This window comes from uncultured Piscinibacter sp. (genome assembly GCF_937952055.1).
GTDB lineage: Bacteria > Pseudomonadota > Gammaproteobacteria > Burkholderiales > Burkholderiaceae_C > Piscinibacter.
Genome location: NZ_CALFYO010000025.1, coordinates 1 through 222,892, shown reverse-complemented (window position 1 = coordinate 222,892; position 222,892 = coordinate 1). Strand labels below are relative to the sequence as shown.

Annotated in this window: 210 protein-coding genes and 1 pseudogene (1 of these 211 cut by a window edge); 99 read left to right on the top strand and 112 right to left on the bottom strand. The window is 69.9% G+C overall.

The annotated features are described in order from the left end of the window. The 3 genes from uvrA to Q0599_RS21120 form a co-directional block, all read right to left on the bottom strand. A protein-coding gene (gene uvrA / locus Q0599_RS21130) for an excinuclease ABC subunit UvrA (protein WP_298834022.1) crosses the window boundary here: on the bottom strand, positions 1-599 show its 5' end (the start). Its footprint begins 2,263 nt before the window's first position; the window shows 599 of its 2,862 coding nt (coding positions 1-599); its start codon is at positions 597-599; its stop codon lies beyond the left edge, outside the window. 91 nt (positions 600-690) lie between these two features. Next, positions 691-1,746, bottom strand: coding sequence for a hypothetical protein (locus tag Q0599_RS21125; RefSeq protein ID WP_298834019.1), 1,056 nt, complete (start codon positions 1,744-1,746; stop codon positions 691-693). After that, positions 1,743-2,369 (bottom strand): sigma-70 family RNA polymerase sigma factor, encoded by a 627-nt coding sequence (locus tag Q0599_RS21120; protein ID WP_298834016.1) that lies wholly within the window; start codon positions 2,367-2,369, stop codon positions 1,743-1,745. The genes Q0599_RS21125 and Q0599_RS21120 overlap by 4 nt, the downstream gene beginning before the upstream one ends. 146 nt (positions 2,370-2,515) lie before the next feature. Here Q0599_RS21120 and Q0599_RS21115 point away from each other — a divergent pair, with 146 nt between their 5' ends. Both Q0599_RS21115 and Q0599_RS21110 read left to right on the top strand, forming a co-directional pair. Further along, complete coding sequence (locus Q0599_RS21115; protein WP_298834013.1) at positions 2,516-4,003, top strand: vWA domain-containing protein; 1,488 nt, start codon at positions 2,516-2,518, stop codon at positions 4,001-4,003. Between the two features lie 9 nt (positions 4,004-4,012). Then, positions 4,013-4,390 carry an Ig-like domain-containing protein gene (locus tag Q0599_RS21110; protein WP_298834010.1) on the top strand — a complete coding sequence of 126 codons (378 nt, stop codon included), beginning with the start codon at positions 4,013-4,015 and terminating at the stop codon, positions 4,388-4,390. A 15-nt stretch (positions 4,391-4,405) separates the two neighbouring features. On the opposite strand, the gene recQ is transcribed toward Q0599_RS21110, so the two are convergent. After that, on the bottom strand, positions 4,406-6,301 hold the full coding sequence (recQ, locus tag Q0599_RS21105) for a DNA helicase RecQ (RefSeq protein ID WP_298834007.1): 1,896 nt from the start codon (positions 6,299-6,301) through the stop codon (positions 4,406-4,408). A 182-nt stretch (positions 6,302-6,483) separates the two neighbouring features. Between recQ and Q0599_RS21100 the strand changes: the two genes are divergently transcribed. Both Q0599_RS21100 and Q0599_RS21095 read left to right on the top strand, forming a co-directional pair. Continuing rightward, on the top strand, positions 6,484-6,975 hold the full coding sequence (locus tag Q0599_RS21100) for a single-stranded DNA-binding protein (protein ID WP_298834004.1): 492 nt from the start codon (positions 6,484-6,486) through the stop codon (positions 6,973-6,975). 10 nt (positions 6,976-6,985) lie between these two features. Further along, a complete protein-coding gene (locus Q0599_RS21095) occupies positions 6,986-7,210 on the top strand; it encodes a glutathione S-transferase C-terminal domain-containing protein (protein WP_298834001.1) in 225 nt (74 codons plus the stop codon). Here Q0599_RS21095 and Q0599_RS21090 read toward each other — a convergent pair. The 3 genes and pseudogenes from Q0599_RS21090 to Q0599_RS21080 all read right to left on the bottom strand — a co-directional run bounded on the left by Q0599_RS21090 (position 7,198) and on the right by Q0599_RS21080 (position 8,875). After that, positions 7,198-7,833 (bottom strand): FMN-binding negative transcriptional regulator, encoded by a 636-nt coding sequence (locus tag Q0599_RS21090; protein ID WP_298833998.1) that lies wholly within the window; start codon positions 7,831-7,833, stop codon positions 7,198-7,200. The genes Q0599_RS21095 and Q0599_RS21090 overlap by 13 nt on opposite strands. 18 nt (positions 7,834-7,851) lie before the next feature. After that, positions 7,852-8,239 (bottom strand): annotated as a pseudogene (locus Q0599_RS21085) (EAL domain-containing protein); the annotation flags it as partial. A gap of 21 nt (positions 8,240-8,260) precedes the next feature. Further along, positions 8,261-8,875 carry a methylamine utilization protein gene (locus Q0599_RS21080; protein ID WP_298833995.1) on the bottom strand — a complete coding sequence of 205 codons (615 nt, stop codon included), beginning with the start codon at positions 8,873-8,875 and terminating at the stop codon, positions 8,261-8,263. 382 nt (positions 8,876-9,257) lie between these two features. On the opposite strand from Q0599_RS21080, the gene Q0599_RS21075 reads away from it, so the two are divergent. Beyond that, positions 9,258-9,665 (top strand): CAP domain-containing protein, encoded by a 408-nt coding sequence (locus Q0599_RS21075; protein WP_298833992.1) that lies wholly within the window; start codon positions 9,258-9,260, stop codon positions 9,663-9,665. A gap of 3 nt (positions 9,666-9,668) precedes the next feature. Here Q0599_RS21075 and mnmA read toward each other — a convergent pair whose 3' ends face one another. Beyond that, positions 9,669-10,778: a tRNA 2-thiouridine(34) synthase MnmA gene (mnmA, locus tag Q0599_RS21070; RefSeq protein WP_298833989.1), complete on the bottom strand. Its 1,110-nt coding sequence runs from the start codon at positions 10,776-10,778 to the stop codon at positions 9,669-9,671. On the opposite strand from mnmA, the gene Q0599_RS21065 reads away from it, so the two are divergent. Together Q0599_RS21065 and Q0599_RS21060 are read left to right on the top strand one after the other, a co-directional pair. Further along, on the top strand, positions 10,777-11,670 hold the full coding sequence (locus Q0599_RS21065) for a MaoC family dehydratase N-terminal domain-containing protein (RefSeq protein WP_298833984.1): 894 nt from the start codon (positions 10,777-10,779) through the stop codon (positions 11,668-11,670). The two genes, mnmA and Q0599_RS21065, sit on opposite strands and share 2 nt — an antisense overlap. 2 nt (positions 11,671-11,672) lie before the next feature. Beyond that, complete coding sequence (locus tag Q0599_RS21060) at positions 11,673-12,833, top strand: CaiB/BaiF CoA-transferase family protein (RefSeq protein WP_298833981.1); 1,161 nt, start codon at positions 11,673-11,675, stop codon at positions 12,831-12,833. On the opposite strand, the gene Q0599_RS21055 is transcribed toward Q0599_RS21060, so the two are convergent. Then, positions 12,834-13,328, bottom strand: coding sequence for an NUDIX hydrolase (locus tag Q0599_RS21055; RefSeq protein WP_298833978.1), 495 nt, complete (start codon positions 13,326-13,328; stop codon positions 12,834-12,836). Between the two features lie 89 nt (positions 13,329-13,417). Between Q0599_RS21055 and Q0599_RS21050 the strand changes: the two genes are divergently transcribed. Together Q0599_RS21050 and pntB are read left to right on the top strand one after the other, a co-directional pair. Beyond that, positions 13,418-14,998 (top strand): Re/Si-specific NAD(P)(+) transhydrogenase subunit alpha, encoded by a 1,581-nt coding sequence (locus Q0599_RS21050; protein ID WP_298833972.1) that lies wholly within the window; start codon positions 13,418-13,420, stop codon positions 14,996-14,998. Between the two features lie 10 nt (positions 14,999-15,008). Further along, positions 15,009-16,427, top strand: coding sequence for a Re/Si-specific NAD(P)(+) transhydrogenase subunit beta (gene pntB / locus Q0599_RS21045; protein WP_298833969.1), 1,419 nt, complete (start codon positions 15,009-15,011; stop codon positions 16,425-16,427). 6 nt (positions 16,428-16,433) lie between these two features. Here pntB and Q0599_RS21040 read toward each other — a convergent pair whose 3' ends face one another. The 5 genes from Q0599_RS21040 to manD form a co-directional block, all read right to left on the bottom strand. Next, positions 16,434-17,396, bottom strand: a complete 963-nt coding sequence (locus tag Q0599_RS21040) for a sugar kinase (protein ID WP_298833966.1) — start codon at positions 17,394-17,396, stop codon at positions 16,434-16,436. Then, positions 17,393-18,439 (bottom strand): Ldh family oxidoreductase, encoded by a 1,047-nt coding sequence (locus tag Q0599_RS21035; protein ID WP_298833963.1) that lies wholly within the window; start codon positions 18,437-18,439, stop codon positions 17,393-17,395. The genes Q0599_RS21040 and Q0599_RS21035 overlap by 4 nt, the downstream gene beginning before the upstream one ends. Beyond that, entirely contained in the window at positions 18,436-19,035 is a 600-nt protein-coding gene (locus tag Q0599_RS21030; protein WP_298833960.1) for a hypothetical protein, read from the bottom strand. Before Q0599_RS21030 ends, Q0599_RS21035 begins: the two co-directional genes overlap by 4 nt. A 74-nt stretch (positions 19,036-19,109) precedes the next feature. Further along, a complete protein-coding gene (locus Q0599_RS21025; protein WP_298833957.1) occupies positions 19,110-20,558 on the bottom strand; it encodes a mannitol dehydrogenase family protein in 1,449 nt (482 codons plus the stop codon). Continuing rightward, the gene (manD, locus tag Q0599_RS21020; protein ID WP_298833955.1) at positions 20,546-21,757 is read right to left on the bottom strand and encodes a D-mannonate dehydratase ManD; all 1,212 of its coding nucleotides are present in this window, start codon (positions 21,755-21,757) and stop codon (positions 20,546-20,548) included. Before manD ends, Q0599_RS21025 begins: the two co-directional genes overlap by 13 nt. Before the next feature lie 154 nt (positions 21,758-21,911). On the opposite strand from manD, the gene Q0599_RS21015 reads away from it, so the two are divergent. Then, positions 21,912-22,760 carry a c-type cytochrome gene (locus Q0599_RS21015; protein WP_298833952.1) on the top strand — a complete coding sequence of 283 codons (849 nt, stop codon included), beginning with the start codon at positions 21,912-21,914 and terminating at the stop codon, positions 22,758-22,760. A 20-nt stretch (positions 22,761-22,780) separates the two neighbouring features. Here the strand turns inward: Q0599_RS21015 and Q0599_RS21010 are convergent, their stop codons facing one another. The 9 genes from Q0599_RS21010 to Q0599_RS20970 all read right to left on the bottom strand — a co-directional run bounded on the left by Q0599_RS21010 (position 22,781) and on the right by Q0599_RS20970 (position 31,664). Next, positions 22,781-23,245 (bottom strand): CreA family protein, encoded by a 465-nt coding sequence (locus tag Q0599_RS21010; RefSeq protein WP_298833949.1) that lies wholly within the window; start codon positions 23,243-23,245, stop codon positions 22,781-22,783. Positions 23,246-23,553: 308 nt separating this feature from the next. After that, positions 23,554-25,077 (bottom strand): UxaA family hydrolase, encoded by a 1,524-nt coding sequence (locus tag Q0599_RS21005; RefSeq protein ID WP_298833946.1) that lies wholly within the window; start codon positions 25,075-25,077, stop codon positions 23,554-23,556. Between the two features lie 90 nt (positions 25,078-25,167). Next, positions 25,168-26,034, bottom strand: a complete 867-nt coding sequence (locus Q0599_RS21000) for a fumarylacetoacetate hydrolase family protein (protein ID WP_298833943.1) — start codon at positions 26,032-26,034, stop codon at positions 25,168-25,170. A 15-nt stretch (positions 26,035-26,049) separates the two neighbouring features. Beyond that, complete coding sequence (locus Q0599_RS20995) at positions 26,050-26,802, bottom strand: SDR family oxidoreductase (protein WP_298833940.1); 753 nt, start codon at positions 26,800-26,802, stop codon at positions 26,050-26,052. A gap of 27 nt (positions 26,803-26,829) precedes the next feature. Beyond that, positions 26,830-28,224 (bottom strand): TRAP transporter large permease, encoded by a 1,395-nt coding sequence (locus Q0599_RS20990; protein ID WP_298833937.1) that lies wholly within the window; start codon positions 28,222-28,224, stop codon positions 26,830-26,832. 16 nt (positions 28,225-28,240) lie between these two features. Next, positions 28,241-28,804: a TRAP transporter small permease gene (locus tag Q0599_RS20985; RefSeq protein ID WP_298833935.1), complete on the bottom strand. Its 564-nt coding sequence runs from the start codon at positions 28,802-28,804 to the stop codon at positions 28,241-28,243. Between the two features lies 1 nt (position 28,805). Further along, on the bottom strand, positions 28,806-29,777 hold the full coding sequence (locus tag Q0599_RS20980; protein WP_298833932.1) for a sialic acid TRAP transporter substrate-binding protein SiaP: 972 nt from the start codon (positions 29,775-29,777) through the stop codon (positions 28,806-28,808). 58 nt (positions 29,778-29,835) lie between these two features. After that, complete coding sequence (locus Q0599_RS20975; RefSeq protein ID WP_298833929.1) at positions 29,836-30,864, bottom strand: L-idonate 5-dehydrogenase; 1,029 nt, start codon at positions 30,862-30,864, stop codon at positions 29,836-29,838. Beyond that, positions 30,861-31,664 (bottom strand): FadR/GntR family transcriptional regulator, encoded by an 804-nt coding sequence (locus Q0599_RS20970; protein ID WP_298833926.1) that lies wholly within the window; start codon positions 31,662-31,664, stop codon positions 30,861-30,863. The genes Q0599_RS20975 and Q0599_RS20970 overlap by 4 nt, the downstream gene beginning before the upstream one ends. A gap of 209 nt (positions 31,665-31,873) precedes the next feature. On the opposite strand from Q0599_RS20970, the gene Q0599_RS20965 reads away from it, so the two are divergent. From Q0599_RS20965 to Q0599_RS20950, 4 genes are read left to right on the top strand one after another with little or no spacing between them, the layout of a single operon-like run. Then, positions 31,874-33,547: a long-chain-fatty-acid--CoA ligase gene (locus Q0599_RS20965; protein WP_298833923.1), complete on the top strand. Its 1,674-nt coding sequence runs from the start codon at positions 31,874-31,876 to the stop codon at positions 33,545-33,547. 36 nt (positions 33,548-33,583) lie between these two features. Beyond that, positions 33,584-34,342, top strand: coding sequence for a 5'-methylthioadenosine/adenosylhomocysteine nucleosidase (locus tag Q0599_RS20960; protein WP_298833921.1), 759 nt, complete (start codon positions 33,584-33,586; stop codon positions 34,340-34,342). After that, on the top strand, positions 34,342-35,079 hold the full coding sequence (locus Q0599_RS20955; protein ID WP_298833918.1) for a 16S rRNA (uracil(1498)-N(3))-methyltransferase: 738 nt from the start codon (positions 34,342-34,344) through the stop codon (positions 35,077-35,079). Before Q0599_RS20960 ends, Q0599_RS20955 begins: the two co-directional genes overlap by 1 nt. Next, positions 35,076-36,245 carry an MFS transporter gene (locus Q0599_RS20950; RefSeq protein WP_298833915.1) on the top strand — a complete coding sequence of 390 codons (1,170 nt, stop codon included), beginning with the start codon at positions 35,076-35,078 and terminating at the stop codon, positions 36,243-36,245. The genes Q0599_RS20955 and Q0599_RS20950 overlap by 4 nt, the downstream gene beginning before the upstream one ends. Positions 36,246-36,260: 15 nt before the next feature. Here the strand turns inward: Q0599_RS20950 and Q0599_RS20945 are convergent, their stop codons facing one another. From Q0599_RS20945 to argS, 7 genes are all read right to left on the bottom strand, one after another. After that, positions 36,261-37,520, bottom strand: coding sequence for a THUMP domain-containing protein (locus Q0599_RS20945; RefSeq protein WP_298833912.1), 1,260 nt, complete (start codon positions 37,518-37,520; stop codon positions 36,261-36,263). A gap of 88 nt (positions 37,521-37,608) precedes the next feature. After that, positions 37,609-39,165 (bottom strand): RNA polymerase factor sigma-54, encoded by a 1,557-nt coding sequence (locus tag Q0599_RS20940; RefSeq protein WP_298833909.1) that lies wholly within the window; start codon positions 39,163-39,165, stop codon positions 37,609-37,611. 7 nt (positions 39,166-39,172) lie between these two features. Then, entirely contained in the window at positions 39,173-39,934 is a 762-nt protein-coding gene (gene lptB, locus Q0599_RS20935) for an LPS export ABC transporter ATP-binding protein (RefSeq protein WP_298833906.1), read from the bottom strand. A gap of 8 nt (positions 39,935-39,942) precedes the next feature. After that, positions 39,943-40,614 (bottom strand): lipopolysaccharide transport periplasmic protein LptA, encoded by a 672-nt coding sequence (gene lptA / locus Q0599_RS20930; protein ID WP_298833903.1) that lies wholly within the window; start codon positions 40,612-40,614, stop codon positions 39,943-39,945. Between the two features lie 86 nt (positions 40,615-40,700). Then, the gene (locus Q0599_RS20925) at positions 40,701-41,342 is read right to left on the bottom strand and encodes a thiol:disulfide interchange protein DsbA/DsbL (protein WP_298833900.1); all 642 of its coding nucleotides are present in this window, start codon (positions 41,340-41,342) and stop codon (positions 40,701-40,703) included. Positions 41,343-41,433: 91 nt separating this feature from the next. Continuing rightward, a complete protein-coding gene (locus tag Q0599_RS20920) occupies positions 41,434-42,057 on the bottom strand; it encodes an SPOR domain-containing protein (protein ID WP_298833897.1) in 624 nt (207 codons plus the stop codon). Then, positions 42,054-43,766 carry an arginine--tRNA ligase gene (gene argS / locus Q0599_RS20915; protein WP_298833894.1) on the bottom strand — a complete coding sequence of 571 codons (1,713 nt, stop codon included), beginning with the start codon at positions 43,764-43,766 and terminating at the stop codon, positions 42,054-42,056. The genes Q0599_RS20920 and argS overlap by 4 nt, the downstream gene beginning before the upstream one ends. Before the next feature lie 168 nt (positions 43,767-43,934). On the opposite strand from argS, the gene Q0599_RS20910 reads away from it, so the two are divergent. Further along, positions 43,935-45,299 (top strand): serine/threonine-protein kinase, encoded by a 1,365-nt coding sequence (locus tag Q0599_RS20910; protein WP_298833890.1) that lies wholly within the window; start codon positions 43,935-43,937, stop codon positions 45,297-45,299. A gap of 144 nt (positions 45,300-45,443) precedes the next feature. After that, entirely contained in the window at positions 45,444-45,734 is a 291-nt protein-coding gene (locus Q0599_RS20905) for a PsiF family protein (protein ID WP_298833887.1), read from the top strand. 57 nt (positions 45,735-45,791) lie between these two features. Here Q0599_RS20905 and Q0599_RS20900 read toward each other — a convergent pair whose 3' ends face one another. After that, on the bottom strand, positions 45,792-46,709 hold the full coding sequence (locus tag Q0599_RS20900; RefSeq protein WP_298833884.1) for a LysR family transcriptional regulator: 918 nt from the start codon (positions 46,707-46,709) through the stop codon (positions 45,792-45,794). Between the two features lie 106 nt (positions 46,710-46,815). Between Q0599_RS20900 and Q0599_RS20895 the strand changes: the two genes are divergently transcribed. Together Q0599_RS20895 and Q0599_RS20890 are read left to right on the top strand one after the other, a co-directional pair. Then, positions 46,816-47,517, top strand: coding sequence for a haloacid dehalogenase type II (locus tag Q0599_RS20895; RefSeq protein WP_298833881.1), 702 nt, complete (start codon positions 46,816-46,818; stop codon positions 47,515-47,517). 16 nt (positions 47,518-47,533) lie between these two features. Beyond that, complete coding sequence (locus Q0599_RS20890; protein WP_298833879.1) at positions 47,534-49,753, top strand: malate synthase G; 2,220 nt, start codon at positions 47,534-47,536, stop codon at positions 49,751-49,753. 90 nt (positions 49,754-49,843) lie between these two features. Here Q0599_RS20890 and Q0599_RS20885 read toward each other — a convergent pair whose 3' ends face one another. Together Q0599_RS20885 and Q0599_RS26225 are read right to left on the bottom strand one after the other, a co-directional pair. Then, positions 49,844-50,224 carry a hypothetical protein gene (locus Q0599_RS20885; RefSeq protein ID WP_298833876.1) on the bottom strand — a complete coding sequence of 127 codons (381 nt, stop codon included), beginning with the start codon at positions 50,222-50,224 and terminating at the stop codon, positions 49,844-49,846. A gap of 83 nt (positions 50,225-50,307) precedes the next feature. Further along, entirely contained in the window at positions 50,308-50,631 is a 324-nt protein-coding gene (locus Q0599_RS26225; RefSeq protein ID WP_367180980.1) for a hypothetical protein, read from the bottom strand. 73 nt (positions 50,632-50,704) lie between these two features. Here Q0599_RS26225 and Q0599_RS26220 point away from each other — a divergent pair, with 73 nt between their 5' ends. From Q0599_RS26220 to Q0599_RS20855, 6 genes are all read left to right on the top strand, one after another. Further along, the gene (locus tag Q0599_RS26220) at positions 50,705-50,914 is read left to right on the top strand and encodes a methylated-DNA--[protein]-cysteine S-methyltransferase (RefSeq protein ID WP_367180979.1); all 210 of its coding nucleotides are present in this window, start codon (positions 50,705-50,707) and stop codon (positions 50,912-50,914) included. A gap of 42 nt (positions 50,915-50,956) precedes the next feature. After that, on the top strand, positions 50,957-52,186 hold the full coding sequence (locus tag Q0599_RS20875) for an NAD(P)/FAD-dependent oxidoreductase (protein WP_298833873.1): 1,230 nt from the start codon (positions 50,957-50,959) through the stop codon (positions 52,184-52,186). Between the two features lie 8 nt (positions 52,187-52,194). Further along, positions 52,195-52,956, top strand: coding sequence for a class II glutamine amidotransferase (locus tag Q0599_RS20870; RefSeq protein ID WP_298833870.1), 762 nt, complete (start codon positions 52,195-52,197; stop codon positions 52,954-52,956). A gap of 19 nt (positions 52,957-52,975) precedes the next feature. Then, a complete protein-coding gene (locus Q0599_RS20865; protein WP_298833867.1) occupies positions 52,976-54,685 on the top strand; it encodes a M14 family metallopeptidase in 1,710 nt (569 codons plus the stop codon). Between the two features lie 288 nt (positions 54,686-54,973). Further along, entirely contained in the window at positions 54,974-55,369 is a 396-nt protein-coding gene (locus Q0599_RS20860; protein WP_298833864.1) for a hypothetical protein, read from the top strand. A gap of 52 nt (positions 55,370-55,421) precedes the next feature. Further along, positions 55,422-58,001, top strand: a complete 2,580-nt coding sequence (locus Q0599_RS20855; protein ID WP_298833861.1) for an EAL domain-containing protein — start codon at positions 55,422-55,424, stop codon at positions 57,999-58,001. 5 nt (positions 58,002-58,006) lie between these two features. Here the strand turns inward: Q0599_RS20855 and ypfH are convergent, their stop codons facing one another. Continuing rightward, on the bottom strand, positions 58,007-58,720 hold the full coding sequence (ypfH, locus tag Q0599_RS20850) for an esterase (protein WP_298833858.1): 714 nt from the start codon (positions 58,718-58,720) through the stop codon (positions 58,007-58,009). 43 nt (positions 58,721-58,763) lie between these two features. Here ypfH and Q0599_RS20845 point away from each other — a divergent pair, with 43 nt between their 5' ends. The 3 genes from Q0599_RS20845 to Q0599_RS20835 all read left to right on the top strand — a co-directional run bounded on the left by Q0599_RS20845 (position 58,764) and on the right by Q0599_RS20835 (position 62,135). Next, positions 58,764-59,333 carry a TMEM165/GDT1 family protein gene (locus Q0599_RS20845; RefSeq protein WP_298833855.1) on the top strand — a complete coding sequence of 190 codons (570 nt, stop codon included), beginning with the start codon at positions 58,764-58,766 and terminating at the stop codon, positions 59,331-59,333. Between the two features lie 109 nt (positions 59,334-59,442). Further along, the gene (locus Q0599_RS20840; protein ID WP_298834115.1) at positions 59,443-59,856 is read left to right on the top strand and encodes a (2Fe-2S)-binding protein; all 414 of its coding nucleotides are present in this window, start codon (positions 59,443-59,445) and stop codon (positions 59,854-59,856) included. Next, the gene (locus tag Q0599_RS20835) at positions 59,853-62,135 is read left to right on the top strand and encodes a molybdopterin cofactor-binding domain-containing protein (RefSeq protein WP_298833852.1); all 2,283 of its coding nucleotides are present in this window, start codon (positions 59,853-59,855) and stop codon (positions 62,133-62,135) included. The genes Q0599_RS20840 and Q0599_RS20835 overlap by 4 nt, the downstream gene beginning before the upstream one ends. Here the strand turns inward: Q0599_RS20835 and Q0599_RS20830 are convergent, their stop codons facing one another. The 5 genes from Q0599_RS20830 to deoA all read right to left on the bottom strand — a co-directional run bounded on the left by Q0599_RS20830 (position 62,136) and on the right by deoA (position 72,317). Further along, the gene (locus tag Q0599_RS20830) at positions 62,136-65,366 is read right to left on the bottom strand and encodes a PAS domain S-box protein (protein WP_298833849.1); all 3,231 of its coding nucleotides are present in this window, start codon (positions 65,364-65,366) and stop codon (positions 62,136-62,138) included. Positions 65,367-65,403: 37 nt separating this feature from the next. Continuing rightward, entirely contained in the window at positions 65,404-68,607 is a 3,204-nt protein-coding gene (locus tag Q0599_RS20825) for a PAS domain S-box protein (protein ID WP_298833844.1), read from the bottom strand. Between the two features lie 70 nt (positions 68,608-68,677). After that, a complete protein-coding gene (gene pyrF / locus Q0599_RS20820) occupies positions 68,678-69,517 on the bottom strand; it encodes an orotidine-5'-phosphate decarboxylase (RefSeq protein ID WP_298834111.1) in 840 nt (279 codons plus the stop codon). Positions 69,518-69,522: 5 nt separating this feature from the next. Further along, complete coding sequence (gene purB, locus Q0599_RS20815) at positions 69,523-70,905, bottom strand: adenylosuccinate lyase (protein ID WP_298833841.1); 1,383 nt, start codon at positions 70,903-70,905, stop codon at positions 69,523-69,525. A gap of 74 nt (positions 70,906-70,979) precedes the next feature. Beyond that, positions 70,980-72,317, bottom strand: coding sequence for a thymidine phosphorylase (gene deoA / locus Q0599_RS20810; RefSeq protein WP_298834108.1), 1,338 nt, complete (start codon positions 72,315-72,317; stop codon positions 70,980-70,982). Between the two features lie 287 nt (positions 72,318-72,604). Here deoA and Q0599_RS20805 point away from each other — a divergent pair, with 287 nt between their 5' ends. Next, entirely contained in the window at positions 72,605-73,321 is a 717-nt protein-coding gene (locus Q0599_RS20805; RefSeq protein ID WP_298833838.1) for a glutathione S-transferase N-terminal domain-containing protein, read from the top strand. Between the two features lies 1 nt (position 73,322). Here the strand turns inward: Q0599_RS20805 and deoC are convergent, their stop codons facing one another. From deoC to cdd, 3 genes are read right to left on the bottom strand one after another with little or no spacing between them, the layout of a single operon-like run. Continuing rightward, on the bottom strand, positions 73,323-74,090 hold the full coding sequence (gene deoC, locus Q0599_RS20800) for a deoxyribose-phosphate aldolase (protein ID WP_298833836.1): 768 nt from the start codon (positions 74,088-74,090) through the stop codon (positions 73,323-73,325). A gap of 58 nt (positions 74,091-74,148) precedes the next feature. Continuing rightward, entirely contained in the window at positions 74,149-74,970 is an 822-nt protein-coding gene (locus Q0599_RS20795) for a purine-nucleoside phosphorylase (protein ID WP_298833832.1), read from the bottom strand. After that, the gene (cdd, locus tag Q0599_RS20790; RefSeq protein WP_298833829.1) at positions 74,967-75,389 is read right to left on the bottom strand and encodes a cytidine deaminase; all 423 of its coding nucleotides are present in this window, start codon (positions 75,387-75,389) and stop codon (positions 74,967-74,969) included. Before cdd ends, Q0599_RS20795 begins: the two co-directional genes overlap by 4 nt. A gap of 90 nt (positions 75,390-75,479) precedes the next feature. Between cdd and Q0599_RS20785 the strand changes: the two genes are divergently transcribed. From Q0599_RS20785 to upp, 14 genes are all read left to right on the top strand, one after another. Beyond that, the gene (locus Q0599_RS20785; protein ID WP_298833826.1) at positions 75,480-76,742 is read left to right on the top strand and encodes a GTP cyclohydrolase II; all 1,263 of its coding nucleotides are present in this window, start codon (positions 75,480-75,482) and stop codon (positions 76,740-76,742) included. Beyond that, positions 76,735-78,009, top strand: coding sequence for a URC4/urg3 family protein (locus tag Q0599_RS20780; RefSeq protein ID WP_298833823.1), 1,275 nt, complete (start codon positions 76,735-76,737; stop codon positions 78,007-78,009). Before Q0599_RS20785 ends, Q0599_RS20780 begins: the two co-directional genes overlap by 8 nt. Before the next feature lie 71 nt (positions 78,010-78,080). Next, positions 78,081-79,181 (top strand): PAS domain-containing protein, encoded by a 1,101-nt coding sequence (locus Q0599_RS20775; protein WP_298833820.1) that lies wholly within the window; start codon positions 78,081-78,083, stop codon positions 79,179-79,181. Then, entirely contained in the window at positions 79,178-79,819 is a 642-nt protein-coding gene (locus Q0599_RS20770; protein WP_298833816.1) for a response regulator transcription factor, read from the top strand. The genes Q0599_RS20775 and Q0599_RS20770 overlap by 4 nt, the downstream gene beginning before the upstream one ends. Before the next feature lie 111 nt (positions 79,820-79,930). Then, positions 79,931-82,126 carry a S8 family serine peptidase gene (locus tag Q0599_RS20765; RefSeq protein WP_298833813.1) on the top strand — a complete coding sequence of 732 codons (2,196 nt, stop codon included), beginning with the start codon at positions 79,931-79,933 and terminating at the stop codon, positions 82,124-82,126. A gap of 239 nt (positions 82,127-82,365) precedes the next feature. Continuing rightward, on the top strand, positions 82,366-83,745 hold the full coding sequence (locus tag Q0599_RS20760) for a CmpA/NrtA family ABC transporter substrate-binding protein (protein WP_298833811.1): 1,380 nt from the start codon (positions 82,366-82,368) through the stop codon (positions 83,743-83,745). 16 nt (positions 83,746-83,761) lie between these two features. After that, positions 83,762-84,646 (top strand): nitrate ABC transporter permease, encoded by an 885-nt coding sequence (ntrB, locus tag Q0599_RS20755; protein WP_298833808.1) that lies wholly within the window; start codon positions 83,762-83,764, stop codon positions 84,644-84,646. After that, entirely contained in the window at positions 84,636-85,514 is an 879-nt protein-coding gene (locus Q0599_RS20750; protein WP_298833804.1) for an ABC transporter ATP-binding protein, read from the top strand. The genes ntrB and Q0599_RS20750 overlap by 11 nt, the downstream gene beginning before the upstream one ends. Then, a complete protein-coding gene (gene cynS / locus Q0599_RS20745; RefSeq protein ID WP_298833801.1) occupies positions 85,511-85,954 on the top strand; it encodes a cyanase in 444 nt (147 codons plus the stop codon). Before Q0599_RS20750 ends, cynS begins: the two co-directional genes overlap by 4 nt. 135 nt (positions 85,955-86,089) lie before the next feature. Then, positions 86,090-87,178, top strand: coding sequence for a TRAP transporter substrate-binding protein (locus Q0599_RS20740; protein ID WP_298833798.1), 1,089 nt, complete (start codon positions 86,090-86,092; stop codon positions 87,176-87,178). Positions 87,179-87,182: 4 nt separating this feature from the next. Continuing rightward, the gene (locus Q0599_RS20735) at positions 87,183-87,680 is read left to right on the top strand and encodes a TRAP transporter small permease subunit (protein ID WP_298833793.1); all 498 of its coding nucleotides are present in this window, start codon (positions 87,183-87,185) and stop codon (positions 87,678-87,680) included. Further along, on the top strand, positions 87,677-89,002 hold the full coding sequence (locus Q0599_RS20730; protein WP_298833791.1) for a TRAP transporter large permease subunit: 1,326 nt from the start codon (positions 87,677-87,679) through the stop codon (positions 89,000-89,002). The genes Q0599_RS20735 and Q0599_RS20730 overlap by 4 nt, the downstream gene beginning before the upstream one ends. 10 nt (positions 89,003-89,012) lie before the next feature. Beyond that, positions 89,013-89,480: a nuclear transport factor 2 family protein gene (locus tag Q0599_RS20725; protein ID WP_298833788.1), complete on the top strand. Its 468-nt coding sequence runs from the start codon at positions 89,013-89,015 to the stop codon at positions 89,478-89,480. Between the two features lie 35 nt (positions 89,481-89,515). Next, positions 89,516-90,148, top strand: a complete 633-nt coding sequence (gene upp / locus Q0599_RS20720; protein WP_298833786.1) for a uracil phosphoribosyltransferase — start codon at positions 89,516-89,518, stop codon at positions 90,146-90,148. On the opposite strand, the gene Q0599_RS20715 is transcribed toward upp, so the two are convergent. Together Q0599_RS20715 and atpE are read right to left on the bottom strand one after the other, a co-directional pair. Beyond that, positions 90,149-90,826, bottom strand: a complete 678-nt coding sequence (locus Q0599_RS20715; RefSeq protein WP_298833784.1) for a hemolysin III family protein — start codon at positions 90,824-90,826, stop codon at positions 90,149-90,151. Between the two features lie 101 nt (positions 90,827-90,927). Next, on the bottom strand, positions 90,928-91,167 hold the full coding sequence (gene atpE, locus Q0599_RS20710) for a F0F1 ATP synthase subunit C (protein ID WP_298833781.1): 240 nt from the start codon (positions 91,165-91,167) through the stop codon (positions 90,928-90,930). A 91-nt stretch (positions 91,168-91,258) separates the two neighbouring features. Here atpE and Q0599_RS20705 point away from each other — a divergent pair, with 91 nt between their 5' ends. Then, complete coding sequence (locus tag Q0599_RS20705; protein WP_298833778.1) at positions 91,259-92,530, top strand: amidohydrolase family protein; 1,272 nt, start codon at positions 91,259-91,261, stop codon at positions 92,528-92,530. A gap of 146 nt (positions 92,531-92,676) precedes the next feature. Beyond that, positions 92,677-93,291 (top strand): glutathione S-transferase N-terminal domain-containing protein, encoded by a 615-nt coding sequence (locus Q0599_RS20700; RefSeq protein WP_298834105.1) that lies wholly within the window; start codon positions 92,677-92,679, stop codon positions 93,289-93,291. A gap of 12 nt (positions 93,292-93,303) precedes the next feature. On the opposite strand, the gene Q0599_RS20695 is transcribed toward Q0599_RS20700, so the two are convergent. From Q0599_RS20695 to Q0599_RS20665, 7 genes are all read right to left on the bottom strand, one after another. Then, positions 93,304-93,948 (bottom strand): response regulator transcription factor, encoded by a 645-nt coding sequence (locus Q0599_RS20695; protein WP_298833776.1) that lies wholly within the window; start codon positions 93,946-93,948, stop codon positions 93,304-93,306. A 326-nt stretch (positions 93,949-94,274) separates the two neighbouring features. Continuing rightward, the gene (locus Q0599_RS20690) at positions 94,275-95,171 is read right to left on the bottom strand and encodes an alpha/beta hydrolase (protein ID WP_298833773.1); all 897 of its coding nucleotides are present in this window, start codon (positions 95,169-95,171) and stop codon (positions 94,275-94,277) included. Positions 95,172-95,186: 15 nt separating this feature from the next. Beyond that, complete coding sequence (locus Q0599_RS20685; protein WP_298833770.1) at positions 95,187-95,336, bottom strand: hypothetical protein; 150 nt, start codon at positions 95,334-95,336, stop codon at positions 95,187-95,189. 96 nt (positions 95,337-95,432) lie between these two features. Further along, on the bottom strand, positions 95,433-97,043 hold the full coding sequence (locus Q0599_RS20680; protein ID WP_298833767.1) for a VWA domain-containing protein: 1,611 nt from the start codon (positions 97,041-97,043) through the stop codon (positions 95,433-95,435). 9 nt (positions 97,044-97,052) lie between these two features. Continuing rightward, on the bottom strand, positions 97,053-97,838 hold the full coding sequence (locus Q0599_RS20675) for a CbbQ/NirQ/NorQ/GpvN family protein (protein WP_298833764.1): 786 nt from the start codon (positions 97,836-97,838) through the stop codon (positions 97,053-97,055). Between the two features lie 11 nt (positions 97,839-97,849). Further along, complete coding sequence (locus Q0599_RS20670) at positions 97,850-98,890, bottom strand: aliphatic amidase (RefSeq protein WP_298833762.1); 1,041 nt, start codon at positions 98,888-98,890, stop codon at positions 97,850-97,852. 97 nt (positions 98,891-98,987) lie between these two features. Beyond that, entirely contained in the window at positions 98,988-99,182 is a 195-nt protein-coding gene (locus Q0599_RS20665) for a hypothetical protein (protein WP_298833758.1), read from the bottom strand. A 162-nt stretch (positions 99,183-99,344) separates the two neighbouring features. Between Q0599_RS20665 and Q0599_RS20660 the strand changes: the two genes are divergently transcribed. Then, positions 99,345-100,307 carry a glycerophosphodiester phosphodiesterase gene (locus Q0599_RS20660; protein WP_298833755.1) on the top strand — a complete coding sequence of 321 codons (963 nt, stop codon included), beginning with the start codon at positions 99,345-99,347 and terminating at the stop codon, positions 100,305-100,307. On the opposite strand, the gene Q0599_RS20655 is transcribed toward Q0599_RS20660, so the two are convergent. The 8 genes from Q0599_RS20655 to urtA form a co-directional block, all read right to left on the bottom strand. Further along, complete coding sequence (locus Q0599_RS20655; protein WP_298833752.1) at positions 100,308-101,459, bottom strand: aminotransferase class V-fold PLP-dependent enzyme; 1,152 nt, start codon at positions 101,457-101,459, stop codon at positions 100,308-100,310. It abuts the gene before it with no gap. Positions 101,460-101,560: 101 nt separating this feature from the next. Further along, positions 101,561-101,905, bottom strand: a complete 345-nt coding sequence (locus Q0599_RS20650) for a zinc ribbon domain-containing protein (RefSeq protein ID WP_298833749.1) — start codon at positions 101,903-101,905, stop codon at positions 101,561-101,563. A 19-nt stretch (positions 101,906-101,924) separates the two neighbouring features. Beyond that, entirely contained in the window at positions 101,925-103,151 is a 1,227-nt protein-coding gene (gene fmdA, locus Q0599_RS20645; RefSeq protein ID WP_298833746.1) for a formamidase, read from the bottom strand. A 34-nt stretch (positions 103,152-103,185) separates the two neighbouring features. Further along, positions 103,186-103,875, bottom strand: coding sequence for an urea ABC transporter ATP-binding subunit UrtE (gene urtE, locus Q0599_RS20640; RefSeq protein ID WP_298833743.1), 690 nt, complete (start codon positions 103,873-103,875; stop codon positions 103,186-103,188). Positions 103,876-103,885: 10 nt separating this feature from the next. Further along, positions 103,886-104,632: an urea ABC transporter ATP-binding protein UrtD gene (urtD, locus tag Q0599_RS20635; RefSeq protein WP_298833740.1), complete on the bottom strand. Its 747-nt coding sequence runs from the start codon at positions 104,630-104,632 to the stop codon at positions 103,886-103,888. A gap of 9 nt (positions 104,633-104,641) precedes the next feature. Then, positions 104,642-105,850, bottom strand: a complete 1,209-nt coding sequence (gene urtC / locus Q0599_RS20630) for an urea ABC transporter permease subunit UrtC (protein ID WP_298833737.1) — start codon at positions 105,848-105,850, stop codon at positions 104,642-104,644. Positions 105,851-105,881: 31 nt separating this feature from the next. Continuing rightward, positions 105,882-106,796, bottom strand: coding sequence for an urea ABC transporter permease subunit UrtB (urtB, locus tag Q0599_RS20625; protein WP_298833735.1), 915 nt, complete (start codon positions 106,794-106,796; stop codon positions 105,882-105,884). Positions 106,797-106,909: 113 nt separating this feature from the next. Continuing rightward, positions 106,910-108,169: an urea ABC transporter substrate-binding protein gene (gene urtA, locus Q0599_RS20620; RefSeq protein ID WP_298833733.1), complete on the bottom strand. Its 1,260-nt coding sequence runs from the start codon at positions 108,167-108,169 to the stop codon at positions 106,910-106,912. 166 nt (positions 108,170-108,335) lie between these two features. Here urtA and Q0599_RS20615 point away from each other — a divergent pair, with 166 nt between their 5' ends. The 5 genes from Q0599_RS20615 (at position 108,336) to Q0599_RS20595 (ending at position 115,468) form a co-directional block, all read left to right on the top strand. Beyond that, entirely contained in the window at positions 108,336-111,722 is a 3,387-nt protein-coding gene (locus Q0599_RS20615) for an ATP-binding protein (protein ID WP_298833730.1), read from the top strand. Beyond that, on the top strand, positions 111,719-112,594 hold the full coding sequence (locus tag Q0599_RS20610; protein ID WP_298833728.1) for a response regulator transcription factor: 876 nt from the start codon (positions 111,719-111,721) through the stop codon (positions 112,592-112,594). Before Q0599_RS20615 ends, Q0599_RS20610 begins: the two co-directional genes overlap by 4 nt. A 143-nt stretch (positions 112,595-112,737) precedes the next feature. Further along, positions 112,738-113,868, top strand: a complete 1,131-nt coding sequence (locus Q0599_RS20605; RefSeq protein WP_298834102.1) for a homoserine O-acetyltransferase — start codon at positions 112,738-112,740, stop codon at positions 113,866-113,868. Then, the gene (gene metW, locus Q0599_RS20600) at positions 113,865-114,449 is read left to right on the top strand and encodes a methionine biosynthesis protein MetW (protein ID WP_298833726.1); all 585 of its coding nucleotides are present in this window, start codon (positions 113,865-113,867) and stop codon (positions 114,447-114,449) included. The genes Q0599_RS20605 and metW overlap by 4 nt, the downstream gene beginning before the upstream one ends. Positions 114,450-114,517: 68 nt before the next feature. Then, positions 114,518-115,468 carry an MBL fold metallo-hydrolase gene (locus Q0599_RS20595; protein ID WP_298833724.1) on the top strand — a complete coding sequence of 317 codons (951 nt, stop codon included), beginning with the start codon at positions 114,518-114,520 and terminating at the stop codon, positions 115,466-115,468. Positions 115,469-115,484: 16 nt separating this feature from the next. Here the strand turns inward: Q0599_RS20595 and Q0599_RS20590 are convergent, their stop codons facing one another. From Q0599_RS20590 to Q0599_RS20575, 4 genes are all read right to left on the bottom strand, one after another. Further along, complete coding sequence (locus Q0599_RS20590) at positions 115,485-116,861, bottom strand: efflux transporter outer membrane subunit (RefSeq protein ID WP_298833722.1); 1,377 nt, start codon at positions 116,859-116,861, stop codon at positions 115,485-115,487. Beyond that, entirely contained in the window at positions 116,854-120,069 is a 3,216-nt protein-coding gene (locus tag Q0599_RS20585; protein ID WP_298833721.1) for an efflux RND transporter permease subunit, read from the bottom strand. Before Q0599_RS20585 ends, Q0599_RS20590 begins: the two co-directional genes overlap by 8 nt. Before the next feature lie 10 nt (positions 120,070-120,079). Then, the gene (locus Q0599_RS20580; RefSeq protein WP_298833719.1) at positions 120,080-121,291 is read right to left on the bottom strand and encodes an efflux RND transporter periplasmic adaptor subunit; all 1,212 of its coding nucleotides are present in this window, start codon (positions 121,289-121,291) and stop codon (positions 120,080-120,082) included. 158 nt (positions 121,292-121,449) lie between these two features. Continuing rightward, positions 121,450-122,355 (bottom strand): enoyl-CoA hydratase-related protein, encoded by a 906-nt coding sequence (locus tag Q0599_RS20575; protein ID WP_298833717.1) that lies wholly within the window; start codon positions 122,353-122,355, stop codon positions 121,450-121,452. A gap of 87 nt (positions 122,356-122,442) precedes the next feature. Here Q0599_RS20575 and Q0599_RS20570 point away from each other — a divergent pair, with 87 nt between their 5' ends. Next, on the top strand, positions 122,443-123,279 hold the full coding sequence (locus Q0599_RS20570) for an alpha/beta hydrolase (protein ID WP_298833715.1): 837 nt from the start codon (positions 122,443-122,445) through the stop codon (positions 123,277-123,279). Between the two features lie 6 nt (positions 123,280-123,285). Here Q0599_RS20570 and Q0599_RS20565 read toward each other — a convergent pair whose 3' ends face one another. Further along, positions 123,286-124,431 (bottom strand): ABC transporter substrate-binding protein, encoded by a 1,146-nt coding sequence (locus Q0599_RS20565; protein WP_298833713.1) that lies wholly within the window; start codon positions 124,429-124,431, stop codon positions 123,286-123,288. A 99-nt stretch (positions 124,432-124,530) separates the two neighbouring features. Here Q0599_RS20565 and Q0599_RS20560 point away from each other — a divergent pair, with 99 nt between their 5' ends. Together Q0599_RS20560 and fliL are read left to right on the top strand one after the other, a co-directional pair. Continuing rightward, positions 124,531-126,006: a M20 family metallopeptidase gene (locus Q0599_RS20560; RefSeq protein ID WP_298833711.1), complete on the top strand. Its 1,476-nt coding sequence runs from the start codon at positions 124,531-124,533 to the stop codon at positions 126,004-126,006. Positions 126,007-126,119: 113 nt separating this feature from the next. Further along, positions 126,120-126,596, top strand: a complete 477-nt coding sequence (fliL, locus tag Q0599_RS20555; RefSeq protein ID WP_298833709.1) for a flagellar basal body-associated FliL family protein — start codon at positions 126,120-126,122, stop codon at positions 126,594-126,596. Here fliL and Q0599_RS20550 read toward each other — a convergent pair. Next, positions 126,583-128,283 carry an NAD(P)/FAD-dependent oxidoreductase gene (locus Q0599_RS20550; RefSeq protein WP_298833707.1) on the bottom strand — a complete coding sequence of 567 codons (1,701 nt, stop codon included), beginning with the start codon at positions 128,281-128,283 and terminating at the stop codon, positions 126,583-126,585. The two genes, fliL and Q0599_RS20550, sit on opposite strands and share 14 nt — an antisense overlap. Here Q0599_RS20550 and Q0599_RS20545 point away from each other — a divergent pair. After that, positions 128,201-128,455, top strand: a complete 255-nt coding sequence (locus Q0599_RS20545; protein ID WP_367180977.1) for a DUF2798 domain-containing protein — start codon at positions 128,201-128,203, stop codon at positions 128,453-128,455. The two genes, Q0599_RS20550 and Q0599_RS20545, sit on opposite strands and share 83 nt — an antisense overlap. Positions 128,456-128,554: 99 nt before the next feature. On the opposite strand, the gene Q0599_RS20540 is transcribed toward Q0599_RS20545, so the two are convergent. Beyond that, positions 128,555-128,872 (bottom strand): DUF4148 domain-containing protein, encoded by a 318-nt coding sequence (locus Q0599_RS20540; protein ID WP_298833705.1) that lies wholly within the window; start codon positions 128,870-128,872, stop codon positions 128,555-128,557. A gap of 136 nt (positions 128,873-129,008) precedes the next feature. On the opposite strand from Q0599_RS20540, the gene Q0599_RS20535 reads away from it, so the two are divergent. Then, positions 129,009-129,959, top strand: a complete 951-nt coding sequence (locus Q0599_RS20535) for a LysR family transcriptional regulator (protein ID WP_298833703.1) — start codon at positions 129,009-129,011, stop codon at positions 129,957-129,959. Here Q0599_RS20535 and Q0599_RS20530 read toward each other — a convergent pair. Next, positions 129,953-131,017 (bottom strand): phosphotransferase, encoded by a 1,065-nt coding sequence (locus Q0599_RS20530; RefSeq protein WP_298833701.1) that lies wholly within the window; start codon positions 131,015-131,017, stop codon positions 129,953-129,955. The genes Q0599_RS20535 and Q0599_RS20530 overlap by 7 nt on opposite strands. Positions 131,018-131,197: 180 nt before the next feature. Between Q0599_RS20530 and Q0599_RS20525 the strand changes: the two genes are divergently transcribed. From Q0599_RS20525 to rsmA, 3 genes are read left to right on the top strand one after another with little or no spacing between them, the layout of a single operon-like run. Beyond that, positions 131,198-133,531 (top strand): LPS assembly protein LptD, encoded by a 2,334-nt coding sequence (locus Q0599_RS20525; protein WP_298833700.1) that lies wholly within the window; start codon positions 131,198-131,200, stop codon positions 133,529-133,531. Further along, the gene (locus Q0599_RS20520; RefSeq protein WP_298833697.1) at positions 133,524-134,846 is read left to right on the top strand and encodes a peptidylprolyl isomerase; all 1,323 of its coding nucleotides are present in this window, start codon (positions 133,524-133,526) and stop codon (positions 134,844-134,846) included. The genes Q0599_RS20525 and Q0599_RS20520 overlap by 8 nt, the downstream gene beginning before the upstream one ends. Then, a complete protein-coding gene (rsmA, locus tag Q0599_RS20515; RefSeq protein WP_298833695.1) occupies positions 134,847-135,614 on the top strand; it encodes a 16S rRNA (adenine(1518)-N(6)/adenine(1519)-N(6))-dimethyltransferase RsmA in 768 nt (255 codons plus the stop codon). Positions 135,615-135,663: 49 nt separating this feature from the next. On the opposite strand, the gene Q0599_RS20510 is transcribed toward rsmA, so the two are convergent. The 4 genes from Q0599_RS20510 to Q0599_RS20495 all read right to left on the bottom strand — a co-directional run bounded on the left by Q0599_RS20510 (position 135,664) and on the right by Q0599_RS20495 (position 139,273). Next, on the bottom strand, positions 135,664-135,798 hold the full coding sequence (locus tag Q0599_RS20510; RefSeq protein ID WP_298833693.1) for a hypothetical protein: 135 nt from the start codon (positions 135,796-135,798) through the stop codon (positions 135,664-135,666). Positions 135,799-135,833: 35 nt separating this feature from the next. Continuing rightward, positions 135,834-136,229: a barstar family protein gene (locus Q0599_RS20505; protein ID WP_298833691.1), complete on the bottom strand. Its 396-nt coding sequence runs from the start codon at positions 136,227-136,229 to the stop codon at positions 135,834-135,836. A 38-nt stretch (positions 136,230-136,267) separates the two neighbouring features. Continuing rightward, complete coding sequence (locus Q0599_RS20500; RefSeq protein WP_298834096.1) at positions 136,268-136,600, bottom strand: ribonuclease; 333 nt, start codon at positions 136,598-136,600, stop codon at positions 136,268-136,270. Between the two features lie 354 nt (positions 136,601-136,954). After that, positions 136,955-139,273: an NADP-dependent malic enzyme gene (locus Q0599_RS20495; RefSeq protein WP_298833688.1), complete on the bottom strand. Its 2,319-nt coding sequence runs from the start codon at positions 139,271-139,273 to the stop codon at positions 136,955-136,957. A gap of 165 nt (positions 139,274-139,438) precedes the next feature. Between Q0599_RS20495 and Q0599_RS20490 the strand changes: the two genes are divergently transcribed. From Q0599_RS20490 to Q0599_RS20465, 6 genes are all read left to right on the top strand, one after another. Beyond that, a complete protein-coding gene (locus tag Q0599_RS20490; protein ID WP_298833685.1) occupies positions 139,439-141,544 on the top strand; it encodes an ATP-binding protein in 2,106 nt (701 codons plus the stop codon). Then, complete coding sequence (locus Q0599_RS20485) at positions 141,541-142,200, top strand: response regulator (protein ID WP_298833680.1); 660 nt, start codon at positions 141,541-141,543, stop codon at positions 142,198-142,200. Before Q0599_RS20490 ends, Q0599_RS20485 begins: the two co-directional genes overlap by 4 nt. Positions 142,201-142,294: 94 nt before the next feature. Next, the gene (gene thiL / locus Q0599_RS20480; RefSeq protein WP_298834093.1) at positions 142,295-143,248 is read left to right on the top strand and encodes a thiamine-phosphate kinase; all 954 of its coding nucleotides are present in this window, start codon (positions 142,295-142,297) and stop codon (positions 143,246-143,248) included. Positions 143,249-143,255: 7 nt separating this feature from the next. Next, positions 143,256-143,807: a phosphatidylglycerophosphatase A gene (locus Q0599_RS20475; RefSeq protein ID WP_298833678.1), complete on the top strand. Its 552-nt coding sequence runs from the start codon at positions 143,256-143,258 to the stop codon at positions 143,805-143,807. Beyond that, positions 143,798-144,292, top strand: coding sequence for a CinA family protein (locus tag Q0599_RS20470; RefSeq protein ID WP_298833676.1), 495 nt, complete (start codon positions 143,798-143,800; stop codon positions 144,290-144,292). The genes Q0599_RS20475 and Q0599_RS20470 overlap by 10 nt, the downstream gene beginning before the upstream one ends. Beyond that, positions 144,289-145,182 carry an NAD(P)-dependent oxidoreductase gene (locus Q0599_RS20465; RefSeq protein ID WP_298833675.1) on the top strand — a complete coding sequence of 298 codons (894 nt, stop codon included), beginning with the start codon at positions 144,289-144,291 and terminating at the stop codon, positions 145,180-145,182. Before Q0599_RS20470 ends, Q0599_RS20465 begins: the two co-directional genes overlap by 4 nt. 9 nt (positions 145,183-145,191) lie before the next feature. Here the strand turns inward: Q0599_RS20465 and holA are convergent, their stop codons facing one another. The 3 genes from holA to leuS are packed head-to-tail and all read right to left on the bottom strand — an operon-like array spanning position 145,192 to position 149,488. After that, a complete protein-coding gene (gene holA / locus Q0599_RS20460; RefSeq protein WP_298833673.1) occupies positions 145,192-146,292 on the bottom strand; it encodes a DNA polymerase III subunit delta in 1,101 nt (366 codons plus the stop codon). An 11-nt stretch (positions 146,293-146,303) separates the two neighbouring features. Further along, positions 146,304-146,867: an LPS assembly lipoprotein LptE gene (gene lptE / locus Q0599_RS20455; RefSeq protein WP_298833671.1), complete on the bottom strand. Its 564-nt coding sequence runs from the start codon at positions 146,865-146,867 to the stop codon at positions 146,304-146,306. Next, entirely contained in the window at positions 146,864-149,488 is a 2,625-nt protein-coding gene (gene leuS, locus Q0599_RS20450; RefSeq protein WP_298834090.1) for a leucine--tRNA ligase, read from the bottom strand. The genes lptE and leuS overlap by 4 nt, the downstream gene beginning before the upstream one ends. A gap of 209 nt (positions 149,489-149,697) precedes the next feature. Here leuS and Q0599_RS20445 point away from each other — a divergent pair, with 209 nt between their 5' ends. Continuing rightward, positions 149,698-150,030, top strand: a complete 333-nt coding sequence (locus Q0599_RS20445) for a hypothetical protein (protein ID WP_298833669.1) — start codon at positions 149,698-149,700, stop codon at positions 150,028-150,030. A gap of 14 nt (positions 150,031-150,044) precedes the next feature. Here the strand turns inward: Q0599_RS20445 and Q0599_RS20440 are convergent, their stop codons facing one another. The 4 genes from Q0599_RS20440 to Q0599_RS20425 form a co-directional block, all read right to left on the bottom strand. After that, entirely contained in the window at positions 150,045-150,464 is a 420-nt protein-coding gene (locus tag Q0599_RS20440) for a biopolymer transporter ExbD (protein WP_298833667.1), read from the bottom strand. Positions 150,465-150,544: 80 nt separating this feature from the next. Further along, on the bottom strand, positions 150,545-151,201 hold the full coding sequence (locus Q0599_RS20435) for a MotA/TolQ/ExbB proton channel family protein (RefSeq protein ID WP_298833665.1): 657 nt from the start codon (positions 151,199-151,201) through the stop codon (positions 150,545-150,547). Further along, positions 151,201-152,007 (bottom strand): 4-hydroxy-tetrahydrodipicolinate reductase, encoded by an 807-nt coding sequence (gene dapB / locus Q0599_RS20430; protein WP_298833663.1) that lies wholly within the window; start codon positions 152,005-152,007, stop codon positions 151,201-151,203. Before dapB ends, Q0599_RS20435 begins: the two co-directional genes overlap by 1 nt. Further along, positions 152,004-152,537 (bottom strand): outer membrane protein assembly factor BamE, encoded by a 534-nt coding sequence (locus tag Q0599_RS20425; RefSeq protein WP_298833661.1) that lies wholly within the window; start codon positions 152,535-152,537, stop codon positions 152,004-152,006. The genes dapB and Q0599_RS20425 overlap by 4 nt, the downstream gene beginning before the upstream one ends. A gap of 100 nt (positions 152,538-152,637) precedes the next feature. Here Q0599_RS20425 and fur point away from each other — a divergent pair, with 100 nt between their 5' ends. Next, positions 152,638-153,066, top strand: a complete 429-nt coding sequence (gene fur / locus Q0599_RS20420) for a ferric iron uptake transcriptional regulator (protein WP_298833659.1) — start codon at positions 152,638-152,640, stop codon at positions 153,064-153,066. Positions 153,067-153,087: 21 nt separating this feature from the next. Here fur and hprK read toward each other — a convergent pair whose 3' ends face one another. The 3 genes from hprK to raiA form a co-directional block, all read right to left on the bottom strand. Continuing rightward, a complete protein-coding gene (hprK, locus tag Q0599_RS20415) occupies positions 153,088-154,038 on the bottom strand; it encodes an HPr(Ser) kinase/phosphatase (protein ID WP_298833657.1) in 951 nt (316 codons plus the stop codon). A 25-nt stretch (positions 154,039-154,063) separates the two neighbouring features. Further along, positions 154,064-154,534, bottom strand: a complete 471-nt coding sequence (locus tag Q0599_RS20410; RefSeq protein ID WP_298833655.1) for a PTS sugar transporter subunit IIA — start codon at positions 154,532-154,534, stop codon at positions 154,064-154,066. Between the two features lie 237 nt (positions 154,535-154,771). Continuing rightward, entirely contained in the window at positions 154,772-155,113 is a 342-nt protein-coding gene (raiA, locus tag Q0599_RS20405) for a ribosome-associated translation inhibitor RaiA (RefSeq protein WP_298833653.1), read from the bottom strand. A 408-nt stretch (positions 155,114-155,521) separates the two neighbouring features. On the opposite strand from raiA, the gene corA reads away from it, so the two are divergent. Further along, on the top strand, positions 155,522-156,484 hold the full coding sequence (gene corA, locus Q0599_RS20400; RefSeq protein ID WP_298833651.1) for a magnesium/cobalt transporter CorA: 963 nt from the start codon (positions 155,522-155,524) through the stop codon (positions 156,482-156,484). On the opposite strand, the gene Q0599_RS20395 is transcribed toward corA, so the two are convergent. From Q0599_RS20395 to Q0599_RS20355, 9 genes are all read right to left on the bottom strand, one after another. Beyond that, on the bottom strand, positions 156,485-156,925 hold the full coding sequence (locus tag Q0599_RS20395; RefSeq protein ID WP_298833649.1) for a nuclear transport factor 2 family protein: 441 nt from the start codon (positions 156,923-156,925) through the stop codon (positions 156,485-156,487). It lies immediately after the preceding gene. Then, a complete protein-coding gene (locus Q0599_RS20390; RefSeq protein ID WP_298833647.1) occupies positions 156,922-157,695 on the bottom strand; it encodes an SDR family oxidoreductase in 774 nt (257 codons plus the stop codon). Before Q0599_RS20390 ends, Q0599_RS20395 begins: the two co-directional genes overlap by 4 nt. Positions 157,696-157,706: 11 nt before the next feature. Next, complete coding sequence (locus Q0599_RS20385; RefSeq protein WP_298833645.1) at positions 157,707-158,243, bottom strand: DUF3833 domain-containing protein; 537 nt, start codon at positions 158,241-158,243, stop codon at positions 157,707-157,709. Continuing rightward, on the bottom strand, positions 158,240-159,520 hold the full coding sequence (locus Q0599_RS20380; RefSeq protein ID WP_298834087.1) for an MFS transporter: 1,281 nt from the start codon (positions 159,518-159,520) through the stop codon (positions 158,240-158,242). Before Q0599_RS20380 ends, Q0599_RS20385 begins: the two co-directional genes overlap by 4 nt. A 17-nt stretch (positions 159,521-159,537) precedes the next feature. Beyond that, the gene (locus tag Q0599_RS20375) at positions 159,538-160,089 is read right to left on the bottom strand and encodes a chalcone isomerase family protein (protein ID WP_298833643.1); all 552 of its coding nucleotides are present in this window, start codon (positions 160,087-160,089) and stop codon (positions 159,538-159,540) included. Positions 160,090-160,094: 5 nt separating this feature from the next. After that, positions 160,095-161,312, bottom strand: a complete 1,218-nt coding sequence (locus Q0599_RS20370) for a cyclopropane-fatty-acyl-phospholipid synthase family protein (protein WP_298833642.1) — start codon at positions 161,310-161,312, stop codon at positions 160,095-160,097. Positions 161,313-161,323: 11 nt separating this feature from the next. After that, complete coding sequence (locus Q0599_RS20365; protein ID WP_298833640.1) at positions 161,324-162,082, bottom strand: DUF1365 domain-containing protein; 759 nt, start codon at positions 162,080-162,082, stop codon at positions 161,324-161,326. Next, positions 162,079-163,383, bottom strand: a complete 1,305-nt coding sequence (locus Q0599_RS20360) for an FAD-dependent oxidoreductase (RefSeq protein WP_298833638.1) — start codon at positions 163,381-163,383, stop codon at positions 162,079-162,081. Before Q0599_RS20360 ends, Q0599_RS20365 begins: the two co-directional genes overlap by 4 nt. A 320-nt stretch (positions 163,384-163,703) precedes the next feature. Beyond that, positions 163,704-164,297 carry a glutathione peroxidase gene (locus tag Q0599_RS20355; protein ID WP_298833636.1) on the bottom strand — a complete coding sequence of 198 codons (594 nt, stop codon included), beginning with the start codon at positions 164,295-164,297 and terminating at the stop codon, positions 163,704-163,706. Between the two features lie 133 nt (positions 164,298-164,430). Between Q0599_RS20355 and Q0599_RS20350 the strand changes: the two genes are divergently transcribed. Together Q0599_RS20350 and Q0599_RS20345 are read left to right on the top strand one after the other, a co-directional pair. Continuing rightward, complete coding sequence (locus Q0599_RS20350; RefSeq protein WP_298833634.1) at positions 164,431-165,354, top strand: MerR family transcriptional regulator; 924 nt, start codon at positions 164,431-164,433, stop codon at positions 165,352-165,354. Positions 165,355-165,424: 70 nt separating this feature from the next. Further along, a complete protein-coding gene (locus tag Q0599_RS20345; RefSeq protein ID WP_298833632.1) occupies positions 165,425-166,294 on the top strand; it encodes a diiron oxygenase in 870 nt (289 codons plus the stop codon). Positions 166,295-166,328: 34 nt separating this feature from the next. Here Q0599_RS20345 and Q0599_RS20340 read toward each other — a convergent pair whose 3' ends face one another. Next, positions 166,329-166,985 carry a glutathione S-transferase family protein gene (locus tag Q0599_RS20340; RefSeq protein ID WP_298833630.1) on the bottom strand — a complete coding sequence of 219 codons (657 nt, stop codon included), beginning with the start codon at positions 166,983-166,985 and terminating at the stop codon, positions 166,329-166,331. 80 nt (positions 166,986-167,065) lie between these two features. On the opposite strand from Q0599_RS20340, the gene rfaE2 reads away from it, so the two are divergent. Beyond that, positions 167,066-167,539, top strand: a complete 474-nt coding sequence (gene rfaE2 / locus Q0599_RS20335) for a D-glycero-beta-D-manno-heptose 1-phosphate adenylyltransferase (protein WP_298833629.1) — start codon at positions 167,066-167,068, stop codon at positions 167,537-167,539. Positions 167,540-167,574: 35 nt separating this feature from the next. On the opposite strand, the gene Q0599_RS20330 is transcribed toward rfaE2, so the two are convergent. The 3 genes from Q0599_RS20330 to glnE are packed head-to-tail and all read right to left on the bottom strand — an operon-like array spanning position 167,575 to position 171,801. After that, the gene (locus Q0599_RS20330) at positions 167,575-168,471 is read right to left on the bottom strand and encodes a DMT family transporter (RefSeq protein WP_298833627.1); all 897 of its coding nucleotides are present in this window, start codon (positions 168,469-168,471) and stop codon (positions 167,575-167,577) included. Then, positions 168,461-169,051, bottom strand: a complete 591-nt coding sequence (gene rrtA / locus Q0599_RS20325; RefSeq protein ID WP_298833626.1) for a rhombosortase — start codon at positions 169,049-169,051, stop codon at positions 168,461-168,463. The genes Q0599_RS20330 and rrtA overlap by 11 nt, the downstream gene beginning before the upstream one ends. Then, positions 169,048-171,801 carry a bifunctional [glutamate--ammonia ligase]-adenylyl-L-tyrosine phosphorylase/[glutamate--ammonia-ligase] adenylyltransferase gene (glnE, locus tag Q0599_RS20320; RefSeq protein WP_298833624.1) on the bottom strand — a complete coding sequence of 918 codons (2,754 nt, stop codon included), beginning with the start codon at positions 171,799-171,801 and terminating at the stop codon, positions 169,048-169,050. The genes rrtA and glnE overlap by 4 nt, the downstream gene beginning before the upstream one ends. A 137-nt stretch (positions 171,802-171,938) precedes the next feature. Between glnE and Q0599_RS20315 the strand changes: the two genes are divergently transcribed. Both Q0599_RS20315 and Q0599_RS20310 read left to right on the top strand, forming a co-directional pair. Continuing rightward, complete coding sequence (locus Q0599_RS20315; RefSeq protein ID WP_298833622.1) at positions 171,939-176,102, top strand: YhdP family protein; 4,164 nt, start codon at positions 171,939-171,941, stop codon at positions 176,100-176,102. A gap of 16 nt (positions 176,103-176,118) precedes the next feature. Beyond that, the gene (locus tag Q0599_RS20310) at positions 176,119-176,931 is read left to right on the top strand and encodes a carbon-nitrogen hydrolase family protein (RefSeq protein ID WP_298833621.1); all 813 of its coding nucleotides are present in this window, start codon (positions 176,119-176,121) and stop codon (positions 176,929-176,931) included. A 26-nt stretch (positions 176,932-176,957) separates the two neighbouring features. Here the strand turns inward: Q0599_RS20310 and Q0599_RS20305 are convergent, their stop codons facing one another. The 6 genes from Q0599_RS20305 to Q0599_RS20280 all read right to left on the bottom strand — a co-directional run bounded on the left by Q0599_RS20305 (position 176,958) and on the right by Q0599_RS20280 (position 182,393). Further along, positions 176,958-177,779 carry a hypothetical protein gene (locus tag Q0599_RS20305; RefSeq protein WP_298833619.1) on the bottom strand — a complete coding sequence of 274 codons (822 nt, stop codon included), beginning with the start codon at positions 177,777-177,779 and terminating at the stop codon, positions 176,958-176,960. A gap of 10 nt (positions 177,780-177,789) precedes the next feature. Next, complete coding sequence (locus Q0599_RS20300; RefSeq protein WP_298833617.1) at positions 177,790-178,296, bottom strand: LemA family protein; 507 nt, start codon at positions 178,294-178,296, stop codon at positions 177,790-177,792. 28 nt (positions 178,297-178,324) lie between these two features. Continuing rightward, positions 178,325-179,026: a 7-cyano-7-deazaguanine synthase QueC gene (queC, locus tag Q0599_RS20295; protein ID WP_298833615.1), complete on the bottom strand. Its 702-nt coding sequence runs from the start codon at positions 179,024-179,026 to the stop codon at positions 178,325-178,327. An 80-nt stretch (positions 179,027-179,106) separates the two neighbouring features. After that, positions 179,107-180,387 carry a glutamate-5-semialdehyde dehydrogenase gene (locus Q0599_RS20290; RefSeq protein ID WP_298833613.1) on the bottom strand — a complete coding sequence of 427 codons (1,281 nt, stop codon included), beginning with the start codon at positions 180,385-180,387 and terminating at the stop codon, positions 179,107-179,109. A gap of 22 nt (positions 180,388-180,409) precedes the next feature. Further along, complete coding sequence (locus tag Q0599_RS20285) at positions 180,410-181,399, bottom strand: AEC family transporter (RefSeq protein WP_298833610.1); 990 nt, start codon at positions 181,397-181,399, stop codon at positions 180,410-180,412. Between the two features lie 70 nt (positions 181,400-181,469). After that, on the bottom strand, positions 181,470-182,393 hold the full coding sequence (locus Q0599_RS20280; RefSeq protein ID WP_298833608.1) for a carbohydrate kinase: 924 nt from the start codon (positions 182,391-182,393) through the stop codon (positions 181,470-181,472). Positions 182,394-182,565: 172 nt separating this feature from the next. On the opposite strand from Q0599_RS20280, the gene Q0599_RS20275 reads away from it, so the two are divergent. From Q0599_RS20275 to Q0599_RS20255, 5 genes are all read left to right on the top strand, one after another. Next, positions 182,566-183,564 carry a sugar ABC transporter substrate-binding protein gene (locus tag Q0599_RS20275; RefSeq protein WP_298833606.1) on the top strand — a complete coding sequence of 333 codons (999 nt, stop codon included), beginning with the start codon at positions 182,566-182,568 and terminating at the stop codon, positions 183,562-183,564. An 89-nt stretch (positions 183,565-183,653) separates the two neighbouring features. Then, positions 183,654-184,613: an ABC transporter permease gene (locus tag Q0599_RS20270; RefSeq protein ID WP_298833604.1), complete on the top strand. Its 960-nt coding sequence runs from the start codon at positions 183,654-183,656 to the stop codon at positions 184,611-184,613. Between the two features lies 1 nt (position 184,614). Next, positions 184,615-185,406 carry an ATP-binding cassette domain-containing protein gene (locus Q0599_RS20265; protein WP_298833602.1) on the top strand — a complete coding sequence of 264 codons (792 nt, stop codon included), beginning with the start codon at positions 184,615-184,617 and terminating at the stop codon, positions 185,404-185,406. A gap of 10 nt (positions 185,407-185,416) precedes the next feature. Continuing rightward, complete coding sequence (locus Q0599_RS20260) at positions 185,417-185,872, top strand: RbsD/FucU domain-containing protein (RefSeq protein ID WP_298833600.1); 456 nt, start codon at positions 185,417-185,419, stop codon at positions 185,870-185,872. A 65-nt stretch (positions 185,873-185,937) separates the two neighbouring features. Further along, positions 185,938-187,101: an ROK family transcriptional regulator gene (locus tag Q0599_RS20255; RefSeq protein ID WP_298834084.1), complete on the top strand. Its 1,164-nt coding sequence runs from the start codon at positions 185,938-185,940 to the stop codon at positions 187,099-187,101. Positions 187,102-187,111: 10 nt separating this feature from the next. Here Q0599_RS20255 and Q0599_RS20250 read toward each other — a convergent pair whose 3' ends face one another. After that, positions 187,112-188,287: an FAD-dependent monooxygenase gene (locus tag Q0599_RS20250; protein ID WP_298833598.1), complete on the bottom strand. Its 1,176-nt coding sequence runs from the start codon at positions 188,285-188,287 to the stop codon at positions 187,112-187,114. A 187-nt stretch (positions 188,288-188,474) separates the two neighbouring features. Between Q0599_RS20250 and Q0599_RS20245 the strand changes: the two genes are divergently transcribed. From Q0599_RS20245 to Q0599_RS20205, 9 genes are all read left to right on the top strand, one after another. Continuing rightward, positions 188,475-189,026, top strand: coding sequence for an FxDxF family PEP-CTERM protein (locus Q0599_RS20245; RefSeq protein WP_298833596.1), 552 nt, complete (start codon positions 188,475-188,477; stop codon positions 189,024-189,026). Positions 189,027-189,273: 247 nt separating this feature from the next. Continuing rightward, complete coding sequence (locus Q0599_RS20240; protein ID WP_298833594.1) at positions 189,274-190,107, top strand: EpsD family peptidyl-prolyl cis-trans isomerase; 834 nt, start codon at positions 189,274-189,276, stop codon at positions 190,105-190,107. Beyond that, entirely contained in the window at positions 190,104-190,994 is an 891-nt protein-coding gene (xrtB, locus tag Q0599_RS20235; RefSeq protein ID WP_298833592.1) for an exosortase B, read from the top strand. The genes Q0599_RS20240 and xrtB overlap by 4 nt, the downstream gene beginning before the upstream one ends. Further along, entirely contained in the window at positions 190,991-191,680 is a 690-nt protein-coding gene (locus Q0599_RS20230; RefSeq protein WP_298833590.1) for an exosortase C-terminal domain/associated protein EpsI, read from the top strand. The genes xrtB and Q0599_RS20230 overlap by 4 nt, the downstream gene beginning before the upstream one ends. Before the next feature lie 88 nt (positions 191,681-191,768). Next, positions 191,769-192,812, top strand: a complete 1,044-nt coding sequence (locus Q0599_RS20225) for an SPFH domain-containing protein (RefSeq protein WP_298833588.1) — start codon at positions 191,769-191,771, stop codon at positions 192,810-192,812. Between the two features lie 7 nt (positions 192,813-192,819). Further along, positions 192,820-194,412, top strand: coding sequence for a DUF4178 domain-containing protein (locus Q0599_RS20220; RefSeq protein WP_298833586.1), 1,593 nt, complete (start codon positions 192,820-192,822; stop codon positions 194,410-194,412). A 27-nt stretch (positions 194,413-194,439) separates the two neighbouring features. Beyond that, on the top strand, positions 194,440-194,664 hold the full coding sequence (locus Q0599_RS20215; protein WP_298833584.1) for a DUF350 domain-containing protein: 225 nt from the start codon (positions 194,440-194,442) through the stop codon (positions 194,662-194,664). Further along, entirely contained in the window at positions 194,657-196,213 is a 1,557-nt protein-coding gene (locus tag Q0599_RS20210; RefSeq protein ID WP_298833582.1) for a polyamine aminopropyltransferase, read from the top strand. Before Q0599_RS20215 ends, Q0599_RS20210 begins: the two co-directional genes overlap by 8 nt. Continuing rightward, complete coding sequence (locus Q0599_RS20205) at positions 196,210-197,859, top strand: FAD-dependent oxidoreductase (protein WP_298833580.1); 1,650 nt, start codon at positions 196,210-196,212, stop codon at positions 197,857-197,859. Before Q0599_RS20210 ends, Q0599_RS20205 begins: the two co-directional genes overlap by 4 nt. Here Q0599_RS20205 and Q0599_RS20200 read toward each other — a convergent pair. Further along, on the bottom strand, positions 197,840-198,388 hold the full coding sequence (locus Q0599_RS20200) for a thioesterase family protein (RefSeq protein ID WP_298833578.1): 549 nt from the start codon (positions 198,386-198,388) through the stop codon (positions 197,840-197,842). The two genes, Q0599_RS20205 and Q0599_RS20200, sit on opposite strands and share 20 nt — an antisense overlap. A gap of 35 nt (positions 198,389-198,423) precedes the next feature. On the opposite strand from Q0599_RS20200, the gene Q0599_RS20195 reads away from it, so the two are divergent. Continuing rightward, positions 198,424-198,951: a MarR family transcriptional regulator gene (locus Q0599_RS20195; RefSeq protein ID WP_298833576.1), complete on the top strand. Its 528-nt coding sequence runs from the start codon at positions 198,424-198,426 to the stop codon at positions 198,949-198,951. On the opposite strand, the gene Q0599_RS20190 is transcribed toward Q0599_RS20195, so the two are convergent. Both Q0599_RS20190 and Q0599_RS20185 read right to left on the bottom strand, forming a co-directional pair. After that, positions 198,896-200,302, bottom strand: a complete 1,407-nt coding sequence (locus Q0599_RS20190) for an aminopeptidase P N-terminal domain-containing protein (protein WP_298833574.1) — start codon at positions 200,300-200,302, stop codon at positions 198,896-198,898. The genes Q0599_RS20195 and Q0599_RS20190 overlap by 56 nt on opposite strands. After that, a complete protein-coding gene (locus tag Q0599_RS20185) occupies positions 200,299-201,042 on the bottom strand; it encodes a hypothetical protein (RefSeq protein WP_298833572.1) in 744 nt (247 codons plus the stop codon). Before Q0599_RS20185 ends, Q0599_RS20190 begins: the two co-directional genes overlap by 4 nt. A 166-nt stretch (positions 201,043-201,208) precedes the next feature. On the opposite strand from Q0599_RS20185, the gene Q0599_RS20180 reads away from it, so the two are divergent. After that, positions 201,209-202,189, top strand: a complete 981-nt coding sequence (locus Q0599_RS20180) for an aldo/keto reductase (RefSeq protein ID WP_298833571.1) — start codon at positions 201,209-201,211, stop codon at positions 202,187-202,189. Between the two features lies 1 nt (position 202,190). On the opposite strand, the gene murU is transcribed toward Q0599_RS20180, so the two are convergent. The 3 genes from murU to speD all read right to left on the bottom strand — a co-directional run bounded on the left by murU (position 202,191) and on the right by speD (position 203,985). Beyond that, complete coding sequence (gene murU / locus Q0599_RS20175) at positions 202,191-202,895, bottom strand: N-acetylmuramate alpha-1-phosphate uridylyltransferase MurU (protein WP_298833570.1); 705 nt, start codon at positions 202,893-202,895, stop codon at positions 202,191-202,193. 33 nt (positions 202,896-202,928) lie between these two features. After that, positions 202,929-203,516, bottom strand: a complete 588-nt coding sequence (locus Q0599_RS20170; RefSeq protein WP_298833568.1) for a hemerythrin domain-containing protein — start codon at positions 203,514-203,516, stop codon at positions 202,929-202,931. A 70-nt stretch (positions 203,517-203,586) separates the two neighbouring features. After that, positions 203,587-203,985 (bottom strand): adenosylmethionine decarboxylase, encoded by a 399-nt coding sequence (gene speD, locus Q0599_RS20165; protein WP_298834081.1) that lies wholly within the window; start codon positions 203,983-203,985, stop codon positions 203,587-203,589. Between the two features lie 134 nt (positions 203,986-204,119). Here speD and tkt point away from each other — a divergent pair, with 134 nt between their 5' ends. The 5 genes from tkt (at position 204,120) to Q0599_RS20140 (ending at position 211,446) form a co-directional block, all read left to right on the top strand. Beyond that, positions 204,120-206,126, top strand: coding sequence for a transketolase (tkt, locus tag Q0599_RS20160; protein WP_298833566.1), 2,007 nt, complete (start codon positions 204,120-204,122; stop codon positions 206,124-206,126). Between the two features lie 27 nt (positions 206,127-206,153). Then, positions 206,154-207,152, top strand: coding sequence for a type I glyceraldehyde-3-phosphate dehydrogenase (gene gap, locus Q0599_RS20155; RefSeq protein ID WP_298833564.1), 999 nt, complete (start codon positions 206,154-206,156; stop codon positions 207,150-207,152). Between the two features lie 153 nt (positions 207,153-207,305). After that, entirely contained in the window at positions 207,306-207,635 is a 330-nt protein-coding gene (locus Q0599_RS20150; RefSeq protein ID WP_298833561.1) for a hypothetical protein, read from the top strand. Positions 207,636-207,679: 44 nt separating this feature from the next. Further along, a complete protein-coding gene (locus tag Q0599_RS20145; protein ID WP_298833559.1) occupies positions 207,680-209,692 on the top strand; it encodes a S8 family serine peptidase in 2,013 nt (670 codons plus the stop codon). Positions 209,693-209,757: 65 nt separating this feature from the next. Further along, the gene (locus tag Q0599_RS20140; RefSeq protein ID WP_298833557.1) at positions 209,758-211,446 is read left to right on the top strand and encodes a S8 family serine peptidase; all 1,689 of its coding nucleotides are present in this window, start codon (positions 209,758-209,760) and stop codon (positions 211,444-211,446) included. Here Q0599_RS20140 and Q0599_RS20135 read toward each other — a convergent pair. Genes Q0599_RS20135 through Q0599_RS20125 form a run of 3 tightly spaced genes read right to left on the bottom strand, consistent with a single transcriptional unit; the run spans position 211,400 to position 213,526 of the window. After that, positions 211,400-212,113 carry a hypothetical protein gene (locus tag Q0599_RS20135; protein WP_298833556.1) on the bottom strand — a complete coding sequence of 238 codons (714 nt, stop codon included), beginning with the start codon at positions 212,111-212,113 and terminating at the stop codon, positions 211,400-211,402. The two genes, Q0599_RS20140 and Q0599_RS20135, sit on opposite strands and share 47 nt — an antisense overlap. Before the next feature lie 2 nt (positions 212,114-212,115). Next, entirely contained in the window at positions 212,116-213,015 is a 900-nt protein-coding gene (locus Q0599_RS20130; protein WP_298833555.1) for a biotin--[acetyl-CoA-carboxylase] ligase, read from the bottom strand. 13 nt (positions 213,016-213,028) lie between these two features. After that, positions 213,029-213,526 carry an SET domain-containing protein-lysine N-methyltransferase gene (locus tag Q0599_RS20125; RefSeq protein ID WP_298833553.1) on the bottom strand — a complete coding sequence of 166 codons (498 nt, stop codon included), beginning with the start codon at positions 213,524-213,526 and terminating at the stop codon, positions 213,029-213,031. Positions 213,527-213,640: 114 nt separating this feature from the next. On the opposite strand from Q0599_RS20125, the gene Q0599_RS20120 reads away from it, so the two are divergent. Further along, positions 213,641-216,217: a DNA topoisomerase III gene (locus tag Q0599_RS20120; protein WP_298833551.1), complete on the top strand. Its 2,577-nt coding sequence runs from the start codon at positions 213,641-213,643 to the stop codon at positions 216,215-216,217. Beyond that, positions 216,214-216,531 carry a DUF167 domain-containing protein gene (locus Q0599_RS20115; RefSeq protein WP_298833548.1) on the top strand — a complete coding sequence of 106 codons (318 nt, stop codon included), beginning with the start codon at positions 216,214-216,216 and terminating at the stop codon, positions 216,529-216,531. The genes Q0599_RS20120 and Q0599_RS20115 overlap by 4 nt, the downstream gene beginning before the upstream one ends. Here the strand turns inward: Q0599_RS20115 and Q0599_RS20110 are convergent. After that, positions 216,522-216,947: a BLUF domain-containing protein gene (locus tag Q0599_RS20110; RefSeq protein WP_298833545.1), complete on the bottom strand. Its 426-nt coding sequence runs from the start codon at positions 216,945-216,947 to the stop codon at positions 216,522-216,524. The genes Q0599_RS20115 and Q0599_RS20110 overlap by 10 nt on opposite strands. Position 216,948: 1 nt before the next feature. Next, positions 216,949-217,683, bottom strand: coding sequence for a GTP cyclohydrolase I (gene folE, locus Q0599_RS20105; RefSeq protein WP_298833543.1), 735 nt, complete (start codon positions 217,681-217,683; stop codon positions 216,949-216,951). Between the two features lie 89 nt (positions 217,684-217,772). On the opposite strand from folE, the gene rsmB reads away from it, so the two are divergent. From rsmB to Q0599_RS20085, 4 genes are read left to right on the top strand one after another with little or no spacing between them, the layout of a single operon-like run. After that, complete coding sequence (gene rsmB, locus Q0599_RS20100) at positions 217,773-219,080, top strand: 16S rRNA (cytosine(967)-C(5))-methyltransferase RsmB (protein WP_298833540.1); 1,308 nt, start codon at positions 217,773-217,775, stop codon at positions 219,078-219,080. A 14-nt stretch (positions 219,081-219,094) separates the two neighbouring features. Further along, the gene (locus Q0599_RS20095; RefSeq protein WP_298833537.1) at positions 219,095-219,700 is read left to right on the top strand and encodes a DUF4390 domain-containing protein; all 606 of its coding nucleotides are present in this window, start codon (positions 219,095-219,097) and stop codon (positions 219,698-219,700) included. A 43-nt stretch (positions 219,701-219,743) separates the two neighbouring features. Then, on the top strand, positions 219,744-222,083 hold the full coding sequence (locus tag Q0599_RS20090) for an ATP-binding protein (protein ID WP_298833534.1): 2,340 nt from the start codon (positions 219,744-219,746) through the stop codon (positions 222,081-222,083). Positions 222,084-222,089: 6 nt separating this feature from the next. Continuing rightward, positions 222,090-222,797: a response regulator gene (locus Q0599_RS20085; RefSeq protein ID WP_298833531.1), complete on the top strand. Its 708-nt coding sequence runs from the start codon at positions 222,090-222,092 to the stop codon at positions 222,795-222,797. Positions 222,798-222,892: the final 95 nt, after the last annotated feature.

Below are 222,892 nucleotides of genomic sequence, written 5' to 3'. Positions count from 1 at the left end.
ACGTCGATGTCGTGCTTCTCGGCCTTCTTCAGCCTGGGCACCTCCGCGGCTTCGTAGGCGGTGCCGTCGACGCGGAAGCGCACGTAGCCCTGCGCCTGCATGTCGGCGAACAGCTCGACGAACTCGCCCTTGCGGTCGCGCACCACCGGCGCCAGCACCATCAGCCTGGTGCCCTCGGGCAGCGCCAGTGCGGCGTCGACCATCTGGCTGGCGCTCTGGGCGCGCAGCGGCATCTCGTGGTCGGGGCAGAAGGGCGTGCCGGCGCGCGCGTACAGCAGGCGCAGGTAGTCATGGATCTCGGTGACCGTGCCGACGGTCGAGCGCGGGTTGTGCGAGGTCGCCTTCTGCTCGATGCTGATGGCCGGCGACAGGCCCTCGATGACGTCGACGTCGGGCTTGTCCATCAGCTGCAGGAACTGCCGCGCGTAGGCCGACAGGCTTTCGACGTAGCGGCGCTGGCCTTCCGCGTACAGCGTGTCGAAGGCGAGGCTGGACTTGCCCGAACCCGACAGCCCGGTGATCACCACGAGCTTGTGGCGCGGGATGTCGAGGTCGATGTTCTTGAGGTTGTGCGTGCGTGCGCCGCGCACGCGGATCATGGGCGATTCCGGGCTGACGGGCGCAGGAGAGGTGGGCATCGGGTCGCGGCGGCGCAAACCGCCCATGATAGCGATGCGACCCCGTGTGGGCTCAGGGGCCCACGGCGTCGAGAGAGGACTGCAGGGTCGCCATCTGGCCGCGGGACAGCTCGGCCGATTCGGTCTTGCCGCCACGCGTCAGCCGCATGCCGCCAGGCCCCAGCCGCAGCAGCGCACGCACCACGCCGCCGCGCGTGAAGCGCAGCGTGGTCGTCGTCTGATCCGCGCCCACCGCGCCGGCCTGCCAGGACGTTCGCGCCGCGCGGTCGGCCTGCACGATCCACTCGAACATCGCGTCGTCCATCGCACGCTCCTCGCCCTCGTCGCGCTGCCAGGTCCAGGACTCGAGCTGGCGGCGCATCTCGAAGCGCAGGTTGCTCAGGCCGGGCCTCTCGAGGTAGGCCGAGGCGGCCGGGGCTGCAGCCACCGCGGCGCGCCCGGCGAGGGCGCCCGGTGCGGCGGCATCCGCCGGGGGAGGCGCCGACGGCGCGGTCTGGGGCGTGGCCATGCGGGCGACGGCGGTCTCGCGGCGCTCGGCGGACTCGCGCTCGCGGGCGGGAGGTTCGGTGGCGGCACCAAGGGCTGCCGCCGGCGCGGCGGCGAGCTTCGGCGGTGGCGACGGCGCCTCCGCCTTCGGCACGGCCGGCGCTTCGCTCGGCTTGCGGGCCACGAGGTCGTCGGGCGCCGCGGCGGCAGCGCGTTTCGCTGCCTCGGGCAGCCCAGCGGGCGACGTCGAGCTCACGGCAAGGGGTTCGTCCGAGGTCGGCGTGGGCGCCACGGCGACGGGCTCCTCGCGTGGCGGCAAGGCTTCCTCGAGCGGCTGGTCCCACCACATCACGCCGACCACGGTGGCTACCATCAGCCCCGCGAAACCGGCGGCCACCGGCGGCCGCGCCAGCCAGGCCCAGATCGCGGCGAAGGCTCCCGGGCCGGCCAGCGTGGCGGTCGCCGGCCGCTCCACACGCGGCGCCACCGCCGCGCGGCCCATGCGCAGGATGGTCTCCTCGAGCTTGGGCGGCGGGCCGTCCTGCGCATCGGGCGCATGGCGCAGCGCCTCGCGCAGCCAGGCGTCGTGCGGCACCGCATCGTTGTCGTCCGCCGGTCTCATCGGCTCGACTCCGGAGCGAGGTAAGCGCCCATGCAGGTGCGCAGCTTGCTCATCGCGTAGCGCAGCCGCGTCTTCGCCGTCTCGAAGCCCACCTCCAGCGCGTGCGCCACTTCGGCGAGAGAGAGCCCGTCGTCGTGGTGCAGCAGGAAGGCGCTGCGCTGCGCCAGCGGCAGTTCGTCCAGGCAGGCGAGCAGCTTCTCGCCGGCACGCCGCCAGAAGGCGAGCTCGTCGCCCTGCAGCGTGGCCGAAGCCGGTGCCGGCCAGTGCTGCCAGGCGGTGGCATCGGGCTGCCAGGGTTGCCCGTCCTCGCCATCATGGGCATCGAGCGCGACCTCGCGTCCGCTCTGCCGCAGCAGATCGACGGCGCGGTGGTGTGCCAGCGTGAACAGCCAGGTGCGAAAGCTCGCCCCCTGCGGTTGCCAGCGCGCGCGCGCCTGCACGACGCGCAGCCAGGTGTCCTGGAACGCCTCGTCGACCTGGGCCGCATGGGCGCCGCCGAGCAGCCGGCGCAGGAAGCGGTACAGCGGCAGCCGGTGGCGCGCGTAGAGCTGCTCGAACGCGTCGGCCTCGCCGCGCACGTAGGCGGCCATCAGCGTGTCGTCGTCCTCGGGGCTGGCGTCCATTGCAGCGGGAGTCTGCCTGATCCGCGGCTGATACGGCCAGCGCGCGCGAACGGGGTGATCTCCATTTGTTCGCCAAGCCCGTCACCCCGCCGGTCCGTCCGGCCCGTATCACGCCATGCCCCCTCATCAACGGATGGAGAACACCGATGGGATCGAAACGCCTTGCCCTGCGCCTTGCCGCCGCGCCCGTCGCGGCCGCGCTGGCCCTGCTCGCCGCCTGCGCCGCGGTGATCGACGCGCCGCTCGCGCATGCGGCGCCTGCCGACTGGCCGCCCGCGTGGCAGGACCCGCCCATGCAGCAGCCCGACTTCGCCGTGCCGCAGTTCGAGCCGCCGAGCGCGAACCACTGCCGGCAGGCGCCGACCACGCGCGAAGTGCCGGGCGGCGCGCGGCACGGGGGCCGGCGCGACCTGGCCGACGACCTGGCCGCCTCGTCCGCCGAAGCGCGCGCATCGCGCCGCGCCGAAGCGGCGAAGAGCCTCGCCGCAGGTGCGCCGGCCCCGGCCGCTGCGCCCGTCGAGCGCGAGTCTGCCGCTGTCACGCGGCAGGCGCCCCCGCCATTCCCTGACCGCCCCCGGCCGCCGCGCACGGAGACGGTGACTGCCGGCATGGTCGACGACAACGCCGACTTCGGCGAGTACCTCGCCTACCGGCAGCGCCGCCTCGGCCTGCCGGTGCGCGAGCGCGACGTCACCGAGCGCTACCTGCTCGAGGTGAGCGACGCCGCAGGCCGTCCGGTGCACGACGCCGAGGTCGCGGTGCAGCGCGCTGGCCGCCACGAGCCGGTGATGTGGGCCCGCACCGACACCGGTGGCCGCGTCTGGTTGCACCCGCGCGCCTTCCTCGCCCCCGACGCGGCCGACCGCTCGCTCGGCATCGCGGTGCGCAAGGGCTCGGCCTGGTCGCGGGCGACGCTGGTGCGCGGCGAGCGCGCCGCCCTGCAGGTGCGACTGGGCGGCGCGTCTGCGCTCGTGCAGCGCCCGCGTCTGGACCTGGTCTTCCTGGTCGATGCCACGGGGTCGATGGGCGACGAGATCGCCAAGCTGAAGGCTTCGATGCGTGCGATGTCGCAGCAGATCGCGCAGTTGCCCGGCCAGCCGGACGTCTGCTGGGGCCTGGTGGCCTATCGCGACCGCGGCGATGCCTTCCTCACGCGCAGCCACGACTTCACCGACGACCTTGGCGCCTTCCAGGGCGTGCTGGCGCGCGTGCAGGCCGGCGGGGGTGGCGACACGCCCGAGGCGCTCAACGAGGCGCTGCACGAGACGGTGCACCGGCTGAGCTGGCGCCGCGACGCGGCGCGCATGGTGGTGCTGGTGGCGGATGCACCACCGCACCTCGATGACGGCGGCCCGCAATACGACGTCGACATGCAGGCCGCGCTGGCCAAGGGCATCAAGCTGTTTGCCGTGGGAGCCAGCGGGCTCGACCCGGTGGGTGAATACGTCTACCGGCAGATCGCGCAGTACACCGCGGGCCGTTTCGTCTTCCTCACCTACAAGGAGGCGAGCGAGCCCGGCAGCGGGCCGGGCACGCAGACGCCGCACGACGTGCGCGGCTACTCGGTGCAGACGCTGGACAAGCTCATCGTCAGGCTGGTCGGCGACGAGCTCGCGAAGCTGCCGCGGGGGTAGCATGGCGTCATGAAGCGATGGCTGCCCATGCTCGCACTGCTGCTCGCCGGCTGCGGCGGCGGAATCTACATCGGCTGGGGCGACTGGAACGACGACGGCGCGCCCTCGGTGAGCATCACCACGGCGCAGACCGGCGTCGCCGCCGGCGGCGTGCTGCACGTGGTGGCGGCGGCGTCCGACGACGGCAGCGGCATCGACAGCGTGGCGTTCTACCGGCTCGATGGCGGCGTCGCGGTGCGGCTCGGCAGCGACGGCAGTGAACCCTACGAATGGGACGTGGTGGCGCCCGCCGACGGACGCACGACACTGAGCGTGTTCGCCCGCGCCCGCGACGGTGCGGGCAACGAGGCCGACAGCGCCCTGCTGACGGTCATGGTCACCCCCTGAGCGCGCGCCGCCGCTTCAGCTGGCCTCGTCGAGCACGCGCAGGATCTCGCCCCCGTAGGCCTCGAGCTTCTTCGCGCCGACACCGCTGATGCCGCCGAGCTCGCCGAGCGACGCGGGCCGGCTGCGCGCCATCTCGGCCAGCGCGGCGTCGTGGAACACCACGTAGGCGGGCAGGTTGTGTTCGCGTGCCACCTCGGCGCGCCAAGCCTTCAGTGCGGCATAGCGGCGCTGGCCGTCGGCATCGAGCGCGATCGGCGTGGGCTTCTCCTTCGTGCCGCCGCCGGCGCGGGCGCCACGCGAGCCGCGACCCCGCGCCGGCGCCTCGCTCGGCACGCGCAGCAGCAGCGTCACCTCGCCCTTGAGCACCTCGCGCGCGCTCGGCGTCAGCTCCAGCGTGTTGTATTCGCCCTCGGTGCGCAGGTGCCCGAGCGCGATCAGCTGGCGCAGCACGCCGCGCCACTGCGTTTCCGACAGGTCGGCGCCGATGCCGAAGGTGGAGAGCTGGTCGTGACCGTACTGCGCCACCTTGTCGGTGGCCTTGCCGCGCAGCACGTCGATCAGGTGGCCGGCGCCGAAACGCTGGCCGCGCTGCTGATGGAAGCGGTAGACGCAGGACAGCGCCTTGCGCGACGCCTCCGTCGCGTCCCAGGTCGCCGGCGGATGCAGGCAGTTGTCGCAGTTGCCGCAGGGCGCGCTGCGCTCTCCGAAGTAGGCGAGCAGCCGCACGCGCCGGCAGTCGTGCGCCTCGGCCAGCGCCAGCAGCGCGTCGAGCTTGGCCCGCTGGCCGCGCTTGAACTCCTCCTCGGCCGGGCTGTCGTCGATCATGCGGCGCTGGTTCACCACGTCCGCCAGGCCGTAGGCCATCCAGGCATCGGCCGGCGCGCCGTCGCGGCCGGCGCGGCCGGTCTCCTGGTAGTAGCTCTCGATGTTCTTCGGCAGGTCGAGGTGGGCGACGAAGCGCACGTCGGGCTTATCGATGCCCATGCCGAATGCGATGGTGGCCACCATCACGACGCCGTCCTCGCGCAGGAAGCGGTCCTGGTGGCGGCGGCGCACCTCGGCATCCAGGCCCGCGTGGTAGGGCAGCGCGGCGACCCCCTCGTCGTTCAGCCACGCTGCGGTCTCCTCGACCTTCTTGCGGCTCTGGCAGTAGACGATGCCGGCGTCGCCTTCATGCTCGTCGCGGATGAAGCGCAGCAGCTGGCGGCGCGCGTCGTCCTTCTCGACGATCGCATAGCGGATGTTCGGGCGGTCGAAGCTGCTGATGAAGACCTTGGCCGACTGCAGCTGCAGCCGCTCGATGATGTCGGCGCGCGTCAGCTCGTCGGCGGTGGCGGTCAGCGCGATGCGCGGCACATCCGGCCAGCGCTGGTGCAGCACGTTCAGGCCGAGGTAGTCCTCGCGGAAGTCGTGGCCCCACTGGCTGACGCAGTGCGCCTCGTCGATCGCGAACAGGCTGAGCAGGCCGCGCTCGTGCAGCGACTCGAGCTGCGCCAGCATGCGCGGCGTGGTGATGCGTTCCGGCGCGGCGTACAGCAGCACGAGGCGGCCGGACATCATTTCGCGCTCGATCTTCTGTGTCTCCTCCAGCGTGAGCGTCGAGTTGAGGAAGGCGGCATGCACGCCGGCCTCCTCCAGCGCGCCGACCTGGTCGTGCATCAGCGCGATCAGCGGGCTGACGACGATGGCCACGCCCTGCTCGCGGCGGTGGCGCACGATCGCCGGCACCTGGTAGCACAGGCTCTTGCCGCCGCCGGTGGGCATCAGCACCAGCGCGTCGCCGCCGGCGCTGACGTGCTCGACGATGGCGGCTTGCTGGCCGCGGAAGGCCGGGTAACCGAACACCTGCTGCAGCACCTCCACCGGCGCGGCGCGAGAGGCAGGGGCGAGGGCGGCTTCGAAGACGGTCACGGCGGGCTGGGGGAGTGTGTCGCGATTGTCGCCGCTCGCGCCCGACGGTCCGGCCGCACCTGGAAGGGGGAACTCGCGGTCTCCCCCGAAGCACCCCGCGGCGAGGGATCGAACCCCGGTGGGCGCAGGACGGATAATCCCGCCACACCAGCCCCGAACCCCCATCCCGAGCGGAGAGCGCCATGGCCTCGTTGAACAAAGTCCAGATCATCGGCAACCTCGGCCGCGACCCCGAGGTGCGCTACACGCCCAACGGCAACGCGGTCTGCAACGTCAGCGTGGCCACCACGCGGCAGTGGAAGAACAAGGACTCCGGCGAGCGCCAGGAAGAGACCGAATGGCACCGCGTGGTCTTCTATGACCGCCTGGCCGAGATCGCCGGTGAGTACCTGAAGAAAGGCCGCTCGGTCTACGTCGAGGGCCGCCTGAAGACGCGCAAGTGGACCGACAAGGAAGGCAAGGATCAGTACACCACCGAGATCATCGCCACCGAGATGCAGATGCTCGGCGGCCGCGAGGGCATGGGTGGCGGTGCCGGTGACGACCGTGGCGAGGACTACGGCGGTGGCGGCGGTGGGCAGCGCCAGGCCCCGGCGGCGCGCCCTGCGGCGGGCAAGCCCGCCTCGAAGCCGGCCACCGGCTTCGACAACATGGACGACGACATTCCGTTCTAGACCGGCGGCGGTGATCCACGCGATCGGCTGCCGCGACGTGACCGCGGTCGCCGACGTGCTTGCCGACAAGCCTTTCACGCTGGGCGATTCGCCCACGTCGCTGGACGCGACGGTCCATGCCTTCCTGGCCAACCTGCTGTGGGCGCCGGTGGACTCGCCGATGCAGCGCCACGCGCGATCTCGGCCCACGCCGGAGGCCTACTGCCAGCGCATGAAGGCGCGCTACTTCGCCTGAGTCGCCCGCACGGCCGCGGCCATCGCCGAGGCATCGTCGCGCCCGAGCGCGTCCAGACCCGCCGCCACGCCCGCGCGGTCGGCCACGCTGCGGTTCTGGCTGACCTTCCACTTGCCGACCAGCGTCTCGACCTCGATCTCGATGCCGACGATGGCCTTCAGCGTCGCCTCGATGTAGTCGCGCGGGGCGTCGTCCACCGCCCAGGGCTTGTCGCGCCCGGCCTCGTGCGTCGCCGTCAGCCGCGACACCAGCGCGTGCAGCCAGGCCGCGTCGTCGATCGCGCGCAGCCGGCCGCGTGCCTGCACCATGATGTAGTTCCAGGTCGGCACGACCTTGCCGTGCTCGGCCTTGCTGGCGTACCAGCCCGGGCTCACGTAGGCCTGCGGGCCCTGGAACACGACCAGCACCTGCGACCCCGCCGCCTCGCGCCACAGCGGGTTGGCGCGCGCCACGTGGGCGACCAGCGTACCGCGCGGCGCAGGGCTCGCGTCGACCAGGAAGGGGACGCTGTTCGCCTGCAGCCCGTCGCTGCCGTGCGAGACGAGCAGGCCGAGGGGGTGGGCGCGCATCAGCGCGTGCAGGACCTCGACGCGTGTTTCCTCGAAGTGGCGGGGCAGGTACATGTGCCGATTCTGCACCGCTCAGTGCAGCAGCGTCGCGGCGCCCGCCGCGCCGGGCAGGTGGCGTCTGTCGACCCGGCGCGCCGGCCAGGACAGGAATTCCGCGGCCGGCGTCGGCCTGCCCATGTGGTAGCCCTGCGCCTCGTCGCAGCGCAGGTCGCGCAACAGGTCCCAGGACTTCGCGTTCTCCACTCCCTCGGCCACCACGCTCAGTCCGAGGTTGTGCGCGAGGTCGATGGTGGAGCGCACGATCTTCGCGTCGTCGAGGTCGCGCTCCATGCTCATCACGAAGGACTTGTCGATCTTCAGTTCGTCCACCGGCAGCTTCTTCAGGTAGGCGAGCGACGAGTAGCCGGTGCCGAAAGTCGTCAATCGACAGTTTGAAGCCCATCGCCGAGAGCCGGTTCAGCGTGCCGAGCGCGCGCTTCGTTCATGGCTGCGCCTCCACCGCGAGCGTGAGTGTCTCTTGGGCCTCTCCGCTGCCGACCGTGATCAGCCTGCTCGATGCCGGCGTGCTGGCGGCGAGGGCCGGGTGCCAGCCGCTCAGCCGGTAGGCGCCGGCCGGCGCGGCGTCGATGCGCGCGATGCCGTCGGGCCCGCTGCGCGCGGACCAGGGCGTGTCGGCAACCACCACCCAGGCGGCCATGCGGTCGTGGATGTTGCAGCCGAGCACGGCGATGCCGGGTCGGTCGAACACGATGGGCGCCGCCGGCACACCGCTGTAGAGCTTCAGCTCGAATGTCTTGGCGGCGGAGAAGGAATAGACGTGGTGGCGGACCGCGTCGAAGTTCGGGAAGTGGACCTTGGTGCCGACGGTGACCAGCGTCACCCGTGGGTTGAACTGGCGCTTGGCCTGCGAGATCTCGACGTCGGGCAACGGCTTCACCGGTGCCTTGCCCGATGCCGGCTCGAGCAGCACCACGGCATCGGCCAGTGGCTTGCCGGCGGCGTCGGTCAGCGCCACCTGCAGCGACGCCGCGCAGGCCGGCGCGGCTGCGAGCGCTGCGGCGAGTCCGGTGGCGAGGCGGGTCGATGAACGGTGCATGGGTGAGCGCAGGCAAACAGGCCACTCCGCGATGTTGTGCTATCGGCCCGTTCACCGGCGATCTGAACCTCCGGGTCTCGTGCCGCATCTCACGACCGGGCACGATCTCGCGTCACCGATTACCGTTCCTCACCCCTGCGGCGGGCGTCGCTGGATAGCCTTTGTGCCCATGTGGAAGTCCTTCCTGCCCGTTCACCTGGGCCGTCTGTGCCTGGCGGCCCTGGTGGCCGGATGTGGGGGTGGCGGGGAAAGCACCGCGCCGGAGGGCCAGGCCGGCGCACCCGCGCCTGCACCCGCGCCTGCACCTGCACCTGCACCTGCACCTGCACCGCCCCCTTCCCAGGTCGACGCCACCTGCGGTCTGAGCGACTTTGCGGCGAGCGTGCTTGCCCGTGTCAATCAGCTGCGTGCCGCGGGGGCGAACTGCGGCATGCGCGGCAGCTTCGCGGCGGCCGGGCCGCTCGGATGGAGCACACAACTCACCGAGGCCGCCACCGGCCACTCGCTGGACATGTCGGCGAACAACTTCTTCTCGCACACCGGCTCCGGCGGCAGCACGCTGTCCAGCCGCGTGGATGCCACCGGCTACGGCTGGAGCGCACTGGGTGAGAACATCGCCGCCGGTCCGATGACGGTCAGCGCGGTGATCGACGGCTGGATGGCCAGCGACGGCCACTGCGCCAACATCATGAACCCGGACTTCACGCAGATCGGGCAGGCCTGCATGCTGGGCGGCCCGTCGAACACCTACCGCAGCTACTGGACGATGAACCTCGCGCGTCCACGCTGAGCATCACGCCAGGGCTTCGGCGATGACGCCGCCGCCGAGGCAGACCTCGCCCTGGTAGAGCACCGCCGACTGCCCCGGCGTGACGGCCCACTGCGGCTGCTCGAAGCGCAGCGTGAAGTCGCTGGCCGACATCGGCTCGAAGCGGCAGGGAGCATCCGCCTGCCGGTACCGCGTCTTCGCGCCGCAGTGTGCCGCCGCCGGCGGTGCGCCCGCGACCCAGCTCGCGTCGTCGGCGCGCAGCGCCTTCGACTGCAGCCAGGGGTGGTCATGGCCCTGCACGGCGTAGAGCGTGTTGGCGGCCAAGTCCTTGCGCGCCACGAACCAGGGCTCGTGCTCGCTGCCGCCCTTGGCGGCGCCACGCTCCTTCAATCCGCCGATGCCGATGCCCTTGCGCTGTCCGAGCGTGTAGAAGGACAGGCCGACATGCTCGCCGATCGTGCGGCCTCTGTCGTCCTTGATCGGACCGGGCTGGTTGGCCAGGTAGCGCTCGAGAAACTCGCGGAACGGCCGCTCGCCGATGAAGCAGATGCCGGTGGAGTCCTTCTTCTTCGCGTTGGGCAAGCCGATCTGCTCGGCCAGGCGCCTCACCTCGGTCTTGGGCAACTCGCCGACCGGGAACAGCGTCTTCGCCAGCTGGGCCTGATCGAGGCGGTGCAGGAAGTAGCTCTGGTCCTTCAGCGGATCCAGGCCCTTGAGCAGCTCGAAACGCCCTTCGCGCTCGCGCACCCGCGCGTAATGGCCGGTGGCGATCTTCTCCGCGCCCAGCCGCATCGCATGGTCGAGGAAGGCCTTGAACTTGATCTCGGCGTTGCACAGCACGTCGGGGTTGGGCGTGCGGCCAGCCTGGTACTCGCGCAGGAACTCGGCGAAGACGCGGTCCTTGTAGTCGGCGGCGAAGTTGACGTGCTCGATCTCGATGCCGATCACGTCGGCCACCGCAGCGGCGTCGACGAAGTCGACGTTGCTCGAGCAGTACTCGCTGTCGTCGTCGTCTTCCCAGTTCTTCATGAAGATGCCGAGCACCTCGTAGCCCTGCTCCTTGAGCAGCCAGGCGCTCACGGCGGAGTCGACCCCGCCGGACAGACCGACGACGACCCGCGTTTTCTTGCCCATGCTCGTGATTATCCTGTCCGGCGCGCGGCACACTCGCGGCATGGACGAGCAGGAACTGCAGCGCTGGATCGGTCGCCGCGAGACGCGGCGCGACGTATTCGGCGCCACGCCGCCGGCCGCCCTGGCGGCGACGCTGGACCACCCGCCGCGCGAGTGGCGGGCGGGCGCGCCGCTGCCGCCGCTGTGGCACTGGCTGTACTTCCTGCCGCTGCACCGCGCCAGCGAACTCGGGCCGGACGGTCACGCGAAGCTCGGCGGCTTCCTGCCGCCGCTGTCGCTGCCGCGGCGCATGTGGGCGGGCAGCCGCTTCGAGTTTGCGGGCATCCTGAGCGTGGGCGATGCAGCCGAGCGGGTTTCGACGATCGAGAACGTCGCGCTCAAGCACGGCCGCAGCGGGCCGCTGGCGTTCGTGACGGTGCGGCACGAGGTGTTCGCGAACGGCGCGGCCGCACCGGCGCTGTGCGAGTGGCACGACATCGTCTACCGCGCCGCGAGGCGGCCGGGCGACACCGAGCCGCCACCGCAGGCCGCGCCGGAAGGCGCCGAGTGGTCGCGCGAGCTCGTGCCCGACGATGTGCTGCTGTTCCGCTACTCGGCGCTGACCTTCAACGGCCACCGCATCCACTACGACCGCCGCTACGTCACCGAGGTCGAGGGCTACCCGGGCCTGGTGGTGCACGGCCCGCTGATCGCGACCTTGCTGCTCGACCTGCTGGGCCGCGAGATGCCGCTGGCGCAGCTCGCGAGCTTCTGCTTCAAGGCCTTGCGGCCGACCTTCGACGGACGCAACGTGCAGGTCAGCGGCCGGCGCGAGGGTGACACCGTGCGCCTGTGGGCGCAGGACCAAGACGGCTGGCTGACCATGGATGCCAGCGCCACCCTGAAGGCGTGAGCATGCTGCCGCTGCAAGGCATCACCGTCGTCGCCCTCGAGCACGCCATCGCGGCGCCCTTCGCGACGCGACAGCTCGCCGACCTCGGCGCCCGAGTCATCAAGATCGAACGCCCTGGCGCCGGCGACTTCGCGCGTGGCTACGACACGCGGGCGCGCGGCCTTTCGTCGCACTTCGTCTGGGTGAATCGCGCGAAGGAAAGCCTCACGCTGGACCTCAAGCATCCGCAGGCTGCCGCCGTGCTCGAGCGGCTGGTCGATCGCGCCGACGTGGTGGTGCAGAACCTCGCACCGGGCGCCGCCGAGCGGCTCGGCCTGGGCTGGGCGGCGCTGTCGGCGAAGAAGCCCACGCTGATCCTGTGCGACATCTCCGGCTATGGCAACGACGGCCCGCACCGCGACCGCAAGGCCTACGACCTGCTGATCCAGAGCGAAGCCGGCTTCCTGTCGGTGACCGGCACGCCCGAGGAGCCCTGCAAGGCCGGCATCGCCATCGCGGACATCGCGGCGGGCATGTACGCCTACTCGAACATCCTGGCTGCGCTGATCGAGCGCGGCCGCACGGGACAGGGCCGGCACATCGACGTGGCCATGCTGGAGTCGCTCGCCGAATGGATGGGCCACCCTCTCTACTACACGATGGACGGCGCCGAGCCGCCGCCGCGCAGCGGCGCGGCGCACGCCACGATCTACCCCTACGGCCCGTTCGCCACCGGCGACAGCGGCAGCGTGATGCTGGGCTTGCAGAACGAGCGCGAGTGGGTGGCCTTCTGCCGCACGGTGCTGCAGCGGCCGGCGCTGGCCGAGGAGCCACGTTTCGCCGGCGCAGCAGCGCGAAGTGCGGCGCGCGGCGAGCTGCGCGGCCTCATCGAGGACGTGCTGCGGACGCTGGACACGGAGCAGGTGCTGGCACGACTGGACGAGGCTCAGATCGCCAACGCCCGCGTGCACACGATGGCGGGTCTGTGGTCACATCCTCAGCTGCGCCAGCGCGGCCGCTGGCGCGAGATCGACACGCCGGCCGGCATGCTGCCGGCGCTGCTGCCGCCCGGGCGCGACGATGCCCGCCTCGATCCGGTGCCGGCCCTCGGCGAGCACAGCGACGCGATCCTGGCCGAGCTGGGTTTCGACGCCACCGCGCTGCGCGTGTCCGGCGCCGTCTGATCAGGCCCGCTTGATCTCCGGCGCGTACACGGTCGGATCGGTGGTGATCGCCGTCAGCGGCAGGCGCACGCCAGCGGCATGGTCCTCGATGCAGCGTTGCACCAGGCCGCTGCGGTGGCGCTCGCGGCTGGCGCGCACCTCCTCCAGGCTCATCCAGAGCGTCCGCACGATGCCTTCGTCCAGCGGGCGCGCCGGATCGGGCTCGCCGACCGTGCCGCCGAAGGCGAAGCGCACGTAGGTCACGTCCTCGTCCGAGGCCGGCCGCTGGAAGCGCGACAGGTAGACGCCCACCAGCCGGTCGGGCGTGAAGCGGCGGGAGGTCTCCTCCAGCGCCTCGCGCACCACGCCCTGCTGCGGGCTCTCGCCGGGGTCGAGGTGGCCGGCCGGGTTGTTGAGCTTCAGGCCCTCGGGCGTGTGCTCCTCGACGAGCAGGTAGCGGCCGTCGCGCTCGATGATGGCGGCCACGGTGACGCTCGGTTTCCAGCGTTCGGTCATGGCTGAGATGTTAGCCATGCACCGAATCGGGCCTGCCGGGGCGCGGAGAATGCCAGAATCCGCACAGAACAAGGACCGAGGAGCATCCCATGCTGATTGGAGTCCCGCTGGAAACAGCGGCTGGAGAGAAGCGCGTCGCCACCGTGCCCGAGGTGGTGGAGAAGCTGATCAAACTGGGGTTCTCGGTGGCCGTGCAAAGCGGCGCCGGAGCGGCGGCGAACTTCGGCGACGATGCCTACCGGGCGGTCGGCGCCGAGGTCGTGGCCAACGCCGCCGAGCTCTGGGCCAGGAGCGACATCGTCTTCAAGGTGCGCCCGCCGAGTCCGGAGGAAGTGGGGCTGCTGCGCGAAGGCGGCATGCTGATCGGCTTCGTCTGGCCGGCGCAGAACCCGGAACTGATGCAGCAACTGGCGGCGAAGAAGGCCACCGTGCTCGCGATCGATGCGTTGCCGCGCCAGCTCTCGCGTGCGCAGAAGATGGACGCCCTGACCTCGATGGCCGGCGTGAGCGGCTATCGCGCGGTGATCGAGGCGGCCAACGCCTTCGGCCGCTACTTCAACGGCCAGATCACCGCCGCGGGCAAGATTCCGCCGGCCAAGGTCTTCATCGCCGGCGCCGGTGTCGCCGGTCTGGCCGCGATCGGCACGGCGGCCGGCCTGGGCGCGATCGTGCGCGCCAACGACACGCGCGCCGAGGTGGCCGACCAGGTCGTCTCGCTGGGCGGCGAGTTCGTCAAGGTCGACTACGAAGAAGAAGGATCGGGCGGCGGCGGCTACGCCAAGGTGATGAGCGAGGGCTTCCAGGCCGCGCAGCGCGCGATGTACGCGCAGCAGGCCAAGGAATGCGACATCATCATCACCACCGCGCTGATCCCGGGCAAGCCGGCTCCGCGGTTGATCACCGCCGAGATGGTGCAGAGCATGAAGCCCGGCAGCGTGATCGTCGACATGGCCGCCGAGCAGGGCGGCAACTGCGAGCTCACCGAGCCCGGTCAGGCGGTGGTCAAGCACGGCGTCACCATCATCGGCTACACCGATCTCGCCAGCCGCCTCGCGCGCCAGTCGTCGACGCTGTACTCGACCAACCTGTTGCGCCTGACCGAGGAGCTGTGCAAGGCCAAGGACGGTGTCGCCAACGTCAACATGGAGGACGATGCGATCCGCGGCCTCACCGTGATCAAGGAAGGCACCGTCACCTGGCCGGCACCGCCGCTGAAGCTGCCCGCCGCGGCGCCCAAGCCCGCTGCCGCCGTGGCGGCCCCCGCGGCCAAGGGCCACGGCCATGGCGCGGGCGAGCCGATGTCGGCCAAGGCGCTGGCGACGACCTTCGGTGTGGGTGCGCTGGCGCTGCTGGTGGTCGGCCTGTTCGCGCCGGCCTCGTTCCTGTCGCACTTCACGGTGTTCGTGCTGGCCTGCTTCATCGGCTACATGGTGATCTGGAACGTCACGCCCTCGCTGCACACGCCGCTGATGAGCGTGACCAACGCGATCTCGTCGATCATCGCCATCGGCGCGCTGATCCAGATCGCGCCGCCGCTCGACGGCGCGGGGGCGGACCGGCCGTCGGGGCTGATCCTCGGCATGGCCGTGCTCGCGCTCGTGCTCACGGCCATCAACATGTTCGGCGGCTTCGCGGTGACGCGTCGCATGCTGGCGATGTTCCGCAAGTGAGGGCACGGACATGACCGCAAGTCTCGCTACCGTCGCCTACATCGGCGCCACCATCCTCTTCATCCTGAGCCTCGGAGGGCTCGCGAACCCGGAGACCGCGCGCCGCGGCAACCTGTTCGGCATGATCGGCATGGCCATCGCGGTGCTGGCCACCGTGCTCGGCCCTCGCGTCACGCCGGCCGGCTACGCCTGGATCGTCGGTGCGCTCGTCGTCGGCGGCAGCATCGGTCTGTTCGCCGCGAAGAAGGTGCAGATGACGCAGATGCCCGAGCTGGTCGCGTTGATGCACAGCCTGGTCGGCTTGGCGGCCTGCCTGGTCGGCTTCGCGAGCTACGTCGACACGTCGATCGTGTTCGCGACGCCGGCCGAGAAGACCATCCACGAGGGCGAGGTCTACATCGGCATCCTCATCGGCGCCATCACCTTCTCCGGTTCGGTGATCGCGTTCGGCAAGCTGTCGGGCAAGATCGGCGGCAAGCCGCTGCTGCTGCCCGCCCGGCACTGGCTGAATCTCGCCGCGCTGCTGCTCGTGATCTGGCTTGGCCGCGTGTTCCTGCAGGCCGAGACGATGCAGGCCGGCATGACGCCGCTGCTGGTGATGACGCTGATCGCGCTGCTGTTCGGCGTGCACATGGTCATGGCCATCGGCGGCGCCGACATGCCGGTGGTCGTCTCGATGCTCAACAGCTACTCGGGTTGGGCGGCCGCGGCCACCGGCTTCATGCTCAGCAACGACCTGCTGATCGTCACCGGTGCGCTGGTCGGCTCCTCGGGCGCGATCCTGTCGTACATCATGTGTCGGGCGATGAACCGCAATTTCATCAGCGTGATTGCCGGCGGCTTCGGCGGCGGGGCGCCGGCTGCGGCGGGTGCAGGCGGCGGCGCGGCACAGCCGGCCGGCGAAGTGACGGCCATCAGCGCGGCGGAAACTGCCGAACTGCTGAAGGAAGCGAAGAACGTCGTCATCGTGCCGGGCTACGGCATGGCGGTGGCGCAGGCCCAGCACGTGGTGTGCGAGATCACCAAGATCCTGCGCGCCAAGGGCGTCAACGTGCGCTTCGGCATCCACCCGGTGGCCGGACGCATGCCCGGCCACATGAACGTGCTGCTCGCCGAGGCCAAGGTGCCGTACGACATCGTGCTCGAGATGGACGAGATCAACGAGGACTTCCCGGAGACCGACGTGTCGATGGTGATCGGCGCCAACGACATCGTGAACCCGGCGGCCCAGGAAGACCCGACCAGCCCCATCGCCGGCATGCCCGTGCTGGAGGTCTGGAAGGCCAAGACCTCGATCGTGATGAAGCGCAGCATGGCCTCCGGCTACGCCGGCGTCGACAACCCGTTGTTCTACAAGGAGAACAACCGCATGCTGTTCGGCGACGCGAAGAAGATGCTCGACGAGGTGCAGGCGGCGCTGAACAGCTGAGTGACCTCAGGCGCCGGCCCCGGCCAGCGCGGCGGGCAGGTCGGCGCGCCTGGGCAGGCCGTCCATGTCGCCGACCACCTGGATCACCTGGGCGCCGACCCAGTTGCCGCGTGCCACCGCCGTCGGCCAGTCCAGCCCCTGCAGCCGGCCGCTGATGACGCCGGCGGCGAAGGCATCGCCGGCGCCGACCGTGTCGACGACCGTCTCCACCCTCACGCCGGGCACGCGGCCCGAGCCCTCGGCCGTGCGCCAGTAGGCGCCTTCGGCGCCCAGCTTGATCGTCACCGCGCGGGCGCCGCGAGCGAGGTAGAACGCGGCGATCTCCTCCGGCGTGTCCAGCCCGGTCAGCGTGCGGCCTTCGGCAATGCCCGGCAGCACCCAGTCGGCCAGGCCGGCCAGGCGGTTGAGTTGCCCGGCCATCGCCTCGTGGCTGGGCCACAGCCTCGGCCGCAGGTTGGGGTCGAAGGAGATGCTGCGGCCGGCCGCGCGCATCGCCTTCATCGCATGCTCGACCAGATCGGCGCAGCCCTGCGACAGCGCCGGCGTGATGCCCGTCACGTGCAGGTGTCTGGCGGCGACGAAGCGCCCCGCATCGAAGTCGGCGATCGACAAGGCGCTGGCTGCCGAGCCGCGTCGGAAGTACTCGACCACCGGGTCCTGGCCGTCGAGGGCGCGCGACTTGAGCATGAAGCCGGTCGGGCGCGCGGCATCGGTGACGACCGCGCTGCAGTCGATGCCCTCGGCTTCGAGCGAGCGGCGGATGAAGGCGGCGAAGGAGTCTGCGCCGAGCCGGCTGAGCCAGGCGACCTTCAGACCCAGGCGTGCGAGGCCGACGGCGACGTTGGTCTCTGCGCCGGCGACGATTTTCGTGAAGGTGGCCGCCGCGTCCAGCGGGCCGGGTTCCTGTGCGGCGAACGAGACCATGGTCTCGCCGAGCGTGATCACGTCGAGGGTCGCGGTGGTCGTCATAGCGGCGAGGCTACGCCGAGGCGTGCGCTCCACGAGCGCATCTCGGCCGCCAGGCCGGGTTCGATGGGGATGCCGTCGATGCGGCGCCGTGCCTCGGCCGCGAGCTCCGGGTCGCCCGGCATGCGCGGCGAGCCTGGTTCGGCGGCCAGCGTGCGCGCCATCTGCTCGACGGTGGCGGCGAACATCGGCCCGCCGGCGAAGCGCATCGGGTCGAGCGCGACGAAGAACGCGCCGAGGCGGCGCGGCCGCTCCAGCTCGGCGTACATCGGGCCGATCTGCGGACCGAAGGGGTTGCCGTGCAGCGGCCCGCACAGCAGCTCGACGATCAGCGCCAGACCGTAGCCCTTGTGGCCATAGTCGGTGCCACCCAGCGGGCGCAGCGCGTGGGCGGTCTGCGCATCGGTGGTGTCCTGGCCGTCCTGGTCCACGGCCACGCCGGACGGAATCGCCGCTCCTTCGCGCCTGGCGTTCATGACACGGTTCCAGGGGATCGAGGTGGTGGCCATGTCCAGACAGACCGGCTCCGAACCCTCGCGCGGGAAGGCCAGCGAGATCGGGTTGGTGCCGAGGAACGGCCGGTGCCCGCCGAACGGTGCGGCGATCTTGTCCGAGTGCGTGAAGGCCATGCCGATCAGTCCCTCGCGCGCCGCCGCGCGGCTGTACAGGCCGACCGCGCCGCAGTGCGAGGAGTCGCTCACGCCGACTGCGCCGATGCCGTTCTCGCGCGCCAGCTCCATGGCCACGCGGTTGGCACGGTGCGCGACGACGATGCCGAGCCCGCGGTCGCCTGCCACCTGCGCGGTGGCCGCGCCGCTGCGCGTGACGACGAGCTGCGGCCTCGCATTGACCGACCCGTGCGCGAGGCGGTTGAGGTAATGCGTGAGCCTGGCGATGCCGTGCGAGTCGATGCCCCACAGGCTGGTCTGCACCAGGCTGTCGGCCAGGCAGCGGGCGTCGTCCTGTGGCACGTCGAAGTGGCCCAGGCATTCGATCGCCCAGCGCCTGAGCGGGTCGGCGCCGACGCGCGCCAGGTCTGTGCTCATCTGGGGAGGCCTCCGGTGTCGACGTAGCGCTGGCGCAGTCGCTCCAGCCCTTCGCGGTAGGACTGCGCGTCGCCGAACTCGAAGAAGCGCGGATAGCGGTCGTGCGCGGCGACGATGCGCCGGGCGTGCTTGATCGGGCACCAGTACTGCTCGGTGCGCGCGACCACCTCTCGCGCGTAGGCGGCCACGCCATTGGCGTAGGAGCAGTAGAAGCAGATGAAGCGCTCGATCGCGTTCAGGTAGGGCAGGTCCCCACGGTCGAACTGGAGGTAGTCGCCGCGCCGCGCCGTCGGGATGCCGTAGATCGGGAAGCACAGGCGCTGGTAGACGGTGACGAAGAGGTCCAGCAGCGCGAACGGCAGGAAACCGGCGTAGACCAGCGGTGCGCTCAACGCGACGCTCAGCCGGCTGGCGCGCAGGTAGCGCCACAGCCCGATGCGGTGCTGGCGCTGGCGCTGCAGCACCTCGCGGGCGAAGCGCACCCGGTTGCTCTCGATGGCGAACTCGATCTCCTGGCGCTTCTTGGCGAACTCGCCCTGCAACTCCCCTTCCAGCGCGCGCATGCGGGCCAGAAGGTCGTCGATCGTGGTGGTCATGGGGCCGGTCCTCCAGCGTGGCTGCCAAGCCGGGAAGAGCGGCATGCCGCAGTGTGCCAGTCGGCCCGCGGCCATCAGCTCAGGGCCTCGAGCGTGGCGCGCACGCCGCGTCCGCGCAGCGCGGCGGCGTGCGCGGCGACGGCCGCGACCCAGCGCCCTTCACCGGCGAGATCGCCGAACACCGGCGCGAAACGGCACAGCGCGACGATGGCGGCTGCGGCATCGCCGGCGCCTGCCGCGCATCGCGCCAGCTCGGTGGCCTTCGGGTCGTCGATCGGATAGCCCTGCCCGGATTCGTCGACCCCGCGCAGGAAGTGCAGCCAGGCCGCCACGGCCAGCGCCAGGCGGTCGAACGACGCGCCGGCAGCGAGCCGGTCGCGCACTGTGCCGAGCAGCCGCTGCGGCAGCTTCTGCGAGCCGTCCATGGCGATCTGGCGCGTCTGGTGCGCCAGCGCGGGGTTGGCGAACCGTGCGAGCAGGCGCTCGCGATAGGCGGACAGGTCCACGCCGTCGACGCCGCGCAGCGTCGGCTCGATCTCCTCGCGCATCATCGCCTCGACGAAGCGGCGCAGCGCCGGCTCGCGGATGGCACGGTCCACCGTGGCCCAGCCGGCGACGACGCCGAGGTAGGCGATGGTCGAATGGCTGCCGTTGACCATGCGCAGCTTGAGCTTCTCGAATGGCTCGGCGCGTTCGACGAAGCGCGCGCCGCCGGCCGCCCAGTCGGGCCGGCCGGCGGCGAAGTCATCCTCGATCGCCCAGTCGAAGAAGGGCTCGGCCACCACCGGCGCGGCGTCGTCCTCGCCGAGGGCTGCCGAGATGCGCACGCGGTCGGCGTCGGTGCTGCGCGGCACGATGCGGTCGACCATGGTGTCCGGGAAGCGGCATGCCCCGGCGATCCAGTCGGCAAGGGGGGCGTCCACTGTTCGCGCGACCGCGAGCACGAGGCCGCGCAGGGTGTTGCCGTTGCTCGGCAGGTTGTCGCAGGACAGCAGGGTCAGCGGGCCCAGGCCGCGCGCGCGCCGGCGCGCCAGGCCGTGCACGATGAAGCCGAGCGCCGTGCGCGGTGCGGCCGCCTGCGCGAGGTCGTGGGCGATGTCCGGGTCGTCGCGCCGCAGCGCGCCGGTCGCCGGTTCGTGGTGATAGCCCTTCTCGGTGACGGTGAGGCTGACGATGCGCGTGTTCGGGTCCGCGATCGCCTCGAGCACCGCGCCTGGCTGTTCCGGCGCGACGAGCAGGCGCGTCAGCGCGCCCATCACCTGGCGCGACTCGCGCGGCTGCCCCTGCGCGTCGGCATCGCGCAGCGCCAAGGTGTAGGCGAAGTGCTGCGGCGCCAAAGCGTCGCGCACCGCCGGACTGCGCAGCGACACGCCGGTGACGCCCCAATGGCGATCGCCGCCGGCCAGCATCGCCGCCTCGGTGGCCGGGATCAGATGGGCGCGGGCGAAGGCGCCCAGGCCCAGGTGCACGATGCCGTTGAGCAGCCCGTTGCGATCGAGCCGGGCGCGATCTACCAGTGCCACAGCGTGCCGTCGTGCTGCTGCCGGTTCACCGGCAGGTAGGCGCGCTGGTAGGGGTACTTCGCCGCCAGCGCCTCGTCGATCTCCACGCCATGGCCGGGCACCTCGCCGGGGTGCAGGAAGCCGTCCTGGAAGGTGTAGGCGTGGGGGAACACCGCATCGGTCTCGTCCGTGTGGCGCATGTACTCCTGGATGCCGAAGTTGGGCACCCACAGGTCGAAGTGCAGCGCCGCGCCCATGCACACCGGCGACAGGTCCGTCGCGCCGTGGCTGCCGGTGCGCACCTGGTACAGCGCCGCCAGGTCCGCGATGCGGCGCAGGTGCGTGATGCCGCCGGCGTGCACCACGGTCGCCCGGATGTAGTCGATCAGCTGGTTCTGGATCAGGTCCTTGCAGTCCCACACGGTGTTGAACACCTCGCCCACGGCCAGCGGCGTGGTGGTGTGCTGGCGGATCAGTCGGAACGCGTCCTGATTCTCGGCCGGCGTGGCGTCCTCCATCCAGAACAGGCGGTACGGCTCCAGGTCCTTGCCGAGACGCGCCGCCTCGATCGGCGTGAGGCGGTGGTGCACGTCGTGCAGCAGGTGGATGTCGGGGCCGACCGCGCCGCGCACCGCCTCGAACAGCTGCGGCGTGTGGCGCAGGTATTTCTCGGTCGACCAGTCGTGCTCGCTCGGCAGGTCGGCGTCGGCCGGCTCGTAGAACATCGTGCCGCGGCCCACGCCGTAGACCTTCTCCAGCCCCGGCACGCCGCTCTGCGCGCGGATCGCCTTGTAGCCCTGCTCCTTGTAGCGCAGCACCTCCTCGACGGTCTGCGCGATGTCGCGGCCGTTGGCATGGCCGTACACCATCACGCCGGTGCGGCTGGCGCCGCCGAGCAGCTGGTACAGCGGCAGGCCGGCAGCCTTGGCCTTGAGGTCCCACAGCGCGGTGTCGACGGCGGCGATCGCGCTCATCGTCACCGGCCCGCGCCGCCAGTAGGCACCGCGGTAGAGGTACTGCCAGATGTCCTCGATCTGGTGCGCGTCGCGCCCGATCAGGCAGGGGATGACGTGGTCCGTCAGGTAGCTGGCCACCGCCAGCTCGCGGCCGTTGAGCGTGGCGTCGCCCAGGCCGGTGAGACCCTGGTCGGTCTCGATCTTCAGGGTGACGAAGTTGCGGCCCGGGCAGCAGACGATGACACGGGCAGCGGTGATCTTCATGGGCGGCAGTGGTCAAGTGGTCAGGCCAATTCTGGTCGCCCGGCGCGGCCGCTCCCATTCGCGTTTTCCTTGAGCCGGGGCCATCGCCGCTTGCCCTGGCCGGTCCCCGCAGGCACAGTCGCCACGGTCGATCCGACAGTGCGAGGAGAAGACCATGTCGATCCGCTGGCTCATCGTCATCCTGCTGACCCTGGGAAGCGCGGACGGAGCGCGGGCGCAGGCCTGTGACGAGCCCGGCGCACAGGGCCAGGGGGCGGACCTGATCGCACAAGGCGGGCGCCTGTACGACAAGTGGTGGGCGGTCTGCGGCCTGCCCGAGCCGAAGGACACCCACCCGGCCTATCCCGCGACGGGCAAGCAGAAGGGCGGTGCGACGTGGCGCTGCAAGGAATGCCACGGCTGGGACTACCGAGGCAACGAGGGCGCCTACGGCAAGGGCTCGCATGCCACCGGGATCGGCGGCATCCGCCGCCATGCCGGGGGTGACGAGGCTGCCATCGTGGCGATCCTGCGCAACTCGACGCATCGATTCGACGCCGTGCTGCCGGGAGCGAGCCTGGAACGCATCGCCCGGTTCGTCAGCCGCGGACAGGTCGACGCGGGCCGTCGCATCGACGCAGCCACGAAGAAGGTCGATGCCCGGCCCGCCCTGGGGAAGGCGCTCTTCGAGCGGCGCTGTGCCGTCTGCCACGGCGCGAAGGGCCGGGCCCTCAATTTCTCCGGGCAGGCCGGCGACGCCGAGTACCTGGGGACGATCGCGGTCGACAACCCCTGGGAGCTTCTGCACAAGATCCGCAACGGGCAGCCTGGTGCCGTGATGGACGAACCCCGCCTGCGCGCGGCGGCGGCAGACCCCGACGGGGGGGCGGGCGGAATGATGGGGCGGGGGCACATGCGCCGCCACATGCTCGAAGGGCGCGCCATGCCATCGATGCGCGAGCGGCTCTCGCTCGAGCAACAGCTCGACCTGCTCGCCTACCTGCAGACCTTGCCGGTGCGCTGAGCGGCTGCCGGCGGCGTGGCTCAGCGCAGCGGGATCGGTGTGGCGCGGTCGACCGGCACCGCGGTGACGCCGTTCTGCGGCGAACCCTCGATGACGCGGTCGGAGTAGGTCAGGTAGACCAGCGTGTTGCGCGCCTTGTCGACCATGCGCACCACGCGCAGCTTCTTGAAAACCAGCGAGATGCGTTCGCTGAACATCTCGTCCTGCTGGCGCAGCGGTCTTGGGAAGGCGATCGGTCCGGTCTGGCGGCAGGCGATGGAGGCTTCGGACTTGTCCTCGGCCAATCCGAGGCCGCCCTTGATGCCTCCGGTCTTGGCCCGCGACACGTAACAGGTGACGCCGGTCACGTCGGGGTCATCGTAGGCATCGACCACGATCTTGTGGTCTGGACCGATCCACTTGAAGACCGTGTCGACTTCGCCGATCGGTTCGGCGTGCGCGCCGGCGGCGGCGGCGAGCGCCACCCAGGGCAGGAATCTGTTCATCGTCTTGGCTCCGTGGTCACGGGGCCGAGACTACCCGAGCCGGTGTCGGGCGCCTGCTTCAGACGATGGTGCGGGCCAGGGCGACCAGCCCGATCGCGCTGACGATGCACAGTACCAGGGCCCAGTTCGGCATCTGGCCCTTCGGTGCGGGGGGCATGCGGTGACGAATCCTGTCGTTCATGTGATTTCCGGTCACCTGGCACGCCACAAATGGGCCTCTTTGCCGGGGATCCGGTCCTGCAAGCTTCGAATGAACAACGTGCAGCGAAGTTCGTGCCAGCCCCGGGGCCGTGGGTGTGCAAGCCCCCCTACATCACCGCGCCGAGCTGCCAGGGCACGAACTCGCTCTGCCCGTAGCCGTGCAGCTCGCTCTTCGTCTTGCGGCCCGAGGCGGTCTCCAGCATCAGCCGGAAGATGCGCTCGCCCAACTCGTCGATGCTCGCCGTGCCGTCGACCACTTCGCCGCAGTTGATGTCGATGTCGTCCTCCTGCTTGAGCCACAACGCGGTGTTGGTGCTCAGCTTCAGCGACGGCGACGGCGCGCAGCCGTAGGCCGAGCCGCGGCCGGTGGTGAAGCAGATCAGGTTGGCGCCGCCAGCCACCTGGCCGGTGGCCGACACCGGGTCGTAGCCGGGCGTGTCCATGAAGACCAGGCCGCGGGCGGTGACGGCTTGCGCGTACTCGTAGACCTCGACCAGGTTGGTGGTGCCGCTCTTGGCGATCGCGCCCAGGCTCTTCTCGAGGATGGTGGTCAGCCCGCCGGCCTTGTTGCCGGCCGAGGGGTTGTTGTCCATCTCGCCGCCGTTGCGCGCGGTGTAGTCCTCCCACCACTTCAACCGGGCGATCAGCTTGTCGGCGACCTGCTGGCTGACCGCGCGGCGCGTCAGCAGGTGTTCGCCGCCGTAGACCTCGGGAGATTCGGACAGGATGGCCGTGCCGCCGTGGCGCACCAGCCGGTCGACGGCGGCGCCCAGCGCCGGGTTGGCGCTGATGCCGGAATAGCCGTCCGAGCCACCGCACTGAAGGCCCACGGTGATGTGGCGGGCCGGCACCGGCACCCGCTGCACGCGGTTGGCCTCTTCCAGCATCCATTCGACCAGCTCGATGCCCTTGGCCACCGTCTTCTTCGTGCCGCCGCTGTCCTGGATGCTGAAGGTCTGCAGGTGCGAACCTTCCTGCAACCCTTCCTGCTCGAGCAGGCCATCGATCTGGTTCGTCTCGCAACCCAGGCCCACCATCAGCACGCCGGCGAAGTTGGCGTGGCGCGCGTAGCCACCGAGCGTGCGGCGCAGGATCTGCAGCGGCTCGCCGTCGCTGGCCGTCGCGCAGCCGGCGCCGTGGGTCAGCGCGACCACGCCGTCGACGTTCGGGAAGCGCTCCAGCGCGCGCGGGTTGATGTCTCGGCGGAAGTGATCGGCGATCGCCCGCGCGGCGGTGGCCGAGCAGTTCACCGAGGTCAGCACGCCCAGGTAGTTGCGCGTCGCCACCCGACCATCGGGACGGACGATGCCCAGGAAGGTGGCCGGCTCGGCCACGTACTCGGTCGGGTGCGTGCCGGTGCCGGCGGCGTAGTCGCGCGCGAAGCTGGCGAACTCCAGGTTGTGCGTGTGCACGTGCTGGCCCGGCGCGATGTCGACCTTGGCGGTGCCGATGACCTGGTTGTAGCGGCGCACCGGCTGCCCGGCGCGGATCGGCCTCACCGCCACCTTGTGGCCGGGCGGGATCAGGCCGGCCACGGTGACGCCCTCGCCTTCCAGCTGCGTGCCGCCGATCAGCTGCTGTTTGGCGATGACGACATCGTCGGCTGGGTGGATGCGGATGAAGGCGCTCATGACTGCCCCTGGTTCGATGCGTCCCTCTCACGGACCCCCGTGGGGGCCTCGCCCGGCTTGGGGCGGCCCGGCGCCGGTCTCGTTGCCGTCTCAACCATCGATCACTGCCGGGTCCCAGGCATAGACCTTCTGATTCTGCTCGCCCAGCTTCTCGATGCCCAGGCGGATGGTGTCGCCGGCCTTCAGGTACACCGGATTCGGCTTCACGCCCATGCCCACGCCCGGTGGCGTGCCGGTGCTGATCAGGTCGCCGGGGTAGAGCGTCATGAAGCGGCTGACGTAGCTGACGAGCTGCGCCACGCCGAAGATCATCGTCTTCGTGCTGCCGTTCTGGAAGCGGTGGCCATTGACCTCGAGGAACATGGACAGGTTCTGCGGGTCGCCCACCTCGTCGGACGTCACCAGCCAGGGGCCGACCGGGCCGAAGGTGTCGCAGCCCTTGCCCTTGTCCCAGGTGCCGCCGCGCTCGATCTGGTATTCGCGCTCGGAGACGTCGTTGACCACGCAGTAGCCGGCGACGTGGGCGAGCGCCTCGGCCTCCGAGACATAGCGGGCCTTGCTGCCGATGACCACGCCGAGCTCGACCTCCCAGTCGCTCTTCACCGAGCCCTGAGGCAGCACCACGGGGTCGTTCGGCCCGACTCGCGCGCTGATCGGCTTCATGAAGAGGATCGGCTCCTTGGGGATCGGCAGGTTCGATTCGGCCGCGTGGTCGGCGTAGTTCAGGCCGATGCAGAGGAACTTCTCGCAGCCACTCCACGGCGGCGCGATGCGTCCGGGCTTCTCGACCAGCGGCAGCGTCGCCGGGTCGAGCGCGCGCAGCCGGTCCAAGCCCTTGGGCGTGAGCGTGTGCGCGGTGATGTCGGCAAGCACACCGGAAAGGTCGCGCACCTGGTCCTGCGCGTCGAGCAGGGCGGGCTTCTCGGCGCCTTTCGCGCCGTATCTCATCAGCTTCATGTCGGTCTCTTCGAGTCAGTTGGACCAGCCGCCGTCGATGACTTGGGCCGTGCCGGTGGTGAACGAGGCTTCGTCGCTCGCAAGATACACCGCGAGCGCGGCGATCTCGTCGACGCGCCCGAGCCGCCCCATGGGCTGGCGTGCGATGAAGGCGGCCTCGACCTGTTCGAGCGTCTGCCCGCTCGCCGCGGCCTGCGCCGCGATGCGCTCGCGCAAGGAGGGCGACTCCACCGTGCCCGGGCAGATCGCATTGCAGCGGATGCCTCGGGTGATGAAGTCGGCCGCCACCGCCTTGGTCAGGCCGATCACCGCCGCCTTGGTGCTGCCGTAGACGAATCGATTCGGAGCGCCCTTGAGGCTGCCGGCCACCGACGCCAGGTTGATGATCGAGCCGCCGCCCTTGGCCAGCATGCCCGGCAGGAAGGCCTTGATGGTGCGGAATTGCGAGCGCACGTTGAGGTCGAAGGCGAAGTTCCAGTCCTCCTCGCTGCACTCGAGCACCGTGCCGGCGTGCACGAAGCCGGCGGCGTTGACGAGCACGTCCACCGCGCCGGCCTCCTTCGCCGCGGCGGCGATGGCGGCGGGGTCGAGCACGTCGAGCCGGCGTGCCACGAGGCCCGGCGCCTTCAGGGCGGCAAGCAGCGACTCGTTCAGGTCGGTGGCAAACACCGTCGCGCCTTCGCGCGCGAACGCCTCGGCAATGGCGCGGCCGATGCCCTGTCCGGCGGCGGTGACGAAGGCCGTCTTGCCGGCCAGTCTTGCGGTCATGTCAAAGCTCTCCAGGGATGAGGGAATTCACAGGCCCATCAGGCGCGGCAGCCACAGCGACACCGACGGCACGTAGGTCAGCAGGATCAGGCTGCCCAGCAGCGGCACCAGCCAGGGCAGGATGGCCATCGTCGTGCGCTCGACGCTGAGCTTGGCCACGCGGGCCAGCACGAACAGCACCATGCCCATCGGCGGGTGCAACAGGCCGATCATCAGGTTGAGCACCATGATCAGGCCGAAGTGCACCGGGTCGATGCCCAGCTGCCGCGCGATCGGCAAGAGGATGGGCACCAGGATGGTGATCGCCGCCGTCGGCTCGAGGAAGCAGCCGACGAACAGCATCAGCAGGTTGGCCATCAGCAGGAACAGCCAGGGCTCCTTGGTCACCGACAGCACCCAGCCGGCGATCTGCGCCGTGACACCGGTGGCGGTGAGCATCCAGCCGAAGATCGACGCAGCGGCGACGATGAACATCACCGTCGCGGTGGTCTCCACCGTGTCGAGGCAGACCTTGACGAACATCTTCCAGCTCATCGTGCGGTACCAGGCCAGGCCGAGCACCATCGCCCAGACGCAGGCCGCGATCGCGCCTTCGGTGGGCGTGAACAGGCCGGTGGTCATGCCGCCGATGAGCAGCACCGGCGTCATGATCGGCAGCACCGCCTGGAAGCGGAAGAAGCGGTCGGCGGCGAACAGCAGCACCAGGGCGATCGCCACGGTGAGCTGCGGCTGCGCGCCGGCCTGAACGATCCAGTAAACCGCGAGCGGCCAGCCGGCCACCACGGCCGTCTCGATCATCGCCTTGCCGAAGCGAGCGCCGGAGAACTTGATGTCGCCGCCCCAGCCATGCTTGTGCGCGAAGTAGGCCACGGTGGCCATCATCAGGATGCCCATCAGCACGCCGGGCAGGATGCCGGCGAGGAACAGCGCGCCCACCGACACGTTCGCCATCATCGCGTAGATCACGAAGGGCAGCGAGGGCGGGATGATGGGGCCCAGCGTGGCCGAGGCGGCGGTCACGCCGACCGCGAACTCGGTGGCGTAGCCGTGGTCCTTCATCGCCTTGATCTCGATGGTGCCCAGGCCGGCGGCGTCGGCGATCGCCGTGCCGCTCATGCCGGCGAAGATCACCGAGCCGACCACGTTGACGTGGCCGAGCCCGCCCTTGAGCCAGCCGACCAGCGCGAGCGCGAAGTTGTAGATGCGGTTCGTGATGCCGGCGTTGTTCATCAGGTTGCCGGCGAGGATGAAGAAGGGCACGGCGAGCAGCGGGAAGCTGTCGATGCCGCCGATCATGCGGTGCACCACCGCGAAGGGCGGCATGGTGCCGCTGGCCAGGATGTAGATCAGCGAGGCCCCGGCCATCGCGATGGCCACCGGGACGCCTCCGGCCATCAGCAGCAGGAAGACGATCTTCAGCATGATGCGGGCCTGTCCTTCAACGGTCTTCCATGGTGGTTTCGGGCCGCTCCAGCACGCTGTAGCCGCGCTGCCAGTGCACCTTCATCACCCACACCGAGCGGGCCGCCATCATCGCGAAGCCGAACAGGCAGACGCCGTAGACGATGTTCATCGGCAGGTCGATGATGGTCATCTGGTAGCTGTCCATCTTCTGCATCATCTGCGCGGTGAGCACCACCATCGCCGCGAAGAAGGCGATGCGGATCACGTCGACCGCCAGCGCCATCGCGCGGCCGACCTTGCGTGGCAGCCAGCGGTACAGCAGGTCGACCTGGATGTGGTTGTTTTTCGCCACACCGATGGACGCGCCGACGAACACCGTGCCGATCAGCAGGTATCGGGCGATCTCCTCGGTCCAGGAGGCCGAATTGTTCAGCACGTAGCGGGTGACGAACTGGTAGAAGACGACGCCGCCCAGCGCCCAGAAGATCGCCAGCGAGACCCAGCCTTCGAGGGTGGTGTGCGAGAGGTCGACGGCTTCATCCTGGGCGTGGAATTCACCGTCGTCCCCCATCACGCGGGGCGCGTCGTCGAGGTCCATGTCACTTGATCGAGACGATGCGGTCGTAGTCCTTCTTGTCGTAGCCGAGCGACTCGACCGGCTTGTTCTTCAGCACCGCGTCGACGAAGCTCTGGCGGTTGATCTGGTGCACGCCCAGGCCCTTCTTCTTGAACTCGTCGACGAGCTCGGCCTCGCGCTTCTTGATCAAGGCGCTGGCGCGCGCGGCGGCCTCCTGGGTGACCTCGGTGAACATCTTCTTCTCGGCGTCGGACAAGGTGTTCCACACGTGCGGCGCGACCTGCGTCGTCAGGCCGTCGACGATGTGGCCGGTCAGCATGATGTGCTTCTGCACCTCGTAGAATTTCTTCGCTTCGATGGTGGGCAGCGGGTTCTCCTGCGCATCCACGGTGCCGTTCTGCAACGCGAGGTAGACCTCGGCGAAGGCGATCGGCGTCGGGTTGGCGCCGCAGGCCTCGGGCGTGGCGCGGTACGCGGGCACGTCGGGCACGCGGATCTTCAGGCCCTTCATGCCCGCGCAGTCGGTGAACGGCTTCTGGCTCGTCGTGTGGCGCGCGCCGTAGTAGGTGTAGGCGGTGATCTGGATGCCGGTCTTGGCGCGGTAGCCCTCGACCATCTCCTTGAACACGTCGCTCTTGCTGTAGGCGATCAGATGATCGCCGTCGCGGAAGATGAACGGGTAGTAGGCGATGCCCAGGCGAGGGTAGCTGCGTGCGGCGAACGAGGTGCCGCTGATGATCATGTCGACCGTGCCCAGGGTCATGCCCTGGTTGATGTCGGTCTCCTTGCCGAGCGAACTGGCGGGGAAGACCTGGATGTCGAACTTGCCGTTGCTGCGCTTCTTGATCTCGGCGGCCGCCCACACCGATTCGGTGTGGTACGGCTCGCTGGTCTCGTAGACGTGCGCCCACTTGAGCTGCCTGGCCTGTGCGAGGGCGCCACCGGCGGCGGCGAGGGTGACGGCGGCCAGCAGGCCCTTCCAAACGAGTTTCATGGTCTGTCTCCTGGGGTTGAACGCTCTGGTGGCGAGGATCGGGTGGACGGCAAGCGGTTCAGTCCGCGACCAGCTGAACCTTGGTGCTGCGGCTGCGGTCGGCGGCGAGTTCGAAGGCTTCGGCGGCGCGTGACAGAGGCAGCTGGGCCGACAGCAGCGGCCGCACGTCGACGCGGCGCGTGCGCAGGTATTGCACCGCCCAGTCGAAGGCGTGCGCGGCACGGAAGGCGCCGACGTAGTCGAGCTCGCGCGCCATGATGCTGTTGGCCGGGAAGTGCAGGCCCTCGGCCGGCAGCGTGCCCACCTGCACGATGCGCCCGCCGCGACGCGTGGCGGCCAGGCAGGTGGCCAGCGCCGCCGGGCTGCCGGCGGCTTCGATCGCGATGTCGGCGATGTCGGCCAGCGAGGCGGCGTCGGCCCCGTCGCTGCGGATCAGACGGTCGGCGCCGACCTGCCTCGCGATGGCCAGCGGCCGCTCGGCGATGTCGCAGACGATCACCTCGGCCGCGCCGGCCAGCCGCGCGGCGATCACGCACATGCTACCGATGGTGCCGCCGCCGGTGACCAGCACCGTCCTGCCGGTCAGCACGCCGGCGCGGTGCACGGCGTGCAGGCCGATCGACAACGGTTCTGCGCAGGCCAGTTCGCCCAGCGTGATGTCCTCGTGCACCGGCGTGAGCTGGGCCTCACCGAGCACGAAGCGTTCGCGGAACAGGCCCTGCGCATGCGGGAACACGCTGGCGCTGCCGAGGAAGAACATGCTGCGGCACAGGTTGAACCGCCCACCGAGGCAGTAGTCGCAGTGGCGGCAGGGATGCGAGGGGTTCACCGCGACCTTGTCGCCCGGCTTCACGCGCGTCACGCTGGGGCCGATGCGCTCGACGATGCCTGCGGCCTCGTGCCCCGGAATGAGCGGCTCGCGCAGCACGAAGGCGCCCACGCGGCCGTGGCCGAAGTAGTGCAGGTCGGAGCCGCAGATGCCGCCGGCGCCCAGGCGCAGTTCGACCTCGTGTTCGCCGAGGGCGGGTGTCGGCACGTCGTCGAGGCGAAGGTCCTTCGCTGCGTGGATGCGGCAAGCAAGTGTCATGAGCGCCCTCCTTCCGACGAGTGCCTCGGGCGTGCGCCCATGGAGGCGCGCAGCGGTTTAGCTCGGCCCGAACGGCGTCGCGGCTTGGCCGGCGCCTCGTTCTCGGCCTGCCAGCTGGCCATGAAGCGGTCGTGCGAGTTGGCGAGGTGGCGTGCCATCGCGGCGCGGGCGTCCTGCGGCGACTGATGGGCGATCGCGTCGACGACGGCGCGGTGCTCCTCGATCGCGGTCGCCCAGCTGCGTGCCGTCTCGAAGTGGCTGCCGAGTTGCTCGAACAATGGGTTGTGGCGTTCGTCGAACAGCTCGCTGACGATGCGCAGCAGCACCGAGTTGTCGCTGGCCTCGGCGATGCGGGTGTGGAACAGGCGGTCGCCCTCGGTAGGCGTCTGCCCGGCCGCCGCCTCCTTCTCCATCACCGCGATCGCCTCGCGCAGCCCGGCGACCTGCGCGCGCTTCATGTGCAGCGCGGCCTGTGCGGCGAGCTCTCCCTCGATCAGGGCGCGCGCGCGGATGGTTTCCAGCGGGCTCTCGGCCTCGTGCAGCGGCGCCGCGCTGCGCGCCGCGGCGTCGGCCGCGCGCACGTAGATGCCCGAGCCCATGCGCACCTCGACGCGCCCCTCGACTTCGAGGGCGATCAGCGCCTCGCGCACCGAGGGCCGCGACACGCCGAGTTGCGCGGCGAGGTCGCGCTCCGGCGGCAGGCGCGAGCCGGCTGGGAACTCGCCGCCGTCGATCAGCACGCGCAGCTGATCGGCAATCTGTCGGTACAGGCGGCGGGGCTCGATGGTCTGCAGCGGCATGCCGGAAGCTGGGGTGAGTCGGAGGCGGTCAAGTGGCCTGACCAATTGGCGGAGGATAGGGCGCGCCGCGGCTGCCCTCAACGCCGGGATTACCCGGGTGGCCCGGGATCCCTGCGCACGTTCGTCGTGCCCGTTTGCATGTATCGAAACACCCTAGGAGGGCGCCTGCGGCGCTCCGTCAGAATCCTCGCTGCCCCCTGGAGAGAGTGATGGATAAGAACTGGTTGAAGCAGTACCCCGCGGGCGTGCCGGCGAACATCGACGTCGCGCAATACGCCTCGCTGGTGGCGCTGCTCGAGGAGAGCCTGAAGAAGTACGCGGCGCTGCCGGCGTACAAGTTCATGGGCAAGGCGATCAGCTTCGCGCAGGTGGACGAAGCCTCGCGCGCCCTGGCCGCCTACCTGCAGTCGCTCGGCCTGGCCAAGGGCGACCGCGTCGCCATCATGCTGCCCAACGTGCCGCAGTACCCGGTCGCAGTGGCGGCGGTGCTGCGCGCCGGCTACGTGGTGGTCAACGTCAACCCGCTGTACACGCCGCGCGAACTGGAGCACCAGCTGAAGGACTCGGGCGCGAAGGCGATCATCATCGTCGAGAACTTCGCCCACGTGCTGCAGCAGGTGATGAGTGCGGTGCCGACGAAGAAGGTCATCCTCACCGCGCTGGGCGACATGCTCGGCTTCCCGAAGTCGCTGATCGTCAACTACGTGGTGCGCAAGGTGAAGAAGCTGGTGCCGGCCTTCGAGCTGCCCGGCGCCGTGAGGTTCAACGACGCGCTCTCGCAGGGACGCGGCAAGACCTTCACGCCGGCGCAGGTCGGCCCGGAAGACATCGCCGTGCTGCAGTACACCGGCGGCACCACCGGCGTCAGCAAGGGCGCGGTGCTGCTGCACCGCAACCTCGTGGCCAACATCCTGCAGGCGGAGGCGTGGTACCAGCCGGCGCTGAAGAAGATCCCGAAGGGCGAACAGATCAACACCGTCTGCGCGCTGCCCCTGTACCACATCTTCGGCTTCAACACGAACATGATGCTGTCCATGCGCATGGGCGGCTGCAACATCCTGATCGCCAACCCGCGCGACCTGCCGGCGATGTTCAAGGACCTGGCGCGCGAGAAGTTCCACAGCTTCCCGGCGGTGAACACGCTGTTCAACGCGATGGCCAATCACCCCGAGTTCGGCACGGTGGACTGGAGCAGCCTGGTGATCTCGGTGGGCGGCGGCATGGCGGTGCAGAGCGCCACCGCCAAGCTGTGGCTGGAGAAGACAGGCTGCCCGATCGTCGAAGGCTATGGGCTGTCCGAGACCTCGCCGTCGGCGACCTGCAACCCGGTGGACAGCACCGCGTACAGCGGCAATATCGGCCTGCCGATGCCGAACACCGAGCTGACGCTGCTCGACGACGACGGCAAGGAGGTGCCCGTCGGCACGCCCGGCGAGATCGCGATCCGCGGTCCGCAGGTGATGGCCGGCTACTGGCAGCGCCCCGACGAGACCGCCAAGGTGATGACCGCCGACGGCTTCTTCCGCACCGGCGACATCGGCGTGGCCGACGAGCGCGGCTACTTCAGGATCGTCGACCGCAAGAAGGACATGATCCTGGTCAGCGGCTTCAACGTCTACCCGAACGAGGTCGAGGACGTGGTCACGCAGATGGATGGCATCCTCGAGTGCGCGGCCATAGGCATCCCGGACGAGAAGGCCGGCGAGGCGGTGAAGCTGGTCATCGTGAAGAAGAACCCGGCCGTCACCGAGGCCGACGTGCGCTCGTACTGCGAGGCCCACCTGACCGGCTACAAGCGGCCCAAGGTGGTGGAGTTTCGCGCCGAACTGCCGAAGACGCCGGTGGGCAAGATCCTGCGGCGGGAGCTCAGGGACAAGGGCTGAGCGTCCAGGTCTTTCCCCTCGTGCGACACTGATCGCATGAGCCGCATCGCCATCGTCAGCGCCATGCACGAGGAGCTTCGGGCGTTGCTGCCCGTCCTCGAGAAGCCGCAACGGGCCGATTTCGCCGGCCGCAGCTTCCACTTCGGCCAGATGCAGGGCCAGCCGGTGGTGATGGTGCTCTCGGGCATCGGCAAGGTGGCGGCGGCCACCACCGCGGCGCTGCTGCTGCAGGAAGTCGACGTGCAGCGCATCGTCTTCACCGGCTCGGCCGGCGGACTTGGCACGGGCGTGCGCGTGGGCGATGTGGTGATCGCGCGCGAGCTGCTGCAGCACGACATGGACGCCTCACCGCTGTTTCCGCGCTACGAAGTGCCGCTGACCGGCCGCTCGCGCTTTCCCACCGACGCCGATCTGAGCGACTCGCTCGCCGCCGCGGCGCTGCACTGCCTCAACCACGCCGCCGAGCGCATCGGCGAGGCGCATCTGGCCGACTTCGGCATCGACAGCCCGCTGCTGCACCAGGGCCTGGTGGTCAGCGGCGACCGTTTCATCGCCACCGCCGCCGAGAGCGAGGCGCTGCGCGGCGATCTGCCCGACGCCCTGGCCGTCGAGATGGAAGGCGCGGCGCTGGCGCAGGTCTGCGCCGACTTCGGCCGGCCCTTCGCGGTGATCCGCACCGTTTCCGACCGCGCCGACGACAGCGCGCATGTCGACTTCAAGCGCTTCATCGCCGAAGTGGCCAGCGTCTACACGCGCGAGATCCTCGCCACCTGGCTGTCGGGCCGCGCCGACTGATGGCCGCCCCGCCGCGACTGCATGTGCCGCTGCCGCTGCACGAGGGACTGGAGACCGGGCTGCCCGAGGGCGCGGGGCGCCACGTCCAGGTGCTGCGCCTGCAACCCGGCGCGGCGCTGACGCTGTTCGACGGCCGCGGCGGCGAGTGGGCTGCGCGGGTGCTGCAGATCGGCCGGCGCGAGGTGCGCGTGCGCATCGGTGCGTTCGACGAGGTGTCGCGCGAGCTGCCGGCGGCGGTGACGCTCGCGGTGGGCATGCCGGCCAACGAGCGCATGGATGTGCTGGTCGAGAAGGCCTGCGAACTCGGCGTCGCGGCGCTCCAGCCGCTCGTGTGCGAACGATCGGTGCTGCGTCTGGCGGGCGAGCGCGCCGAGCGGAAGGTGCAGCACTGGCAGGCCGTGGCGGTGGCGGCCTGCGAGCAGTGCGGCCGCACGCGCGTGCCCGTGGTCGCGCCGGTGCGCAGCCTGCCGGACTGGCTCGCCGGCCTGGCCGCAGCGACCGCGCAGCCGCGCCTCGTGCTCAGCCTGCGCGATGCCGGCACCCTGCCCGCGGCCGGCAGTTTCGGCGAGCTCACCGCCCTCAGCGGCCCGGAGGGCGGCCTGAGCGAGGCCGAGGAAGAGGCGGCACGACGGCGCGGCTTCATCCCGGTGTCGCTCGGCGCGCGCACGCTGCGGGCCGACACGGCACCTCTCGCGCTGCTGGCGCATCTGGCGATCAGCCTCGAAGGACTCGCTTGAACCTCCAGCTTCTGCTGCTGGCGCTGTGCCAGGGCTTCTTCCTCACCAACAACGTCACCTTCATCGCCATCAACGGGCTGGTCGGGCTCTCGATCGCGCCGCAGCCGTGGATGGCGACGCTACCGGTCGCCGGCTACGTGGCCGGTGGCGCGCTGTGCGCCTCGCTGGTGGCGCGTCACCAGCGCGCCTACGGACGCAGGCGCGCCTTCCAGCTCGGTCTGCTGGTGGCGATGGCGTCCACGGCCCTGTGCGCCTATGCAGCTTCGTTGCAGAACTTCTGGCTGCTCGTCGTCGCCACGCTGGTGGCCGGCTACTACAACGCCAACGCCGCGCTGTACCGCTTCGCAGCCGCCGAACTGGTCGAGCCGGCCTTCAAGGAACGTGCGATCTCCTGGGTGCTGGCCGGCGGCATCCTCGGCGCCGTGGTCGGACCCAACCTGGCCAGCGCCACGCGTGACGCGCTGCCGGTGGCCTTCGCCGGTGCCTACGCGTCGCTGGTGGGCGTGGCGCTGCTGTCGCTGCTGACGATCTCGTTCGTCCGCTTCCCGCCGCTGCCACAACCGAACGCCGCGCACCCCGGCAGGCCGCTGCGCGAGATCGCGCGCCAACCGGTGTTCATCGTTGCGGTGACCGGCTGCGCGCTCGGCTACGGCGTGATGAACCTGCTGATGGCGGCGACGCCGATCGCGATGTCGCAGTGCGCGCACCCGTTCTCCAGCGCCGCGCTGGTGCTCGAATGGCATGTGCTGGGGATGTTCGTGCCCAGCTTCTTCACCGGCTCGCTGATCAGGCGCTTCGGCGTGCTGTCGGTGATGGCCGCGGGCGTGCTGCTCAACGCCGTCTGCATCGCGGTGGCGCTGACAGGGGTGGAACTGATGCAGTTCCTCGTCGCGCTGTTCGCGCTCGGCGTGGGATGGAACTTCCTCTACGTCGGCGGCACGACGCTGCTCACCCAGGCCTACCGGCCCGAGGAGAAGACCACCGCCCAGGCGGCGATGGACACCGCGGTGTTGTCGACCATGACGCTGACCTCGCTGGGCTCGGGCGCGCTGGTCACCACCCAGGGCTGGACCTGGCTGAACCTGGGCTCGATCGTGCCGGTGGTGATGACCGGCGCGGCGATCGCCTGGCTGGCGCGGCGCCGGCGCGGGGTGGCGGCCGCCTGAGCACCCCGCGATGCGCTACGGCTGCCGTTCCGACCGCGCGCCGCGTGCCGATCCGGCGACGAGGTCGAAGCGGTAGAGCCGGCACTCGATCGGCCCGTTCCACATCGGGATGCGGCGGCTCTCCTTCAGCCGCATCGCGCTCGGCAGCTTCATGTCGGGGCTGAGCACCCAGGCGGTCCAACCCGCGGCGTGGCGCGTGTAGGCCTGCTTCCAGTGCGAGGCCAGGCGGGCGAAGAAGTCGCTCGGCATGGACTTGTTGTCGTCCGGGCGGTCCTGCGCCGACGGCCGCGCCGCCTTGCCGCCGACCTCGATGCGCTCGCCATAGGGCGGGTTGAGCACGAGGGTGCCCGGCAAGCCCTCGGGCAGCGCGGGCGCGGGGCGCTCCAGCGCGTCGCCGCCGTTGAAGGTGATGGAGGCCTCGACGCCGGCACGCTGCGCGTTGCGCCGTGCGAAGTCGACCATGCGGAAGGACACGTCGCTGGCGTGGATGGGCACGGCACTCGCATGAATGCGCGCCTTCGCCTCGACCTTCAGCGTCTGCCACAACGCACGCTCGCGCGGCCCGCCGAAGGGCAGCAGACGCTCGAACGCGAAGCGGCGCTGCAGGCCCGGTGCGATCCCGCAAGCGATCTGGGCGGCCTCGATGGCAATGGTGCCGGAGCCGCAGCACGGATCGTGCAGCGCGCCGCCGGCCTCCGGCGTGCCGCGCCAGCCGGCGGCGGCCAGCATGGCGGCAGCGAGCGTCTCCTTCAGCGGCGCGTCGCCCTTGTCCTCGCGCCAGCCGCGCTTGAACAGCGGCTCGCCGGAGCTGTCGACGTACAGCGAGGCCCGCTCGGTGCCGACGTGCAGCAGCAGGGGAAGATCGGGGTGGCGCGTGTCGACGCTGGGGCGCTCGCCGGTGGCTTCGCGAAGCTGGTCGCACACCGCGTCCTTGATGCGCAGCGCGGCAAAGTTCAGGCTCTTCAGCGGGCTCTTCTGCGCGGTGGTGTCCACGCGCAGCGTGTGGCGAGGGGTGATCCATTGCAGCCAGTCCACGCCCTGCGCGAGGGCATAGAGGTCATCCTCGTCACGGTACGCGCCCTCGGCCACCTCGATCAGCACGCGCTGGGCGAGTCGCGACTCGAGGTTCAGCAGCATCACCTCGCGCGGATCGCCGTCGAGACCGACGCCGCCGCGCGCCACGCGCAGGCGCGCGCCGGGAAGCACCCGCGCAATTTCCTCGGCGAGCCATTCCTCGACGCCGGCCGCGCAGGGCAGGAACAGCGGGAGAGGCATGGAACGCGTCAGGCCGCGCGCCGGGCCGCCCCAAGCGCGGCCTGCTCCCCCACGGGGGGGCGCGAACGAAGCGAGCTTGGGGGCGCCATCACATCGCCTTGCGCAGGTTCGCGGGCGCGATCTTCAGGGCCTCGCGGTACTTCGCCACCGTGCGGCGTGCGACCTGGATGCCCTGCTCCTCGAGCATCTGCGAGATCTGGCTGTCCGACAGCGGCTTGTTCACGTCCTCGGCGGCGACCAGCTGCTTGATCAGCGCACGCACCGCAGTGCTCGAGGCGTTGCCGCCGGCGTCGGTGTTCAGCGACGAGCCGAAGAAGTACTTCAGCTCGAAGGTGCCGAAGGGCGTCGACATGTACTTGGCCGTGGTCACGCGCGAGATGGTCGATTCGTGCAGGCCCAGCTCGTCGGCGATCTCGCGCAGCACCAGCGGCTTCATGGCGATCTCGCCGTGCGTGAAGAAGCTCTTCTGCCGTTCGACGATGGCCTGCGAGACGCGCTGGATGGTGTCGAAGCGCTGCAGGATGTTCTTCATGAACCAGCGCGCCTCCTGAAGCCGTGCGTTCAGCCCGGCGCCGGCGCCGTTCATCCCGGCGCCGCCGCCGCCGCCGCTGCCGCTGCCGCGGCCTTGGCGGATCGCGTTGGCGTAGAGGTCGTTGATGCGCAGCCGCGGCATCACGTCGGGGTTGAGCGTGACCTTCCAGCTGCGCCCCGACTTCTGCACGATCACGTCGGGCACGATGATGTTGGCCTCGGCGCGCGCGAACGGGCGGCCCGGCTTGGGTTCGCAGGCGACGATCAGTGCCTGCGCCTGCTTGAGCAGGTCTTCGTCGGCGCCGGTGGCGGCGACCAGCTTCTTCAGGTCGCGCCGCGCCAGCAGGTCCAGGTGGCTCTTGCAGACGATGATCGCGACCATCTGCGCCTCGCTGCGCGGCAAGGCGCGCAGCTGCAGGATCAGGCACTCGGACAGGTTGGCTGCGCCCACGCCGGTGGGCTCCATGCTCTGCAGGAAGCGCAGGCCGCAGCGCAGCTGGTCGACCAGTGCCTCCAGCGATTCGTCGTCGGCGTCCGCGCCGAGCAACTGCGCCGCGATCTCCTCGATCGGGTCGGCAAGGTAGCCGTCGTCGGTGAGCGACTCGATCAGCACCAGCACCGAGGCGGCGTCTTGCTCCGACAGGCGCATGCCCGAGAGCTGCTCGCGCAGGTGGTCCTGCAGCGTCGGCAGCGCGGCGTCCCGCTCGGCGCCATCGAAATCGTCGCTCTCGCCCTGGCCGGCGGACTTGCTCGGCGTCTCGCCGATGCCGTCGAAATCGTCGCGCTCGGTGCCGTTCTCCCAGTCGTCGCGCTCGGTGGTGCCGAGCTCGGCGCTGTCCAGCCCTGGCGCTTCGTCGGCCGCCTCGCTGCCGGATTCGGCGGAGCGCTCGGTCTCGCGCTCGCCGGCGCGCTCGGCGGCGCTGGTGCGCTCGACCAGCGGCTCGAAGGGCGTGGGGCCGTCCTCGTCGGCCTCGAGGAAAGGGTTCTGTTCCAGCATCTGCTCGACCTCCTGGTGGAGTTCGAGCGTGGACAGCTGCAGCAGACGGATCGACTGCTGCAGCTGTGGCGTCAGTGCCAGATGCTGCGAGAGGCGGACCTGGAGGGATGGCTTCATGGCCCGGTCACATGCGGAAATGCTCGCCGAGATAGACCTTGCGCACGTCCGCGTTCTCGACGATCTCGGAGGGCGTGCCTTCGGCCAGCACGGTGCCCTCGCTGATGATGTAGGCGCGGTCGCAGATGCCCAGCGTCTCGCGCACGTTGTGATCGGTGATCAGCACGCCGATGCCGCGCGCCTTGAGGAAGCTGATGATGCGCTGGATCTCCAGCACGGCGATCGGGTCGACGCCTGCGAAGGGCTCGTCGAGCAGGATGAAACGCGGCTGCGTGGCCAGCGCGCGCGCGATCTCCACGCGGCGACGCTCCCCGCCGGACAGTGCCGGGGCGGGCACGCTGCGCAGCTTCTCGATCGAAAGGTCATGCAGCAGGCCGTCAAGCAGCTGGTCGATCTGCGCCTCGCGCAGAGGCTTTCCGTCCTTGTCGAGCTGCAGCTCGAGCACGGCGCGGATGTTCTCCTCCACCGTGAGCTTGCGGAAGATCGACGCCTCCTGCGGCAGGTAGGACAGGCCCAGGCGGGAGCGCAGGTGGATGGGCAGCCGCTCGACGCGCTGGCCCTCGATGCTGATCTCGCCCGCGTCGGCGCGCACAAGGCCGACGATCATGTAGAAGCTGGTCGTCTTGCCGGCGCCGTTGGGGCCGAGCAGGCCGACCACCTCGCCGCTGTCCACCGCCAGGCGCACGTCCTTCACCACCTTGCGCACACCGTAGGACTTCTGCAGGCCGTTGGCTTCGAGCCGGTGCGCGCGTGGCGCGGCGGCGCTCATGGCGGGGTTCATTTCGGGCCCCCGAGCGCGGGGCTCAGGCGCAGCGGCGGTGCCGGTTGCGACGCGGCGGCGGCAGCCGCCTCGGCAGCGGCGGTGCTGCCCTCGCGCGGCGTCAGCACGGCGCGCACCCTGCCGCTGGGGTTGGTGGGCGTGGCGGCGGCACCACCGGAGACGCTGAACACTTCCTCGATGCTGTTGTAGCTGACGACGTTGCCGGCGATCTCGTCGGCCACCGTGTTGCCCCGCAGGCGGCGCACCGCCGCGTTGGTGACGAAGCGGATGGTGTCGTTCTTGCCGTCGTACTCGAGACGCTCGGCCTCGCCTTCGATCCACTCGTCCACGCCGTCGCGCTTCTGGCGGAAGGTGGCCGGCTTGTTCGCCGCGCCGATCGCCACCGCATTGTGGTAGCCCTCGGGCGTCTCGCGCACCTCGATGCGCCCGGCACGGATGGTCATCGTGCCCTTCGTGACGACGACGTTGCCGTTGAAGACGACATGCTGGTTGAGCAGGTCGATGCGGCCCGGCTGGTCGGCCTCGACGTTCAAGGGTTTGAAACGGTCGGCCTTTTCAGCATTCGCTGCGTCTGCACCCGCCAGCGCGGCCAGCATGAGCAGGGCGCCACGCAGGTGGCGGGAAGAGGGCCTGAGGAAGGGCATCGGAAGCGTCGGGATCGAGGGCATGAAACTTGCATAAGCATTCTAGCCCACGAGTCGCCCCGCCGGGCGAACCCGACGAACCCGCGACGCGACACGCGCGGTGCAGCCGATCAGCCCTTGCGCGAGGCCCCGATCAGGAACTCGGTCACCAGCAGCATCTTGTCCTGGCCGCCGGCCATGCTGCCCGACGTGTAGAAGCGGCCCTGGATGCCGATCGCCGGCACGCCGTCGATCTTGTAGGCCTCGGCCAGTTGCTTGGCCTGGCGCGCCTTGGTCTGCACGGCGAAGGAACCCATCACTTCGACGACCTTGGCGCCGTCCAATCCGTTCTTGCTCATGAACGCGGCGATGTCGGCCGGCTTGTCGAGCTTCTGGCGGTCGTTGTGGATGGCGTAGAACACCTTGCGGTGCATTGCGTCCAGTTGCCCCAGCGCTTCCAGCGCGTAGTAGATGCGCTGGTGGGTGCCGAAGGGCTCCTCGCGGAACTGCACCGGCACGCGGCGGAAGGCCACGTAGTCGGGCAGCTTCTTCACCCAGGCCTCGAGCATGGGCTCGAAGGCGTTGCAGTGGGGGCAGCCGTACCAGAAGAACTCGATCACCTCGACCTTGCCGGCCGGCGCCGTGACCGGCAGGGGCTGGCCGAGCCGCACGTAGTGCGTGCCCTCGACCGGGCCGCCTTGTGCGGAGGCGGGCAGACCCAGGCCCAGGGTGCTGGCGCCCAGCAGGGCGGCGGAGAACTCGCGTCGTTGCATTTTGATCATCTCTTCGTCGGGTGCGATGGCTCGATTCTGTGGCCAGACAGGGTCGTTTGCCGGAAAGTTCAATCAGACCGTTTGACGTCGCTCACTTCTGCACGCGCACCAGCGCCGTTTCGACGCCCGCGCTGGCCAGCTTTTCCTTCGCGCCGTCGGCGTCGTCCTTGCGCGGGAACGGGCCGATGCGCACGCGGTAGACGGTGCGGCCCGACTGCTCCCGCTCGCTGACCTTCGCCTCGAAGCCCATCATCGCGAGGCGCGCCCGCTGCTGCTCGGCGTCCTCCGGCCGGGCGAAGGCGCCGGCCTGCACGAAGTAGTTGAACGGGTCGGCGGCCGGCGTCGGCCTGACGGTGCTGGTCTCGCGTGCCGAGAGGATCGCCGCCGGGTCGCGCGCGCTGGCCGGCGCCGAGGCCCTGGGCGCGGCGGCCACCGGCGGTGCGCCCGGCGCCGTCGCCGGCGCGGCCGTCACCGGCGCGCTGGCGCCGGCCACCGGCGACTTGGGTCCGACCGGCTTGGACAGCCCGGCGTTCGGATCCCAGTTCTTGTTCTTCTCCATTTCGGCCGCGTCTTGCTCGGCGGTGCGTTGCGGCACCTTGTTGACGAAGGGAACCGGCACCTTGGTCACGTACAGGGCCACGGCCAGCGCAAGCGCCAGACCGACCAGCAGGCCCACGATCAGGCCCATGGCGAATCCGCCACGTTGTCTCTTCATGCGGTCTCCAGCGCGGGTTGTTCCCGGTCCATGCGTTGCGGGGCGGACACACCCAGCACCGCGAGCGCGTTGCGCAGCACCTGACGCGTGGCCGAGAGCAGCGCAATGCGTGCGCGTGCCAGCTCGGCATCGTCGACGAGGAAGCGCTCGTTGGCGTAGTAGCTGTGGAAGGCGCCGGCCACGTCGCGCAGGTAGAAGGCAATGTCGTGCGGCGCGAGTTCGGCCGCTGCGCCTGACAGCACGGCGGGGAACTCGGCCAGCTTGAGCATCAGCGCCGCTTCGCTGGGCGCGGTCAGGCGCGTCAGGTCGGCATCGTGCAGCACCCCCAGCACGCCGCCCTTGTCGACGAACTGCTGGATCACCGAGCAGATTCTCGCGTGTGCGTACTGCACGTAGAAGACCGGGTTCTCGTCGTTGCGCTTCAGCGCCAGGTCGACGTCGAAGACGAACTCGGTGTCGGCCTTGCGGCTGAGCATGAAGAAGCGCACTGCATCGCGGCCGGTCCAGTCGACCAGGTCGCGCAGCGTCACGTAACTGCCGGCGCGCTTGGAGATCTTCACCTCTTCGCCGCCCTTCATGACCGTGACCATCTTGTGCAGCACGTAGTCGGGGTAGCCGGGCGGCACCCCGGCGCCGGCCGCCTGCACGCCGGCGCGCACGCGGGCGATGGTGCCGTGGTGGTCGCCGCCCTGGATGTTGATCGCCTTACCGAAGCCGCGCTCGTGCTTGGCCAGGTGGTAGGCGACGTCGGGCACGAAGTAGGTGTAGCTGCCGTCGGACTTGCGCATCACGCGGTCCTTGTCGTCGCCGTATTCGGTGGTGCGCAGCCACAGGGCGCCGCCGTCTTCGTAGGTCTTGCCGGCGGCGACGAGGCGCTTGACGGTGTCCTCGACGCGGCCGCTGGTGTACAGGCTGGACTCGAGGTAGTAATGGTCGAAGCGCACGCCCAGTGCCTTGAGGTCGAGGTCCTGCTCGTGGCGCAGGTAGGCGACGGCGAACTGGCGGATGCCTTCGAGGTCTTCGGTGTGGCCGGAGGCGGTGAACTCGCGGTCGTCGGCGTGCACGGTCTTGCGCGCGGCGAAGTCGGCGGCCACGTCGGCGATGTAGTCGCCGTTGTACGCGGCCTCGGGCCAGCCCGCGTCGCCGGGCTTGAGGCCCCGCAGGCGGGCCTGCACCGACGCGGCCAGCGTGCCGATCTGCACGCCCGCGTCGTTGTAGTAGAACTCGCGCGTCACCCGCCAGCCCTGCCAGTCGAGCAGGTTGCAGATCGCGTCGCCGAGGCAGGCTTGGCGCGTGTGTCCGGTGTGCAGCGGGCCGGTGGGGTTGGCCGAGACGAACTCCACCAGCACGGGCAGGCCATTGGGCGCGGCCCGGCCGAAGTCGTCGCCACCGTGCAGCACCTCGGCGACGACGGCCTGACGCGCGGCATCGCGCAGTCGGAGGTTGACGAAGCCCGGACCGGCGATCTCCATCGCGGCCACCCAGCGCTGCACCGCCGCCTGGCGATCCAGCGCGTCGATCAGGGCGGCGGCCACCTCGCGCGGGTTCTTCTTCAGTGGCCGCGCCAACTGCAGCGCGGCGGTGCAGGCGAGGTCGCCGTGCGCGGCCTGCTTGGGCGACTCGAACGCCGCGGCCACGCCGGTGCCCGGGCTGACTTCGGCGATCGCGTTCGCAAGCGCGGCGAGCAGGTCCTGTCTGGCTTGGATCATGCGCGGATTCTATGGCGCGACCCTCGCGCAGCCAGGACGCAGGGGCGGACACAAACCGTTGCATGGCGGTGCACGTCGACAGCGAGGAATGAGAGGAATTCCTGCGCCATATCGGGTGTACCCAAGGTCCGCGGCTGTGGAATCATCGTCGTGTCGCCGGCCGTGCCCATGACTACCACATCCATCTCCCGCCCCGAGCGCCCGGCGAGCGACGCACCGGACCTGCCGGCCCTGATCGGCAAGTACCGTGTGCTGCGCAAGCTGGGCGAGGGTGCCACCAGCGAGGTCTTCCTCTGCCACGACGACTTCCAGGGCATGGACGTCGCGATCAAGCGCGTGCGCCCGGTGGCCTTCGGCGACGTGCGCGATGGCCGCTTCTTCGAGCGATTCTTCGCTGCCGAGGCTGCGCTGGTTGGACGGCTCAAGCACCCGAACGTCGTGCAGATCTACGACGCCGTGCCCGACCCGGTGGAACCCTACCTGGTGATGGAGTACGTGCCGGGCAACACACTGCGGCCGTACTGCCGCGCCGACCAGCTGCTGTCGCTGGAGCTGATCGTCGAGCTCGGCTTCAAGTGCGCGATGGCGCTGGGCTACGTCTACCGCCAGGGGCTCATCCACCGCGACGTGAAGCCGGCCAACCTGCTGGTGACACTGACCCATGGCGCCGTCACCGACGTCAAGGTGACCGACTTCGGCAGCGTGCTCAACCTCGCGTCGGACGTGACGCAGGTCTACCGCGTCGGCTCGCTGGCCTACATGTCGCCGGAGCAGCTCGACGGCGCAGCGCTGGACTGCCGTGCCGACATCTACTCGCTCGGCGCCGTGCTCTACCACCTCATCGCCGGGCGCCCGCCCTTCGACGCGCAGGTGCAGTCGGCGATGATGCACCAGATCTACCAGCAGGCCCCGCCGCCGTTGAGCCAGCTGCGCGCCGGCGTGGCGCCCACGGTGGACGCGGTGATCCAGCGCGCGCTGGCGAAGGATCCGGGCAAGCGCTACCGCGACTGGGACGAGTTTGCGCAGGCGCTGTCGGGCCTGATTAGCCACCAGCATGTGCCGCGCGGGCAGCTGCAGGGCGTACTCGACTCGGAGCGCTTCACGCTGCTGCGCTCGCTGGACTTCTTCGCCAACTTCGGCGATGTCGAGCTGTGGGAGGTGGTGCACCGGGCCCGGTGGCAGCGGCACGACTTCGGCCACGCGCTGTACCGCAAGGGCGAGGAGGGCAACACCTTCCACATCATCGCCAAGGGCGAGCTCGAGGTGTTCCGCGACGGGCAGAAGGTCGCCCAGCTGGGCGCTGGCACCTCGGTGGGCGAGATGGCCTACCTGGCTCCCAGCCCCGACCTGCGCCGCCACAGCACCGACGTGATCGTCACCGAGACGGCGACCACCATCTCCTTCACGCCGGACACGCTGGCCCAGCTGAGCCCGGGCTGCCGGCACCTGTTCGACGAGGGATTCATCCGCGTGCTGGTGCGGCGGCTGCACGCCGCCCACGAGGCTCTGGCCCACCCGCGGCGCATCCTCTGAGCCGGGCGGCCGGGCCGCCGCTTGAATCAGTCGAGACTCCCTGTATGCCGGGAGACGGGCTGGCGCGTTTCCTCCACAGCCGCGGGCCGGGCACGATGCTCCAATCCGCAGCGTCCACCCAGCCCACACGGAGAAGCAGAATCCATGAAGAAGACGATCACCCTCGCGGCTCTGGCCATGTCGGCGTTCCTTGCGCCGGCCTATGCCGCCGATGCGGCCAGCGCCCCCAAGGCCACCGCTCAGCAGACCAAGATGGCCACCTGCAACAAGGAGGCCGGCGAGATGAAGGGCGACGAGCGCAAGGCGTTCATGCAGCAGTGCCTGTCGGCGAAGAAGCCGACCCAGCAGGAGAAGATGAAGACCTGCAATCAGGAGGCCGGCGAGATGAAGGGCGACGAGCGCAAGGCGTTCATGAAGGAATGTCTCAGCAAGTGACGCCGCCGGGCTGACCGTGCGACCTCGGGCCCGGCCGGCGCGCCGGGCCCGTCCGTTTCAGGCCGCGACGGGCTGCCGCCAGTAGGCCGCATCGCCGTAGGTGTGCTTGAGGAAGTCGATCCACAGCCGCACGCGCAGCGGCAGATGCTTGGCGTGCGGGAACACCGCATAGATGCCGTTCGGCGGCGCGGCAAAGTCGTCGAGCACCGTCACCAGCCGGCCGCTGGCGACCTCCTGCTCCACTTCCCACGTCGAGCGCCATGCGATGCCGAGGCCGGCCACGCACCAGTCGTGCAGCACCTGGCCGTCGCTGCAGTCGAGTCGACCGCTCGGGCGAAGGTGCGTCACCGCGCCGTCGACCACGAAGGCCCAGCCGCGCGTCTGGCTGGCGTCCGAACTGAGAGTCAGGCACTCGTGGCGCAACAGGTCGTTCGGGTGCTTGGGCGTGCCCGCGCGCTTCAGGTAGGCGGGTGTGGCCACGCACAGCCGCCGGTTGTCGGCCATGCGCACGCTGATCAGGCTCGAGTCGGGCAGGTCGCCGACACGTACCGCGCAGTCGTAGCTCTCGTTGACGATGTCCACCACCCGGTCGCTGAGGTTCAGTGACACGTTGACGTCGGGATGCTGTTCGATGAAGCGCGGCACCAGCGGCGCGACATGGCGGCGGCCGAAGCCGGCCGGCGCGGTCACGCGCAGGTAGCCACTTGCCTTCACGCCGCCGGCGCTGACGCTGGCCTCGGCGTTGGCGAGGTCGGCGAGCAGACGTTGGCAGTCCTCCAGGTAGGCGCTGCCCTCGTGGGTCAAGGTGATCTTGCGCGTGGTGCGCACGAGCAACTTCACGCCCAGCCGCTCCTCCAGCGCGTCGATGCGGCGCCCGATCACCGCCGGCGCCACACCCTCGGCATGGGCCGCTGCCGTCAGGCTGCCACGCGCCGCCACCGAAACGAAAGATTCGATCTGCTTCAGCCGGTCCATGGGGCGGGATTATGCGCGGGGGGTGCGTAGATTCCGCCGCTGGCGTCACAAATCCACGACTTTTCGCGCTATTAATGTTGTTGTGCACGTGGAATAGATTTGCGTCATGGAATCCACGCCAGGAAATGCCTTGCCCGCGCCGCGCGCAGTCCTCTTCGATGCCTACGGCACGCTGTTCGACGTCTACAGCGTCGGCTTGCTCGCCGAGCAGCTGTTTCCCGGCCAAGGCGACGCGCTCGCCGTACTCTGGCGCGACAAGCAGATCGAATACACGCGCCTGACCTCGATGAGCGGACAGTACCGGCCGTTCTGGGATCTGACGCGTGCCGGCCTGCGCTTCGCCGCGCAGCGCCTGGGGCTGGCGTTGGACCGCGGCGCCGAGGAGCGGCTGATGAACCAGTACCGGCACCTCTCGGCATTCCCGGAGAACCGCGAGGTGCTGCAGGCACTCAAGGCGCGCGGTATCCCGGCCGGCATCCTCTCCAACGGCGACCCCGAGATGCTCGGCGTCGCCGTCAAGAGCGCCGGCTTTTCCGGCCTGCTCGACCACGTGCTCAGCGTGCACGCCTTGCGCAAGTACAAGACCGACCCGGCCGCCTACGCGATCGGACCGCAGGCGCTGGGCCTGCCTGCGCGCGACATCCTGTTCGTCTCCAGCAACGGCTGGGACGCCATCGGCGCGACCTGGTACGGCTACACCACCTTGTGGGTGAACCGTGCGGGCCTGCCGCTCGAACAACTCGACACCGCGCCGACGCGCATCGGCAACAGCCTGCGCGACGTGCTGGACTTCTTTCCGAACCCTTGACGCATCGAGGATTGCCATGACCGATCGCACCGCCCGCCACCGCCTGCACGTCGCCACGCCGCTGTACCGCTTCATCGAGGACCGCGTGCTGCCCGGCACGGGCGTCTCCAGCGAGACCTTCTGGGCCGGCTTCGACGCCATCGTGCACGACCTCGCGCCGAAGAATGCCGCGTTGCTGGCCGAGCGGGATCGCCTGCAGGCGGAACTCGATGCCTGGCACCAGGCGAACCCGGGACCGATCACGGCGCCGAAGAAGTACCGAGCCTTCCTCGAGAAGATCGGCTACCTGGTGCCGGAAACGGGGAAGGTGAAGGCGACGACGAAGAACGTCGACGCCGAGCTGGCGCTGCAGGCCGGCCCGCAACTGGTGGTGCCGATCACCAACGCACGCTACGCGCTGAACGCCGCCAACGCCCGCTGGGGTTCGCTGTACGACGCGCTGTACGGCACCGACGCGATCAGCGAGGCCGACGGCTGCGAGAAGGTCGGTGGCTACAACCCGAAGCGCGGCGCCAAGGTGATCGAGTACGCCCGCTACGTGCTCGACCGCTGCGCGCCGCTCAGGAAGGGCTCGCACATCGACTCGACGGCCTACCGCGTGGTCGACAACAACCTGGTGGTGACGCTGAAGGACGGCACGACCGTGGGCCTGAAGAATCCGGCGCAGTTTGTCGGCTTCCAGGGCGAGATGGACGCGCCGTCGTCCGTGCTGCTGTCGCACCACGGTCTGCACATGGACATCCGCATCGACAAGCAGCATTCGATCGGCGCCACCGACCCGGCCGGTGTCGCCGACCTGGTGCTGGAGTCGGCGCTGTCCACCATCCTCGACCTCGAGGACTCCGTGGCGGTGGTCGATGCCGAGGACAAGGTGCTCGCCTACGGCAATTGGCTGGGCATCATCGAGGGCACGCTGACCGAGGAGGTGTCCAAGGGCGGCAAGACCTTCACCCGTGGCCTCAACCCCGACCGCCGCTACACCGGCCCGCGCGGCGAGGACGTGGTGCTGCACGGCCGCTCGCTGCTGTTCGTGCGCAACGTCGGCCACCTGATGAGCAACCCGGCGATCCTGTGGGGCGATGACCAGCGCGAGATCCCGGAAGGCATCATGGACGCGGTCATCACCACGACGATCGCCCTGCACGACCTGCAGCGCCACGGCAAGGACGGCATCACCAACTCGCGCACCGGCTCGGTGTACATCGTCAAGCCGAAGATGCACGGCCCGGCCGAGGTGGCCTTCGCCAGCGAGCTGTTCGGCCGCGTCGAGAAGCTGCTGGGCCTGCCCGACAGCACCGTGAAGCTGGGCATCATGGACGAGGAGCGACGCACCAGCGTCAACCTGAAGGCCTGCATCGCCGCGGCCGCGTCGCGCGTGGCCTTCATCAATACCGGATTCCTCGACCGCACCGGCGACGAGATGCACACCGCCATGCTGGCCGGCCCGATGCTGCGCAAGGGTGACATGAAGGCGAGCGCCTGGATCCAGGCCTACGAGCGCAACAACGTGCTGGTGGGCCTGTCGTGCGGCCTGCGCGGCAAGGCGCAGATCGGCAAGGGCATGTGGGCCATGCCCGACCTGATGGCGGCGATGCTGCAGCAGAAGATCGCCCATCCCAAGGCCGGCGCCAACACCGCCTGGGTGCCGAGCCCGACGGCGGCCACGCTGCACGCGCTGCACTACCACCAGGTGGATGTGTTCAAGGTGCAGAAGGAGCTGGAGAAGATCGACGCGGAGGCCGAGCGCGAGTCGCTGCTGTCGGGCCTGCTGTCGATTCCGGTGGTGAAGAAGCCGCAGTGGAGCGACGAGGAGAAGCAGCAGGAGCTGGACAACAATGCCCAGGGCATTCTGGGCTACGTGGTGCGCTGGGTCGACCAGGGCGTGGGCTGCTCCAAGGTGCCCGACATCCACAACGTCGGTCTGATGGAGGACCGCGCCACGCTGCGCATCAGCAGCCAGCACATCGCCAACTGGCTGCACCACGGGGTGGTGAGCAAGTCGCAGGTCAACGCGACGTTCCGGCGCATGGCCAAGGTGGTGGACAAGCAGAACGCCGGCGACCCGTTGTACCGGCCGATGGCCGGGAACTGGGACACCAGCCGTGCGTACCAGGCAGCGCTCGACCTCGTGTTCAAGGGCAAGGTGCAACCCAGCGGCTACACGGAGCCCCTGCTGCATGCCGCGCGGCTGCAGGTGAAGACGGCGACCGCACTGCCGCTGGCGCAGTCGGCCTGAGGCGAAAACAGCGAACCCGCGGGGGGACGGTAGCCGGCCAGCGCCGGGCCGCTCCCAGGCGGCCGGTTCACCCCCGCGGCCGGGGCGCCATCAGGTCGGCGTCGGGGTGCCGGCCATGCGGTCGTGCTTGAGGAAGTACCTGCGCGCGTGGGCCACGAGCTGGGCCTCGCTCGGATGGTCCACCGTCTCGTAGCCGACGACCTGCCTAGCCGTCTCGGCGCGGTGCTTGTCGAGGTAATGCTTGAAGTCTGCGGTGGCCGTGCGCGATCCCGTCACCAGCACCTCGGCGATGCCCTTGAGCGCATCGCACACTTCGCCGAAGAACTCGTGCTCGGTGCGCACCTTGCTGCCGTGGTAGGCGGTGTGGTGCGTGTGCGTCCTGATCTTCTGCGCCTGCACATGCTCGGCGTCGAACTGCAGGACCTGGGCGGTTTGGTGGTCGAGCCAGACCACGGCATGGAGGGACGTCACGAAGATCCTTTCTGTGTTGTGCGCTGACCGATCAGCCTGACGCCGATCGTGACCGCAGTCGGGCCGAGGCGGCTTGATGGCGGTCAACTCGGCAAAGGGCAAGTGCACAATGCTTCACTGCACGGACCCGCCCACGCATGGACACGCTCGGTCATGCCCTGTTCGACACGCCGCTCGGCGCCTGCGGCATCGCCTGGAGCGCGGCCGGCGTCACCGGCCTGCTGCTGCCCGGGGCCGATGCGGCGCGCACGCTGGCCGCGCTGCAGCGCCTCCACCCCGGCACGCCCAAGGCCGTGCCGCCCCCGGCCGTGCGGCGGGCGATTGCCGCGATCGCGGCGCTGCTGGACGGAGAAGCCGTCGACCTGGCGGATGTCGTGCTGGACATGGACGCCGTGCCGGACTTCCATCGCCGCGTCTACGCTGCGGCGCGCTGCAATCGGGCCGGGCCGCACCTGCACCTACGGCGAACTCGCCGCGCAATTGGGCGAGCCGGGCGCTGCGCGCGCCGTCGGCCAGGCCTTGGGCGCCAATCCGTTCGCGATCATCGTGCCCTGCCACCGCGTGCTCGCCGCCGCAGGACGCAGCGGCGGTTTCTCGGCGCCGGGCGGCGTGGCCACCAAGCTGCGCCTGCTGGAGATCGAAGGGGCGCGCTTCGGCGACCAGCCGTCGCTGTTCGATGCCGCCTCCTAGAATGCTCCGCCACTTGCCGTGGCCTGTTGCCCGGCCTGCGTCATGAACCTCGGCATCGACCAACTTCCCGACCGCTGCGACGTGCTCGTCGTGGGAGCCGGCCCGGCCGGCAGCGCCGCGGCCATCACGCTGGCGCGTGCCGGCATCGACGTGGTGCTTGTCGACCAGCACGCCTTCCCGCGCGACAAGGTCTGCGGCGACGGCCTGATCCCGGACGCGCACCGTGCGTTGCGCAAGCTCGGCGTGCTCGACGAGGTGATGGTTCAGGCCCGGGCGGCCACGCACGCCGGGCTGATCTCGCCGCGCGGCATCCGCGTGGACGTGCCGGGCACGCTGGCGGTGCTGCCGCGCCGCCAGCTCGACGAGATCGTCTGCCGAGCTGCTGTGGCCGCGGGGGCGAGGATGCATGCGCCGGTGCGCTTCGTCGCGCCCATCGAAGTGAACGGCGTGGTGGCGGGTGCGCGGCTCGTGCACGGCGACAGTGCAAGAGAGCTGCACTGCCGGTGGCTGGTGCTGGCCAGCGGCGCGGTGCCGCAGGCGCTGCTGGCTGCCGGCATGGCATTGCGCCAGGGGCCCAGTGGCGTGGCCCTGCGCGGCTATTTGAAGAACGATGCGATGCGCGGCCGCATCGACAAGCTCGAGGCGGTGTGGCATCGCGCGGTGGCCCCCGGCTACGGATGGATCTTTCCCTGCCGCGACGGTGTCTTCAACGTCGGCGTGGGGCTCGTCGACAGCCACGCCCGACAGCGCGAGGGCAGGGCCGTGAAGACCGACGTCAACCTGCGCGAGGTGTTCGACGCCTTCACGCGCGTCTATGCGCCGGCACGCGAGCTGGTGCAAGGCGGACAATGGCTCAGCGCGCTGAAGGGGGCGCCGCTGCGCACCACGCTGGAAGGGGCGCGCTTCTCGCGCCCCGGCCTGCTGGTCACCGGCGAGGCGGCCGGGAGCACCTACTCCTTCACCGGCGAGGGCATCGGCAAGGCGATGGAGACCGGCATGCTCGCGGCCGAGGCGCTGATCGCCGGCCGCGCCGCCGGCGATGCGTCGGTGCGCGCCGACTACGAATCGCGGCTGGCGGTGCTGCGGCCGCGCTTCCTGCTCTACGAGCGTGCCAACTGGGTGAACCGCCACCCCTGGCTGGCCGACTTCATTCTCTGGCGCGGCACGCGCAGCCCGCGGCTGCGGCGTCGCATGAGCGGGGTGCTCGACGAGTCCAGCAACCCGGGACATCTGCTCACCGTCAAGGGCTTTGCCCGACTGCTCACCGAGTAACCCCTGCCATGTGCCAGCTGCTCGGACTGAACGCCAACACGCCCACCGACGTGGTGTTCAGCTTCACCGGATTCAGCACGCGCGCCGAGGAGCACAAGGACGGCTTCGGCATCGCCTTCTTCGAAGGGCCGGGTGCCCGCGTGTTCGTCGACGCGCAGAGCGCACGCATTTCGCCGGTGGCCGAGATGGTGCGGCGCTATCCGATCAAGAGCCGCAACGTCATCGCCCACATCCGCAAGGCCACGCAGGGCCGCATCGCGCTGGAAAACACCCACCCGTTCCAGCGCGAGCTGTGGGGCCGCTACTGGGTGTTCGCGCACAACGGCGACCTGAAGCACTACGCGCCGCGGCTGCACGCCGGTTTCCGGCCGGTGGGCGACACCGACAGCGAGCGGGCCTTCTGCTGGCTGATGCAGGAGCTCGCCAAGGCGCACGCCGCCGTGCCCACGGTCGCGGAGCTCAGCGCGACGCTGCGCGAGCTGGTGCCCGGCATTGCCGCGCATGGCAGCTTCAACTTCATGCTCAGCAACGGCGAGGCGCTGTGGGCGCATTGCTCGACGAAGCTGAGCTGGCTGGTGCGCGAGCATCCGTTCCGCGCCGCGCGCCTGGCCGACGAGGACCTCAGCGTCGACTTCGCCTCCCTCACCACGCCCCGCGACCGCGTCGCCGTCGTCGTCACCGAGCCGCTGACCTGCGACGAGTGCTGGACGTCGCTGGCTCCGGGCGAGCTCGCCGTGTTCCGCGATGGCGCGCGACTGGACCTCCACTGATCCTGCCCCCATTCCGACCATGACCCTGCCTGCCACGCCCACGCCGAGCTTCGACACCTTCTACAAGTACGACGCCCTGACCCGGCTGCTGTTCGACTATGCGGACGCGTACCCCGGCCTGATCACGGTGGAGTCCATCGGCAAGAGCCACGAGGGCCGCGACATCTGGGTGGCCACGCTCACCAACACCGCCACCGGCGCGGCGAGCGACAAGCCGGCCTTCTGGGCCGATGGCAACATCCACGCCGCCGAGCTGACGGCGAGCACTGCGGTGCTGTACTTCCTGCACCAGCTCGTCAGCGGCTACGGCACGGATGTGCAGATCACGCAGCTGCTCGACACGCGCGCGCTCTACCTCTGCCCGCGCCTGAATCCAGACGGCGCCGAGCTGGCGCTGGCCGAGCGGCCGCGCCACATCCGCTCGTCGACGCGGCGCTATCCGTTCGACGAGGAGCCGGTCGAGGGTCTGACGATGGAGGACGTCGACGGCGACGGCCGCATGCTGACGATGCGCATCCCCGACCCGCACGGCACCTACAAGAAGAGCGATCAGGACCCGCGGCTGATGGTGCCGCGCGAGCCCGGCGAGTTCGGCGGCGAGTACTACCGGCTCATGCCCGAAGGCACGCTGAAGAACTGGGATGGCCTCACCGTGAAGGTCAACAAGGACGTCGAGGGGCTGGACCTGAACCGCAACTTCCCCGCCTTCTGGCGCCAGGAGTTCGAGCAGGTCGGCGCCGGACCCTACCCGACCAGCGAGCCCGAGGTGCGCGCGATGGTCGACTTCGTCGTCGCACATCCGAACATCGGCGCGGGGATCAGTTACCACACGCACAGCGGCGTGATCCTGCGTCCGATGGGCACCTGCAGCGACGACGACATGATTCCCGAGGACCTGTGGGCCTACCAGCGCTTCAGCAAGCTCGGCGAGAAGCTCACCGGCTACCCGGCGGTGAGCATCTGGCACGAGTTCAAGTACCACCCGAAGGAGGTCATCGGCGGCACGCAGGACTGGCTGTACGAGCATCTCGGCGCGTTGTTCTGGGTGGTGGAGATCTGGTCGCCCAACCAGGCGGCGGAGATCAAGGACTACAAGTGGATCGACTGGTTTCGCGAGCACCCTGTCGAGGACGACCTCAAGCTGCTCAAGTGGAGCGACGAGCAGTGCGCCGGCCAGGCCCATGTCGACTGGAAGCCGTTCCGCCACCCTCAGCTCGGCATGGTGGAAATCGGTGGCTGGGACAAGATGAACTACTGGCGCAACCCGCCGCCGCACCTGCGCGAGCGCGAGGCGGCACGGTTTCCGAAGTGGATGACGCAGCTCGCGCTGAGCCTGCCGAAGCTCGAGCTTCTGCGCACCGAAGTGCGCGCGCTCGGCCCCGAGACCTGGCGCGTGCGCATGGCAGTGGCCAACAGCGGCTGGCTGCCGGCCTACGTCAGCCAGCGCGCGCTGCAGCGCAAGGTGGTGCGCGGCGTGATGTTCGAGATCGTGCTGCCGCCGGGCGACGCGACCGTCACGCTGATCAGCGGCAAGGAGCGTATGGAAGGCCCGCAGCTCGAGGGCCACGCCCCGAAGAACTCGCAGATCGCCTTCCTGCCCAGTCGCGAGGTGACGGCCGACCGCGCCGTTGCCGAGTGGGTGGTGCGCGCGCCGCAGGGAACGCGTCTCGCCCTCGTCGCTCGTGCCGACCGCGCGGGCACCGTGCGCACCGAAGTCAGTCTTGACTGACCAGTAAATGGGCAAAACTCCCGGGTGCCCTGACGGCCTGCCCAGAAGTCTGCGCATTACTTCCGACACGCCGCACTTCACGCTCCCTAGGATCAGGTCCATGAAACAGTTGGATACGTGGCGTATCCGCTGAAGGACGTCGACCAGGGGCAGGCCCATGCAGCCTGCGGGAGCCGAAGGTGGGCCATCTGCTGCCATTCATCGACATCGTCGGGCGTCTTGCGCGCAATCTGCGCAGCCGGCTGGCGCTGAGGGTGGTCGCGCATCGTCTTCGCCGGCGGCAGCCGCGTGCTCAGCGGCGACGCCCTGTTCACCCAGTACCAGCCGATCTGGGACCCGCGCCTGACCTGGGCGAGCGGCCGCGTGCACTGGCGCCAGCCGCAGTACTGGCCCTCGGCCTGGAACGTGCCGGCAAGCACCTTCGTCAAGTCCTTCACCGACACCGTGCCGGCCATCCAGAGCCTGGTGACCTCGGGCGTGGTCAATGCCACCACCCTCGCTGGCAGCCGTTCCTTCAACGGCATGACCGGCCTGTTCATCCCCACGCCGGCGCTGGCGGGTTGGCTGGCCAGCGGCAGCGTGCTCGGCTCGGGCATCGTCATCAGCGAAGGCGTCGTGAGCAGCGAGTCCGGCGCGCCGGTGATCACCTGCGACAGCCGCTCGGCGACCAGCGGCGAGAACTGAGCGTCGCGCCCCCACGCGTCGGCCCCTTCCACGAACCGCGAAGCGACACCGTATGAGCAGCGGCACCGCCAACGTCACGGGCTCGGGCCCCTGGCGGCGCCTGCACGGCGCGCTGATGCCCGACTACAACCGCAAGGCCACCGTCTACTGGTGCGCCATGGTGACGATCGGGCTGCTGGTGCTCGCGCACTGTGTCGTCGAGGTGTCGCGGCTGCCGCGCGAGGCGCTGGTGCAGATCCTCGCCGGCGCGGCGATCGCCACGCTGGCTGGCTTCTTCCCGGTGCGCATCCCGCGCTCGACCAACTCCTTCGCCGCCGGCGAGATCTTCATCTTCCTGGTGCTGCTGCTGCACGGACCGGTCGCGGCCTCGCTGGCCGCTGCGGGCGAAGCGCTGGTCGGGTCCTGGCGAACCTCCAGGCGCTGGACCAGCCGCATCGCCAGCCCGGCGATGGCGATCGTGTCGATGTTCGTCGCCGGCTCGCTGCTCGATGCCGGCGTCCATCTGCTGCAGGCTCGCGGCTGGTACAGCGACGGCTTGCTGATGACCGCGGCGATGGTGTTCTCCGTCGCCTACTTCGTGCTCAACACGCTGCTGGCCACGCTGGTCATCCACCTCAAGTGCAACCAGCCACTGGTGCTGCGCGAGATGCTGTCCAACTTCGGTTGGGTGGCGATGGCCTACGCCGGCAGCGCCTCGGTGGCCGGCCTGCTCTTCCTCACCTTGGCGCAGTCGGGCCCGGGCGTGCTGATGGCGGTGGTGCCCATCGTCGGCATGCTGCTGGCCACGCTGCACTTCTTCTTCCGCCAGCAGGAGGCCGACGAGGCCGTGCGCCGCAGCCGCGTGGAGGCCGCCGAGCGCGAGGCCGCGCAGTCGGCGCTGCACGTGAAGGCGCTGGAGCTGAGCGAGCAGCGCTTCCACAGCGCCTTCACGCATGCCTCGATCGGCATGGCCCTGGTGTCCACCGACGGGAGCATCCGGCAAGTCAACCGCGCCATGATGGCGCTGCTCGGTGCGCAGGAGGAGGCGCTGGTCGGACAAAGGCTCGTGTCGCTGTTCCATCCGGGGGATGCCGAGGGCTTCGCGGCGCAGCTCGGCCGCGTGCAGCGCCGCGAGGCCGACGCATTCACCACCGAGCTGCGCTGCCGCCACCGCGACGGCAGCGATGTCTGGGTGGCGCTGAACGGCAGCTTCTTCGACGAGCCGGGCAGCGAGGCCTCCAGCCTGATCGTGCAGATGCAGGACATCACCGCGCGGCGCAGCGCCGAGTCACGCCTGCAGCACATCGCCTTCCACGACAGCCTGACCGGGCTGCCGAACCGATCGCGCTTCCACGAGCATCTCGCCGCGGCCATCGACGCCGGCAGGCAGGACGAGAACCGCCGCTTCGCGGTGATGTTCCTGGATTTCGACCGCTTCAAGCTGATCAACGACAGCATGGGCCACAGCGCCGGCGACGCCTTCCTGATCCAGGTGGCGCGGCGCATCCGCGACCACGTGCGCCCGGGCGACGTGGTCGCACGGCTCGGCGGCGACGAGTTCGCCGTCCTGTGCGCAGACCTCGAACGCGAGGCCCATGCCGTCACGCTGGCCGAGCGGCTGCAACGGGCGCTGGCCGAGCCGCTGCAGATTGCCGGCACCGAGATCGCCACCAGCGCGAGCATCGGCATCACCTTCAGCACCATCGGCTACCAGCTGCCCGAAGAGGTGCTGCGCGACGCCGACATCGCGATGTACCGTGCCAAGGCGGCCGGCAAGGCGCGCCACGCGCTGTTCGACGCCGGGCTGCACCAGCAGGTCACCGACCGTGTGCGGCTGGAGGGCGACCTGCGTCGCGCCATCGAGAGCGGCCAGCTGACGGTGGCCTACCAGCCCTTGTTCAACCTCGCCACGGGGGTGCTCACCGGCTTCGAGGCGCTGGCGCGCTGGCCGCATCCGGTGCAGGGCCTGATCAGCCCGGCGGTGTTCATCCCCATCGCCGAGGAGTCGGCGCTGATCGCGCCGCTGACCGACTTCATGCTCGACTCCGCCTGCCGCCAGATCAAGCTCTGGCAGGCGCGCAGCGAGACCTTCGCCGGCCTGACGATGCAGGTCAACGTGTCCGGCCACGACATTGCCGACAGCGGTTTCGCGCAGCGCGTCACGCGCGCCATCGTCGCGGCTCGGCTGCAGCCCAGCCAATTGACGCTGGAACTGACCGAGAACGTGCTGATGGACCGTGTCCACGGCGCGGTCGACACACTGTCACGCCTGCGCGAGCTTGGCGTGGGCCTGTCGATCGACGACTTCGGCACCGGCTATTCGTCGCTGAGCTACCTGTCGACGCTGCCGATCGACAGCCTGAAGATCGACGCCTCGTTCGTGCACGCCTTGCGCAGCGGCTCCAAGGAGGCCGAGGTGGTGCGCGCCATCGTCACGCTGGGCGCGTCGCTGGGCAAAGCGGTGATCGCCGAAGGCATCGAGACCGAGTCGCAGCTCGCCCAGCTGCGCAACATGGGCTGCGAGTCCGGCCAGGGCTACCACCTGTCGCGCCCGCTGGTGGCCGAGAACGTCGAGCTGCTGCTCGACCGCATCGAATCGGACTGCTGGGCCGGCCAGCCTGGCCGGCTCGCCCGCCCGATGCTGCATCACTGAGCCGTTCAGTCCTCGAGATCGCGGCTGGAGGCCGGTCGCGACACCACCGGCGCCGCCTCGAACGCCTCGCGCCACGCACGCCGGGGCAGGAAGCTGCGCAACTGGTCGATGGCGCGCTCGATCAGGCGCGGGTCCAGGTCGTGGCCGATGCCGGGCAGCACGTCGGCGGTGACGTCGCCGCCGAGCGCGACCAGGCGGCGGGCGGCCTCCACCGCCGGTTCGGGCGGCACCACGCGGTCGTCCATGCCGTGCAACAGGTGCACGCAGGTGTCGCGCGGCGCATGGTCGGGCAAGGTGGCGTGACGGCCCGAGAAGGCGAGCACGCGTCCGGCCAGCGCCGGCTCGGCCTGCACCGCCTCGAGCGCCATGATCGCGCCCTGCGAGAAGCCGAACAGCGCGGTGCGCGGCCAGTCCATCGCGAAGCGCAGCTGCAGCGCACGCACGGCGGCGACGAAGCGAGGCAGCGCGGCGGCAACACGCTGCGGGCGGTTGTCGTCGGTGATGCCCTGGATGGAGAACCACTGCTTGCCGCCGCTGCCCGGGGCGGCGTCGAAGTCGTCGGGGGCATCGATGCACAGCACGGCAGCCTGCGGGTACTCCTGCGCCAGGCGCTGCGCGAGCACGGTCATGTGCTCGGCGGTCGCACCCACGCCGTGAAAGAGCAGGAACAGCAACTCGGGATCGCCGGAGTCCGGCAGGCGGGCGAGCACGGTGGTCATGCCGCCAGTGTGCCGCAGCGGCGCCGCTAGAATCCGCCCCCTCTTGGAAGCCTTTCTCGTCTCGACCGGCATCGTCGCCCTGGGTGAAATGGGCGACAAGACGCAACTGCTCGCGCTGCTGCTGGCGGCGAAGTTCCGCCGGCCCGTGCCGATCGTGCTGGGCATCCTGGTGGCCACGCTGGTCAACCACGCGCTGGCCGGCGTGGTCGGCGACTGGATCGCGCGCGCGCTCGGGCCGGACCTGCTGCGCTGGGTGATCGGCCTGTCCTTCATCGCCATGGCGGTGTGGATGCTGGTGCCCGACAAGATCGACGAGGCCGAGGGCGGCATACAGCGTTTCGGCGTGTTCGGCACCACCGTCGTCGCCTTCTTCCTCGCCGAGATGGGCGACAAGACGCAGATCGCCACCGTGGCGCTGGCGGCGCGCTATGCCGACCTCGTCGCCGTGGTGGCCGGCACCACGCTGGGCATGATGATCGCCAACGTGCCGGCCGTGCTGCTCGGCGACGCGGTGGCGAAGAAGGTCTCGATGACGCTGGTGCACGGCATCGCGGCGCTGATCTTCGCCGTGCTGGGTGCCTTGACGCTGCTCAACGTCGGCAGGCTGTTCTGAGCGCTGGCCACGCTGCCGTACCATGGGCGGCCGCCCACCGCGAGACCCCATGCAGCTCCTCATCAACGGCACCCTGCGCAACCTTCCCGACGACGCCATCGCACCCGACATGCCGCTGCTGTGGGCGCTGCGCGACGTGCTCAATCTCACCGGCACCAAGTTCGGCTGCGGCGTGGCAGCGTGCGGCGCCTGCACGGTCCAGGTGGACGGGCAGCCGCAGCGGTCCTGCGTGACGCCGCTGTCGGCGGTGGTCGGCCGGCGCATTCGCACCATCGAGGGCCTCGGCGACGACGGCAAGCCGCACGCGCTGCAGCAGGCGTGGCTGGCCCAGCAGGTGCCGCAGTGCGGCTACTGCCAGAGCGGCATGCTGATGGCCGCCGTGGCGCTGCTGGAGCGCCAGCCCCGGCCCAGCGATGCAGACATCGACGCGGCGATCACCAACCTGTGCCGCTGCGGCAGCTATCCGCGCGTGCGCGCCGCCATCCACGCCGCGGCGGCCGAGCTGCGCGGCCGCCGCGCATGAGGCGCCGCAGCCTGCTGCTCGCCGCGACCGCAACGACGGGCGCGCTCGTCGTCGGCTGGGGGCTGCTGCCGCCGCGCAGCCGCCTCGGCCGCGCCGACCGCCTGGCCGACGGCGAAGGCCGCATCGCGCTGAACGGCTGGATCAGCATCGCGACCGACGGCCACGTGGTGCTGGCGATGAACCGCAGCGAAATGGGCCAGGGCGTGCACACCGCGCTGGCCATGCTGGTCGCCGAGGAGCTCGACGTGCCGCTGGCGAGCGTCGAACTGGTCGATGCCGGCGCCGACGCCATCTACGGCAACGTTGCCGCGCTGGTCGCCAGCCTGCCCGTGCATCCGCGCGACGGCGAGCCCGGCCGGGAGACGCGCGGCGTGCGCCTCGGCCGCTGGCTGGTCGGCAAGGTCGCGCGCGAACTCGGCCTCAGCCTGACCGGCGGATCGACGAGCGTGGCCGACGCCTGGGAGCCGCTGCGCCTGGCCGCCGCCACGGCACGTGCGCAGCTGCTCGGCGCGGCTTCGCTGAGCTGGAAGCTGCCGGTCGACGAACTGACGGTCGCCGAAGGCATCGTCTCGCATGCCGGCGACGGTCAGCGCGCGCATTACGGCGAGCTGGTGCGCATGGCGGTGGCCACGCCGCCCGGCCAGGTCAGGCTCAAGCCGCGCGAGGACTGGAGGCTCATCGGACGTGCGGCGCCGCGCATCGACCTGCCGGCGAAGGTGAACGGCACGGCGGTGTTCGGCATCGACACGCGAGTGCCCGACATGGTCTACGCGGTGGTGCGCCACTGTCCGATGCTCGGCGGCAGCCCCGGGCGTGTCGACGTCGAGCCGGCAATGCGCCTGCCCGGTGTCGAGCGAGTCGTGCGGCTCGGCCCGCAGGCCGGTTCGACGCCGGCGCTGGCGGTGATCGGCCGCAGCACCTGGCACGCGCGGCGTGGCGCCGAGGCGCTGGTGATCGACTGGCATCCGCCGCCGGCCGGCACGCTGGACAGCGCGCGCATCGCCGAGTCACTCGAGGCCAGCGCCCGCGAGGCCGCGGCGCGCGACGAGGGTTTCGCCTTCCACCGCCGCGGCGAACCCGACGAGGCGCTCCAGGGCGCGGCCCGGCGCGTCGAGGCGTTGTACCGCGCGCCGTACCTCGCGCATGCGGCGATGGAGCCGATCAACTGCACCGCGCGCGTCGCCGACGGTCGCGTCGAGCTGTGGGCGCCGACGCAGGTGCCGAGCTTTGCGCGTGCGATCGCCGCGCGCGTGGCCGGCGTGCCGGAGGAGAACGTCGACCTGCACGTTACCTACCTCGGCGGCGGCTTCGGCCGGCGCCTGGAAGTGGACGTCGTCGGCCAGGCGGTGCGCGTCGCGCTCGAGACCGGCGGGCGGCCGGTGCAGCTCGTCTGGCCGCGCGAGGAGGATCTCACCCACGACTTCTATCGCCCCGCCGCTGCGGCATTCCTGCAGGCCGGGCTCGCTGCCGACGGCCGCCTGCTCGCGCTGAAGATCACCAGCGCCGGCGACGCGATCACGCCGCGCTTCATGGAGCGCAACGCACCCTCGCTGGCCGGCCCGATCGAGCTGCCGGACAAGACGACCAGCGAGGGCCTGTTCGACCTGCCCTACGCGGTGCCGCACCAGCGCATCGCGCATGTCGCCACGCACAGTGGCGTGCCGGTGGGCAACTGGCGCTCCGTGGGCCACTCGCACAATGCCTTCTTCAGCGAAGGCTTCATCGACGAGCTCGCGCAGGCCGCCGGGCAGGATCCGGTGGCGTTCCGTCTGGGCATGCTCGCCGACATGCCGCGCCATGCCGCCGTGCTGCGTCTGGCCGCCGAGCGCGCCGGCTGGGACAAGCCCCTGCCTGCCGGCTTGGCGCGCGGCGTGGCGCTGCACGAGAGCTTCGGCAGCATCGTCGCGCAGGTGATCGAGGCCTCGCTCGTCGACGGCAAGCCGGTGGTGCGCCGGGTCGTCTGCGCGGCCGACGTCGGCACCGTGGTCAACCCGGGCATCGTCGCGCAGCAGATGGAAAGCGCCATCGTGTTCGGCCTGTCGGCGGCGCTGACCGGCCGCATCGACATCGTCGGCAGCAGGGTGCAGCAGACCAACTTCCCCAACCACCCGATCCTCACGCTGGCGCAGACGCCGCGCATCGAGACCCACCTGATCGACAGCACGAACCCGCCCTCCGGCGTGGGCGAGCCCGCGACGCCGCCGCTGGCGCCGGCACTGGCCAATGCGCTGTTCGCGCTGACGGGAAGGCGCTGGCGCGAGCTGCCGCTGGCCAACTGATCAAGCCGCGGTCGTGCGCCGCAGCCAGCGCGCCAGCGTCGCGCGCAGGCGGCCCACGTCGATCGGCTTGGTGAGGAAGTCGTTCATGCCCGCTGCCAGCGCCTCGTCGCGTTCCGAGGTCAGCGCCGCGGCAGTCAGCGCGATGATCGGAAGCGTCTCGGCGTCGAAGCGCTCGCGCAGCCGGCGCACCGCGGCGTGGCCGCTCATCACCGGCATGTGCACGTCCATCAGCACCAGGTCGAAGGGGCGGCCAGCGGCCACCGCGGCCTCCGCCGCCTCGACGGCCGCTGCGCCGTCACCCGCCTGCGAGACGTCGAGCCCCCACTGTTCGAGCATGGCCACCGCGATCAGCATGTTGACCGGGTTGTCCTCGGCGATCAGAACGCGCCCGCCCTGCAGCGGCGCGAGCGTGTCGGTGCCCGCCTCCTGCTGCGGCGGCTCGGAGGCGGGCAGCGGCAGGTCGGCCCAGAAGGCGCTGCCGTAGCCCGGGGCGCTGTTCACGCCCACGCTGCCGCCCATCAGTTGCGCCAGCTCGCGGCAAATCGACAGGCCGAGCCCGGTGCCGCCATAGCGCCGCGTCGTCGAGTCGTCGGCCTGTGAGAACGGCGTGAACAGGCGCCGCTGCGTTTGTTCGTCGATGCCGGGGCCGGTGTCGTGCACCGCCAGGCGGATCGTCTCGCCGCGCAGCGTGGCCTCGATACGCACGCTGCCGCGCTCGGTGAACTTGATCGCGTTGGCGACCAGGTTGGTGAGGATCTGCCGCACGCGCAGCGGGTCGCCGCGCACCGTCTGCGGCAACGCATCGGCGACGGACAGCACCAGCGCCAGACCCTTGCCCTCGGCCAGCGACAGGTAGGCGTGGTGCACCGCGGCCAGCGTGTCGCGCAGGCCGAAAGGCACGTCCTCCAGCGTGATGCGCCCGGCCTCCACCTTGGACAGGTCGAGGATGTCCGAGATGATGCCGGCCAGGCTCTGCGTGCTGTCGACGATCTGCGCGAGGTACTGCTGCCGTCGCGGGTCCGACAGGCCCGGCTGCATCGCCAGCCGTGCCAGGCCGAGCAGGCCGTTGAGCGGGGTGCGGATCTCGTGGCTGGTGTTGGCGAGGAAGGCGCTCTTCGCGCGGCTGGCGGCTTCGGCGGCGTCGCGCGCGTCGGCCAGCGCCTGCTGCGTCTGGCGCCGCTCGGTGATGTCCTCGGCCGACCAGATCGTGCCGCCGCCGATCGGGTTCGACGGGTCGACCGACTGCGCCTGCAGCAGGCACCAGAACAGGCTGCCGTCGCGCCGCTTGAGCTGGGTCTCGCACTCGTAGCCGTGCCGGTGGCGCAGCTTCGTCACCGCCTGGCGGCGCATGCGCTGGAATTCCGACGGCTCGGGCCACAGCACGCTGAGCGTGTTGCTGCGCAATTCGTCCTCGCTCCAGCCGAACATCTCGCGGTGTCGCGCGTTGATGCGCACGATGCGCTGCTCGCGCACGAAGGCGATTGCCAGCGACACGGTGTTGAGAATGGCCTCCACCTCCAGTCGCGTCTGCTCGTTGGCGCTGACGTCGCGCGCGGCGAGCACGAGGAAGCGCTGGCCGTCGAAATCGAAGCCCGCGCCCGACACCAGCATCGGGATGCGCCGCCCGTCGCGGCGGCGCAAGCTCAGCGGCAGGCCCTGCACGCTGCCCTGGCGGCGCACCGCATCGACGAAGGCGTTGCGCTCGCCGGTCTGGTGCCAGATGCCCAGCTCTTCGGCCGTGCGGCCGATGACCTCCTCGCGGCGGTAGCCGGACACCTGCAGGAAGCAGTCGTTGACGAGCGTGAAGCGACCGCTGTCGAGCTCCGTCAGCGTGAGGCAGTCGGGGCTGGTGGCGAACAGGTGCGACAGCAGCGCCTCGGAGCGTCGCAGCGCCGCCTCGGCGGCCTTGCGTGCGGTGATGTCGACGTAGATGGTCAGCAGGGCCGGACCAGCCACGCTGTCGACGCACACCGCGGTGGCCTGGACCGCGAACGGCCGGCCGTCGAGCGCCTGCATTGGATAGTCGATCACCGGCAGTGCCTCGCCCACCTCGAGACGCTCGGCTGCGGCGAGGCGCTCGCGGATGGTCTGGCGCAGGTCGGCCGTGGCCAGGTGATCGAGCAGAGCGTTCCCCTTCATGGCCTCGGCATCGCGGTAGCCGAACAGCTTCGCGGCGGCCTCGTTGGCATCGAGCACGGTGCCGCGGCGGTGCAGCACCAGCGGCGAGGGCGAGCGTGCGAACAGCGTGCGGTAGCGCGACTCGCTGGCCGCCACCGCCTGCTGCGCACGTACCTGCGCGGTGACGTCGCGCCCCACGCCCCAGAAGCCCTGGAACACGCCGGCGGCGTCGAACTTGGGCTCGCCGCTGAGCGCCACGTGGCGCAGCCGCCCCTGCGCGTCGACGGTGGTGGTGAGCAGATTGCTGAACGGGCGGTGCGCTTCCAGGTCGGCACGGTGCTCGTCGAGCTGCGCGTCGTCCAGCCCGAGGCCGGTGTGCTCCCAGGGGGTGCGGCCGAGCATGCGCTGCGGCGAGCGCGCCGCCGCACCGGCGCGGCTCTCGGTGACGCGGGTGAAGCGGAACTCCTCGTCCTGCTCCCAGTACCAGTCGACGGCGATGCCGAGCAGTTCGCGAAAGCGCCGCTCGCGCTCGGCACTCTCGGCCAGGTAATGGTCGATGACGCGGGCGATTAGCGCACCGCCCGCCACACCGCCGCCGAGCAGCAACCAGTGGATGACCATCAGCACGGCCACCGAACTGTGGCCGGACGGCGGGGGCAGCAGGCCGCTCAGGTGCGCCGCGCCGAGCCCGGCCACGCCGAGCGCGCACAGTGCGGCGAAGGCCAGCCCGCGGCGCAGACCGGCCACGGCGCCGAGCAGGCAGAGCACCAGCGCGTTGAATCCGATCGCCGGGCTGCGCAGGCCATCGTGCAGGGTCACGCTGGTGGCCACGGCCATCACCAGCGCGAGCACCGAGACCGCGAACAGCCCGCCGTACAGCGGGAAGTCCGGGAGGCGGCTGCGACGCAGCAGTTCGGCCGAGAACAGCGCGAAGGCGAGGAAGGCGGCACCCATGACGGCGCGCTCGGCCAGCCCCAGATCGGCGGGCACGAGCGCGAAGATCAGCGTCGCCGCGACGCCGATGGCGCAGGCGATGCCGAAGAACATCGGGCCGACCAGGCGCCGCACTGCATCTGGCGCCGGCACTGCCGGCACGCGGGGGCGAAGGCTCATCTGTCTCGTCCCCGCAAGGGGAGGTGAAGCGCAGATGTTACGACGGGCGCGCCAGCGCGGCCAACAGCGTGTCGTGCAGTTTCTGCGCGTCGATCGGTTTGGTGAGGAAGCCGTTCATGCCGCAGGCCAGTGCCTGCTCGCGTTCCGAGGTCAGCGCCGCGGCGGTCAGCGCGATGACCGGCAGCGTGCGCCCCGCCGGCAGCGCGCGCAGCGCGCGCGTGGCCTCGTAGCCGCTCATCACCGGCATCTGCACGTCCATCAGCACCAGGTCCAGCGGCCGGCCCGCGCGGGCGGCCTGCTCGACGGCGGCGATCGCCTGCGCGCCGTCGAGGGCCTGCTCGACCTCGACGCCCCATTGTTCGAGCATGGCCACCGCGATCGTCATGTTCACGGCGTTGTCCTCCACCATCAGCACGCGGGCGCCCGCCAGCGGCGAGGGCTCGAGCGCGCCGAAGCCGGAGTCGTGCGCCGGCGGCTCGGTGGCGGGCAGGCGCAGCTCGGCCCAGAAGCAGCTGCCCTGGCCGGGCTCGCTGTCCACGCCGACGCGGCCGTCCATCAGAGAGGCCAGTTCGCGGCAGATCGACAGGCCGAGCCCGCTGCCGCCGAAGCGCCGTGTCGTCGACTGGTCGGCCTGCGTGAAGGGACGGAACAGCCGCGCGCGCACCTCGGCCGAGATGCCGGGCCCGGTGTCGCACACCTCGAAGCGCAGCAGACCGTCGCCGCACGTCCCTGCGCGCAGCGTCACCGTACCCTGCGCGGTGAACTTCAGCGCATTGTTGAGGTAGTTGCCGAGCACCTGGCGCACGCGCACCGGGTCGCCCCACACCCACTGCGGCAGCACGCGGTCGACCTGCACGGCGAACGCGAGGCCGCGTGCGTCGGCCAGCGTGCCGTAGACCTGGCGCAGCGACTCGAGCAGCGCGCGCAGGTCGAAGGCGAGGTGCTCAATGGCGAGCTTGCCGGCCTCGATCTTCGACAGGTCGAGCACGTCGGAGATGATCGCCGAGAGGGTTTCGGCGCTCTCGGCGATCTGCTCGAGGTACTGATGCCGCCGCGGCTCGTCGATGTCGGGCCGGCGCGCCAGCCGCGCGAGGCCGACCAGGCCGTTCAGCGGCGTGCGGATCTCGTGGCTGGTGTTGGCCAGGAAGGCACTCTTGGCCCGGTTGGCCGCCTCGGCATCGTCGCGCGCCTTGGCCAGCGCCTGCTCGGTGCGGCGGCGCTCGGTGATGTCCTCGACCATCCAGATGGTGCCGCCGTGCATCGGGTGCGTCGGGTCGACGGCCTTGGCGAGCATGCGGCACCAGAACATCGAGCCGTCGCGGCGCGCCAGCTCGCGCACGAACTCCACCGGCTCGCCGCGCGACAGCGGCGGCCCGATCAGCGCGCCGATCTCGGCATACTCCTCGTCGCCGGCCCAGACGGCTCGCCCGCTTTGGCCGACCAGCGTGCCGGGCTCCCAGCCGAGCATCTTCTCCAGCGCCGGGTTGGCCTGCACGAAACGTCCCTCGCGGGTGAAGGCGATGCCCAGCGAGGCGTTCTCCAACACTGCCTCGTGGGCGAGTCGTGCACGCTCGGACTCGGTGACGTCGCGGCCGTTGAGCACCATGTAGCTCCGGCCCTCGAGCTCGAACAGCGCCGCGGCGAGCAGCAGCGTGAACGGCCTTCCCCACTTGTCGAGAAACTCCACCGGCACGTCCTGCAGCCGGCCGCGCTCGCGCAGCCGCCGGACGAACTCCTCGCGGCTCGGCATCCCGCCCCACAGACGCAGCTCGACCGAGGTGCGGCCAATCGCCTCCTCGCGCGTGAAGCCGCTCAACCGCGTGAAGGTTTCGTTGACCATCACGAAGCGGCCGGTGGCGACCTCGGTCAGCGTGATCATGTCCGGGCTGGTCGTGACCAGTGTCGACAGCGTGGTCTCGGAGCGGCGCAGCGCCTCCTGCGCGTCGACCAGCCCGGTGATGTCGTCGTAGATCGAGAGCACCGTCGGCGGGCCATCGCGCTCGATGCAGGTGCCGGAGACGCGCAGCGTCAGGCGCCGACCGTCGAACATCGTCGCCCGGTAGGTGATCGGCAGCAGGCGCTGTCCCGATTGCACGTGGGCCAGCCGCGCGCGCGCCGTCTCCTGCTCGGCCGGGCCGAGCGTGGCCAGCAGGTCGGTACGCTTCATCGCCTCGAGGTCGGCATGGCCGAACATGAGGAGCGCTGCCGCATTGGCGTCCAGCACGCGCCAGTCGCGGTGGATCACCAGCGCCATCGGCGACAGCTCGAACAATTCGCGGTAGCGCTGCTCGGTGGCGCGCATGGCCTGCTGCAGGTCGACGTCGGCGGTGACGTTGCGCGTCACACCCCAGTAGCCAAGGAAGCGGCCGGCGTCGTCGAAGCGCGGCTCGCCGCTGATCAACTCGTGGCGAAGGCTGCCATCGGGCATGCGCCAACGCGCGCGCAGGTTGCGAAACGGCCGGCGTGCCCGCAGGTCTGCGTAGTGCGCCTCGTCGGCGCCCGGGTCGAATTCCCACTCGGGCTGGTCCCAGGGCGCTTTCAGCACGCGTTCGCTGGGCAGGAACCGGTTGTCCCTGTCGCGATACCAGACGTGCATCTGCGTGAAGTGCTCGTCGAGCTCCCAGTAGGTGTCCGCGGCGATGCCCAGCAGGCCCCGGAAGCGCGCCTCGCGGTCGCGGCTGGCGCCGAGGTAGTGGTCGAAGACGCGATGCACGAGCAGGCCGCCGCTGAGCGACACGCCGAGCAGGATGAGCAGGTTGGTGAGTCGGCGCCCGAGCGGCATGTCGGCCAGCGCCGCGGCGCCGCGGATCCAGCCGACGTGTTCCGCCCAGCCCAACGCGATCAGCAGGGCCGCGCCGGTCAGCGCCAGGGCAATGCCCAGCCGCGCGTTGACCGTGGCACCCATGAGGAAGCTGAGCACGGCCAGGAAGCCGATCACCGGGCCGTTCATGCCCCAGCCGTGTGTGACCGCCGCGACCGCGATCAGCGCCATGCCGCCGCCGCACGTCACCACCAGTGCCAGCTCCGTGCGCAGACGCTTCCAGTGCCAGGCCAGCGTGCTGAACACACCCAGGGCCGACGAGGCGAGCAGCAGAAGTGCGCGGCCTCCCGCGGGCAGCACGGTGTTGGTGGCCAGCAGCAGCGCGTTGAGGCCGAAGACGACTGCGAAGGTGGCGAACAGGGAGCGGCGCACGAACTCGCGTGCATCCTGGCGCGGATCGGACAGAACGTTCGGATTCAAGATGACTGCGGCGCCAGCGGGGAAGGGTCGCCGCGTAGTCTGCCCTGAATGCCCCTATACAGGGGGAGGTTTAATCACTCGGATGGCGCCCGGCTGCCAAGGATGCACGCGTGGCCAAGGCGCTGTCGCGCGCGGCCGCAGCGAATTCGTTGCCGCGGCTGGCGTAGAGGATGGCGCGCGAGGAATTCACCACCACCGGACCGGTGGTGCGCCCCGCCTGCTGTCGCCAGCCGGCGCGCACCGTGGCGACCGCGTCGCCGCCCTGCGCGCCGACCCCGGGGATGAGCAGCGGCAGCGTGGGCGCGAGTTCGCGCACGCGCTCGATCTCGGCCGGGAAGGTGGCGCCGACCACCAGCCCGAGCTGGCCGCTGCGGTTCCAGGGACCCTGGGCCAGCCGCGCGATGTGCTCGTAGAGCAGGTCGCCGGTGACCAGGCGCTGCGCCTGCAGGTCGGAGCCACCGGGGTTCGAGGTGCGGCACAGCAGGAAGAGGCCCTTGTCCTCGTAGCGCAGCCAGGGCTCGACCGAATCGAAGCCCATGAACGGCGACAGCGTCACCGCGTCGGCGCCGTAGCGTTCGAAGGCCTCGAGCGCGTATTGCTCCGCAGTGCTGCCGATGTCGCCGCGCTTGGCGTCGAGGATCACCGGCACGTCGGGTGCGACCTTGCGGATGTGCGCCATCAGCCGCTCGAGCTGGTCTTCCGCGCGCTGCGCGGCGAAGTAGGCCACCTGCGGCTTGTAGGCGAGCACCAGGTCCTTGGTCGCGTCGACGATGGTGGCGCAGAAGTCGAAGATGCGCGACGGGTCGTGTTGCCAGGCGCCGGGAAACCTGGAGGGCTCGGGGTCCAGGCCGACGCACAGCAACGAGTCGTTGCTGCGTTCGGCGGCGGCGAGCTTGTCGGTGAACTTCATGCCCATCAGGCGCCCTCGGCCTTCATCCGCTTCGCCAGCGCGGCGGCCGCACCGGTGTAGCCACCCGGGGTCATCGCCTTCAGCCGCGCGCGCTCGGCCTCGGGCAACTCCAGCGAGTCGATGAAGGCGCCGATCGTCTCGCGCGTGATGGTCTTGCCGCGCGTCAATTCCTTCAGCCGCTCGTAGGGATTGGGCAGGCCGTGGCGGCGCATCACCGTCTGGATCGGCTCGGCGAGCACCTCCCACGCCGCGTCGAGGTCGCCGTTGAGTGCCTCGCGGTTCACCTCCAGCTTGTCCAGCCCGCGCAGCAGCGAGTCATAGCCGAGCACGGCGTAACCCAGCGCCACGCCCATGTTGCGCAGCACGGTGCTGTCGGTCAGGTCGCGCTGCCAGCGGCTGATCGGCAGCTTCTGCGACAGGTGGGTGAGCAGGGCACTGGCCAGGCCGAAGTTGCCTTCGGCGTTCTCGAAGTCGATCGGGTTGACCTTGTGCGGCATGGTCGACGAACCGATCTCGCCTTCCTTGGTGCGCTGCTTGAAGTAGCCCAGGCTGACGTAGCCCCAGACGTCGCGCGACCAGTCGATCAGGATGGTGTTGGCGCGGGTGACGGCGTCGAACAACTCGGCCATCCAGTCGTGCGGCTCGATCTGGATGGTGTAGGGATTGAAGCTCAGGCCGAGCTGCTGCTCGACCACCTGGCGGCTGAAGCCCTCCCAGTCGAACTCCGGCCAGGCGGCGAGGTGGGCGTTGTAGTTGCCCACCGCGCCGTTCATCTTCGCCAGCGGCCTGACCTCGGCGATGCGGCTTCGCGCGTGCGCGAGGCGGGCGACGACGTTGGCGATCTCCTTGCCGACGGTGGTCGGGCTGGCCGTCTGGCCGTGAGTGCGGCTGAGCATCGGCACGTCGGCCAGAGTGTGCGCCATCTGCACCAGCCTGGCAGAGATGCGGTCGATCGCGGGCAGCAGGACTTGGTCTCGCGCCGCCTTCAGCATCAGGCCGTGGCTGGTGTTGTTGATGTCCTCGCTGGTGCAGGCGAAATGCACGAACTCGCTGGCCGCCCTCAGCTCGGCGCTGCTCTCGAAGCGGCTCTTCAGCCAGTACTCGACCGCCTTCACGTCGTGGTTGGTGGTGCGCTCGATGTCCTTGATCGCCTGCGCGTCGGCCTCGGAGAAGTGCAGCACCAGGCTGCGCAGCATCCCGCGCGAAGCTTCCGAGAGCGGCTTGAACTCGGCAAAGCCGGCGTCCGACAGCGCGATGAACCATTCCACTTCGACCTGCACGCGGCGGTGCATCAGGCCGTATTCGGACAGCAGCGGGCGCAGCGGCGCCACCTTGGCGGCATAGCGGCCGTCGAGCGGCGAGAGGGCGGTGAGGGCGGACAGGCTCATGGCGCCAATTCTAGGTGGCTGTCCTGGGCCCCCTTCTCGCTGGCGATCACGGCAGCGTGCTTCGAAGGCGAGCGTTAGCCGCTTCGCCCGGGTCGCCCCACCACGCCTCGCACCACCGGCGGGTTGGGAAGCGCCGGGCCGTCGCCGATCTGGATCGCCTCGGCCAGCATTTGCAGCGCCGCATCGGCACTGGCCGCGCTGGCGGCATGCACGCGCAGCAGCGGGTCGCCCGCGCGCACCTTGCTGCCCAGCGGCAGCACGCGTGTCACGCCGACGCGTGGGTCGACGCGATCGCTGGCGCGGCGGCGACCGCCGCCCAGTGCCACGATCACCAGGCCGATGCGGCGCGTGTCCATCGCCGCGAGGACGCCGCTGCGCGGCGCGACCAGCATGCGCTGAACCGGCGCGGCGGGCAGCCTCGCGCCACCACGGGCCAGCACGTTGGCCGGCCCGCCCAGCCCGGCGACCATGCGCTCGAAGCGCTCGGCCGCACTGCCATCGTCGAGCGCACGCAGCGCCTGCTGCTCGCCCTTGGCGGGTGAGGAGGCCAGGCCCCCCAGCCACAGCATGCGGCCGGCCAGCGCCAGCGTCAGCGCGAGCAGGCGCGGCTGGCGTGCCGCGCCGGTGAGGAAGTCGATCGCCTCGCGCACCTCCACCGCGTTGCCGGCGGTGCTGCCGAGCACCTGATTCATGTCGGTCACCAGCGCCTGCGTCGGCAGGCCCGCGCCCACGGCGACCTCGACCAGGCTGCGTGCCAGCGTGTCGGCCGTGCCGGCGTCGGTGCAGAAGGCGCCGTTGCCCAGCTTCACGTCCATCACCAGCGCGTCCAGCCCGGCGGCGAGCTTCTTCGACAGGATGCTGGCGGTGATCAGCGGCACCGACTCCACCGTCGCGGTGACGTCGCGGATCGCGTAGAGCCGGCGGTCGGCCGGCGCGATGCGCGCACTGGCGCCGACGATCGCGCAGCCGGCCTCGCGCAGCACGCGCACCAGCCGCGCGCGTCGCGGCGCCACCTCGTAGCCCGGCAGTGACTGCAGCTTGTCGAGCGTGCCGCCGGTGTGGCCGAGGCCGCGGCCGGACACCATCGGCACGACGCCGCCGCAGGCGGCGACGATGGGGGCGAGCACCAGGCTCACCTTGTCGCCCACGCCGCCGGTGGAATGCTTGTCGAGCACCGGGCCGTGCAGGCCGGCCCGCGACCAGTCGAGCCGGTCGCCCGAGTCCGTCATCGCCTGCGTGAGCGCCACACACTCGTCGCGTGTCATGCCGCGCAGGCAGACCGCCATCGCGAAGGCGGCGATCTGGCCCTCGCTCCATGAGCGGTCGACCAGTCCGCGCACGAAGTCCTGGATCTCGGCGGCGTCCAGCGCCTGGGCGTGGCCCTTGCGGCGGATGATCTCCTGCGGAAGCATCGGCAAGCGGGTTCTCGGTTCTTCTCGGTTCAGGCGCCGGCTGCAGTCGCGGGCAGCTGGCGAGGGCGTGTCGTCATGGCGCGATCGCCCGGTCGGCACACCTGAATGCATGACGCCCGTCTGTGCATTTGAACCATTCTCACGAATGGCGCCGAACTTGTCTCCCCCGGGTCTGGGCAGTCGGTGGGCGGACACACCGGTATTCTGGCCCGCGGACGCAATGACCTTGGCGGCCAGGGCAGGCCGGAGCTTGCGCAGAATGCCGGGACCCGAACCCCGTCTCGACCATGACCGACCTGTCCCGCTTCCTCGTCACCCGCAAGTGGCCCGCCCGGCATCCCGACATCCTGCAGCTCTACTCGCTGCCGACGCCGAACGGCGTGAAGGTGTCGATCCTGCTGGAGGAACTGGGCCTGCCCTACGAGCCACATCTGGTCAGCTTCGACACCAAGGACCAGCTGTCGAGCGAGTTCCTCTCGCTCAACCCGAACAACAAGATTCCGGCCATCCTCGACCCGCACGGCCCCGGCGACAAGCCGCTGGCGCTGTTCGAGTCCGGCGCGATCCTGATCTACCTGGCCGAGAAGACCGGGCGCTTCCTCGGTGCCGACCCGGCGACGCGCTACGAGACCCTGCAGTGGCTGATGTTCCAGATGGGCGGCGTCGGGCCGACGATCGGCCAACTCGGCTTCTTCCACAAGTTCGCCGGCAAGGACTACGAGGACAAGCGCCCGCGCGACCGCTACGTGGCCGAGTCACGCCGTCTGCTCGGCGTGCTCGACCGGCGCCTCGAAGGCCGCGAGTGGATCATGGGCAGCGAGTACGGCATCGCCGACATCGCCACCTGGCCCTGGGTGAACAACCTGGTCGGCTTCTACGGCGCCGGCGACCTGGTCGGCTTTGCCGACTTCGCCAACGTGCAGCGCGTGCTGAAGGCCTTCCTCGCGCGGCCGGCGGTGCAGCGCGGCCTGGCGATCCCGGCGCGGAAGACGGCGCCGGCCTGAGTCAGTAGCCGGTCGACGCGCCCGGCGCGCGTCCGGCAAGCACTGCCTCGATGTCGCCGAGCAGCGCGCTCGCGCCGAGGCGAAAGCGCTGCGGGCTCAATGCCGACGCACCGAGAACGTCCTCGACGAGGTCGAGATAGACCGCGGCGTCGGCGACGCTGCGCACGCCGCCCGAGGCCTTGAAGCCGACGCGCGCGGCTGCGCCCGCGTCGGCAGCGATGGTCTCGAGCATCGTGCGCGCCGCTTCGGGGGTCGCGCCCAGTGGGGTCTTGCCGGTGCTGGTCTTGAGGAAGTCGGCCCCCTCGGACAGCGCGAGGCGCGAAGCGCGTTCAATCAGCGCCGGCGTCTTCAGTTCGCCGCTCTCCAGGATCACCTTCAGCAGCAGCCCTTCGCTGGCGCGCCGCATGGCGCGCAACAGCGCCGCGCAGGCGGCTTCGTCACCGGCCCGCAAGGCACGCCAGGGCAGCACGAGATCGACCTCCTGCGCGCCCGCATCGACGATCTCGCCGGTGTCGCGCAGCGCCCGTGCCACGTCGAGGCTGCCGTCGGGGAAATTGGCCACCGCGGCGACCGCCACGCCGGGCGGCGCATGCACGCGGGCGGTGCGCGCCAGGCGCGGCCAGACGCACAGCGCCGCCACATGGCCCGGCGCCGCCGCGGCACGCTTGGCCAGCCGCACGATGTCGGCCTCGCCGTCGGCATCGTTCAGGCTGGTGAGGTCCAGGCAGGCGAGCGCCAGGCGGGCCGCCTGCTGCGGCGTGCGACTCACTCTACGACCCTGCGCGCTGTGCGCTCCGGGAAGAGCGCTTGGGAGCGGCCCGGCGCGCTCATCGCAGCTCCAGCGCGGCGATCACCGCCTCGAGCAGCGCCACCGCCGCCGGCGCGGCAGACTGGGCCACGCCCAGCGTGCTGGCGTGGCTCAGCGGCTCGGCCTGCAGTCCGCAACCCATGTTGGTGAACATCGACAAGGCCAGCACGCGCATGCCGGCATGCCGCGCGATGATGGTCTCCGGCACCGTGCTCATGCCCACCGCCTGCGCGCCCAGGCGTTGCAGCATGCGGATCTCGGCCGGCGTCTCGAACTGCGGACCCATCATCCAGGCGTAGACGCCTTCGTGCAGCGCGCTGCCGTGCCGCACCGCGACGGCGCGCGCCTGGGCGCGCAGGTCGGGGTCGTAGGCGTCGCGCAGGTCGACGAAGCGCTTCGCACCGGTCTCGCCGAGCAGCGGCGAGCGCTGCACCAGGTTGAGGTGGTCAGCGATCATCATCAGCTCGCCGGGACGCATGGCGGCGTCCAGACTGCCCGCGGCGTTGGTCTGCACCAGCACCTCGACGCCGCAGGCGGCCAGGGCATCGATCGCGCCCTTCATCGCCGCGGCGTCGCCGCCCTCGTAGGCGTGGCGCCGGCCGCACAGCACGGCGACTTCGTGCGCGCCGATGCGGCCCATCAGCACCTGGCCGGCGTGGCCCTCGATGCCCATCGCCGGGAAACCGGGCAGGTTCGCGTACGCCAGTCGCAGCGGTGCCTTCACCCGCTGCGCCAGCAGATCCCAGCCCGAGCCGAGCAGCACGGCGAGCTTCGGTCGCCTTCCGCTGGCCAGCAGCTGGGCGGCGCAGCGGTCCACCACGTCGTGCGAGAGCGTGCTCACCGCGGCCCCAGATGGTCGGGGCCGAAACCCGCCGGCAGCAACTCGCCGAGCGTGTGTCGCGCGACGACGCCATGGCCGTTCGCCGACCACACCGGTGCGTTGCCGGCAGCGAACTCGCGCAGCTTCTGCCGGCAGCCGCCGCAGGGCGTGATCGGTGTGACCGACTCGCCCGCCACCAGCGCCGCGAGCACCCGCGTGCCGCCGGCGAGCACCAGCTGGCCGAGGGCCACCGCCTCCGCGCACAGGCCCTCGGGGTAGGCGGCGTTCTCGACATTGCAGCCGGCATGGATGCGACCTTGCTCGTCGAGCAGCGCGGCGCCGACGGCGAAGTTCGAGTAGGGCGCGTAGGCGCGCTGGCGCGCGGCCTGCGCGGCTGCGAGGAGTTGCGGCAGGAGCCGCTCGGCGGGCGTCGATTCCAAGGCGAAGTTCCGTCAGCGTGGGCCGCGATTCTGCGCCAGCACGACGCTGGCGGCGCTATGCTGCACCCGACGCAACGCAGGCACGCTCGCATGGCCCAAGACAACGCCGCCCCCGGCACGCGCCACATCCGCCTGACCTCGCACCCCGGGCAGGGCAGCACCGGTGCGCCGGCCATCCACTGGGGCGCGGCCGATGCGCTGGAGCGGGGCCCCATCGTCGGCACCACCACGCACCGCAGCCAGCGCAACGTCGTCGGCACGCACAGCGGCAGCTACGGCGTCTACCGCGCCTTGGCGGTGGCTGCGGGCAACCTCGTCAAGGGCCACCGCGCCGACCTCACCAATACCGCGCCCACCGATCCGATCGGCCCCTACGAGCAGTGGGGCGAGCCGGAGAAGATCGTCTCCATGGACCCCTGGGGCGCCTCGGTGCAGACCGCGTTCGCCGACTACATCGAACAGGGTTACGACATCCGGCCGACCATCGCCGTCACCAAGGCGCACATCCACCTGCCGGAGATCCGCCAGGCGCTGGCCTTCCAGCGCCTGCAGGTGGACGGCAAGGTGCTGCTCGAGGACAGCTCGGCCGCGGTGACCAAGATCGCCATCGAGCCGGTGTGGTGGCTGCCCGGGGTGGCCAGGCGCTTCAAGGTGTCCGAGGCGGAACTGCGCCGCGCGCTCTTCGAGGAAACCGGCGGCATGTATCCCGAGCTTGTCACGCGCAGCGACATCGAGGTGTTCCTGCCGCCGATCGGCGGTCAGACCCTGTACGTGTTCGGCGACGTGCGTGACCTGGCGAATCCTGAAGTCACGCTCACCGCACGCGTGCACGACGAATGCAACGGCTCGGACGTGTTCGGCTCGGACATCTGCACCTGCCGGCCCTACCTGACCCACGCGATCGAGGAGTGCATCCAGGGCGCGCAGCAAGGCGGCGTCGGCCTGATCGCCTACAGCCGCAAGGAAGGCCGCGCGCTCGGCGAAGTGACCAAGTTCCTCGTCTACAACGCGCGCAAGCGCCAAGAGGGCGGCGACCGCGCCGACAAGTACTTCCTGCGCACCGAATGCGTCGCCGGCGTGCAGGACATGCGCTTCCAGGAGCTCATGCCCGACGTGCTGCACTGGCTGGGCATCCGCAGGATCCACCGGCTGGTGTCGATGAGCAACGACAAGTACGACGCCATCACCGGCAGCGGCATCGAGGTCGGCGAGCGCGTGAAGATCCCGGACGCGCTGGTGCCTGCCGACGCCAAGGTGGAGATCGAGGCGAAGATCGCCGCTGGCTACTTCACCGACGGTGCGGTGCCCGACGAAGCCAGGCTGGCGAGCGTGAAGGGGCGCGCGCTTGAGTGAGTCGCAGGCGATCGACGCCGCGGTGCGCACCCTGCGCGACCCAGCGACGATCCGCGCACGCTGCGGCGCGATCACCGCACACGTCGCTGCCGGCCGCTCCGAGCACTTCACGCTCGACCGCACGAAGCTCGACGAGGTCGCGCAGCGCATCGCCGCGCTGACGAGGGCGCGCTTCCCCGACCTGAAGATCCCGGTGCACAGCCGCTGGCGCCACTTCGAGGCCGGCGCCGTCGATCGCAAGGGCGAACTCGACGCGAAGCTCGCCGGCCGCAGCGCCGTCGCGGCGGCGCGCTCGCGCATCGACCTCACGCTGGTCAGCGTGCTGCTCGACGCCGGCGCCGGGCCGGACTGGCGCTTCCACGAGGCGGAAAGCGGCCAGGACTTCGGCCGCAGCGAGGGGCTGGGCGTGGCGAGCTTCCGCGCCTTCCTGGCCGGGCGCTTCTCGTCGGACGCGGGCGATCCGACCCGCGTCGACGCGGCCGCGCTGCTCAGGCTCGACGCCGCGGCGCTGGCCGAGATCTTCCAGGTGCGCGCCGACAACCCCCTGGTTGGACTGGACGGCCGTGCCGCGCTGCTGAACCGCCTTGGGCAGGCGCTGCGTGCGCAGCCGCAGACCTTCACGTCGATCGGCCAGCCGGGCCACCTGTTCGACGCGCTGACGCACCACCCGCACGCGCCGCGGCTGAACCACCACCATCCGCAGCCTGCGCCACGGCAGCACCATGTCCAGGCGTCGCGCCTGCTCGGCGCGCTGCTCGACGCCTTCAGCGCCATCTGGCCGAGCGGGCAGCTGTTCCAGGGCGTGCCGGTGGGCGATGCCTGGCCGCACCCTGCCGCCGGCGGTGAGGGCGCGAGCGCCGGCTGGGTGCCGTTGCACAAGCTCACCCAGTGGCTCGGCTACTCGCTGATCGAGCCCTTCGAATGGGCCGGCGTCGCCGTCGAGGGCCAGGACGCGCTGACCGGCCTGCCCGAGTACCGCAACGGCGGACTGCTGCTCGACGCGGGCGTGATCGTGCCGCGCGACGCCGCCTTCGCGGCGCGCCCGCGCCTGCCGTCGGAGACCTGGGTGATCGAGTGGCGCGCGCTCACCGTGGCGCTGCTCGACGAACTCGCGCCGCGCGTGCGTGCGGCGCTCGGTGTGCCCGGGCTGCCGCTGGCCTGCATCCTCGAAGGCGGCAGCTGGGCGGCAGGGCGGCAGATGGCGGCCGAGCGCCGGCCTGGGGGCACGCCGCCGGTGACGATCGCCAGCGACGGCACCGTGTTCTGAGCCGGCGAGGTGCGCCGTGCATCGCCGTGGTGCATGCGGCTGGGCACGCCGATTGCACCAACCTGGCCACCATGGCCCACACCACCGCCCCCGAACAGGGCCGCGTCGCCGACGTCTGGCGCGACCGCCTCGCGTTGCTGCTCGAATCCACCGGCGAGGGCATCTTCGGCATCGACATGGCCGGCTGCTGCGTGTTCGTCAACCGCAGCGCCGCGCAGCAGCTCGGCTGGCCGGCCGAGCGGATCCTCGGCCGCAACATGCACGAGCTGATCCACCACACCCATGCCGACGGCCGCCACTACCCCGAGTGCGACTGCCCGATCTTCAACGCCTTCCGGCGCGGTCTGCCCTGCCGCATCGACGACGAGGTGCTGTGGCGTGCCGACGGCTCGGCCTTCTACGCCGAGTACTCCAGCCACCCGATCGTCGAGCACGGCGTGGTGCAGGGCGCGGTGGTCACCTTCTCCGACATCAGTGCACGCCGTCGCGCGCAGGAACTCTCGCGCGTGCGGGAACTGGGGCGGCACCAGGAATCGGTGCGCGAGGCGGAGCGAACGCGCATCGCGCGCGAGATCCACGACGAGCTGGGCTCGCTGCTCGTCGCGCTGAGGATGGACGTGCACTGGCTGGCCAAGCGCGTCGCCGACCGCCCCGAGCTCGGCGCCAAGTGCCAGGGCATGGGCCGCATGATCGACACCGCGGTCGACAACGTCGGCCGCATCATCACCGACCTGCGCCCGAGCATCCTCGACCACCAGGGCCTGTGGGCGGCGCTGGAATGGCAGGCGCAGGAGTTCGTCGACAGCGCCGAACTCGACAGCGACCTGCAGCTGCACGTGGCTGCCGGCGTGCCGCCGCCGCAAGGTCCGCAGGCCATCGCGGTGTTCCGCATCTTCCAGGAGGTGCTGTCCAACGTCGCGCGGCATGCCCGGGCGCGCCGCGTGCAGATCCGCATCGTGGTGGACGATCCGCCGCAGCCGGTGCTGTACCTCGATGTGCGCGACGACGGCGTCGGCGCCGCGCCGCAGTCGCTCGACGATCCGCGCAGCTACGGCGTGATGGGCATGCGCGAGCGCGCGGCGCAGTTCGGCGGACGGCTGACGATCGACAGCGCGCCGGGGCTGGGCACGCGAGTTCGGCTGGTCATGCCGTTGCTGGAGGGGTCGTCGTGATCCGGGTTCTGGTCTGCGACGACCACCAGATCGTCCGCCAGGGCATCAAGCAGATCCTTGCCGATGCCAGCGACCTCGCGCTGGCCGGCGAGGCGGCCAGCGGTCCGGAGGCGATCGCATCGGTTCGCGCCGGGGGCATCGACGTCGTGCTGCTGGACATCGCCATGCCGCAACGCGACGGGCTGGACGTGCTCAAGCAGCTGAAGGCCGAGTTCCCCAAGCTGCCGGTGCTGATGCTCTCCACCTACCCGGACCGCCAGTACGCGGTGCGCAGCCTCAAGCTCGGCGCCGCCGGCTACCTCAACAAGAGCGCCGACGCCGAGCAGATGTGCGAGGCGATCCGCCGTGTCGCGGCCGGGCGGCTGTTCATCACGCCGCACGTGGCGGAACAGCTCGCCGGTGCAGTGGGTGCGGGCCGCGCCGACGATGCGCCGCTGCACGAGCGGCTGTCGCACCGCGAATACCAGGTGTTCCGCTTGCTCGCCGAGGGCCGCAGCGTCGGCGAGATCGCTGAGCAACTCGTGCTCGCACCCAACACGGTGAGCACTTACCGCGCGCGTATCCTCGAAAAGACGGGCGTGCGCAACGACGTCGAGCTGGCGCTGTACGCCGTGCGCCAGGAACTGCTCCAGCCCTGACCCACGCGTCCTGGGGGGCTCCTGGGGCCGCGCCCCCTGTGAACAAATGGGCGGTTGAACCATACTGGCCCTTCGGTCGCCGCCCACCGCGGCACGCACCCAAGGAACACCATGAATCGACCTCTGCCGAGCCGTCTCCGCCCCCGTTCGATCCTCTCGCTGGGCGCGGTCGCGCTCGGCGCGGCGCTGGCCTGCGCGCCCGCGCTGGCCGCGCCCGACGGCGGCGCCAGCACGGCGCGCGCGACGCTCGACACCGGCTACGCCCTCGTGCAGCTGACCGCCGATCCGCTGTCGACCTACGCGCGCACCCAGCCCGCCAAGGGCAAGAAGATCGACTTCTCCAGCAGCACGGTGAAGTCCTACCGCGCACTGCTGTCGAAGGCGCGCAACGACTACAAGGCCTGGCTGCGCACCAACGCGCCGCAGGCGAGCGTCACCGGCGAGTTCGACATTGCGCTGAATGCCGTGTCGGTCAAGCTCAACGGCGCCACGCTCGAGCAGGTCTCGGCGACCTCGATGGTGCGGTCGGCGCAGTACGCCGGGCTGTACTTCCCGGCGGCGACCGACCCCGACCTGGCGCTGATCAATGCCGAGCAGGCCTGGGCGCAGGCGGGCGGTGCGCCCGGCGCCGGCGCCGGCGTGAAGGTGGCGATCGTCGATTCCGGCGTCGATGCGACCCACCCCTGCTTCGCCGACACCGGCTACCCGGCGCATACACAGTTCGGCGACCGGCGGTACACGAACAACAAGGTGATCGCCGCGCGCGTGTTCAACAACAAGGTGAACCAGAACGGCTTCGACGCCAAGGCGGTCGGTGAACATGGCACGCACGTCGCCGGCACGGTGGCCTGCAACCACCAGACCCCGGCCAGCGTCAACGGCGTCGCCATTCCCTACGCCATGTCCGGCGTGGCACCGCGTGCGCTGCTGGGCAACTACAACGTCTTCCCGGGCACCGTGGACAACGCGCGCTCCGAAGACATCCTGAATGCGCTCGAGTCGGCCTACGCCGACGGCATGGACGTGGCCAACATGAGCCTGGGCGGCGGCAGCCAGGGCATCCAGGATCTGCTCACCGTGGCCGTCGACAACCTCGACCGCGCCAACATGGTGGTGACGATCTCCAACGGCAACGAGGGGCCGGGCTATTTCACGGTCGGCTCGCCGGGCATGGCGGCGCGCGGCTTGACGGCCGGCGCCTCGACCGTGCCGCACTTCATCGGTGCCCCGGTCTCGGTCGCAGGCTCGGTCTTCGGCGCGGCCAGCGGCGACTTCGCGATCGTCTCGAGCGACCTCACGGCACCGCTGGCCGTGGTGGCGGGCACGGTCAACGGCCTGAACAACGCCTGTGCGGCGCTGCCGGCGGGTTCGCTGACCGGCACGGTCGCGCTCGTCTCGCGGGGTGCCTGCACCTTCTCGACCAAGATCCGCAATGCGCAGGCCGCCGGCGCCGTGGCGGTGCTGGTGGCCAACAACGTGGCCGGAGACCCTACCGCGATGGCCGCCGACGGCACGGCCAACCAGCCGACGGTGCCGGCCTACATGGTCGGCCTGGCCGACGGGCAGACGCTGCGCGGCCTGGGGGGCGCCGGGGCCACCATCGGGAGCTCGCTCGCCTACGTCCTGTCGACCAACGCCAACATCATGGCCGGCTTCAGCAGCCAGGGGCCGACCGACGTGGACTTCCGCGTCAAGCCCGATGTCGTGGCGCCGGGGGTGAACGTGCTGTCGTCGATCCCGACCTACCTGTGCGGAGGCGCCCCCTGCTTCGCGCTGCTCAGCGGCACCTCGATGGCCGCGCCGCACCTGGCCGGCTCGGCAGCGGTGCTGCGCCAGCAGCACCCGGACTGGTCGGCCGCGGAGGTGCGCTCCGCCATCGTCAACACCGCCTCGCGAGGCGTGCTGAAGGACTTCGCGCGAGCCAACCCGGTGTCCGACGTCAACATCGTCGGCGCCGGACTGGAGAACCTGCTGGCCGCGACGGGCGCGACGGTCTCGCTCGATCCGGTGAGCCTGTCCTTCGGTGCGGTGCCGTCGGGCAGCGGACAGAGCCGCACGCTGAGCCTCACCATCACCAACCTGAGCGGAGTGGCGAAGAGCCTCACGCTGGCCATCGGCGCGCAGCCGGCCGGCGTGACCTACAGCGTGAGCCCGTCGGCGATCGCGCTGGATGCGGGGGCGTCGACCACCGTCAGCGTGACCATGCAGGCCGCCGTGGGGGCCGGCGGCCACCAGCAGGCGCAGCTCGAGCTGAGCGAAGGCGGCAGCCCGGTCGGCCACGCGGTGCTGTTCACGCTGATGAAGTGAGCCGGACGGAAGCGGCCGCCGCAGGGCGATCGGAGGGTGCACCTCGCACCGTCTTGAAGCCTGCGGCCGCTTCGCCACGTGAGCGACGCCGGGCCGGGGTGCGCGGCGTGCCGACGCGCTGACCCGGCCATCGCGTCGCGCCTGTAGGGCCAGCCCTACAGGCGAATCCCGCTGGCCCCGATGTTGCGGTGGGCCTCTCGTTCCTAGCATCCAACCATGCCAAGACGAGAGGCCGCACCATGAGCGAACACTTCGATCCCTACGACGCCGACCGCCCCCTGATGATGGGCTGCAGTTGCGGCCGGCACCGCAGCGGTGCCGAGCATGCGGCGGCGGAACTGCGCGCACGCAGCGAGACCGCCGACTTCGAGCTGTACTCCAACGAGTTCGTCGAGGCCTCGCTGGTCAAGGCGCTGTTCCCGCAGGACGCGCTGCGCCGCCAGTTTCTGCGCGCGGTGGGCAAGGGCTCCGCGATGGCCGCGATCGCCAGCGTGCTGCCGGTGGCCAGCCTGCAGGCGATGGCACAGGAAAAAGGCGGCGCGATCGAGAAGCGCGACCTGAAGATCGGCTTCATCCCGATCACCTGCGCCACGCCGCTGATCATGGCGCATCCGCTGGGCTTCTATTCGAAGCAGGGACTCAACGTCGAGGTGGTGAAGACCGCCGGCTGGGCGCTGATCCGCGACAAGATGCTCAACAAGGAGTACGACGCCACGCACTTCCTGAGCCCGATGCCGCTGGCCATCTCGATGGGCGCGGGCAGCAATGCGACGCCGATGAACGTGGCGACCATCCAGAACACCAACGGCCAGGCGATCACGCTGGCGATGAAGCACAAGGACAAGCGCAACCCGAAGGACTGGAAGGGCTTCAAGTTCGCCGTGCCGTTCGAGTACTCGATGCACAACTTCCTGCTGCGCTACTACGTGGCCGAGGCCGGACTGGACCCGGACCGCGACATCCAGATCCGCGTCGTGCCGCCGCCCGAGATGGTGGCCAATCTTCGCGCCGGCAACATCGACGGCTACCTCGGCCCCGACCCATTCAACCAGCGCGCGGTGTTCGAGGAGGTCGGCTTCATCCATCTGCTCACCAAGGACCTGTGGAACGGCCATCCCTGCTGCGCCTTCGGCACCAGCACCGAGTTCATCCAGAAGAACCCGAACACCTTCGCCGCGCTGTACCGCGCGGTGCTGACCTCGGCGGCGATGGCGCGCGAGGCGAAGAACCGCGAGCTGATCGCCAAGGTGATCGCGCCGCAGGCCTACCTGAATCAGCCGGAGACGGTGATCGCGCAGGTGCTGACCGGCAAGTTCGCCGACGGCCTGGGCAACGTGCAGAACGTGCCGGATCGTGCCGACTTCGATCCCATGCCCTGGCAGAGCATGGCGGTGTGGATGCTCACGCAGATGAAGCGCTGGGGCTACGTCAAGGGCGACGTCAACTACAAGCAGATCGCTGAGAAGGTGTTCCTGCTCACCGATGCGAAGAAGACCATGAGGTCGCTGGGCATGAAGGTGCCCGAAGGGGCGTATCCGAAGTTCACCATCATGGGCAAGGTCTTCGACCCGGAGAAGGCCGAGGCCTACGCGAGCAGCTTCGCGATCAAGCGCGCCTGAGCCTCGGGAGGCACTCATGGGCTTCACCCGCAGCCTGGGCTTCCGGGCAGGCTTGCTGTCGGCGCTGATCCTGCTGGTGCTGCTGGCGGTGTGGCACCTGGCCACGCTGTCCGGCGCACCGGCGGCGGCGCCGGCCGCAGCGCTCACCGCCGAACAGATCGAGTACGCCAGGCTGATGGGCAAGGACCCGACGGCGGGCGCCGCTGCGGCGCCGGCGAAGTCCGGCTTCCCGACGCTGGCGCAGATGGCCGAGGTGGTGGCGAAGAACCTCGCCAGTCCCTTCTACGACAACGGGCCGAACGACAAGGGCGTCGGGCTGCAGCTCGGCTACTCGCTCGGTCGCGTCGCCCTCGGCTACGTGCTCGCCGCGCTGGTGGCGATTCCGCTGGGCTTCGTCATCGGCATGAGTCCGCTGGTCTACCGCGCGCTCGATCCGTTCATCCAGGTGCTCAAGCCGATCTCTCCGCTGGCCTGGATGCCGCTGGCGCTGTACACCATCAAGGACTCGTCGATCAGCGGCATCTTCGTGATCTTCATCTGCTCGGTGTGGCCGATGCTGATCAACACCGCCTTCGGCGTGGCCAGCGTGCGCCGCGAGTGGCTCAACGTGGCGAAGACCCTGGAGGTCACGCCGCTGCGCCGCGCCTTCGAGGTGATCCTGCCCGCGGCCGCGCCGACCATCCTCACCGGCATGCGCATCAGCATGGGCATCGCCTGGCTGGTGATCGTCGCCGCCGAGATGCTGGTCGGCGGCACGGGCATCGGCTACTTCGTGTGGAACGAGTGGAACAACCTCTCGCTGCCCAACGTGATCTTCGCCATCCTGGTGATCGGCGTGGTCGGCATGCTGCTGGATCTGATGTTCGCGAAGCTGCAGAAGGCGGTGACCTATGTCGACTGAGCACTTTCTGAAAGTCGAGGGCTTGACCAAGCGCTACGGCGACGCGATCGTCTTCGACAGCGTCAACTTCGGCATGCGCCAGGGCGAGTTCGTCTGCATCATCGGCCACAGCGGCTGCGGCAAGACGACCATCCTCAACGTGCTCGCCGGGCTGGAGAGCGCCAGCGACGGCCACGTCTTCATGGACAACCGCGAGGTCGCCGGCCCGAGCCTGGAGCGCGGCGTGGTCTTCCAGGGCCATGCACTGATGCCCTGGCTGACCGTGCGCAGGAACATCGCCTTCGCGGTGCGCAGCAAGTGGCCGTCCTGGAGCGCGGCGCAGGTCAACGAGCATGTCGAGAAGTACGTCGCCATGGTCGGCCTGGCCGCGGCGATCGACAAGAAGCCGGCGCAGCTGTCCGGCGGCATGAAGCAGCGCGTGGGCATCGCTCGCGCCTTCGCGATCCAGCCGCGCATGCTGCTGCTCGACGAGCCGTTCGGCGCGCTCGATGCGTTGACGCGCGGCACCATCCAGGACGAGTTGCTGCGCATCTGCGCGGAGACGCACCAGACGGTGTTCATGATCACGCACGATGTCGACGAGGCCATCCTGCTCGCCGACCGCATCCTGCTGATGAGCAACGGCCCGCAGGCGCGCGTGGCCGAGATCGTCAGGAACACGATGCCGCGCGATCGCCAGCGCGCCACGCTGCACCACGACCCGCAGTACTACCGTATCCGCAACCACCTGGTCGACTTCCTCGTCTCGCGCAGCAAGGAGATGTCGCACGGCCGCGCGCCGGCGCAGCCCGCCGAGGTCAGCCCGGGTGTCGACCCCGAGCCCCAGCCCCACAACCACCACGGCACCACCCTGAGGAGAATTGCATGAGCCGACTGGACGTCACCGAGAAGATCATCGCCACCAAGGTGGCCAAGGGCATCAAGTGGTCCGACGTGGCCGCGAAGGTCGGCCTGAGCAAGGAGTGGGTCACCGCCGCCTGCCTCGGACAGATGACGCTCGACAAGAAGCAGGCCGATGCGGTCGGCAAGATCTTCGGCCTGTCCGCCGAGGAGAAGAAGTGGCTGATGGTGGTGCCCTACAAGGGCTCGCTGCCCACCAGCGTGCCGACCGATCCGCTCATCTACCGCTTCTACGAGCTGGTGAACGTGTACGGCACCACCTTCAAGGAACTCATCCACGAGGAGTTCGGCGACGGGATCATGTCCGCCATCGACTTCAAGATGGACCTGCAGCGCGAGCCCGACCCGAAGGGTGACCGCGTGTCGATCACGATGAGCGGCAAGTTCCTTCCCTACAAGACCTACTGAGCCGGACACGCTCTCGCCTGCCGTCTTGATGCGCCTCGGGCGTGCCGTTCGCACGAGGCGCGCCGTTCAACTCGCCGGGTCGTTGGCATGCGGTTCGCTAGGGCAAGACATCCCTTCATTTCCTTTGGAGTTCGCATGACTGCAGTCTCTCGTCGCTCCGCCCTGAAGGCGGGCCTGGCCGGTGCCGCACTGGCCGCGCCGGCCGTCGCCTCGGCCCAGCAGACCTTCAGCTGGAAGATGACCTCGGCCTACGGCAAGGGCTCGCCCTTCTACATGGAAGGGCCGGGCAGCGCGACCGACCTCGCACGACGCATCGAGGCGATGTCCGGCGGCCGGCTGAAGATCCAGGTGTTCGGCGCGGGCGAGCTCATCCCGGCACTCGAAGGCTTCGACGCGGTGCGCGCCGGAACCGTCGAGATGAACCACGCCAACAGCTACTTCTGGACCGGCAAGACCTTCGCGGCGCAGTACTTCACCGCGGTGCCCTTCGGGCTCAACTTCCAGGGCATCAACGGCTGGCTCTACGACGGCGGTGGCCAGGCGCTGTGGGACGAGGTGTACGCGCCCTTCGGCCTGAAGGCCTTCGCCGCCGGCAACACCGGCGTGCAGATGACCGGCTGGTTCAAGAAGGAGATCAAGAGCAGCGCCGACCTCAAGGGCATGAAGATGCGCATCCCCGGCCTCGCGGGGCGCGTCTACGCGGCGCTCGGCGTCGACGTGAAGCTGCTGCCCGGCGGCGAGATCTTCCCGGCGCTGGAGCGAGGCGTGATCGATGCCGCCGAGTTCGTCGGCCCCTTCCAGGACCGCAAGCTCGGCCTGCACAAGGCGGCCAAGTACTACTACACGACGGGCTGGCACGAGTCGGCCACGGTGTCCGAACTGCTGATCAACAAGGCCGCGTTCGACAAGCTGCCCAAGGACCTGCAGGCCGTCGTCGAGAACGCGGCCGCCGCCTGCAACGTCATCAGCGAGGGCTGGTGCCAGCGCAACAACGCCGAGGCGATGGACGACCTGATCAGGAACCAGGGCGTGATCGCCAAGCCGCTGCCCGACGAAGTGCTCAAGAAGCTGCGCGAGGTCACCAATCAAGTGCTTGCGGAGAACGCCGCCAAGGACCCGATGACGAAGAAGGTGCATGACTCGTACATGGCCTACAAGAAGAAGTACGACGCGTGGTGCACCTACAGCGAAGGCCCGTACCACGAGAAGATCCTGACGGCCTGACGCCATGCGCTTCACGGAAACGGTCGACCGCTGGGTCGACCGGGTCGGGCGCGCCGCGTCGTGGCTGACGCTGGTGATCGTCGTGCTGATGGCCACCAACGTGCTGCTGCGCTACGCCTTCAGCATCGGCTCAGTGTGGTCGCAGGAGCTCGAGTGGCATCTGCTCGCGCCGATGGTGCTGGCCGGCATGACCTACGCGTTGGCCAAGGGCGAGCACGTGCGCGTTGACATCTTCTACGCGCGCTGGTCGCCGCGAGGCCAGGCCGCGGTCGACCTCGTCTCGGCACTGCTGGCCGTGGCTTTCGCGCTGCTGGTGATCCGCTACTCGATCCCCTACGTGCAGCAGTCGTACTCGATCGACGAGATCTCTTCCGACCCGGGCGGGCTGACCCACCGCTGGGTGCTCAAGGCGCTGATCCCGCTCGGTTTCGCCCTGTTCGCCGTGCAGGCCGCGGCGCAAGGCGCGGCCGCATGGCGGCGGCTCACCGGCGACGCGCCATGAGCCTCAACGAATGGCTGGCCATCGGCCTGCTGATCGGCTTCTTCCTGCTGCTGATGGCCGGCGTGCCGGTGGGCATCACGCTGGCCGCCAGCGGCTTCGTGTTCGGTTTCCTCGGCTTCGGCGAAACGCTGTTCATGCTGCTGCCGGCGCGCCTGTACGGCGTGGTCGCCAACTACCAGTGGCTGGCGATTCCCCTGTTCGTGTTCATGGGCGTGATGCTGGAGAAATCGCGCCTGGCCGAGGACCTGCTCGACGTCATCGGGCATCTGGCCGGCGGCATGCGCGGCGGCATGGCACTGGGCATCATCGGCGTCGGCGTGCTGATGGGCGCGACCACCGGCATCGTCGGCGCCACCGTCATCACGCTGGGCCTGCTGACGCTGCCGACACTGCTGCGCCGCGGCTACGACCCGGGTGTCAGCTGCGGCGCCATCTGCGCCTCCGGCACGCTCGGGCAGATCATCCCGCCCAGCCTGGTGCTGATCCTGCTGTCGGACATCATGCAGCAGTCGGTGGGCACGCTGTTTGCCGCCGCCGTGATGCCCGGGCTGATGCTGGCCGGCCTGTACTGCGCCTACATCGTCGTCTACGGCATGCTGAAACCGGACGCGATGCCGCCGGTGCCGCAGGCCGAGCGCGATGCATTGCCGCGTGCCGAGCTGTGGTGGCGCGTCGTGAAGGTGGCGCTGCCGCCGCTCGCACTCGTGCTCGCCGTGCTGGGCTCGATCATCGGCGGCATCGCCGCGCCGACCGAGGCTGCGTCGATGGGCGCGCTCGGTGCCATCCTCGTCGTCGCGCTGGCGCGAAGGCTCTCGCTGAACGTGCTGCGCGAGGTGATGCAGAGCACCACGCGCATCTCCGCCATGGTGCTGTTCATCCTGATCTGCTCGCAGGTGTTCAGCATCGCCTTTCGCGGGCTCTCCGGTGAGAAGCTGATCGAGGACCTGTTCGCCTTCCTGCCCGGCGGCATCGACGCCGACGTCTGGTTCCTGATGGCGCTGATCTTCGTGCTCGGCTTCTTCCTCGAGTGGATCGAGATCAGCTACATCGCCGTGCCGCTGTTCCTTCCGATCTTCAACGCCGCGGGCGTCGACCCGGTGTGGCTGGCGATGCTCATCACGGTGAACCTGCAGACCAGCTTCCTCACGCCTCCGTTCGGCTGGGCGCTGTTCTTCCTGCGCGGGGTGGCGCCGCCGCAGGTCACCACGCGGCACATCTACGTCGGTGTGCTGCCCTTCGTGGCGATGCAGATCCTCGGCATCGTGCTGGTGTTCTGCTTCCCCGCCATCGCCACCTGGCTGCCGAAGGCCATCGGCTGGTAAGGAGCACACCGTGGAGACCCGACCGCCCCTGCCGTCCTTCACCGAAGAGTCCGCGAAGCGCAAGGTGCGCGGGGCCGAGGACGCCTGGAACACACGCGACCCCGAGGTCTGTGCGCGCGTCTACGCCGAAGACACGCGCTGGCGCAACCGCGCCGAGTTCCCGGTCGGGCGCGAGGAGGTCAAGGCCTTCCTGCGCCGCAAGTGGGCGACGGAGCTCGACTACCGGCTGATCAAGGAGCTGTGGGCCTTCGGCGGCGACCGCATGGCGGTGCACTTCGCCTACGAGTGGCACGACGACTCCGGCCATTGGTACCGCAGCTACGGCAACGAGAACTGGGAGTTCGACGCGCAGGGCTTCATGGTGCACCGCTTCGCCAGCATCAACGACCTGCCGATCGTGCAGGCGGAGCGCAAATTCCACTGGCCGCTCGGGCGGCGGCCGGACGCGCATCCGGGCCTGTCCGATCTGGGGCTCTGAAACGCTATGCTGCGCCCGAACGAGGAGCGCACCCCATGACCGCCGAAGTCCACCACCTCACTCATCCGCTCATCCAGCACAAGCTGACCCTGATGCGGGAGAAGGACCGCAGCACCAACAGCTTCCGCCGCCTTCTCAACGAGATCAGCATGCTGATGGCCTACGAGGTGACGCGCGACATGCCCACGCACCTCATCGAGATCGAGACGCCGCTCGAGAAGATGCACTCGCCGGTGATCGACGGCAAGAAGACGGTGTTCGTCTCGATCATGCGCGCCGGCGCCGGCTTCCTCGACGGCATGCTCAACGTCGTGCCCGGTGCCCGCATCGGCCACATCGGCCTGTACCGCGACCCGAAGACCCTGGTCGCGGTGGAGTACTACTTCAAGATGCCGCAGGAGATGCACGAGCGCGACGCCATCGTGCTCGACCCCATGCTCGCCACCGGCAATTCGGCGGTGGCGGCGGTGGACCGGCTGAAGGAGACGAGGCCGAAGTCGATCCGCTTCGTCTGCCTGCTCGCCGCGCCCGAAGGCCTGGCCCACTTTCACGCCAACCACCCCGATGTGCCGGTCTACACCGCGGCGATCGACCGGCAGCTCAACGAGCACGGCTACATCGTGCCGGGGCTGGGCGACGCGGGCGACCGGCTGTTCGGCACCAAGTAGTCAGTTCAGCCCCGGCCGCAGCGCGGCGAACAGGTGGCAGCCGCTGCCGGCCATCACGCACAGGTGCCACACGAAGTGGCCGAAGCGCAGCGACGAGTCGAACACGAAGAAGGCCGTGCCGACCAGGTAGGACAGGCCACCGGCGAACAGCCACAGCAGCGCCGAGGCTTCGAGCCCCTGCAGCCCCGGCCAGGCGGCCAGCAGGGCGCCCCAGCCGAGCAGCAGGTACAGGCCGGTGGACAGGCGCTGGTTCGTCAGCCGCCGCATCAGCTTGAGCGAGGCGCCGACCGTTGCCAGCGTCCACACCAGCGCACAGGTGGCGACGCCTTCCGGGCCGGGCATCGCGCCGAGCGTGAACGGCGTGCTGCTGCCGGCGATGAAGAGGTAGATCGCCGCATGGTCGACGGCGCGTGCCCACAGCTTGGCGCGGCCGGCCGGCAGCGCGTGGTAGACGGCCGAGGCCATGAACTGCATCACCATGGTCAGGCAGAACACCGCCACCGAGGCCACGCCCAGCGCGCCGGCCTGGCGCTGGGCGGCCTCCGACAGGGTCGGCCAGGCCATCAGCGGCAGCGCGCAGGCCAGCGCGTGGCTGGCGGCGTTGGCGATCTCCTCGGCGCGCGTCTGCGCACGCCGCGCGCTGGCGGTGCGGGGGGCGATCGCGAAGGTCAGGCGCATGTCGCTACTGAACGCCTGTCCCGCCTTTCGCGCACCCCCTCGAAGAAGGCAGTTCCCCCGCGTTTGAGCGCCTTCGAACTTGGGGGATTCCGGTCAGCGTCTCAACGGAACGGATTGGCGGTGGCGAACCACAGCCCGATCCCGGTGGCGACGATGAAGGCGCCATCGAGCACGCCGACGAGCAGGAACACCTTGCTCTGCAGGCTCTCCATCAGCTCGGGCTGGCGGGCCGAGGACTCGAGGTACTTGGCGCCGAGCAGGCCCACGCCAAGGCAGGAGCCGACGGCGCCCAGTCCGATCATGTGGCCCACGGCGAGCGGGAGGAGATCGATGCCGTCCATGTTGCTTGCATCCTTCCTGGGGGTTGGTCCTTGCCCGTATGCTGGCGCCCATCGTCTCCACCGTCGATGACCTCGGAGGTCATGTCCTGCCATGCTGATCCGCAACGCCACGCTCCCCGACGGCCGCACCGCCATCGATCTGCTGGTGCAGGACGGCCGCATCGCCGCGATCGCGCCCCGGCTCGCGGCGCCCGAAGGCGCGCAGGTGATCGAGGCTGCCGGACAACTGCTCAGCCCGCCCTTCGTCGATGCGCACTTCCACATGGACGCGACGCTGAGCGTCGGCCTGCCGCGGGTGAACCAGAGCGGCACGCTGCTCGAAGGCATCGCGCTGTGGGGCGAACTCAAGCCGCAGCTGACGCAGGAGGCGCTGGTCGAGCGTGCACTGCAGTACTGCGACTGGGCGGTGGCCAGGGGTCTGCTGGCGATCCGCTCGCACGTGGACGTGTGCGACGACCGCTTGCTCGCCGTCGAGGCGCTGCTGCACGTGCGCGAGCGCGTCAAGCCCTACCTGGACCTGCAGCTGGTGGCTTTTCCGCAGGACGGCCTGCTGCGTTCGCCCAACGCGCTGGCCAACCTGAAGCGCGCGCTGGACATGGGCGTGGACGTGGTCGGCGGCATCCCGCACTTCGAGCGAACCATGGCCGACGGCGCCGAGAGCGTGCGCATCCTCTGCGAGATCGCCGCCGAGCGCGGCCTGCGCGTGGACATGCATTGCGACGAGAGCGACGACCCGCTGTCGCGCCACATCGAGACGCTGGCCTTCCAGGCCCAGCGGCTCGGGCTGCAGGGGCGTGTCGCCGGCTCGCACCTGACGTCCATGCACTCGATGGACAACTACTACGTTTCCAAGCTGCTGCCGCTGATCCGCGAGGCCGGGGTGCATGCGATCGCCAACCCGCTGATCAACATCACCCTCCAGGGCCGCCACGACAGCTACCCGAAGCGCCGCGGCATGACGCGTGTGCCGGAGATGCTGGCCGCCGGCATCAACGTCGGCTTCGGCCACGACTGCGTGATGGACCCTTGGTACTCGCTGGGCAGCGGCGACATGCTGGAGGTCGCCGCGATGGGCCTGCACGTGGCGCAGATGACCTCGCAGTCGCAGATGCGCCAGTGCTTCGACGCCGTGACCGTCAACAGCGCGGCGATCCTGGGCCTGCCGGACCATGGCCTCGAGGTCGGCAAGTCGGCCGATTTCGTGCTGCTGCAGGCGGGCGATCCGGTCGAAGCGATCCGGCTGCGTGCCACGCGGCTGCTGGTGGTTCGCCGCGGCGCGGTGGTGGCCTGCACGGCGCCGGCCCAGGCGGTGATGTCGCTGCCGGGCCGGCCCGTGAGCGTGGACTTCCGGCTGCGGCGCTGAGCGGCCGCTGCCCCGAGCCCACCTGCGGGCCCGCGCCTTGCTCGGTGCGAGGCGCACTCCCTCGACTGTCCGCTCAGACTTCGGCTCCGCAAGGCAGCCTCGCTAGAATGGGTCACAACCAGGGCACCAGCAGTCACAACAACATGATGAAGCTCATCGGCGCGCTCACCAGCCCCTACGTGCGCAAGGTGCGCATCGTGCTGGCGGAGAAGAAGCTCGACTACCAGTTCGTGCTCGAGGACGTGTGGAACGCCGACACCATCCTCAAGGCCAACCCGCTGGGCAAGGTGCCCTGCCTCGTGCTCGAGGGTGGCGAGGCGGTGTTCGACTCGCGCGTGATCGTCGAGTACCTCGACACGCGCTCGCCGGTGAGCCGGCTGATCCCCGAATCCGGCCGCGAGCGCACCGAGGTGCGCACCTGGGAAGCGTTGTCCGATGGCGTGCTCGATGCCGCCATCCTGGCGCGGCTGGAGGCCACCTGGCCCGGCCGCAGCGCCGAGCAGCGCAGCCAGGCCTGGATCGACCGCCAGATGAGCCGCGTCGATGGCGCGCTGGCGGCGATGAGCACCGGCCTGGGCGACAAGCCCTGGTGCGTGGGCATCCACATGTCGCTGGCCGACATCGCGGCCGGCTGCGCGCTCGGTTACCTCGACTTCCGCTTCCCGCAGATCACCTGGCGCGACCGCCATGCCAACCTGGCCCGGCTGGCGGAGAAGCTCAACGCCCGGCAGAGCTTCGTCGACACGCTGCCACCGACCTGACCGGCGCCGCCCTCAGAGGGGCTGCGGAGACGGCGACGAGGTGCGCCGTTCGAGTTGCAGCTTGCGGTAGAGCGTGCGCACGCGCTGCCCCACCTCGCGCGTGCTGATGCGCAGATCGAGCGCGATCTCGTGCGGCAGAAATCCGTCGCAGGTCCACTGCAGCACCTGGCGCTCGATGCGGTTCGGCTGCAGGGGGTTCTCGTCGTCGGGCCGGTCGTTGCGCCTCCACGAGGCAGTGTCGAAGTGGGCCTTCACCTGGCGCGCGATGGACGGTGCCATCTCGGCGCCGCCGGCCAGCGCCTGCTCGATGGCCGCCACCAGCGTCTGCGGCGACTGGCCCTGCACGAAGTAGCCGTCGGCGCCGCGCGAGAGTGCTTCCAGCAACTGCGAGTCGTCGAGCGTGAGCGTCACCACCAGTGTCTTCGGGCGGCCGTAACGGCCGCTGGTCGAGAGTTCGTCGAGGAAGCCGGCCACCCAGCCGTCGGCGACCTGAAGGTCGGCGAGCACCAGGTCGGCGCCGAGCTGCGGCAACTGCGCGCGCGCATGCTCCATCGTGTCGACCCAGCCCACCGTCTGCAGGTCCGTCGCGGCATCGATGAGCCCGCGCATGCGCCCGGCCACCAGCGGGTCATTGATGAGGAGAAAAACGCGGGACATGAAGGCGGCGGGCGAATGAATGACAAAGGGATTGTCGGATTCGCACCAAGCCGATGCACCCCCGCGACCCGGTGGCGCACGCCGTGTCTCGCCGAGGCGGGCCGATCCTCGATCGCCTCAGCGGCGCGTCATCGGGACGCCGTCCGCCTGCGCCATCGGCCAGCCGGTACCGATCAGCGGGTCGTTGCAGCGCACCGAGTGTCGCGACAGCCGGGTGTCGCGCGAGCCCAGGCGAACCAGGCATGCGCCGGGCGACGGGTCGGGCGCGCCGTCGCCGCCGCCGACAAGCGCCCCCGGACAGGACAGCGCGCGCGTGCCCGGCCCGTTCAGGCGAAGAACCCGAGCAGCGCCGCGGCGCTCTGCTCGGGCAATTCTTCGGCGAGGAAGTGGCCGGCCGCCATCGCATGGCCGCTCACCGTCGCGCTGCACTGTGCGCGCCACAGCGCCAGCGGGTCGAACAGCGCCTGCACCACGCCGCGCTCGCCCCACAGCACCAGGGTGTCGCAGGCGATCTTCTGGCCGGTGTCGCGCGAGGCGCGATCGTGCTCCAGGTCGATGCCGGCGGCGGCGCGGTAGTCCTCGCAGACCGCGTGGATGGTCTCGGCGCGGCAGAAGCAGCGTTCGTATTCGGCCAGCGCCTGCGGCTCGATGAAGCCAATGCCGTGCGAACCCCAGCCGCCGAGCTTCCAGTGCAGGTAGAAGCGCGGGTTGCCGCCGATCATCGTCTCGGGCAGCGGGCTGGGCTGGATCAGGTGGAACCAGTGATAGTAGGCGCTGGCGAAACGCATGTCGGTGGCCGCGTACATGTCCAGCGTCGGCGCGATGTCGAGCAGCGCGAGCCGGGTCACCGCGTGCGCATGGTCGAGCGCGAGCCGGTGCGCCACGCGCGCGCCACGGTCGTGGCCGCACACGGCGTAGCGTGCGTGGCCGAGCGAGCGCATGAGGGCCGCCATGTCGGCGGCCATCGCGCGCTTGCTGTAGTTGGCGTGGCCCGGCGCACCGCGCGGCTTGTCGGAGTCGCCATAGCCGCGCAGGTCGGGCAGCACGAGGCGAAAGTGCGGGGCCAGGCGTTGCGCCACGCGCTGCCACATCGCGTGCGTCTGCGGGAAGCCGTGCAGCAGCAACAGCGGCGGGGCATCCGGCGCGCCGCCGATGCGGGCATGGATGCGCACGCCCTCGACCTCGTGCCAGGCCGCCTCGAAACCAGGGAACCAATCGGACATCTCAGTGCTCCGTCTTCAGTCCAGGGTCTGACGATAGCGCTTCAGCGCGACGATGCTCGCCACCGCCACCGCCACCGCCACCGCCACCGCCACCGCCACCGCCACCGCGAAGGGGAGGCGGTAGTGCAGCCTCTGCTGGAACTCCTGGACAAAGACCGCGAGCATGCGGCGTCAGGAGAAGCGCTTCATGGCGTCGGGGGTGGCACCCGCACATGATGGCTCTCATGACCCATGATGGCAGGATGGCCGGCTACCCGCGCCTCAGTCGAGCAATCGCTTCAACGCTTGCGGCAGCCCGGCATCGCTGCCCAGCGCCGAGACGTGCCGCGGGCCGAAGATGCGTCGCGCCGCCGCGGCATGCGCCGGCGACGGCGCCAGGCAGGCCAGCCGCAGGCCCTGGCGCAGGGCGCGCCGCGCCGCATGGCGTGCGTCGTCGAGCAGGTAGCGTGGATCGTGCACGTCGATGTCGTAGGGATCGGCATCGCTGAACACGAGCACGATCCGCTCGCCGTCGCGCCGCCGTGCGAGCCGGCGCGCCGCATGGCGCAGCGCCGCGCCCAGGCGCGTCGAACCGGCGCTGCGCAGCGCGGACAGTCGCGCATGGCTCGCGGCGTCCAGGGGCTCGCCGAAGGCCAGCACCTCGCGCCAGTCGACCGCGTGGCGGCCATTCGAGCTGAAGGCGGCGATCGACACCGCGAGGCCGACACCGGCCAGCGCATGCGCGGCCTGCCAGGCCATCTCGCTGGCCGCCTGCAACTGGCTCATGCCGGTGTCGCCCCAGGCGGCCGAGGTCGACGCGGACTGGTCGATCAGCAGCAACACGCTGCCCGTGCGCCGGTCGCGCGCGCGGCCGCGGTGCACCCGTTCGTCACCCGGTCGGCGGCAGCGGCGCGCCACGCGCAGGCGCAGCAAGGCGTCGAGGTCGAGCTGCGGACCCTGCTGGTGCAACTGCCAGCGCCCGCTGGCGCGCGCGCCGAGCAGGGCGCACCGCCACGCCGCCGGCGTAGCGACCGGCAGCGACTGCGGCGCATCGACCGTCCGTGCCTGCGCGCGCCACTCGGCGACGCGGCACCAGGCCGGCCGCAGGCGCGCGATCAGGCGGTCCCATTCCGGATGGCGGACGACGGAATCGTCGTGCTCAGTTGCCGGCGGGGTGCGCCCGGGCGGCGGCGGCGAGGGCTGCTCCTGCGGCGCGTCGCTGGACGGTGCCGGCCACATCCATCGGTGGTCGTCTCGGTAGTCCGGGCCGGGGCGGTAGCCCTTGGCGTTGAACTGCAGCCGCATCTGGCCGAGGTCGTGGCCCAGCCGCGAGGCGATGCCGCGCAGCCGTTCGGCGCGGGGTTCGGCGAGCACCGTGCCGTTGGCGTCGAGGAAGAACAGCGAACGGCCCTTGCGCACCCAGGGGTGAGGGTCCTCGTAGCGCGGGTCGGCGAGCGCACGCGCCAGGCGCAGCAGTAGCATCTCGACGCCGTCGCCGTCCAGCGGCGTGACCGTGTGCCGCGCGCGCCACCAGCGGTGCAGGCCGGGCAGCTCGCGGCCGGCAAGGTTTTCCACGCGTGCATCCTCGAGCACGCCCACGATGGCGCGTGCGATCGGCTTCAGGCCCCGGCCGTCGAGCCCCGACGGCGAGTAGACGAGGTGCGCCGCGGCATGCGCGGCGGCGGCAAGTCGCCAGGCCTCGGCCTCCTGGCCCGGCGGCGCGTGGCGCGGCAGACGGATGGTGCGGCCGACGAGGTGCGGCTGCTCGGCGTCGGTCAGCGCGAGCGCATCCAGGTCCCACAGCGCGCGCAAGGTCTGGCGCAGTGGCTCGAGCGCGGCGCCGGCAGGCGGCGATGCGGCATGCACCAGCGGTTCGGGCAGGGCGGATCCCATGTCCGGGCCTCAGAAGGAGGCGTCCAGCGCGGCCAGCAGCGCCTCGTGCACGCCGGGCTCGTCGCTCAGCGCGTCGACCGCCGCCATGCGGCAGGCCCGCCGGGGCGCCACACCTTGCACGGCCAGCGTTGCGGCGTGCACGAGCATGCGCGTCGAGGCGCCCTCGTCCAGGCCATGGCCTTGCAGCCGACGCGTGCGCACGCCGAAGGCGACGATGGCCGCGGCCGCATCGAGCGCCAGGCCCGACTCGCGCGACACGATGGCGGCCTCGGACTCGGGCGCCGGGTAGTGGAACTCGAGCGCGCAGAAGCGCTGCCGCGTCGACGTCTTCAGCTCGCGCGCCAGCGGTCCGGGGTTGTAGGAGACGACCAGCGCGAAGTCCGGATGTGCCGCAAGCAGCTCGTTGCAGGCGGTCAGCGGCAGCATGCGCCGCGTGTCGGCCAGCGGGTGAATCACCACCGTGGTGTCGGCACGTGCCTCCACCAGCTCGTCGAGGTAGCACAGCGCGCCGTGGCGCGCGGCCAGTGCCAGCGGACCGTCCTGCCAGCGCGTGCCTTCGGCGTCGAGCAGCCAGCGGCCGACCAGATCGGCCGCGCTCAGATCGTCGTGGCAGGCGACGGTGACCAGCGGCCTGCCGAGTCGCCAGGCCATGTGCTCGACGAAGCGCGTCTTGCCGCAGCCGGTCGGGCCCTTCAGCAGCAACGGCAGGCGCTTCGCGTAGGCTGCCTCGAACAGCGCGATCTCGTCGTCGGCCGGCTGATAGAAGGGCTCGCTGCGGATGCGGTAGGCATCCATCGCACGGCCCTTCAGCGATGCGCCAGCGTGGCCGGGTTGGGGATGCCCTCGATCGGCGCCTCCTCGGTGCCCACCGTGTCGCGCGTGATCGCCTCGACGCGCTTGCGCGTGCCCTCCGGGTCGTTGACCCACTGGCTGTAGAACTCGTAGGGGCAGGCGGCCACGCCCTTGTCGCCCTCGCGCGAGTTGATCAGGCCGGTGTAGCCGCGGTGCAGCAGCTTGAAGAGATGGTTCTCGCTCTGGCCGTTCTTGCGGAAGTCGCGGATCAGGCTCTTCGAGAGCGCCGCGTACTGGATGCCCATCTCCTCCTCGCCGCACTCGCCGAGCGTGCGGCCGTCGAAGCCGACGATCGCGCTGTGGCCGAAGTAGGAGTACACGCCGTCGAAGCCGGCGGCGTTGGCCACCGCAACGTAGGTGTTGTTGGCGAAGGCCATCGCCTTGGCCATCATGATCTGCTGCTCCTTGGCCGGGTACATGTAGCCCTGGCAGCGCACGATCAGCTCGGCGCCCTTCATCGCGCAGTCGCGCCAGATCTCCGGGTAGTTGCCGTCGTCGCAGATGATCAGGCTGACCTTCAGGCCCTTGGGGCCGTCGCTGACGTAGGTGCAGTTGCCCGGGTACCAGCCCTCGATCGGCACCCAGGGCATGATCTTGCGGTACTTCTGGACGATCTCGCCCTGGTCGTTCATCAGGATCAGCGTGTTGTAGGGCGCCTTGTGCGGATGCTCCTCGTGGCGCTCGCCGGTCAGCGAGAACACGCCCCAGACCTTGGCCTTCCTGCAGGCGGCGGCGAAGATCGCCGTCTCGTCGCCGGGCACGGTGCTGGCGGTGTCGTACATCTCCTTCGAGTCGTACATGATCCCGTGCGTGCTGTACTCGGGGAAGATGACCAGGTCCAGGCCCGGCAGGCCGAGCTTCATGCCCTCGATCATCGATGCGATCTGGCGTGCATTGGCCAGCACCTCGGCCCGCGTGTGAAGCCGCGGCATCTTGTAGTTGACGACCGCGACACCGACAGTGTCCTTGCTGCTCGAAATATCGCCGTGGTGCATGACTGGCTCCCGCTGAGTTGACCCTTGGATGGGTCCATTGCAGCGAATGCGGGCGTCGCGCGGAATACGTCGTTCGACGTAGCGCGCCGTGGGAACGCTACTGCGGCTGCACCGTGCCGAACAGCGAGCGCAGATCCTCGTCGTCGGCTTCGACCACCCTGAGTCCTCGGGCCAGGTCGAAAGACGACAGGAACCAGCCGTGCTCCACCGGCTCGCCGCATCCCTGCGGATCCCGGGGGGCCGGCACGCAGCGTGGCGAGGCGGGGGAAGCATCGAACTTGACCATCGACATGGCGCAGTGCTGAAGCGGGAGCGATGGAGGAATTCTGGTCACGCGAGCCGCGACGCGCAGTCCCGTGATCGCGGGACCCTCTGCCGGCGCGGCGTGAAATCCGACCGCTGCCGGGCCCGACGCGGCGCCGCGTGGCATGCTTGCGGGACGGAGGCTCCCACGATGACGCTGCGCACCCTGCCACGGGCCCTGCTGCTGATGGGGCTGGCTGCCGGCGCGCAGGCCTTCGACCTGCAGGGCCACCGCGGCGCACGCGGCCTCGCCCCGGAGAACACGCTGGCCGCCTTCGAGCGTGCGCTGGAGATCGGTGTGAGCACGCTGGAGACCGACCTGCACCTCAGCGCCGACGGCGTGCTGGTGCTGCACCACGACGCGGCGCTGAACGCCGACCAGACACGTGACGCGCAGGGCGAATGGATCGTCGCGCCGACGCCGCGGCTGAAGGAATTGACGCTGGCGCAGCTGCGCCGCTACGACGTCGGACGACTCAGGCCGGGCAGCCGCAGCGCGGCGGGCTTCCCGTCGCAGAGGCCGCACGACGGCCAGCGCATCCCGACCCTGGCAGCCGCGTTCGGCCTGGTGAAGGAGCGCGGCGCCGACGACGTGCGCTTCAACCTCGAGGTGAAGATGCACCCAGGGCGGCCGGACGACCGCCCGCCCTGGGAGGCCATCGTCGACGCGCTGCTGGCCGAGCTGAAGTCCTCCGGCATGGCCGGGCGTGTCACCGTGCAGGGCTTCGACTGGCGCGCGCTGCAGCGCGTCCAGCAGCTCGCGCCGGAACTGCCGACGGCCTACCTGTCGTCGCAGTCGCCGCGCTTCGACACCATCGCCGACGGCGCCTGGACCGCCGGCCTGCGCCTGGCCGACCATGGCAGCGTGCCGCGCATGGTGAAGGCTGCCGGCGGCACGATCTGGTCGCCGAACTTCATCGACCTGAGCGAGGAGCTGGTGCACGAGGCGCACGCGCTCGGGCTGCGCGTGCTGCCCTGGACCGTCAACGAAGGCGCCGACATGGAGCGGCTGATCGCCTGGGGCGTCGACGGCCTGATCACCGACTACCCCGACCGCGCCCGCGCGGCCCTGCGCGCCAGCGGCCTGCCGCTGCCCCGGGGCCTGAAGAACTGATCAGGCGGCGGCGCGTTGCCCCGCCGAGGCGATGCGGTCCAGCGCCGCCTCGAGGTTGCCCACCGTGCGATCGACGTGCTGCAGCTTCTCCAGCCCGAACAGGCCGATGCGGAAGGTCTTGAAGTCGGCCGGCTCGTCGCACTGCAGCGGCACGCCCGCGGCGGTCTGCAGGCCCTCGGCGAGGAAGCTCCTGCCGGTGTGCAGGCCGTCGTCGTCGGTGTAGCTGACCACCACGCCGGCGGCTTGGAAGCCTTCGGCGGCCACGCTCGGGAAGCCGCGCCGCACCATCAGCGCGCGCACCTTGCGGCCGAGCTCGATCTGCGCGGCGCGAAGCGCCTCGAAGCCGATCGCCTTCGTCTCCAACATCACGTCGCGGGTGCGCGTCAGCGCATCGGTCGGCATGGTGGTGTGGTAGACGTGGGCGCCGCTCTCGTAGGTCTCCATCACGCTCAGCCACTTCTTCAGGTCCATCGCGAAGCTGCTGCTGGCGGTGCCGTCGATCGCGGCGCGGGCGCGCTCGCCGAGCATCACGAAGGCACAGCAGGGCGAACCCGACCAGCCCTTCTGCGGCGCGCTGATCAGCACGTCGACGCCGGTGGCCTGCATGTCCACCCACAGCGCGCCGGAGGCGATGCAGTCGAGCACGAACAGGCCGCCGACCTCGTGCACCGCGTCGGCCACGGCACGCAGGTAGTCGTCGGGCAGCACCATGCCGGCGGCGGTCTCGACGTGCGGCGCGAAGACGACCGCCGGCTTGTCCTTGCGGATCGCCGCCACCACCTCGCCGATCGGCGCCGGCGCGAAGGGCTGCTGGCGGCCCGAACCCTGCGTGCGTGCCTTCAGCACGGCGACCGACGACGGGATGCGGCCCATCTCGAAGATCTGCGTCCAGCGGAAGCTGAACCAGCCGTTGCGGATCACCAGCGCCGGCTTGGCCGCGGCGAACTGCCGTGCCACCGCTTCCATGCCGTAGCTGCCGCTGCCCGGCACGACGATCGCCGAGCGCGCGTTGTAGGCTTCTTTCAGCACCGACGAGATGTCGCACATCACGCCCTGGAACTTGCGCGACATGTGGTTGAGCGCCCGGTCGGTGTAGACCACCGAATATTCGAGCAGGCCGTCGGGGTCGACGTCGGGCAGCAGTCCGGGCATGAGTATCTCCGTGCGCAGGGGGCGCTTTTCGCTTTTCGGGCGGAAAGCTTAGCACCCTGCGCACGGCCGCGCCGGCCGCCCGCTCCGGCGGGTGAATCCGGTCAGTGACTGATCATCCAGGGGCGCTTGCTCGGGAAGGCCTTGGCGCCGTTGGCCGCGGTGACCGTCGCGCTGCGGCGGCTGCCCGGCGAGCAACAGCCGCAGCCGGCCGGATGGCGCATGCGCTGGTACGAGCCCGAGCTCTTCGGCTCGTGGCGCGCGCGCTCGTTGGTCTCCATCGCGCGGCGCGTCTCGCTGCTGACGCAGGCCAGCCGCGGCATCGCCGTGAAGACACGCGGCGAGGGCGCGGCGCAGTCCGGGCAGGCGGCCGGCTCGTCGCGCTGCGCGAAGGAGCGCAGTGCGTCGAAGCCGCCGCAGGCCGGGCAGGCGTAGTCGTAGGTCGGCATGCGGCGGCTCCTGCGGCGATCAGAGGTCCGGCGACAGCGGCATCTGGACCGAGCCGTCGATGAACTTGGTCGGCCCGGCCGCGCTCGGGTTGATGTCGAAGTCGAAGATCGCGGTCGGCAGCCACAGCGTCGCGCAGGCGTTGGGCACGTCGACCACGCCGCTGATGTGGCCCTGCACCGGCGCCGTGCCGAGGATCGAGTAGGCCTGCGCGCCGGAGTAGCCGAACTTCTTCAGGTACTCGATCGCGTTCAGGCAGGCCTGGCGGTAGGCGACGTTCACGTCCAGGTAGTACTGCTTGCCGGCCTCGTCGACGCTGATGCCTTCGAAGATCACGTAGTCGTCGTAGACCGGCTTGATCGGGCTGGGCTTGAAGATCGGGTTCTTGATGCCGTACTTGGCCATGCCGCCCTTGATCAGGCTGACTTTCATGTGCACCCAGCCGGCCATCTCGATGGCGCCGCAGAAGGTGATCTCGCCGTCGCCCTGGCTGAAGTGCAGGTCGCCCACGGACAGGCCCGCGCCGTCCACGTAGACCGGGAAGAAGATCTTCGAGCCGCGCGACAGGTCCTTGATGTCGCAGTTGCCGCCGTGTTCGCGCGGCGGCACGGTGCGCGCGCCGGAGGCGGCGGCCTTGGCCTTCGCGTCACCGGTGAGCTTGCCCATGTGCGCCGTGCCGGCGAAGGGCGGGTTGGCCAGCCCGCTGGTGGCGGGGTCGGAGTCGATCAGCGCCTGCTCGCGCGCGTTCCACATCTCGAGCATCTTGGGGTCGGGCAGGCAGCCGATCAGGCCGGGGTGGATCAGGCCCGCGTACTTCACCCCCGGCACGTGGCGCGAAGTCGTGAACATGCCGTGGAAGTCCCAGATCGACTTCTGCGCCTGCGGAAAGTGCTCGGTCAGGAAGCCGCCGCCGTTCTTCTTGCTGAAGAAGCCGTTGAAGCCCCACAGGCTGTCGTCCTTGGCGCCGATGTCCAGCAGGTCGACCACCAGCAGGTCGCCCGGCTCGGCGCCCTTCACGCCCACCGGGCCGGAGAGGTAGTGCACCGTGCTCAGGTCGATGTCGCGCACGTCGTCGGCGCTGTCGTTGTTCTTGATGAAGCCGCCGGTCCAGTCGTAGGTCTCGAGCACGAACTCGTCGCCAGGCTTGACCCAGCAGGCCATCGGGATGTCCGGGTGCCAGCGGTTGTGCACCATCTCGTTGCTGGGCGCGGGTTTGGAAAGGTCGACCTTGATCAGGGTTTCGGGCATGTCGTGGCTCCTTCGGGAATGAAGTCTTGGGGGGTCAGACGGAGAGGTACTGCTTGATGTGCGCGGCGTCGGTGTCGGCGCGGCTGGTCTCGTGCACCAGGCGCCCGCCCTCGATGACGAACAGGCGGTCGGCGACGTCCATCGCGAAGCTGAGCACCTGCTCGCTGACGACGATCGAGATGTCGCGCAGCTTGCGGATCTCGTTGAGGGCCTTCGCGATGTCCTTGATGATCGACGGCTGGATGCCTTCGGTCGGCTCGTCGAGCAGCAGCACCTTGGGGTTGGTGACCAGCGCGCGGGCGATGGCGAGCTGCTGCTGCTGGCCGCCGGAGAGGTTGCCGCCCTTGCGCCGCCGCATGTCCCACAGCACCGGGAACAGCGCGTAGATCTCCTCGGGGATGCGCTTGTCCTTCGCGTTCTCCAGGCCGGTCTGGATGTTCTCCTCGACGGTCAGCGTCGGGAAGATCATGCGGCCCTGGGGCACATAGGCAATGCCCTTGGCGACGCGACGGTAGCTCTCGTCCCTGGTGATGTCGTTGCCGGCCACGTTGATGGAGCCGGCCTTGGTCGGCAGCACGCCCATCAGGCTCTTGAACAGCGTGGTCTTGCCCATGCCGTTGCGGCCCATGATGGCCACCGTCTCCTTCGGTGCCGCCTCGAACGAGATGCCGTGCAGCGCCTCGCTTTGCCCATAGGCGACGAACAGGTCCTTCACGCTCAGCATGGGGTTCTCCTCAGTGGCCCAGGTACACGTCGATGACCTTGGGGTCGTTCTGCACCTTCTCCATGGAGCCCTCGGCGAGGATCTTTCCCTGGTGCATCACGGTGACCTTGTGGGCGATCTGCTTGACGAAGTCCATGTCATGCTCGATCACGATCACCGAACGGTTCTTGCTGATGCGCTGCAGCAGCTCGGCAGTGAGTTCGCGCTCGCGCGCGCTCATGCCAGCGATCGGCTCGTCGAGCATCAGCAGCTCGGGCTCCTGCATCAGCAGCATGCCGATCTCCAGCCACTGCTTCTGGCCGTGGCTGAGCAGCCCGGCCTCCATCGGCAGCGCATCGGCCAGGCCGACCTCCTCGGCCACCACCTGCACGCGCGCCTTGACCTCGTCGTTGCACCGGAAGAACAGCGCGCCCAGCACCGAGCGGCCCTTGGGGAACGACACCTCGAGGTTCTGGAAGACGGTGAGGTTCTCGTAGATCGACGGCGTCTGGAACTTGCGGCCGATGCCGCGGCGCACGCGGGTGTGCTCGGGGAGCTTCGTCAGCTCCTCGTTCCTGAACTTGATGCTGCCGGCGCTGGCCTTGGTCTTGCCGCAGATCAGGTCGAGCAGCGTGGTCTTGCCGGCGCCGTTCGGGCCGATGATCACGCGCAGCTCGTTCTTGTCGATGTACAGGGTCAGCGAATCGATCGCCTTGAAGCCGTCGAAGGAGACGGTGAGGTCTTCCACCGCCAGCGCGAAGTCGGTGCTGCTGCTCATGTCGATTCCTCAGGCCTGCTGGCCGCTGATGCCCGGGGGCAGGGTGGCGGAGCCGCTGCCCGACCGCGCCGGCTTGGGGGGTGCCTCGGGATACGCGGCGTGTGCCGCGGCCAGCGCTTCCTTCTGTGCCGCACGCTGCGCCTGGCGCTTGTTCCACCACGGCTTGATGTGGCTCTCGACCAGGCCGGCCAGGCCGTTCGGGAAGGCCATCGTCACGCCGATGAACAGCGCCGCCATCAGGAACAGCCAGAGATCGGGGAAGGTCTCGGAGAACAGCGTCTTGCCCGCGTTGACCAGCAGCGCGCCGTAGACCGCGCCGACCAGGCTCATGCGCCCGCCGACCGCGGCGTAGATGACCATCTCGATCGAGGGCACGATGCCGACGAAGGAGGGTGACATGAAGCCGACCTGCAGCGCGAACATCGCGCCGCCGATGCCCGACAGCGCCGCGCCCAGGCAGAACACGGCGACCTTGAACATCGCCACGTCGTAGCCGGAGAAGCGCACGCGGTCTTCCTTGTCGCGCATCGCCAGCAGCAGCGTGCCGAGCTTGCTCTTCTGCACCCAGGCGCACAGCACGATGCTGCCCAGCAGCAGCGCGCAGCAGACGTAGTAGAGGATGAGGCGCGCCGAATCGGTGCGGATGTCCCAGCCGAGCAGCGTCTTCAGGTCGGTCATGCCGTTGACGCCGCCGGTGTAGCCCTGCTGGCCGATGATCAGCACGGTCAGGATCAGCGCCACCGCCTGCGTGATGATCGCGAAGTACACGCCGCCGACGCGCCGCTTGAACATCGCGAAGCTGATGACGAAGGCCAGCATCGTGGGCACCGCGATGACCAGGATCAGCGTCAGCGGCAGGCTCTTGAACGGCAGCCAGAACATCGGCAACTCGGTGATCTGGTTCCAGTCCATGAAGTCCGGGATGCCCGGCGTGCTCTGGATCTTGGTGCTCTCCGGGTCGCTGGCCTCGAGCTTGAGGAACATCGCCATCGCGTAGCCGCCGAGGCCGAAGAACACGCCCTGGCCGAGGCTGAGCACGCCGCCGTAGCCCCACACCATCACCAGGCCGACGGCCACGAAGGCGTAGGTGAGGTACTTGCCGACCAGGTTGAGGCGAAAGGCGTCGAGCGACAGCGGCAGGATGACGAGCAGCAGCAGCGCGAGGATCAGCGTGCTGCCCACGCCGGGGCGCGCGAGCCAGGTCTTGATCGAATTCATGCGGGATCTCCGGGACAGTTCAGCATTCGTCTCAGCGCCGCACCTTCGATGCGAACAGCCCCTGCGGCCGCATCATCAGGATCAGCACGATCATCGACAGCGTCAGCACCTTGGCCATCGAGCCGCTCATGAAGAACTCGCTGATCGACTGCGTCTGCGCGATGCCGAAGGCCGAGGCCACCGTGCCGAGCAGGCTGGCGGCGCCGCCGAAGGTGACGACGAGGAAGGCGTCGACGATGTAGAGCGAGCCGGAGGTCGGGCCGGTCGAGCCGATCGTCGTGAAGGCCGCGCCGGCCACGCCGGCGATGCCGCAGCCGATCGCGAAGGTGAGGCGGTCGGTCTGACGGGTGTTGATGCCCACCGCGTTGGCCATCTGGCGATTGCTCACCGTGGCGCGCACGCGCAGGCCCCAGCGGCTCTTGTACAGGGCCAGCATCACGCCGCCAGTGACCACCGCGGTGAGCGCGAGCACGAACATGCCGTTGATCGGGATGTCCAGTCCTTCGGCCGGTGCCCAGGAACCGAGCAGCCAGTCGGGCAGCGTGGGGCTGACCTCCTTCGGGCCGATGCCGGTGCGGAACATCTGCTGGATGCCGAGGCTCAGGCCCCAGGTGGCCAGCAGCGTATCCAGCGGGCGCTTGTAGAGGTGGCGGATCAACGCCCACTCGACCAGCCAGCCGGCCGCGAAGGCGAGCACGAAGGCCACGCCGATGGCGATGGGGAAGTAGTAGGCTATGAAGCCGGGCGCGAACTTCTCCGACAGCGTCGAGCCGAGGAAGATCGTGTAGGCGCCGATGGTCATGAACTCGCCGTGCGCCATGTTGATCACGCCCATCTGGCCGAAGATGATCGCCAGGCCCAGGCCCATCAGCAGCAGCACCGAGAACAGGCTCAGCCCCGCGAAGCCCTGCATCAGGCCGATGTTCAGCATCTCCGAAAAACTCATCGCACGACTCCGCGGCTGGAAGTGGGATCAAGCGACCACCGCGGATCCGGCTTGGCCGGTCCGCTGGCGGTGTCCCCTCGAGGGGGAGCGCTGTCGGGCGCTCCGGGGGTGGGTCACTGGTAACCTTTGGGGAACGGATCCGGCTTGATCAGCTCGGGCGACTCCGCGACCACCTTGAAGGTCGCGTCGGGCATGCCCATGGCGATGCGCGACTTGCTCCACAGGTGGTGGTTCGCATCGAGCTTCACGTAGCCTTCCGGCGCCGTCTTCAGCTCGATGCCGGGCGAGGCCGCGACGACCTTGTCGACGTCGAAGCTGCCGGCCTTCTCGACGGCCGCCTTCCACAGCCAGGGGCCGAGGTAGCCGGCCTGCGTCACGTCGCCGATCACCGCGTCCTTGCCGTACTTGGCCTTGAACGCGGCGACGAACTTCTTGTTGTTCTCGTTGTCCAGCGACTGGAAGTACTTCATCGACGAGTAGAAGCCGGCGAAGTTCTCGCCGCCCACGCCGGTCATCTCGTCCTCGGTAACCGACAGCGTCAGCAGGAACTGCTTGTCGCCGGTGATGCCGGCGGCCTTGAGCTGCTTGTAGAAGGCGACGTTGGAGCCGCCGACCACCGCGCAGAAGATGCAGTCCGGCTTGGCGACCTTGATCTTGTTGATCAGCGAGTTGAAGTTCGTGTTGCCCAGCGGGTAGTACTCCTCGCCGACCACCTTGCCGAGCTTGCCCACCGTCTCGATGTGCTTGCGCGCGATCTTCATCGAGGTGCGCGGCCAGATGTAGTCGGAGCCGACCAGGAAGAAGGTCTTGGCCTTCTTCTCCTTGGCGCCCCAGTCCAGGCCGTAGATGATCTGCTGCGTCGCTTCCTGCCCGGTGTAGATGACGTTCTTGCTCTGCTCCAGGCCTTCGTAGAAGGTCGGGTAGTACAGCAGGCCGTTCTCCTTCTCGAACACCGGCAGCACCGCCTTGCGCGAAGCGCTGGTCCAGCAGCCGAACACCGCGGCGACCTTGTCGTTGACGAGCAGCTTCTTGCTCTTCTCGGCGAAGGTCGGCCAGTCGCTGGCGCCGTCCTCCTTGATGACCTTGATCTTGCGGCCGAGGATCCCGCCCATCGCGTTGATCTGGTCGATGGCGAGCTGCTCGGCCTGGATCGAACCGGTCTCGCTGATCGCCATCGTGCCGGTGGCCGAGTGCAGCTGGCCGACCGTCACCTCGGTGTCGGTGATCGCCAGCTTGGTGGTGTTCACCTTCGCGGTCGGGAACTGTTGCGCGAGCGCCCAGGCCGGCAGACCGGCCAATGGCAGCGCGGCAGCGCCTTGCAGCAGGCGGCGGCGCTGCAGCAGTTTCGGGTCATGGTCATGGTCGTGGGACATTCAGCTCTCCTGGCGGGTTGAGGACAAATCCGTGCGCCGGGCACCAACGCTGTGCGTCGCTGGGTGCTTCGGCATGGCGCCAAAGGTAGGAGAGGGCGTGCGCATCACGAATACGTCATTCGACGTAGCCGAGGCGGGACTGCTTCTTGCAGACTGGATCGGCACCATGGCCCTCGCCCCGCAGAAGATCTTCCGCATCCGTCGCGACTACAACAGCTGGGTCGCCGACGAGACGCTGGAGGACTACGCGCTGCGCTACACGCCGCGCCACTTCCGCAAGTGGAGCGAGTTCCGCGTCGCCAACACGGCGTTCGGCGCCACCTCGTTCCTCGCGCTGGAGGCGATCGGCGGCGCCATCGCGCTGAGCTACGGCTTCACCAACGCCATGTGGGCGATCCTGGTGGTGGGGCTGATCACCTTCCTCACCGGCCTGCCGATCAGCTACTACGCGGCCAAGTACGGCCTGGACATGGACCTGCTGACGCGCGGCGCCGGCTTCGGCTACCTCGGTTCGACGCTGACCTCGCTGATCTATGCCAGCTTCACCTTCATCTTCTTCGCGCTGGAGGCCGCCATCCTCGCGTTGGCGCTGGAGATGTACACCGGCTGGCCGCTGTCGGTGTGCTACCTGATCGCCTCGCTCGGCGTGGTGCCGCTGGTGATGCACGGCATCACGCTGATCTCGCGGCTGCAGCTGTGGACGCAGCCGGTGTGGATCGTCCTGTTCGTGCTGCCCTATGCCGCGGTGCTTGCCAAGGACCCGGGCAAGTTCGCCGAGTTCGGCACGCTGGCCGGGCGTGTGTCGGGCAGCTCGGGTTTCGATGCGCTGATGTTCGGCGCCGCTGCCACCGTCGCCTTCTCGCTGGTCGTGCAGATCGGCGAGCAGGTCGACTACCTGCGCTTCCTGCCCGAGAAGACGAAGTCCAACCGCGTGCGCTGGTGGACCGCGGTGCTGGTGGCCGGGCCGGGGTGGATAGCCCCGGGCATGGTGAAGATGCTCGGCGGCGCCTTCCTCGCCTTCCTGGTGCTGCAGCAGCAACTGCCCGTCGAGCGCGCGATCGAGCCGACGCACATGTACCTGGCCGGCTATGCCTACCTGTTCGACGATGCACGCTGGGTGCTGGCGGCCACCGTGCTGTTCGTCATCGTCTCGCAGGTGAAGATCAATCTGACCAACGCCTACGCCGGCTCGCTGGCCTGGTCGAACTTCTTCGCGAGGTTGACGCACAGCCATCCGGGCCGCGTCGTCTGGCTGGTGTTCAACGTGCTCATCGCGGTGCTGCTGATGACGCTGGGGGTGTTCGGTGCGCTGGAGAGCGTGCTCGGGCTGTACAGCAACGTGGCCATCGCCTGGGTCGGCGCGCTGGTGGCCGATCTGGTCATCAACAAGCCGCTGGGCTGGAGCCCGCGTGCGGTGGAGTTCAAGCGCGCGCACCTGTACGACATCAACCCGGTGGGCATGGGCGCGATGCTGTTCGCCACCGCGCTGTCGGTGGCTGCCTATGCCGGCACGATGGGTCCGGTGGCACAGGCCTATGCGCCGTTCATCGCGCTGTCGGCCTCGATGATCGCCTCGCCGTTGCTGGCCTGGTGGACGCGCGGCCGCTACTACGTGGCGCGCCAGCCGGCGGCGCATTGGAGGCCGGGCGAGTCGGTGCAATGCTCGGTGTGCGAGAACCACTTCGAGTCGGACGACATGGCGCATTGCCCGGCCTATGGCGCACCGATCTGCTCGCTGTGCTGCACGCTGGAATCGCGCTGCCACGACCGCTGCAAGACGGATGCACGCGCCGCCGACCAGGTGCGCGCGGTGCTGGCCCGGCTGCTGCCCAAGCGGCTGAGCGAGGCGGTCAACTTCCGCGTCGCGCACTACCTCGTGGTGGTGGTGTCGCTGCTCGCGCTGCTGGCGGTGATCCTCGGCGTGGTCTACGAGCAGCAGGGCGCACTGCACGCCGGCGCGCAGGCCGGCCTGCGCCAGCCCTTCCTGCAGGCCTTCGCGCTGCTCTCGCTGGCCGCCGCGGTGGGCGCGTGGTGGATCGTGCTGGGCAGCGAGAGCCGCCACATGGCCGAGGACGAGTCGAATCGCCAGAACCTGCTGCTCACCCGCGAGATCGAGGCGCACCGTCGCACCGACGCCGAACTGCAGCGCGCCAAGGACCTCGCCGAGGCCGCCAACCAGGCGAAGACGCGCTACGTGACCGGCATGACGCACGAGCTGCGCACGCCGCTGAACAGCATCCTCGGCTACACGCAGATCCTGCTCAAGGACGAGCGGCTGCACGGCGAGCCGCGGCTGGCGGTGGACACCATCCGCCGCAGCGGCGAGCACCTGCACGGCCTGATCGATGGCCTGCTCGACCTCGCGCGCATCGAGGCCGGCAAGCTGCGCCTGGACGTCGCACCGATGTCGATGCGCGAGTTCCTCGACGACATCGTCGGCATGGTCGCACCGCAGGCGGCGGCCAAGGGCCTCGCCTTCGAGCTGCAGACCGAGGGCCGCGTGCCGGCCTGCGTGCGCGCCGACGCGCGGCGGCTGCGCCAGATCCTCGTCAACCTGCTGGGCAACGCGGTGCGCTTCACCGACAAGGGCGGCATCACGCTGCGCCTGGATCACAGCCGCGAGGTGGCACGCTTCGAGGTCATCGACACCGGCATCGGCATCGCAGAGCAGGACCTGGAGCGCATCTTCCTGCCCTTCGAGCGAGGCAGCGCCGGACGGCGCACCGGCGACGCGGGCACCGGACTGGGCCTGACGATCACCCACCTGCTCACCCAGCTGATGGGCGGCGAGCTGACGGTGAAGAGCGTGCCCGGCCAGGGCAGCACCTTCACCGTGCGCCTGTACCTCAGCGAGACCGCCGAGACGGCGAACGAGCGCGGCGTGCCGCGGCGGCCGGTGACCGGCTACATCGGCGTGCGGCGCACGCTGCTGGTGGTGGACGACCAGCCGACGCAGCGGCAGATGCTCGCCGGCATGCTGCTGCCGCTGGGCTTTCGCATCCGCGAGGCGGCCAGCGGCACGGAGTGCCTGCAGAGCGTGGCCGAGCAGCGGCCCGATGCGGTGCTGCTCGACATCTCCATGGACGACCTCGATGGTTGGGAGACGGCGCGGCGCATCCGCGCCGCCGGCTTCGCTTCGCTGCCCATCCTGATGGTCTCGGCCAACGCCTTCGAGAACCAGCCCGACAAGCTGGCCGAGGCCGGTGCGCAGGGATTCGTCGACAAGCCGGTGATCGAGTCGGAGCTGCTGGCCGGGCTGCAGCGCGTGCTGCAGCTCGAATGGGTGGCCGAGCTGGCCGTGCCGAGCTGGGCGGTGGACGCCCCCGCGGGCCGGTGCGAGGTGCCCGAGGAGCACGCGCGAGCGCTGATCCACCTGGCGCGGCTCGGCCACCGTCAGGGGCTGGTGTTGGCGCTGGAGCGGCTCGCCCGGGAGCATCCCGACCGCGCCGCCGCGGCGGGTGACTTGCGCGCACTGGTGGAGCGCTTCGCATGGAACGAGATGATCGAGCGGCTGCAGCGTTCGCTGCCGCGCCACGACGAGGAGACGGCATGACGCGGGATGTCGTCCTGCTCGTCGACGACGCGCCGCAGTCGCTCGGCGCGCTGTGCCGCGAACTGGAGGCCGAGGGCTACACCGTGCTCGTCGCGCCCGATGGTGAGTCGGCGCTGCAGCGGCTGGAACTGGTGGTGCCCGACGCGATCCTGCTCGACGCGCTGATGCCCGGCATGGACGGCTTCGAGACCTGCCGCCGCATCAAGGCGCAGCCGGCCTGGGCGCACATTCCGGTGATCTTCATGACCGGGCTGGCCGAGACGGAGCATATCGTTGCCGGCTTCGCCGCCGGCAGCGTGGACTACGTCGTCAAGCCGGTGCGCGCGCAGGAAGTGCTGGCGCGGCTGGCCACGCACCTGCGCAATGCACGCGTGGCGCGCCTCGCGCGCGAGGCGGTCGACGTCGGCGGGCTCGGCGTGCTGGTGGTCGATGCCCGCAGTCGTCCGGCCTGGTGCTCGCCGCAGGCGCAGCGCTGGCTGGCCGAGTTCTTCGCGACCGCCGACGACACGCCGTGCATCGAGTGGCTGATGGCGGGCGCGACGCAGGCCGGCGAGATCGAGCGCGCCGCGCCCGACGGCCGCCTGCTCGCGGCGCGCCGCCTCGGCGAGGTCGGCCTGGGCGAGACGATGTGGCTGCTGCGCGTGCACGAGCCCGGCGAGTCGGCGCCCTCGCGGCTCGCCACCGCGGCGCTGACGCCGCGCGAGACCGAGGTGCTGTCGTGGATCGCCAAGGGCAAGACCAACCGCGACGTCGCCGAGATCCTCGGCATGAGCCCGCGCACCGTCAACAAGCACCTCGAGCATGTGTTCGAAAAGCTCGGCGTCGAGACGCGCGCCGCCGCGGCGGCGCTGGCCAGCCGCGAGCTGGGCTGAGGTCCGCTCGCGGCGCCGCCGCTATACTTCCGAGCAGCGCTGATTTGTTCCGGCTTGCGAGCGCTCTATAAGTTCAGCTAAAGACAGGACGCACACCCGGCGTTCCGCTTTGGCGGCGCCGGGTGTCTTCCTTCTGGGGCATGATGGGATCGCTGGGCCATGTGCAACCGCAGGCGATGAAGTTCGCCGAGCCGCTGCCGCTGAGGAGCGGCGCGAGCCTGTCCGACTACACGCTGGTCTACGAGACATACGGCACGCTCAACGCGGACCGCAGCAATGCCGTGTTGGTGTGCCACGCGCTGAACGCGTCGCACCACGTCGCCGGCAGCTACGCCGAGCAGCCGAAGAGCGAGGGGTGGTGGGACAACCTCGTCGGTCCCGGCAAGCCGCTGGACACCGAGCGTTTCTTCGTCATCGGCGTGAACAACCCCGGGTCCTGCTTCGGCTCCACCGGGCCGATGCAGGTCAATCCGGCCACCGGCCGCGTGTGGGGCGCCGACTTCCCGGTGGTCACGGTGGAGGACTGGGTCGACGCGCAGGCGCGGCTGCTCGACCGCCTGGGCATCCGGCAGCTCGCCGCGGTGATCGGCGGCAGCCTGGGCGGCATGCAGGCGCTGAGCTGGTCGCTGCGCTACCCCGACCGGCTGCGCCAGTGCATCGCCGTGGCCACCGCGCCCAGCCTGTCGGCGCAAAACATCGCCTTCAACGAGGTGGCGCGCCGTGCCATCGTCACCGACCCCGACTTCCACGGTGGCCACTTCTACGAACACGGCGTGGTCCCGAAGCGCGGCCTGCGCGTGGCGCGCATGATCGGCCACATCACCTACCTCTCCGACGACGCGATGGAGAAGAAGTTCGGCCGCAGCCTGCGCGCGGCGGAACTCGGGTACTCCACGCAGGAGATCGAGTTCGAGATCGAGAGCTATCTGCGCCACCAGGGCGACAAGTTCAGCGAGTACTTCGACGCCAACACCTACCTGCTGATCACCCGCGCGCTCGACTACTTCGACCCGGCGCGCGAACACGGTGGCGACCTCACGCGCGCCTTCGCGGCCGCCCGCTGCCGCCACCTGGTGATCAGCTTCACCACCGACTGGCGCTTCTCGCCGGCGCGCTCGCGCGAGATCGTCAAGGCGCTGCTCGACAACCGCCACCGTGTCAGCTACGCGGAGATCGACGCGCCGCACGGCCACGATGCCTTCCTGCTCGAGGATCCGCGCTACCACGGCGTGCTGCGGGCCTGCTTCGACAACCTGGCCGGGGAGCTGTCGTGAGCGAGAGGAGGGACCTGGAACTGATCGCCGAGCTCGTGCCGCACGGCTCGCGCGTGCTCGACCTCGGCTGCGGCAGCGGCGAACTGCTCGCCCACCTGCAGGAACATCGCGGCTGCACCGGCTACGGCGTCGAGATCGCCGACGCGAACGTGCTGGAGTGCGCGCGCCGGGGGGTGGACGTCATCCAGCTCAACCTCGAGGACGGGCTGGCCATCTTCGAGGACAGGAGCTTCGACGTCGTGCTGCAGCTTGAAACCCTGCAGCACCTGCGCAACACCGAGCGCATGCTGCGCGAAACGGCGCGCGTCGGCCGCATCGGCATCGTCAGCTTCCCCAATTTCGCGCACTGGCCGAACCGGCTGCGTGTGGCCATCGGCCGCATGCCGGTGACCAAGGCGCTGCCCTACGAGTGGTACGACACGCCGAACATCCGCGTCGGCACCTATGCCGACTTCGAGGTGCTGGCGCGCAAGGATGGGCTGCGCATCCTCGACTCGTTCGGCATCCAGGACGGCGAGGTCGTGCGCCGCTGGCCCAACCTGCTGGCCAGCGTGGCGGTGTTCAAGTTCGAACGCGGCTGAGCGGCCGCCAGCAGGAAAGTCCGGATCGCCGTATTCTGCGCGCAGCCCGGAAACGACAGGAGAAGCGCATGGTTCGATCGTTCGTCTTGGCAGGCCTGGTGGCGCTCGCGCCCTTCGCCCACGCGGGTGCGCCGCAGTTGCAGACCCAGGCTCCCGGCTACTACCGCATGATGCTCGGCGACTTCGAGGTCACCGCGCTGTCCGACGGCACCGTCGGCTTGCACGTCGACCAGCTGCTGCAGCGCACGACGCCGAAGAAGGTGCAGTCGGCGCTGGCGCGCTGGCGCCTCGCCTTGCCGCTGGAGACCTCGGTCAACGGCTACCTGATCAACACCGGCACGCAGCTGGTGCTGGTGGACGCCGGCGCCGGCAGCCTGTTCGGCCCGACGCTGGGCAAGCTGGTCGCCAATCTGCAGGCCGCGGGCTACAGCCCCGAGCAGGTCGACGAGGTCTACATCACGCACATGCATCCGGACCATGTCGGCGGCCTCGCGGCGGACGGCAAGGCGGTCTTCCCCAACGCCGTGGTGCGCGCCGACCAGGCTGACGCCGACTTCTGGCTGAGCGCGGCCAACCTCGAGTCCGCGGCGAAGGAGTCCAAGGGCTTCTTCCAGGGCGCGCAGGCCTCGCTGAAGCCCTATGTCGACGCTGGCCGCTTCAAGCCGATCAGCGGCGACATCGAACTGGTGCCGGGCATCAAGGCGGTCGCCACGCACGGCCATACCAAGGGACACCGCAACTTCGTGGTCGAGAGCCAGGGCAAGAAGCTGGTGCTGTGGGGCGACCTGATGCACGTGGCGGCGGTGCAGTTCGCCAACCCGGCGGTGACGATCCAGTTCGACACCGACCAGAAGGCCGCCTACGCGCAGCGCCGCAAGGCCTTCGCGCAGGCCGCCAAGCAGGGCTACGCCATCGGCGCCTCGCACCTGTCGTTCCCCGGCATCGGCACGCTGCGTGCCGAAGGCCGCGGCTACAGCTTCCAGCCGACCAACTACACGACGATGCTGAAGAAGCCGTGAGCGCGGGCGGGAGGCGTCAGGACACGTTCCAGCCGCCACCCAACGCGCGGTACACCGCCACCAGCGCCGCCAGGCTGCCCTGCTGCGACTGCACCAGCGCATCGCGCGCGGCCAGCACCGTGCGCTCGGCGTCCAGTACGGTGAGCAGGTCGGCCGCGCCGGCCTCGTAGCGCACGCGTGCCAGGCGCGCCGCCTCGGCCGACTCGCGCGCCGCGTTCTCCAGCCGTGCCGACTGCTGCACGCTGCGCGTGTACTGCGAGAGCGCGCCCTCGGTCTCCTCCAGCGCCAGCTGCACCGTCTGCTCCCACTGCACCAGCGCGGCCTGCGCGCGCGCCTCGCTGGCGCCGATGCGATGTCGCACGCGGCCGAAGTCGAGCGCCGTCCACGACAGGCTCGCCCCCAGGTTGGTGTTGCGGCTCGCGCGGTCGAACAGGTCGGCGGCGTGGGTGCTGGTGAAGCCGAGCAGGCCGACCAGGCTGATGCGCGGATAGAGGTCGGCGCGGGCCACGCCCACCGATGCGGTGGCGGCGGCGAGCTGCCGCTCCGCGACGCGGATGTCTGGCCGTCGCGCCAGCAGTCCCTGCGGCGTGCCCGCCGCCAGCGTCTCGGCGCCCACCGCCGGCAGGCTGGGCAGCGGCTTCGCCTCGGACAGCAGTGCCAGCGTGGCGCGCGGCGCGCGGCCAGCCAGCGTGGCGATGCGCAACGCCGTGCGCTCGATCGCGCCCTGCAGCGCGGGCAGGCTCGCTTCGGTGCTTTCGACCAGCGCGTTGGCGCGCGCCACGTCCAGCGGCGTGCCGCGCCCGAGGTCGGCGCGGGCGCGCACGATGCGTTGCGTCTCGCGCTGGTTGACGAGCGACTCCTGCGCCACGGCGAGGCGCTGCTGCAGCGCGCGCAGGCTCAGGTACTGCGTCGCCAGCTCGGCGCCGACGAGGCGCTGCGCCGCCAGCACGCCGGCCTCGCCGGCCTGCACCTGCGCGGCTGCGGACTCGCCGGCGCGGCGCGCGCGGCCGAAGAAGTCGAGCTCCCAGTTGAAGCTGCCCGAGGCCGTCAGGTAGTCGTCGATCGGAGCGCCGAGCTCGTTGCCGCGCCCTGCACCCGCACCGAGTGCCAGGCTCGGCAGCCGGTTCGCATCGGCCTCGCCGGCCAGCGCACGGGCCTCGCGCAACCGGGCCTGCGCCAGGCGCACGTCGGCGTTGGCGGAAGCGGCGTCGGCGATCAGCGCGTCGAGCACCGGGTCGGCAAATCCGCGCCAGAACGCGGCAGCCGGCTCGGCGTCGGAGGCGGGCATGACGAAAGCTGGCTCGACCACCGCTTTCGGCGGCCGGTGGTCGGGCCCGACGGCGCAGCCGGCGAGCAGCGACATCACGGCGCCTGCGAACAGGATCTCACGCATGGTCGCCTCCATGCTGCAGCGCCACCGCCTTGGCGTGCGCGGCGGCGGCACGCCGCTTCTCGGTGAAGCGACGCAGCACCGCGTAGAACACCGGCGTCAGGAACAGGCCGAAGAAGGTCACGCCGAGCATGCCCGAGAACACTGCGATGCCCATCGCCCGGCGCATCTCGGCGCCCGCGCCGGTGGACAGCACCAGCGGAATCACGCCGGCGATGAAGGCGATCGACGTCATCAGGATCGGCCGCAGCCGCATGCGCGTGGCGTGCACGATGGCGTGCATCATCGTCTCGCCCTTCTCCTCCAGGTCCTTCGCGAACTCGACGATCAGGATGGCGTTCTTGCAGGCCAGGCCGACCAGCACGACCAGCGCGACCTTGGTGAAGATGTTGTTGTCTCCCGGCGCGCCGAGCCATCCGCTGATCCACACGCCGGCCATCGCCGAGAGGATGCACATCGGCACAATCAGGATGATGGCCAGCGGCAGCGTCCAGCTCTCGTACGTGGCGGCGAGCACGAGGAACACCAGCAGCACGCACAGCGGGAAGATGAAGGCCATCGTGTTGCCGGCGATCTTCTCCTGGTAGACGAGCTCGGTCCATTCGTAGCCGAGGCCGCGCGGCAGCGTCTGCGCCAGCAGCTTCTCCATCTCGGCCTGCGCCTGTCCCGAGCTGACGCCGGGCTTCGGAGCACCGTTGATGTCGGCCGCGAAGAAGCCGTTGTAGCGCGTCACCGCGCCGGGACCGAAGGTCGGTTGCACGGTCATGATCGCCGACAGCGGCACCATCTGGCCCTTGCTGTTGCGCACCTTCAGCCGGCCGATGTCCTCGGCGCGCGCGCGGTGGCCGGCGTCGGCCTGCACGATGACCTGGAAGGTGCGGCCGAAGCGGTTGAAGTCGTTGACGTAGAGCGATCCCAGGTAGGTCTGCATGGTCTCGTAGACGTCGGTCAGGCTCACGCCCATCTGCTTCGCCTTGGTGCGGTCGACGTCGGCGAACAGCTGCGGCACGTTGATCTGGTAGTTGCTGAAGAACTGCGTGATGCCGCTGTTCGGGTCGCCGTAGACACGCCCCATCAGCTGTTGCACCGCGCCCTGCAGCGCCGCTTCGCCGAGGGCGCCACGGTCCTGGATCTGCAGCTTGAAGCCATTGGCATTGCCCAGACCGTTGACCGGCGGCGGCGAGAGCACGAACAGGAAGGCATCCTGGATCGCGCCGAGCCGCATGTTGACCTGGCCGACGATGGCGTCGGCACTGAGATCGGGCGTCTTGCGCTGGTCGAACTCGTCGAGGCCGAAGAACACGATGCCGGCGTTCGGCGCGGCGGTGAAGCCGTTGATCGACAGGCCGGGGAAGGCCACCGAGTCCTTGACGCCGGGCACGCCCTGGGCGATGTCCGACAGGCGGTGCAGCACCTCGGTCGTGCGCTGCAGGCTGGCGCCCTCGGGCAGCTGCGCGATGCCGATCAGGTACTGCTTGTCCTGCTGCGGCACGAAGCCCGGCGGCACGCGCGTGAACAGCAGCACCGTCGCGCCGAGCAGCAGCGCGTAGACCGCCAGCGCCGCCACCTTGCGCCGCGCGACCACCGCGGTGACGCCGTTCGCATAGCGCTCCGAGTTGCGCCTGAAGACGCGGTTGAACCAGCGGAAGAAGCCGCCGAAGACCGCATCCATGACGCGCGTCAGCCAGTCCTTGGGCACGTCGTGCGGCCTGAGCAGGATGGCGGCCATCGCTGGCGACAGCGTCAGCGAGTTGAACGCCGAGATCACCGTCGAGATGGCGATGGTCACCGCGAACTGGCGGTAGAACTGACCCTCCAGCCCGGCGACGAAGGCCAGCGGCACGAATACCGCGCACAGCACCAGGCCGATCGCGATGATGGGCCCGCTGACCTCGTGCATCGCCTTCACCGCCGCGTCGCGCGGGTTCAGGCCCTCCTCGATGTTGCGCTCGACGTTTTCGACGACGACGATCGCGTCGTCGACCACGATGCCGATCGAAAGCACCAGGCCGAACAGCGTCAGCGTGTTGATCGAGAAGCCCAGCGCGAGCAGCACCGCAAAGGTGCCGACGATCGACACCGGCACCGCCAGCAGCGGGATGATCGAGGCGCGCCAGGTCTGTAGGAACACCACGACCACCAGCACAACGAGCAGGATGGCCTCGACCAGCGTGGAGACCACCTTCTCGATCGAGGTGCGCACGAAGCGCGTCGGGTCGTAGACGATGTCGTAGTCGACGCCGGGCGGGAAGTCCTTCTTCAGCTCGTCCATCGTCGCACGCACCTGCGACGACAGCGCCAGCGCATTCGAGTTCGGCGCCTGGAAGATGCCCAGTGCCGCCGCCTCCTTGTTGTTCAGCAGCGATCCCAGCGCGTAGGTGTTCGGCCCCATCTCGACGCGGCCGATGTCCTTCACGCGCACCAGCGAGCCGTCGGCGTTGTCGGCGCTGACGATGACGTCGGCAAACTCGGCCTCGGTGGAGAGCCGCCCCCGCGTGTTGACGGCGAGCTGGAACTCGGTGCGCTGCGGCGCCGGCGGTGCGCCGACCACGCCGGCGGCCACCTGCGCGTTCTGCTCGCGCAGCGCCTTGACCACGTCGGCCGAGGTCAGGTTGCGCGCGGCGAGCTTGTCCGGGTCGAGCCAGATGCGCATCGCGTAGTCGCCCGAGCCGAAGGTCAGCACGGTGCCGATGCCGGGAATGCGCATCAGCCGGTCGCGCACGTTCAGCGCTGCATAGTTGCGCAGGTAGAGCGCGTCGTAGCGCTCGTCCGGCGACACCATGTGCACCACCATGATGAAGTTGGGCGAACTCTTCTCGGTGGTCACGCCGATCTGGCGCACGATCTCGGGCAGGCGCGGCAGTGCGCGATTGACGCGGTTCTGCACCTCGGTGGCGGCGACCTCGGGGTTGGTGCCGATCTTGAAGCTGATCGACAGCGTCATCGAGCCGTCGGCCGAGGCCTGGCTGCTCATGTAGAGCATGTTCTCCACGCCGTTGATCTGCTCCTCAAGCGGCGTGGCGACGGTCTCGGCGATGACGCGCGGGTTGGCGCCGGGGAATTGCGCGCGCACCACCACCTGCGGCGGTGTGACCTCGGGGTACTCGGAGATCGGCAGGCGCTGCAGCGCGATCAGGCCGACCAGGAAGATCATGATCGACAGCACCGCCGCGAAGCGCGGCCGGTCGATGAAGAAGCGCGAGATGTTCATCGCCTGCGCCTCATGACTTCTTCGGCGCAGAAGCCGCACCCGTGCCGCCCGATGGCGCGGAAGCGGGCGCCGCGCCGGGCGGCGGCGGCTCCACCGGCATCCCGTGCGCGTCCACCGTCAGCACCTGGGCGTTCAGCGGCGCGCCGGGGCGCACGCGCTGCAGGCCGTTCACGACCACCAGCTCGCCGGCCTTCAATCCCGCGGTGATGACGCGCATGCCGCCAACGAGGGCGCCCAGCTGCACCTCGCGGAACTGTGCCGTCTTGTCCGGGCCGACGACGAACACGTAGCGTCGGGTCTGATCGGTGCCGATGGCGCGCTCCGGCGTCAGCACCGCGCCGCGGGCCGTGCCGCCGGTGAGTCGCAGCCTGGCGAACAGTCCCGGCGTGAAGCGGCGGTCGCGGTTGTCGAAGGCTGCGCGCATGCGGATGGCGCCGGTGGCGGGGTTGAGGCGGTTGTCGACGAAGTCCACGCTGCCGGCGTGGGGGAAGCCGGCTTCGTCGGCCAGGCCCATCTCCACGCGGGGCGCGGGCTGGCTCTTGAGCTGGTCGCGCACGCGCAGGTAGACCTGCTCGCTGACCTCGAACCAGGCATGCACCTTCTCCTGCGCGATCAGCGTGGTCAGCACGGGCTCGCCGACGGCGACGAGGTTGCCCGCCGTCACGTTGGCGCGCGAGGCGCGTCCGCCGATCGGTGCGCGGATCTGCGTGTACGCGACGTCGAGCTTCGCGGCGGCGACGGCGGCCTCGGCGGCGCGCACCGCGGCCTGCGCGTTGCGCGCCCCGGCCTCCGCCTGGTCGGCCTCCTGCTGCGACACGGCTTTCTGCTCGAGCAGCTTGCGCGTGCGCACGAGCTCGGTGTCGGCCAGCGCAGCGGCGTTGCGCGCCGAGGCGAGTTGCGCGTCGAGCCGTGCCAGCTGGGCGGCGAAGGGACGCGGGTCGATGCTGAACATGAGCTGGCCGCGCCTGACCTCCTGGCCGTCGCGGAAGTGCACGCGCTGCAGCGTGCCGGCCACGCGCGAGCGCAGCTCGACCGACTCGACCGCTTCCAGCCGGCCGCTGAACTCGTCATGCAGGGGGACGTCCCGGCTCACCGCCGGCGCGGCCGACACCGGTGGCGCCATCGGCGGCCCACCCTGGGCTTCGCTGCGGCCACAACCGGCGATCGACACGAGGCCGGCAAGGGCAACGGAGAGCGCAACGACACGAACGCCAGGGATCATGGCCTGTCCTCGAAAGCGGTCCTTGGCGGCTTCTTGAGCCGCAGGACGGAGTCTGGTGGGGGCGGCACGCACGAGCGAACCGGTAGGTTCGGCGTGTTCGAGACTGCTTGATGAATGCTAACCAAAGGCGCCGAAACTTGCAGGCGCCGCAGTGCCGCTCAGAATCTCGCGATCGGCGTCAGCGGCGCGAACTCGCCGTCACGCTTGTCCTTCCAGGCGGAGATGGCCTCGGCCATCTCCGCGGTGTCGAAGATCGCGCTCTGCAGCAGCGCCATCTGGTTCAGCGCGGCCGCGGTGCCGTGGTCGCGTGCCTGGTTCAGCGCCAGCTTGCTGCCGGCCACCGCCAGCGGCGACTTGGCGGCGATCTGTTTCGCCAGCGCCATGGCGTGGTCGAGCAGTGCCCCCGCGTCGGGCAGCACGGCGTTGACGAGGCCGACCTCGAGCGCGCGCCGGGCCTCGACGCGTTCCCCCGTGTAGGCCATCTGGCGCGCCACGCCCTGCGGCACGATCTTCGCCAGCCGCTGCAGCACGCCGAGGTCGGCCATCATGCCGATATGGATCTCCTGCACGGTGAAGAAGGCGTCGGCGCTGCACAGCCGGATGTCGCAGGCGGTGGCGAGGTCGAGCGCGCCGCCGATGCAGCCGCCTTGCACGGCGCAGATCACCGGGAAGCGCACCTCGTCGAGCGCGCTGAAGCAGTCGATCAGCCGGCGCAGCGCTTCCTGGAAGCTCAGCCGCGCACGGGCGCTGCGCGTGTCGAGCATCTGCATCAATGCGCCGACGGCCTGCCGCTGCGCGTCGCCGTTCGGGTCGCGGCGGTCGTGCGCCGGTCCGCCCGCAGGCGACGGCGACCCGGCGAACACGTCCAGCGCCATGCCGGCACTGAAGTGCTTGCCGGTGGACGAGACCACCAGCACGCGCGTCTGCGCGTCGTCCTGCAGGTCGCGCACGGTGTCGCGCAGCGCCGGAAAGAAGGTCGGCGACATGGTGTTCATGCGCTCGGGGCGGTTCAGCTGCAGGTGGGCGATGTGGCCGTCGCGTTGCAGCGTGAAGAAGTCGTTCATGAGGATCCTCCAGGGAACCGCTCAGGCTAGCGCCGCATGGGGCCTTGTCAATCCCGCGCGCGACGCACGCTTGCCTACACTCGCGCCATGCCGCTCTCGCTCTCCACCAACGACGGGCTCGCGCTCCATGTCCACCACTGGCCGCAGGCGAATCCGCACGGCACCGTGCTGATCGTGCACGGGCTGGGCGAGCATGGCGGCCGCTATGCGACCGTCGCGGCGCAGCTCAACCGCTGGGGCTGGAACGTCGTCGCGCATGACCACCGCGGCCATGGTCGCAGCGGTGGCGCACGCGGCCGCATCGACCGCGACGACGCGCTGCTGCTGGACCTCGGCGCCGTGATCGACGCGGTGCGCGAGGTCCATCCCGGTCGGCTGCTCCTGCTCGGCCACAGCATGGGCGGGTTGATCGCCGCGCGCTTCGTCGCCGAGGGCCTGCAGGCGCAGCCGGCGGACTGGTTCCGCGACGTCGAGGCGCTGGTGCTGTCCTCGCCCGCGCTGGCCGCCGACATGAGTGCCGCACAGAAGCTGGCCCTGTTGTCGCTGGGCCGCCTCGCGCCTGACTTCGCGGTGGGCAACGGCCTGAAGCCGGAGTGGGTGTCGCGCGATCCGGCGGTGGTGCGGGCCTACGTCGCCGACCCGCTGGTGCATGACCGCATCACGCCGCGCCTGGCGCGCTTCATCCTCGACGGCGGCGAGTTCGTGCGCAGTCTCGCGGCGCGCTGGCGCGTGCCCACGCTGCTGATGTGGGCGGGCAGCGACCGCTGCGTGGCGCCGCGCGGCAGCGTCGAGTTCGCGCAAGGCGCACCGAAGGCGGTGGTGCAGGCGCAGGCTTTCGCGCCGCTGTACCACGAGATCTTCAACGAGCCCGAACAGTCCCAGGTCTTCGAACGGCTGCGCGACTGGATGCTGCGCCTGGCCTGAGAGGCGCTACTGCAGGAACTTGCCGTCGCGGGTGACCATCGCGAGGTCGACGAAGCTCGCTCCGCCATGGTCGCCGGGCCGGTAGCTCAGCTTGATGCCGCCGAGGTCGATGTTCGCGCCCTGCAGCGCCTTGACGAAGCCTTCGCGCGTGGGTTGGGGGCCCGCCAGCCTGAGCGCGGCGACCAGCGCCTTGGCGGTCAAGTAGCCCTCCAGGCTGCCGTACGAGAAGTCGTGGCCCGGGTTGGCACGCGCGAAGGCCTCCTGGTACTCGCGCGCGATCGCGGTCTTGCGTGCCCACGGGTTCGGCATCACCTGCGCGAACACCATGCCCTGGGCGAGGGCGCCGAGCGAGGCGGCCATCTGCGTCGAGCCCGAGTTCACGGCCAGGAAGGTGATGCGCGAGCCCGCCGCGCGCGCCTGGCGGATCAGGCGTGCATAGATGGAGGCGGAGCCATGGTTGAACACCATGTCGACGCGTGCCTCCTCGAGCCGGCGCACCGCTGCGGCGAGCTGCTCGTCGCTGATGTCGGACTTGAACGGAACGCCGAGGCCGAGCGTGGCGCCGGCCTCGCCGCAGGCGAGCTTGACGTTCTCGAGGTGCTGGCGGCCGACGTCGGAGTCGGCATGCAGGAAGCCAACCCGCTTGAGCCCCGTGCTGACGCCATAGCGGATCAGTGCGCGGAATTCGTCGCGGTGCTCGGCGCGCACAGGGAACACCAGCGGCTGATGTGGCCGCCGCAGCGTCGGCGATCCGGCCATCGGGCCGAAGAACGGTACCTTCAGGTCGATCGCCGCGTTCATCACCGCGGTCGACGGTCCGCCCTCGATGGAGCCGAACAGGATGAAGGCGCCTTCCTTGACCAGCTGCCGGGCGTTGGCCTCGGCCTTGCCGGACTGGTTGTCGTCGTCGAGCACACGCAGCACGATGCGCCGGCCGTGCACGCCGCCGGCGCGATTGGCGTCGTCGATGAAAGTCTTGACGCCGGCCGCGACCTCGGTGCCATAGGCGTTCTTGCCACCTTGCAGCGTGATGTTCTGGCCAACGACAATCTCCGAGCTGCCCACGCCGGGTTCGGCGAGTGCGGCTTCGGCGAAGGCGGCCAGAGCGACCAAGCAGGCAGCGGCCCCATGCCACGGTAGCGATGACTTCATGGGATGACGATGTGTGGGTGACTTACCTGTGACAACATTCTGACCAAGTCACCCCTCCCCGAGTCGACACCCCCACAACCGAAGGACCGGAGCGTCGGTATGAATGCACGAGATCCGCTGCAGCCCTTGCAGAGCGACGAAATCACCGCGATCGGCGCCTTTGCCGCGCGGGTCTGGGACGAGCAGATCGTCCCGGCGCTGACCGACTACATCGCCATCCCCGCGAAGAGCCCGATGTTCGACGCCGACTGGGAGAAGAACGGGCACCTCGAGCGCGTGGTGCGCGACGCCGCGGCCTGGGTCGAGGGGCGCAAGATCGCTGGCCTGACGCTGGAGGTGGTGCGCCTGCCCGGCCGCACGCCGGTGATCTTCTTCGAGGTGCCGGCGACCAAGTCCGCCAGCACCGACACCATCTGTCTGTACGGTCACCTCGACAAGCAGCCCGAGTTCAACGGCTGGCGCAACGACCTCGGGCCGTGGACGCCGAAATACGAGAACGGCCTGCTCTACGGCCGCGGCGGCGCCGACGATGGCTATGCGATCTACGCCTCGATCACCGCGATCGAGGCGCTCGACCGGCAAGGCATCCCCCGGCCACGCTGCGTCGGCATCATCGAGAGTTGCGAAGAGAGCGGCTCCTTCGACCTGCCGGCCTACATCGACGTGCTGACGCCGCGGCTGGGCAACGTTGCACTCGTCGTCTGCCTGGACAGCGGCGCCGGCAACTACGACCAGCTCTGGCTCACCACCAGCCTGCGTGGCAACGTCACCGGCACGCTGAAGGTGGAGATCCTCACCGAGGGCGTGCACTCGGGCGATTCGAGTGGACTGGTGCCGTCGAGCTTCCGCATCCTGCGCCAGGTGCTCGACCGGCTGGAGGACGCGAAGACCGGAAACCTGCTGCCCGAAGCTTTCCACTGCCAGATCCCGGCGGAGCGCATCGAGCAGGCGCGTGCCACCGCGGCCATCCTCGGTGACGAGGTGTGGAAGCGCTTCCCCTGGGCCTGCGGTGCCGACGGCGGCCCCACCCTGCCGACCACCACCGACCCGACGCAGGCGCTGCTCAACCGCACCTGGAAACCGACGCTCAGCGTGACCGGTGCCGATGGCTTCCCCGAGCTGAAGAACGCCGGCAACGTGCTGCGCCCCTACACCGCGTTCAAGCTGTCGCTGCGCCTGCCGCCGCTGGTCGACGGCAACCGCGCCGCCGCCGAGCTGAAGACGCTGCTCGAGGACAACGCGCCCTACAACGCCAAGGTCACCTTCGCGGCCGATGGCCGCGTCGGCGCGCAAGGCGCCAGCGGCTGGAATGCGCCGACGCTGGCGCCCTGGCTGGAAGAGGCGCTGAACGCAGCGTCGAGCGCGCACTTCGGCGAAGCGTGCGGCTACATCGGCCAGGGCGGCACGATCCCGTTGATGAGCATGCTGCAGCAGGGCTTCCCGAAGGCGCAGATGATGGTCTGCGGCGTGCTCGGCCCGAAGAGCAACGCGCACGGCCCCAACGAGTTCCTGCACGTGCCGTACGGCAAGAAGCTGACGGCGGCGGTGGCACAAGTGATGGCGGCCTGCCCGTAGTCGCGGGTTTCGTGGCACCCGCCACAACTGGCCCGCTTTCGGTGTGCTGATCAACCGGCCACGCAGGCGGCGGGGACCCTCTAATCGGGGTTCCGCGTCACCGCTTGCTGCCGATGGCTGCTCCTTCGACTTCCGATCTCGCTTCTCCCGTCGCCGACAGCCGGCGCAACCTGATGGTGGCGGCCGTCGTGGCGGCGCTGATCTGCGTGCCGGTGGGCGTGTCGTTGGGCATGTCCTGGATCGAGCTGCCATGGTCCGAGCCGGAGCCGACCCGGGCCGTCCCGGAGTGGGTGGCGCTGCCGCAGGTCCGCGCCACCACCATCGACGGGACTGTGGTGAAGGCCCGCGTGGCGTTGGACGTGCCGAGCAGCTCGGCCAAGTCCAGCATCCAGCGCAACGTGCAGCAGGTCGGCCTGGTGCTGGAAGTCAGCATCGCCCAGCAGACACGCGAGCAAATCGGCTCTCCGCAAGGCATCCCGAGCCTGGCCGAGGACATGCGCGACCGGCTCAATGCCTACCTTGGCAGCGAGGAGCCGGAGCCGGCGGTGAGGGCGGTGGCGATCCAGGACCTGCTGGTCAAGCCCCAGTGAAGTTCGTCGTGCGAGTGGCCGAACTGCGCTCGACCGGCGCCAGGCCCAGCAGGGCGCGACCCACGGCTTCGGCCACCTCGATGCCGTCGACGCCGGCGGACATGATGCCGCCCGCATAACCGGCGCCCTCGCCGGCCGGATAGAGACCCTTCACGTTCAGGCTTTGCCAGTCGCGCCCGCGCGTGATGCGCAGCGGCGACGAGGTGCGTGTCTCCACGCCGGTGAGCACCGCGTCGGGCATCGCGAAGCCGCGGATCTGCCGCTCGAAGGCGGGCAGGGCCTCGCGGATCGCCTCGATCGCGTAGACCGGCAGGCTCTCGCGTCCGGGTTCGCCGAGGTCCGTCGGCCGCACGCCAGGCCGGTAGGAAGGCTGCACCGACTCGAACGCGCGCGAGGGCCGTCCGGCGAGGAAGTCTGCGAGGCGCTGCCCCGGCGCGTCGTAGTTCGCGCCTCCGAGCTCGTAGGCGCGCGACTCCAGCGCTCGCTGGAAGGCGATGCCGTCCAGCGGGTTGACCGGGCCGTCGCTGCGCCCGTCCTGGCGGTAGTCCTGCGGCGCGATGCCGACGACGATGCCGGCGTTTGCATTGCGTTCGTTGCGCGAGTACTGGCTCATGCCGTTGGTGACCACGCGGCCCGGCTCCGACGTCGCCGCCACCACCGTGCCGCCCGGGCACATGCAGAAGCTGTAGACCGATCGGCCGTTGCCGGCGTGGTGCACCAGCTTGTAGTCGGCCGCGCCGAGCAGCGGGTGGCCGGCGTTCGGCCCGAAGCGCGCGCGGTCGATGATCGACTGCGGGTGCTCGATGCGAAATCCCACCGAGAAGGGCTTGGGCTCCATGAACACGCCGCGCGCATGGAGCATCGCGAAGGTGTCGCGCGCGCTGTGACCGAGCGCGAGCACGACGTGGTCCGCGTCGAGCTGCGTGCCATCCTCCAGCGCCACGCCGCGCACCTGACCCCCTTCGATGTGCAGGTCGGTGACATGGCTCTTGAAGCGGATCTCGCCGCCGAGCGACTCGATCTCGGCGCGCATCTTCTCGATCATGCCGACGAGCCGGAAGGTGCCGATGTGCGGCTTGCTGACGTAGAGGATCTCTTCGGGCGCGCCGGCCTTGACAAACTCGGTGAGCACCTTTCGCGTGAGGTGGCGCGGGTCGCTGATCTGGCTCCACAGCTTGCCGTCGGAGAAGGTGCCGGCGCCGCCTTCGCCGAACTGCACGTTCGACTCCGGGTTGAGCTCGCGCCGCCTCCACAGCCCCCAGGTGTCATGGGTGCGCTCGCGCACCGCCTTGCCGCGTTCGAGCACGATCGGCCGCAGGCCCATCTGCGCCAGGATCAGCGAGGCGAACAGGCCGCAGGGACCGAAACCGACGACGAGCGGCCGCCGCCCCTGAGTCGCGGCGAAGTCGGCCGGCGCGTGTGCGGCGAAACGATAGCTCGTGTCGGGCGTGATGCGCACATGCGGGTCGCCGGCATGACCTGCGAGCACTGCGGCCTCGTCGTCGACCTCGCAATCGAGCGTGTAGACGAGCACGATGTCGCTGCGGCGGCGCGCGTCGTAACCGCGGCGGAACACCGCGACGCGCCGCAGCGCCGTGTCGTCGATGCGCAGCCGCGCAAGCGCCGCCTGGCGCAGCGCGGGCTCGTCATGGTTCAGCGGCAGGCGCAGTTCGGTGATTCGCAGCATGGCGGCGTATTGTCGGCCCGCGCATCCGTCTCATGCCGTTGGGCCCGGCGCCCAGTTCGCCGAGTTGTGGACCAGCGCTTGGCTGACCGCCTGGCTCGTCGCACTCCCGGTCGCGCTCGCCGTCGCTCCCTTGGCTCGCCACGCCGTTGAAGGTGTCCTCGAGCGCGAATGAGTCGGCCGGGGACATGGCCGGCTGGCGCAACCCTGGCCCGTCCCCGCATGACAAAGGCCGCCCGCGGGCGGCCTTGTCGAGAAGGCGACGAACGCCGGGTCAGCTGCCGACGTAGTTCTGGTTGAGCGCGGCGCTGCGGCTCGCGGCACGCGCTTCTTCGCGCACTTCATCGCGGCTGCGGCTGGCGGCGCGCTCGATGGCGCTGCCGCGGGCCGCGAAGACTTGCTGCTTGATGCCGCCGTAGCTTTCGTTGGCGTAGGCCAGCTCGCCGGTGGCGCGTGCGCGGGCGAACTCGGCCTGCACCTCGGCGCGCGTCAGCTGGCCTGCGGGGGCGGCGATCTGCTCGGCCTCGACGGCGAAGGCGGACGTGCCGAGCACGGCGAAGGCGGCGGCAGCGAAGAGTTGCTTGGTGTTCACGATCGGGTCCTTTCAATGTTTGGATCGGTGAAGTGAACTGTAGGCATTGCCAATCGATCAATAAACCGCATAACATCAAACACGGCATTGCTGATGACGAAACAATCTCAGGCTTGAAATGGACCGACTTCACTCCATGCGAGTCTTCGCCCGGGTCATCGACGTGGGCAGCTTCGCGGGCGCGGCGCGCGAGCTCAACCTTTCGCCCGCGGTGGTCACCCGCCTGGTCGCCGACCTCGAGGAGCACCTCGGCGCACGCCTGATCAACCGTACGACCCGGCGGCTCGCACTCACCGACATCGGCGAGCTCTACCTCGAGCGCGTGCGCGGCATCCTCACCGACGTTGAAGAGGCCGAAGCGCTGGCCAGCTCGGCCAGCAGCGAGCCGCGTGGCCACCTGCGCGTGATCGCGCCCCCGGCCTTCGCCGTTCACCAGTTGGCGAAACACCTGAGCGCGTTCCACGCGCAGTACCCGAAGGTGACGATCGAGCTCGCCGCGCCGGGCCCGGTGGAGACGGTGGACGAGAACTTCGACGTGAGCATCATCTCGGTGGCGCGCCGGCCGTTGGACGGCGACTTCGTGGCACGGCGCCTTGCGCGCAGCGAGGTGATCGCCTGCGCATCGCCCGACTACCTGGACCGCCGCGGGCGGCCGCAGCATCCGTCCGAACTGGCGAAGCACGACGCGATGCTGCCGACCTTCCTGCGCGAGGTCACCTTCGTGCGCGGCGCCTACGGCGACGACGAGCCCTCCGGCGAGACCTGTTCGCTCGCCGCTGCGCGGCCGCTATTGGGCACCACCCACATCGACATGCTCTACGCCGCCGCGCTGCATGGCCTGGGCATTGCCGGCCTGCCGTCCTTCGTGGCCGAGGATGCACTGCTCGAACATGCGCTCGAGCGTGTGCTGCCCGAGTGGCGGCTGTTCGACGCCGCCCTCTATGCCGCCATGCCCACGCGCAAGCACGTGCCGGCGCGCACGCGCGCCTTCGTCGACTTCCTCGTGACGGTGTTCGGCGGCGAGGACCGCGACCCGTGGCTGACGGCGGCGGGTTGTGAAACTCGCTCGCCCCGGGACGCTCAGTAGTAGGCGTCGACCCGCTGGGTGCCCATCAACGGCTCCAGCAGCCGCGCCAGCGGCCCCAGGCCGTTGTAGCGCGTTGTCACCCTGTGGGCGTAGGCGAAGAAGCGCGGCAGGTCCTCGCTGTACTTCGGCTTGGCGTCACGGTGCTTCAGGCGGCAGAAGATGCCCAGCACCTTGAGGTGCCGCTGCAGGCCCATCCATTCGAGCTGGCGCCAGAACTCGCCGAAGTCGTGTTCGACGGGCAGGCCGGCCTGGCGCGCTGACTGCCAGTAGCGCACTGCCCAGTCGATCTCCCGCTCTTCTTCCCAGGAGATGAAGGCATCGCGCAGCAGCGAGGCCACGTCGTAGCTGATCGGTCCGCGCACCGCGTCCTGGAAGTCGAGGATGCCCGGGTTGGGTTCGGACAGCATCAGATTTCGCGGCATGTAGTCGCGGTGCACGGCGACCGTGGGCTGGGCCAGCGCGCTGCGCACGAGCAGGTCACAGCTGGCCTGCCACTGCTGCTGCTGGGCGGGCGTCCAGGCGATCCCGAACTCGCGCGTCACGCACCAGTCGGGGAAGAGCGCGAGCTCGCGGCGCAGCAAGGCGTCGTCGTACGGTGGCAGGCCACTGGCGTCGGCGCGCGACTGCCATTGCACCAGCGCGGCGATGGCCTCGCGCATCAGCAAGTCGACGGTCTGCGTGGCGCCGCACGCCACCGCCTCGTGCAGCTCCGTCAGGTACAGCCGCGAGCCGAGATCGCTGAGCAGCAGGAAGCCCTGCGCCGCGTCCTGCTCGATCACGCGCGGCGCGTTCAGGCCGGCGCCGTGCAACAGCTCGGCCACCGCGACGAAGGGGCGCACGTCCTCCTGCGGCGGCGGCGCGTCCATGATGACGAAGCTCGTGCCGGAAGCTGCGTCGATGCGGAAGTAGCGACGGAAGCTCGCGTCGCTGGAGGCGCTGCGAAGCGTGGCCGGATCGAGCGGATGGCGCGTGCGGACGTCGGCGAGCCAGCGTTCGAACGCGGCCCGTCGCGACTCGTCAGCCCAGGTGATGGCAGCAGGGGAGGTCGTGGAGGTCAAGGCGATGCGGCCCGCTGGGCCTCGTGGATAATCGATTCTACAAACCACCCCCGCCGTCCCGCGGACGCGCTCGCTCTCGACAAGGGCGCGCCGACGACGCTGCACGGTGCCCCGCTGCCCTTGCTGCACGTGCCCCGCTCTCGACGTTCGACCCTGCCCCGCGGATGGCGTCTCGCGCCCTTGGCCCTGGCGCTGGCAGCGCACGGCGTGTTGCGCGCGCAGGAGGGCGGCGAACCCTCGCTCGAGCTCAGGCTCGAGTCGGAACTGAAGCCGCTGCCGCGCGGCGAGGGCACGAAGACGCTGCCGATCATCCTGCGCGCCCGCGAGTTGCGCGGCCGGCCCGATCTGGAGACCGTCGCCGAGGGTGATGCCGAATTCCGCCGCGGCGGGCTCGTCATCCGTGCCGATCGTCTCAGCTACGACCACCCGGAAGACCTCGCGCTGGCGCGCGGCGGCGTGCGCATCAGCCGTGACGGCAATGTCTACAGCGGCCCGGAGCTGCAACTGCACGTGCAGCGCTTCGAGGGCTTCTTCCTGGAACCGACCTACTTCTTCGGCCGAACCGGCGCCGGCGGCACCGCCAAACGCATCGACTTCCTCGACGAGCAGCGCGCCGTCGCCAGCGGCGCCACCTACACGAGCTGCCCGAGCGATGGAAGCGGCGGCCCGGCGTGGCTGCTCTCCACCGATCGCGTGAAGATGGACTTGGAGGCCAACGAAGGCATCGCCGAGAACGCCGTGCTGCGCTTCTACGGCGTGCCCATCCTCGGCGCGCCGGTGCTGAGCTTCCCGCTCACCGACGAACGCAAGTCCGGCTGGCTGCCGCCCAGCATCAACCTCGACAGCAAGAGCGGCCTGCAGGTCTCCATCCCCTGGTACTGGAACATCGCGCCCAACCGCGATGCGACGTTCACGCCGATGGCGTCGGCCAAGCGCGGCTTCGGCGGCGAAGCCGAGTTCCGCTATCTCGAGAGCCGCTACCAGGGCAAGGCCAACCTTCACTTGCTGCCCAATGACCGGCTGACCGGCCGCTCGCGCTGGGCGATCGGCCTCCAGCACGAGGCCGCGCTGCCGCTGGGCGCGGGCCTGACGCTCGATGGCTTGCGCGTTTCGGACGACGCCTACTGGAAGGACTTCCCGCGTGCGGTGCCCAGCATCACACCGCGCCTGCTGCTGGCCGACCTCACGGCAAGGCGCGACTTCGGCGACTGGACGAGCTATGCGCGCGTGCACCGCTGGCAGATCCTGCAGGACACCGCCAGTCGCATCGAGGCACCGTACGACCGCGCGCCGCAGGTCGGCCTGCGCGGCATACAGCGCCTCGCGGACGGCTTCGAGTTCAACCTCGAGACCGAGCTGAACCGTTTCGCCGAGCCCGCCGACGGCCGCGCCGACCCGCTCGCCTCGGCGCGGCCGGTGGGCCTGCGCTGGCACGCGCTGGGCAGCGTGGCAAGGCCCTTCGCCGCACCGGGCTGGACGGTGACGCCGCGCGTCTCGCTGAATGCCGCGGCCTATTCGCTGGACGAGCCGCTGGGCGGGGAGCGCGGCCTCTCGCGGGTGATCCCGACCTTCAGCGTCGACAGCCACTGGCAGCTCGAGCGCGACGCCAGCTGGTTCGGCCGCGAGGTGCGGCAGACGCTGGAGCCGCGGCTGATGTACGTGAACACGCCGTACCGGGCGCAGGACGCGCGGCTGGCCTTCGACGCAGCGCCGCGCGACTTCAACTTCGAGTCGCTGTACGCCGAGAATGCCTTCTCGGGCGTCGACCGCGTGTCCGACAGTCACCAGCTCACCGCCGGCGTGACGACGCGGTTCCTCGACCCGGACACCGGCGCCGAAGCGCTGCGGCTCGGCGTGGTGCAGCGCTACCTGTTCCGCGACCAGCGCGTCACCGCCGAATGCACGGCCTCGGCCGACCCGCTGGCCGCTCCCGAGTGCACGCCGCTGACGCAGCGCTTCTCCGACCTGTTGCTGCTCGGCTCGACCACGCTGTCGCGGCGCTGGGCGCTGGACGGATCGATTCAGTACAGCCCCGACCTGGAGCGCGCGGTGCGGTCCATCCTCGGTGCCCGCTACTCGCCCGGACCCTACCGCACCTTCGGCATGACCTACCGCCTGGCGCGCGGGCTGAGCGAACAGGTCGAGCTCGGCTGGCAGTGGCCGATCTACGGGCGCACGCCGCTGGAGGCGGCGGCATCGGGGTCGACTGCCGGCGGCTGCAAGGGAAGCTGGTACAGCGTCGGCCGCATCAACTACAGCATGCGCGACAGCCGCATCACCGATTCGGTGCTCGGCCTGGAATACGACGCGGGCTGCTGGATCGGGCGTGTCGTCGCCGAGCGGCTGTCCACCGGCCGCAGCGAGGCGACCACGCGATTGCTGCTGCAGCTCGAGCTGGTGGGCCTGTCGCGGCTCGGCTCCAACCCGCTGCAGGTCTTGAAGGACAATATCCCCGGTTACCGGCTGCTGCGCGACGAGCGCAACACGCCTACCGTGATAAGACCCTATGACTGATGCCCTGATCGCCCTGCGGCCCCTGCTGCTGGCCCTCCTGCTCGCCGCCGCGGCTCCCGCGACGCATGCGCAGGCACGTCCCGCCCCCGTGCGCACCGGCGACTACATCGTCGCCATCGTCAACCAGGAACTGGTGACGGCCTCCGAGCTGCAGAACCGCATCAGGCGCGTGCGCGAGGATGCGGCGCGCCAGCGCGCTTCGCTGCCCCCGGACGACCAATTGCGCCGTGAAGTGCTGGACCTGCTGATCGACGAGCGCGTCCAGCTCACCCACGCGCGCGACAGTGGCCAGCGCATCGACGAGGTCGAACTCGACCGCGCCGTCAACAACGTGGCGCTGCAGAACCAGATCACCATGGCGCAGCTGCGCGAGCGGCTGCGCCGCGACGGCATCGACTACCTGCGCTTCCGCAACAACGTGCGTGACCAACTGCTCACCGAGCGCGTGCGCGAGCGGGAGGTGCAGGGACGAATCCGCGTCACCGACGCCGAGATCGATGCTTGGCTCGACCAGCGCCGTGCAGCAGCCAGCGCGGTGGCCGAGTACAACATCGCGCAGATCCTGGTCACCGTGCCGGAGGGCGCCGGCCCGGAGGAGACGGCTCGCAGGCGCGAGCGTGCCGAGGTGGCGCGCAAGCGCGTGGTGGACGGCGAGGCCTTCGAGGCAGTGGCCCGGGAGCTGTCGGAGGATGCCAACCGTGCCGCAGGTGGTGTCATCGGCCTGCGCAGCGCCGAGCGCCTGCCCGATGTCTTCGTCGAGGTGGTGCGCCCTCTCAAGCCGGGCGAGGTGGCGCCCGATCTGCTGCGCACCGGCGCAGGCTTCCACGTGCTCAAGCTGGTCGAGAAGCGCGAGGGTGACGCCTTCCGCATCACGCAGACACGGGCGCGCCACATCCTGCTGCGCCCCTCGGCGCAGCTGTCGGTCGAGGCCGCGCAGCGTCGCCTGGTCGGCTTCAAGCAGCAGATCGAGAGCGGCCGCGCGACCTTCGAGGCGCTCGCCCGCGAGAACTCGGAGGATGGCAGCGCCTCCCTGGGCGGCGACCTCGGCTGGGCCAACGCCGGCACCTTCGTGCCCGAATTCGAGGAGGCGATGAACCGCCTGCCGCTCAACGGCCTGTCCGATCCGGTGGTGTCGCGCTTCGGCGTGCATCTGCTCCAGGTGATCGAGCGCCGTTCGGTGTCGCTGGACGTCCGGCAGCAGCGCGAGCAGGCGCGCAACGTGCTGCGCGAGCAGAAGTTCGACGAGGCCTATACCGAGTGGCTGCGCGAGCTGCGTGCGCGCGCCTACATCGAGATGCGCGAAGCGCCGCTGTAGATGCGCCACGTCGCCCGCAAGCGCTTCGGGCAGCATTTCCTCACCGACGGCGCCGTCATCGACGCGATCGTCGCGGCGATCGATCCGAAGCCCGGCGAGGCACTGGTGGAGATCGGCCCCGGCCTCGGAGCCATGACCGGCCCGCTGCTGGCGCGCTGCGAGCGGCTCACGGTGATCGAGCTCGACCGCGACCTCGCGGCGCGGCTGCGGCGCGATGTGCGGCTGGAGGTGATCGAGGCCGACGTGCTGACGGTGGACTTCGCGGCGCTTTCGCAGCAGCTCGGGCGAAAGCTGCGCATCGTCGGCAACCTGCCCTACAACATCTCCACGCCCATCCTCTTCCATCTGCTCGGCGCGGCCGAGCGCGTGGTCGACCAGACCTTCATGCTGCAGAAGGAAGTGGTCGAGCGCATGGCCGCCAGCCCGGGAAACAAGGACTACGGACGGCTGAGCGTGATGCTGCAGTGGCGCTACGACATCGAGCCCCTGCTGGACGTGCCGCCGCAGGCTTTCGAGCCGCCGCCGCGGGTGGACTCGGCGGTGGTGCGCATGCAGCCGCTGCCGGGCGCGGCGACCGTGGATGCGGCACTGCTCGGCGAATTGGTGACAGTGGCGTTTTCGCAGCGGCGCAAGCTGCTGCGGCACACCCTCGGCCGCTGGCTCGAGTCGCGTGGCAGCGACGTCGGCTTCGACCTGCAGCGGCGCGCGGAAGAGGTGCCAGTGGCGCAGTACCTGGCGCTGGCCGCCGCCTGCGGCGCGCCCAAATGACGACGGCGGCCCGCAGGCCGCCGTCCCTCTCGTCAATGCCGTGGCCTGCTCAGGCGGCGTTCAGCCACATGGCCGTGTCGAACGCGCTGCTCATCATCGGCATGTTCATGCCGAAGTTCGCATTGGCGGCGTTCTTCGCAGCCGGTTTGGCCGGCTTGTCGGCGACGTTCTGGGTCGTTTCCATCGCCCGCTCCCATGACCCTTGTTCCTGGGAGCGGGCTACTGAAAAGAATAGAAGCACCTGAATGGTATTCGTCGTTCGCCCCAGTAGTCGGCGGCGTCGCGGAACACGTCGAGCAACTGCTCGCGGGCCTCGCGGTCGAAGCGCGGGTTGTCGGGCAGTTGCTCGAGCACCACCACGAAGCCCGGCTGCGTACCCGCCTTGTGGACCAGGTCGGTCATGCAGTCGTACAGCGCGTCGAGGTTCTTGCCGAAGTGGGCGGGGAACATGAACGCCTGCGCGATGGTCTCCAGCACTTCCTGCTTGGACTGCGCGTTGGTCAGGTTCGCGTAGAGGAAGTGCTGGCCGGCACCCTCGGCGGCCGACATCAGATCCTCCACGCGATAGGCGCGGATGGCTTGGACAATGTTCGGACGGACGGTCTGCAAGAGCATGGTCTCGTTCCTCCTCGTTTCACAAATCGCGTTGCCGTTCACTGCGCGATGCGGCGGAAGCTCGCGTAGTGGTCGGCGGTGTAGTAGCAGGCCTCCGGTACGGCGGGTTGATCCCCACCGCACACGATGCGCCGGGCCCCCCGATTCCTGGCACCCGGTGTCTTGACCGTGTATTCGCGATAGAAGCCGCGCGGGTGCACCGGCAGCAGTCGCTCGCGGTTACCGAACACCGAGCCGTCCTTCGAATACGGAAACGGCCCGCCGGACAGGATCAACCGATGCGTCTTCACGGCCTCGGGCGGCAATTCGGCAAGCGTCACGACCGGAGTCGAAGCCACTTCCCGGGCCCGTGCTGCTTCATTCGGAAGCATTGCACCGGCCAGACTCGCCGCCACCACCACGAGGGCCCAGCCTGCTCGGCGAAGCCCTTGCCACCGCAGTGACCGACCGGAGGAAGACACGGGTAATCCCTGAATCCAGAAGGCGGAATGGTACCGAAACGGGCGGGAAATCTCAAGCTGCTGCCTCATAATGGGGCAGGCAGAGATTGATGTCAGTGTGCGCTTGCTGTCTTTTTTCTGCCTTGAATATGTAGATCTTGCCGCCTTTCTGGGGCGGGGATGATCGCCATCAAGGGCACTGTGCGCTGCAGCAAAGCCCCCGCGCGACGGTGGTGCTCTTGCGATCCCTCTGGACGTTCAATCGTGCTGCATGTCCGTTTCGTGTCACCGCGCGGCATTGGCATCAGCGACCGTCAACGCCGTCATGTTCACGATGCGTCTGACCGTCGCCGAAGGCGTCAGCACGTGCACCGGCTTGGCCGCGCCGAGCAACACCGGCCCGATCGCAATGCCGCCGCCGGCAGCAGTCTTGAGCAGGTTGTACGAGATGTTGGCGGCGTCGATGTTGGGCAGCACCAGCAGGTTGGCGTCGCCTTTGAGGGTGCTGCCCGGCATCAGCGCATGGCGCAGCGCGCCGTCCAGGGCCACGTCGCCGTGCATCTCGCCGTCGACTTCCAGCCATGGCGCCTGCTCGCGCAGCAGCGCCAGCGTACGGCGCATCTTCACCGCGCTGGCATGGTCGCTGGTGCCGAAGTTGGAATGCGACAGCAGGGCGGCCTTGGGCTCGACGCCGAAGCGCAGCATCTCCTCGGCGGCCATCACGGTGATCTCGCACAACTCTTCGGCGCTCGGGTCGGCGTTGACGTGTGTGTCGACGAGGAAGACCTGGCGGCCCGGCAGCATCAGGCCGTTCATGCAGGCGTAGACGCGCACGTCCTGCTCGGTGGTCGGACTGCCGCCATGGCGCTTGCCGATCACCTGGTCGATGTAGAAGAGGTGCGCGGCGGTGGTGCCCCAGGTGCCGCACAGCATGCCGTCCACCTCGCCCTTGTGCAGCAGCATCGAGCCGATCAGCGTCAACCGGCGGCGCATCTCGATCTTCGCCACCTGCACCGTCACGCCCTTGCGCTCGGTCATCTGGTGGTAGGTCTGCCAGAAATCGCGGTAGCGGTGGTCCTGCTCGACGTTGACGACGTCGTAGTCCACGCCTTCCTTGAGGCGCAGGCCGAAGCGCTCGACACGCTGTGCGATCACCGCCGGACGGCCGATCAGCGTCGGTCGTGCGAGACCCTCGTCGACGACCACCTGGACTGCGCGCAGCACGCGTTCGTCCTCGCCCTCGGCGTAGGCGACGCGCTTCGTCGCGGCGCGCTTGGCCAGCGCGAAGATCGGCTTCATCGTCTGGCCGGAGGCGTAGACGAAGGTCTGCAGTTTGTCTCGATAGGCGTCGAAGTCCTGGATCGGACGCAGCGCCACGCCGGAATCGGCCGCCGCCTTGGCCACGGCCGGCGCGATCTTCATCATCAGCCGCGGGTCGAAGGGCTTGGGGATCAGGTACTCGGGACCGAAGCTCAGCGTGGCACCGGCGTAGGCAGCCGCCACCACCTCGCTCTGCTCGGCCTGCGCGAGCTCGGCGATGGCATGCACCGCGGCGATCTCCATTTCGACCGTCACGGTGGTCGCGCCGCAGTCGAGCGCGCCGCGGAAGATGTACGGGAAACACAGGACGTTGTTGACCTGGTTCGGGTAGTCGGTGCGGCCGGTGGCGATGATTGCGTCGTCGCGCACCGACTTGACCTCCTCGGGGAGGATCTCCGGGGTGGGGTTGGCCAACGCGAAGATGACCGGGCTCTTGGCCATCTTCGCGACCATTTCCTTCTTCAGCACGCCGCCGGCGGAGAGTCCGAGGAAGATGTCCGCGCCCTCGATGACTTCGGCCAGCGTGCGATGCGACGTCTTCTGCGCGAACTGCGCCTTGTCCTCGTCCATCAGTTCGGTGCGGCCCTCGTAGACCACGCCGGCGAGGTCGGTGACCCAGATGTTTTCGCGCGGCAGGCCGAGCTTGACGAGCAGGCCCAGACAGGCCAGCGCCGCAGCACCGGCGCCGGACGAGACGAGCTTGACCTTGCGGATGTCCTTGCCGGAGACCTTCAAGCCGTTGAGCATCGCCGCGCCGACGACGATGGCCGTGCCATGCTGGTCATCGTGGAAGACCGGTATCTTCATGCGATCGCGCAGCTGGCGCTCGACGTAGAAGCAATCCGGCGCCTTGATGTCCTCGAGGTTGATGCCGCCGAAGGTGGGTTCCAGCGCGGCGATGAGGTCGACCAGCTTGTCGAGATTCCTCTCGTTGACCTCGATGTCGAACACGTCGATGCCGGCAAACTTCTTGAACAGCACTGCCTTGCCTTCCATCACCGGCTTGGCGGCCAGAGGCCCGATGTCGCCGAGGCCGAGGACCGCCGTGCCGTTGGTGATGACGGCGACCAGGTTGCCGCGCGACGTGTAGCGGAAGGCGTTGGCCGGGTCGGCGACGATCTCCTCGCACGCAGCGGCCACGCCGGGCGAGTAGGCCAGCGCCAGGTCGCGCTGGTTGACGAGCTGCTTGGTCGCGGCGATCGCCACCTTGCCGGGTGTCGGGAACTCGTGGTACTCCAGGGCGGCGCGCCGCAACTGCGCGCGCTTCTCGTCGGCGTTGGACATGGACTGGTCTCGCGGTGGTCACGGGGCTTGCCCGGCTTGCGCGGGGCTGCGGGATTGTAGGAGGGGGTGCTTGCGGTGAAGCGTGCAGTGTGGACCCGCCCCCCGCGCGAACCCATGCGCGAAACTGCGTATCTGCTTTGACCCCCGGGGGGGAATACTCCGACCATGAATGAGCCCTTGCCGAACGGCATCGCCCCCGTGCGCCCGCGCAGCCGGCGCGTCGCGCTGTGGGGCGCGCTGGTGGTGTTGCTGGTGGTGGCGCAGTCGCTGCTTGTCTTCCTGACGGCGAACTACGAACGGGTGCGTGCGCAGGACCAGGTCGAGGCGGCGGCCACTGCCGCCGCAGCAGATGTGCGCCAGGCGCTGTCGCGGCAGCAGCAGAGCCTGCAGGCGCTGCAGTGGAACGATCCGAGTGCGGGGCAATGGCGCGCCGATGCGGCATCGCTGCTGCACGCGCGGCGCGAGCTGATGCGCGTGGAGCGCCGAGACAACGGCATGCACATCGTCGACGCCGTCGACTCACCGTACCAGGGCCCGCTGTTCAACCGCATTTCGCGCGAGGCGATCGAGCTGGAGGCGCAGCTGGCCTGCGCGAACGCACAGCGGCTCGCGGCGCCGGCGTTCTCGCGCAGCTACTTCGTGCCGCTTGCCGAAGGCCTCGGACTCGAGGTGATGGACCTGTGCCTCCCGCTGCAGCGTGCCGGCCGCGCCGACGGCGTGGTGATCTCCACGCTCGCGCTGGGCCGGTTGCTCGAGGAGGCCGTGGGCGCAGAGATGGTGCGCGCCAACGAAATCTCGTTCGTCGAGGGCGACGGCACGCGGTTGGCACGGGCCGGGGCGAGGCGCGGCGCCGGCGTGTTCGTCGCGGAGCGCATCATCGACCTGCCAGGACAGGCGCTGCAACTGCGTGTCGACAGCAATCGCGGCAGCCCGAGCCTGATCCCGAACCTCGCCGTGGCGCTGGTGCTGGGCCTGTCGCTGGCGCTCGCTGCGGTGGTGGCGCTGCTCGCGCGCGACGTGCGCCGCCGCGCCGCCGCCGAGGCAAGGCTGGCTGAGGCCCTGGCCCTGCGCAAGGCGATGGAGGATTCGCTCGTCACAGGGCTGCGCGCGCGCGACCTGGACGGGCGCATCACCCACGTCAACGCGGCGTTCTGCGAGATGGTCGGCTTCAGCGAGCAGGAGTTGATGGCACCGGTCACGCCGCCCTACTGGCCGCCCGAGCTGGCCACCGAGTATGCGCGCCGGCAGAGCGTGCGACTGGGCGGGCTGCCGGCCGTGCCGGGGCGCAGCGCGCAGGAGGCGCGCGCCGGCTTCGAGACCATCTTCATGCGTCGCAACGGCGAACGCTTCCCGGTCCTGATCTTCGAAGCTCCGCTGGTCGACGGTCAGGGCCGTCACACCGGCTGGATGAGCAGCGTCCTCGACGTCAGCGCACAGCGGCGCGTCGAGGAGCTGTCGCGCCAGCAGCAGGAACGCCTGCAGGCCACCGCGCGGCTGGCCACGATCGGCGAGATGGCCTCGCTGCTCAGCCACGAACTGAACCAGCCCCTGGCCGCCATCGCCAGCTATGCCGCCGGGTCGCTGAACCTGCTGGAGGAGAGGGCAAATGCCGACGCAGAGTCCCTGGCGATGCTGCGCCAGGCCGCGCAGCGCATCGCCGAGCAGGCGGAACGCGCCGGCCGCGTCATCAAGAGCGTGCACGACTTCGTGCGCTGTCGCGAGCAGGCGCGCGAGGCGGTGCGTGCCGACGTTCTGTTCGAAGCCGTGCTGCCGCTGGTGCGCCTGCAGGCGCGCAAGAGCGGCACGCGCATCGAGGTCGAGCTGCCCGATCCCTCGCCGCGGGTGGTCTGCGACCGCACGATGGTCGAGCAGGTGCTGCTCAACCTCACGCGCAACGGCATCCAGGCGATGGAGACAGCCACCGAGCCGGCGCAGCGTGTGCTGACGCTGCGCGCGCGGCAGACGCACCCCCGCTGGGTCAGCTTCAGCGTGATCGACCGCGGCCTGGGCATCTCCGACGAGGTCGCGGCGCGTCTGTTCACCCCGTTCTTCACCACGCGCAGCGAAGGCATGGGCCTGGGCCTGAGCCTGTGCCGTACGGTGATCGAGCAGCACGGCGGTGCCCTCGACTTCGTCAACGTCGGCGCGACGGGCGCTGGTGGTGGAACCGAGTTTCGGTTTACGCTTCCGGCCGACGGCGGCGAGCGCCCCGCACGCAACTCGCCGAGCGCCACCGCCGCCCAGGACAGTCCCACCGAAACGCACGGATGACCTCACCTGCCGCGCCCGCACTCGGCCTGCCGATCGTCTATCTGGTCGACGACGAGGACGTGGTGCGCGATGCGCTCGGCTGGCTGCTGCGCTCGCGGCGGTTGCTCTCGGAGGGCTTCGCCAGTGCCGAGGCGTTCGAGGCGATGCTCGAGGCCAAGTCGCCCCAGTCGCTGGCGGACTGGCCGAGCTCGCCGAGCTGCCTGCTGCTCGACGTGCGCATGCCCGGGATGAGCGGGCTCTCGCTGTTCGAGCGGCTGGCCGAGCGCGGCCTGCTGGCGGCATTGCCGGTGATCTTCCTCACCGGGCATGGCGATGTGCCCACCGCCGTGGCCGCCGTCAAGCGCGGCGCCTTCGACTTCGTCGAGAAGCCCTTCTCCGACAACGCGTTGGTCGACCGCATCGAGCAGGCGCTCGCGCGAAGCGAGCAGGCCATCGTCGCGCGGCTCGGTCGCGTGTCGGTGAAGAAGCGACTGGCGGAGCTGACCGAGCGAGAGCGCGACGTCATGCACCTGGTCATCGAGGGCCGTCCGAACAAGCTGATCGCCGACGCGCTGGAGATCAGCGTGCGTACCGTGGAGGTCCACCGCGCACGCGTTTTCGAGAAGATGGACGTGCGCTCGGCGGTGGAGCTGGCGAACCTCCTGCGCGACTCATGATAGGGACGCCGGCCTCGGCGTGCCGAGTTCGCTCCCGAACGTGGCGCCCGGCCGGGACCGCGTCGTTCGCCGAGGCGACAATCGTCCCATGAGCCTGGGCGAGTTCGATCTCATCGCGAAGTACTTCACCCGCGACGTGCGGCGCGCGGCGCTGGGCATTGGCGACGACTGCGCGTTGCTCGCGCCGGCGCCTGGCCAGCAGCTTGCCGTGTCCAGCGACATGCTGGTCGAGGGTCGGCACTTCCTGTCCACCGTGGCGCCGGACAGACTCGGCCACAAGTCGCTGGCGGTGAACCTCTCCGACCTCGCCGCCTGCGGCGCGCAGCCACTGGGCTTCACGCTGGCGCTGGCGCTGCCGCGCGCCGACGAGCACTTCCTCGAAGGCTTCTCGCGCGGCCTGTTCGCGCTGGCGGACGCGCAGGGCATCGAGCTCGTCGGCGGCGACACCACGCAGGGACCGCTGAACATCTGCATCACCGCGATCGGCGAAGTGCCCGCGGGTGCGGCGCTGCTGCGCTCCGGCGCGCGTGCTGGCGACGACCTCTACGTCAGCGGCAGCGTGGGGGACGCCCGGCTCGCGCTCGAAGCTTTCCGCGGCACGGCGAGCCTCGACGGCGCGGACTTCGAACAGGTGCGCGAGGTGATGGAGCGACCGCAGCCGCGCGTCACGCTCGGCATCGCGCTGCGCGGCATCGCGAGCAGCGCGATCGACGTCTCCGACGGCTTGCTCGGCGACCTCGGGCACGTCCTGCAGCGCTCGGCGGTGGCGGCGGTCGTGGAGGTCGATGCCGTGCCGCGCAGCGAGGTGCTGGCCGCGCAGACGCTCGCGCTGCAGCGCGAGTGCACGCTGGCCGGCGGAGACGACTACGAACTGCTCTTCACCGCGCCGCCGGCGTCGGCGCACCGGGTGCAGGCCGCAGCCCGCGCGGCCGGCGTGGCTGCCACGCGCATCGGCCGCATCGAGGCCGGCCGTGGCCTGCGCCTCGTCGACCGCGAGGGCCGCGCGGTCGAGCACCGCTTCGGTTCCTTCGACCACTTTCGCAGCTGAGCGTCCGGTGAACGACTCGCCACCGCTGAATCCGCCGCTGGGCACGGCGCCGCGCCGCGCCACCTGGCGCTTCATGCTCTCGCACCCGGCGCGGCCGATTGCGCTGGGCTTCGGCGCCGGCCTCGCGCCCTGGGCTCCGGGCACGATCGGCACGCTGTGGGCCTGGGCCGCCTACCTGATCCTGCGCCCCGGTCTCAGCGACGGCGAGTGGGCGGTGGTGATGGCTGCGGCTGTGCTCGTCGGCTGGTGGGCCTGCACGGCCACCGCACGCCACCTCGGCAGCGCCGACCCCGGCGCGATCGTCTGGGACGAGGTGATCGCCTTCTGGCTGGTGCTGTGGTTCGTCATGCCGGCGGGCCTGGGAGGGCAGGCGGTGGCCTTCGTGCTGTTCCGCTTCTTCGACGCCGCCAAGCCGGGGCCGGTGGCCTGGGCGGACAAGCTCTTCAAGATCCGCGACGGCCAGCCCATCGGCTGGGCGCAGGGCTTCGGCATCCTGTTCGACGACCTGGTGGCGGCCTTGTGCACGCTGCTCGTGATCGCGTTGTGGAGGTGGTGGTGAAGCGCTTCGAGGCCGACGTGCTCGCCCTCGGCGAGGCGCTGCGCGCGCGCGGCGAGAAGCTCGCCACCGCCGAGTCCTGCACGGGCGGGCTGATCGCGGCGGCTTGCACCGCGGTGGCGGGATCGAGCGACTGGTTCGAGCGCGGCTTCGTCACCTACTCGAACGAGGCGAAGACCGAGGCGATCGGCGTGCCGGCGGAACTGATCGCGGCGAACGGCGCGGTCAGCGAGCCGGTGGTGCGCGCGATGGCCGAGGGTGCGCTGGCGCGTTCCCACGCCGACTGGGCGGTGGCGGTCACCGGCATCGCCGGCCCGAGCGGCGCGGTACCGGGCAAGCCGGTGGGCACGGTGTGGCTGGCGCTCGCCCGCCATGGCCGTGTCCTGCTCGCCGAGCGGCTTCAGTTCGACGGCGACCGCGCGGCGGTGCGTGAGCAGACGGTGCAGCAAGCGCTGGTCCGGCTGCGCGCCGCGATGGCGGCGGCATGAGCATCCTGCTGACGGGGCAGTTCGACGCCGGCGAGCGCGACGAGTGGCTCGCGCTGTTGCGCGCGGCGCTGCCGGCGGAGACCTTCGTCACCGATCGTGCCGGGGCCGCCGATGCCGACGTCGCGATCGTCGCCAACCCGCCCCCCGGCGCGCTGCAGGGCCTGCCGCGGCTGCGCCTGATCCAGTCGCTGTGGGCCGGCGTCGAACGGCTGCTCGCCGATGCGAGCATACCGGCCCAGGTGCCGATCGCGCGCATGGTCGATCCGGCGATGAACGAGGCAATGGCCGAGACGGCGCTGTGGGCGGTGCTCTCGCTGCAGCGCGACTTCTTCGACTACGCGCGCCAGCAGTCGCGTGCGCAATGGCTGCCGCATCCGCAGCGGCGCGCCGACGAGATGCCGGTGCTGGTGCTCGGCCGTGGTCAGATGGGTGGCGCGGTACAGCGCCGGCTGGCCGCCAACGGCTTTCCCGTCGAGGCCTGGGGTTCGCGCGACGGCGCGCTGATGCCGCGGCTGGCGGGAGCGCTCGTGGTGATCAACCTGCTGCCGTTGACGCCGGCCACGCGTGGCCTCTTCGACGCCGCCACGCTCGCGGCGATGCGGCCCGGCGCCAGCCTGGTGAACCTGGCGCGCGGCGGCCACGTCGTCGAGGCGGACCTGCTCGCGGCGCTGGACGGTGGGCGTCTGCGCCATGCCGTGCTGGATGTCTTCGGCGAGGAACCGCTGCCGCCCGGACACCGTTTCTGGTCGCACCCGCGCGTCACCGTGCTGCCGCATGTGGCCGCGGCGACCGATGCGCGCAGCGCGGCCGCCGTCGCGGCGGCCAACGTGAAGCGCTTCCGCGCCGGCCTGCTGGTCGAGTACCAGGTCGACCGATCGCGCGGCTACTGAGTTCTTGCCTCAGGCGCCCAGCGCCAGCCGCGTCGAGACGACGCGTCCGCGTCCGCCGGCCGGTGCGGCGCTGCCGAGCTGCTCGATCAGCATCAGCACCAGGCGGCGCAGCGATTCCCAGGCGTCGAGCGGCCAGTCCGGGTGACGCAGGCCCTTGACCAGACCGTCGCACACCTGGGCGGCGTCGAGCAGCGCGGCCAGGCCGTTGTCGGTGAGCAGCGGCACGGCGCGTTCGAACAGGCGCTCGCGAACGCCCCAGACGCGGTTCTCGCGCAGCGCCATCGGCAGCGGCTTGCCCCCGTTGACCGCGTCGCGCACGCGCTTGAGCGCGCGAATGTCCTCGGCCAGCGTCCAGTGCACCAGCACCGCCGCCTCGCCCTCGGCCTGCAGGCCCTCGAGCATGCGCAACGCGCGCGCCACCTGGCCGGCGAGCACGGCCTCGCCGAGCTTGAACACGTCGTAGCGCGCCACGTTGAGCACCGCCGACTCGATCTGCTCGAAGTCCAGTTCGCCGGCCGGGTAGAGCAGGCCGAGCTTCTGGATCTCCTGGTGGGCGGCAAGCAGGTTGCCTTCGACGCGGTCGGCGAAGAAGGCGAGGGTGCGCTGGCCTGCGTCACCGCCCTGCACGCGCTGGCCTTGCTGAGCGAGCCGCTGTGCGATCCATTGCGGCAGCGCCTTGCGCTCGACCGGGTCGACGCGCACCGTCACACCGGCGGCGTCGAGCGCGCTGAACCAGCCGCTGTTCTGCTGGGTGCGGTCGAGCCTGGGCAACTGCACCAGCGTGACGACGTCCTCGCCGAGGCACTCGCAGTAGCGCTGCAGCGCCTCTGAGCCGTCCTTGCCCGGTTTGCCGCTGGGGATGCGGATCTCGATCAGCTGGCGGTCGGCGAACAGGCTCATGGCCTGCGCGGCGCCGAGCAGACTGCTCCAGTCGAAGTGCACGCCGCTGACGGTGTGCACCTGACGCTCGGTGCAGCCGGCCGCGCGCGCCGCCGCGCGGATCGCATCGCCGGCCTCCTGCGCGAGCAGCGGCTCGTCGCCCCAGACGGTGTACAGCGGCCGCAGACCCTTGGCCAGGTGCTGCGGCAATTGATCGGCGCGGAGCTGCATGGGCTGTCCGTTCAGGGCGCTGGCACGGCCGCGAGCCGCCGCATCACCTGCGCCACGATGTCGTTCTGCATCGAGCGGTACAGCGCCGCCTCTTCCTGCTCCTTCGCCAGGGCGGCGCTCTCACGATAGCTCATGTCGCGCGACAGCAGGATCTCGGTGGCGGGAATCAGCTCGCGGCCCTGTGGCGTGCGCAGACGGAAACTGAAGCGCGAGCGCAGCTGCAGCTCGCGCACCTCGCCGAAGGCCGTGCTCGCCACCACGCTCTTCTCGCGCCCGTCGGCGAGCGATTCCAGCACCACCTGCGCCTGCGATGCCGCCTCGACCAGGCGGGTGGTCGGGCTGCTGCCGATGCTCAGGCGCAGTTCCTCGGCCAGCGGCGACTTCGCTGCAAAGCCCGCGAGCGCGATGCTGTTGAAGCGCATCTGCGGTGCGCGGCGCAATTCGAAGCCGCAGCCGGCAAGTGAAGCGAAGCCGAGCAGCAGCAACGAACGGCGCCGATGGCCGGCGCCGGGCCGCCCCAAGCCGGCTGGCGCCCCCTGGGGGCAGGAGCGCAGCGACTGGGGGGCGGACATCATCCGACGACCACGTTCACCAAGCGACCGGCGATCACGATCACCTTCTTGATGCCCAGGCCCTGCGAGAACTTCTGGAAGTCCGGGCTGGCGATCGCCGCGGCCTCGATCGCCGCCTTGTCGGCGTCGGCTGGCACCTGGATCGAACCGCGCAGCTTGCCGTTGACCTGCAGCATGAGCTCGATGCGGTCCTGCACCAGCGCGGCCTCGTCGACCTGCGGCCAGGGTGCGTCGAGCAGGTCACCGAACTCCTTCGCGTAGCCGAGCTCGGTCCACAGCACCCAGCTGGTGTGCGGGCAGGCCGGGTAGAGCGCTCGCAGCAGGATGCCGAAGCCTTCGCGCAGCACCGCGCCCGCATGGCCTTTGTAGCCTTCCAGCGCGTTGAGCAGTTTCATCGCGCCGGAGACCACGGTGTTGTACTGCATGCGCTCGTAGTCGTAGCTCACCTGGCGCAGCACGCCGTGGACCTCGCGGCGCAGCGCCTTGGCGTCATCGTCGAGCGCGCCACTCAGTGCACCCGCGTCACGCATGCCTTGCGCGTTCTTCACGCCGAAGTTCCACAGCCGGCGCAGGAAGCGGTTGGCGCCCTCGACGCCGGCGTCGTTCCATTCCAGCGTCTGCTCGGGCGGCGAGGCGAACATGACGAACAGCCGCGCGGTGTCGGCACCGTAGCGGTCGATCAGGTCCTGCGGGTCGACGCCGTTGTTCTTCGATTTCGACATCGTGCCCACGCCCTCGTAGGTCACGGCCGAGCCGTCGCACTTGAGCTTCGCGCCGGTGATGCGGCCGCCCTCGTCGTAGGTGTTCTCCACCTCGTGCGGCCAGAAGTACTCGATGCCGCCCTTCTCGCCCTTGCGCGAGTAGATGTGGTTCAGCACCATGCCCTGCGTGAGCAGCCGCGTGAACGGCTCGTCGACCCTGACCAGCTTCAGGTCGCGCATCACCTTGGTCCAGAAGCGCGCGTACAGCAGGTGCAGGATGGCGTGCTCGATGCCGCCGATGTACTGGTCCATCGGCATCCAGTACTGCGTGCCGGCGCCGACCATGGCCAGGTCGTTCTTCGGGTCGCAGTAGCGCATGAAGTACCACGACGAATCCACGAAGGTGTCCATCGTGTCGGTCTCGCGCTGCGCGGACTTGCCGCAGCTCGGACACGCCACCTTCAGGAAGGCATCGCACTTGTTCAGCGGGTTGCCCGAGCCGTCGGGAATCAGGTCCTCGGGCAGCACCACCGGCAGGTCCTTCTCTGGCACAGGCACGCTGCCGCAGTCGTCGCAGTGGATGATCGGGATCGGCGTGCCCCAGTAGCGCTGGCGGCTGATGCCCCAGTCGCGCAGTCGCCAGGTGGTCTTCTTCTCCCCCAGTCCCTTGGCGGACAGCGCCTTGGCCACCGCATCGACCGCCTGCTGGTAGGTCAAGCCGCTGTACAGGTCGGAGTTGACCGTCACGCCGCGCGACTTGTCGGCGTACCAGTCCTGCCAGTGGTCGTAGCTGAAGTGCGGCTCGCCGTCGACGTGGATGACCTGCAGGATGTCGATGCCGTACTTCTTCGCGAACGCGAAGTCGCGCTCGTCGTGGCCGGGGACGCCCATCACCGCGCCGTCCCCGTAGCCCATCAGCACGTAGTTGCCCACCCACACGGGCACCTTCTCGTGGGTCAGCGGGTGCTCGACGACGAGGCCGGTCGGCACGCCTTTCTTGTCCTGCGTGGCGAGTTCGGCCTCGGTGGTGCCGCCGGCCTTGCATTCCTCGAGGAAGGCCGCCACGGCGGGGTTCGACTGCGCCGCGTGCAGGGCCAAGGGATGTTCGGGCGCCACGGCGCAGAAGGTCACGCCCATGATGGTGTCGGCACGCGTCGTGAAGACGTACAGGCGTCCATCGCCGATCCGCGCGCCATCGGCACCGCGGACGTCGTGCGTGAAGGCGAATCGCACTCCCTCGCTCTTGCCGATCCAGTTCTCCTGCATCAGCTTGACGCGCTCGGGCCAGCCGGGCAGGTGCAGCTGCACGTGCTCGAGCAGTTCCTCGGCGTACTGCGTGATCTTCAGGTAGTAGCCGGGGATCTCGCGCTTCTCGACCGGCGCGCCGCTGCGCCAGCCGCGGCCGTCGATGACCTGCTCGTTGGCCAGCACGGTCTGGTCGACCGGATCCCAGTTGACCACCTGCGTGCGGCGCTCGGCGATGCCGGCCTCGAGCATCTTCAGGAACAGCCACTGGTTCCACTTGTAGTAGTCGGGAGAGCAGGTGGCGACCTCTCGGCTCCAGTCGATCGCCAGGCCCATGGCCTTCATCTGGCCCTTCATGTGGGCGATGTTGTCGTAGGTCCAGCGCGCCGGCGGGACCCGGTTCTTCATCGCTGCGTTCTCGGCGGGCAGGCCGAAGGCGTCCCAGCCCATCGGCATCAGCACGTTCATGCCCTTCATGCGCAGCTGGCGCGTGAGCATGTCGTTGATGGTGTAGTTGCGCACATGACCCATGTGCAGCTTGCCGCTCGGGTAGGGCAGCATCGAGCAGGCGTAGAACTTGGGGCGGCTCGCGTCCTCGGTGACGCGGTAGGCGTCGGCGGCATTCCACGCGGCCTGGGCGGCGCGCTCGATTTCGCTGGGCTTGAAGTCGGGGCTCATGGGCATGGCGCTGCGCGCTTCTCGAATGGCGGACGATTATAGGAAGGGGTCCGCGCAGCCCCCGCAGCCTGCGGGCGGCCGAGCTCCTGGTGAGCCCGTAGCCTGGCCCTTGATCCAGAGCATGCTGCGGTGAAACCTAGGGTTTATACTGATACGTTATTAGCAACCCACCCGGCACCACCCCGCCGGGCAAGGACAGGAGTCGCATCATGAATGCAGCCCGTTTCGCCTATGCCGCGGTCGTCACCGCTGCACTCATCGCCGCGGCCAGCCAGAGCCAGGCTCAGACCTTCGGCACCCACCCCGCGCTGGGTGGCACCTCGCCCGCTGCCGCGGGCATCGACCCGAATCATTTCATCGTCGGACACCCGGCCGGGCTCGTCCAGCGCGCCGGCCACGCCAATCAGGTGCACCCTGCCGATGCCGTCAGCGCCCAGGGCGCCCCGGCCGTGGACGCGAACCACTTCCTCGTGCAGCCGCCCTCCTCGGTGCGCTGGGCGCCCGCGCCGGCCGAGTCGCTGTCGGTCGCCGCGGCTCGCTGAAGCAGGGGGCGAGTTCAGCGCGATGCCGGCTCGGCCACGAAGCCGATGCGGCTGAGCCCGCCTTTCTGCACCCGTCCGATCAACTCGGCGACGCGGCCGTAGGGCACGCTGCGGTCGGCGCGAAACTGCACCTCGGTGGCTGGGTTCAGCCGGGCGGCCTCGGCGATGCGCTCGCTCAGTGCCGCGTCGTCGGCCGGCAAGTCGCCGATGAACATCTGCCCCTGAGCATCGATGGCCAGTTCGATGACTTGTGGCGCGTCGCTGGGCTGCGCGCTTTCGGCCTTCGGCAGATCCAGCCGCAGTGCGGAGGTCATCAGCGGTGCGGTGATCATGAAGATGACCAGCAGCACCAGCATCACGTCGATCAGCGGCGTCATGTTGATGTCGCTCATCGGCTGCGGGCCGCTGCTGCGCTCGAGACGACCGAAGGCCATGTCAGTACCGGCCGGTCGTTCCTAGGCGGCTGACCGCTCTCTCGGAGGGCCGCGAGCGAAGTGCGTCGTGGTCTCTCACGTCACGACTCCGTCACGCTGTCGCTGATCATCTCGCGCAGGTCGTGCGCGAAGCCCTCCAACTCGGCCTCGCAGGCCCCGACGACCTTGCCGAAGACGTTGTAGGCGAGCACCGCGGGGATGGCGACCGCAAGGCCGGCAGCCGTCATGACCAACGCTTCGCCGACCGGGCCGGAGACCTTCTCGATGGTGATCGCGCCGGCTGCCGAGATGGCCGCCAGCGCGTGGTAGATGCCCCAGACGGTGCCGAACAGGCCGACAAAGGGCGCCGTGCTGCCGATCGAAGCGAGCAGCACCTGACCCAGCTGAAGCTGAGCCAGCACTGCGTGCAGCGCATCGCGCAGCCGGCGCGTCAGCTGCGAGGCCATCTGGCCCCGCGACTCCAGGGTGTCGGCGCGCGGCGCCGCGATGGCGGCGGCCAGCAAGGGCCTCAGCGCGCTCTCGCGGTCGAAAGCCTCGAGTTGCTGGCGGCCGGCCTCCAGCGAGGGCGCGGCCCAGAAAGCCGGCACGGCGCGCGCGATGTCGCGGCGCACGCGGCGCAGCAGCCAGGCTTTCCAGAAGATCAGCACCCAGGCAGTCACCGACATGGCCAGCAGCAGCACGGCCACGCCGCGCGTGATGGCGTCGCCCTGCTCCCAGAAGTGCGGCAGACCGCCCATCAGCGAAGGCCCAGGACGGCATCCATGCCGTACAGGCCGGTGGCGCGGGACGCCAGGAACCGCGCGGCACGCAGGCTGCCCTGCGCAAAGTTGGCGCGGCTGGTGGCCTGGTGGCGAATCTCGACGCGCTCGCCGGTGCCGGCGAACAGCACCGTGTGGTCTCCGACGATGTCGCCGCCGCGCACGGTGGCGAAGCCGATCGACGACGGATCCCGCTCGCCGGTGATGCCCTCGCGGGCGAAGACGGCGCAATCCTTGAGCTCGCGGCCGACCGCCGCGGCCACCACCTCGCCCATCTTCAGCGCTGTGCCGCTGGGGGCATCGACCTTGTGGCGATGGTGCGCCTCGATGATCTCGATGTCGTAGCCTTCCTTCAGCGCGCGCGCCGCGACCTCCAGCACCTTGAGGACGACGTTCACGCCCACGCTCATGTTCGGGGCCAGCACGATGGCGTTGCGCTTCGCGTACTCGGCGATCTGCGCCTTCTGCTCGTCGCTGAAGCCGGTGGTGCCGATCACCGCCTTCACGCCGAGTTCGTGACAGGCCGCCAGGTGGGCCAGTGTGCCCTCGGGCCGGGTGAAGTCGATGAGCACCTGCGCGCCGGCCAAGCCGGCACGCAGGTCGCTGGTGATCGCCACGCCGCTGCTTCCGCCGAGAAAGGCAGCGGCGTCCTGACCGATTGCCGGACTGGCGGCAATGTCGAGCGCACCGGCGAGCACCAAGTCGTCGGCGTCGCGCACGGCCTCGATCAACATGCGGCCCATGCGGCCGGAAGCGCCGGCCACGGCGATGCGCAGCGCGCTCATCGGGCCGGTTCCAGTGGCGGGTAGCTGCGCGTCGGGCCGATCGGTTCGGCGGCGGTCGCGGGCGGCTTCTCGGGCACCGGCAGGGACTTCAGCTGATCCTCGGTCAGCGCCAGCGGCGGCGCCTGGCGCGAGGTCTTGAACGTGTCGATCGAGGCGACGAACTCGCGCTCAGCCGGCAACTCGGCGCTCGCGTCCAGGCTCTTCAGCGAGTCGCCATCGAAGCGCGCGACGATGCGGCGCAGCTGTGGCTCCGTACCCTGGCGGCGAATCGTGAAGACGTAGTCCCAGCGGTCGGCATGGAAGGCGTCGGCGAGCAGCGGCGAGCCGAGGATGTCGCGCACCTGGGCGCGCGTCATGCCGGGCTTGATCAACGCGGCCTGCTCCTTGGTGACGACGTTGCCCTGCACGACCTCGACTCGGTAAGGCGTGATCACGCCCAGGAAGTTGTCGGATGACTGCAGAGATGCGCAGCCCGAAGCGGCGAACGCGAAGGCCAACAGGCACGCGGCGAGGCGGAAGCGAGAGGGCATGGTGGCTTTAGGGGGCGCGCTCCGGCGACGGGGCAACCTCGATATGATCGCCGGATTCTAGCGTTCGGCATCGTCCGGGCCGACCCCTCCGCGAGCTGCCATGACCCACGCCGACGAGCTGAAGAACAGCGGCCTGAAGGCCACCCTGCCGCGCATCAAGGTGCTGGAGGTGTTCCAGAAGAGCGCCCAGCGGCACATGAGCGCGGAGGACGTCTACAAGCACCTGCTGGCCGAGGGCTCCGACGTCGGTCTGGCCACCGTCTACCGCGTATTGATGCAGTTCGAGCAGGCCGGCATCCTGTCGCGCAACCACTTCGAGGCCGGCAAGGCCGTGTTCGAGCTGAACGAGGGCAAGCACCACGACCACCTGGTCTGCATGGACTGCGGCCGCGTCGAGGAGTTCTTCGACGCCGAGATCGAGAAGCGCCAGAAGGCGGTGGCGGCGTCGCGTGGCTTCGAACTGCAGGACCACTCGCTGGCGCTGTACGCCGTCTGCACCAAGAAGAACTGCCCGCACCGGGGCAGGTGAGCCCGTCGCGAGGCGCGCCCGTCACTCGGCCTTCTGCATGGCCTTCTGGTGACGTTCGATGAATTCCTGGTAGGTGTCGATGCCACGCAGCTGCAGGATGGTGTTGCGCACCGCCGCCTCCACCAGCACCGCCAGGTTGCGTCCGGCGTCCACCGCGATCACCGCCTTGCGCACCGGCACGCCGAGGATTTCCTCGTACAACGGTTCGTAGGGCAGGCGCTCGAACTCGCGGTCCATGGTCTCCTTGCGCACCAGGTGGACGATGAGCTTGAGGCGCATCTTCCGCCTCACCGCGGTCTCGCCGAAGATGGCCTTGATGTCCAGCAGACCGATGCCGCGCACCTCGAGCAGGTTCAGCAGCAACTCGGGGCAGCGACCCTCCAGCGAGGTCTGCGAGACGCGGAACAGGTCCACTGCGTCGTCGGCCACCAGGCCGTGGCCGCGCGAGATCAGCTCCAGGCCGAGTTCGCTCTTGCCCAGGCCCGATTCGCCGGTGAGCAGCACGCCCAGTCCGAGGATGTCCATGAACACGCCGTGGCGCGTGGTGCGCTCGGCGAAGTGCTGGCCGAGGTAGCCGCGCACCACGTCGATCACGTGGCCGGCCGACTCGGCGGTGGCGAACAGCGGGATCTCGGCGCGATCGCACATCGCCACCAGCTTGTCTGGCGGCACCTGCGCGTCGGCGACGATCAGTACCGGCGGCTCCAGCGTGACGATGCGCGAGATGCGTCGCTCGACCACCTCTGGCGTGGCGTCGTTGAGGTAGGCCACCTCGCGGCGCCCGACGATCTGCACCCGGTAGGGGTGGATGTAGTTGAGGTAGCCCACCAGGTCCGCGGCGGACTGCGCGTTGCGCACCGCGGCTTCGTCGAAGCGGCGCTCGGGATGGGCGTGTCCGGCGATCCACTCCCATTGCAGCGACTGCCGATGCTCCTCGAACAGCGCTTCCGCGCTGATGACGCTGGGTTTCACTGCGGGCCGTCGCGCTGGGCAGCCATCAAGCCACCGACTTCAGCGGCTCCCAGTTGGCGATCAGTTCATGCACCTTGGCGGCCTCGGGCTCGGTCTTCAGGCGCTCGCGCAGTTCGCGGTCGGAGAGCATCTCCGCGATCTCGGAGAGGATCTCCAGGTGTCGCTGTGTCGCCGCCTCGGGTACGAGCAGGAAGATCAGCAGCAGCACCGGTTCGTCATCGGGTGCGTCGAAGGGGATGGGCTGTTGCACGCGGATTACCGCGGCGAGTGGATTCTTCAGGCCCTTGATGCGGCCATGTGGGATGGCTACGGCGTGACCCAGGCCGGTGGATCCGAGGCGCTCGCGGGCGAACAGGTTGTCGGCCACGATGGCGCGGGCGATGGCGTGCTGGTTTTCGAACAGCAGCCCGGCCTGCTCGAAGACACGCTTCTTACTGGTGGCATCCACGTCGACGAGCACATTGCTGGCGGGCAGGATGGCGGCGAGGCGGTTCATCGGTGATTCGTGTGACAGCCGGGCTCGTGGCCGCGGCAGCCGCATGGCAAGTGACAGGTGACGGAATTATGAAGTCGCATCCTCGGGTGGGTATCGACCACGATGTGCGGATGGGCACATTGTGCGCCCGCTGCTGCGTCGCAGCAACGCGTAGGCCCCCCGGTTCACGGGCGATGCCTTGTCGCGCGACATGAAAAAGCGGCCCCGCAGGGCCGCTCGAGCAGCGTCGCCGGCCGCTCAGGAGGCCGACGACTCGATGCGCTTGGCCGACACATGGTGGTGGTCCTGCACCTTGTCCTTGTGCCGGCAGACCTGGCGGTCGAGCTTGTCCATCAGCATGTCGATCGCCGCGTACAGATCCTCGTGCGATTGCTCGACGAAGATGTCCTTGCCCTTCACGTGCACGGTCACCTCGGCCTTCTGCCTTCGCTCCTTCTCCTTCAGCTTCTCCACTGACAGCAGCACGTTGATGTCCACCACCTGGTCGAAATGGCGGGTGACGCGATCCAGCTTTGTGAGCACATACTCTCGCAGAGCGGGCGTCACCTCAAGATGATGGCCGCTGATCGTCAGATTCATGGGTACTCCTTTCACACGGGTGGGGGAGGCGGGAGAAGCAGGGCGGGGAAGCGGGGGAATTGGGGCAGGGGAAGTGGAGCGGCGACGGGCCGAGCCCAACTCGCCAAATTCAGTGTGCCCCCGTTCGCCGCCCCTGACAAGCCGGCGACACCAACGCTCACAGGGGCAGGTTGACCGCGGTCACAGGGCATCGTCCTGTTGCCGCGGCCGCCCCTGCCGAGCAGCAGCGGGGCGGCCCGATGCGATAATTTCTCATCGAGTCATCGCGGAGTTCGACTTGGACGCCCCCCCGTCTCCGTGACCGTCCGCTCCACCAGGCCGGCCGCCACACACCATGGCCGGCCACCGGAGCGAGGCGGTCGTGAGTTCCATCCCTGACGCTTCCATCCGGGCCATGCTGGAGCCCCCATGCTGAATGTCTTCACGCTGGCCAACGGCCGGCTGTTCCAGGAAGAGATCGAGAGCCTCGACGCGCTGGCGCGCGTCACGCCGATCTGGGTCGACCTCGATGCGCCGACGCCCGAAGAGAAGGGGTGGATCGCGCAGCACTACGGCCTGACCATTCCGCAGGACGTGGTCGATGAAGACCTGGAGGAGTCCGCACGCTTCTACGAAGAAGACAACGGCGAACTGCACATCCGCTCCGATTTCCTGATCGATGACGACGAGCGATCACGCAACGTGCGCGTCGCCTTCATCCTCTACCGCAACGTGCTGTTCTCGGTGCATGCCGAGGATCTGCCGGTGTTCCGGCTGCTGCGACTGCGTGCGCGGCGCATTCCCGCGCTGATCGAGGACGCCAAGGACGTGCTGCTCAAGCTCTACGACGCCGACGCCGAGTACAGCGCCGACGCGCTCGAGGGCATCTACGACGCCTTGGAGGCGGTGAGCGCGCGCGTGCTCAAGCAGGACGTCAACGACCAGATCGCCGCCGAAGCGCTGTCGGCCATCGCCAAGGAGGAGGACCTCAACGGTCGCATCCGCCGCAACGTGATGGACACGCGCCGCGCGGTCAGCTTCATGATGCGCAGCCGCTTGCTCAATGCCGAGCAGTTCGAGGAGGCGAGGCAGATCCTGCGCGACATCGACTCGCTCGACTCGCACACCACGTTCCTGTTCGACAAGATCAACTTCCTGATGAATGCCATCGTCGGCTTCATCAACATCAACCAGAACAAGATCATCAAGATCTTCTCGGTGGCCAGCGTGGCGTTGCTGCCGCCGACGCTGATTGCCAGCATCTACGGCATGAACTTCAGGGCCATGCCGGAGATCGACTGGAGCTATGGCTACCCGTTCGCGCTGGGCTTGATGGTGGCCTCTGTGGCGGCGCCGTTCATCTACTTCCGGCGCAAGGGCTGGCTGCGCTGATCAGCTGTTGGCGCGACGCTTCAGCCAGCGCATCAGGCCGCCGACCAGCGGCAGCTTCTCGTACAGTTCTTCCGCGGCGTCCCAGTAGTCGCGGTGCAGCGCGATGCGGCCCTGCGCGTCGAAGCGCAGATGCGAGCTGCCGTGCACCGCCCGGGGCACGCGCGAGAAGCGCTTGAAACGGAACAGGAAGTCCCAAGTCAGGAAACATTGGTCGCCGTCGACGACGATGTCGCTCACCACGAAGCGCGGCTCGTCGAGCGCGGCGAACATGTGGGCGAAGACCCGCTGGATCGCCGGCACCCCCTGCACGTCGTTGAACGGATCCTTGAAGCGTGCATCGCCGGCGTAGAAGTCGCCGAGCCGTGCCACGTCGGCCGCCGAGATCGACTCGAACATCGCCACCACCCGCGCCACGCGCGCATCTTCATGCTCGGGTTTCATAGGCCTGTGGCGCGGCGGATCGTCTTGAAGTACAGGGCATCGCCGAGGTGGCTGAGGATCTTCAGCCATAACGTGAAACGCCTGGGGAAGTGGATCTCGAAGCGGCCGGCCTGCCAGCCCGCGACGATCTCTTCGGCGGCCTGCGCCGGCGAGATCAGCGCAGGCATGGTGAATTCGTTGCGCGAGGTCAGCGGTGTCTCGACGAAGCCCGGATTGATCACCGAGACGCCCAGGCCCTGCGGCTGCAGGTCGAGGTAGAGCGTCTGCGCGAGATTGATCAGCGCCGCCTTGGTCGGCCCGTAGGCCAGCGAGTTCGGCAGCCCGCGATAGCCCGCCACGCTGGCCACCAGGCCGACGTGCCCCGACCTCTGTTCGAGCAGCACCGGGAGCACCGCGTCGAGCATGTGCAGCGCGCCGACGTAGTTGACCTGCTGGTGGCGCAGCATCTCCTCCAGATCGATGCGCGTGGCGCGCATCGCCTTGTAGTGGCCGGCGAAGTAGACCGCCATGTCGATGCGGCCGCAGCGCTCGACGATTCGAGCCGCGGCGGCGCGCAGCGCATCGCGGTCGGTGACGTCCAGCGGCACCGCGTGGCTGCCCGGGTGCTGCTGCGCAAAGGCCGTGAGGGGGGGCGCGCTGCGGGCCGAGACCACCACCGTGGCGCCACGCGCGTGAAGCAGTTCGGCCGTCGCGCGGCCGATGCCGGAGGAGGCGCCGACGAGCCAGACCACCTGGCCCTGCCATTGACGGATGCGGGGATTGAGTGGCATGAAGCGCCCGCTCACGGCTGCTTGGCGAAGGCGAGTGTCACTTCGCCGAGCCGGAAGCCGAGCTTGCTCATCACCGCCTTGTTCAGCATCACGCGCTCGTCGACCAGGTACATCCAGTCGTCGAACTGCACCTCGTAGACCTTGCCGTCCACCGGCAGGCGCAGCGTGTAGGCCCACTGGAACGCGTTGCCAGCCGCCTGGCCGTGTGCGGTGCCGACCACGTCGTCCGCGGTCCCGGTGTAGCGGCCGCCGCCATGCCTCTTCAGCCGCCACACGCGGCGTTCCTTCTTGCCGTCGCTGTAGGTGAACGCCTCGTCGAGCACGCCGTCGTCGCCGTTCCACGTGCACTTCATCAGCACGGTGAAGCGGCGCACCACCTTGCCCGAGCGGTCGGTGAAGAGGCCGTGCGCGACGAGTTCGCCGTTGAAGTACTGTTCGAGCGCCAGCGTCGGCTGCTCACCGGCATAGTCGTCCGGCGTGGGTGCCGAGGCGCAGCCCGCCGCGAGGGCTCCGGCGGCCAGGGCGGCAAGGAGGGAGCGTCTGATCATGAGAGTCTTCCGGCGGGCCGGATCCAGGTGAAGTACAGCAGCGCTACCGCGCCGAGCTTGAGCATGCAGGGCAGCACGCAGTAGGCGAAGGTCAGCGCCGAAAGCGCCTCTTCGCCGCGGCCCCCCGGCGCGTAGCCGAACCATTGCAGCGCAGGCAGGGCGAGCCCCGCGGCCAGCGCTAGGTTCAGCTTGGTGGCGAAGTTCCACCAGCCGAAGTAGGTGCCTTCGCTGCGCCCCGCATGTCCGGCGCGCTGGATCACGCCGGCCAGCAGGGCGCCGGGCAGCGTGAGGTCGGCGCCGAGCGCGAAGCCGCTGGCGATGCACACCGCGGTGTAGGCGGCGATGTCGCCGCGGCCGAGCAGCGCAGCCCAAGCGAACACGGCGATGGCCAGCACCATGCCGGCGGACCAGCAGCGCGCCAGGCCGAAGCGCCGCACCGCGCGCACCCACAGCGGGATCGACAAGGCACCGGCGGCGAAGTAGCTGGCCAGGAAGAGCGGCTCCCAGGCGGGCGCCTGCAATCGGTCGCGGATGAAGAACAGCACCAGCGTCGCGGGAATGGCGCTGGCAATGCCGTTGACGAGATAGATTGCCAGCAGCCGGCGGAACGCCGGGGTGGCCAGCGGCAGCGTCATCGGCAGCGCGGCCATGGCCGTGCGGTCCGCGTCGGGACGTGGCGCACGCCACAACCAAGCTACGCCGAGCAGCAACAGCATGGCGAAGGCGAGTGTGCTCGCGCCCAGCCCCGCCACCGAGGGCAGCACGCTGGCCAGCAGCACGCCGACCAGCGCCAGGCCTTCGCGCCAGGCGACGACGCGCGCACGCTGCGTCTCGTCGCCACCGAGGCGAGCACCCCAGGCCTGGTGGATGACGCTGACCACGCTGTAGCCGATGTAGGTGACGGCCAGCAGGGCGGCGCACCAGGCGAGCAGCGCGGCCGAGCCCTGCACCATGGGGAAGAACAGGGCGCGAAAGCCGATGGCGAGCACCACCGCAGCGGCGGCCGCCGCCAGCCAGGCGCTCACCGACGAGCGCGCGAACAGGCGGTCGGCCCAGCGGCCGATCAGCGGGTCGGCCAGCGCGTCGAAGAGGCGGGCGCCGAGCAGCACCGCGCCCAGCCAGGCCAGCGGCACGCCGAACTCGCTGGCGTAGTGGTTGGGCAGGACCACGTACAGCGGCAGCGCCACGAAGGCCAGCGGCAGGCCCAGCGCGCCGTACGAGGCGCCGGCGATCGGGCCGCCGCTCGCCGCAGCCGCCCGACGGGAGCCGCGCGCCATGGTCAGCACCGTGTCGCTCATGACCTGGGCAGCGCCGCTCCAAGCAGCGACTGGCGCAGCTTCGGCTCCGAGGTCTGCGGGGCCAGCCAGATGCCGAAGAAGCGGCGCGCGAAGTCGGCGTCGCGCAGCTCGCCGCGCAGCATGGCGTTGTGAAAGAAGCGTGCCGCCACCTGGGGCTGTTGCACGCCGGTGATGCGGTCACCCTTGCTGACGTCGGGGAAGGTCTGCGTCAGGGCGCCGAGCCAGCGCTGTGCCTGCGCGTCGCTGAAGCCGCCGACGCGCCGCATCTCCTCGAGGCTGCGTTCGGCGATCAGGCGGCCATAGAGTGTGCGGGCGTACTGCAGCTCCAGCGCCAGCGCGTGGCGCTCGAAGTGTTCGGCCGCGAAGCCGTCGGCGATCCACAGCCGCGCGTCGTAGATGTGCAGACCGAGGAAGGTCAGCCGTCCGCTGCCCTGCAGGCGCGCGCCGGGCAGCTCGGCCGCCACTTCGGGCGGCGGCGCGGTCGCGGCCTCCGCGGCCAGCGGCGCGAGCGCGAATCCGAGCAGCAGGCTGCGGCGCGTGGCGGCCATGGCGGTCAGTCACGCTGCAGCGTGAACTGCATGACGCTGGTGCTGCCGGTGGCGAACGCCGCCTCGCAGTAGGCGAGATAGAACTCCCAGGTGCGCATGAAGCGGGTGTCGAAACCGAGGCGGCGTATGCGCGTCTCCTCCGCGAGGAAGCTGTCGCGCCAGCGGCGCAACGTCTCCGCATAGTCGAGGCCGAAGTCGAGCTCGTTGACCACGCGCAGGCCGGCGCCGGCCGCCGCCTCGCGGAACGCCGTCGGGCTGGGCAGCAGGCCGCCGGGGAAGATGTACTGCTGGATGAAGTCGGTCGACCGCACGTAGCGCTCGAAGTACTTGTCGTTGATCGTGATGCTCTGGATGCAGGCCCGGCCGCCGGCCTTCAGCTGGCCCCGCACCGTGGCGAAGAAGCTGGGCCAGTACTCGCGGCCGACGGCCTCGAACATCTCGATCGAGGCGACGGCGTCGAAGGGCCCGTCGTCGATGTCGCGGTAGTCCTGCAGGCGCAGGTCGGCCGAGACGCCGACTTCGGCGATGCGCTTCCTGGCCCAGTCGAGCTGCTCGCTGGACAGGGTCACGCCGGTCACGTTCGCCCCGAATTCGCGCGCCGCGCATTCGGCCAACGCGCCCCAGCCGCAGCCGATCTCCAGCACACGGTCGCCCGGTTTGACGCCGGCCTCGCGCAACGCGCGACGCACCTTGGCGTGCTGGGCGCCGGGCATGGGCTTGCTCCGGTCGCCCTCGAACCACGCGCTGCTGTAGTTCATCGTCGGGTCGAGCCAGAGGCGATAGAACTCGTTGCCCAGGTCATAGTGGGCGTGGATGTTCTTCCTGCTGCCTGCGCGCGAATTGCGGTTGAAGAGGTGCCTGATCCGGTACAGCAGCGAGCCCCACCAGCTGCCGTAGACGATGGATTCGACCTCGTCGCGGTTGGCGATGAGCAGCGTGAGCAGGTTGGTCAGGTCCGGCGTGGTCCAGTCGCCGGCGATGTAGCTCTCGGCGAAGCCGATGTCGCCCGAGCGCAGCGCGGCGCCGCAGACGTTCCAGTTGCGCAGACGGATCGCGGCGCGCGCGCCGTCTTCCGACGTCTTGCCGAAGTGCGCGCTTCCGCCGTCGGGCAGCTGCACGTCCAGCGAACCGTGGTTGAGGCCGTGCAGCAGGCGGAACACCGCGCAGGCGGCGGCGGGCGCCGATGCGGGCAGGGTGGTGGGAGCGAAGGTGGTGCTGGTCATGGGTGAACGGCTCAGCGTGTGACGAAGGTTCCGGGCGGGGCGGGCTTGCGGAAGACGGGCACGCGCTTCGCCCACAGCTTCAGTGCCTGCCAGTGGATGCGCGCAATCACGCCCAGCGTCATCAGCGGCATGCCGAAGAAGGCGTGCCGTGCGCTGGCGGCGGACAGGGGCTGGAGCCGGCCCGACACGCTGGTCTCGATCAGCGCTCCGGCACTGTCGTGGTGCTCGATGCGGGCCACCGTTCGATCGGCGGTGCGCATGAAGCGAAAGCGGTAGTCGCCCTCGGTGGCGCAGAACGGCGAGACGTGGAACACCTTCGCGGCGCGCAGCTCCTGGCCGAAGGCGAGGTGTGCGCCGCGCAGCAGGTAGCAGTGGCGCTCGCCGAAGGTGTTGTTGACCTCGACCACGATGGCGGCGAGCGAGCCGTCCTTGCGGTGGCAGTACCAGAAGCTCACCGGCTTGAAGGTGAAGCCGAGCACTCGGGGGTAGCAGTGCAGCCAGACCTCGCCGTCCGCGTCGACCACGCCCTCGCGGGCGAGCAGTTCGTCGAGCCAGGCGAGGCTGTCGACGCGGCCGTCGCCGTGGTCGCGGTCGTTGAAGCTGATCAGCCCGAAGCGGTTGCGCACGAGGTCGCTCGACGGCTGTGCACGCAGGCTGCGCATGGGCAGCAGCAGGAAGTAGGTGCCGTAGGCGAAGCTGTTGCGCGCCGGACGCAGGCGTGCGTGGCGCACCTGGCCCAAGCCGATCAGCGGCGCGGTCGCGGAAGTCACGCGGCCTCCGCGATCCCGCGCTCGTCCGCCCAGGCGGCGCGCAAGCCTTCAACCACGGCCTCGCCGGACATCAGCCCGTCCTCGTGGAAGCCGTAGCGTGTCCAGGCTCCGCAGAACCAGCTGTGCGCCACGCCCTGCAACTCGGGCACGCGCTTCTGCGCGGCAATGGCCGCGAGGTCGAAGATCGGGTGCTCGTACTCGTACTCGCCGACGACGGTGTCGGCGCGCGGCGGTGTCACCGGGTTGAGCGAGACGAGCACGGGCGTCTGGAAGGGCAACGGTTGCAGCCGGTTGAGCAGGTAGTGCAGGCAGACGCGCGCCTGTTCGCGATCGCTGTCGGCGGCGCGCTCGTAGTTCCACGAAGCCCAGGCGCGTTCGCGGCGCGGCAGCACGCTGCGGTCGGTGTGCAGCACGGCGCGATTGGGCTGGTAGCGGATCGCGCCGAGCACTTGCCGCTCGGCCTCGCTGGCATCGGCGAGCAGGGCCAGCGCCTGGTCGCTGTGGCAGGCAAACACGACCTCGTCGAAGCGCTCGCTGCCGTGGTCGGTGGCGACCCATACGCCGGCCGAGCCGCTGGCGGGCGGCACGCGGCGAACGCTGCGCACCGGCGTGTTCAGACGCGCATCGGGCACGCCGGCGATGATCTTCTCGACGTAGTTCCGCGCCCCGCCGCGCACCGTGTACCACTGCGGCCGGTCGGCCACCTGGATCAGGCCGTGGTTGTGGCAGAAGCGGATGAGCGTGGCGACAGGGAAGCGCAGCATCTGGTCGGTCGGGCAGGACCAGATGCAGCCGATCATGGGCAGCAGGTACCAGTCGCGGAACGCGTCGCTGAAGCGGTGCCGCGCGAGGAAGTCGCCGATCGGCTCGACCAACTGCACGTCCTTGCCGCCCACGGCGATCGCGGTGGTCAGCCGGTTGAAGCGCAGGATGTCCGCCAGCATGCGCCAGAAGCGCGGCTTGAGGAGGTTGCTGCGCTGGGCGAAGACGGTCGAGAGGTCCGATCCGCTCCACTCCAGCCCGATGTTGGGCACCTGCACCGAGAACGACATGTCGGAGGGCGCGATCTCCACGCCCAGGCACGCGAACAGGTTCAGCAGTCGCGGGTAGGTGCGCTCGTTGAGCACCAGGAAGCCGGTGTCCACACCATGGGTGTGGCCATCGAGCGTGACGTCGACCGTGTGTGTGTGCCCGCCGAAGTAACTGCCGGCCTCGAAGAGGGTGACTTGTGCCTGCCCTTGCAGGCCGTGGGCAACGGAGAGGCCGGAGATGCCCGAGCCGATGATCGCGACGCGACGCATGGCTCAGGCCCCGACGCGGGCACCGCCCGCGGCGGCCCCCGCGGTCAAGAAGATTGTTGCGAAGCGCCCCCGGGCGAAGGAGGGAGGAGGGAGGGAGGAGGAGAACCGCCCGGAGATTTCATCCAGCCAAGCTGGAAGGCTCCGCAACACAAACCAACCGTGCGCCGTACCTCGGCGCACAAGAACTGTGACGCACTCGACGCGCCCGAGTTCCGTCGAATCTTGGCCGGACATGACGCTGTGTGTCGTGTCGTGGTGGCTGTGGCAGAAGGTCATGGCTAGAAATGAACTGTATAGTATGAAATATAACTGACTGGTAATTACTTTGCTGCGAGCAGGGCCTCCACCTGGGAGACAAAGGTCCTGTCGAGTGCATCGACCTCGCTGGGGTGGCTGGTGACGGTGTGGCCGTCACGTGCCACGAGGTACTTGTGGAAGTTCCAGCGAGGCCACTGCCCGGTGCGTCGTGCGAGGTCGGCGAACAGCGGGTTGGCGGCGTCGCCGGCTGCTGCGGCGACACGCGACTTGGCGAACATCGGGAACCTGACGCCGAAGGTGCTTTCGCAGAATTCCGCGATCTGCCGGTCGCTGCCCGGTTCCTGCTGGCCGAAGTCGTTGGAGGGGAATCCCAGCACCACCAGACCGCGCCCGCGGTAGCGCTGGTACAGGGTCTCGAGCGACCTGTATTGCGGCGTGAAGCCGCAGAAGCTGGCCGTGTTCACCACCAGCAGGACCCGCCCGGCGTACTGACACAGGTTCTGCGGCTTCTCGTCCTGCAGCCGGGCGAATTCGCGTTCCAGCAAGGGCGAGCAGGCGGTCGACGCCGCATGCGCGGGGCGCAAGCCGAGCACGGCCAGTGCGCCGCCGGCAATCACGTGGCGGCGGCTGATCCATGCCGCGTCGGCAGAGTTCATGATCATCGGCGCACACTTTTGATGGAGGCTTGGCATGAGCGCTATACTAAGCGGTATACTTTGATACTGCAAGGTATTGTCCAGGACAAAGTGGTGAACGATCTGTCTTCGTCTTGCTGAATCGGCTGTTGCCATGACCTCACACGCGTTTGGCGCGTCGCCCCTACTGAACATCGCCGCAGCCGAACGGGACACCGGTTTGAGCAAGGACACTCTTCGCGTATGGGAGCGCCGATATGGGTTTCCGGTGCCGCTTCGCGACCGGTCCGGCGAGCGCCTCTACTCCGCCGAGCAGATCGAGCAGCTGCGCCTGCTCAAGCGTCTCGTCGACGCCGGCGAGCGGCCGGGGCAACTGATGTCGTTGTCCATGGCGGATCTGCGGGCGCGCCTGGAACACCGCACCCCTCCTGAAGCAGTCAACGCGCCGCGCGACGTCGACGAATTCGTCGACCTCCTGCAGTCGCACGACATCGACGCGTTTCGCCGGCACCTGAGCCATGCCCGCGAGCGCCTCGGCCTGGCGCGCTTCGTCACCGACGTGGTGGCTCCGCTGAATACGCGCGTGGGCGATGCCTGGATGCGCGGGCAGTTGCAGGTCTACCAGGAGCACCTGTACACGGAGTCCGTGCAGACCACGCTGCGCGACGCCATCGCGCGCATCCCGCAGGGCGTCGGCGGCCCGCGGGTACTGCTCACCACCCTCCCACTCGAGCCCCACGGGCTGGGCCTGCTGATGGCCGAAGCGCTGATGGCGTTGGCAGGGGCTCGCTGCGTCTCGCTGGGTGTGTGCACGCCGGTGTGGGACATCGTGATGGCCAGCGCGACGCAGCACGCCGACATCGTCGCCCTCAGCTTCAGCGGCTGCATGAACCCGAACCAAGTCGTCGAAGGCTTGCGCGAACTGCGCGCGAAGCTGCCCGCCACGGTCACGCTCTGGGCGGGCGGCTCGGCGCCGGTGCTGCACCGGCGACCGGTGCCCGGCGTGCGCGCCATCGCCGCCATCGGGCAGATTCGAGACGAACTGGCCGCCTGGGCGACGCGCACCCCCGAGGACTGAGTGGCCAGCCCTGATTGCGCGCACCGCTTGGGTGCCGACTTAGAATCCGGCCCTCCACGAGGCCCGCGTCATGATCTATCCAGAACTCTTCAAGCAGCTCGAAGCCGTGCGCTGGAACATGGACAAGGACATTCCTTGGGACCAGTTCGACGCCAGCAAGCTCAGCGACGAGCAGGCGCAGACCATCAAGATGAATGCCATCACCGAGTGGGCGGCGTTGCCGGCCACCGAGATGTTCCTGCGCGACAACCGCGACGACAGCGACTTCTCGGCGTTCATGAGCGTGTGGTTCTTCGAGGAGCAGAAGCATTCGCTGGTGCTGATGGAGTACCTGCGTCGATTCCGCCCGGACCTCGTGCCGACGGAAGCGGAGCTCCACGAGGTGCGCTTCGAGTTCGACCCGGCGCCGGCGCTGGAGACGCTGATGCTGCACTTCTGCGGCGAGATCCGCCTGAACCACTGGTACCGGCGCGCCGCCGAATGGCACACCGAGCCGGTCATCAAGGCGATCTACGAGACGCTGGCACGCGACGAGGCGCGCCATGGCGGCGCTTACCTGCGCTACATGAAGCGCGCGCTGCAGAAGTTCGGCGACGAGGCGCGCGCGGCGTTTGCCAAGGTGGGTGTGTTGATGGCCAGCGCGCGCCGCACGGCGCAGGCGCTGCATCCGACCAACTTGCACGTCAACGTCAAGCTGTTCCCGCGCGACACCGTGCAGAGCCGCCTGCCCAACCCGGAGTGGCTGGAGCAGTGGCTGGACAAGCAGATCCAGTTCGACGCCGTCTGGGAAACCAGGGTCGTCGAGCGCATCCTGCACAACATGAGCCTGCTGATGGAGCGCAGCTTCGCCAGCGTCCAGGAACTCAATCGCTTCCGCAAGGAAGTGACGGCGGCACTGGCGGCCTCCGCCAAATCCTCGCCCGGCGGCGCGCCGGCGTGAGTCGTGCGCACCGGCGCGATGCCGGTGCCTTCGCTCAACCCTTCTTCGCTGCGGTGCGTTCCTGTTCGGCCTTGCGGTCGGCGGTGACGCGCTGGGCGCTCGGCCGCTCGCCGACGAGCTTCACGTAGCCCTTCCAGTCGATCCCGGAGTTGGCCAGCAGGTCCTCGCCGAGCACGATGTGCGACGCCATCGCCACCAGCGGCAGGCTCACGTAGGCCGAGCAGTCGGCCTGCGTGAAGCTGTCGCCGGCGACGTAGGGCGAGAATTTCGCCAGGCGCTTGAAGCCGGCGATGTTCTTCTCCAGCAGCTTGCGCACGCGCGCCGCGTTGCCCTCGCTGATGTCGCCGCCGAAGAAGGCCTTGCCGTAGAGTTCGCGCGCCGCCAGCTCGAGGTGCAGGTCGACGAAGGTGGTGAGCTCGCGAACCTTGGCCGCTGCCCAGGGATCGGCCGGGAGCAGGCGCGGCTCCGGTTGCAGTGCCTCCAGGTAGTCGAGGATCGCCTGGCTCTCGCACAGCGCACCCTGCTCGGTGCGGATGAAGGGCACCTTGGCCAGCGGAGAGCAGGCGAGCAGCGCCTCGTCCTTGCTGCCGGTGGAGACGAACTGCTCCTCGAAAGGGATGCCTTTCTCGATCAGCGCCATCTTGACCTTGTTGTAGTAGTTCGACAGGCACATGCCGCACAGCGTGATCATCGGGGTCTCCTGGGGTGAATGGGGCGCAGTCTACGGGCGCCGCGTGCCTTCGTGCTGACCCGCAGGCGACAATCGCGGCCATGACCGACTTCCTCGACAAGCTGTGCCCGCGCGAGCAGCTTGCCGCCCGCGTTGCGGCGCTGCCGCAGCCGGTGGTGTTCACCAACGGCGTGTTCGACATCCTGCACCGAGGGCATGTGAGCTACCTCGCGCAGGCGCGCGCGCTCGGCGCGAGCCTGGTCGTCGGGCTGAACAGCGACGCCTCGGCACGCGGTCTCGGCAAGGGACCGGAACGGCCGCTGAACAGCGAGGCCGATCGCGCCTGCGTGCTCGCGGCGCTGGAGAGCGTCAGCCTGGTCGCGCTGTTCGACGAGCCCACGCCGGTGGAACTGCTCAAGCTCGTGCGGCCGCAGGTCTACGTGAAGGGCGGCGACTACGACATCGAGACGCTCGAAGAGACGAGGTGGGTGCGCAGCTGGGGCGGACAGGCGTACGCGCTGCCCTTCGTCGACGGCTACTCGACCACGGCGCTGGTCAGGCGCATCCGCGGCTGACCGGCGGCGTCGCGCGGCAGCCGACGGCGCCTCGGTCAACGCCGATTGACGAGCACGATGCCGACGGCCACCGCAGCGAGCGCGATCAGCAGCCGCGCCGTGATCGGCTCGCCGAGCAGCAGCGCGCCGAGCAACAGTCCGAACACCGGCGTGAGCAGCGTGAAGGCAGCCAGGCGCGTCGCCGGGTAGTGGCGCACCAGCCAGAACCACAGCAGGTAGCTCGCGAAGGTGACGATGACCACCTGGAAGAAGAGCGACGCCCAGGTCAGCGCGGACAGCGTGGCAGCCCAGGCCTGGTCCTGCAGCAGTGCGGCCAGCGCGAGCGCCGCGCCCGAGATGGCAAGCTGGTAAAGCAGTGTCTTCTCGGCCGAGGCAGCGGCGAGCTTGCTGCCGCGGATGGCCAGCGTGGTGGCGCCCCACAGCACGCCGGCGGCCACGCCGAGCGCGTCGCCCAGCCATTGCCGCGGCCCCGCCGCCGGCCGCGTGAAGCCCTCGGCGAACGCCCAGGAGACGCCGGCGAAGGCCAGCGTCAGGCCGGCCGCCTGCAGCACGCTGAGTCGCTCCGACCGGGCGATGAACGGCATGCCCAGCGCGACGACGAAGGGCGAGATGTAGATGAACACCGCCATGCGCGAGGCGGTGGTGTACTGAAGGCCGACGAAGATGCAGCCGAACTCGGCGGCAAACAGCAGCCCGGCGAGCAGACCGCCGCGCAACGAGCCGTCGCGCTCGAAGAGGGCGATGCCGCGCAGCCGTGCCCAAAGGAACACCAGCGTTGCACCACCGAGCGAGCGCACCGCCGCCTGCGCCAGCGGTGGCACCTCGGCGATGGCCACCTTGGCCGCCACCTGATTCAGGCCCCACAGGAAGCAGCAGAACACCAGCGAGGTGACCGCCAGCGTGTCGAGGTGGGCCTTGCGATCAGTCGTCATGTCGGGCAGCGTCGGGCAAGAGCAGCGAGAGGCGCGCACACAGCAGGCCGCAGAACGCACCGCTGGCATGGGCGAACGGCGCGACCGCGATGTCCCAGTCCTCGCGCCACTGCAATGCGGGGCCCCAGGGCGATTCGCCGAGAATCTTCACCAGCAGCACCGCCAGTATCGCGACGCCGATCAGCTGGCGCCGACCGCGGTCGCGCAGCACCAGCCACGTTGCCACGGCTGCCACGCCGCCGTGCAGCACGCCGGACAGTCCGCCGTAGTGGGCCAGGTCGGGGCGCAACAGCAGTCCGAGGTGAGTCAGCGGCCAGGCTGCCAGCCAGGCCAGCACGATGCGCAGCGGCACGCGCGCCACCATGCCGAGCGCTCCGACGAGCAGCGCGCCGGCGAGGTTGGCGCCGAGGTGCAGCGGGCTGTAGTGCACGGCGGCGGCGGTGAAGGCACGCCAGGGCTCGCTTGCCGCCAGGCCGGGCTGCCAGTCGAGCCGCAAGGGCTGCGCCGACCAGCCGGCGATCGCCACCAGCGCGAGCAGCAAGGCGAGCGCGCCCCAGGCGCGCGGTGCCGGCGTGTTCAACCGAACACCGTGCGCCACAGGGCGAGGACGGCGTCGCGCGGCTCGGCCAGGGTCTCGGGCGGCACCTGCGTCGGCTGTTCGTCGAGCCGCGCCCGGTGCTGGGCGCGGCGAAGTTCGCGGTAGGCGTCGGCGGCGCGCGTGCCGACATGGTCGGGCAGCAGCCCGCATTCCTGCGCGCGCTGCAGCAAGGCGATGTTGCCTTTGTTGTCGAGCAGCTCGGGATGCACCGCGCTGTGTGCGAGCACGAGGTACTGCACCGCGAACTCGACGTCGACCATGCCGCCCGGGCTGTGCTTGACGTCGAAGCGGCCTTCCTTCACCGGCCGCGCGGCGCGCAGCTTGTCGCGCATCGCGCGCACCTCCTCGCGCAGCGCCGCATGGTCGCGCGGCGCGGCCAGCACCGATCGGCGCACCGCCTCGAAGCGCGGTTCCAGTTCGGCCAGGCCGGCGCACCAGCGGGCGCGCGTCAGCGCCTGGTGTTCCCAGGTCCACGCGGTGTTGCTGCCGCGGCCACTCTGGTACCTCTCGAACGAGGCCATCGAGGTGACCAGCATGCCCGAATTGCCGTTCGGCCGCAGCGCGGTGTCGATCTCGAACAGCTCGCCAGCCGCGGTGCGCAGCGTCAGCCAGCCGATCAGCTTGCGCGTGAAGGCGCCGTAGACCTCGCTCGCGCGCTCGTCATCGTCGTCGTAGAGGAAGACGAGATCGAGGTCGCTGCCGTAGCCGAGCTCCTTGCCGCCGAGCTTGCCGTAGGCGATCACCGCGAAGCGCGGCTCCGGTCGGTGCGCCTGCTTCAGGTGCTTCCAGGCCCAGGCGAGCGTGCGCGCCAGCGTGGCGTCGGCCAGCGCCGAAAGTTCGTCGGCGACCTCTTCCACCGTGATGTGCGACTCGACGTCGCGCACCAGGGTGCGGAACACCTCTGCATGGTGAGCCCGGCGCAATGTGTCGAGCAGCGACTCGGGATCGGCTTGGCCGGAGCGCTCCCAGGCCGCGTGGCGCGCCTCGAGTTCGGCGGCGAACTCGCCGGCGTCGAAGCGGCTGTGCAGCAAGCGTTCGTCGGCGAGTTCGTCGATCACGCCGGGGTGCCGCATCAGGTAGTGCATCGGCCAGCGCGCCAGGCCGAGCAGGCGCAGCAGACGGTTCTGCACGTCGGGCCGCTCGACCAGCAGCGCGAGATAGCTCTCGCGGCGCAGCAGCGGTTCGACCCAGTCGACGAAGCGCGTCGCCGCGTCCATGGTGCACTCTTCGCTGCGCGCGGCCTGCGCGGCGCGCGCGATCAGGCGGCTCAGCCGTGCCTTGCTCTCCTCGCGCAGCGCCTTGATCTTCGGCAGCTCGCACAGGTGACGCACTCGCTCGGCCAGCTCGACCGGCAGCTTCTCGATGAAGCCCTCGCTGTCCAGGGGCGGCGGCGGGTTGCCGCAGGTCTTGCAGCCGCCGTTGCCGTTGTTGGCGGGAGAGGGCTCGCGTCCGTCGTGCAGCAGCGCGTCGAACTCCAGCGCGACGAACTCGCGCATCTCGCCGAGCCGGTCGAGCAGCTCGCAGGCGTCGGCGTTGCAGGCCAGTCCGAGGCTGCGCGCGATCCAGTTGAGATCGCCGTCGCCGGTGGGCAGCAGGTGGGTCTGCTGGTCGTCGAGGTACTGGATTCGATGCTCGACGCGGCGCAGGAACACGTAGGCCTCGCCGAGCTTGCGCGCGCTTTCCGGCTTCATCAGCCCGCCGGCGGAGAGCTTGTCCAGCGCCTTCAGCGTCGAACGGGTGCGCATCTCGGGGAACTGCCCGCCGCGAACGACGAGCAGCAGCTGCACGATGAACTCGATCTCGCGAATGCCGCCGCGCGAGAGCTTGACATCGTTGGCGCGCTCGGGTCGGCCGGCGGCGCGGCGCTGCGCCTCGTCGCGCACCTTGCGGTGCAGCTGGCGCAACCCTTCGAACACGCCGTAGTCGAGATACTTGCGATAGACGAAGCTGTTGATGATCGAACGCAGCGCCAGAGCGCGGCCGTTGGTCACGCTGGCTCGCGGCGCCACGACGCGGCTCTTCAGCCAGGCGAAGCGCTCCCACTCGCGGCCCTGCACCTGCAGGTACTCCTCCAGCATGCCCAGGCTCACCACCGGCGGGCCGGAGTTCCCGTTCGGCCGCAGCGCGAGGTCGACGCGGAAGACGAAGCCATCCTCGGTGGTGTCGCCGATCAAGGTGTACAGGCTGCGCGCCACCTGAGAGAAGAACTCGTGCGCGCTGATCGGCAGCGGCCCGTCGGTCTGGCCGTCATCCTCGTAGACGTAGACGAGGTCGATGTCGGAGGAGACATTGAGCTCGCGCGCGCCGAGCTTGCCCATGCCGACGACCCAGAACTCGATGTCGCCGCCAGCGGCGGTGCGCGGCAGGCCGTGGCGAACGGCCTGGTCGGCCTGCGCCTGGGTGAGCGCCAGATCCAGTGTCGCCTCGGCGAGTTCGCTCATCGCCAGCGTGATGTCGTGCATCGCTGCGCCCTGCTCGACGTCGAGCACGGCCAGGCGCTCCAGCACCAACTGCCGCGTCACGCGCAACGCACTGGCCAACGATCGCCCCTGTGCCTGCAGCGTGGCCACCAATTCGCTGACGGTATCGCGTCGCGGCAGCCCTGGCGGCAGAAGCAGCCGCTCGGCGGCGTAGCGCCGGCGGATGCGCTGAACGAAGCGGCTGTGGTCGGCACTGGCCGGCGGTGTCACCGGGGGTTGCGATTCTGTGTCGGGGAGCGGGGCGGAACCCATCGTGTCGGCAGGGGTCTGTGCTAGATTGGTTTCAGCGCTGCGGCTGCAGGCCCATCGAAGAAGAATCGGCCTCGCGCTGAGCTTGCGCGCAGTCGCCTCCTCTGTGCCCAGGCCCTCGCTGGCGTTGCGTCGTATTCATGCCCCTGATCCAGCCCGTCGTTGGTGCTGCTCCCTCGCAGCCTGTCCTCAGCCCCGCGCCCCGGCGGCCGCTGCGGTCGCTGCTGCGCTACACCATCGGGTTGCTGTTCGTGGCGTCTAGCTTATTGCTGACGGTCTGGTTGACTCTGCACTGGGGGATTTTGCCCCGAATCGAGCAGTGGCGCCCGCAGATCGAGATGCAGGCCAGCCGCGTGCTGGGTGTGCCGGTGCGCATCGGCCGCATCGAGGCGAGCAGCAGCGGCTGGGTACCCCGCTTCGAACTGCACGACGTGACGCTGCTCGACGCGCAGCAGCGCGCCGCCCTGCAGCTGCCGCGCGTGGTGGCGGCGATCTCGCCGCAGTCGCTCGTCGCGCTGGAACTGCGCTTCGAGCAACTGCTCGTCGACGGGCCGCAGCTCGAGATCCGGCGCGACACGGCCGGCCGTGTCTTCGTCGCCGGTCTGACCATGGGCGCGGCCGACGGCGGTGAAGATGGCGGCCTGCGCGACTGGTTCTTCCGCCAGCACGAGTTCGTCATCCGCGACGGCAGCCTGTACTGGACCGACGAACTGCGCGGTGCGCCCACGCTGGCCCTGACGAATGTGCAGTTCGCGTTGCGCAACAGCCTGTTGCACCACGACGTGCGGCTGGATGCGACGCCCGACGATCCATGGGGAGAGCGCTTCAACATGCGCGGCCGCTTCGCGCAGCCGCTGCTGGCGCGTCCCGGCGACATGCGGCGCTGGAGCGGCACCGCCTTCGTCGACATGCCGCGCATGGACGTGCACGAACTGCGCCGCTACGTCGACCTACCGTTCGAACTGAACGAGGGTGATGGTGCGTTGCGCGCCTGGATCGAGCTGGACAGGGGGCGGCCGAGGAGCGGGACGGTGGATCTGGCGCTGCGGGCGGTGTCGCTGCGCCTGGCGCAGCACGTCGAGCCGCTGGTGGTCGAGCAGGTGCAGGGGCGTCTCGTCGCGAAGCGGGACGATGAGGGCGTGGCGATCTCGCTGCACGACTTCGGCTTCCTCACCGGTGACGGCGTTCGCTGGCCGAGCGGTGACTTGTCGCTGGCCTGGAGGCAACGCGAGGGTCGGCCGATCAGCGGCGGCGAGTTCAGTGCGCAGCGACTCGACCTCAACGTGATGTCTCAGATCGCTGCGCGCGTGCCACTGGGCGAGGCGATGCGCCGACTGCTGGCCGAGCTCAACCCTCAAGGCGTGGTGAGCGGGCTGAGCGCGAACTGGAGCGGACCGCTGGACGCGCCCACCAGGTACCAGGCGAAAGCGCTGTTCAGTGGCCTGTCGCTGGCCGCCAAGCCTTCGGGCGAACCCGACGGTGTCGGACGACCGGGCCTGCGCAACGCCACGCTGCAGGTCAGTGCCACCGAGGCCGGTGGCCAGGCGCAATTGAGCGTCGCTGCCGGCGCGCTGGAGTTCCCCGGTGTGTTCGACGACCCGGTGGTGCCCTTCGACACGCTGGCGGCACAGCTGGCCTGGAGGATCGACGCCGGCGCTGGCGGGGCGACGCCCAAGGTCAGCGTCACGGTGGAGGAAGGCAAGTTCGCCAACGCCGATGCGCAGGGCGATCTCACCGCCACCTGGTCCACCGGTCCGGGCGAGGGCCTGGCCAAGGGCGGACGCTACCCGGGGCAGTTCGAGCTGAGCGGCCGCATCGTGCGCGGCAATGCCGGAAAGATCCCGCGCTACCTGCCGCTGCGCATGCCTGGGGCACGCCAGTACCTCGGCCGCGCGATTCGCGCCGGCACGGTGCTCGATGCCAGCTTCCGCGTCAAGGGCGACCTGTGGGAATTTCCCTTCTACGGCGCGAAGAGCGCCAGGGAGGGCGAGTTCCGCATCGCCGGCCGGGTCGAAGACGCGACCTTCGATTACGTGCCCAGCGAGCCGGCCATCGAGGACCAGCCGGCATGGATCTCGCCCTGGCCGGCGTTCACGAAGGTGGCCGGCATGCTGATCATCGACCGGTCGACGCTGGAGATCCGCGACACCAGGGCGCAACTCGGCAATGTCGCGTTCGGGCCCGTCAACGGCGGCATCCGCAATCTGGCCGATCGTTCGGTGCTCGCGCTGGACGGCACGGCCCGCGGGCCGCTGACCGAGATGCTGCGCTTCGTCAACGCCACGCCGGTGGGCCAGTGGACCGGCCAGGCACTGTCGCGCGCCAGCGCGAGCGGCAACGCGGAGCTGAAGCTCGCCCTGGCGCTGCCGCTGTACGACCTGTCGGCCAGCACGGTGCAGGGCAGCCTCGCGCTGGGTGGCAACGACCTGCGCCTCACGCCCGACACGCCGATGCTGGCTGCGGCGCGGGGGCGCGTCGATTTCACGCAGAAGGGCGTGACGGTCAGCGGCGCGACTGCGCGGCTTCTCGGCGGCGAGGCCAGCTTCGACGGGTCGACCCAGCCCGATGGATCGCTGCGCTTCAGCGGGCAGGGCACGGCCAGTGCCGAGGGCCTGCGGCGTGCCACCGAACTCGGTGCTCTGTCGCGGCTGGCGAGTTCCTTCAGCGGCCAGGCAGGCTATCGCGCCAGCCTCGGCTTCGTGCACGGCCTGCCGGAGCTCAACATCACCAGCAACCTCGTCGGCATGGCCTCGGACCTGCCCGTGCCCCTGCGCAAGGCGGCGGAGACCGCCCTGCCGCTGCGTTTCCAGACCACGCTGGCGCCGGAGTCACTGCAGGCCGGCCAGACCGCGCGAGACACGTTGCGCCTCGAACTCGGCACGCTCGTGCAGGCCCAATTCCAGCGCGACCTGTCGGGTGACGTGCTGCGCGTCCTGCGCGGCGGCATCGGCCTGAACGAAGCGGCGCCCCAGCCGGCTTCCGGCGTCCACCTCCATGCCAACTTCGCCGTGCTGCCGCTCGACGCCTGGGAGGCCGCGGTAGAGCGCCTGTCGGGCGGCAGCATGGCGGGCGGTGCGCCCGCCGGCGAGATGGGCGGCTACCTGCCCACGCAGATCGCGCTGCGCGCCCAGACACTGACGACCGGTGCGCGCCAGTTCAATCGGGTGGTGATCGGCGCCTCTCAGGAAGAGGGCCAGTGGCGCGCCAACGTCGAGGCCGAGCAATTCGGCGGCTACGTCGAGTACCGGCCCGCGCGGCCGGGGGCGGCGCCGGCGGCCGGCCGCGTCTATGCGCGGCTGGCGCGCCTGTCGCTGCCCAAGAGCGAGGCCGAGCAGGTCGAGACCTTGCTCGACCAGCAGCAGCCGACCGCCGTGCCCTCGCTGGACATCGTCATCGACGACTTCGAGCTGCGCGGCAAGCGGCTCGGCCGCGTCGAGGTCGATGCGGTGAACCGGATCGTCGGCGAAGGACGTGACGCCGTGCGCGAATGGCGGCTGAACCGGCTGGCGCTGAGCATGCCCGAGGCGCAGCTCGTCGGCAGCGGCCGCTGGGCAGAGGTTGGCGGCACCTTCATGACCCTGCCGGGCGCGGCGGCCAGCGTGCGCCGGCGCTCGGTGCTGGACTTCAGTCTCGATGTCGCCGACGGCGGTGCATTGCTCGAGCGACTCGGCACCGGCAAGGCGGTGCGCGGCGGCAAGGGCCAGCTCTCGGGACAGCTGTCGTGGCTGGGCTCGCCGCTGGCGCTGGACTACCCCACGCTGTCGGGCAACGTCGCGGTGGCGATCGACGCCGGCCAGTTCCTCAAGGCCGATCCGGGCGCAGCAAGGCTTCTGGGCGTGCTCAGCCTGCAGGCACTGCCGCGGCGACTCGCGCTGGACTTCCGCGACGTGTTCCAGGAAGGCTTCGCCTTCGACAACCTCTCGGGTGATCTGAAGATCAGCCACGGCGTGGCCACCACCAACAACCTGCGCATGCGCGGCGTGCAGGCGGTGGTGCTGATGGAGGGTCAGGCCGACATCGCGCGCGAGACGCAGGACCTGCGCGTCGTCGTCGTGCCGGAAATCAACGCCGGCACCGCCTCGCTCGCCTATGCGGCGATCAACCCGGCGGTGGGCCTGGGCACCTTCCTCGCGCAGATGTTCCTGCGCCGGCCGCTGACCGCCGCCGGCACGCGAGAGTTCCACGTCAGCGGGTCGTGGGCCGACCCCAAGGTCGAGAAGGTCGAGCGCAAGATCGGCGATGCGGTGCCGGAGCTGGATGCGCCGGCGTCTGCCCCGTCGGCGCCGCGCAGCACCGCGCAATGAACCCTGGGAGAACGTGATGAAGATCGCCGCGCTGCAGATGGTGTCCGGCACCGAGGTCGAGGCCAATCTCGCCGCAGCGCGCCGCCTGATCGCGCAGGCCGCGGCCGAAGGGGCGAAGCTCGTCGCGCTGCCCGAGTACTTCTGTTTCATGGGCCACGCGGACATCGACAAGCTCGCCGTTGCCGAGACGGCCGGCCGCGGACCCATCCAGCGCATGCTCGCCGAGGCGGCGCGTGAGCACGCCGTGTGGGTGATCGGCGGCACGCTGCCGCTGCAAAGCAGCGACCCGCAGCGCGTACTCAACAGCTGCTGCGTGTTCGGACCCGACGGCGGGCTCGCCGCGCGCTACGACAAGATCCACCTGTTCCGCTTCGAACGTGACTCGGCCGGGGTGCGCGAGAGCTACGACGAGGGACGCGCCATCCTCGCCGGCACCACGCCGACGACGTGCCAGGCGGCCGGGCTTCGCGTCGGGCTGAGCGTGTGCTACGACCTGCGCTTCCCCGAGCTCTACCGTGCGCTGATGACGCCGCCCTGCGACCTGCTCAGCGTGCCTTCCGCCTTCACCTACACCACCGGCCAGGCGCATTGGGAGCTCCTTCTGCGCGCGCGTGCGATCGAGAACCAGTGCTACGTCGTCGCCCCCGCGCAGGGCGGGCGCCACGAAAACGGCCGCCGCACCTGGGGCCACAGCATGATCGTGGACCCTTGGGGCGAGGTGCTCGCGGTGCGGCCCGAGGGCGAGGGCGTGGTGCTCGCCGAACTCGACGAGACACGCATCGCGCAAGTGCGGGGGCAACTGCCGGCGCTGACACACCGGCGCGGCTGAGCGGAATCGCCGGTTACGCGGCCGGATCAGTCGGGGTCGATTTCCGCGTAGTGCCGCGCGAGGTCGGGCGGCATCGGCGAGTCGAGCAGCAGCGAACTCAGTCGAAGGGCATCCGCCGCGCCCGGCTTGAGGCCGCCCGGCCCTCCCACCTGCAGCGCCGCAGCGACCCAGGTACGCACGACCTGCGGACGCTGCATCCACGACATGGTTTGCAGGCCATTGAGCGCGTGAACCAGTGCGTCGACGTCCGGTCGCTGCCAGGCCGGTGTCTCCGCCGGCTTGAGCCAGCGAGACATCACGTACTGGTACCAGGCCTGGCCCAGCGCCGGTTCGTCGCTCGGCACCATGCGCGCGAGGTGCGCGGTGAAGTTGGCCACGTGCAGCACGTCGGCGATCGACAGCCGCGAGATCTCCGGGTCGTTCGGTCCATGGGCGCGTGTCGCCGCATGCTCGCCAAAGTGGCGTCGCATTGCCAGCCAGAGCAACCGGTCGATCGGCAGGCCGGGTGGGCCGAGCACGCGGCGCGCCGAGCGCAGCAGCGCCTGGCGCTCCGGCAGCGGTGCCGCGCCCATGCGCGCGAGCAGCAACTCGAACCAGGGCAGCCGCGTGCTGCTGCCCAGCCTCTCGATGTCGGCGCGGATGATCTCTGCGTCGGTCACCAGCGTGGTTTCCTCGCGCCAGATGCGCACACGGCCCGGCAGCGCGGGCGCCAGCAGCAGCGCCAGCAGCGCCGCCTTCATGCCGCCCGGGCCACGCACGCGGTCGAGTCGCGACATCGCCTCGAGCTCGGCGTCGCCGAGCGGATGGGCGGACATCGCGGGCGTGACCTTGCCGTTCATGATCGTCATTCGGCCAGATCTAGAGTGTGCCCGCCTTGCGGAAGCCGAACAGGCCGGCAAGCACCCAGGTCGGAAACATAGAGACCGCCTGGTTGTAGGCCAGCGCCGCATCGTTGAACTGGCGCCGCGCGAAGGTCAGCGTGGCGTCGCATTCGATCAAGTCAGCGCCAAGCGCCTCGTCGCCGGACAGGTCCGGCAGCCGCGCCCGCACCTGCGCCAGGATGTCCTCGGCCAGGCGCAGGCTGGTCAGCAGGTTGGCGCTGGTCGGCCGGCTCCGTGCATGGGCGCAGGCGGTCTCGACCTGCTGGCAGGCGGCGCGCAGCGCCTCCAGTGCCTGCGGCTCGGCGTCCTGCAGCGTCTCCGCCCAGCGCATCAGCAACTCATGGCGGCTGCGGAGTTGCTCGTCCAGCGGCGCAAAGCGGCGAAGCAGCCCGTTGCGCAGGCTGACCAGACGGTTGTACGCGCCCACCGCCCAGAACAGCAGCACGGCTGCGATGACGGCGATGACGAGGGCCTGGCTGCTCATCCGTGGTGGCGGCGCCGGATGCGCCCCCTCAGGACTGGACCCAGGCGTTGTACCCGGCGCGCCGAAGGTCGCAGGCCGGGCACAGGCCGCAGCCATAACCCCACTCGTGTCGGCGCGAGCGGTCGCCCACGTAGCAGGTGTGCGTGTGCTCGGCGACCAGATCGATGAGAGGCTCGCCGCCCAGGCGCTCGGTGAGCGCCCAGGTCTGAGCCTTGTCGTACCACATCAGTGGCGTCTCGATCGTCATCGGCGCGTCCAGCCCGAGGCTGAGCGCCACCTGAAGGGCCTTCAGCGTGTTGTCGCGGCAGTCGGGGTAGCCGGAAAAGTCGGTCTCGCACATGCCGCCGACCAGCACGTTGAGCCCGCGGCGGTAGGCGACCGTGGCGGCGAAGGTGAGGAAGATCAGGTTGCGGCCGGGCACGAAGGTATTGGGCAGGCCGCTGTCGCTCATCTCGATCTCGCGCTGTTGCGTCAGCGCGGTCTCGCTGATCTGCCCGAGCAGCGCCAGGTCGAGCACATGATCGTCGCCGAGACGCTTGCCCCACTTGGGGAACTGATTGCGCAGTTCGTGGCGCACCTTGTCGCGGCACTCGAGTTCTACCTCGTGGCGCTGGCCGTAGTCGAAGCCGATGGTCTCGACCTGCGTGAAGCGCTGCAGCGCCCAGGCCAGGCAGACGGTGGAATCCTGTCCGCCGGAAAAGAGCACCAGGGCACGGCGCTGATCCTTCATCTCAGTGGCGAGCGGCCGCACGCAGCCGCCGAACGCCCCCCTGGGGTGCAGCGAGCGAGTGCCAGCTTGGGGGCTTCATTTCAGACTCTGACCTCGCCCTGGCCGAGCACCACCCACTTCATCGAAGTGAGCCCTTCCAGGCCGACCGGCCCGCGGGCGTGGAACTTGTCGGTGCTGATGCCGATCTCGGCGCCGAGGCCGTACTCGAAGCCGTCGGCGAAGCGCGTGCTGGCATTGACCATCACGCTCGCGGAGTCGACCTCGCGCAGGAAGCGCATCGCGTTGACGTGGCTGTCGGTGAGGATGGCATCGGTGTGGTGCGAGCCGTATCGGTTGATGTGGGCGATGGCCTCGTCGAGCGAGTCGACCACCTTCACGCTGATGATCGGTGCGAGGTACTCCTCGCTCCAGTCGGTCTCGCTGGCCTCGGCGAGCCTGGCGCCGGCAACTGGCGCCAGGAGGGCATGCGCGCGGGCGTCGCAGCGCATCTCCACCTCCTTGGCGGCGAAGACGGCGCCGATGCGCGGCAGGAAGGACGCGGCAATCGCCTCGTGCACCAGCAGCGACTCGGCGGCATTGCAGGGGCTGTACTTCTGCGTCTTGGCGTTGTCGGTGACCCTCAGCGCCAGTTCGAGGTCGGCGCTGGCATCCACATAGACATGGCAGTTGCCGTCCAGGTGTTTGATGACCGGCACCTTGGCCTCGCGGCTGATGCGCTCGATCAGACCCTTGCCGCCGCGCGGGATGATCACGTCCACCGCCTCGGGCGAGGCAATCAGGTGCCCCACGGCGGCGCGGTCGGTGGTCTGCACCAGCTGCACCGCGTCGGGCGGCAGGCCGGCGTCGGCGAGTGCCGACTGCACGCACCTCCACAGCGCCAGATTGGAGTGGATCGCCTCCGAACCGCCGCGCAGGATGCAGGCATTGCCGCTCTTGACGGCCAGCGAGGCGGCCTCGATGGTCACGTTCGGGCGGCTCTCGTAGATCATGCCGAACACGCCCAGGGGCACGCGCATCTGCCCGACGCTGATGCCGCTGGGCCGGCGGCGCAGCTGGGTGATCTCGCCGATCGGGTCGGGCATGGCGGCGATCTGTTCGCAGCCTTCGGCGACAGTGGCAACCACCTTCTCGGTGAGCTTGAGGCGGTCGACCATCGGCTCGGACAGGCCTGCCGCGCGCGCGGCGTGCAGATCCTTCGAATTGGCCGCCTGCAACTCGGCGAGCCCGGCGCGCAGGCGGCTCGCGAGCGCCAGCAGCGCGGCGTTTTTCGCCGCGGTGCTGGCCGAGGCCATCGTGGTGGCTGCGGCGCGCGCGGCCACGCCCATGTGGGCGATGGTGGCCTGCAGGTCGGCGGAAGTCATGGCGCGATTATCCGGGAAGAGGTCAACCCAGCCATGCGAGCACCGCCAGCCAGACCGAAGCCGTCATCACGAAGCCGAGGGTGGAGAAGACGATCGCGGCGGTGGCCTCGGCTTCCAGCGCCGCGTAGCGCTGGGAGAAGATCAGCGCGTTGCTCCCCACTGGCAACGCCGCCATCATCACCACCACCGCCAGGGGCAGGCCGGACAGGCCGAAGCCCCAGCGCGCCACGGCCAGCACCATCGCCGGCAGCACGAGCAGCTTCAGCAGGGTGACCACGACCGCGCCGCGCGCCGCGTTCTTCACGCCGTAGTACGCCAGCGACATGCCGATCAGCACCAGGCACAGCGGCACCACCGCCTGCGCCAGCGTGGCGAGGATCTCGTCGGCGATCGTGGGCAGTGCCATGCCGGTAAGGTTCCATGCCAGTCCGGCGAGCACCGGCAGCACCACCGGGTGAATGATCGTGTTGCGCATCGTGCGTGCGAGCGTCGTCAGCAGATGGGCGTTCGAGTGGCCGAGCGTGCGCCGCTCCCGCGCCAGGTCGAGTTCGACCAGCGCGGTGAGCACGGTCAGCAGCGTCAGCGCGTGCAGGCTGACGATGGCGACGTGGATGGCGAGGCCCGCCTCGCCGAACAGCGCGGCCGCCATCGGAATGCCCACCTGCACCGAGTTGCCGAAGGTCGCCGAGATGGCGCGCACGCTCGGCGCCGCGGTGGGCAGGGCGCCGCCTCGGTTGGCGCGACGCTCCCACAGGTAGACCACGGCGAGCAGCGCCAGCACGGGCACGAAGAAGGCGATCACCGTGTCCCAGGGCAGGGACGCGAGCTCGATGCGCGCGGTGGTGCGGAACAGCAGCGCCGGGACGAAGATGTAGTAGGCGGCGTTGGCCAGCGTGCGCGCAGGGTCGCTGGTGTCGGTGATCGGTCCCAGCCAGCGCGCTTTGCCGACCACCCAGCCGAACGCCACGACCACGAAGATGGCCACCAGCTTGAGGAACACGAGCGTCGACATGCGCAGCGAGTATGGGCCAGGAGGAGTGGCGCGCGTCGGAGCAGGAGCGCAGCGACGGCAGGGTGCCTGCTCAGAGTTCCGCGCGGCGCGGCATGTCGGCGCCGCGGCGCGAGCAGGTGATGGCGGCGGCGCGCGCGGCGAAGCCGAGGGCGTCGGTCAGCGCCGTCGGCGTCAACGCGGCCAGCGCTGCTGCCGACAGCGCGTCGCGCTCCGCCAGCCAGGTCAGCAGCGCCGCCTGGAAGGTGTCGCCCGCGCCGACGGTGTCGACCACCGGCACGGCCACCGGCGGCACGACCGCCTGGCCGTGCGCCGACCAACCGGCCGCCCCTTCGCCGCCGCGCGTCACCACCACCAGTGCCACGCCCTGCGAAAGGGCGCGCGCGGCGAAGTCGGCCGCCGAGAGGCCGGGCCAGACCAGGCGCAGATCCTCGTCGCTGACCTTGAGCAACTGGGTACGCGGCAGCATCCAGTCGATCTGTGCACGCCAGACCTGCAGCGATGGCTCGACGTTGAGGCGGATGTTCGGGTCGTAGGCGATCAGCGCACGGCCCTGCTCGCGTTCGACCAGTGCGCGCTGCGTGGCGGCGGTGCGGCCGACCACCGTCGCGTAGGAGCCGAAGTTGATCGCCTTCACGCCGGCGGGCAGCGCATGCAGCGCGTTCTCGTCGAGCAGTCGGTCGGCGCAACCCTCGCCGTAGAAGGCATACGAGGGAACGCCCTGCGCGTCGAGTCCGATCAGGCTCAAGGTGGTGGGGGCGTCGCTGCGCTGCACCGTCGAGATGTCGACCCCTTCGGCGGTGAGCGCGCGCATGAGCCGCTCGCCGAGGAAGCCGCGCGACAGCTGCGACAGGAAGGCGACCGGCTGCGCCAGCCGCGCCAAGCCCACCGCCACGTTGAACGGTGAGCCGCCGACGCGCGCATCCAGCGCCATGCCGGTGGGCGTGTCGCCGGTGGCGAATACATCGAACAGCGCTTCTCCACAGACCACGAACATCGTCTTCTCCTGCCAGTCGGGCGGCCGGCGGAAGGCCGGCGCGGTGCGCGAGCATCCCGCGGTCAGCGGGCTGGCGCATCCGGGTTTTCCATTAATCAATCAACTTGATTTATTAATTGGCATCGCCCACACTTCCTCCCACACAACCCGCACCACGCAGAGGAGACAAGCCATGAGCTTCAAGCACGCCACCCTGACCACCGCCCTGCTGGCTGCCGCCGGCCTCGCCCATGCGCAGTCGCAGCCGGTCATCGGCCTGATCACCAAGACCGAGACCAACCCCTTCTTCGTGAAGATGAAGGAAGGTGCCGCCGAGGCCGCCAAGGCCCACGGCGCCAAGCTGCTCAGCGGCGCAGGCAAGACCGACGGCGACAACGCCGGTCAGGTGACCGCGATGGAGAACATGATCGCCGCCGGCGCGAAGACCATCCTGATCACGCCCAGTGACTCGAAGGCCATCATTCCGGCCATCAAGAAGGCGCGCGAGAAGGGCGTGATGGTCATCGCGCTGGACAGCCCGACCGACCCGGCCGACGCCACCGACGCGCTGTTCGCCACCGACAACTACAAGGCCGGCGTGCTGATCGGCCAGTACGCCAAGGCAGCGCTGGCCGGGAAGCCGGCAAAGATCGTCACGCTGGACCTGTTTCCCGGTCACCCGGTCGGCGCGCAGCGCCACAACGGCTTCCTGAAGGGCTTCGGCCTGGCTGCGCCGGATGCGAAGAGCAACGAGCTCGGCAAGACGCCCGAAGTGGTGTGCATGGCCGACAGCTTCGGCGACCGCGCCAAGGGCCAGACGGCGATGGAGAACTGCCTGCAGAAGGCGCCCGACGTGAACCTCGTCTACACGATCAACGAGCCAGCCGCCGCCGGCGCGTACAACGCGCTGAAGAAGGCCGGCAAGGAGAAGGGCGTGATCATCGTCTCGGTCGACGGCGGCTGCGAAGGTGTGAAGAACGTCGGCGAAGGCATGATCGCGGCGACCAGCCAGCAGTACCCGCTGAAGATGGCCTCGATGGGTGTGGAGGCCGGCATCGAGTACGCCAAGAGCGGCAAGAAGGTCTCTGGCTACACCGACACCGGCGTCACGCTGATCGCTGCCAAGCCGGTCGCCGGTGTCGACAGCAAGGACGTCAAGACCGGCACCGAGCTGTGCTGGGGCAAGAAGTAAGCTGACGCGCCACCCCGGCGCTGCCGAGCTGACCCCCGGGCGCATGCCGTCTCGGCGGGTCGCCGCATCGCCCCACCAGGAGCCCTCGCATGGATTCCCTGAAAAGCAAGTTGCCGCCGATCGGGCAGCTCGGACCCTTCATCGCGCTGGTCATCGCCTGCGCCATCTTCGGCCTGAGCGCCGAGCGCTTCTTCAGCGCGGAGAACTTCTCGCTGATCCTCCAGCAGGTGATGGTGGTCGGCGTGATCGCCATCGGGCAGACGCTCATCATCCTCACGGCCGGCATCGACCTGTCCTGCGGCATGGTGATGGCGCTGGGCAGCATCGTGATGACCAAGTTCGCCGCCGACCTCGGCATGCCCGCGCCGCTGGCCATCCTCTGCGGCATCGGCGTGACCGCGCTGTTCGGGCTGATCAACGGCCTGCTGGTCACGCGCATCAAGCTGCCGCCGTTCATCGTCACCCTCGGCACGCTGAACGTCGCCTTCGCGATCACGCAGCTCTACTCCAATGCCCAGACCGTCACCGAAGTCCCGCCGATGATGACCTGGCTGGGCAGCACCTTCCCGCTGGGCGGCGCCAACGTGGCCTACGGCACGGTGCTGATGATCCTGCTGTACCTGGGCACCTGGTTCTGGCTGCGCGAGACCGGTGCCGGCCGCCACGTCTACGCGGTCGGCAACAACCCGGAAGCAACGCGCCTGGTCGGCATCGCGACCGACCGCGTATTGCTCGGCGTCTACGTGCTCGCCGGCGTCTTCTACGGCATCGCCTCGTTGCTGTCGGTGTCGCGCACCGGTGTCGGCGATCCGAACGCCGGACAGACCGAGAACCTTGACGCCATCACCGCGGTCGTGCTCGGCGGCACCAGCCTGTTCGGCGGGCGCGGCGTGATCATCGGATCGCTGATCGGCGCGGTCGTCGTCGGCGTGCTGCGCAACGGGCTCACGCTGATGGGTGTGTCCTCGGTTTACCAGGTGCTCATCACCGGCATCCTCGTGATCCTGGCGGTGGCGATCGACCAACTGTCCCGCAAGGGAGGGCGCTGAGATGGACTCGACCAAACTCGTGATGCAGGCCAAGGGCATCGTCAAGCGCTATGGCCAGGTGACGGCGCTGGACGGCGCCGACTTCGAACTGCGCGCCGGAGAGATCCTCGCCGTGATCGGCGACAACGGCGCCGGCAAGTCCTCGCTGATCAAGGCGCTGTCCGGCGCCACCATCCCCGACGAGGGCGAGATCCTGCTCGACGGCAAGCCGGTGCATTTCCGCAATCCGATGGACGCGCGCCGCGCCGGCATCGAGTGCTGCTACCAGGACCTCGCCGTGGCCCCGGCGATGACGATCGCCGAGAACCTCTTCCTCGGCCGGGAGATGCGCCGCCCGGGCTTCGCCGGCAACGTGCTGCGCATGCTCGACAAGAAGAAGATGCTCGAGATCGCGATGGCGCGCATGGCCGACCTGAAGGTGGGCATCCGCTCGATGACGCAGGCGGTCGAGACGCTGTCCGGAGGGCAGCGCCAATGCGTCGCGGTGGCGCGTGCGGCCGCCTTCGCCGAGCACGTGGTGATCCTCGACGAGCCGACCGCGGCGCTCGGCGTCAAGGAGGGCAACATGGTGCTGGAGCTGATCCGCCGCGTGCGCGACAAGGGCCTGCCGGTGATCCTCATCTCGCACAACATGCCGCACGTGTTTGAGATCGCCGACCGCATCCACGTCGCCAGACTCGGCAGGCGCGCCGCGGTGCTCAACCCGAAGAAGATCAGCATGAGCGACACCGTCGCGGTGATGACCGGCGCGATGCCGCCGGAGCAGATCCCCGCCGAGTGCCTGGCGCACTGAGGAGCATCGCATGCTCAAGGGCATCGATCCGCTGCTGACGCCGGAACTGCTGAAGGTGCTGGCGGAGATGGGCCACGGCGACGAGATCGTGCTGGCCGACGCGAACTTCACCGCCGTGGCGCTCGCCGCGGGCAAGCCGCTGGTGCGCCTGCCCGGCGCGGACATGCGGCGGGCCGCGGCGGCCGTGCTGTCGCTGCTGCCGCTGGACGAGATGGTGGAACGGCCGGTGGCCTACATGCAGGTCGGCGGCACCGAGCCGCCCTACCGCTCGGCGCTGCAGCGCGAGGTGATCGACGAACTGGCGTCGCGGGGCCACCTGCGGCCGCTGCAGTGCGAGCCGACCGAGCGCTTCGCCTTCTACGCGCGCGTGAGCGGAGCCTTTGCGGTGGTGCAGACTGGCGAGATGCAGGCCTGGGCCAACTTCATCTTGAAGAAGGGCGTGATCGCCGAGGCGCTGCGTCCGTGAGCCCCACCCACAACGCCAACGGGCAGGACACGCGGTTGAGACCGCGGGGCTCCAACCATGCCGGCATGCGCCAGTTCAACGAGCGCGTGGTGCTGCAGGCGATCCGCCTGCACGGCAGCCTGCCGAAGGCGGAGATCGCGCGGCTGACCCGGCTGACGGCGCAGACGGTGCAGATCATCATCGCCCGCCTGGAGGCCGACGGGCTCGTGCGCAAGCTCGACCCAGTGCGCGGCAAGGTGGGTCAGCCCTCGGTGCCGATGGCGCTGAACCCCGACGGCGCGTTCTCCATCGGCGTGAAGATCGGCCGACGCAGCATGGACATGCTGCTCGTCGACTTCGCCGGACAGGTGCGCGAGAGGCTGTCGCTGAGCTATGCCTTTCCCGACCCGTCCAGCCTGTTCGACGAGATCGATCTGCGCCTGAAGCAGCTGCGCAAGACGTTGCCCGCGGCCGTGCGCGGGCGCCTGCACGGCGTGGGCATCGCCGCGCCGCTGTCGCTGGGGGGCTGGCAGGAACTCCTGGGCATCGCCCCGGAACAGGCGGCGAGATGGGCGGCCATCGACATCCGCGCACGCATCGCGGCGATGACCGAGCTGCCCGTGCAGTTCGTCAAGGACACCGCCGCGGCTTGCGTGGCCGAACTGGTGGCCGGGCGCGGCCGCAGCATCCGCAGCTTCCTCTATGTCTTCGTCGACACCTTCATCGGCGGCGGCCTCGTGCTCGACAGCCACCTGCGCGGCGGTGTGCACGGCAATGCCGGTGCGGTCGGCTCGATGCCGCTCGGGCTGGCCAGCAGCGATGCGGGCAGCCGGCCGGCGCAGCTGCTCAGCGTGGCCTCGCTCTTCAACCTCGAATCGTTCTATCTCGAGCGCGGGCTGGAACCGGGGGCGGCGGTCGATGCTCGAGCGCTGCAGGAACCCTGGCTTGGCGCCACCGAAACCTGGCTGCGCGACGCTGCCCCGGCGATCGCGCTGACGGTCAACAGCGCCGCCTGCCTGCTCGACCTCGAGGGTGTGATCATCGACGGCTCCTTCGACGCGGCGCTGCGGGTCAGGCTGCTCGCCAGCGTCGAGCGGGCCATGGACGGACACAGCTGGGAGGGCGTGGCCCGCCCGGCACTGCTGGCCGGCACCATCGGCTCGGACGCGCGGGCGATTGGTGGTGCCCTGCTGCCGCTGTACGCGAACTTCGCGCCGGACCGCGACCTGTTCCTGAAGCTGGAGTCCTGAGCGCCCGACCTCAGCGCCGTCCGAACATCATCTGACGCGCCAGCGCTGTCTTCAGCGGCGGCAGCGCCTGCAGCACCGCGAGGCCCAGGCCACGCGCCGCGCCGGCACCCGGGAGCTGCCAGGTGAAGCTGCGCGCGAGGAAGTCGGTGGCGGCGATCAGCGCCCAGCGGTCCGGTCCGCGCTGCCACTCGAGCCGGCGCAGCATGCCGTCGATGTCGCTGTCGCGCTGCAGCAGCCGTACCAGCTCCGCGGCGTCGCGCAGGCCGAGGTTCAGGCCCTGGCCAGCCACCGGGTGGAGTGTCTGCGCGGCATTGCCGATGCGTACCGTCCGGCCTTCGCACAGCGTGCGCTCGGCATTCAGGCCGAGCGCGAAGCGTTTCAGCGGCGAGATCGAGCGCAACGGCGTGACGGCGGCAGGGAAGATCGTGTTCAGCACGGCCAGCCGCTGCGCGTCGTCCAATCCAGCGACCGGGTCGTCGTCGTCGCTCGTGCACCACACCAGCGAGGCACGCCGGCCGGGCAGCGGCAGCAGCGCCGCCGGCCCATGGCGCGTGAAGCGCTCGTAGGCCACCCCTTCGGCCGCGGCCGGCGGCAGTTCGACCGTGCCGACCCAGGCGCACTGGTGGTAGTCGCGGCGCACCGCCTTGCGTGCCTGGTCGGCGAACACGCCGCCTTCGGCCACGACGGCCAGGTCGAAGCGCTCGACGATGCCGGCGTCGACCTCGACGCCTCCGGCCAACGCCTTGATGGCCGCGACCGGCGAGCCGAAGCGCGTGTGCAGCCGCTGCGGCTGCTGCGCCTCACGCGCCAGCCAGGCTCGCTGCAGCGTGCCGACGATGCGGCCGTAACTCAGCACCGCGCCGAGCATGGGCACGGCCTGCTCGCGCGCGGTGATGTGCACCGTGGGCTCGCCCAAGAGGGCGCCCAGCATCGGCAGCGCCGATGGCGGCTGCTGCGACACGTTCACTTCGAGGATCGGCTGCACGTCCTCGCTCGGCCAGGCCTCGAGCCGCTTCAGCCATTGAATGCTGCCGAGGGAAAGGGCCAGCGTGCGCGGGTCGCCGCCGACGTCCTTCTCCAGCGGGCGGGCGTCGAAGATCGTGATGTCGGCGCCGGGCAGGCGCCGCGACGCGTCGATCGCCAGCGCAAGCCCAACTGGGCCGGCGCCGACGACCGCGAGACGCAAAGCTGAGACGTTTGCATTTGTGGGCGCGTGGCACATTTTCTTCGGGATCCTTCGTCAACTGCAGCGAATTACCCCCTGGGCACGGGGTGTCTGGTGTTGCGTTCCTCGTCGATCATCGCCAGCACAATTTCGGATCAGGGAAGCGGTCGGCAACCGAGGTCGCCAACCGATCTACACAGGGGGTCGTATGAAGCTGAAAACGGTCGTGGCCGCGACTGCCATGGTGCTCTCGGCGCCTTCGATTGCGGCGGTCTGCAGCGGGGGCTACGGACTTGGCACGCTGGGTCCTCCAGGGGCTTCGTGGTTCGGTGAATCCTTCTCCAGCAGCGGCAGTTACCTCGACTGCTACAGCTTCTCGCTCTCGTCGGCAGCCGACTCGTTCGGCGGCTCGGTCGAGATCGATTTCTGGGGCAACAAGCTCGACATCGACCTGACGAGTATCTCGCTGTTCGCCGGCGGCGTCCTGGGCGGATCCACCACCGGTGGCCTGCTCGCCAGCGACAGCACGCCTGGCCTGTTCAGCTTCGGGGCGCTTGCCGCGGGCACCTACACGCTGGCCGTGGCGTCCAACGTCACCCGCGAATGGGGACTGTGGGACACGCCGGTAGGCTACGTCGGCTTGATCGGCACCTCGAGCAACTCGGTGGCGTCACCCGCCCCGGAACCCGAGACCTACGCGATGATGCTCGCCGGGCTCGTTGGCGTGATCGCAGCCGCAAGGCGGCGTCGCAAGGGCTGAACGGGCCCTCGGGCCGGCAGGAACAGCGGGCCCCAAGGCCCGCTGTTCCGCTTCTGCGTGCCGCTGCACACCGGCGCGAAACCCATCACGAAACACCCGTTCGTCTGGTGGCGCGAGGCTGGCGGTCAAAGACCGATCGGTTAGCCTCGGCAGCCTGCACCCGGATCCCACCATGTCCCGCCTACCAGTCCCGACGTCCGTGCGCTTGCGCCACAGCACTCTCCGGGGAGCGTCGTGGAGCCTGCTCATGTGCAGCCTGCTGCTGGCCGCGTGCGGCGGCGGCGAACGCACGAGCGGCGACTCGCAGATCGCCGCCAAGGTGAACAAGGGCGAGATCTCGGTCCACCAGGTGCAGGTGGTGCTGCAGCGTCAGCCGCGGCTGGCGGCCAGCGAGGGCGGAAGCGCTGCCGCGCGTGCACTGGAGGGTCTGATCGACCAGGAACTCGCAGCCCAGTCCGCAAGGGGCGCATCGCTCGACAAGGACCCGCGGGTCGTCCAGCGACTGCAGGCTGCGCAGCGTGAGATCCTCGCGCAGGCATGGCAGGAGTCGGTGGCGTCGCGGGTGCGCGATGCCACCACCGACGAGATCGACCGCTACTACGACGAGCGCACGGCCTTGTTCTCCCAGCGCCGGCTGTACCTGCTGCGGGAGACCAGTGTCGAGGGCGCTGCGGAACTGCTCGCGGGCCTGCCGGAGAAGATCGCGCAGACGCAGTCCGCCGAGGAGTTGACCCACCTGCTGCAACGCTCCGCCGTGCGCAGCCAGGTGCGCACCCTGGCGCAGGCGGCGGAAGACCTGCCTCTGGGCCTGCTGGGCAAGCTGTCGACGCTGGACCCCGGTCGCTCGATCGCGGCGGTGCAGGGAGGGCAGGCTCGCATCTACACCGTGCTGCATGCGGAACTGGCGCCAGTGGACCGCCGCCAGGCCGGCGCCGCGATCGGTGCCTTCCTGGCCAATGAGCGCAAGGCCGAGGCAGTGGCCGAGGCCATGAGGCAATTGCGCGCCGAGGCTAAGATCGAATACCGGGGCAACTTCGCCAAACCGGTCGACGCCGCCGCGTCGGCGGCCGCCGTGAAATGACCGCGCAGGCCGGCGTCCGCGCCGCGCCACGCCACGTGGCCTGGCTCGGCATCGAGCCGGCCGTCATGCTGACGCTGGCCGCCGGCTGGCTGCTGCTGGTCGTGCCGCTGGCGTGGGACTGGTCGCAAGGTGCATGGGAGCGCGAGACGCAAGGCCATGAACTGCTGATCTTCGGCATCTCGGCCTGGCTGGTCTGGCGCCAGCGTGAGGCGATCGCGGCGCTCGACGCCTCGCCGGCCCGCAGCGTCGGCACGCTGCTGTTCCTGGCGGCACTGGGCCTGTACGGGGTCGGCCGACTGCTCGGCGTGTTCCGCCTCGAGCTGATGTCGCTGATGGTGCTGCCGGCGGCACTGCTGCTGTTCTACAAGGGCATCGCGGCACTGCGCCGGGTCTGGTTCGCCTTCTTCTTCCTGGTCTTCGCGATCCCTCTGCCGTTCTCGCTGGTGCTCGCCGTGACCGGACCGATGAAGGCCGCCGTGTCCTACGTTGCCGCGCAGCTGCTCGCGGGCATCGGCTACCCGATCGGCCTGTCCGGCGTGGTCATCACCATCGGTCAGTACCAGTTGCTGGTCAACGAGGCCTGTGCCGGACTGCAGACCATGTTCACGCTGGAGGCGATGGGCCTGCTGTACGCGAGCCTGATGAACCACACCTCGACCCTGCGCAATGCACTGCTGGCGCTCCTCGTCGTGCCGATCGCCTTCTGCGCCAACGTGGTTCGCGTCATGGTGCTGGCGCTGGTCACCTACCACCTCGGCGACGCGGCCGGACAGGGCTTCCTGCACGGCTTCGCCGGCATGGTGCTGTTCCTCGTCGCGCTGGTGATGGTCATCGCCGCCGACGCGCTGCTCGGCCGCGTGCTGCGCCAGCCGGAGGCGGCGACTTGAACGCCGGACGCCGCCACGCCTTGGTGCTGGCCGCCGGCATGGGCGCGGTCGCGGGGCTGACCGCCTGGCTGCGCTGGCGCCCCGACACAGACGCAGCAGGCCTTGCCGTGGAGCTGGATCGTGTGTTCCCCGATCGCATCGGCGACTGGCAGGTCGACCGCGAGGCCGCTGCCTTCGTGCGCGCGGCCGACCGCCGCGGCCGACAGACCGGCCTGTTCGATCAGGTGCTGGAGCGCACCTTCATCGACCCGAGCGGCAGGCGCGTCATGCTGTCGGTGGCCTACCTCGGCTCGCAGTCCTCCGACATGCAGCTGCACCGCCCGGAGGTCTGCTACCGCGCCGGCGGTTTCCGCGTCGGCGGGCTGCACGCGGCGCGGCTCGAGATCGGCGGGCGCATGCTGCCGGTGACGCGGCTGATGGCCGAGATGCCGGGCCGGCCCGAGCCGATCACCTACTGGACCATCGTCGACGGCGAGGTCGGCAGCGCCACCCAACCATCGTGGTGGGAGCGGCTGAAGCGCGCGGCGCGGCGCCGCGAGACGAATGGCGTGCTGGTGCGCATCTCGTCAATCGATCGCGTCGCCGACCGCGCCTTCAAGCTGCACGGGGAGTTCGCCGCCGAGCTGGCCCGCGGGATGTCCGGCACCGGCCGACAGCTCGTGCTGGGCGCGCGCCGGCCGGGATGAGTGCGGCGCGGCCGAGCGCCGGCACTATGATCCGCGCAACCCGGTACCTCGCGCCGGGCTTCATCGACGTTCGACCACGGAGGGCCAGATGGCACTGATGGATTTCGTCAAGAAGCAGTTCATCGACATCATCGAGTGGACGGAGGCGCGCGACGGCACGCTGGCTTGGCGCTTCCCGATGGCCGACCGCGAGATCCAGAACGGCGCGTCGCTGACGGTGCGCGAATCGCAGATGGCGGTGTTCGTCAACGAGGGCAAGGTGGCTGACGTGTTCGGCCCCGGCATGTACAAGCTGACGACGCAGACCTTGCCGGTGCTGACCTACCTGAAGAACTGGGACAAGCTGTTCGCCAGCCCGTTCAAGAGCGACGTCTATTTCTTCAGCACGCGCCAGCAGGTCGACCAGCGCTGGGGCACCACCCAGCCGGTGACCATCCGCGACAAGGACTTCGGCGCCGTGAGGCTGCGCGCATTCGGCAACTACGCCTGGCGCATCGCCGACCCGAAGCTCTTCCACACCGAGATCTCCGGCACGCGCGACGCCTACACGGTGGCCGAGCTCGATGGCCAGCTGCGTGCGCTGATGCTGCAGCACATCTCCGACGCCGTGGCCAGCAGCGGCATCGCCTTCCTCGACCTCGCCGCCAACCAGGTCGAATTCGCGAACCAGCTGCAGCATGCCACCGCGCCGGCCTTCGAGAAGCTCGGCCTCAAGCTCGAGGCGGTGACGGTGCAGAACGTCTCGCTGCCCGAGGAGTTGCAGAAGGTCCTCGACCAGAAGATCGGCATGGGCATGGTCGGCGGCGACATGGGCAAGTTCATGCAGTACCAGACGGCGCAGGCGATCCCCAAGTTCGCCGAGGGCGCGGCGGGTGCAGGCGGTGGTGGCGGGGTGGTCGGCGACGCAATGGGCCTGGGTGCCGGCGTGGCGCTCGGCCAGGTGATGGCGCAGCAGCTCTCGCAGGGACTGCAAGGCGCCTCGCCGCAGGCGGCTTCCGCGGCGCCGGTGGGCGTCAAGCCCGACGAGGTGATGGCGACGATCGAGAAGCTCGCCGAGCTGAAGGGCAAGGGCGTCCTTACCCAGGAGGAGTTCGACGCCAAGAAGGCCGAGCTGCTGAAGAAGCTCGTCTAGAGCCCGCGTGGCCACCGAGCCCAGCCCGCAGCGCGGATACAAGGCCGCGTGCCCGAACTGCGGCGCGCCGGTCGAGTTCCGCTCGGCCGCATCGGCCTTCGCGGTCTGCAGCTACTGCCGCAGCAGCATCGTGCGCGATGGCGAGTCGCTGCGGCGCATCGGCCAGAGCGCCGAGTTGTTCGACGACCATTCGCCGCTGCAACTCGGGGCGGTCGGCCGCCATCAGGGTGCGGCCTTCGTGCTCGTCGGACGGTTGCAGTACCGCTATGCCGAGGGCACCTGGAACGAGTGGCATGCCCTCTTCGACAACGGCCGCTCCGGATGGCTGAGCGAGGACAACGGGCGCTACGTGTTTGCCTTCGACGCACCGCTGGACGGTCCGGCGCCTGCGGCGGAGTCGCTGCGCGCCGGACGGTCGGTGGCGGCCGGCGGCCAGAGCTGGTCGGTGGCCTCGGTGTCGGCCGCCAGGCTGATCGCGGCGCAGGGCGAACTGCCCTTCGCGCCCAGCCTGGAGCGCGGCTTCGTCGTCGCCGATCTGCGCAATACGCGCGGCGAGGTCGCCACGCTCGACTACAGCGATCCGGCGGCGCCGAAGTGGTCGATCGGCCGCTCGGTGGCGATCGGCGAGCTGGCGATGAGCGGCCTGGCCGAGTCCAGCGAGAAGACGCTGAAGGCGCGCGGCGTCGAGTGCCCGAACTGCGGCACGGCGCTGGAGATCAAGCTGGCCACCACGCAGTCGATCGTCTGCTTCAACTGCCATGCCGTGGTCGACGTCTCGCGCGGCGTCGGCGGCGATCTGAAGCACTATGCGCAGGCCACCGGCAGCGAGCCGCAGATCCCGCTGGGCAGCGTGGGCACGCTGGCGCTCGCGACGAAGCCGGGCGAGAAGAAGGCGCTGCCCTGGCAGGTGGTCGGCTACGCCGAGCGCTGCGAGGTCGACACCGGTGAGGACGACCAGACGTTCTGGCGCGAGTACCTGCTCTACCACCGCACCGAGGGCTTCGCCTTCCTCGTCGACGCCGAGGACGGCTGGAGCTGGACGGCGCCGATCACCGGTGTGCCCGAGCGTGCCGGCGAGGCGGTGAAATACCAGGGCGTGCTCTACCGCAAGCTGTACGACTACGCCGGCCGCGCCACCTACGTGCTCGGCGAGTTCTACTGGCGGCTCGAGCGCGACGCCCGCACCTTCAACACCGACTACATGGGCACCGGTGCCTTCGGCATGCGCCGGCTCAACCGCGAGCAGACGGGTGCCGGCGACACGCAGGAGGTCGTCTGGTCGGCCGGGGAGGCACTGAGCGCCGATGCCGTGCTGCAGGCGTTCAGACTCGCACCGGAGAAGCGCGTCGCGTTCCAGCGCGATGCGCTGCCCACCTCGGGCCATGCCGCCTCGCTGTTGGCGAAGGTGTTCTTCTGGGTGTTTGTGGTGGCGGTCCTGATGATGATGTTCCGCTGCGACGGCAGTCGCGACTGCGACCAGCTGCGCGCCACCTACGGCGAGGCGTCGACCGAGTACCAGAATTGCCTGCGCAGTGCGCGCAGCGGCGGCGGGCGCATCGGCGGCTCGTGGGGTGGCGGCTCGTTCGGCGGCCACAAGTGAGTTCGAGATTCAACGAGGAGAAGCGTCATGATGGGCATCGAATGGCTGAAACCCGCGGTCTTCTTCGGGTCCATGCTCTACGCCGTGATCGGCGTGGCGGTCTTCTGGCTCTGTTTCGTCATCGTCGACAAGCTCACGCCCTACAGCCTGTGGGAGGAGATCGTCGTGAAGAAGAACGTCGCGGTGGCCATCGTCGTCGGCGCCACCGCGATCGCGATCGGGCAGATCGTCGCCGCTGCCATCCATGGCTGATGGCGGGGGCGCGACCGCGGCGGCACCGATCCGCCCGGCCGAAGTCGCGCTGCTCGCCTCGGTCTTCGTCGTCGCGGCCTGCGGGCTGCTGTACGAGCTGGCGGCCGGCGCGCTGGCCAGCTACCTGCTGGGCGACTCCGTCCTGCAGTTCTCCACCATCATCGGCACCTACCTGTTCGCGATGGGGGTGGGCTCCTACCTGTCGCGCTTCCTCGAGCGCCAGCTGGTCGCGCAGTTCCTGCGCATCGAGCTGCTCGTCGGTCTGATCGGCGGGCTGATGCCGGCGGCGCTGTTCGCGCTGCACAGCGTCGCCACCGGCTCGTTCCGCTTCGCGCTGTATGCGCTGGTGCTGGCAGTGGGCACCCTGGTCGGGCTGGAGATCCCGCTGGTGATGCGCATCCTCAAGCGCCACTTTCGCGACCGCTATGCGCTCAAGGACCTGGTGTCGCAGGTGCTCACCTTCGACTACCTCGGCGCGCTCGCCGTGGCGATCGCCTTTCCGCTGGTGCTGGTGCCGCAGCTCGGCCTGATCCGCACCGGCATCTTCTTCGGCCTGCTCAACGCTGCGGTGGCGCTGTGGGCGCTGTGGCTGTTCCGCGCCGAGCTGCGCGGACTCGCGGCGCATGCGCTCGCGTGCGTCGGCACGGTGGTGGTGCTCGCGGGCGCGTTCGCCGGCGCCGACGCCATCACGCGCTGGGCCGAGGATCGCTTCTACGGCGAAGCGATCGTCTACGCCGAGAGCAGCGCCTACCAGCGCGTGGTGGTGACTTCCGGCCACGGCCACGTGAAGCTCTACCTCAATGGCAACCTGCAGTTCCACTCGCGGGACGAGCACCGCTACCACGAGGCGCTGGTGCACCCGGCGATGGCCGCGCACAGCGCGCCGAAGCGCGTGCTGGTGCTCGGCGGCGGCGACGGCATGGCGGTGCGCGAAGTGCTCAAGCACCCGGCTGTCGAGCAGGTCACGCTGGTCGAGCTGGACCCGCACATGACGCAGATCTTCGCCAGCGCGCCGATGCTGCGTGCCCTGAACGGCGATGCGCTGCGTTCGCCGAAGCTGCGCATCGTCAACGAGGACGCGTTCGGCTGGCTGGAGCGCAACGCCGAGCACTTCGATGTGATCGTGGTCGACTTCCCCGACCCGACCAACTTCTCCATCGGCAAGCTCTACACCACCACCTTCTACCAGCGCCTCGACGAGCACCTCGCGGCCGGCGGCTACGCGGTGGTGCAGACCACCTCCCCGCTGATCGCGAGGCGCAGCTTCTGGACGGTCGCAGCGACCATCGAAGCCGTCGGCCTCACCGCCACGCCGTACCACGCGCACGTGCCGAGCTTCGGCGAGTGGGGCTTCATCCTCGCCAGCCGGCGGCCCTGGCGCATGCCCGAGGCGCTGCCGGCCGACCTGCGCTTCCTCGACCTCGCCGGGCTGCCCGCGCTGTTCCACTTTCCGCCGGACATGGCGCGCGTCGGGGCGGAACCCAACCGGCTGTCCGACCAGCGGCTGGTGCACCTGTTCGAGCAGGAGTGGGGCAAGGTGCAGCAGTGAACGCGGTGCTGACACGGCGTGCCTGGCTGACCGGCGCCGCCGCGCTGGCGGGCGGCGCGCTGGCAGGCTGCTCGCGCGATGGCGCGACACGCTTCGCCGCACGCTGGGTCGGGGCCGACCACGAACGCGGCCATCGTCTGCGCGACGCGAAGAGCGGCAGCCTGCCCGTCCCGGCCGCGACCAAGCGTGCCGGCGTGCTGGTGGTCGGCGCCGGCATCGCCGGCCTCGCCGCCGCGCGCGCTCTGCGGCGCGGCGGCGTCGATGACCTGCGGATCATCGAACTGGAAGATGCGCCCGGCGGCAACAGCCGCGGCCACACGATGGGCGGCATGGGCTGCCCGCTGGGGGCGCACTACCTGCCGCTGCCCGGCGATCATGCCGTCGAGGTGGCCGAGTGGCTGGAAGAGCTCGGCGTGCGTCGCCTCGAAGCCGGCCGCGTGGTCTACGACGAGCGCCACCTCTGTCACAGCCCGCAGGAGCGGCTCTTCGTCGACGGCCAATGGCACGAGGGTCTGCTGCCGCCCGTCGAGGCGCTGCCGGCCGCCGATCGCGCGCGCACGCTGGCGCAGTACCGCCGCTTTGCCGCCGCCGTCGAGCGGGCCGGCGCCGGCGGTGCCTTCCGCATGCCGACCGCCCGCGCGCCCTGGACGGCGGATCTCGCCGCGCTCGACGCCCAGAGCTTCGCCGACTGGCTTGCCGGCCAAGGCCTGGACGCGCTGGCCCTGCGCTGGTACCTCGACTACTGTTGTCGCGACGACTACGGTGCGGGCAGCGCGCAGGTGTCGGCCTGGGCCGGGCTGCACTACTTCGCCAGCCGCCACGGTTTCCAGGCGCCGGGCGCGGGCCACGACGAGCGCGACGGCGTGCTCACCTGGCCGGAAGGCAACGGCTGGCTCGCCTCGCGCCTGGCGGCGCCACTGGGCGACCGCCTGCACACCGGCTGCCTGGCGCTGCGCATCGACGAGCGCCGCGACGAGGTGGTGCTCGACCTGTGGAATCAGCGCGAACAGCGCATCGAGCGCTGGTCTGCGGCACAGCTCGTGCTGGCGCTGCCCCTGTTCGCCGCGCTGCGCCTGTTCGAGCAGCCGCCGCCGGCGCTCGTCGCGGCGGCCGCGGTGATGCGCCACGCACCGTGGCTGGTCGCCAACCTGCACTGCGAGCGACCGCCGATCGATCGGGGCGGCGCCCCGCCGTCCTGGGACAACGTGCGCTACGGCGGCACGGCGCTCGGCTACGTCGATGCGATGCACCAGAGCCTGCGGCCGCATCCCGGCGCGACCGTGCTGACCGCCTACTGGGCGCTGGGCGGCGACAACGAGGCGCAGCTGCGCGGCGCGCGCACCCAGCTGCTCGCCGACAGCGCCGAGGCCTGGGCCTCACGCGTGCTCGACGAACTTGCCGTGGTGCACCCCGACCTGCCGCGGCACGTGCGCCAGATCGACCTGATGCGCTACGGACATGCCATGAGCGTCCCGGTCCCCGGGCTGCGCGGCCAGGCCGCGCTGGCTGCGCTGGCCGAAGGCGGGAGGCGCCTGCGCTTCGCCCATGCCGACCTGTCGGGCTACTCGGTGTTCGAGGAGGCGTTCTTCCACGGCACGCGCGCCGCGGCGCAGACGCTGGCCGCCTTCACCAGGCCGATCGCATGACGCCCTGTTCGGCGGCGAGCCAGGCGCGCACCGGTGCGGGCAGGGCGTGTGCCGGCGGCTCCCATCCGATCGCGGCGTAGGAGGTCACGTTGGGCACCAGCCCGTTTCGCGCCACCGCGGTACCTTTCATGTAGCCGGCGGCGCAGACGCGGCCGTCGCGCACGAATTCGAAGCGCATGTAGTTCCAGTGCGCGTCGCTGCCGTCGAGGCGGAATCGCAGCGTGTAGGCCTGGAAAGGCTTGAGACCGCGACGGTAGGTGATGAACGAGCCGCCGGCCATCGGCCGCCAGCCACGTCGCAGCATGGCGGCCGCGAAGCCGGAGCGCACGAAGTACTCGACCAGCACCAGGTCGATCAGCGTGAGGTAGCGGCCGTTGTTCATGTGGCCGTTGACGTCGAGGTCGTTGGGCAGCACGCGCAGCGTGCGCTCCAGCGTGTCGCCCGGTGCGAGCCGCGCTGCGCGCCGGGCGCGCAGCAAGGTCCACAGCAGTCGCAGGTAGAGGTTCATGGCGGCGTAGAATTGGTTCAATGTTGAACAGTATAGTTCAAAACTGAACGAATCCCATGGCCGCTCCCCGAAGCGCGAAACGGCCTCCTTCGCCGCATGGCACCCAGGCCTGGCTGGCGGTGGTGCGCGCCTACAACCTGTGCGATGCGGTGATGACGGCGCGGCTGGCCGCGCTCGGCGTGCGCATCACCGAGCACGAGGTGCTGGCCAATCTCGCCAGCGCACCGGGCATCACGCAGCAGACACTGGCCGCGCGCTGCTTCGTGGCGAAAAGTGGCGTGAGCATGTTGCTGACGCAGATGGAATCGCGCGGCTGGGTGCGGCGCGAGGCCGATTCCGCCGATGCGCGGGTGAGGCGGCTGCACCTCACGCCGGCCGGTCTGGCCCTGGCCGGGCAGACGCTGCAGGTGCAGTCGGAGGTGGTCGCCGCGATGGTGGCCGGCGCCACCGACGCCGAGCTCGAGCAGGTGACAGCTTCGATGCAGCGTGTCTCGCAGCGGCTCGAAGCCCTGCGAGAGGCGGACGAGCTCAGCCCCGCATCAACGCCTCGATCTCGCGCGCGTCCACCGGCACGTCGCGGCTGATCAGCTCGCAGCCGTTCTCGGTGACCACCGCGTCGTCCTCGATGCGCATGCCGATGTGCCAGAAGCGCTCAGGCACGCCCTCGGCCGGGCGCACGTAGAGGCCCGGCTCGAGCGTCAGCACCATGCCCGGCTGCAGCACGCGCGACGGCTTCTTCACCACGCGCGCGCCGTAGCCGTCGAGCTGCTCGACGGGCTCCTCCTTGAGCGACAGGTACTCGCCCACGTCGTGCACGTCGCGGCCCAGCCAGTGGCCGGTGCCGTGCATGTAGAAGGCGCGATAGGCGGCGCTGTCGATCACCGCATCGACGTCGCCGACCTTGTCGCGGTCGAGCAGGCCGGTGTCCAGCATGCCCTGCGCCAGCACGCGCACCGCGGCCCAATGGGCGTCCAGCTTGCGTGCGCCGGGGCGTGTGGCGGCGACGGCCGCTTCCTGCGCCGCCAGCACGATGTCGTACAGCTCGCGCTGCGCCGGCGTGAAGCGGCCGTCGGCGGGGAAAGTGCGCGTCACGTCGCTGGCATAGCCGTCGAATTCGCAGCCGGCGTCGATCAGGCACAGCTCGCCGGGCTTCAGCTCCGCATCGCCGGCGGCGTAGTGCAGCACGCAGGCGTTCGCCCCGGCGGCGACGATTGAGCCGTAGGCCGGCGACTGCGCGCCGTGGCGCCGGAACTCGTGCAGCAGCTCGGCCTCGATGCGGTACTCGGGCAGGCCGGTGTCGCCGTTCGTGCGGAAGTGCTGGGCGCTGAAGCGCATCGCGCGGGCATGTGCGCCGGCCGAGATGCGCGCCGCGCGGCGCATGGTCGCCAGTTCGGCGTCGTCCTTGAGCAGCCGCATCTCGGCGATCAGCGGCGCGAGATCGCGCTGCGCCTGCGGCGTCGCCACGCCCTGGCGCTCGCGCTTGCGCAGCTCGGCCAGCCAGCCGTCGATGCGCGCCTGCAGTCCGTCGTGGCTGCCGAAGGGGAACCACACCGTGCCGGCGTTGGCCAGCTTGTCGACGGCGACCTTGTCCAGCGACTCGAGCGCATGCGCCTCCTGCACACCAAGCAGCGCCAGCGCCGCCTCGGGGCCGACGCGGTGGCCGTCCCAGATCTCTCGCTCGATGTTCTTCTCGCGGCACAGCAGGGTGCTGTGGCCGTCGGCGTCGAGCAGCAGCCAGGCCTGCGGCTCGTCGAACCCGGTCAGGTAGTGGAAGTGGCTGCAGTGGCGGTAGGGATGGTCGTTGTCGGCATTGCGCTGCCGCTGCGGTGCGGTAGGCAGCACCGCCACACCGCCGCCGAGGCCGGCGATGGTTTCGGCCAGTCGGGAGCGGCGTTGCGCGCAGAGGGTGGGGCTCGCTGCAGCGCCCCGCTTCATGAATCGTTCCGCAGCTTCACGGCCTTGGGCACGTCCGGCGCCAGCGCTCCCGCGCGCAGCTTGCGCAGGGCGAGGCGCAACTCGGCATCGCCGCTGGCCGGCGTCTGCGCGGCCGCGGCGACCGCATCCTGCGCTGCGTGCTCCGAACGCTGCATCGCCTCGCGATCCTCCAGGTGGCGCAGTCGCTGGCGCAGCTGGTTGGCCACCGCCTCCACGTCGCCAAGCCCGGACTGTGCATCGGTCTTCGGCAGGGCGACGATGCGCTTGTCCTTCATGCGCACCTGCAGGCGACAGACGCGGTTGTGGCGGCCGTGGCGCAGCGTGAAGCCTGAGGCGTCCTTCTCTTCGATGTGGACGTCGCGGATGTTCTCGTAGGCCACCTGGTGCACCTTCTGGCCAAGGCCGCGCTGGAACCACAGGTTGTTGGCGCTCACTGCCACGCGCTCCCAGCGCAGCAAGTCGAGCGCCAGCACGCCGACCCAGGCGAGCAGTCCCAGGCCGACGAGCCAGCCCGCACCGGTCACGCCGCCGAGCCAGACCACCAGGCCCGAGACGAGGGCGCCGACGACGATCTGCATCGTTGCCATCTCCGCGGTGCGGTAGACGTCGCGCTCGTAGGCAAAGGCCTGCGGCTCTCCGGTCGACAGCGGCGACACCGACCACAGCACGGCCTTCACGGCGCGCGAGGCCAGGTAATGCCCCGCCACCGCCGCTGCGACGGCCATCGGCAGGGTGAGCACGGCAGTGAGCAGGTTCACAGTCCGCACATTAGCCAGTTCCGACGGCAAATCAAAGCCTTGCACCCCCGCGGCGTGCGAAATGCACGCACGAACGGCTGTTTGCGCTGGCCGAGCGGTCGTGCGCCAGCCCCGCTACCATGGACCGAGCCGCACTGTCGAGACCGCCATGCAATACCGCCGCCTGGGCCGTTCCGGCCTGCAAGTGAGCCTGCTCTCGCTGGGTTCCTGGGTCACGTACCACAACCAGGTCGACGGCCGCGCGGCGCGCGAGATGCTCGCCGCCGCGATGGACGCCGGCGTCAACTTCTTCGACAACGCGGAGGCCTATGCGCGCGGTCAGAGCGAGGTGGTGATGGGCGAGGCGATCCGTGACTTGAAGTGGCCGCGACTGAACTACGTCGTCTCCACCAAGTTCTTCTGGGGGCTGGACCGCGAAGGCAATGCCGTCAACCGCAAGGACACGCTCAACCGCAAGTACCTGATGCAGGCCATCGACGGCTCGCTCGCGCGGCTGAAGATGGATTTCGTCGACCTCGTGTTCTGCCACCGTCCGGACCCGAACACGCCGATCGAGGAGACGGTGTGGGCGATGAGCGACATGATCGGACAGGGCAAGGCGCTGTACTGGGGCACCAGCGAGTGGAGCGCGGCCGACATCCGTGCCGCCTGGGACATCGCCGAGCGCCACCACCTCCACAAGCCGGTGATGGAGCAGCCTCAGTACCACCTGTTCCACCGCCAGCGCGTGGAGCAGGAGTACGCCCCGCTGGTCGAGGCGATCGGCCTGGGCCTGACCACCTGGAGCCCGCTCGCCTCCGGCCTGCTCACCGGCAAGTACCGCGCCGGCGTGCCTGCCGGCAGCCGCGGCGCGCTGCAGGGCATGGGCTTCCTCGTCGAGGGGCTCACCGATGCGGCGAAGAACGCCGCCGTGGCGCAGCTCGAGGGGATCGCGGCCGAGATGGGCTGCAGCGTCGCGCAGCTTGCCATCGCCTGGGCGGCGCGCAACCCGCAGGTCAGCACGGTGATCACCGGGGCTTCGCGCATCGAACAGCTGACGAGCAACCTCGGCGCGCTGCAGGTGATCGACAAGCTCGATCCCGAGGTGATGGCGCGCATCGACGCCATCAGCCGGCCGCTGGCCGCGTAGTTCAGGCGGCGGCGTCGAGTGCGGCCAGGCGCTCCGGCGTGCCGACATCGGCCCACAGGCCGCTCCAGCGCTGCGCGCCGAGCCGGTGCTGCGCGATCGCAGCGTCGAGGTAGGGGCGCAGTCGCGCCTTTTCGCCGACCGCCAGCCCGGCCATCAGCTCGCCGACGAAGCCGGGACGGAACACGCCGATGCCCGTCCAGGTGAAGCTCTCGCCGCCGGCGACCGCGGTCGCCAGGCCGTCGGTGATGCCGAAGTCGCCCCCGGGGTGCTGGGGCGGGTTGGGCACCATCCACAGGTGCCCGAGCTGTCCGGGGCGGATCGCCGCGGCTGCCCGGGCACCGAAGTCGAAGTCCGGCGCGAAGACGTCGGCGGCCACGTACCAGAAGGGTTCGTCCGGCGTGGGCGCGAGCAGCGGCAGCGCCTTCTTCAGTCCGCCGGCGGTCTCCAGGGCGCCGCCATGGTCGCGGCCCTCGAGCGAATAGCGGATCGCCAGGCCGAAGCGCGAGCCGTCGCCGAGCGCCTCGACGATCCGTGACTCCAGCCAGGCCGTGTTGACCACCACCTCGCGCACCCCGGCGCGCGCCAGCGCCTCGAGGTGCCACGCGATGAGCGCCTTGCCGCGCACCTGGAGCAGGGGCTTGGGGGTGTGATCGGTCAACGGCCGCATGCGCTCGCCGCGGCCGGCGGCCAGGATGATCGCCTTCATGCTGCCCAGTCTATCGGCAGCATGACGCCGGACTCACTGCAGCGCGGGGCCCAGCCCGATCGGCGCCGGCGCGTCCTTCACGATCTTGCTGAACAGCGGCCGGTACAGGTCGCTCGGCTCGTGGCCGGTGAGCGGGTCGCGGTTGGCCAGGAAGGCGGCGTCGAGTTCGGCCCAGTCCTCGGCGGTGAAGTTCTTCTGCGCCAGCGGCAGCACCTCCTCCTCCTCGATGCGCATGTGGCTCAGGTAGAAGTCGATGTAGCGCTCCACCGCCTGCTCGAAGGCGGCGCGGCGCGGTTCGCCCAGCACCTCGAAGGCGAGCAGGTCGTGCTCGAGGTCGCGGATCGACTTCTCGCCGCGCGCATGGTCGCGGTCGAGCTTGTCGAGCACCGGCGCGATCTCAGGGCAGCGTGCGCGCAGCTTCGGAAAGAGCAGTTCGCTTTCCTTCGTGTGGTGCAGCCGCTCCGGGAACTCGTCGACGTAGAACAGCATGGCGCGCAGCACGCTGAAGTCGGGCAGCGAGCCGTGGCGACGGTGCTCGGCGAGCAGCATGGACAGCGAGCGCAGCATCGCGGACAGCGCGCCGTGTTCGTCGCGGATGATGGTCAGGGCGGGGTGGGACATGAGAAGACTCCAGGCCGTTGCGGCAGGACTGCAGCGTCGCACCCGAGGCTCGCCGGCGGCTTGAGCCCGGTCAAGTCGGCGCCACGGCGCTGCGCGCTCCGCGCAGCAGCCGATGGCGTTCCACGCTCGCCGGCGCGAAGGCGGCGACCAGGGCGTCCAGCAGCGCCTGCGCCCGCGCCGAGTTGTCGACGCCGAAGTTGCAGACGTAGACGTCCAGCGTCACCGCGTCGAGTTCCGGCCAGGTGTGCACCGCCAGATGCGACTCGGCCAGCAGCACCACGCCGGTGATGCCTCCAGGGGAGGTCCCCGGGGCCGCGGCAGCGAAGCGGTGGAACAACTCGCCCACGGGCGTCAGGCCGGCGGTGTGAACGGCCACCAGGCAGCGCATGCGCAGCGCCTCGACGTCGGACATCTCGGCGCGCCTGGCGGTGCAGCCGTGGAGGTCGGCAGTGAGGTGCAGCCCCTGCATGCGCAGGATCATACGGAGGGCCGGCGGCCGGGCCCTAAAATCAACGGTTCCCCGCCCGCCAACTCCACCTGCCGCGTGTCCGCATGGCCGACCTTGCCTCTCCCGTTGCCTCTGCCCCATCCACGTCGGCCCTGATGGCCAACGCAATCCGCGCCCTGGCGATGGACGCCGTGCAGCAGGCCAACTCCGGCCACCCGGGCGCGCCGATGGGCATGGCCGAGGTGGCGGCGGCACTGTGGGGGCCGCAGCACGGCCACCTGCGCCACAACCCGGCCAACCCGCATTGGGCCGACCGCGACCGCTTCGTGCTCTCGAACGGCCATGGCTCGATGCTGCTCTACGCGTTACTGCACCTGTCCGGCTACGACCTGCCGATGAGCGAGCTGCGCAACTTCCGCCAGCTGCACAGCAAGACGCCGGGCCACCCCGAGGTCGGGGTCACGCCGGGGGTCGAAACCACCACCGGCCCGCTCGGCCAAGGCGTCACCAATGCCGTCGGCATGGCACTGGCCGAGAAGCTGCTGGCCGGCGAGTTCAACCGCCCCGGCCACACGGTGGTCGACCACCGCACCTACGTGTTCCTCGGCGACGGCTGCCTGATGGAGGGCGTCAGCCACGAGGCCTGCGCGCTGGCGGGCGCGTGGAAGCTGAACAAGCTGGTCGCGCTGTACGACGACAACGGCATCTCGATCGACGGGCAGGTGACGCCCTGGTTCATCGACGACACACCCAAGCGCTTCGAGGCCTATGGCTGGAACGTGATCCGCGCGGTCGATGGCCATGACGCCGCGGCGGTGAGCGGCGCGATCACCCAGGCGCAGCGGTCCGACAGGCCGACGCTGATCTGCTGCAAGACCACCATCGGCAAGGGCTCGCCGCACCGGGCCGGCACCGCCAAGGCCCACGGCGAGGCGCTGGGTGTCGACGAGATCAAGCTCACCCGCGAGGCGCTGGGCTGGAGTTACGAGCCCTTCGTCATCCCCGAGCAGGCCTACGCGCAGTGGGACGCCAAGGCGCGCGGCGCGCAGCTCGAAAGCGACTGGAATGCGCGCTTCGCGGCCTACCGTGGTGCACATCCCGAGCTGGCTGCCGAGTTCGTGCGCCGCATGAAGGGCGAACTGCCGGCGAACTGGGCGCAGACGGTGGCCGACACGCTGGCCGCCGCGCACGCCAAGGCCGAGACGGTGGCCAGCCGCAAGGCCAGCCAGATCGCGCTGGAGGCCTTCACCAAGGCGCTGCCCGAGCTGCTCGGCGGCAGCGCCGACCTGACCGGATCCAACCTCACCAACACCAGCTCGACGCCGGCGCTGCGCTTCGGCGCCGACGGCAGCGGCAACGGCGGTCGCCACGTCAACTACGGCGTGCGCGAGTTCGGCATGGCCGCCATCATGAACGGCATCGCGCTGCACGGCGGCTTCATCCCCTACGGCGGCACCTTCCTCACTTTCAGCGACTACAGCCGCAACGCCATCCGCATGGCCGCGCTGATGAAGCAGCGCGTGGTGCACGTGTTCACCCACGATTCCATCGGCCTCGGCGAGGACGGTCCGACGCACCAGAGCGTCGAGCACGCCGCCGCGCTGCGCGTCATCCCGGGGCTGGACGTCTGGCGCCCGGCCGACACCGCCGAGACCGCCGCCGCGTGGGCCGCGGCCATCGGCAGCGCCGCGCGCCCGACCGCGCTGCTGCTGTCGCGACAGAATCTCCCTTACCTGCCGAAAGGCACGCTCGACGACATCGCCAAAGGCGCCTACGTGCTGGCTGAGCCAGCCGAGGTCGGGCTGAGGAAGAAGGCCCAGGCGGTGATCATCGCCACGGGCTCCGAAGTGCAGCTCGCCCTGCATGCGCAGCAGAAACTCGCCGCCGACGGCGTCGCCGTGCGCGTGGTCTCGATGCCCTCGACCTCGGTGTTCGACCGTCAGGCGGTCGCCTACAAGCGCTCGGTGCTGCCGGATGGCGTGCCGCGCATCGCCGTCGAGGCCGGCGTCACCGACGGTTGGTGGAAGTACGGCTGCGCCGCAGTGGTGGGCATCGACACCTATGGCGAGTCGGCGCCTGCCGGCGCGCTGTTCAAACATTTCGGCTTCACCGCGGACAACGTGGCCGACACCGTCCGTGCGGTGCTGGCGCGTCAGCGCTGAGCCATCGATTCAACCTGGAGGATTCCAATGACCATCAAGATCGGCATCAACGGCTTCGGCCGCATCGGGCGCATGGTGTTCCGCGCGGCGATCCAGAACTTCAAGGACATCGAGGTCGTCGCCATCAACGACCTGCTCGAGCCCGACTACCTCGCCTACATGCTCAGGTACGACAGCGTGCACGGCCGCTTCAAGGGTGACGTGGCGGTGGATGGCAACACCCTGATCGTCAACGGCAGGAAGATCCGCCTGACCGCCGTGAAGGACCCGGCCGAGCTCAAGTGGGGCGAGGTCGGCGCCGACATCGTCGTCGAGTCGACGGGCCTGTTCCTCACCAAGGAGACCTGCCAGAAGCACCTCGCCGCCGGCGCGAAGAAGGTCATCCAGAGCGCGCCGAGCAAGGATGACACGCCGATGTTCGTCTACGGCGTCAACGACAAGAGCTACAAGGGCGAGACGATTATCTCCAACGCGAGCTGCACCACCAACTGCCTCGCCCCGGTGGCCAAGGTGCTCAACGACACCTTCGGCATCAAGCGCGGCCTGATGACCACGGTGCATGCCACCACGGCGACGCAGAAGACCGTGGACGGCCCGAGCAACAAGGACTGGCGCGGCGGCCGCGGCATCCTCGAGAACATCATCCCGAGCAGCACCGGTGCGGCCAAGGCGGTGGGCGTGGTGATCCCCGAGCTGAACAAGAAGCTCACCGGCATGTCCTTCCGCGTGCCGACCTCCGACGTGTCGGTGATCGACCTCACCTGCGAGCTGGTCAAGGAAGCCAGCTACGAGGACATCTGCAAGGCGATGAAGGCGGCCAGCGAGGGCGCGATGAAGGGCGTGCTCGGCTACACCGAGGACAAGGTGGTGTCCACCGACTTCCGCGGCGAAGCGATGACTTCGGTGTTCGATGCCGACGCCGGCATCGCGCTGGACAAGACCTTCGTCAAGGTCGTCGCCTGGTACGACAACGAATGGGGCTACTCCAACAAGGTGCTGGAGATGGTGCGCGTGATCGCGCGCTGAGGCCGCGTCGCTGCCTCGTGCGCCGAAGAGGGCCCCTGCGGGGGCTCTCTTCGTTTCCGCTGCTCACGCCTTCCGCAGCCTCGCAACAAAGCTTTACCGCGGCCTGCCGAATCCGCACGGGGGGTGGCCTGGGTGCGCCACCTACACTTCGGCATGCCGTCGCTGCTCCGGTCCGCTTCGTCCTGCCTGGCTGCGTTGGCGCTGTCGGGCTGTGCCGTGGAACCGGCCGCCCCCGGCGGCATGAGCGTGCTGGTCAAGCTGGCCCAGCCGTCGATGGACGCGGCGGCGATTGCGGCGCAGGTGGCTGACGCCGCCGGACGACCGGCGCGCTACCTGTCGGCCAGCAGCACGGCCTGGCACGCTGTGCACGTGCGCTGCACGGATGCGGCGGACTGCGAGGCGGTGCTGCAGCGACTGCGGGCGGACGTGGCACGCTTCGAGGCGGTGCAGCGCGACCAGCGCAAGCGCATCGTCAGCCCCTGAAGGCTCTCGCGCGTTGCAGCAGAGCACACGAACCGGAGAATGCGTTGAGGACCCTGACCCAGAAGTTGATCGCCGCCATCGCCCTGGCGCTGCTCGCCCCGGTGGCGGCCCAGGCGGCAGCGACGCCCTCCGGCGCGGCGAGCGCGCGGGTGATCGTCAAGTACAAGGCCGACTCGCCGTTGCTGCGCAAGCAGGCGGCGGGCGTGGACGAGCGCCAGGCCGCGCAGGCGCTGGCGCTGGGGGCACGCGTCGGGCTGCCGCTGCGCGCCGGCCACGGCATCGCCGAGCGCACCCAGGTGGTGTTCGCCGCCGGCATGTCCTCCGAGGCGCTCGCGGCGCGGCTGGCCAAGGAGATCGACGTCGAGTACGCGGTGCCGGACCGGCGCAAGCGGCGGGCGGCGGTGCCGAACGATCCCTACTACCTCAGCGGACCGCCGTTGAATCTGGCCCTTCAGACGGGCGGCCCGGCGGCAGGGCAGTGGTATCTGCGTCCGCCGACGTCGACCTTCCGCTCGGCCATCAACGCCGAGCGGGCCTGGGACCTCACGACGGGCAGCACCAATGTCGTCGTCGCCGTGCTCGACACCGGCGTTCGCTTCGACCATCCCGACCTTGCCGGCAAGCTGCTCGACGGCCACGACTTCGTCGGGCCGGATCGCGACGCCGTCGGCAATCTGATCGTCCCCGCCACCTACCTCACCGCCAAGGATGGCAACGGCTGGGACGCCGATCCGAGCGACGAGGGCGACGGCATCACGGCCACGGAAGCCAACGATCCCGCCGGGCTGTTCTACCAGTGCACCACCTTCAACCCGGTCACCGGCCGCTATGTAGAAGAGCCGAGTTCCTGGCACGGCACCCAGGTCAGCGGGCTGGTCGGCGCACTCACCAACAACGGCATGGGCATGGCCAGTGTCGGCCGCAACGTGCGCGTGCTGCCGGTGCGCGTGCTCGCCAAGTGCGGCGGCTGGGATTCGGACATCCTCGCCGGCATGCGCTGGGCGGCCGGCCTGGCCGTCCCGAACGTGCCGGCCAACCCGAACCCGGCGAAGGTGCTCAACATGAGCCTGGGCGGTGAAGGGGCGTGCACACAGGCCTATCTTGACGTGATCGCCCAGATCAACGCGCTCGGCAAGGTGATCGTCGCCTCCGCCGGCAACGGCGCGGGCCACGCGGTGTCGGAGCCGGCCAACTGCGAGGGCGTGATCGGCGTCGCCGGCCTGCGCCACGAGGGCACCAAGGTCGGCTACTCCGATCTCGGGCCGGAAGTCAGCATCAGCGCGCCGGCGGGCAACTGCGTCAACTCGAACGAGAGCGATCCCTGCCTGTACCCGATCCTGACCACGGCGAACCTGGGCACCTTCGATCCCGTCACCGACGCCGCCGGCGGCTCGATCTACACCGACGCGTTCAACATCACCATCGGCACCAGCTTCTCGGCGCCGCTGGTGGCCGGGACCTCGGCGTTGATGCTGACGCTGCGGCCGGAGCTCGCGCCCACCGAGGTACGCCGGCTGCTGATGGCGTCGTCGCGGGCTTTCCCGGCGATCGCGGGCGTGGACATGTGCCGCGAAGCCGACGGCATCGAGCAGCTGGAGTGCAACTGCACCACCACGACCTGCGGCGCCGGCATGCTCGACGCCGCGGCGGCCACGACCGCGGCCACCGGCCCGGTCGTGCGCATCGGCGTGACGCCGGCACAGCCGGTGGCCGGCAGCCTGCTCACGCTGACGTCCGACCAGACCTCGGTGCTCAGTGGCCGCAGCATCTCCAGTTACCAGTGGGCGCTGCTCAACGGCGGCGGCATCGTTGCGTCGCTGGCGGGGGCGACGACGGCTTCGGCCACCGCCACGCCCACGGCCGGCGGCGTCTTCGTCGTCAGCCTCACCGTCACCGACAACACGGGTGCGAGTGGCACGCAGACGGTCGAGGTCACCGTGATCGGCGACCCGCCTTCCAGCGGCGGCGGCGGTGCGCTCGGCCTAGGCTGGCTGGTCGCGCTGCTGGCGGCCGTGCTGGCACTGCGGCGCGCCCAAGCAGCCGAGCGGCGTTCGTGAGCGTGGGCTGGCGGTCCCGGCTTGCGCTGCGCGTCGCAGGCACCGTGCTCTGTGGCGTGGGTGCGATGGCTCCCGGCTGGGCGGTCGCGGACGGCGCCGCGCACGGGCTCATCATCAAGCTGCGCGACGCGAGCGATGGCTCGGCCGCGCCGCCGGGGAAGCTGCAGCGCGTGCTCGCCGAAGCCGGCATCTCGGCCCGCGCGCGTGGGGTCGGCCGGCGCTCGCAGCACCTCGATTTCGGCCGGCGCCTGAGCGCCGAAGAGGCCAGGAGCCTCGGCGAGCGCCTCGCGCGGCAGCCCGAGGTCGAGTGGGTGGTGCCCAACGAGCGCGAGCGCCGGCTCACCGTGCCGGCCGATCCGCTGTTCGCCTCGTCGTTCTCCAGCAGCGGCCAGTGGTGGCTGTTCGCCGCAGGCGGCAGCAACGCCAATGACATCGAGGAGAGGCGCCGCGGCGTGCCCGGCGTGCAGAGCGCCTGGTCGACGACGACCGGCAGCGCGGTGCCGGTGGTGGCCGTGCTCGATACCGGCATCACGGCGCATCCGGATCTCGGTGCCGGCGTGCTGCCCGGCCACGACTTCGTCTCGACCGTGGAGTACGCCAACGACGGCGACGGCTGGGACGCTGACGCCAGCGACCCCGGCGACTGGGTCAGCGACACCGACCGCTCGGCGGACCCGGTGCTGTTCGGCGATTGCGACGTCGACGACAGCTCCTGGCACGGCACCATCATTGCCGGCATGCTCGCCGCCGCCACGGACAACGGCGTGGGCGTCGCGGCGGCGAACTGGAACGCTCGGGTGCTGCCGGTGCGGGTGGCAGGCAAGTGCGGCGCCGAGGTGGCGGACATCATCGCCGGCATGCGCTGGGCCGCCGGCCTGCAGGTGCTCGATGGCCGGGGCCTGCCCCTGCCGATCAACCCGAACCGTGCGCGCGTGCTGAACATCAGCTTCGGCGGCAGCGCGCCCTGCAACGCGGCCTACCAGGAGACCATCGACGAGCTGGCGGCGGCGGGCGTCATCATCGTCGCGGCGGCTGGCAACGAGCACGGCGCGGTGGCACGGCCGGCCAATTGTCGCGGCGTGGTGGGCGTGGCGTCGCTGAACCGCGACGGCTTCAAGTCCAGCTACTCGAGCTTCGGCACGCAGGTGGCCCTCGCCACGGCGGGTGGCGATCCCCGGCAGATCGGCGCCTGGGGCATGGACCTCGGCGACGACGCCTTGCTGACGGTCTCCAACGCCGGGACGCGCCGGCCGGGCAGCGGCACCTATGCGCGCGCCGCGGGTACCAGCTTCGCCGCGCCGCTGGTGGCGGGCGTGGCCGGGCTGATGCTGTCGGTGAATCCTTCGCTCAGTGCGCGGCAGCTCGTCGACGGCCTGCAGCGCAGCGCGCGGCCGCACGTGGTGTCGCCGAAGATCGCGCAGTGCTCCGAGCGGAACCCCGGCCGCTGCCTGTGCACCACCTCGACTTGCGGCGCGGGCATCCTCGACGCCACCGGGGCCCTGCAGTACGCCGCCGATCCGGGCGGCTACGTGCCGCCGGCGCGCCAGCCCGAGGTCATCGACAACGCCGACGTCGACGCCGCCGTGGCCCTGGGTGCCGACCGGCCGGCGAACGCGTCCGTGCCCCCGGCGGCCTCGACCGGCGACTCGGGAGGGGGGGCGCTCGGCGCGTCCTGGCTGGCCGCGCTGGCCCTGGCCGTGGCCGCGCTCAGTTGGCGCAGGGGACGAAGCCTCGGCCCAGTGCAGGCGACCTGATCGTCGCCAGCCTGTCCGCCAGCGCCGCGTCGGCGTTCTGCACGCGCAGCATGTGCAGCGTGGTCGGCGCCGCCAACTCGACGACGCGCGCACTGCGCACGCCGCGCTGGCCGAGTTGGGCAAGCGACTGCTCGGCCGCCGCTCGCTCGTTGAAGCGGCCCAGGGACAGGCCCGGTGTGTACTCGGCCGGCGTGGTCACCTCCTGGTAGCTCACGCGGTTGCGCTTGAGCTCGTCCTGCTGCCTCGCCAGCGCGTCGCGATTCGGGTAGCGGCCCAGGTAGACCATCCAGCTGCCGGGGCGTTCGATCGTCACGTCGACCCAGCTGCCGGCGGGCAGCGCCGGCTGCAGGGCCTGCAGCGCGGCGACCGCCGACACCGAGGCGCCGGTGGCGAACGGCCCGGCCTCCAGGCAGGCGCCGCGCAGCGGCGCGCTGGCCGCCGATGCGGCGGGCAGCGGTGCGCCCGGGACCGTCCGCGGTGTCAGGGCGGCGCTGGCTGCCGACGGCGTCAGCACCACGACGAGGTCGGGGTTCTTCTGCCGCGCCAGCCGCTGCGGCTCGCGCTCGGGATGCGGGCGCAAGCCGGTCGCGCCCTCGAGCCAGCCACGCGTCCAGGCAAAGAACAGCAGGTTGGCCAGGACGAGGAGCAGGACGATCATCCGCAGCATGGCTATCGCGCGACGGCGCCCGGGTCGAGCCGCACGCTCACCTCGCCGCTGGTCACGGCGACGGTCCCTGCAGGGGTCTGCACCTGCAGAGCGCCGCGTTCGTCGACGCCGCGCGCCATCCCCTCGGCCAGGCCTTGCTGGGTGGTGCGCACTGGCTGGCCGAGGAGCAGGTCGCGCCGGGCGTACTCGGCCCGAAAGCCAGCGAACCCCTCGGCGTCGAAGCGCCGCAGCGCCTGCGCCAGGGGCAGCGCCAGCCGATGCAGCGCTTCGGGCGCGGTGACGGCATCGTCGAGTTCCTGCAGGCAGGCAAAGCCGGTGCTGGTGTCGTCGGCCCGCATCGGCTTGACGTTCAGGCCGATGCCGATCACGGCCAGGCGGGTGCGGCCCGCGGCCACGGTCTCGATCAGCACCCCGCCGAGCTTGCGGCCACGCGCCGGGCCGTCCATCAGCCAGAGGTCGTTGGGCCACTTCAGACCGACGCGCGGCGCGCGGCCGGCGTCGGGCGGGTCCAGCGCATCGGCCAGCGCGAGGCCGACCACCAGCGACAGGCCCGACCAGTCCTCGCGCACGATCGGCAGCGACAGCGAGAAGGTCAGCGACGCACCCGGCGCCGACTGCCAACTGCGGCCCAGGCGGCCGCGGCCGTTCGTCTGGTGCTCGGCGACGAGCAGACACGGCTGGATGTCCGCGGCGCGGCGGCCGAACGCGGCGCTTTCCACGCTGCGATGCACCAGCACATCGGCGTTGTCGGGCTCGGGCCGCACCTCGACGCGGGCGCGCTCGAGCAGCGCGCTGTTGGTGGACGTGCAGCGTTCCACGACCTCGACGCTCAACCCGGGCAGCAGCGGGCGCAGCTGCTGCCACAGCGCCTCGGCTCCCCAGTGCAGCGGCGGCTCGGCCATGGCATCCGGTCGATCAGCGCTTGCGAGCGAGCATGGTGCCGCGGCACTTCTTCGAGCCGCAGTGGCAGGCAAACTGCTTCTTCAGCTTCGCCGTGTACTTCTCGTCGATGATCAGCCCGTAGTCGTAGAAGAGTTCCTCGCCCGGCTTGATGTTGCGCAGCGCCTTGATGAAGACGCGGCCGTCGATCTCGTCGGCCTCGCAGTTGGGCTCGCAGGCGTGGTTGATCCAGCGTGCCGCATTGCCGCCGTGCTTCGCGTCGATGACGTTGCCGTCGTCGATGTGGAAGTAGAAGGTATGGTCGGGGTCCTTCGGGTCGTGAGGATGGCGGCGCAGCGCCTCGGGCCAGTCGATCACCTCGCCCTTGTACTCGATGATGACTTCGCCCTTCTTCAACGGCTTGAGCGCGAACACCCCCTTGCCGTGCACGCCGGAGCGGCGGACCTGGATGCGGCGGCCGCCCGTGGCCTGGGCGGCCGGGTGGGACTTGCCGTTGGTTGCTTGCGCCTTCATTGACTTTGGGTACATTGAATTCAGGGGCGCGCGCGTGTGCGTGCGTGCGCGCGAAGCCCGGATTGTATGGAGGATGCGGCGCGAGCCCGCCATGAGAACCTTGCACGAGACACCATGACCAAGTCACTCATCATTGCCGAGAAGCCCTCTGTCGCGCAGGACATCGTGCGCGCCCTGACGCCGATTGCGGGCAAGTTCGACAAGCACGACGAGTACTTCGAGAACGACAAGTACCTCGTCACCTCGGCCGTCGGCCACCTCCTGGAGATCAAGGCGCCGGAGGAATTCGACGTCAAGCGCGGCAAGTGGAGCTTCGCGCACCTGCCGGTGATCCCGCCGCATTTCGACCTCAACCCGATCGACAAGAGCAAGAGCCGGCTCAATGCCATCGTCAAGCTGGTCAAGCGCAAGGACGTGGGCGAACTGATCAACGCCTGCGACGCGGGGCGCGAGGGCGAGCTGATCTTCCGGCTCATCCAGCAGCACAGCAAGAGCAAGCACCCGGTCAAGCGGCTGTGGCTGCAGAGCATGACGCCGGCGGCCATCCGCGAGGGCTTCGAGAAGCTGCGCAGCGACGAGGAGCTGCGCGGCCTGGCCGAGGCTGCGCGCAGCCGCAGCGAGGCCGACTGGCTGGTCGGCATCAACGGCACGCGCGCGATGACCGCGTTCAACTCGCGCGACGGCGGCTTCTTCCTCACCACCGTGGGCCGGGTGCAGACGCCGACGCTGTCGATCGTCGTCGAGCGCGAGGAGAAGATCCGCAAGCACGTGGCGCGCGACTACTGGGAGGTCAAGGCCACCTTCGCCGCGCAGGCCGGCGAGTACGAGGGCAAGTGGTTCGACCCGAAGTGGAAGAAAAACCCCGACGATCTCGAGCAGCGCGCCGATCGCCTGTGGAACGAGGCCGACGCGCAGGCGATCGCCCAGGCCTGCCGTGGCGAGCCGGCCAGCGTCGCCGAGGAGGCCAAGCCGAGCACGCAGGCGAGCCCGCTGCTGTACGACCTGACCACGCTGCAGCGCGAGGCCAATTCGCGCTTCGGCTTCTCGGCGAAGACCACGCTGTCGATCGCGCAGGCGCTGTACGAGAAGCACAAGGTGCTGACCTACCCGCGGACCGACTCGCGCGCCCTGCCCGAGGACTACCTGCCGGTGGTGAAGCAGACCATGCAGATGCTCGCCGAGGAGGACCTGCCCGGCCCGCTGCGCGAGCTGAGCGGCCATGCGCGCAAGGCGCTCGCCGAGCAGTACGTCAAGCCGGCCAAGCGCGTGTTCGACAACGCCAAGGTGTCGGACCACTTCGCCATCATTCCGACGCTGCAGGCGCCGAAGAGCCTGACCGAGGTGGAGGCCAAGCTCTACGACATGGTGGTCAAGCGCTTCCTCGCGGTGTTCTACCCGAGCGCCGAATTCATGGTCACGACGCGCATCTCGACCGTGAAGAAGGATGGCAGGGAGTTCAACTTCCAGACCAACGGCAAGGTGCTCGTGAAGCCGGGCTGGCTGGCCGTCTATGGCCGCGAGGCGCAGGAGGACGATGCCACGCTCGTGCCGGTGGCCTCCGGCGAGGCGGTGCGCACCGACAGCGTGGCCGTGACCGCGCTGAAGACCAAGCCGCCGGCGCGCTACACCGAGGCCACGCTGCTGTCGGCGATGGAAGGCGCGGGCAAGCTGATCGACGACGACGAGCTGCGCGAAGCCATGGCCGAGAAGGGCCTGGGCACGCCGGCCACGCGCGCGGCGATCATCGAAGGCCTGATTCTCGAGAAGTACATGCACCGCGAGGGTCGCGAGCTGGTGCCCTCCGCCAAGGCCTTCCAGCTGATGACGCTGCTGCGCGGGCTGGGCGTGGAAGACCTGACCAAGCCCGAGCTGACCGGCAACTGGGAGTACCAGCTCGCCGAGATGGAGAAGGGTCGGCTGCAGCGTGAAGCCTTCATGGCCGAGATCGCCGCGATGGCCGAGCGCATCGTGCGCAAGGCCAAGGAGTACGACCGCGACACCATTCCGGGCGACTACGCGACGCTGACCGTGCCTTGCCCGAACTGCGGCGGCGTGGTGAAGGAGAACTACCGCCGCTTCGCCTGCGCCGGCAAGGACGGCAACAGCGAGGGCTGCGGCTTCTCGATCAGCAAGATCCCCGGCGGGCGCAGCTTCGAGCTTGACGAGGTGACGCAGTTCATCGCCCACAAGAAGATCGGCCCGCTGGAGGGCTTCCGCTCCAAGGCGGGCTGGCCGTTCACCGCCGAGCTCAAGCTCGCCTACGACGACGAGATCAAGAACTGGAAGCTGGAGTTCGACTTCGGCGAGGACGCCAAGAAGGCCGAAGGCGACGGCGAGCCGGTGGACTTCTCCGGCCAGGAGTCGCTCGGCGCGTGCCCGAAGTGCCAGGGGCATGTCTACGAGCACGGCAGCAGCTACGTCTGCGAGCACGCCGTGGGCGCCCACGTCACCTGCGACTTCAAGAGCGGCAAGATCATCCTTCAGCAACCGGTGGCGCGCGAGCAGATGACCAAGCTGCTGGCCACCGGCAAGACCGACCTGATGGAGAACTTCGTCTCCAACAAGACGCGGCGAAAGTTCAAGGCGCGCCTGTCCTACGACAAGAAGGAGGGCAAGGTGATCTTCGAGTTCGAGCCGCGTGCGGCGAAGAAGGTGCCGGCCAAGAAGGCTGCGGCGAAGAAGACGGCTTGAGCAGGCTGCCACCCTGCCTGTCGCGCCACGGCGAGCATTGCTGGCTCGCGGTCAGCGTGGTGCCGAACGCCAGGCGCACCGGCGCCGACGGGTTGCACGACGGTGCGCTGAGAGTGCGGCTGGCCGCGCCGCCGGTGGACGGCAAGGCCAACGACGTGCTGGTGCAGTGGCTGGCCGAAGAACTCCACCTGGCGCGGCGCCACGTGGCGCTGGTGCGCGGCCAGACGGCACGGCGCAAGGTCGTGGCGATCGACGCGCCGCAGCAGCAGGTGCTGGACTGGCTGCGCGGCCTGCTGCCGGCCGATCAGCCCTGACCGACGATGGAGGCGGTGGCCACCAGCTCCTCGAACAGTGCCATCGACACCTGTCCCGACACCGCATAGGGGTCGAGCACCGCGGTCTCGGAGTACTTCAGCAGCAGCGCCGGGTTCAGCCGCGCGAGGTTGACCTGGCCCATCGACCATCCGGCGAAGCGGCGTTCGCCGATCTCCTCGTAGCGCAGCAGCACCACGTCGCGGTGGCGCTTGTCGGCGGCGATGCGGTTGTACAGCGCGTTGACCTGCATGCGCCCGCCCTCGAGCAACTGCAGGAAGATGCCACCGGAGAAGCACAGCACCCCGGTGATGCCGTTGGCCGTGTTCTGCGCCTTGGACTGGCGCAGGATGGCCAGCAGCGCCTCCTGGTCGACCGCGTCGGCGGCGCGGCTGGCGTACATCAGGCGCACGAGCATGTCAGTTCCCGTTCTTCTTCGACAGCAGGGAGAGGAATTCTCGCCGCAGGTTGGCGTCCTTGAGGAAGGCGCCGCGCATCACCGAGTTGGTCATCATCGACTCGTCGTCCTTGACCCCGCGCCAGTGCATGCAGAAGTGGTCGGCTTCCATCACGATGGCCAGACCGTCGGGCTTGACGCGGTCCTGCAGCTCGTTGGCGAGCATGGTGACCGCCTCTTCCTGGATCTGCGGCCGGCTCATGATCCAGTCGCAGATGCGCGCGTACTTCGACAGCCCGATCAGGTTGCTGAATTCGTTGGGCAGCACGCCGATCCAGACCTTGCCGAGGATGGGGCACAGGTGGTGCGAGCAGGCGCTGCGCACCTTGATCGGGCCGACGATCATCAGCTCGTTCAGGCGCGAGAAGTTCGGGAACTCGGTGACCGATGGCATCGGCGTGTAGCGGCCGACGAACACCTCGCTGAGGAACATCTTCGCCACGCGCTTGGCGGTTTCCTGCGTGTTGTGGTCGCTGTCGGTGTCGATCACCAGTGCGCGCAGCACCTCCTGCATCTTCGCCGCGACCTCGGCCTTCAGCTCCTCGAGCTCGCCGTCCTCGATGAAGTCGGCGATGTTGTCGTTGGCGTGGTAGCGGCACTCCGCGCCCACCAGCCGGTAGCGGATGCGCTCCGAGGCGGGCAGTCGCGAGAGCTCCTCCTCGCTGCGGAAGATCGGGGTGGCTTGTTCGGCAGGCATGGTCCGGTCACGATTCGTCAAACACCACAGGGTAGCGCAGCCGGGCGGCCGGCGCAGCCGGGTGCCGCCCTGCCCGTAGACTGCGCGCGGTGAATGTCCCCGCCTCGCTCCCGCTCGCGCAACTGCTGACCCATGCCGCCGCCGCCGTGCAGGCCGTGCGCGCAGGTGCCAGCCTCACCGATGCGCTGGAGCGTTGCCCTGCGGCCGCCCGGCCGGGCGCGCAGGCGCTGAGCTTCCACGCGCTGCGCTGGCTGGGTGGCGCGCTGGCGGCGCGCCAGCGCCTCGTGCCGAAGGCGCCGCCGGCCGCGCTCGACGCGCTGCTGCTCACGGCGCTCGCGCTGCTCTGGCCAGGGTCGGGCACGCCCTATGCGGAACACACGCTGGTCGACCAGGCGGTGGTGGCGGCGAGGCAGCGCGGCGGTTTCGTCAACGCGGTGCTGCGCCGCTTCCTGCGCGAACGCGAGGCGCTGCTGGCCGCGCTCGAGAACGACCTGACGGCGCGCTACAACCATCCGCGCTGGTGGATCGATCGGCTGCAGCGCGACTGGCCGCAGCGTTGGCAGGCGGTGCTGGAGGCCGACCAGCAGCGCGCGCCGATGACGTTGCGCGTCAACCGGCGCCGCAGCAGCGTCGCGGCCTATATCGCGCGGCTGGCCGAGGCCGGCATGACGGCCTCGGCGCTGCCCGGCACGCAGGCCGTCGTGCTGGCCCAGCCCGTGCCGGTGCAGCAGCTGCCCGGGTTTGCCGACGGCGACGTGTCGGTGCAGGACGCTGCCGCGCAGCGCGCCGCGCCGCTGCTCATCGGCGCGGGCCTGCCGGCCGGCGCGCGGGTGCTCGACGCCTGCGCCGCACCGGGCGGCAAGACGGCGCACCTGCTGGAGCTGGCCGACCTCGACCTGCTGGCGCTGGACAGCGACGCGCAGCGGCTGGCGCGCGTGCACGACACGCTGACGCGGCTGCACCTGAGCGCCGGCACGGTCGCTGCCGACGCCGGCGACCCCGCCAGCTGGTGGGACGGTCGGCCGTTCGACGCCATCCTGCTCGACGCGCCGTGCAGCGCCTCGGGAATCGTGCGCCGCCATCCCGATGTGCGCTGGCTGCGCCGGTCCAGCGACATCGCGGCGCTGGCGCGCACCCAGGCGCGGCTGCTCGACGCGCTGTGGCCCACGCTGCGGCCGGGCGGCAGGCTGCTGTACTGCACCTGCTCGGTGTTCAAGGCCGAGGGCCAGGAGCAGATCGACGCTTTTTTGCAACGCCACGGCGATGCCGCACCGGCCGCCGACCCCTCCGTGCCCGGCCACCTGCTCCCGCTGCCCGACAATCAGCCTGATCGTTCGCCGCCACCGGCTGCCGCATCGGCGGACGGGTTCTTCTACGGCCTGCTCCTCAAGACCTGAATCCCGCCCAACCCATGCGCAGCGCGGCACGCTCGACCCACCGGCCAGGCCCCCGCGCAGCGAACGGCAGGCGCCGCCTCGGGCGCTTGGTCGCGCTGATCGTCGCCGCGTGGCTCGCCTGGTGGTCGGCCGGCGCCCTGGCCGACGGCACCGAGCTGTCCGCGTTCGAGGTGCAGCGAGGCGAGGACGGCCTGACCATCGACTACGCGATCAACTTCGAGCTGCCGCGCGGCCCCGAGGAGGCGCTGGCCAAGTCCGTGCCGCTGTACTTCGTCGCCGAGGCGGAGGTGTTCCGCGACCGCTGGTACTGGCGCGACAAGCGCGTCGCCAGCGCCTCGCGCATCTGGCGCATCGTCTACCAGCCGCTCACCTCCAACTACCGCGTCACCTTCGCCGGCATCAGTCAGAGCTACGCCACGCGAGCCGAGGCCTTTGCCGCCATCCGCCGCGGCGTGAACTGGAAGGTCGCCGAGCCTTCACAGCTGGAAGAGGGCTCGAGGCACTACGTCGAGTTCAACTTCCGCCTCGACACCTCGTTGCTGCCACGGCCGATGCAGATCGGCATCGGCTCGCAGCCGGAGTGGGCGCTGTCGGTCGAGCGCACGCAACGCTTCGACTAGCGCGTCGAAACCCGGCGTCTGCCGCTGAGATCCCACCGCGACCATGAAGAAGGCGACCCGCTGGGCCTGGATCGTCGCGCTGGTGGCGGTGACCGGCGCCGGCCTCGTGCTCGCCTTCCTGCTCTCGGTGGCCACCAACAGCCCTGCCCTGTATGAACGCCACTACGTCTGGCTGTTCTGGGTCAACGTCACGGTGGCCGCGCTGCTGCTGCTGGTCATCGGCATCGCCTCGGTGCGGCTGGTGGTGCGGGTGCGCAGGCGCAAGTTCGGCAGCCGGCTGCTGCTCAAGCTGGCGGCGATCTTCGCCCTGGTCGGCGTGGTGCCGGGCATCCTGGTCTACACGGTCAGCTACCAGTTCGTGTCGCGCAGCATCGAGAGCTGGTTCGACGTGAAGGTGGAGAGTGCGCTCGACGCCGGCCTCAACCTCGGCCGGGGCACGCTCGACGCGCTGGTCAACGAACTCGCCAACCGCACGCGCCTGGCCGCCGAGAAGCTCGCCGAAAGCGGATCGTCCGCTGCGCTGCTGGAAGGGCGCGGCGGCAGCGCGACGACACTGGCGCTGGAGCGGTTGCGCGAGCAGCTCGCCGTGCAGGAGGTGGCGATCGTCAGCGCCTCGGGCCACTCGCTGCTCTCGGCGAGCAGCAGCGCCGCCGGGCTGTTGCCGGAGCGGCCGGGCGCGACGATGCTGCGCCAGGCGCGGCTGCAGCGCGTCGTCGGCCAGCTCGAGGGACTCGACGAGGACGCCGGCAGCGCGGCGCAGGGCCGCATCCGCGTGGTCGCCCTGGTGCCGAGCGCCAATTTCGCGCTCGCCGAACAGGAGCGCTACCTGATGGTGCGCCAGCTGCTGCCGGCGACGCTGACGGCCGATGCGCTGTCGGTGCAGACGGCCTACCGCGAGTACCAGCAGCGTGCGCTGGCGCGCGACGGCCTGCGCCGCATGTACATCGGCACGCTGACGCTGGCGCTGGTGCTGGCGGTGTTCGGTGCTGTGCTGCTGGCCGCGCTGCTCGGCAACCAGCTCGCCAGGCCGCTGCTGCTGCTCGCCGAGGGAGTCGACCAGGTGGCGCACGGCGACCTCAGCGCCAAGCCGGTGTTCGCCTCGCGCGACGAACTCGGCGGCCTGACGCGGTCGTTCGCCGACATGACGGAGCAGCTCTCCGAGGCGCGCGCGCTGGTGCAGCGCAGCGTGCGCCAGGTGGAGGGCGCACGCGCCAACCTGCAGACCATTCTCGACAACCTGACCGCGGGCGTGATCGTGTTCGACCGCGAGGGCCGCATCGACACCGTCAACCCGGGCGCCACGCGCATCGTCAAACTGCCGCTGTCGGCCTACCGCGGGCGGCGTCTCGACGAGGTGCCGGGGCTGGAAGGCTTCGCCAAGAGCGTGTGGCAGCGCTTCGAGCTGCATGCCACCAGCCCCGAGGCCGGCGAGCGCGATCACTGGCAAGACAGCTTCGATCTGCAGACGCAGGACTCGCAGGGTCGCGACCGCGATACGCTGACGCTGCTGGTGCGCGGCGCGGCCATGCCGCAGGGTGCGCGGCTGATGGTGTTCGACGACATCACCGAAGTCGTCTCCGCGCAGCGCACCGAGGCCTGGAGCGAAGTGGCGCGGCGGCTCGCCCACGAGATCAAGAACCCGCTCACGCCGATCCAGCTCTCCGCCGAGCGGCTGCAGCACAAGCTCGAAGCCAAACTGGAGGGGCCGGACCAGACCATGCTCGCCAAGTCCGTCGCCACCATCGTCAACCAGGTGCAGGCGATGAAGGCGCTGGTCAACGAGTTCCGCGACTACGCGAGGCTGCCGGCGGCCCAGCTGAAGGCCCTGGACCTGAATGCCCTGGTCGCCGAGGTGCTGGGCCTGTACGTCACCGCGCAGGAGTCGGGTCGGCTGCATGCCGAATTCGGCCAGAACATGCCGCTGATCGTCGGCGACAGCACGCAGCTGCGCCAGGTCATCCACAACCTGGTGCAGAACGCGCTCGACGCCGTGGCGGACAAGCCCGACGGCCGCGTCCTCGTCCGCACCGAGGCGGCGCGCACCGAGCAGGGCGACGTGCGCGCCGTGCGCCTGCAGGTGCTCGACAACGGCCACGGCTTTCCGGAGAAGGTGCTCAAGCGAGCCTTCGAGCCCTACGTCACGACCAAGAGCAAGGGCACGGGCCTCGGCCTGGCGGTGGTGAAGAAGATCGCCGACGAGCACGGCGCGCGGGTGCGCATCGCGAACCTGGGGGTGGCGCGCGACGTCGCCGCGGGCGACACTGCGGCGCCTCCGGGCGCCGCCCCTGCGACGGGGGCGCAAGTTTCGCTATCATTTTCCAAGTTCGCTCCGGCCGACGGCCACTCGGCCGCCACGGCTGCCACCGAGAGCCGGACGCACTGACCATCCATGGCGATCATTCTTGTTGTAGACGACGAACTCGGCATCCGCGCGTTGCTGTCGGAGATCCTGACCGACGAGGGCCACACCGTCGAAGTGGCCGAGAACGCTGCCGAGGCGCGCGCCTGCCGCGAGCGCCTGCGCCCGGACCTCGTGCTGCTGGACATCTGGATGCCCGACGTGGACGGCATCACGCTGCTGAAGGAATGGGGCGCCACCGGCTTGCTCACGATGCCGGTGATCATGATGAGCGGGCACGGCACGATCGACACTGCGGTCGAGGCCACCAAGTTCGGCGCGATGGCCTTCCTGGAGAAGCCGGTGACGCTGCAGAAGTTGCTGCGCGCCGTCGAGCAGGGCCTGGTCAAGCCGGCGGCGGGACATCGGCAGGCGTCGCCGGCGGCGGTCCCGCACCACAACCACCATCTCGGCGAGGGCGCGCTGACCGTCGAGGCGGCGATGCCCGGTAGCTCGATGTTGCCGTCTGCGCCGCTGATGCTGGGGCCCCAAGCCGAGCAGAGCTTCGACCTCGACCGCCCGCTGCGCGAAGCGCGCGATGCCTTCGAGAAGAGCTATTTCGAGTTCCACCTCGCGCAGGAGAACGGCAGCATGACGCGCGTGGCGGAGAAGACCGGCCTCGAGCGCACGCACCTGTACCGCAAGCTCAAGCAACTCGGCGTGGACCTCTCGCGCAACAAGCGCGGCGGGGCACTCTGATCCGGAGGGCCCCGCGCCTGGGCTATACTTCGCGGTTCCTGGCCAAGTAGCTCAGTTGGTAGAGCAGCGGATTGAAAATCCGCGTGTCGGTGGTT

Coding starts and splice junctions, on each gene's coding strand:
- Q0599_RS21125 (WP_298834019.1), bottom strand. CDS start 1,746: ATGAGACCGGCGGACGACAACGATGCGGTGCCGCACGACGCCTGGCTG.
- Q0599_RS21120 (WP_298834016.1), bottom strand. CDS start 2,369: ATGGACGCCAGCCCCGAGGACGACGACACGCTGATGGCCGCCTACGTG.
- Q0599_RS21115 (WP_298834013.1), top strand. CDS start 2,516: ATGGGATCGAAACGCCTTGCCCTGCGCCTTGCCGCCGCGCCCGTCGCG.
- Q0599_RS21110 (WP_298834010.1), top strand. CDS start 4,013: ATGAAGCGATGGCTGCCCATGCTCGCACTGCTGCTCGCCGGCTGCGGC.
- Q0599_RS21100 (WP_298834004.1), top strand. CDS start 6,484: ATGGCCTCGTTGAACAAAGTCCAGATCATCGGCAACCTCGGCCGCGAC.
- Q0599_RS21090 (WP_298833998.1), bottom strand. CDS start 7,833: ATGTACCTGCCCCGCCACTTCGAGGAAACACGCGTCGAGGTCCTGCAC.
- Q0599_RS21080 (WP_298833995.1), bottom strand. CDS start 8,875: ATGCACCGTTCATCGACCCGCCTCGCCACCGGACTCGCCGCAGCGCTC.
- Q0599_RS21065 (WP_298833984.1), top strand. CDS start 10,777: ATGCTCGTGATTATCCTGTCCGGCGCGCGGCACACTCGCGGCATGGAC.
- mnmA (WP_298833989.1), bottom strand. CDS start 10,778: ATGGGCAAGAAAACGCGGGTCGTCGTCGGTCTGTCCGGCGGGGTCGAC.
- Q0599_RS21060 (WP_298833981.1), top strand. CDS start 11,673: ATGCTGCCGCTGCAAGGCATCACCGTCGTCGCCCTCGAGCACGCCATC.
- Q0599_RS21055 (WP_298833978.1), bottom strand. CDS start 13,328: ATGACCGAACGCTGGAAACCGAGCGTCACCGTGGCCGCCATCATCGAG.
- Q0599_RS21050 (WP_298833972.1), top strand. CDS start 13,418: ATGCTGATTGGAGTCCCGCTGGAAACAGCGGCTGGAGAGAAGCGCGTC.
- pntB (WP_298833969.1), top strand. CDS start 15,009: ATGACCGCAAGTCTCGCTACCGTCGCCTACATCGGCGCCACCATCCTC.
- Q0599_RS21040 (WP_298833966.1), bottom strand. CDS start 17,396: ATGACGACCACCGCGACCCTCGACGTGATCACGCTCGGCGAGACCATG.
- Q0599_RS21035 (WP_298833963.1), bottom strand. CDS start 18,439: ATGAGCACAGACCTGGCGCGCGTCGGCGCCGACCCGCTCAGGCGCTGG.
- Q0599_RS21030 (WP_298833960.1), bottom strand. CDS start 19,035: ATGACCACCACGATCGACGACCTTCTGGCCCGCATGCGCGCGCTGGAA.
- manD (WP_298833955.1), bottom strand. CDS start 21,757: ATGAAGATCACCGCTGCCCGTGTCATCGTCTGCTGCCCGGGCCGCAAC.
- Q0599_RS21015 (WP_298833952.1), top strand. CDS start 21,912: ATGTCGATCCGCTGGCTCATCGTCATCCTGCTGACCCTGGGAAGCGCG.
- Q0599_RS21010 (WP_298833949.1), bottom strand. CDS start 23,245: ATGAACAGATTCCTGCCCTGGGTGGCGCTCGCCGCCGCCGCCGGCGCG.
- Q0599_RS21005 (WP_298833946.1), bottom strand. CDS start 25,077: ATGAGCGCCTTCATCCGCATCCACCCAGCCGACGATGTCGTCATCGCC.
- Q0599_RS21000 (WP_298833943.1), bottom strand. CDS start 26,034: ATGAAGCTGATGAGATACGGCGCGAAAGGCGCCGAGAAGCCCGCCCTG.
- Q0599_RS20995 (WP_298833940.1), bottom strand. CDS start 26,802: ATGACCGCAAGACTGGCCGGCAAGACGGCCTTCGTCACCGCCGCCGGA.
- Q0599_RS20990 (WP_298833937.1), bottom strand. CDS start 28,224: ATGCTGAAGATCGTCTTCCTGCTGCTGATGGCCGGAGGCGTCCCGGTG.
- Q0599_RS20985 (WP_298833935.1), bottom strand. CDS start 28,804: ATGGACCTCGACGACGCGCCCCGCGTGATGGGGGACGACGGTGAATTC.
- Q0599_RS20980 (WP_298833932.1), bottom strand. CDS start 29,777: ATGAAACTCGTTTGGAAGGGCCTGCTGGCCGCCGTCACCCTCGCCGCC.
- Q0599_RS20975 (WP_298833929.1), bottom strand. CDS start 30,864: ATGACACTTGCTTGCCGCATCCACGCAGCGAAGGACCTTCGCCTCGAC.
- Q0599_RS20970 (WP_298833926.1), bottom strand. CDS start 31,664: ATGCCGCTGCAGACCATCGAGCCCCGCCGCCTGTACCGACAGATTGCC.
- Q0599_RS20965 (WP_298833923.1), top strand. CDS start 31,874: ATGGATAAGAACTGGTTGAAGCAGTACCCCGCGGGCGTGCCGGCGAAC.
- Q0599_RS20960 (WP_298833921.1), top strand. CDS start 33,584: ATGAGCCGCATCGCCATCGTCAGCGCCATGCACGAGGAGCTTCGGGCG.
- Q0599_RS20955 (WP_298833918.1), top strand. CDS start 34,342: ATGGCCGCCCCGCCGCGACTGCATGTGCCGCTGCCGCTGCACGAGGGA.
- Q0599_RS20945 (WP_298833912.1), bottom strand. CDS start 37,520: ATGCCTCTCCCGCTGTTCCTGCCCTGCGCGGCCGGCGTCGAGGAATGG.
- Q0599_RS20940 (WP_298833909.1), bottom strand. CDS start 39,165: ATGAAGCCATCCCTCCAGGTCCGCCTCTCGCAGCATCTGGCACTGACG.
- lptB (WP_298833906.1), bottom strand. CDS start 39,934: ATGAGCGCCGCCGCGCCACGCGCGCACCGGCTCGAAGCCAACGGCCTG.
- lptA (WP_298833903.1), bottom strand. CDS start 40,614: ATGCCCTCGATCCCGACGCTTCCGATGCCCTTCCTCAGGCCCTCTTCC.
- Q0599_RS20925 (WP_298833900.1), bottom strand. CDS start 41,342: ATGCAACGACGCGAGTTCTCCGCCGCCCTGCTGGGCGCCAGCACCCTG.
- Q0599_RS20920 (WP_298833897.1), bottom strand. CDS start 42,057: ATGAAGAGACAACGTGGCGGATTCGCCATGGGCCTGATCGTGGGCCTG.
- argS (WP_298833894.1), bottom strand. CDS start 43,766: ATGATCCAAGCCAGACAGGACCTGCTCGCCGCGCTTGCGAACGCGATC.
- Q0599_RS20910 (WP_298833890.1), top strand. CDS start 43,935: ATGACTACCACATCCATCTCCCGCCCCGAGCGCCCGGCGAGCGACGCA.
- Q0599_RS20905 (WP_298833887.1), top strand. CDS start 45,444: ATGAAGAAGACGATCACCCTCGCGGCTCTGGCCATGTCGGCGTTCCTT.
- Q0599_RS20900 (WP_298833884.1), bottom strand. CDS start 46,709: ATGGACCGGCTGAAGCAGATCGAATCTTTCGTTTCGGTGGCGGCGCGT.
- Q0599_RS20895 (WP_298833881.1), top strand. CDS start 46,816: ATGGAATCCACGCCAGGAAATGCCTTGCCCGCGCCGCGCGCAGTCCTC.
- Q0599_RS20890 (WP_298833879.1), top strand. CDS start 47,534: ATGACCGATCGCACCGCCCGCCACCGCCTGCACGTCGCCACGCCGCTG.
- Q0599_RS26225 (WP_367180980.1), bottom strand. CDS start 50,631: ATGGAAGTCCGGCACGGCGTCCATGTCCAGCACGACATCCGCCAGGTC.
- Q0599_RS20875 (WP_298833873.1), top strand. CDS start 50,957: ATGAACCTCGGCATCGACCAACTTCCCGACCGCTGCGACGTGCTCGTC.
- Q0599_RS20870 (WP_298833870.1), top strand. CDS start 52,195: ATGTGCCAGCTGCTCGGACTGAACGCCAACACGCCCACCGACGTGGTG.
- Q0599_RS20865 (WP_298833867.1), top strand. CDS start 52,976: ATGACCCTGCCTGCCACGCCCACGCCGAGCTTCGACACCTTCTACAAG.
- Q0599_RS20855 (WP_298833861.1), top strand. CDS start 55,422: ATGAGCAGCGGCACCGCCAACGTCACGGGCTCGGGCCCCTGGCGGCGC.
- ypfH (WP_298833858.1), bottom strand. CDS start 58,720: ATGACCACCGTGCTCGCCCGCCTGCCGGACTCCGGCGATCCCGAGTTG.
- Q0599_RS20840 (WP_298834115.1), top strand. CDS start 59,443: ATGCCGCTGCTGTGGGCGCTGCGCGACGTGCTCAATCTCACCGGCACC.
- Q0599_RS20835 (WP_298833852.1), top strand. CDS start 59,853: ATGAGGCGCCGCAGCCTGCTGCTCGCCGCGACCGCAACGACGGGCGCG.
- Q0599_RS20830 (WP_298833849.1), bottom strand. CDS start 65,366: ATGAGCCTTCGCCCCCGCGTGCCGGCAGTGCCGGCGCCAGATGCAGTG.
- pyrF (WP_298834111.1), bottom strand. CDS start 69,517: ATGAAGTTCACCGACAAGCTCGCCGCCGCCGAACGCAGCAACGACTCG.
- purB (WP_298833841.1), bottom strand. CDS start 70,905: ATGAGCCTGTCCGCCCTCACCGCCCTCTCGCCGCTCGACGGCCGCTAT.
- deoA (WP_298834108.1), bottom strand. CDS start 72,317: ATGCTTCCGCAGGAGATCATCCGCCGCAAGGGCCACGCCCAGGCGCTG.
- Q0599_RS20805 (WP_298833838.1), top strand. CDS start 72,605: ATGACCGACCTGTCCCGCTTCCTCGTCACCCGCAAGTGGCCCGCCCGG.
- Q0599_RS20785 (WP_298833826.1), top strand. CDS start 75,480: ATGGCCCAAGACAACGCCGCCCCCGGCACGCGCCACATCCGCCTGACC.
- Q0599_RS20775 (WP_298833820.1), top strand. CDS start 78,081: ATGGCCCACACCACCGCCCCCGAACAGGGCCGCGTCGCCGACGTCTGG.
- Q0599_RS20765 (WP_298833813.1), top strand. CDS start 79,931: ATGAATCGACCTCTGCCGAGCCGTCTCCGCCCCCGTTCGATCCTCTCG.
- Q0599_RS20760 (WP_298833811.1), top strand. CDS start 82,366: ATGAGCGAACACTTCGATCCCTACGACGCCGACCGCCCCCTGATGATG.
- ntrB (WP_298833808.1), top strand. CDS start 83,762: ATGGGCTTCACCCGCAGCCTGGGCTTCCGGGCAGGCTTGCTGTCGGCG.
- Q0599_RS20750 (WP_298833804.1), top strand. CDS start 84,636: ATGTCGACTGAGCACTTTCTGAAAGTCGAGGGCTTGACCAAGCGCTAC.
- cynS (WP_298833801.1), top strand. CDS start 85,511: ATGAGCCGACTGGACGTCACCGAGAAGATCATCGCCACCAAGGTGGCC.
- Q0599_RS20740 (WP_298833798.1), top strand. CDS start 86,090: ATGACTGCAGTCTCTCGTCGCTCCGCCCTGAAGGCGGGCCTGGCCGGT.
- Q0599_RS20735 (WP_298833793.1), top strand. CDS start 87,183: ATGCGCTTCACGGAAACGGTCGACCGCTGGGTCGACCGGGTCGGGCGC.
- Q0599_RS20730 (WP_298833791.1), top strand. CDS start 87,677: ATGAGCCTCAACGAATGGCTGGCCATCGGCCTGCTGATCGGCTTCTTC.
- upp (WP_298833786.1), top strand. CDS start 89,516: ATGACCGCCGAAGTCCACCACCTCACTCATCCGCTCATCCAGCACAAG.
- Q0599_RS20715 (WP_298833784.1), bottom strand. CDS start 90,826: ATGCGCCTGACCTTCGCGATCGCCCCCCGCACCGCCAGCGCGCGGCGT.
- atpE (WP_298833781.1), bottom strand. CDS start 91,167: ATGGACGGCATCGATCTCCTCCCGCTCGCCGTGGGCCACATGATCGGA.
- Q0599_RS20705 (WP_298833778.1), top strand. CDS start 91,259: ATGCTGATCCGCAACGCCACGCTCCCCGACGGCCGCACCGCCATCGAT.
- Q0599_RS20700 (WP_298834105.1), top strand. CDS start 92,677: ATGAAGCTCATCGGCGCGCTCACCAGCCCCTACGTGCGCAAGGTGCGC.
- Q0599_RS20695 (WP_298833776.1), bottom strand. CDS start 93,948: ATGTCCCGCGTTTTTCTCCTCATCAATGACCCGCTGGTGGCCGGGCGC.
- Q0599_RS20690 (WP_298833773.1), bottom strand. CDS start 95,171: ATGTCCGATTGGTTCCCTGGTTTCGAGGCGGCCTGGCACGAGGTCGAG.
- Q0599_RS20685 (WP_298833770.1), bottom strand. CDS start 95,336: ATGCTCGCGGTCTTTGTCCAGGAGTTCCAGCAGAGGCTGCACTACCGC.
- Q0599_RS20680 (WP_298833767.1), bottom strand. CDS start 97,043: ATGGGATCCGCCCTGCCCGAACCGCTGGTGCATGCCGCATCGCCGCCT.
- Q0599_RS20675 (WP_298833764.1), bottom strand. CDS start 97,838: ATGGATGCCTACCGCATCCGCAGCGAGCCCTTCTATCAGCCGGCCGAC.
- Q0599_RS20670 (WP_298833762.1), bottom strand. CDS start 98,890: ATGCACCACGGCGATATTTCGAGCAGCAAGGACACTGTCGGTGTCGCG.
- Q0599_RS20665 (WP_298833758.1), bottom strand. CDS start 99,182: ATGTCGATGGTCAAGTTCGATGCTTCCCCCGCCTCGCCACGCTGCGTG.
- Q0599_RS20660 (WP_298833755.1), top strand. CDS start 99,345: ATGACGCTGCGCACCCTGCCACGGGCCCTGCTGCTGATGGGGCTGGCT.
- Q0599_RS20655 (WP_298833752.1), bottom strand. CDS start 101,459: ATGCCCGGACTGCTGCCCGACGTCGACCCCGACGGCCTGCTCGAATAT.
- Q0599_RS20650 (WP_298833749.1), bottom strand. CDS start 101,905: ATGCCGACCTACGACTACGCCTGCCCGGCCTGCGGCGGCTTCGACGCA.
- fmdA (WP_298833746.1), bottom strand. CDS start 103,151: ATGCCCGAAACCCTGATCAAGGTCGACCTTTCCAAACCCGCGCCCAGC.
- urtE (WP_298833743.1), bottom strand. CDS start 103,875: ATGCTGAGCGTGAAGGACCTGTTCGTCGCCTATGGGCAAAGCGAGGCG.
- urtD (WP_298833740.1), bottom strand. CDS start 104,632: ATGAGCAGCAGCACCGACTTCGCGCTGGCGGTGGAAGACCTCACCGTC.
- urtC (WP_298833737.1), bottom strand. CDS start 105,850: ATGAATTCGATCAAGACCTGGCTCGCGCGCCCCGGCGTGGGCAGCACG.
- urtB (WP_298833735.1), bottom strand. CDS start 106,796: ATGAGTTTTTCGGAGATGCTGAACATCGGCCTGATGCAGGGCTTCGCG.
- urtA (WP_298833733.1), bottom strand. CDS start 108,169: ATGTCCCACGACCATGACCATGACCCGAAACTGCTGCAGCGCCGCCGC.
- Q0599_RS20615 (WP_298833730.1), top strand. CDS start 108,336: ATGGCCCTCGCCCCGCAGAAGATCTTCCGCATCCGTCGCGACTACAAC.
- Q0599_RS20610 (WP_298833728.1), top strand. CDS start 111,719: ATGACGCGGGATGTCGTCCTGCTCGTCGACGACGCGCCGCAGTCGCTC.
- Q0599_RS20605 (WP_298834102.1), top strand. CDS start 112,738: ATGGGATCGCTGGGCCATGTGCAACCGCAGGCGATGAAGTTCGCCGAG.
- Q0599_RS20595 (WP_298833724.1), top strand. CDS start 114,518: ATGGTTCGATCGTTCGTCTTGGCAGGCCTGGTGGCGCTCGCGCCCTTC.
- Q0599_RS20590 (WP_298833722.1), bottom strand. CDS start 116,861: ATGCGTGAGATCCTGTTCGCAGGCGCCGTGATGTCGCTGCTCGCCGGC.
- Q0599_RS20585 (WP_298833721.1), bottom strand. CDS start 120,069: ATGAACATCTCGCGCTTCTTCATCGACCGGCCGCGCTTCGCGGCGGTG.
- Q0599_RS20580 (WP_298833719.1), bottom strand. CDS start 121,291: ATGATCCCTGGCGTTCGTGTCGTTGCGCTCTCCGTTGCCCTTGCCGGC.
- Q0599_RS20575 (WP_298833717.1), bottom strand. CDS start 122,355: ATGAACGACTTCTTCACGCTGCAACGCGACGGCCACATCGCCCACCTG.
- Q0599_RS20570 (WP_298833715.1), top strand. CDS start 122,443: ATGCCGCTCTCGCTCTCCACCAACGACGGGCTCGCGCTCCATGTCCAC.
- Q0599_RS20565 (WP_298833713.1), bottom strand. CDS start 124,431: ATGAAGTCATCGCTACCGTGGCATGGGGCCGCTGCCTGCTTGGTCGCT.
- Q0599_RS20560 (WP_298833711.1), top strand. CDS start 124,531: ATGAATGCACGAGATCCGCTGCAGCCCTTGCAGAGCGACGAAATCACC.
- fliL (WP_298833709.1), top strand. CDS start 126,120: ATGGCTGCTCCTTCGACTTCCGATCTCGCTTCTCCCGTCGCCGACAGC.
- Q0599_RS20545 (WP_367180977.1), top strand. CDS start 128,201: ATGCGCAGCCGCGCAAGCGCCGCCTGGCGCAGCGCGGGCTCGTCATGG.
- Q0599_RS20550 (WP_298833707.1), bottom strand. CDS start 128,283: ATGCTGCGAATCACCGAACTGCGCCTGCCGCTGAACCATGACGAGCCC.
- Q0599_RS20535 (WP_298833703.1), top strand. CDS start 129,009: ATGCGAGTCTTCGCCCGGGTCATCGACGTGGGCAGCTTCGCGGGCGCG.
- Q0599_RS20520 (WP_298833697.1), top strand. CDS start 133,524: ATGACTGATGCCCTGATCGCCCTGCGGCCCCTGCTGCTGGCCCTCCTG.
- rsmA (WP_298833695.1), top strand. CDS start 134,847: ATGCGCCACGTCGCCCGCAAGCGCTTCGGGCAGCATTTCCTCACCGAC.
- Q0599_RS20510 (WP_298833693.1), bottom strand. CDS start 135,798: ATGGAAACGACCCAGAACGTCGCCGACAAGCCGGCCAAACCGGCTGCG.
- Q0599_RS20505 (WP_298833691.1), bottom strand. CDS start 136,229: ATGCTCTTGCAGACCGTCCGTCCGAACATTGTCCAAGCCATCCGCGCC.
- Q0599_RS20500 (WP_298834096.1), bottom strand. CDS start 136,600: ATGCTTCCGAATGAAGCAGCACGGGCCCGGGAAGTGGCTTCGACTCCG.
- Q0599_RS20495 (WP_298833688.1), bottom strand. CDS start 139,273: ATGTCCAACGCCGACGAGAAGCGCGCGCAGTTGCGGCGCGCCGCCCTG.
- Q0599_RS20490 (WP_298833685.1), top strand. CDS start 139,439: ATGAATGAGCCCTTGCCGAACGGCATCGCCCCCGTGCGCCCGCGCAGC.
- Q0599_RS20485 (WP_298833680.1), top strand. CDS start 141,541: ATGACCTCACCTGCCGCGCCCGCACTCGGCCTGCCGATCGTCTATCTG.
- Q0599_RS20465 (WP_298833675.1), top strand. CDS start 144,289: ATGAGCATCCTGCTGACGGGGCAGTTCGACGCCGGCGAGCGCGACGAG.
- holA (WP_298833673.1), bottom strand. CDS start 146,292: ATGCAGCTCCGCGCCGATCAATTGCCGCAGCACCTGGCCAAGGGTCTG.
- lptE (WP_298833671.1), bottom strand. CDS start 146,867: ATGATGTCCGCCCCCCAGTCGCTGCGCTCCTGCCCCCAGGGGGCGCCA.
- leuS (WP_298834090.1), bottom strand. CDS start 149,488: ATGAGCCCCGACTTCAAGCCCAGCGAAATCGAGCGCGCCGCCCAGGCC.
- Q0599_RS20445 (WP_298833669.1), top strand. CDS start 149,698: ATGAATGCAGCCCGTTTCGCCTATGCCGCGGTCGTCACCGCTGCACTC.
- Q0599_RS20440 (WP_298833667.1), bottom strand. CDS start 150,464: ATGGCCTTCGGTCGTCTCGAGCGCAGCAGCGGCCCGCAGCCGATGAGC.
- Q0599_RS20435 (WP_298833665.1), bottom strand. CDS start 151,201: ATGGGCGGTCTGCCGCACTTCTGGGAGCAGGGCGACGCCATCACGCGC.
- dapB (WP_298833663.1), bottom strand. CDS start 152,007: ATGAGCGCGCTGCGCATCGCCGTGGCCGGCGCTTCCGGCCGCATGGGC.
- Q0599_RS20425 (WP_298833661.1), bottom strand. CDS start 152,537: ATGCCCTCTCGCTTCCGCCTCGCCGCGTGCCTGTTGGCCTTCGCGTTC.
- fur (WP_298833659.1), top strand. CDS start 152,638: ATGACCCACGCCGACGAGCTGAAGAACAGCGGCCTGAAGGCCACCCTG.
- Q0599_RS20410 (WP_298833655.1), bottom strand. CDS start 154,534: ATGAACCGCCTCGCCGCCATCCTGCCCGCCAGCAATGTGCTCGTCGAC.
- raiA (WP_298833653.1), bottom strand. CDS start 155,113: ATGAATCTGACGATCAGCGGCCATCATCTTGAGGTGACGCCCGCTCTG.
- corA (WP_298833651.1), top strand. CDS start 155,522: ATGCTGAATGTCTTCACGCTGGCCAACGGCCGGCTGTTCCAGGAAGAG.
- Q0599_RS20395 (WP_298833649.1), bottom strand. CDS start 156,925: ATGAAACCCGAGCATGAAGATGCGCGCGTGGCGCGGGTGGTGGCGATG.
- Q0599_RS20390 (WP_298833647.1), bottom strand. CDS start 157,695: ATGCCACTCAATCCCCGCATCCGTCAATGGCAGGGCCAGGTGGTCTGG.
- Q0599_RS20385 (WP_298833645.1), bottom strand. CDS start 158,243: ATGATCAGACGCTCCCTCCTTGCCGCCCTGGCCGCCGGAGCCCTCGCG.
- Q0599_RS20380 (WP_298834087.1), bottom strand. CDS start 159,520: ATGGCGCGCGGCTCCCGTCGGGCGGCTGCGGCGAGCGGCGGCCCGATC.
- Q0599_RS20375 (WP_298833643.1), bottom strand. CDS start 160,089: ATGGCCGCCACGCGCCGCAGCCTGCTGCTCGGATTCGCGCTCGCGCCG.
- Q0599_RS20370 (WP_298833642.1), bottom strand. CDS start 161,312: ATGACCAGCACCACCTTCGCTCCCACCACCCTGCCCGCATCGGCGCCC.
- Q0599_RS20360 (WP_298833638.1), bottom strand. CDS start 163,383: ATGCGTCGCGTCGCGATCATCGGCTCGGGCATCTCCGGCCTCTCCGTT.
- Q0599_RS20355 (WP_298833636.1), bottom strand. CDS start 164,297: ATGAACTCTGCCGACGCGGCATGGATCAGCCGCCGCCACGTGATTGCC.
- Q0599_RS20350 (WP_298833634.1), top strand. CDS start 164,431: ATGACCTCACACGCGTTTGGCGCGTCGCCCCTACTGAACATCGCCGCA.
- Q0599_RS20345 (WP_298833632.1), top strand. CDS start 165,425: ATGATCTATCCAGAACTCTTCAAGCAGCTCGAAGCCGTGCGCTGGAAC.
- Q0599_RS20340 (WP_298833630.1), bottom strand. CDS start 166,985: ATGATCACGCTGTGCGGCATGTGCCTGTCGAACTACTACAACAAGGTC.
- rfaE2 (WP_298833629.1), top strand. CDS start 167,066: ATGACCGACTTCCTCGACAAGCTGTGCCCGCGCGAGCAGCTTGCCGCC.
- Q0599_RS20330 (WP_298833627.1), bottom strand. CDS start 168,471: ATGACGACTGATCGCAAGGCCCACCTCGACACGCTGGCGGTCACCTCG.
- glnE (WP_298833624.1), bottom strand. CDS start 171,801: ATGGGTTCCGCCCCGCTCCCCGACACAGAATCGCAACCCCCGGTGACA.
- Q0599_RS20315 (WP_298833622.1), top strand. CDS start 171,939: ATGCCCCTGATCCAGCCCGTCGTTGGTGCTGCTCCCTCGCAGCCTGTC.
- Q0599_RS20310 (WP_298833621.1), top strand. CDS start 176,119: ATGAAGATCGCCGCGCTGCAGATGGTGTCCGGCACCGAGGTCGAGGCC.
- Q0599_RS20305 (WP_298833619.1), bottom strand. CDS start 177,779: ATGACGATCATGAACGGCAAGGTCACGCCCGCGATGTCCGCCCATCCG.
- Q0599_RS20300 (WP_298833617.1), bottom strand. CDS start 178,296: ATGAGCAGCCAGGCCCTCGTCATCGCCGTCATCGCAGCCGTGCTGCTG.
- queC (WP_298833615.1), bottom strand. CDS start 179,026: ATGAAGGATCAGCGCCGTGCCCTGGTGCTCTTTTCCGGCGGACAGGAT.
- Q0599_RS20290 (WP_298833613.1), bottom strand. CDS start 180,387: ATGACTTCCGCCGACCTGCAGGCCACCATCGCCCACATGGGCGTGGCC.
- Q0599_RS20285 (WP_298833610.1), bottom strand. CDS start 181,399: ATGTCGACGCTCGTGTTCCTCAAGCTGGTGGCCATCTTCGTGGTCGTG.
- Q0599_RS20280 (WP_298833608.1), bottom strand. CDS start 182,393: ATGTTCGTGGTCTGTGGAGAAGCGCTGTTCGATGTATTCGCCACCGGC.
- Q0599_RS20275 (WP_298833606.1), top strand. CDS start 182,566: ATGAGCTTCAAGCACGCCACCCTGACCACCGCCCTGCTGGCTGCCGCC.
- Q0599_RS20270 (WP_298833604.1), top strand. CDS start 183,654: ATGGATTCCCTGAAAAGCAAGTTGCCGCCGATCGGGCAGCTCGGACCC.
- Q0599_RS20265 (WP_298833602.1), top strand. CDS start 184,615: ATGGACTCGACCAAACTCGTGATGCAGGCCAAGGGCATCGTCAAGCGC.
- Q0599_RS20260 (WP_298833600.1), top strand. CDS start 185,417: ATGCTCAAGGGCATCGATCCGCTGCTGACGCCGGAACTGCTGAAGGTG.
- Q0599_RS20255 (WP_298834084.1), top strand. CDS start 185,938: ATGCGCCAGTTCAACGAGCGCGTGGTGCTGCAGGCGATCCGCCTGCAC.
- Q0599_RS20245 (WP_298833596.1), top strand. CDS start 188,475: ATGAAGCTGAAAACGGTCGTGGCCGCGACTGCCATGGTGCTCTCGGCG.
- Q0599_RS20240 (WP_298833594.1), top strand. CDS start 189,274: ATGTGCAGCCTGCTGCTGGCCGCGTGCGGCGGCGGCGAACGCACGAGC.
- xrtB (WP_298833592.1), top strand. CDS start 190,104: ATGACCGCGCAGGCCGGCGTCCGCGCCGCGCCACGCCACGTGGCCTGG.
- Q0599_RS20225 (WP_298833588.1), top strand. CDS start 191,769: ATGGCACTGATGGATTTCGTCAAGAAGCAGTTCATCGACATCATCGAG.
- Q0599_RS20215 (WP_298833584.1), top strand. CDS start 194,440: ATGATGGGCATCGAATGGCTGAAACCCGCGGTCTTCTTCGGGTCCATG.
- Q0599_RS20210 (WP_298833582.1), top strand. CDS start 194,657: ATGGCTGATGGCGGGGGCGCGACCGCGGCGGCACCGATCCGCCCGGCC.
- Q0599_RS20195 (WP_298833576.1), top strand. CDS start 198,424: ATGGCCGCTCCCCGAAGCGCGAAACGGCCTCCTTCGCCGCATGGCACC.
- Q0599_RS20190 (WP_298833574.1), bottom strand. CDS start 200,302: ATGAAGCGGGGCGCTGCAGCGAGCCCCACCCTCTGCGCGCAACGCCGC.
- Q0599_RS20180 (WP_298833571.1), top strand. CDS start 201,209: ATGCAATACCGCCGCCTGGGCCGTTCCGGCCTGCAAGTGAGCCTGCTC.
- murU (WP_298833570.1), bottom strand. CDS start 202,895: ATGAAGGCGATCATCCTGGCCGCCGGCCGCGGCGAGCGCATGCGGCCG.
- Q0599_RS20170 (WP_298833568.1), bottom strand. CDS start 203,516: ATGTCCCACCCCGCCCTGACCATCATCCGCGACGAACACGGCGCGCTG.
- speD (WP_298834081.1), bottom strand. CDS start 203,985: ATGCAGGGGCTGCACCTCACTGCCGACCTCCACGGCTGCACCGCCAGG.
- tkt (WP_298833566.1), top strand. CDS start 204,120: ATGGCCAACGCAATCCGCGCCCTGGCGATGGACGCCGTGCAGCAGGCC.
- gap (WP_298833564.1), top strand. CDS start 206,154: ATGACCATCAAGATCGGCATCAACGGCTTCGGCCGCATCGGGCGCATG.
- Q0599_RS20150 (WP_298833561.1), top strand. CDS start 207,306: ATGCCGTCGCTGCTCCGGTCCGCTTCGTCCTGCCTGGCTGCGTTGGCG.
- Q0599_RS20140 (WP_298833557.1), top strand. CDS start 209,758: ATGGCTCCCGGCTGGGCGGTCGCGGACGGCGCCGCGCACGGGCTCATC.
- Q0599_RS20135 (WP_298833556.1), bottom strand. CDS start 212,113: ATGCTGCGGATGATCGTCCTGCTCCTCGTCCTGGCCAACCTGCTGTTC.
- Q0599_RS20130 (WP_298833555.1), bottom strand. CDS start 213,015: ATGGCCGAGCCGCCGCTGCACTGGGGAGCCGAGGCGCTGTGGCAGCAG.
- Q0599_RS20125 (WP_298833553.1), bottom strand. CDS start 213,526: ATGAAGGCGCAAGCAACCAACGGCAAGTCCCACCCGGCCGCCCAGGCC.
- Q0599_RS20120 (WP_298833551.1), top strand. CDS start 213,641: ATGACCAAGTCACTCATCATTGCCGAGAAGCCCTCTGTCGCGCAGGAC.
- Q0599_RS20110 (WP_298833545.1), bottom strand. CDS start 216,947: ATGCTCGTGCGCCTGATGTACGCCAGCCGCGCCGCCGACGCGGTCGAC.
- folE (WP_298833543.1), bottom strand. CDS start 217,683: ATGCCTGCCGAACAAGCCACCCCGATCTTCCGCAGCGAGGAGGAGCTC.
- Q0599_RS20095 (WP_298833537.1), top strand. CDS start 219,095: ATGCGCAGCGCGGCACGCTCGACCCACCGGCCAGGCCCCCGCGCAGCG.
- Q0599_RS20090 (WP_298833534.1), top strand. CDS start 219,744: ATGAAGAAGGCGACCCGCTGGGCCTGGATCGTCGCGCTGGTGGCGGTG.
- Q0599_RS20085 (WP_298833531.1), top strand. CDS start 222,090: ATGGCGATCATTCTTGTTGTAGACGACGAACTCGGCATCCGCGCGTTG.